At 62.9% G+C, this 222,314-nt stretch carries 240 protein-coding genes, 4 tRNA genes and 1 pseudogene (2 of these 245 cut by a window edge); 136 read left to right on the plus strand and 109 right to left on the minus strand.

The window, feature by feature from the left end; translation table 11 throughout:
- Positions 1-734: the 3' portion of a 5-methyltetrahydropteroyltriglutamate--homocysteine methyltransferase gene (locus OPC11_RS07515; RefSeq protein ID WP_264781501.1), read on the plus strand. The gene continues 262 nt to the left of window position 1, outside the view; only the last 734 of its 996 coding nucleotides appear in the window; the start codon falls outside the window, past its left edge; it ends in the stop codon at positions 732-734.
- Positions 731-1,906: a methionine synthase gene (locus OPC11_RS07520; protein ID WP_007978765.1), complete on the plus strand. Its 1,176-nt coding sequence runs from the start codon at positions 731-733 to the stop codon at positions 1,904-1,906. Before OPC11_RS07515 ends, OPC11_RS07520 begins: the two co-directional genes overlap by 4 nt.
- Before the next feature lie 95 nt (positions 1,907-2,001).
- Here the strand turns inward: OPC11_RS07520 and OPC11_RS07525 are convergent, their stop codons facing one another.
- Positions 2,002-4,302, minus strand: a complete 2,301-nt coding sequence (locus tag OPC11_RS07525) for an immune inhibitor A domain-containing protein (protein ID WP_264781502.1) — start codon at positions 4,300-4,302, stop codon at positions 2,002-2,004.
- Between the two features lie 207 nt (positions 4,303-4,509).
- Complete coding sequence (locus OPC11_RS07530) at positions 4,510-4,644, minus strand: hypothetical protein (RefSeq protein WP_264781503.1); 135 nt, start codon at positions 4,642-4,644, stop codon at positions 4,510-4,512.
- A 347-nt stretch (positions 4,645-4,991) separates the two neighbouring features.
- Between OPC11_RS07530 and OPC11_RS07535 the strand changes: the two genes are divergently transcribed.
- The 3 genes from OPC11_RS07535 (at position 4,992) to OPC11_RS07545 (ending at position 9,281) form a co-directional block, all read left to right on the plus strand.
- The gene (locus tag OPC11_RS07535) at positions 4,992-6,338 is read left to right on the plus strand and encodes a ribonuclease J (protein ID WP_007978762.1); all 1,347 of its coding nucleotides are present in this window, start codon (positions 4,992-4,994) and stop codon (positions 6,336-6,338) included.
- A 1-nt stretch (position 6,339) separates the two neighbouring features.
- Entirely contained in the window at positions 6,340-7,395 is a 1,056-nt protein-coding gene (locus OPC11_RS07540) for a polyprenyl synthetase family protein (RefSeq protein ID WP_264781504.1), read from the plus strand.
- Between the two features lie 107 nt (positions 7,396-7,502).
- Positions 7,503-9,281, plus strand: coding sequence for a glutamate--tRNA ligase (locus tag OPC11_RS07545; RefSeq protein WP_264781505.1), 1,779 nt, complete (start codon positions 7,503-7,505; stop codon positions 9,279-9,281).
- On the opposite strand, the gene OPC11_RS07550 is transcribed toward OPC11_RS07545, so the two are convergent.
- Positions 9,263-9,388, minus strand: coding sequence for a hypothetical protein (locus OPC11_RS07550; protein ID WP_264781506.1), 126 nt, complete (start codon positions 9,386-9,388; stop codon positions 9,263-9,265). The genes OPC11_RS07545 and OPC11_RS07550 overlap by 19 nt on opposite strands.
- Positions 9,388-9,543 (minus strand): hypothetical protein, encoded by a 156-nt coding sequence (locus OPC11_RS07555; RefSeq protein WP_007978756.1) that lies wholly within the window; start codon positions 9,541-9,543, stop codon positions 9,388-9,390. Before OPC11_RS07555 ends, OPC11_RS07550 begins: the two co-directional genes overlap by 1 nt.
- A 127-nt stretch (positions 9,544-9,670) precedes the next feature.
- Between OPC11_RS07555 and OPC11_RS07560 the strand changes: the two genes are divergently transcribed.
- Complete coding sequence (locus tag OPC11_RS07560) at positions 9,671-9,958, plus strand: HalOD1 output domain-containing protein (RefSeq protein WP_007978754.1); 288 nt, start codon at positions 9,671-9,673, stop codon at positions 9,956-9,958.
- An 18-nt stretch (positions 9,959-9,976) separates the two neighbouring features.
- Complete coding sequence (locus OPC11_RS07565; protein WP_264781507.1) at positions 9,977-10,672, plus strand: helix-turn-helix domain-containing protein; 696 nt, start codon at positions 9,977-9,979, stop codon at positions 10,670-10,672.
- On the opposite strand, the gene tmcA is transcribed toward OPC11_RS07565, so the two are convergent.
- Entirely contained in the window at positions 10,669-13,020 is a 2,352-nt protein-coding gene (gene tmcA / locus OPC11_RS07570) for a tRNA(Met) cytidine acetyltransferase TmcA (protein ID WP_303648988.1), read from the minus strand. The genes OPC11_RS07565 and tmcA overlap by 4 nt on opposite strands.
- Before the next feature lie 189 nt (positions 13,021-13,209).
- Positions 13,210-14,064 (minus strand): heme-copper oxidase subunit III, encoded by an 855-nt coding sequence (locus tag OPC11_RS07575; RefSeq protein WP_007978748.1) that lies wholly within the window; start codon positions 14,062-14,064, stop codon positions 13,210-13,212.
- A gap of 483 nt (positions 14,065-14,547) precedes the next feature.
- On the opposite strand from OPC11_RS07575, the gene rpl7ae reads away from it, so the two are divergent.
- From rpl7ae to OPC11_RS07620, 9 genes are all read left to right on the plus strand, one after another.
- Complete coding sequence (gene rpl7ae, locus OPC11_RS07580) at positions 14,548-14,910, plus strand: 50S ribosomal protein L7Ae (protein ID WP_007978746.1); 363 nt, start codon at positions 14,548-14,550, stop codon at positions 14,908-14,910.
- Between the two features lie 11 nt (positions 14,911-14,921).
- Positions 14,922-15,149: a 30S ribosomal protein S28e gene (locus tag OPC11_RS07585; RefSeq protein ID WP_007978744.1), complete on the plus strand. Its 228-nt coding sequence runs from the start codon at positions 14,922-14,924 to the stop codon at positions 15,147-15,149.
- Positions 15,149-15,340 (plus strand): 50S ribosomal protein L24e, encoded by a 192-nt coding sequence (locus tag OPC11_RS07590; protein ID WP_007978742.1) that lies wholly within the window; start codon positions 15,149-15,151, stop codon positions 15,338-15,340. Before OPC11_RS07585 ends, OPC11_RS07590 begins: the two co-directional genes overlap by 1 nt.
- Positions 15,337-15,795: a nucleoside-diphosphate kinase gene (ndk, locus tag OPC11_RS07595; protein ID WP_007978740.1), complete on the plus strand. Its 459-nt coding sequence runs from the start codon at positions 15,337-15,339 to the stop codon at positions 15,793-15,795. Before OPC11_RS07590 ends, ndk begins: the two co-directional genes overlap by 4 nt.
- A 169-nt stretch (positions 15,796-15,964) precedes the next feature.
- Entirely contained in the window at positions 15,965-16,102 is a 138-nt protein-coding gene (locus tag OPC11_RS07600) for a hypothetical protein (protein ID WP_007978738.1), read from the plus strand.
- 501 nt (positions 16,103-16,603) lie between these two features.
- Positions 16,604-18,007, plus strand: coding sequence for a selenium-binding family protein (locus OPC11_RS07605; RefSeq protein WP_018128659.1), 1,404 nt, complete (start codon positions 16,604-16,606; stop codon positions 18,005-18,007).
- Positions 18,004-18,366 (plus strand): 2Fe-2S iron-sulfur cluster-binding protein, encoded by a 363-nt coding sequence (locus OPC11_RS07610; RefSeq protein WP_264781508.1) that lies wholly within the window; start codon positions 18,004-18,006, stop codon positions 18,364-18,366. Before OPC11_RS07605 ends, OPC11_RS07610 begins: the two co-directional genes overlap by 4 nt.
- Positions 18,367-18,494: 128 nt before the next feature.
- Positions 18,495-20,870, plus strand: coding sequence for a penicillin acylase family protein (locus tag OPC11_RS07615; RefSeq protein ID WP_264781509.1), 2,376 nt, complete (start codon positions 18,495-18,497; stop codon positions 20,868-20,870).
- Positions 20,867-21,205: a hypothetical protein gene (locus tag OPC11_RS07620; RefSeq protein WP_264781510.1), complete on the plus strand. Its 339-nt coding sequence runs from the start codon at positions 20,867-20,869 to the stop codon at positions 21,203-21,205. The genes OPC11_RS07615 and OPC11_RS07620 overlap by 4 nt, the downstream gene beginning before the upstream one ends.
- 18 nt (positions 21,206-21,223) lie before the next feature.
- Here OPC11_RS07620 and OPC11_RS07625 read toward each other — a convergent pair whose 3' ends face one another.
- The 5 genes from OPC11_RS07625 to OPC11_RS07645 all read right to left on the minus strand — a co-directional run bounded on the left by OPC11_RS07625 (position 21,224) and on the right by OPC11_RS07645 (position 26,700).
- On the minus strand, positions 21,224-21,826 hold the full coding sequence (locus OPC11_RS07625) for a class I SAM-dependent methyltransferase (protein WP_264781511.1): 603 nt from the start codon (positions 21,824-21,826) through the stop codon (positions 21,224-21,226).
- 280 nt (positions 21,827-22,106) lie between these two features.
- Positions 22,107-22,177: transfer RNA gene (locus OPC11_RS07630), tRNA-Gly, on the minus strand.
- A gap of 116 nt (positions 22,178-22,293) precedes the next feature.
- The gene (locus tag OPC11_RS07635) at positions 22,294-22,935 is read right to left on the minus strand and encodes a class I SAM-dependent methyltransferase (RefSeq protein WP_264781512.1); all 642 of its coding nucleotides are present in this window, start codon (positions 22,933-22,935) and stop codon (positions 22,294-22,296) included.
- Positions 22,936-22,966: 31 nt separating this feature from the next.
- The gene (locus tag OPC11_RS07640) at positions 22,967-25,066 is read right to left on the minus strand and encodes a type II secretion system F family protein (RefSeq protein WP_264781513.1); all 2,100 of its coding nucleotides are present in this window, start codon (positions 25,064-25,066) and stop codon (positions 22,967-22,969) included.
- Positions 25,066-26,700 carry a type II/IV secretion system ATPase subunit gene (locus tag OPC11_RS07645; RefSeq protein ID WP_264781514.1) on the minus strand — a complete coding sequence of 545 codons (1,635 nt, stop codon included), beginning with the start codon at positions 26,698-26,700 and terminating at the stop codon, positions 25,066-25,068. Before OPC11_RS07645 ends, OPC11_RS07640 begins: the two co-directional genes overlap by 1 nt.
- Positions 26,701-26,938: 238 nt before the next feature.
- On the opposite strand from OPC11_RS07645, the gene OPC11_RS07650 reads away from it, so the two are divergent.
- Positions 26,939-27,412 (plus strand): DUF5793 family protein, encoded by a 474-nt coding sequence (locus OPC11_RS07650; protein ID WP_007978721.1) that lies wholly within the window; start codon positions 26,939-26,941, stop codon positions 27,410-27,412.
- Positions 27,413-27,430: 18 nt separating this feature from the next.
- On the opposite strand, the gene OPC11_RS07655 is transcribed toward OPC11_RS07650, so the two are convergent.
- The gene (locus OPC11_RS07655; protein ID WP_264781515.1) at positions 27,431-27,562 is read right to left on the minus strand and encodes a hypothetical protein; all 132 of its coding nucleotides are present in this window, start codon (positions 27,560-27,562) and stop codon (positions 27,431-27,433) included.
- 91 nt (positions 27,563-27,653) lie between these two features.
- Here OPC11_RS07655 and OPC11_RS07660 point away from each other — a divergent pair, with 91 nt between their 5' ends.
- The 5 genes from OPC11_RS07660 to OPC11_RS07680 all read left to right on the plus strand — a co-directional run bounded on the left by OPC11_RS07660 (position 27,654) and on the right by OPC11_RS07680 (position 34,221).
- Positions 27,654-29,015, plus strand: a complete 1,362-nt coding sequence (locus tag OPC11_RS07660) for a phosphomannomutase (RefSeq protein WP_264781516.1) — start codon at positions 27,654-27,656, stop codon at positions 29,013-29,015.
- 121 nt (positions 29,016-29,136) lie between these two features.
- Positions 29,137-30,270 carry a BMP family protein gene (locus tag OPC11_RS07665; RefSeq protein ID WP_264781673.1) on the plus strand — a complete coding sequence of 378 codons (1,134 nt, stop codon included), beginning with the start codon at positions 29,137-29,139 and terminating at the stop codon, positions 30,268-30,270.
- A 48-nt stretch (positions 30,271-30,318) separates the two neighbouring features.
- Positions 30,319-31,866: an ABC transporter ATP-binding protein gene (locus OPC11_RS07670; protein WP_264781517.1), complete on the plus strand. Its 1,548-nt coding sequence runs from the start codon at positions 30,319-30,321 to the stop codon at positions 31,864-31,866.
- Positions 31,863-33,176 carry an ABC transporter permease gene (locus tag OPC11_RS07675; RefSeq protein WP_007978710.1) on the plus strand — a complete coding sequence of 438 codons (1,314 nt, stop codon included), beginning with the start codon at positions 31,863-31,865 and terminating at the stop codon, positions 33,174-33,176. The genes OPC11_RS07670 and OPC11_RS07675 overlap by 4 nt, the downstream gene beginning before the upstream one ends.
- Positions 33,169-34,221: an ABC transporter permease gene (locus OPC11_RS07680; RefSeq protein WP_007978709.1), complete on the plus strand. Its 1,053-nt coding sequence runs from the start codon at positions 33,169-33,171 to the stop codon at positions 34,219-34,221. The genes OPC11_RS07675 and OPC11_RS07680 overlap by 8 nt, the downstream gene beginning before the upstream one ends.
- Here the strand turns inward: OPC11_RS07680 and OPC11_RS07685 are convergent.
- Positions 34,200-34,385 (minus strand): hypothetical protein, encoded by a 186-nt coding sequence (locus OPC11_RS07685; RefSeq protein ID WP_171970510.1) that lies wholly within the window; start codon positions 34,383-34,385, stop codon positions 34,200-34,202. The two genes, OPC11_RS07680 and OPC11_RS07685, sit on opposite strands and share 22 nt — an antisense overlap.
- 44 nt (positions 34,386-34,429) lie before the next feature.
- On the opposite strand from OPC11_RS07685, the gene cdd reads away from it, so the two are divergent.
- Positions 34,430-34,849: a cytidine deaminase gene (gene cdd, locus OPC11_RS07690; protein ID WP_342764796.1), complete on the plus strand. Its 420-nt coding sequence runs from the start codon at positions 34,430-34,432 to the stop codon at positions 34,847-34,849.
- Positions 34,850-34,963: 114 nt separating this feature from the next.
- On the plus strand, positions 34,964-35,782 hold the full coding sequence (locus OPC11_RS07695) for a nucleoside phosphorylase (protein WP_007978704.1): 819 nt from the start codon (positions 34,964-34,966) through the stop codon (positions 35,780-35,782).
- Here the strand turns inward: OPC11_RS07695 and OPC11_RS07700 are convergent.
- Positions 35,779-38,055 (minus strand): DUF2298 domain-containing protein, encoded by a 2,277-nt coding sequence (locus OPC11_RS07700; RefSeq protein ID WP_264781518.1) that lies wholly within the window; start codon positions 38,053-38,055, stop codon positions 35,779-35,781. The genes OPC11_RS07695 and OPC11_RS07700 overlap by 4 nt on opposite strands.
- Positions 38,056-38,204: 149 nt before the next feature.
- Between OPC11_RS07700 and OPC11_RS07705 the strand changes: the two genes are divergently transcribed.
- The 11 genes from OPC11_RS07705 to OPC11_RS07755 all read left to right on the plus strand — a co-directional run bounded on the left by OPC11_RS07705 (position 38,205) and on the right by OPC11_RS07755 (position 47,642).
- Positions 38,205-38,279 (plus strand) — tRNA-Met (locus OPC11_RS07705).
- Positions 38,280-38,470: 191 nt separating this feature from the next.
- A complete protein-coding gene (locus OPC11_RS07710) occupies positions 38,471-39,154 on the plus strand; it encodes a type 1 glutamine amidotransferase domain-containing protein (protein ID WP_007978700.1) in 684 nt (227 codons plus the stop codon).
- A 53-nt stretch (positions 39,155-39,207) separates the two neighbouring features.
- Positions 39,208-39,477 carry a hypothetical protein gene (locus OPC11_RS07715; RefSeq protein ID WP_007978698.1) on the plus strand — a complete coding sequence of 90 codons (270 nt, stop codon included), beginning with the start codon at positions 39,208-39,210 and terminating at the stop codon, positions 39,475-39,477.
- Between the two features lie 143 nt (positions 39,478-39,620).
- On the plus strand, positions 39,621-41,672 hold the full coding sequence (locus tag OPC11_RS07720) for an ABC transporter substrate-binding protein (RefSeq protein ID WP_264781519.1): 2,052 nt from the start codon (positions 39,621-39,623) through the stop codon (positions 41,670-41,672).
- A gap of 182 nt (positions 41,673-41,854) precedes the next feature.
- Positions 41,855-42,841 (plus strand): ABC transporter permease, encoded by a 987-nt coding sequence (locus OPC11_RS07725; protein WP_232423691.1) that lies wholly within the window; start codon positions 41,855-41,857, stop codon positions 42,839-42,841.
- A gap of 3 nt (positions 42,842-42,844) precedes the next feature.
- A complete protein-coding gene (locus tag OPC11_RS07730) occupies positions 42,845-43,801 on the plus strand; it encodes an ABC transporter permease (RefSeq protein ID WP_264781521.1) in 957 nt (318 codons plus the stop codon).
- Between the two features lie 3 nt (positions 43,802-43,804).
- The gene (locus tag OPC11_RS07735) at positions 43,805-44,953 is read left to right on the plus strand and encodes an ABC transporter ATP-binding protein (RefSeq protein ID WP_264781522.1); all 1,149 of its coding nucleotides are present in this window, start codon (positions 43,805-43,807) and stop codon (positions 44,951-44,953) included.
- Positions 44,926-46,293, plus strand: coding sequence for an ABC transporter ATP-binding protein (locus OPC11_RS07740; protein ID WP_018128658.1), 1,368 nt, complete (start codon positions 44,926-44,928; stop codon positions 46,291-46,293). Before OPC11_RS07735 ends, OPC11_RS07740 begins: the two co-directional genes overlap by 28 nt.
- Before the next feature lie 80 nt (positions 46,294-46,373).
- On the plus strand, positions 46,374-46,868 hold the full coding sequence (locus OPC11_RS07745; RefSeq protein WP_264781523.1) for a hypothetical protein: 495 nt from the start codon (positions 46,374-46,376) through the stop codon (positions 46,866-46,868).
- Positions 46,865-47,344 (plus strand): hypothetical protein, encoded by a 480-nt coding sequence (locus tag OPC11_RS07750; RefSeq protein ID WP_007978688.1) that lies wholly within the window; start codon positions 46,865-46,867, stop codon positions 47,342-47,344. Before OPC11_RS07745 ends, OPC11_RS07750 begins: the two co-directional genes overlap by 4 nt.
- Before the next feature lie 40 nt (positions 47,345-47,384).
- On the plus strand, positions 47,385-47,642 hold the full coding sequence (locus tag OPC11_RS07755; protein ID WP_007978687.1) for a hypothetical protein: 258 nt from the start codon (positions 47,385-47,387) through the stop codon (positions 47,640-47,642).
- Here OPC11_RS07755 and OPC11_RS07760 read toward each other — a convergent pair.
- The 6 genes from OPC11_RS07760 to OPC11_RS07785 form a co-directional block, all read right to left on the minus strand.
- Positions 47,639-47,851: a hypothetical protein gene (locus tag OPC11_RS07760; RefSeq protein WP_007978686.1), complete on the minus strand. Its 213-nt coding sequence runs from the start codon at positions 47,849-47,851 to the stop codon at positions 47,639-47,641. The two genes, OPC11_RS07755 and OPC11_RS07760, sit on opposite strands and share 4 nt — an antisense overlap.
- 6 nt (positions 47,852-47,857) lie before the next feature.
- Complete coding sequence (locus tag OPC11_RS07765) at positions 47,858-48,385, minus strand: hypothetical protein (protein ID WP_264781524.1); 528 nt, start codon at positions 48,383-48,385, stop codon at positions 47,858-47,860.
- A 7-nt stretch (positions 48,386-48,392) separates the two neighbouring features.
- Positions 48,393-48,644 (minus strand): hypothetical protein, encoded by a 252-nt coding sequence (locus OPC11_RS07770; protein WP_264781525.1) that lies wholly within the window; start codon positions 48,642-48,644, stop codon positions 48,393-48,395.
- A gap of 54 nt (positions 48,645-48,698) precedes the next feature.
- Positions 48,699-49,031 (minus strand): hypothetical protein, encoded by a 333-nt coding sequence (locus OPC11_RS07775; protein ID WP_264781527.1) that lies wholly within the window; start codon positions 49,029-49,031, stop codon positions 48,699-48,701.
- Between the two features lies 1 nt (position 49,032).
- Positions 49,033-49,599, minus strand: coding sequence for a hypoxanthine/guanine phosphoribosyltransferase (hpt, locus tag OPC11_RS07780; protein WP_007978682.1), 567 nt, complete (start codon positions 49,597-49,599; stop codon positions 49,033-49,035).
- Positions 49,600-49,937: 338 nt separating this feature from the next.
- Positions 49,938-50,342 carry a type IV pilin N-terminal domain-containing protein gene (locus OPC11_RS07785; protein WP_264781528.1) on the minus strand — a complete coding sequence of 135 codons (405 nt, stop codon included), beginning with the start codon at positions 50,340-50,342 and terminating at the stop codon, positions 49,938-49,940.
- A gap of 497 nt (positions 50,343-50,839) precedes the next feature.
- Between OPC11_RS07785 and mbhE the strand changes: the two genes are divergently transcribed.
- The 7 genes from mbhE to mnhG are packed head-to-tail and all read left to right on the plus strand — an operon-like array spanning position 50,840 to position 56,787.
- Positions 50,840-53,218: a hydrogen gas-evolving membrane-bound hydrogenase subunit E gene (gene mbhE / locus OPC11_RS07790; RefSeq protein ID WP_264781674.1), complete on the plus strand. Its 2,379-nt coding sequence runs from the start codon at positions 50,840-50,842 to the stop codon at positions 53,216-53,218.
- A complete protein-coding gene (locus tag OPC11_RS07795) occupies positions 53,215-53,676 on the plus strand; it encodes an MnhB domain-containing protein (protein WP_007978677.1) in 462 nt (153 codons plus the stop codon). Before mbhE ends, OPC11_RS07795 begins: the two co-directional genes overlap by 4 nt.
- A complete protein-coding gene (locus tag OPC11_RS07800) occupies positions 53,673-54,029 on the plus strand; it encodes an NADH-quinone oxidoreductase subunit K (protein ID WP_007978675.1) in 357 nt (118 codons plus the stop codon). The genes OPC11_RS07795 and OPC11_RS07800 overlap by 4 nt, the downstream gene beginning before the upstream one ends.
- Positions 54,026-55,603, plus strand: a complete 1,578-nt coding sequence (locus OPC11_RS07805) for a proton-conducting transporter membrane subunit (protein WP_264781529.1) — start codon at positions 54,026-54,028, stop codon at positions 55,601-55,603. The genes OPC11_RS07800 and OPC11_RS07805 overlap by 4 nt, the downstream gene beginning before the upstream one ends.
- The gene (locus tag OPC11_RS07810) at positions 55,600-56,190 is read left to right on the plus strand and encodes a Na+/H+ antiporter subunit E (protein ID WP_007978671.1); all 591 of its coding nucleotides are present in this window, start codon (positions 55,600-55,602) and stop codon (positions 56,188-56,190) included. Before OPC11_RS07805 ends, OPC11_RS07810 begins: the two co-directional genes overlap by 4 nt.
- Complete coding sequence (locus OPC11_RS07815; RefSeq protein WP_007978669.1) at positions 56,180-56,467, plus strand: monovalent cation/H+ antiporter complex subunit F; 288 nt, start codon at positions 56,180-56,182, stop codon at positions 56,465-56,467. Before OPC11_RS07810 ends, OPC11_RS07815 begins: the two co-directional genes overlap by 11 nt.
- The gene (mnhG, locus tag OPC11_RS07820; protein ID WP_007978667.1) at positions 56,464-56,787 is read left to right on the plus strand and encodes a monovalent cation/H(+) antiporter subunit G; all 324 of its coding nucleotides are present in this window, start codon (positions 56,464-56,466) and stop codon (positions 56,785-56,787) included. Before OPC11_RS07815 ends, mnhG begins: the two co-directional genes overlap by 4 nt.
- Positions 56,788-56,791: 4 nt before the next feature.
- Here the strand turns inward: mnhG and OPC11_RS07825 are convergent, their stop codons facing one another.
- The 3 genes from OPC11_RS07825 to OPC11_RS07835 all read right to left on the minus strand — a co-directional run bounded on the left by OPC11_RS07825 (position 56,792) and on the right by OPC11_RS07835 (position 61,054).
- Entirely contained in the window at positions 56,792-57,817 is a 1,026-nt protein-coding gene (locus OPC11_RS07825; protein WP_264781530.1) for a nitronate monooxygenase, read from the minus strand.
- 114 nt (positions 57,818-57,931) lie between these two features.
- Positions 57,932-59,101 carry a bifunctional phosphopantothenoylcysteine decarboxylase/phosphopantothenate--cysteine ligase CoaBC gene (coaBC, locus tag OPC11_RS07830; RefSeq protein WP_264781531.1) on the minus strand — a complete coding sequence of 390 codons (1,170 nt, stop codon included), beginning with the start codon at positions 59,099-59,101 and terminating at the stop codon, positions 57,932-57,934.
- Positions 59,102-59,134: 33 nt separating this feature from the next.
- Entirely contained in the window at positions 59,135-61,054 is a 1,920-nt protein-coding gene (locus OPC11_RS07835; protein ID WP_264781532.1) for an ABC transporter ATP-binding protein, read from the minus strand.
- Between the two features lie 96 nt (positions 61,055-61,150).
- Between OPC11_RS07835 and sugE the strand changes: the two genes are divergently transcribed.
- Entirely contained in the window at positions 61,151-61,474 is a 324-nt protein-coding gene (gene sugE, locus OPC11_RS07840; protein ID WP_007978662.1) for a quaternary ammonium compound efflux SMR transporter SugE, read from the plus strand.
- Between the two features lie 429 nt (positions 61,475-61,903).
- On the opposite strand, the gene OPC11_RS07845 is transcribed toward sugE, so the two are convergent.
- Positions 61,904-62,668, minus strand: a complete 765-nt coding sequence (locus OPC11_RS07845) for an FAD-dependent oxidoreductase (protein WP_264781533.1) — start codon at positions 62,666-62,668, stop codon at positions 61,904-61,906.
- A 102-nt stretch (positions 62,669-62,770) separates the two neighbouring features.
- On the opposite strand from OPC11_RS07845, the gene OPC11_RS07850 reads away from it, so the two are divergent.
- A complete protein-coding gene (locus tag OPC11_RS07850; RefSeq protein WP_007978658.1) occupies positions 62,771-63,301 on the plus strand; it encodes an SRPBCC family protein in 531 nt (176 codons plus the stop codon).
- A 13-nt stretch (positions 63,302-63,314) separates the two neighbouring features.
- On the opposite strand, the gene OPC11_RS07855 is transcribed toward OPC11_RS07850, so the two are convergent.
- From OPC11_RS07855 to OPC11_RS07870, 4 genes are all read right to left on the minus strand, one after another.
- Positions 63,315-64,172 carry an EamA family transporter gene (locus OPC11_RS07855; RefSeq protein WP_264781534.1) on the minus strand — a complete coding sequence of 286 codons (858 nt, stop codon included), beginning with the start codon at positions 64,170-64,172 and terminating at the stop codon, positions 63,315-63,317.
- A 70-nt stretch (positions 64,173-64,242) separates the two neighbouring features.
- Positions 64,243-65,589, minus strand: a complete 1,347-nt coding sequence (locus OPC11_RS07860; protein ID WP_007978653.1) for an alkaline phosphatase family protein — start codon at positions 65,587-65,589, stop codon at positions 64,243-64,245.
- Between the two features lie 66 nt (positions 65,590-65,655).
- On the minus strand, positions 65,656-66,768 hold the full coding sequence (locus OPC11_RS07865; RefSeq protein WP_264781535.1) for a bifunctional oligoribonuclease/PAP phosphatase NrnA: 1,113 nt from the start codon (positions 66,766-66,768) through the stop codon (positions 65,656-65,658).
- A gap of 174 nt (positions 66,769-66,942) precedes the next feature.
- Entirely contained in the window at positions 66,943-67,476 is a 534-nt protein-coding gene (locus OPC11_RS07870; protein ID WP_007978649.1) for an inorganic diphosphatase, read from the minus strand.
- Between the two features lie 214 nt (positions 67,477-67,690).
- Here OPC11_RS07870 and OPC11_RS07875 point away from each other — a divergent pair, with 214 nt between their 5' ends.
- Positions 67,691-68,047, plus strand: a complete 357-nt coding sequence (locus OPC11_RS07875; protein ID WP_007978646.1) for a PadR family transcriptional regulator — start codon at positions 67,691-67,693, stop codon at positions 68,045-68,047.
- Here OPC11_RS07875 and OPC11_RS07880 read toward each other — a convergent pair.
- Both OPC11_RS07880 and rnhA read right to left on the minus strand, forming a co-directional pair.
- The gene (locus OPC11_RS07880) at positions 68,028-68,573 is read right to left on the minus strand and encodes a rnhA operon protein (protein ID WP_264781536.1); all 546 of its coding nucleotides are present in this window, start codon (positions 68,571-68,573) and stop codon (positions 68,028-68,030) included. The genes OPC11_RS07875 and OPC11_RS07880 overlap by 20 nt on opposite strands.
- Positions 68,566-69,159 (minus strand): ribonuclease HI, encoded by a 594-nt coding sequence (gene rnhA, locus OPC11_RS07885; RefSeq protein WP_264781537.1) that lies wholly within the window; start codon positions 69,157-69,159, stop codon positions 68,566-68,568. The genes OPC11_RS07880 and rnhA overlap by 8 nt, the downstream gene beginning before the upstream one ends.
- 129 nt (positions 69,160-69,288) lie before the next feature.
- Here rnhA and OPC11_RS07890 point away from each other — a divergent pair, with 129 nt between their 5' ends.
- Together OPC11_RS07890 and nreA are read left to right on the plus strand one after the other, a co-directional pair.
- Positions 69,289-70,254, plus strand: coding sequence for a transcription initiation factor IIB (locus OPC11_RS07890; RefSeq protein ID WP_026177694.1), 966 nt, complete (start codon positions 69,289-69,291; stop codon positions 70,252-70,254).
- 112 nt (positions 70,255-70,366) lie between these two features.
- Entirely contained in the window at positions 70,367-71,626 is a 1,260-nt protein-coding gene (gene nreA, locus OPC11_RS07895) for a DNA repair protein NreA (RefSeq protein WP_007978640.1), read from the plus strand.
- A gap of 1 nt (position 71,627) precedes the next feature.
- Here nreA and corA read toward each other — a convergent pair whose 3' ends face one another.
- The 8 genes from corA to OPC11_RS07935 form a co-directional block, all read right to left on the minus strand.
- Positions 71,628-72,608 carry a magnesium/cobalt transporter CorA gene (gene corA, locus OPC11_RS07900; RefSeq protein ID WP_007978638.1) on the minus strand — a complete coding sequence of 327 codons (981 nt, stop codon included), beginning with the start codon at positions 72,606-72,608 and terminating at the stop codon, positions 71,628-71,630.
- Positions 72,605-72,775: a hypothetical protein gene (locus OPC11_RS07905; RefSeq protein ID WP_264781538.1), complete on the minus strand. Its 171-nt coding sequence runs from the start codon at positions 72,773-72,775 to the stop codon at positions 72,605-72,607. Before OPC11_RS07905 ends, corA begins: the two co-directional genes overlap by 4 nt.
- Positions 72,776-72,815: 40 nt before the next feature.
- Complete coding sequence (locus OPC11_RS07910; protein ID WP_264781539.1) at positions 72,816-73,451, minus strand: DUF6517 family protein; 636 nt, start codon at positions 73,449-73,451, stop codon at positions 72,816-72,818.
- 41 nt (positions 73,452-73,492) lie between these two features.
- Entirely contained in the window at positions 73,493-74,980 is a 1,488-nt protein-coding gene (gene cysS / locus OPC11_RS07915; protein ID WP_264781540.1) for a cysteine--tRNA ligase, read from the minus strand.
- A gap of 55 nt (positions 74,981-75,035) precedes the next feature.
- Positions 75,036-75,542, minus strand: a complete 507-nt coding sequence (locus tag OPC11_RS07920) for a hypothetical protein (RefSeq protein WP_264781541.1) — start codon at positions 75,540-75,542, stop codon at positions 75,036-75,038.
- A gap of 39 nt (positions 75,543-75,581) precedes the next feature.
- Complete coding sequence (locus OPC11_RS07925; RefSeq protein WP_007978630.1) at positions 75,582-76,133, minus strand: hypothetical protein; 552 nt, start codon at positions 76,131-76,133, stop codon at positions 75,582-75,584.
- A 49-nt stretch (positions 76,134-76,182) separates the two neighbouring features.
- Entirely contained in the window at positions 76,183-76,368 is a 186-nt protein-coding gene (locus OPC11_RS07930) for a methytransferase partner Trm112 (RefSeq protein WP_026177693.1), read from the minus strand.
- Between the two features lie 570 nt (positions 76,369-76,938).
- Positions 76,939-78,354: an adenylosuccinate synthase gene (locus OPC11_RS07935; protein ID WP_264781542.1), complete on the minus strand. Its 1,416-nt coding sequence runs from the start codon at positions 78,352-78,354 to the stop codon at positions 76,939-76,941.
- A 233-nt stretch (positions 78,355-78,587) separates the two neighbouring features.
- Between OPC11_RS07935 and OPC11_RS07940 the strand changes: the two genes are divergently transcribed.
- Positions 78,588-78,893 carry a hypothetical protein gene (locus OPC11_RS07940; protein ID WP_007978624.1) on the plus strand — a complete coding sequence of 102 codons (306 nt, stop codon included), beginning with the start codon at positions 78,588-78,590 and terminating at the stop codon, positions 78,891-78,893.
- On the opposite strand, the gene OPC11_RS07945 is transcribed toward OPC11_RS07940, so the two are convergent.
- The 4 genes from OPC11_RS07945 to OPC11_RS07960 all read right to left on the minus strand — a co-directional run bounded on the left by OPC11_RS07945 (position 78,890) and on the right by OPC11_RS07960 (position 82,093).
- Positions 78,890-80,884: a hypothetical protein gene (locus OPC11_RS07945; protein ID WP_264781543.1), complete on the minus strand. Its 1,995-nt coding sequence runs from the start codon at positions 80,882-80,884 to the stop codon at positions 78,890-78,892. The genes OPC11_RS07940 and OPC11_RS07945 overlap by 4 nt on opposite strands.
- Before the next feature lie 175 nt (positions 80,885-81,059).
- Positions 81,060-81,338, minus strand: coding sequence for a UPF0058 family protein (locus OPC11_RS07950; RefSeq protein WP_007978620.1), 279 nt, complete (start codon positions 81,336-81,338; stop codon positions 81,060-81,062).
- A gap of 69 nt (positions 81,339-81,407) precedes the next feature.
- On the minus strand, positions 81,408-81,623 hold the full coding sequence (locus OPC11_RS07955) for a surface glycoprotein precursor (RefSeq protein ID WP_007978619.1): 216 nt from the start codon (positions 81,621-81,623) through the stop codon (positions 81,408-81,410).
- Between the two features lie 179 nt (positions 81,624-81,802).
- On the minus strand, positions 81,803-82,093 hold the full coding sequence (locus OPC11_RS07960) for a hypothetical protein (protein WP_232423688.1): 291 nt from the start codon (positions 82,091-82,093) through the stop codon (positions 81,803-81,805).
- 164 nt (positions 82,094-82,257) lie between these two features.
- On the opposite strand from OPC11_RS07960, the gene OPC11_RS07965 reads away from it, so the two are divergent.
- Genes OPC11_RS07965 through menD form a run of 3 tightly spaced genes read left to right on the plus strand, consistent with a single transcriptional unit; the run spans position 82,258 to position 85,964 of the window.
- Positions 82,258-82,854, plus strand: coding sequence for a sulfite oxidase-like oxidoreductase (locus tag OPC11_RS07965; protein ID WP_007978615.1), 597 nt, complete (start codon positions 82,258-82,260; stop codon positions 82,852-82,854).
- Between the two features lie 33 nt (positions 82,855-82,887).
- Entirely contained in the window at positions 82,888-84,216 is a 1,329-nt protein-coding gene (locus OPC11_RS07970; RefSeq protein ID WP_264781544.1) for an isochorismate synthase, read from the plus strand.
- Positions 84,213-85,964, plus strand: coding sequence for a 2-succinyl-5-enolpyruvyl-6-hydroxy-3-cyclohexene-1-carboxylic-acid synthase (gene menD / locus OPC11_RS07975; RefSeq protein ID WP_264781545.1), 1,752 nt, complete (start codon positions 84,213-84,215; stop codon positions 85,962-85,964). The genes OPC11_RS07970 and menD overlap by 4 nt, the downstream gene beginning before the upstream one ends.
- A gap of 227 nt (positions 85,965-86,191) precedes the next feature.
- Here menD and OPC11_RS07980 read toward each other — a convergent pair whose 3' ends face one another.
- The 5 genes from OPC11_RS07980 to OPC11_RS08000 all read right to left on the minus strand — a co-directional run bounded on the left by OPC11_RS07980 (position 86,192) and on the right by OPC11_RS08000 (position 89,827).
- Positions 86,192-86,449, minus strand: coding sequence for a hypothetical protein (locus tag OPC11_RS07980; RefSeq protein WP_264781546.1), 258 nt, complete (start codon positions 86,447-86,449; stop codon positions 86,192-86,194).
- 38 nt (positions 86,450-86,487) lie between these two features.
- A complete protein-coding gene (locus OPC11_RS07985) occupies positions 86,488-87,729 on the minus strand; it encodes a tripartite tricarboxylate transporter permease (RefSeq protein ID WP_264781547.1) in 1,242 nt (413 codons plus the stop codon).
- A gap of 93 nt (positions 87,730-87,822) precedes the next feature.
- Positions 87,823-88,149, minus strand: a complete 327-nt coding sequence (gene rpl12p, locus OPC11_RS07990) for a 50S ribosomal protein P1 (protein WP_007978602.1) — start codon at positions 88,147-88,149, stop codon at positions 87,823-87,825.
- Positions 88,150-88,155: 6 nt separating this feature from the next.
- Positions 88,156-89,187 carry a 50S ribosomal protein L10 gene (locus tag OPC11_RS07995; RefSeq protein ID WP_264781548.1) on the minus strand — a complete coding sequence of 344 codons (1,032 nt, stop codon included), beginning with the start codon at positions 89,185-89,187 and terminating at the stop codon, positions 88,156-88,158.
- A 1-nt stretch (position 89,188) separates the two neighbouring features.
- A complete protein-coding gene (locus tag OPC11_RS08000) occupies positions 89,189-89,827 on the minus strand; it encodes a 50S ribosomal protein L1 (RefSeq protein ID WP_069449852.1) in 639 nt (212 codons plus the stop codon).
- A gap of 173 nt (positions 89,828-90,000) precedes the next feature.
- Here OPC11_RS08000 and OPC11_RS08005 point away from each other — a divergent pair, with 173 nt between their 5' ends.
- Positions 90,001-90,726 (plus strand): hypothetical protein, encoded by a 726-nt coding sequence (locus OPC11_RS08005; RefSeq protein ID WP_264781549.1) that lies wholly within the window; start codon positions 90,001-90,003, stop codon positions 90,724-90,726.
- A 15-nt stretch (positions 90,727-90,741) separates the two neighbouring features.
- Here OPC11_RS08005 and OPC11_RS08010 read toward each other — a convergent pair whose 3' ends face one another.
- Both OPC11_RS08010 and OPC11_RS08015 read right to left on the minus strand, forming a co-directional pair.
- Positions 90,742-91,218 (minus strand): 50S ribosomal protein L11, encoded by a 477-nt coding sequence (locus tag OPC11_RS08010; RefSeq protein ID WP_007978598.1) that lies wholly within the window; start codon positions 91,216-91,218, stop codon positions 90,742-90,744.
- 131 nt (positions 91,219-91,349) lie between these two features.
- The gene (locus OPC11_RS08015; RefSeq protein WP_007978597.1) at positions 91,350-91,553 is read right to left on the minus strand and encodes a hypothetical protein; all 204 of its coding nucleotides are present in this window, start codon (positions 91,551-91,553) and stop codon (positions 91,350-91,352) included.
- 113 nt (positions 91,554-91,666) lie between these two features.
- Between OPC11_RS08015 and OPC11_RS08020 the strand changes: the two genes are divergently transcribed.
- The 4 genes from OPC11_RS08020 to OPC11_RS08035 all read left to right on the plus strand — a co-directional run bounded on the left by OPC11_RS08020 (position 91,667) and on the right by OPC11_RS08035 (position 96,599).
- Positions 91,667-92,776: a GTP-binding protein gene (locus tag OPC11_RS08020; protein WP_264781550.1), complete on the plus strand. Its 1,110-nt coding sequence runs from the start codon at positions 91,667-91,669 to the stop codon at positions 92,774-92,776.
- Complete coding sequence (locus OPC11_RS08025; RefSeq protein WP_264781551.1) at positions 92,773-93,222, plus strand: TIGR04206 family protein; 450 nt, start codon at positions 92,773-92,775, stop codon at positions 93,220-93,222. The genes OPC11_RS08020 and OPC11_RS08025 overlap by 4 nt, the downstream gene beginning before the upstream one ends.
- Positions 93,223-93,332: 110 nt before the next feature.
- Positions 93,333-94,097: a VOC family protein gene (locus OPC11_RS08030; RefSeq protein ID WP_264781552.1), complete on the plus strand. Its 765-nt coding sequence runs from the start codon at positions 93,333-93,335 to the stop codon at positions 94,095-94,097.
- A 483-nt stretch (positions 94,098-94,580) separates the two neighbouring features.
- Complete coding sequence (locus OPC11_RS08035; RefSeq protein WP_264781553.1) at positions 94,581-96,599, plus strand: BGTF surface domain-containing protein; 2,019 nt, start codon at positions 94,581-94,583, stop codon at positions 96,597-96,599.
- Between the two features lie 109 nt (positions 96,600-96,708).
- Here OPC11_RS08035 and dph5 read toward each other — a convergent pair whose 3' ends face one another.
- Together dph5 and OPC11_RS08045 are read right to left on the minus strand one after the other, a co-directional pair.
- Positions 96,709-97,512, minus strand: a complete 804-nt coding sequence (dph5, locus tag OPC11_RS08040; RefSeq protein ID WP_264781554.1) for a diphthine synthase — start codon at positions 97,510-97,512, stop codon at positions 96,709-96,711.
- 77 nt (positions 97,513-97,589) lie between these two features.
- Positions 97,590-98,387, minus strand: a complete 798-nt coding sequence (locus OPC11_RS08045; protein WP_264781555.1) for a hypothetical protein — start codon at positions 98,385-98,387, stop codon at positions 97,590-97,592.
- 371 nt (positions 98,388-98,758) lie between these two features.
- On the opposite strand from OPC11_RS08045, the gene OPC11_RS08050 reads away from it, so the two are divergent.
- Both OPC11_RS08050 and OPC11_RS08055 read left to right on the plus strand, forming a co-directional pair.
- Positions 98,759-99,739 (plus strand): class I SAM-dependent methyltransferase family protein, encoded by a 981-nt coding sequence (locus tag OPC11_RS08050; RefSeq protein WP_264781556.1) that lies wholly within the window; start codon positions 98,759-98,761, stop codon positions 99,737-99,739.
- A 149-nt stretch (positions 99,740-99,888) separates the two neighbouring features.
- A tRNA-Thr gene (locus tag OPC11_RS08055) sits at positions 99,889-99,963 on the plus strand.
- A 134-nt stretch (positions 99,964-100,097) separates the two neighbouring features.
- On the opposite strand, the gene OPC11_RS08060 is transcribed toward OPC11_RS08055, so the two are convergent.
- Entirely contained in the window at positions 100,098-101,297 is a 1,200-nt protein-coding gene (locus OPC11_RS08060) for a GNAT family N-acetyltransferase (protein ID WP_264781557.1), read from the minus strand.
- A 117-nt stretch (positions 101,298-101,414) separates the two neighbouring features.
- Between OPC11_RS08060 and OPC11_RS08065 the strand changes: the two genes are divergently transcribed.
- Together OPC11_RS08065 and OPC11_RS08070 are read left to right on the plus strand one after the other, a co-directional pair.
- Positions 101,415-102,989, plus strand: coding sequence for an AMP-binding protein (locus OPC11_RS08065; protein WP_264781558.1), 1,575 nt, complete (start codon positions 101,415-101,417; stop codon positions 102,987-102,989).
- A 301-nt stretch (positions 102,990-103,290) separates the two neighbouring features.
- A complete protein-coding gene (locus OPC11_RS08070; RefSeq protein WP_232423685.1) occupies positions 103,291-103,653 on the plus strand; it encodes a hypothetical protein in 363 nt (120 codons plus the stop codon).
- Positions 103,654-103,688: 35 nt separating this feature from the next.
- On the opposite strand, the gene coxB is transcribed toward OPC11_RS08070, so the two are convergent.
- On the minus strand, positions 103,689-104,471 hold the full coding sequence (gene coxB, locus OPC11_RS08075) for a cytochrome c oxidase subunit II (RefSeq protein ID WP_264781559.1): 783 nt from the start codon (positions 104,469-104,471) through the stop codon (positions 103,689-103,691).
- 177 nt (positions 104,472-104,648) lie between these two features.
- Here coxB and OPC11_RS08080 point away from each other — a divergent pair, with 177 nt between their 5' ends.
- The 3 genes from OPC11_RS08080 to OPC11_RS08090 all read left to right on the plus strand — a co-directional run bounded on the left by OPC11_RS08080 (position 104,649) and on the right by OPC11_RS08090 (position 107,972).
- Positions 104,649-106,910: a DUF6789 family protein gene (locus tag OPC11_RS08080; RefSeq protein WP_007978577.1), complete on the plus strand. Its 2,262-nt coding sequence runs from the start codon at positions 104,649-104,651 to the stop codon at positions 106,908-106,910.
- Positions 106,910-107,470, plus strand: coding sequence for a hypothetical protein (locus OPC11_RS08085; protein ID WP_264781560.1), 561 nt, complete (start codon positions 106,910-106,912; stop codon positions 107,468-107,470). The genes OPC11_RS08080 and OPC11_RS08085 overlap by 1 nt, the downstream gene beginning before the upstream one ends.
- A gap of 82 nt (positions 107,471-107,552) precedes the next feature.
- A complete protein-coding gene (locus OPC11_RS08090) occupies positions 107,553-107,972 on the plus strand; it encodes a VOC family protein (RefSeq protein ID WP_018128653.1) in 420 nt (139 codons plus the stop codon).
- A 6-nt stretch (positions 107,973-107,978) separates the two neighbouring features.
- Here the strand turns inward: OPC11_RS08090 and OPC11_RS08095 are convergent, their stop codons facing one another.
- The 3 genes from OPC11_RS08095 to OPC11_RS08105 form a co-directional block, all read right to left on the minus strand.
- Positions 107,979-108,809, minus strand: coding sequence for a heme-copper oxidase subunit III (locus tag OPC11_RS08095; protein ID WP_264781561.1), 831 nt, complete (start codon positions 108,807-108,809; stop codon positions 107,979-107,981).
- A gap of 46 nt (positions 108,810-108,855) precedes the next feature.
- On the minus strand, positions 108,856-109,635 hold the full coding sequence (locus tag OPC11_RS08100; RefSeq protein ID WP_264781562.1) for a GHMP kinase: 780 nt from the start codon (positions 109,633-109,635) through the stop codon (positions 108,856-108,858).
- Positions 109,636-109,738: 103 nt separating this feature from the next.
- Positions 109,739-110,080 carry a hypothetical protein gene (locus OPC11_RS08105; RefSeq protein ID WP_007978567.1) on the minus strand — a complete coding sequence of 114 codons (342 nt, stop codon included), beginning with the start codon at positions 110,078-110,080 and terminating at the stop codon, positions 109,739-109,741.
- 100 nt (positions 110,081-110,180) lie between these two features.
- Here OPC11_RS08105 and OPC11_RS08110 point away from each other — a divergent pair, with 100 nt between their 5' ends.
- The 3 genes from OPC11_RS08110 to OPC11_RS08120 all read left to right on the plus strand — a co-directional run bounded on the left by OPC11_RS08110 (position 110,181) and on the right by OPC11_RS08120 (position 111,869).
- Positions 110,181-110,996, plus strand: a complete 816-nt coding sequence (locus tag OPC11_RS08110; protein WP_264781563.1) for a winged helix-turn-helix domain-containing protein — start codon at positions 110,181-110,183, stop codon at positions 110,994-110,996.
- Between the two features lie 30 nt (positions 110,997-111,026).
- A complete protein-coding gene (locus OPC11_RS08115; protein WP_007978562.1) occupies positions 111,027-111,308 on the plus strand; it encodes a hypothetical protein in 282 nt (93 codons plus the stop codon).
- Positions 111,309-111,554: 246 nt separating this feature from the next.
- A complete protein-coding gene (locus tag OPC11_RS08120; RefSeq protein ID WP_007978560.1) occupies positions 111,555-111,869 on the plus strand; it encodes a spore germination protein GerW family protein in 315 nt (104 codons plus the stop codon).
- A 16-nt stretch (positions 111,870-111,885) separates the two neighbouring features.
- Here OPC11_RS08120 and cruF read toward each other — a convergent pair whose 3' ends face one another.
- From cruF to crtI, 3 genes are read right to left on the minus strand one after another with little or no spacing between them, the layout of a single operon-like run.
- On the minus strand, positions 111,886-112,719 hold the full coding sequence (cruF, locus tag OPC11_RS08125; RefSeq protein WP_007978558.1) for a bisanhydrobacterioruberin hydratase: 834 nt from the start codon (positions 112,717-112,719) through the stop codon (positions 111,886-111,888).
- A complete protein-coding gene (locus tag OPC11_RS08130; protein WP_264781564.1) occupies positions 112,712-113,539 on the minus strand; it encodes a prenyltransferase in 828 nt (275 codons plus the stop codon). The genes cruF and OPC11_RS08130 overlap by 8 nt, the downstream gene beginning before the upstream one ends.
- A gap of 19 nt (positions 113,540-113,558) precedes the next feature.
- On the minus strand, positions 113,559-115,088 hold the full coding sequence (crtI, locus tag OPC11_RS08135) for a phytoene desaturase family protein (RefSeq protein WP_264781565.1): 1,530 nt from the start codon (positions 115,086-115,088) through the stop codon (positions 113,559-113,561).
- Between the two features lie 363 nt (positions 115,089-115,451).
- Here crtI and OPC11_RS08140 point away from each other — a divergent pair, with 363 nt between their 5' ends.
- Positions 115,452-115,760, plus strand: coding sequence for a hypothetical protein (locus OPC11_RS08140; protein WP_007978553.1), 309 nt, complete (start codon positions 115,452-115,454; stop codon positions 115,758-115,760).
- Positions 115,761-115,833: 73 nt separating this feature from the next.
- Here the strand turns inward: OPC11_RS08140 and OPC11_RS08145 are convergent, their stop codons facing one another.
- Positions 115,834-117,120 carry an ATP-binding cassette domain-containing protein gene (locus OPC11_RS08145; protein WP_264781566.1) on the minus strand — a complete coding sequence of 429 codons (1,287 nt, stop codon included), beginning with the start codon at positions 117,118-117,120 and terminating at the stop codon, positions 115,834-115,836.
- Positions 117,117-118,226 (minus strand): vitamin B12 ABC transporter permease BtuC, encoded by a 1,110-nt coding sequence (gene btuC / locus OPC11_RS08150; RefSeq protein ID WP_264781567.1) that lies wholly within the window; start codon positions 118,224-118,226, stop codon positions 117,117-117,119. Before btuC ends, OPC11_RS08145 begins: the two co-directional genes overlap by 4 nt.
- Positions 118,227-118,286: 60 nt before the next feature.
- Here btuC and OPC11_RS08155 point away from each other — a divergent pair, with 60 nt between their 5' ends.
- The 7 genes from OPC11_RS08155 (at position 118,287) to OPC11_RS08185 (ending at position 123,493) form a co-directional block, all read left to right on the plus strand.
- Positions 118,287-119,366, plus strand: a complete 1,080-nt coding sequence (locus OPC11_RS08155; protein WP_264781568.1) for a PGF-CTERM-anchored ABC transporter substrate-binding protein — start codon at positions 118,287-118,289, stop codon at positions 119,364-119,366.
- 324 nt (positions 119,367-119,690) lie between these two features.
- Positions 119,691-119,972, plus strand: a complete 282-nt coding sequence (srp19, locus tag OPC11_RS08160; protein ID WP_007978549.1) for a signal recognition particle subunit SRP19 — start codon at positions 119,691-119,693, stop codon at positions 119,970-119,972.
- A complete protein-coding gene (locus OPC11_RS08165; protein ID WP_007978548.1) occupies positions 119,972-120,199 on the plus strand; it encodes a Gar1/Naf1 family protein in 228 nt (75 codons plus the stop codon). Before srp19 ends, OPC11_RS08165 begins: the two co-directional genes overlap by 1 nt.
- A gap of 80 nt (positions 120,200-120,279) precedes the next feature.
- The gene (locus OPC11_RS08170; protein WP_264781569.1) at positions 120,280-121,308 is read left to right on the plus strand and encodes a presenilin family intramembrane aspartyl protease PSH; all 1,029 of its coding nucleotides are present in this window, start codon (positions 120,280-120,282) and stop codon (positions 121,306-121,308) included.
- Between the two features lie 73 nt (positions 121,309-121,381).
- Positions 121,382-122,698: an aspartyl protease family protein gene (locus OPC11_RS08175; RefSeq protein ID WP_264781570.1), complete on the plus strand. Its 1,317-nt coding sequence runs from the start codon at positions 121,382-121,384 to the stop codon at positions 122,696-122,698.
- A 51-nt stretch (positions 122,699-122,749) separates the two neighbouring features.
- The gene (locus OPC11_RS08180; RefSeq protein WP_007978545.1) at positions 122,750-123,010 is read left to right on the plus strand and encodes a hypothetical protein; all 261 of its coding nucleotides are present in this window, start codon (positions 122,750-122,752) and stop codon (positions 123,008-123,010) included.
- A 60-nt stretch (positions 123,011-123,070) separates the two neighbouring features.
- Entirely contained in the window at positions 123,071-123,493 is a 423-nt protein-coding gene (locus tag OPC11_RS08185) for a hypothetical protein (RefSeq protein WP_007978544.1), read from the plus strand.
- 7 nt (positions 123,494-123,500) lie between these two features.
- Here OPC11_RS08185 and OPC11_RS08190 read toward each other — a convergent pair whose 3' ends face one another.
- From OPC11_RS08190 to OPC11_RS08200, 3 genes are all read right to left on the minus strand, one after another.
- Positions 123,501-124,499, minus strand: coding sequence for an ornithine cyclodeaminase family protein (locus OPC11_RS08190; RefSeq protein ID WP_007978543.1), 999 nt, complete (start codon positions 124,497-124,499; stop codon positions 123,501-123,503).
- 217 nt (positions 124,500-124,716) lie between these two features.
- Complete coding sequence (locus OPC11_RS08195; RefSeq protein ID WP_007978542.1) at positions 124,717-124,938, minus strand: hypothetical protein; 222 nt, start codon at positions 124,936-124,938, stop codon at positions 124,717-124,719.
- Positions 124,939-125,213: 275 nt separating this feature from the next.
- On the minus strand, positions 125,214-126,470 hold the full coding sequence (locus OPC11_RS08200; RefSeq protein WP_007978541.1) for an OFA family MFS transporter: 1,257 nt from the start codon (positions 126,468-126,470) through the stop codon (positions 125,214-125,216).
- Positions 126,471-126,557: 87 nt separating this feature from the next.
- Between OPC11_RS08200 and OPC11_RS08205 the strand changes: the two genes are divergently transcribed.
- Entirely contained in the window at positions 126,558-127,199 is a 642-nt protein-coding gene (locus OPC11_RS08205) for an SdpI family protein (protein ID WP_264781571.1), read from the plus strand.
- A gap of 10 nt (positions 127,200-127,209) precedes the next feature.
- On the opposite strand, the gene OPC11_RS08210 is transcribed toward OPC11_RS08205, so the two are convergent.
- From OPC11_RS08210 to OPC11_RS08220, 3 genes are all read right to left on the minus strand, one after another.
- Entirely contained in the window at positions 127,210-127,611 is a 402-nt protein-coding gene (locus OPC11_RS08210) for a TIGR03618 family F420-dependent PPOX class oxidoreductase (protein ID WP_007978538.1), read from the minus strand.
- Between the two features lie 74 nt (positions 127,612-127,685).
- The gene (locus OPC11_RS08215) at positions 127,686-128,105 is read right to left on the minus strand and encodes a DUF3054 domain-containing protein (protein ID WP_264781572.1); all 420 of its coding nucleotides are present in this window, start codon (positions 128,103-128,105) and stop codon (positions 127,686-127,688) included.
- Positions 128,106-128,127: 22 nt separating this feature from the next.
- On the minus strand, positions 128,128-128,718 hold the full coding sequence (locus OPC11_RS08220) for a methyltransferase domain-containing protein (RefSeq protein ID WP_264781573.1): 591 nt from the start codon (positions 128,716-128,718) through the stop codon (positions 128,128-128,130).
- Positions 128,719-128,823: 105 nt separating this feature from the next.
- Between OPC11_RS08220 and OPC11_RS08225 the strand changes: the two genes are divergently transcribed.
- From OPC11_RS08225 to OPC11_RS08245, 5 genes are all read left to right on the plus strand, one after another.
- Positions 128,824-129,375, plus strand: a complete 552-nt coding sequence (locus OPC11_RS08225; RefSeq protein ID WP_026177689.1) for a GNAT family N-acetyltransferase — start codon at positions 128,824-128,826, stop codon at positions 129,373-129,375.
- A 113-nt stretch (positions 129,376-129,488) separates the two neighbouring features.
- A complete protein-coding gene (locus OPC11_RS08230; RefSeq protein ID WP_264781574.1) occupies positions 129,489-130,502 on the plus strand; it encodes a thioredoxin domain-containing protein in 1,014 nt (337 codons plus the stop codon).
- Between the two features lie 105 nt (positions 130,503-130,607).
- Complete coding sequence (gene fen / locus OPC11_RS08235) at positions 130,608-131,588, plus strand: flap endonuclease-1 (protein ID WP_264781575.1); 981 nt, start codon at positions 130,608-130,610, stop codon at positions 131,586-131,588.
- Positions 131,589-131,625: 37 nt separating this feature from the next.
- Entirely contained in the window at positions 131,626-131,925 is a 300-nt protein-coding gene (locus OPC11_RS08240) for a hypothetical protein (protein ID WP_264781576.1), read from the plus strand.
- Between the two features lie 60 nt (positions 131,926-131,985).
- Positions 131,986-132,234, plus strand: coding sequence for a BolA family protein (locus tag OPC11_RS08245; protein WP_026177688.1), 249 nt, complete (start codon positions 131,986-131,988; stop codon positions 132,232-132,234).
- Between the two features lie 27 nt (positions 132,235-132,261).
- Here the strand turns inward: OPC11_RS08245 and ugpC are convergent, their stop codons facing one another.
- From ugpC to OPC11_RS08265, 4 genes are read right to left on the minus strand one after another with little or no spacing between them, the layout of a single operon-like run.
- A complete protein-coding gene (gene ugpC / locus OPC11_RS08250) occupies positions 132,262-133,419 on the minus strand; it encodes a sn-glycerol-3-phosphate ABC transporter ATP-binding protein UgpC (protein WP_264781577.1) in 1,158 nt (385 codons plus the stop codon).
- 36 nt (positions 133,420-133,455) lie between these two features.
- Positions 133,456-134,391: a carbohydrate ABC transporter permease gene (locus OPC11_RS08255; RefSeq protein WP_007978523.1), complete on the minus strand. Its 936-nt coding sequence runs from the start codon at positions 134,389-134,391 to the stop codon at positions 133,456-133,458.
- Between the two features lie 25 nt (positions 134,392-134,416).
- Entirely contained in the window at positions 134,417-135,403 is a 987-nt protein-coding gene (locus tag OPC11_RS08260; RefSeq protein WP_007978521.1) for a sugar ABC transporter permease, read from the minus strand.
- A gap of 28 nt (positions 135,404-135,431) precedes the next feature.
- Complete coding sequence (locus OPC11_RS08265) at positions 135,432-136,787, minus strand: ABC transporter substrate-binding protein (protein ID WP_264781578.1); 1,356 nt, start codon at positions 136,785-136,787, stop codon at positions 135,432-135,434.
- 191 nt (positions 136,788-136,978) lie between these two features.
- Here OPC11_RS08265 and OPC11_RS08270 point away from each other — a divergent pair, with 191 nt between their 5' ends.
- Positions 136,979-138,391 carry a class II fumarate hydratase gene (locus tag OPC11_RS08270; RefSeq protein WP_264781579.1) on the plus strand — a complete coding sequence of 471 codons (1,413 nt, stop codon included), beginning with the start codon at positions 136,979-136,981 and terminating at the stop codon, positions 138,389-138,391.
- Between the two features lie 54 nt (positions 138,392-138,445).
- Here the strand turns inward: OPC11_RS08270 and OPC11_RS08275 are convergent, their stop codons facing one another.
- Positions 138,446-139,369 (minus strand): hypothetical protein, encoded by a 924-nt coding sequence (locus OPC11_RS08275; protein WP_007978515.1) that lies wholly within the window; start codon positions 139,367-139,369, stop codon positions 138,446-138,448.
- A gap of 237 nt (positions 139,370-139,606) precedes the next feature.
- Between OPC11_RS08275 and OPC11_RS08280 the strand changes: the two genes are divergently transcribed.
- Together OPC11_RS08280 and OPC11_RS08285 are read left to right on the plus strand one after the other, a co-directional pair.
- A complete protein-coding gene (locus tag OPC11_RS08280; protein WP_264781580.1) occupies positions 139,607-140,068 on the plus strand; it encodes a PH domain-containing protein in 462 nt (153 codons plus the stop codon).
- Positions 140,065-141,582: a PH domain-containing protein gene (locus tag OPC11_RS08285; protein ID WP_264781581.1), complete on the plus strand. Its 1,518-nt coding sequence runs from the start codon at positions 140,065-140,067 to the stop codon at positions 141,580-141,582. The genes OPC11_RS08280 and OPC11_RS08285 overlap by 4 nt, the downstream gene beginning before the upstream one ends.
- 32 nt (positions 141,583-141,614) lie before the next feature.
- Here the strand turns inward: OPC11_RS08285 and OPC11_RS08290 are convergent, their stop codons facing one another.
- Positions 141,615-142,796 carry a PAS domain-containing protein gene (locus OPC11_RS08290; RefSeq protein ID WP_264781582.1) on the minus strand — a complete coding sequence of 394 codons (1,182 nt, stop codon included), beginning with the start codon at positions 142,794-142,796 and terminating at the stop codon, positions 141,615-141,617.
- A gap of 280 nt (positions 142,797-143,076) precedes the next feature.
- On the opposite strand from OPC11_RS08290, the gene gatE reads away from it, so the two are divergent.
- Positions 143,077-144,945 (plus strand): Glu-tRNA(Gln) amidotransferase subunit GatE, encoded by a 1,869-nt coding sequence (gatE, locus tag OPC11_RS08295; RefSeq protein ID WP_264781583.1) that lies wholly within the window; start codon positions 143,077-143,079, stop codon positions 144,943-144,945.
- 16 nt (positions 144,946-144,961) lie between these two features.
- Here the strand turns inward: gatE and OPC11_RS08300 are convergent, their stop codons facing one another.
- Genes OPC11_RS08300 through OPC11_RS08310 form a run of 3 tightly spaced genes read right to left on the minus strand, consistent with a single transcriptional unit; the run spans position 144,962 to position 147,917 of the window.
- Positions 144,962-145,849, minus strand: coding sequence for an ABC transporter permease (locus tag OPC11_RS08300; protein WP_007978505.1), 888 nt, complete (start codon positions 145,847-145,849; stop codon positions 144,962-144,964).
- Between the two features lies 1 nt (position 145,850).
- A complete protein-coding gene (locus OPC11_RS08305) occupies positions 145,851-146,774 on the minus strand; it encodes an ABC transporter permease (RefSeq protein WP_264781584.1) in 924 nt (307 codons plus the stop codon).
- Positions 146,775-146,783: 9 nt separating this feature from the next.
- A complete protein-coding gene (locus OPC11_RS08310) occupies positions 146,784-147,917 on the minus strand; it encodes a PotD/PotF family extracellular solute-binding protein (protein ID WP_264781585.1) in 1,134 nt (377 codons plus the stop codon).
- A gap of 171 nt (positions 147,918-148,088) precedes the next feature.
- Between OPC11_RS08310 and OPC11_RS08315 the strand changes: the two genes are divergently transcribed.
- Positions 148,089-149,153 carry an ABC transporter ATP-binding protein gene (locus OPC11_RS08315; protein ID WP_007978500.1) on the plus strand — a complete coding sequence of 355 codons (1,065 nt, stop codon included), beginning with the start codon at positions 148,089-148,091 and terminating at the stop codon, positions 149,151-149,153.
- 128 nt (positions 149,154-149,281) lie between these two features.
- On the opposite strand, the gene OPC11_RS08320 is transcribed toward OPC11_RS08315, so the two are convergent.
- The 3 genes from OPC11_RS08320 to OPC11_RS08330 are packed head-to-tail and all read right to left on the minus strand — an operon-like array spanning position 149,282 to position 151,425.
- Positions 149,282-150,118, minus strand: coding sequence for a phosphatase PAP2 family protein (locus tag OPC11_RS08320; RefSeq protein ID WP_007978498.1), 837 nt, complete (start codon positions 150,116-150,118; stop codon positions 149,282-149,284).
- A gap of 36 nt (positions 150,119-150,154) precedes the next feature.
- On the minus strand, positions 150,155-150,904 hold the full coding sequence (locus tag OPC11_RS08325; protein ID WP_264781586.1) for an RNA methyltransferase: 750 nt from the start codon (positions 150,902-150,904) through the stop codon (positions 150,155-150,157).
- Positions 150,901-151,425, minus strand: coding sequence for a hypothetical protein (locus OPC11_RS08330; protein ID WP_007978494.1), 525 nt, complete (start codon positions 151,423-151,425; stop codon positions 150,901-150,903). Before OPC11_RS08330 ends, OPC11_RS08325 begins: the two co-directional genes overlap by 4 nt.
- Positions 151,426-151,629: 204 nt before the next feature.
- Here OPC11_RS08330 and OPC11_RS08335 point away from each other — a divergent pair, with 204 nt between their 5' ends.
- From OPC11_RS08335 to OPC11_RS08360, 6 genes are all read left to right on the plus strand, one after another.
- Positions 151,630-152,331, plus strand: coding sequence for a hypothetical protein (locus OPC11_RS08335; RefSeq protein ID WP_264781587.1), 702 nt, complete (start codon positions 151,630-151,632; stop codon positions 152,329-152,331).
- Positions 152,328-154,436: a hypothetical protein gene (locus OPC11_RS08340; protein WP_264781588.1), complete on the plus strand. Its 2,109-nt coding sequence runs from the start codon at positions 152,328-152,330 to the stop codon at positions 154,434-154,436. The genes OPC11_RS08335 and OPC11_RS08340 overlap by 4 nt, the downstream gene beginning before the upstream one ends.
- Positions 154,437-154,476: 40 nt before the next feature.
- A complete protein-coding gene (gene folP / locus OPC11_RS08345) occupies positions 154,477-155,295 on the plus strand; it encodes a dihydropteroate synthase (RefSeq protein ID WP_264781589.1) in 819 nt (272 codons plus the stop codon).
- Positions 155,296-155,323: 28 nt separating this feature from the next.
- Positions 155,324-156,019, plus strand: a complete 696-nt coding sequence (locus OPC11_RS08350; protein ID WP_264781590.1) for a 6-hydroxymethylpterin diphosphokinase MptE-like protein — start codon at positions 155,324-155,326, stop codon at positions 156,017-156,019.
- Positions 156,020-156,086: 67 nt separating this feature from the next.
- Positions 156,087-156,647 carry a maltose acetyltransferase domain-containing protein gene (locus OPC11_RS08355; protein ID WP_007978483.1) on the plus strand — a complete coding sequence of 187 codons (561 nt, stop codon included), beginning with the start codon at positions 156,087-156,089 and terminating at the stop codon, positions 156,645-156,647.
- A 63-nt stretch (positions 156,648-156,710) separates the two neighbouring features.
- A complete protein-coding gene (locus tag OPC11_RS08360) occupies positions 156,711-158,120 on the plus strand; it encodes an FAD-binding oxidoreductase (RefSeq protein WP_264781591.1) in 1,410 nt (469 codons plus the stop codon).
- Positions 158,121-158,131: 11 nt separating this feature from the next.
- On the opposite strand, the gene OPC11_RS08365 is transcribed toward OPC11_RS08360, so the two are convergent.
- Positions 158,132-158,404: a hypothetical protein gene (locus OPC11_RS08365; RefSeq protein WP_007978479.1), complete on the minus strand. Its 273-nt coding sequence runs from the start codon at positions 158,402-158,404 to the stop codon at positions 158,132-158,134.
- 126 nt (positions 158,405-158,530) lie between these two features.
- Here OPC11_RS08365 and OPC11_RS08370 point away from each other — a divergent pair, with 126 nt between their 5' ends.
- Positions 158,531-159,178: a class I SAM-dependent methyltransferase gene (locus OPC11_RS08370; protein WP_264781592.1), complete on the plus strand. Its 648-nt coding sequence runs from the start codon at positions 158,531-158,533 to the stop codon at positions 159,176-159,178.
- Between the two features lie 54 nt (positions 159,179-159,232).
- Here OPC11_RS08370 and OPC11_RS08375 read toward each other — a convergent pair whose 3' ends face one another.
- Positions 159,233-160,921, minus strand: coding sequence for a thiamine pyrophosphate-binding protein (locus OPC11_RS08375; protein WP_264781593.1), 1,689 nt, complete (start codon positions 160,919-160,921; stop codon positions 159,233-159,235).
- A 166-nt stretch (positions 160,922-161,087) separates the two neighbouring features.
- On the opposite strand from OPC11_RS08375, the gene OPC11_RS08380 reads away from it, so the two are divergent.
- From OPC11_RS08380 to OPC11_RS08390, 3 genes are all read left to right on the plus strand, one after another.
- Entirely contained in the window at positions 161,088-162,077 is a 990-nt protein-coding gene (locus OPC11_RS08380) for an EamA family transporter (protein ID WP_264781594.1), read from the plus strand.
- A gap of 160 nt (positions 162,078-162,237) precedes the next feature.
- On the plus strand, positions 162,238-162,381 hold the full coding sequence (locus tag OPC11_RS08385; protein WP_232423682.1) for a hypothetical protein: 144 nt from the start codon (positions 162,238-162,240) through the stop codon (positions 162,379-162,381).
- A complete protein-coding gene (locus OPC11_RS08390) occupies positions 162,381-162,611 on the plus strand; it encodes a hypothetical protein (protein ID WP_007978469.1) in 231 nt (76 codons plus the stop codon). Before OPC11_RS08385 ends, OPC11_RS08390 begins: the two co-directional genes overlap by 1 nt.
- Here the strand turns inward: OPC11_RS08390 and OPC11_RS08395 are convergent.
- From OPC11_RS08395 to OPC11_RS08410, 4 genes are all read right to left on the minus strand, one after another.
- On the minus strand, positions 162,608-163,018 hold the full coding sequence (locus OPC11_RS08395) for a luciferase family protein (RefSeq protein ID WP_007978467.1): 411 nt from the start codon (positions 163,016-163,018) through the stop codon (positions 162,608-162,610). The two genes, OPC11_RS08390 and OPC11_RS08395, sit on opposite strands and share 4 nt — an antisense overlap.
- On the minus strand, positions 163,015-163,335 hold the full coding sequence (locus tag OPC11_RS08400) for a (2Fe-2S)-binding protein (protein WP_264781595.1): 321 nt from the start codon (positions 163,333-163,335) through the stop codon (positions 163,015-163,017). Before OPC11_RS08400 ends, OPC11_RS08395 begins: the two co-directional genes overlap by 4 nt.
- A gap of 245 nt (positions 163,336-163,580) precedes the next feature.
- On the minus strand, positions 163,581-164,582 hold the full coding sequence (locus tag OPC11_RS08405; protein ID WP_264781596.1) for a TIGR04024 family LLM class F420-dependent oxidoreductase: 1,002 nt from the start codon (positions 164,580-164,582) through the stop codon (positions 163,581-163,583).
- An 86-nt stretch (positions 164,583-164,668) separates the two neighbouring features.
- Positions 164,669-165,958 (minus strand): MFS transporter, encoded by a 1,290-nt coding sequence (locus OPC11_RS08410; RefSeq protein ID WP_264781597.1) that lies wholly within the window; start codon positions 165,956-165,958, stop codon positions 164,669-164,671.
- 88 nt (positions 165,959-166,046) lie between these two features.
- Between OPC11_RS08410 and OPC11_RS08415 the strand changes: the two genes are divergently transcribed.
- The 6 genes from OPC11_RS08415 (at position 166,047) to OPC11_RS08440 (ending at position 171,631) form a co-directional block, all read left to right on the plus strand.
- Entirely contained in the window at positions 166,047-166,433 is a 387-nt protein-coding gene (locus tag OPC11_RS08415; RefSeq protein ID WP_007978459.1) for a winged helix-turn-helix domain-containing protein, read from the plus strand.
- Positions 166,434-166,606: 173 nt separating this feature from the next.
- Positions 166,607-167,683 carry a putative sulfate/molybdate transporter gene (locus OPC11_RS08420; RefSeq protein WP_264781598.1) on the plus strand — a complete coding sequence of 359 codons (1,077 nt, stop codon included), beginning with the start codon at positions 166,607-166,609 and terminating at the stop codon, positions 167,681-167,683.
- Between the two features lie 25 nt (positions 167,684-167,708).
- The gene (locus tag OPC11_RS08425; RefSeq protein ID WP_264781599.1) at positions 167,709-168,893 is read left to right on the plus strand and encodes an alpha-hydroxy-acid oxidizing protein; all 1,185 of its coding nucleotides are present in this window, start codon (positions 167,709-167,711) and stop codon (positions 168,891-168,893) included.
- Positions 168,894-168,962: 69 nt separating this feature from the next.
- Positions 168,963-169,937, plus strand: a complete 975-nt coding sequence (locus OPC11_RS08430) for a PrsW family glutamic-type intramembrane protease (protein ID WP_264781600.1) — start codon at positions 168,963-168,965, stop codon at positions 169,935-169,937.
- Positions 169,938-169,994: 57 nt separating this feature from the next.
- Positions 169,995-171,068 (plus strand): YhjD/YihY/BrkB family envelope integrity protein, encoded by a 1,074-nt coding sequence (locus tag OPC11_RS08435; protein ID WP_264781601.1) that lies wholly within the window; start codon positions 169,995-169,997, stop codon positions 171,066-171,068.
- A gap of 116 nt (positions 171,069-171,184) precedes the next feature.
- Positions 171,185-171,631 (plus strand): plastocyanin/azurin family copper-binding protein, encoded by a 447-nt coding sequence (locus OPC11_RS08440; RefSeq protein WP_264781602.1) that lies wholly within the window; start codon positions 171,185-171,187, stop codon positions 171,629-171,631.
- A 215-nt stretch (positions 171,632-171,846) separates the two neighbouring features.
- Here OPC11_RS08440 and OPC11_RS08445 read toward each other — a convergent pair whose 3' ends face one another.
- Positions 171,847-173,403, minus strand: coding sequence for a long-chain fatty acid--CoA ligase (locus OPC11_RS08445; RefSeq protein WP_007978447.1), 1,557 nt, complete (start codon positions 173,401-173,403; stop codon positions 171,847-171,849).
- Between the two features lie 147 nt (positions 173,404-173,550).
- On the opposite strand from OPC11_RS08445, the gene OPC11_RS08450 reads away from it, so the two are divergent.
- Both OPC11_RS08450 and OPC11_RS08455 read left to right on the plus strand, forming a co-directional pair.
- Positions 173,551-174,945, plus strand: coding sequence for a deoxyribodipyrimidine photo-lyase (locus OPC11_RS08450; protein ID WP_264781603.1), 1,395 nt, complete (start codon positions 173,551-173,553; stop codon positions 174,943-174,945).
- A gap of 237 nt (positions 174,946-175,182) precedes the next feature.
- Complete coding sequence (locus OPC11_RS08455; RefSeq protein ID WP_264781604.1) at positions 175,183-175,656, plus strand: hypothetical protein; 474 nt, start codon at positions 175,183-175,185, stop codon at positions 175,654-175,656.
- Between the two features lie 111 nt (positions 175,657-175,767).
- Here the strand turns inward: OPC11_RS08455 and OPC11_RS08460 are convergent, their stop codons facing one another.
- Positions 175,768-176,031 carry a hypothetical protein gene (locus OPC11_RS08460; RefSeq protein ID WP_007978443.1) on the minus strand — a complete coding sequence of 88 codons (264 nt, stop codon included), beginning with the start codon at positions 176,029-176,031 and terminating at the stop codon, positions 175,768-175,770.
- Positions 176,032-176,033: 2 nt separating this feature from the next.
- Positions 176,034-176,384: a winged helix-turn-helix domain-containing protein gene (locus OPC11_RS08465; RefSeq protein WP_069451678.1), complete on the minus strand. Its 351-nt coding sequence runs from the start codon at positions 176,382-176,384 to the stop codon at positions 176,034-176,036.
- Between the two features lie 118 nt (positions 176,385-176,502).
- Here OPC11_RS08465 and OPC11_RS08470 point away from each other — a divergent pair, with 118 nt between their 5' ends.
- The 5 genes from OPC11_RS08470 to OPC11_RS08490 all read left to right on the plus strand — a co-directional run bounded on the left by OPC11_RS08470 (position 176,503) and on the right by OPC11_RS08490 (position 180,085).
- Positions 176,503-177,303, plus strand: a complete 801-nt coding sequence (locus tag OPC11_RS08470) for a thioredoxin domain-containing protein (RefSeq protein ID WP_264781605.1) — start codon at positions 176,503-176,505, stop codon at positions 177,301-177,303.
- On the plus strand, positions 177,300-177,836 hold the full coding sequence (locus OPC11_RS08475; protein ID WP_264781606.1) for a hypothetical protein: 537 nt from the start codon (positions 177,300-177,302) through the stop codon (positions 177,834-177,836). The genes OPC11_RS08470 and OPC11_RS08475 overlap by 4 nt, the downstream gene beginning before the upstream one ends.
- Before the next feature lie 71 nt (positions 177,837-177,907).
- On the plus strand, positions 177,908-178,510 hold the full coding sequence (locus OPC11_RS08480) for a superoxide dismutase (RefSeq protein ID WP_007978439.1): 603 nt from the start codon (positions 177,908-177,910) through the stop codon (positions 178,508-178,510).
- A 120-nt stretch (positions 178,511-178,630) separates the two neighbouring features.
- Entirely contained in the window at positions 178,631-179,242 is a 612-nt protein-coding gene (sod, locus tag OPC11_RS08485; RefSeq protein ID WP_007978438.1) for a superoxide dismutase, read from the plus strand.
- A gap of 183 nt (positions 179,243-179,425) precedes the next feature.
- Positions 179,426-180,085, plus strand: a complete 660-nt coding sequence (locus OPC11_RS08490) for a hypothetical protein (RefSeq protein ID WP_264781607.1) — start codon at positions 179,426-179,428, stop codon at positions 180,083-180,085.
- Positions 180,086-180,234: 149 nt separating this feature from the next.
- Here OPC11_RS08490 and OPC11_RS08495 read toward each other — a convergent pair whose 3' ends face one another.
- Positions 180,235-180,663, minus strand: a complete 429-nt coding sequence (locus OPC11_RS08495; RefSeq protein ID WP_264781608.1) for a hypothetical protein — start codon at positions 180,661-180,663, stop codon at positions 180,235-180,237.
- 143 nt (positions 180,664-180,806) lie between these two features.
- Here OPC11_RS08495 and OPC11_RS08500 point away from each other — a divergent pair, with 143 nt between their 5' ends.
- Together OPC11_RS08500 and OPC11_RS08505 are read left to right on the plus strand one after the other, a co-directional pair.
- Positions 180,807-181,073, plus strand: a complete 267-nt coding sequence (locus OPC11_RS08500) for a DUF5827 family protein (protein ID WP_007978435.1) — start codon at positions 180,807-180,809, stop codon at positions 181,071-181,073.
- A complete protein-coding gene (locus tag OPC11_RS08505) occupies positions 181,070-181,858 on the plus strand; it encodes an ATPase (RefSeq protein ID WP_264781609.1) in 789 nt (262 codons plus the stop codon). The genes OPC11_RS08500 and OPC11_RS08505 overlap by 4 nt, the downstream gene beginning before the upstream one ends.
- 10 nt (positions 181,859-181,868) lie before the next feature.
- Here the strand turns inward: OPC11_RS08505 and OPC11_RS08510 are convergent, their stop codons facing one another.
- The gene (locus OPC11_RS08510; RefSeq protein ID WP_264781610.1) at positions 181,869-182,447 is read right to left on the minus strand and encodes an MBL fold metallo-hydrolase; all 579 of its coding nucleotides are present in this window, start codon (positions 182,445-182,447) and stop codon (positions 181,869-181,871) included.
- Positions 182,448-182,533: 86 nt separating this feature from the next.
- Here OPC11_RS08510 and OPC11_RS08515 point away from each other — a divergent pair, with 86 nt between their 5' ends.
- The gene (locus OPC11_RS08515; RefSeq protein ID WP_007978429.1) at positions 182,534-183,034 is read left to right on the plus strand and encodes a twin-arginine translocation signal domain-containing protein; all 501 of its coding nucleotides are present in this window, start codon (positions 182,534-182,536) and stop codon (positions 183,032-183,034) included.
- Between the two features lie 30 nt (positions 183,035-183,064).
- On the opposite strand, the gene OPC11_RS08520 is transcribed toward OPC11_RS08515, so the two are convergent.
- On the minus strand, positions 183,065-183,550 hold the full coding sequence (locus OPC11_RS08520) for an Lrp/AsnC family transcriptional regulator (RefSeq protein WP_007978427.1): 486 nt from the start codon (positions 183,548-183,550) through the stop codon (positions 183,065-183,067).
- A 250-nt stretch (positions 183,551-183,800) separates the two neighbouring features.
- On the opposite strand from OPC11_RS08520, the gene OPC11_RS08525 reads away from it, so the two are divergent.
- The 3 genes from OPC11_RS08525 to OPC11_RS08535 all read left to right on the plus strand — a co-directional run bounded on the left by OPC11_RS08525 (position 183,801) and on the right by OPC11_RS08535 (position 189,187).
- A complete protein-coding gene (locus OPC11_RS08525) occupies positions 183,801-184,700 on the plus strand; it encodes an EamA family transporter (RefSeq protein WP_232423681.1) in 900 nt (299 codons plus the stop codon).
- Positions 184,701-184,980: 280 nt separating this feature from the next.
- Positions 184,981-188,001: an FAD-binding and (Fe-S)-binding domain-containing protein gene (locus tag OPC11_RS08530; RefSeq protein WP_264781611.1), complete on the plus strand. Its 3,021-nt coding sequence runs from the start codon at positions 184,981-184,983 to the stop codon at positions 187,999-188,001.
- Between the two features lie 148 nt (positions 188,002-188,149).
- Complete coding sequence (locus OPC11_RS08535; RefSeq protein WP_264781612.1) at positions 188,150-189,187, plus strand: FAD-binding oxidoreductase; 1,038 nt, start codon at positions 188,150-188,152, stop codon at positions 189,185-189,187.
- 47 nt (positions 189,188-189,234) lie between these two features.
- Here the strand turns inward: OPC11_RS08535 and OPC11_RS08540 are convergent, their stop codons facing one another.
- On the minus strand, positions 189,235-189,975 hold the full coding sequence (locus OPC11_RS08540) for an SDR family oxidoreductase (protein WP_264781613.1): 741 nt from the start codon (positions 189,973-189,975) through the stop codon (positions 189,235-189,237).
- Positions 189,976-190,112: 137 nt separating this feature from the next.
- Between OPC11_RS08540 and OPC11_RS08545 the strand changes: the two genes are divergently transcribed.
- The 3 genes from OPC11_RS08545 to OPC11_RS08555 all read left to right on the plus strand — a co-directional run bounded on the left by OPC11_RS08545 (position 190,113) and on the right by OPC11_RS08555 (position 192,708).
- On the plus strand, positions 190,113-191,264 hold the full coding sequence (locus OPC11_RS08545; RefSeq protein WP_007978415.1) for an amidohydrolase family protein: 1,152 nt from the start codon (positions 190,113-190,115) through the stop codon (positions 191,262-191,264).
- 50 nt (positions 191,265-191,314) lie between these two features.
- Positions 191,315-192,502 carry a hypothetical protein gene (locus tag OPC11_RS08550; RefSeq protein ID WP_264781614.1) on the plus strand — a complete coding sequence of 396 codons (1,188 nt, stop codon included), beginning with the start codon at positions 191,315-191,317 and terminating at the stop codon, positions 192,500-192,502.
- 131 nt (positions 192,503-192,633) lie between these two features.
- Positions 192,634-192,708: transfer RNA gene (locus OPC11_RS08555), tRNA-Glu, on the plus strand.
- 148 nt (positions 192,709-192,856) lie between these two features.
- Here OPC11_RS08555 and OPC11_RS08560 read toward each other — a convergent pair.
- Complete coding sequence (locus OPC11_RS08560; RefSeq protein WP_264781615.1) at positions 192,857-193,003, minus strand: hypothetical protein; 147 nt, start codon at positions 193,001-193,003, stop codon at positions 192,857-192,859.
- Positions 193,004-193,256: 253 nt separating this feature from the next.
- Between OPC11_RS08560 and OPC11_RS08565 the strand changes: the two genes are divergently transcribed.
- From OPC11_RS08565 to queC, 3 genes are read left to right on the plus strand one after another with little or no spacing between them, the layout of a single operon-like run.
- Positions 193,257-193,694: a 6-pyruvoyl tetrahydropterin synthase family protein gene (locus OPC11_RS08565; protein WP_264781616.1), complete on the plus strand. Its 438-nt coding sequence runs from the start codon at positions 193,257-193,259 to the stop codon at positions 193,692-193,694.
- A gap of 2 nt (positions 193,695-193,696) precedes the next feature.
- Positions 193,697-194,491, plus strand: coding sequence for a 7-carboxy-7-deazaguanine synthase QueE (locus OPC11_RS08570; RefSeq protein ID WP_264781617.1), 795 nt, complete (start codon positions 193,697-193,699; stop codon positions 194,489-194,491).
- A gap of 31 nt (positions 194,492-194,522) precedes the next feature.
- Entirely contained in the window at positions 194,523-195,293 is a 771-nt protein-coding gene (gene queC / locus OPC11_RS08575) for a 7-cyano-7-deazaguanine synthase QueC (RefSeq protein WP_264781618.1), read from the plus strand.
- A gap of 64 nt (positions 195,294-195,357) precedes the next feature.
- Here the strand turns inward: queC and OPC11_RS08580 are convergent, their stop codons facing one another.
- Genes OPC11_RS08580 through OPC11_RS08590 form a run of 3 tightly spaced genes read right to left on the minus strand, consistent with a single transcriptional unit; the run spans position 195,358 to position 197,254 of the window.
- Positions 195,358-196,281, minus strand: coding sequence for a DMT family transporter (locus OPC11_RS08580; RefSeq protein ID WP_264781619.1), 924 nt, complete (start codon positions 196,279-196,281; stop codon positions 195,358-195,360).
- Positions 196,281-196,967, minus strand: coding sequence for a CPBP family glutamic-type intramembrane protease (locus OPC11_RS08585; protein WP_069451700.1), 687 nt, complete (start codon positions 196,965-196,967; stop codon positions 196,281-196,283). Before OPC11_RS08585 ends, OPC11_RS08580 begins: the two co-directional genes overlap by 1 nt.
- Complete coding sequence (locus OPC11_RS08590) at positions 196,964-197,254, minus strand: DUF5789 family protein (protein ID WP_007978398.1); 291 nt, start codon at positions 197,252-197,254, stop codon at positions 196,964-196,966. The genes OPC11_RS08585 and OPC11_RS08590 overlap by 4 nt, the downstream gene beginning before the upstream one ends.
- A 521-nt stretch (positions 197,255-197,775) precedes the next feature.
- On the opposite strand from OPC11_RS08590, the gene OPC11_RS08595 reads away from it, so the two are divergent.
- Together OPC11_RS08595 and OPC11_RS08600 are read left to right on the plus strand one after the other, a co-directional pair.
- The gene (locus OPC11_RS08595; protein ID WP_264781620.1) at positions 197,776-198,591 is read left to right on the plus strand and encodes a hypothetical protein; all 816 of its coding nucleotides are present in this window, start codon (positions 197,776-197,778) and stop codon (positions 198,589-198,591) included.
- Positions 198,592-198,689: 98 nt separating this feature from the next.
- Positions 198,690-199,685, plus strand: a complete 996-nt coding sequence (locus OPC11_RS08600; protein ID WP_264781621.1) for a hypothetical protein — start codon at positions 198,690-198,692, stop codon at positions 199,683-199,685.
- Between the two features lie 873 nt (positions 199,686-200,558).
- On the opposite strand, the gene OPC11_RS08605 is transcribed toward OPC11_RS08600, so the two are convergent.
- Genes OPC11_RS08605 through OPC11_RS08615 form a run of 3 tightly spaced genes read right to left on the minus strand, consistent with a single transcriptional unit; the run spans position 200,559 to position 203,166 of the window.
- Positions 200,559-200,993, minus strand: coding sequence for a Mut7-C RNAse domain-containing protein (locus tag OPC11_RS08605; protein WP_264781622.1), 435 nt, complete (start codon positions 200,991-200,993; stop codon positions 200,559-200,561).
- A complete protein-coding gene (gene polX / locus OPC11_RS08610; RefSeq protein WP_264781623.1) occupies positions 200,993-202,732 on the minus strand; it encodes a DNA polymerase/3'-5' exonuclease PolX in 1,740 nt (579 codons plus the stop codon). The genes OPC11_RS08605 and polX overlap by 1 nt, the downstream gene beginning before the upstream one ends.
- Positions 202,729-203,166: a DUF5788 family protein gene (locus OPC11_RS08615; protein WP_007978386.1), complete on the minus strand. Its 438-nt coding sequence runs from the start codon at positions 203,164-203,166 to the stop codon at positions 202,729-202,731. The genes polX and OPC11_RS08615 overlap by 4 nt, the downstream gene beginning before the upstream one ends.
- Before the next feature lie 118 nt (positions 203,167-203,284).
- On the opposite strand from OPC11_RS08615, the gene OPC11_RS08620 reads away from it, so the two are divergent.
- The 4 genes from OPC11_RS08620 to OPC11_RS08635 all read left to right on the plus strand — a co-directional run bounded on the left by OPC11_RS08620 (position 203,285) and on the right by OPC11_RS08635 (position 206,692).
- The gene (locus tag OPC11_RS08620; protein ID WP_007978384.1) at positions 203,285-203,974 is read left to right on the plus strand and encodes a class I SAM-dependent methyltransferase; all 690 of its coding nucleotides are present in this window, start codon (positions 203,285-203,287) and stop codon (positions 203,972-203,974) included.
- Positions 203,975-204,064: 90 nt separating this feature from the next.
- Positions 204,065-204,958, plus strand: a complete 894-nt coding sequence (locus OPC11_RS08625) for a rhomboid family intramembrane serine protease (protein ID WP_007978381.1) — start codon at positions 204,065-204,067, stop codon at positions 204,956-204,958.
- Between the two features lie 6 nt (positions 204,959-204,964).
- Positions 204,965-205,816: an endonuclease V gene (locus tag OPC11_RS08630; protein WP_264781624.1), complete on the plus strand. Its 852-nt coding sequence runs from the start codon at positions 204,965-204,967 to the stop codon at positions 205,814-205,816.
- 24 nt (positions 205,817-205,840) lie between these two features.
- Positions 205,841-206,692 carry an SDR family oxidoreductase gene (locus tag OPC11_RS08635; RefSeq protein WP_007978367.1) on the plus strand — a complete coding sequence of 284 codons (852 nt, stop codon included), beginning with the start codon at positions 205,841-205,843 and terminating at the stop codon, positions 206,690-206,692.
- Positions 206,693-206,731: 39 nt separating this feature from the next.
- On the opposite strand, the gene OPC11_RS08640 is transcribed toward OPC11_RS08635, so the two are convergent.
- From OPC11_RS08640 to OPC11_RS08650, 3 genes are all read right to left on the minus strand, one after another.
- Positions 206,732-207,772, minus strand: coding sequence for a TRC40/GET3/ArsA family transport-energizing ATPase (locus OPC11_RS08640; RefSeq protein WP_007978366.1), 1,041 nt, complete (start codon positions 207,770-207,772; stop codon positions 206,732-206,734).
- Between the two features lie 185 nt (positions 207,773-207,957).
- Positions 207,958-208,119 (minus strand): hypothetical protein, encoded by a 162-nt coding sequence (locus OPC11_RS08645; protein WP_264781625.1) that lies wholly within the window; start codon positions 208,117-208,119, stop codon positions 207,958-207,960.
- 111 nt (positions 208,120-208,230) lie between these two features.
- Positions 208,231-209,337, minus strand: a complete 1,107-nt coding sequence (locus OPC11_RS08650; RefSeq protein WP_264781626.1) for a pyridoxal phosphate-dependent aminotransferase — start codon at positions 209,335-209,337, stop codon at positions 208,231-208,233.
- A 99-nt stretch (positions 209,338-209,436) separates the two neighbouring features.
- Here OPC11_RS08650 and OPC11_RS08655 point away from each other — a divergent pair, with 99 nt between their 5' ends.
- Positions 209,437-209,940: a CinA family protein gene (locus OPC11_RS08655; protein WP_264781627.1), complete on the plus strand. Its 504-nt coding sequence runs from the start codon at positions 209,437-209,439 to the stop codon at positions 209,938-209,940.
- 41 nt (positions 209,941-209,981) lie between these two features.
- A complete protein-coding gene (locus OPC11_RS08660; RefSeq protein WP_026177680.1) occupies positions 209,982-210,461 on the plus strand; it encodes a metal-dependent hydrolase in 480 nt (159 codons plus the stop codon).
- Between the two features lie 3 nt (positions 210,462-210,464).
- On the opposite strand, the gene OPC11_RS08665 is transcribed toward OPC11_RS08660, so the two are convergent.
- Positions 210,465-211,229 carry a PHP-associated domain-containing protein gene (locus OPC11_RS08665; protein ID WP_264781628.1) on the minus strand — a complete coding sequence of 255 codons (765 nt, stop codon included), beginning with the start codon at positions 211,227-211,229 and terminating at the stop codon, positions 210,465-210,467.
- Between the two features lie 164 nt (positions 211,230-211,393).
- Between OPC11_RS08665 and OPC11_RS08670 the strand changes: the two genes are divergently transcribed.
- The 6 genes from OPC11_RS08670 (at position 211,394) to OPC11_RS08695 (ending at position 216,265) form a co-directional block, all read left to right on the plus strand.
- Positions 211,394-212,029 carry an HAD family hydrolase gene (locus OPC11_RS08670; protein WP_264781629.1) on the plus strand — a complete coding sequence of 212 codons (636 nt, stop codon included), beginning with the start codon at positions 211,394-211,396 and terminating at the stop codon, positions 212,027-212,029.
- 49 nt (positions 212,030-212,078) lie between these two features.
- Complete coding sequence (locus tag OPC11_RS08675; protein WP_007978360.1) at positions 212,079-212,387, plus strand: hypothetical protein; 309 nt, start codon at positions 212,079-212,081, stop codon at positions 212,385-212,387.
- Positions 212,388-212,445: 58 nt separating this feature from the next.
- Positions 212,446-214,413: an AMP-binding protein gene (locus tag OPC11_RS08680; protein WP_264781630.1), complete on the plus strand. Its 1,968-nt coding sequence runs from the start codon at positions 212,446-212,448 to the stop codon at positions 214,411-214,413.
- A gap of 100 nt (positions 214,414-214,513) precedes the next feature.
- Positions 214,514-215,410 carry an FAD:protein FMN transferase gene (locus OPC11_RS08685; RefSeq protein ID WP_264781631.1) on the plus strand — a complete coding sequence of 299 codons (897 nt, stop codon included), beginning with the start codon at positions 214,514-214,516 and terminating at the stop codon, positions 215,408-215,410.
- Entirely contained in the window at positions 215,394-215,729 is a 336-nt protein-coding gene (locus tag OPC11_RS08690) for a hypothetical protein (RefSeq protein ID WP_264781632.1), read from the plus strand. Before OPC11_RS08685 ends, OPC11_RS08690 begins: the two co-directional genes overlap by 17 nt.
- Positions 215,726-216,265: a hypothetical protein gene (locus tag OPC11_RS08695; protein ID WP_264781633.1), complete on the plus strand. Its 540-nt coding sequence runs from the start codon at positions 215,726-215,728 to the stop codon at positions 216,263-216,265. The genes OPC11_RS08690 and OPC11_RS08695 overlap by 4 nt, the downstream gene beginning before the upstream one ends.
- Here the strand turns inward: OPC11_RS08695 and OPC11_RS08700 are convergent.
- From OPC11_RS08700 to OPC11_RS08715, 4 genes and pseudogenes are all read right to left on the minus strand, one after another.
- Positions 216,259-216,774 (minus strand): metalloregulator ArsR/SmtB family transcription factor, encoded by a 516-nt coding sequence (locus OPC11_RS08700; protein ID WP_007978350.1) that lies wholly within the window; start codon positions 216,772-216,774, stop codon positions 216,259-216,261. The two genes, OPC11_RS08695 and OPC11_RS08700, sit on opposite strands and share 7 nt — an antisense overlap.
- Before the next feature lie 2 nt (positions 216,775-216,776).
- Complete coding sequence (locus OPC11_RS08705; RefSeq protein WP_007978349.1) at positions 216,777-217,058, minus strand: hypothetical protein; 282 nt, start codon at positions 217,056-217,058, stop codon at positions 216,777-216,779.
- A gap of 127 nt (positions 217,059-217,185) precedes the next feature.
- A pseudogene (locus tag OPC11_RS08710) lies at positions 217,186-217,950 on the minus strand (aldo/keto reductase).
- A gap of 76 nt (positions 217,951-218,026) precedes the next feature.
- The gene (locus OPC11_RS08715; protein ID WP_264781634.1) at positions 218,027-218,728 is read right to left on the minus strand and encodes a hypothetical protein; all 702 of its coding nucleotides are present in this window, start codon (positions 218,726-218,728) and stop codon (positions 218,027-218,029) included.
- Between the two features lie 86 nt (positions 218,729-218,814).
- Here OPC11_RS08715 and OPC11_RS08720 point away from each other — a divergent pair, with 86 nt between their 5' ends.
- Together OPC11_RS08720 and OPC11_RS08725 are read left to right on the plus strand one after the other, a co-directional pair.
- A complete protein-coding gene (locus OPC11_RS08720; protein ID WP_007978343.1) occupies positions 218,815-218,958 on the plus strand; it encodes a hypothetical protein in 144 nt (47 codons plus the stop codon).
- 51 nt (positions 218,959-219,009) lie between these two features.
- Positions 219,010-220,452 carry a TIGR00366 family protein gene (locus OPC11_RS08725; RefSeq protein ID WP_026177678.1) on the plus strand — a complete coding sequence of 481 codons (1,443 nt, stop codon included), beginning with the start codon at positions 219,010-219,012 and terminating at the stop codon, positions 220,450-220,452.
- A gap of 373 nt (positions 220,453-220,825) precedes the next feature.
- Here the strand turns inward: OPC11_RS08725 and OPC11_RS08730 are convergent, their stop codons facing one another.
- Entirely contained in the window at positions 220,826-221,491 is a 666-nt protein-coding gene (locus OPC11_RS08730; protein ID WP_264781635.1) for a hypothetical protein, read from the minus strand.
- 61 nt (positions 221,492-221,552) lie between these two features.
- Positions 221,553-222,314, minus strand: the 3' portion of a protein-coding gene (gene dnaJ / locus OPC11_RS08735; protein ID WP_264781636.1) for a molecular chaperone DnaJ. It continues 402 nt past the right edge of the window; the window shows 762 of its 1,164 coding nt (coding positions 403-1,164); its start codon lies off the right edge, out of view; it ends in the stop codon at positions 221,553-221,555.

The following is a 222,314-nucleotide window of genomic DNA, read 5'->3' on the forward strand; positions in this document are numbered from 1 at the left end:
CGGGGGGCATCGTGCGGTACTACGACAACAACAACTTCTATCGCGACCCGGTGGTCGTGGACGAACTCGACTTCGACGGCGACGTGGCCGCGGAACTGGAATCCGCCGCGGAACTCGCCGACGACGTGCAGGCCGTTCTCCCCGGTCCCTACTCTCTCGCCGACCTCGCAACGGACGAATACTACGGCGACGACGAGGAGTTCCTCGCCGCCGTCGCGGAGTTCCTCGCGGGCGAAATCGAAGCCTTCCCGTCCGTCGAAACGCTGTTCCTCCTCGAACCCTCCCTCGTGGTTAGCCCGCCGGAAGACGGCGAGGACGCCCGGGCGAGCGAGGCCATCGACGCTGTTGCGAACGCGACGGACGCGGACGTGGTGGTACAGCCTTACTTCGGCTCGCTCACCGAGAAGGTTCACGCGCACGTGCTCGACGCCGACATCGACGCCCTCGGCTACGACCTCGTGACCGACCACGAGGGGTGTCTCTCCAACATCAACGAGTTCGGGACGACGGACTCCGTATCCCTCGGTCTGGTCGATGGACAGAACACGCTGGTCGAATCGGCGGAAACCGTCGCCGAACGTGTTGACTGGTTCGAGGAGAACACGCCGGTCAACGAGTTCGAGACGGAGTATCTCACGACGAACACGGAACCGTTCTACCTGCCGTACAGCAAGTTCGAGGAGAAGACGGCCGTGCTCGGCGAAGCCGCACGGTTGGAGGAGGTGGAAATATGAGTGGCGGGTCGCCACGCGACTCGAAAAACGAGCGGGGAGGAACGACCCGCGAGTCGCCAGACGATGCTCGAAACCAGTTCCGTCCGGAGGACCACGACAACGACCACTTCATCCTGACGACCATCGTCGGAAGCTACCCCAAGCCGAAGTGGGTGGATCGCTCGCGCGAACTCTACGAGGACCCGGACGCCGACTTCGACGAGGACGCGTGGGAGGAGGCACAGAACGACGCCTCGCGTCTCATCACGAAGGAGCACGAGCGCGCCGGATTGGACGTCGTGGTGGACGGCGAGATGCGGCGCAACGAGATGGTCGAGTACTTCGCCCACCGCATCTCGGGCTACGAGTTCAACGGCCCAGTGAAGGTGTGGGGTCACAACTACTTCGACAAGCCGAGCGTCGTCACGGACGTCGAGTACGACGAGACGTGGCTCGTGGACGAGTACGAGTTCACCAGCGAGGTGGCGGACCGTCCCGTCAAAGTCCCCATCACCGGCCCGTACACGCTGGCGAGTTGGAGTTTCAACGAGGCCTACGACGACGAGGAGTCGCTGGCCTACGACCTCGCCGACTTGGTGAACGAGGAGATAAAGAAACTGGTCGAGTCGGGTGCGCGCTACATCCAAATCGACGAACCGGCGCTGGCGACGACGCCGGACGACCACGCCATCGTCGGCGAGTGTCTGGAGCGCATCGCGGACGGAATCTCCGTGAGCGGAGCGAACGGAGGCCAGTCGGACGAGTCCGACGCCGTTCCGGAGGACGTCTATCTCGGCCTGCACGTCTGCTACGGTGACTACTCGCGTATCTACCCCGAGATGCTGGACTACCCGGTGGACGAGTTCGACCTCGAACTCGCCAACGGCGACTACGAGCAACTCGACGTGTTCCGCGACCCCGAGTTCACCGCGAACCTCGCGCTCGGCGTCACCGACGCCCACACCGCCGAAGTCGAGAGCGTCGAGGAAATCAAGGAGAACATCAAGAAGGGACTCGAAATCGTTCCCCCCGAACAGCTCACCGTCAGCCCCGACTGCGGCCTGAAACTCCTCCCGCGCGAGGTGGCCTACGGCAAGATGGCGAACATGGTGCAGGCGGCGCGCGAAGTGGAAGCCGAGTTGGATTCGGGAGAAATCGACGTTCGGAACGCGCCCGTCTCCGCCGACGACTGACGACGGACGTTCCGTTTCGAAGCCAACCAGCGGTTCGGTTTTTCGCCGTCTCCGTTCTATCTATCCGAAAAAAGTGGTGAGCGACGTGTGTGGTTCTACCAGTTGTAGGCGTGGTGGCCGCCGCGGTGTCCGTGGCCGCCGTGATGTCCACCGTGTCCATCGTGGTCGTCATCACCGTGGTGTCCGTGACCGTCGTGGCCGCCGTGGTGTCCGTGGCCGCCGTGATGTCCGCCGTGGTGTCCGTGGCCGCCGTGATGACCGTGGCCGCCGTGCCCGCCACGGGCGTATTCGAATTCGACGCTGACCGGGACGCGGCCCCCTTCGCCGGGGTGGGCCGCCCACGTCGATGCGGCGATGACTTTCTCGAAGTTGCCGTTGCGGAGGAAGTGATGGAGTTCCTGCTCCTCGTCGTCCGAGAAGGTCCGCATATCGAGCTGTTTGACCTTCGCTTTGCCGTTCTCCTTGATGCCGATGAAGGTGAACTGGTACTCGATTTTATCGCCGGTCGCTTCGCGGAGGCTCATGAACGAATCCGTCGCGTCGGTCGGGACGCTCTCGCCGCCGACCTCGACGTTACGGACGTACATTCCGGGTTGGGTGGTCGCCCAGTCCGTCGCGTAGCGGAACGCGATGAGAACCTCACCCTCGCCTTCGTACTCGGAGAGGTCGAACGACTGTTCGACCCACTCGCCGCCGGTGGTGCCGGTGTATCCCGGCGCGTTCTCCTTGATGGTCGGATGCGCGTCCGGGTTCGGCGAGTCGTCGGTGCGGTTCGATTCGAGGCTCTCCCACGTCTCGCCGCCATCGGTCGAGACTTGCACGAAGCCGTAATCCCAGTTCTCCTCGATGTCGTAGTACGTCTCGAACGACAGCGTCGAATCGCCGTTCGAGAGGTCGGCGCTCGTGATGGCGAACCGGTCGAGGAGGGTTCCGGACCCGGAGTACAGCACTTGTCCCTCGCCGGTGACCGGGTCGGTCGCGGTCTGCCACTGGGTGCCGATGTAGTCGGTTCCCGAGAGCGTCACGTCCGTTATCGGGCCTTTATCCGACGTATCGACCTCCTTGTAGTTGGTCCCCCACGCACCCGCGGTGCCGACGTCGTTCGACGTGTTGAGGTTCAAATCGAGGCCGTCGATGTCGTACTCGTCCCGAACGCGGCGCTCGGACGAATCGAGCACCGCGGCGGTCGAGAAGTCCTGGTACAGCCCGTAGAAGTCCGTGTTCGCACCGGTTTCGTCCAGGGTCTTCTCGACGCCCTCGATGCCGTTCGCCTTCTCGTGTGCGAGGTTACTGATGAAGTCGGTTCCGTACCTGTCGCTCAGGTACATCTGGAAGCTGAACGCGATGCCGTAGTCCGAGAGGACGTTGATGGCACCTTGGTCCTCCCAGTTGGTCAGGGAGTTCGAGGGCATCTCCTCGTACGCTTGGACGTGCCCCTCGGAGACGCCGTAGCCGGTGACGACCTCGGCGTAATCGGACATGCCTTCGTTCACCCACGTCGTCTCGTCGCCGTCGAGGTCGTTGTGGACGAGGTGTTGGTACTCGTGCGCCAGCGTTCCCTCGTACCCTACCTCGTCGTTCGTCTCGTTGACCTCGTTCCAGCCTTTGGCGTCGAGCGTGACGACGTTACGGTCGGTGTATTTCTGGATGGTCGGCGAGTAAAACCCGGCCGTGTAGATGGGGTACGACGCGTTGTAGTAGTTCTCGTCGCGGACGTTGTCCACCAGCAGGACGGTCTTCCCGGACCCGTTTTCGGTGTGGTAGTAGTCGTCGGGGACGGCACCGAGTTCCTCCAACAGACCCTCCGTTCCGTTGCGGGCGTCGGGGGTGCCGAACACGTCCGATTCGGTCTCGTACATGTTCTCTTCGAACTGCGTGCGGAGCGCTTCGGCCTGTTGCTCCGAGATGGTCGGGTCGGTCCGCGAGTCGTTCTCGGGCCACGCGAGGTCACGAGCGACCCATATCTCGACGTGGTCACCGATGGACAGCAGCGTGAAGTTCTTGAAGTAGTAGCTGTCGTTGTCGGAGCCGAGGTACTGCTTCGTCGTTCCGATGACGTCCGGGTCCGTCTCGTCGTCGGACGGGTCCATGACGATTGACGAGGAGTCCTGGGCGAGGATGGACATCCCACCGGACGCCGCACTCCCCTCGTCAGTCGTCGTGAACGACGAGGGGGCCGAGTCGAAATCGACGGGTTTGTCGAGCGACTCCTGTGACGGCTCGGCCTTCTGGAGGCCGTCGCCGTCCGTGGAGTTGTTCACGGTCGTCTTCGGTTCGAAGACGGTCGGTTGAAGCGTGTCGCTCGTGTTCGGTTGCGTTGCGACGGCACCGCCGACCCAGACGGCCGACGTGGACAGTACGACTAGTAAACTCAACAGCACCGCTTTTAATTTCATCCGATGTTTCCTGTTAACTCTACCCACATAATTATTTCTACACTTAACTAAATTATTTAATCTAAACTATTACCATAATAATCGGACACATATTGGGATTGGGGAGTTCCCTAAGTTGCTCAGACAGGAAGAACGACTACTCACCATCGACTCACTCTCCGTCGAATCGCCGTGCTGTCCTCGAACCACGACCCGGGATAGGAGCCGTCACACGCCGAACAACCGAACTCCGAAGAGGGCGACAAGCAACGCACCAACTACGAGTCCGACTTCGGCGGCCCGCACGGACACCCGTCCGCTCCCGTACAGGAGTCCCGTGACGAGGACCGCTGCGACGCCCATCGTACAGCGTGGCGAGGATAAAGATGATTTTCTATCATTTGAAAATTCGAACACGCGAGAGTGGTTCTCGATAGAATACACTTTCTGAAACAGGAGCGTCTTCGGAATCAACCGATTTCCCTCCTGAGACTAGCTCCCAGAGAACACAATCCCGGCAGTTTTTATTACCCCGGGGCGTAGATGCTTGCAGACTGGGCAACTCGCGGGTGTGCGGTCCCGCCGCGCGCGAGTGCCAGACCGACGTGCTGTAAGACGCCGGGGTCTGACGCTCGCGGCCCCGCGAGTATTTCAGTGAGCAACGCAATCGCCACGCCGCGTGGCGTTTCAATGCTTGAGGAAAGCAAACTATGGAAATCGAAATTGCAACAATTGGCGGCTACGAAGAAGTTGGGCGGCAGATGACTGCCGTTCGCGCAGGCGACGACGTGGTTATCTTCGACATGGGGCTGAACCTGTCGAAGGTGCTGCTCCACGATAACGTCGAGACAGAGAAACTCCACAGCCTCGACCTCATCGACATGGGCGCGATTCCGGACGACCGCGTGATGTCCGATTTGGAAGGCGACGTGAAGGCCATCGTTCCGACACACGGTCACTTGGACCACATCGGTGCCATCAGCAAACTGGCCCACCGGTACAACGCACCTATCGTCGCGTCCCCGTTCACCATCGAACTGGTGAAACAGCAGATTCAGGGCGAGGAGAAGTTCGGGGTCGAAAACGACCTCATCAAGATGGAAGCCGGCGAGACGATGCAGCTGAGCGACGACGTCGAACTCGAATTCGTCAACGTCACTCACTCCATCATCGACGCCATCAACCCGGTGGTTCACACCCCCGAGGGTGCCATCGTCTACGGCCTCGACAAGCGCATGGACCACACGCCGGTCCTCGGCGATCCCATCGACATGAAGCGCTTCCGCGAAATCGGGCGCGAGGGCAACGGCGTTCTCGCCTACATCGAGGACTGTACGAACGCGGGTCGCAAGGGTCGCACGCCGAGCGAGTCGGTCGCTCGCCGCCACCTGAAAGACGTACTGTACAGCATCGAAGACTACGACGGCGGTATCGTGGCGACGACGTTCTCCAGCCACATCGCCCGCGTCAAGAGCCTCGTCGAGTTTGCCGAGGACATCGGACGGACGCCCGTCCTGCTCGGCCGCTCGATGGAGAAGTACTCGGGCACCGCGGAACGCCTGAACTTCGTCGACTTCCCCGAGGAACTCGGCATGTTCGGCCACCGAAAGTCCGTCGACCGGACGTTCAAGCGCATCATGAAGGAGGGCAAGGAGAACTACCTCCCCATCGTGACCGGTCACCAAGGCGAACCGCGCGCGATGCTGACGCGCATGGGTCGCGGCGAGACGCCGTACCAGTTGGACAGCGGTGACAAGGTCGTCTTCTCGGCCCGCGTCATCCCGGAACCGACGAACGAAGGCCAGCGCTACCAGTCCGAGCGACTCCTGAAGATGCAGGGCGCACGGATTTACGACGACGTGCACGTTTCGGGCCACCTCCGCGAGGAAGGTCACTACCAGATGCTCGACGCGCTGCAACCCCAGAACGTCATTCCTGCCCACCAGAACATGAAAGGCTTCGCGCCGTACGTCGACCTCTGTGAATCGCAAGGCTACCGACTCGGCAAGGACCTTCACGTAACACGTAACGGCAACCTCATCCAACTGGTGGAGTGATATGACTGACGCGAGTACGGAATCACGTGAAGAACTCGTCATGCAGACGGTCGAGCAGCGCCGCGAACTCGTCAACGCGGCCATCGAGGAGGAACTCCCGATAGTCGAACCGGAGCGTCTCTACGAGGCGTCCCGCTACCTGCTCGACGCGGGCGGGAAGCGCCTTCGACCGACGGTCCTCCTGCTCGTCGCGGACGCGCTGGCCGACGTCGAACCGATGTCGGAAGCGTACCGGAAGTTCCCGGCGCTCGACGGAACCGAACTGGACGTGATGGCCGCCGCGGTGAGCATCGAAGTCATCCAATCCTTCACGCTCATCCACGACGACATCATGGACGACGACGACCTCCGTCGTGGCGTTCCGTCGGTTCACCGTGCCTACGACACGGAAACGGCGATTCTGGCCGGTGACACGCTGTACTCCAAGGCGTTCGAAATCATGCTGGAGACGGACGCCACGCCCGACCGCTGTGTCACCGCGCTCGACGTACTCGCATCCACCTGTACGAGAATCTGTGAAGGCCAGGCGCTCGACGTCGCCTTCGAGGAGCGTCCCGACGTCCTCCCGGACGAGTATCTCGAAATGATCGAGAACAAGACGGCGGTCCTCTACGGTGCGGCGGCGAAGGTTCCGGCCGTCCTCCTCGGTGCGGACGAGGAGACGACGGAAGCGCTGTACCGCTACGGTATCGACGTCGGACGGGCGTTCCAGATTCAGGACGACGTGCTCGATTTGACCGTGCCGAGCGACAAACTCGGCAAACAGCGAGGTAGCGACCTCGTGGAGAACAAACAGACAATCATCACGCTTCACGCCCGCAGTCAGGGCGTGGACGTGGATTCGTTGGTCGAAACCGATGACGTCGGCGACGTGACGGAAGCGGAAATCGACGAGGCAGTCCAGCGTCTCGAAGCGGCCGGAAGCATCGAGTACGCCACGGAGAAAGCACAGGAACTCGTCCAACGCGGCAAGGACCACCTGAGCGTGCTCCCGGACAACGAATCGCGCTATCTGCTCGAGCAGATAGCCGACTACCTCATCGAACGCGGTTACTGAGCCACGTCGATTTTTACGGACGCGACGACGCGGAGAGCGCCAGCGGTGTCGCTCCGGAGCGCACGGATTCGCGGGAGTTTTGAGACGGGCGGGAATAGGGACCAGTAATGGACGACGAGTTGCGGACGCGAATCGAGACGGAGGCGGAGAAACACGCGCTGTTCAACGCGTTGAAACACGACAGCGACGCGGACGTCGGTGCCATCATGGGGTCGCTGATGGGCGAGAATCCCGACTTCCGCGAACACGGCGGCGAAGTGCCGGGTATCGCCGGAAAGGTCGTCGCGCAGGTGAACCAGTTGGACGCCGAGGGACGACGCGCTCGCCTCGAAGAACTCGACGCCGAACTCGTCGAAGAACTCGACGCGGAGGACGAGGAAGACGACCAGGTGCTCCCCGACCTGCCCAACGCCGAGGAGTACGACGAGATTCGGATGCGCTGTGCGCCGAACCCCAACGGCCCGTGGCACATCGGACACGGGCGAATGCCCGCGGTCATCGGTACGTACAAGGACCTCTACGACGGCGAGATGCTGGTCCGCTTCGACGACACGGACCCGGAGACGAAGCGCCCGGACATGGACGCCTACGACGCGATTCTGGAGGACATCGACTACCTCGGCTTCGAACCGGACGAGGTTATCAAAGCCAGCGACCGCCTCGAAATCTACTACGACCACGCCCGCGACCTCATCGAGAAGGGCGGCGCGTACACCTGCTCCTGTTCCGGCGAGGAGTTCTCGAACCTCAAAAACGACGCGAAGGCGTGCCCGCACCGCGACAAGGACGCGGAGACGACGTTGGCCGAGTTCGAGGACATGATCGAAGGGGAGTATTCGTCCGGCGAGATGGTACTCCGCGTGAAGACGGACATCGAGCACAAGAATCCCGCCCTGCGCGATTGGGTGGCGTTCCGAATCATCGACACGCCCCATCCGCGTCCTGAAGCGGCCGACTACCGCTGTTGGCCCATGCTCGACTTCCAGTCCGGCGTGGACGACCACCTGACGGGTATGACCCACATCATCCGCGGCATCGACCTGCAGGACTCCGCGAAGCGCCAGCAGTTCGTCTACGACTACTTCGGTTGGGAGTACCCCGAAACCATCCACTGGGGACACGTGCAAGTGGACGAGTACGACGTGAAGATGTCCACCTCGACCATCAAGGAACTCATCGAGAAGGGCGAACTCGACGGCTGGGACGACCCGCGTGCGCCCACCCTCCAGAGCGTCCGCCGTCGCGGCATCCGCGGCGAAGCCATCCGCGAGGCGATGGTCGGTCTCGGAACGTCCACGAGCAACGTCGATTTGGCCATGAGCACCATCTACGCCAACAACCGCGAGTTGGTGGACGACGACGCGCCGCGCTTCTTCTTCGTCCGTGACAGCGCCGAGCAGAGCTCGGCTGGCGACCGGACGTCGTCCGGTAACGGAGTCGAATATCCGCTCATCGGCGACTATCCCGAGGCGGCGGAACCGCCGGTCCATCCCGACCACGAGGACAGGGGCACGCGCCACATCCCGGCGGGCGAGGCCGTGCGCATCGAAGCCGACGACATCCCGGACCACGGCGAGCGCGTTTGGCTGAAGGGACTCGGGTGCTTCGAGCACACCCGCGACGCGCTCCAGTACACGGGCGACGACATCAGCGCCGTCCGCGACGAAGGCGTGGACGTAATCCACTGGGTACCCGCCGAGGGAACCGTCCCGGTCCGCATGCGGACCATGGACGGCGACGTGGAAGGCGTCGCGGAACCCGACTTCGCGGAGACGGACGTGGACGACATCGTGCAGTTCGAGCGCGTCGGGTTCGCGCGAGTGGATAGCGTGGCGCGAGACAGCGAGGAAGACGCCGAGACGGTGACCTACTTCGCCCACGAGTAGACGACCGCGCTTTCCGCTCGTTCCCGACCCTTCACCACCGACACGGCCACGCGGACGGACCGACTCGCTCCTTCTGCGACACTCTCGGTACCCCCTTGTTCCTCCATTACTCCCAGTCCACACCCTCCAGCGGTTCGGCGACCACGCCATCCTGTCGCGCCAGCACCCTCGCGTGGCTCGTGCAGACGACACGGTTTTCGGCCCACGGGATGTGCAGTCGAACTGCCGCCTCGTTTTCACAGTCGTTTTCGGCACATTCCATCGGGAATCGCTACGCGTTGAAACCACATGGTCGTAGCGATGGTGTTTTTGGCACATCGAAACGAGTTTTATAAAAGGGTTTCAAGAATAACCCCGCGTTTGAGGGCGGCTGCGAAACTCATTTCGCTATGGATGTTGCCGAACTGGAGGAGGGTGCCGATTTTACGTACGACATCTCCCCCGACGAGACTATTACCGAGGGAATCGTCACCGCGACGGCAGCGGTGACGAACGCTCGAACGAACGACATGCCACCGCTCTACGAGACGGTCGATACCGACGCGCTCGACGAGCTGTTTGCTGATAGTTGGAGTGGACGCGCGAGAAACACGGGACGGGTTACATTTACCTATTGTGGGTACGAAGTGGTCGTTCTTAGTAACGGCCGCATTCTCATCGAGGCGACCTCTCGATGAGCGTGTTCGTTACGGAAAATGGAGGCCAGTGAGGAAATGAGCGTCATCGCCGAATTTACGATACCCACCGAGCAGTTCGCGCTCTCCGACGCCTTCGACGCGATTCCGAACATGGCCGTCGAAATCGAGCGCATGGTCGCACATCCCGCGAACCGTATTCTCCCCTACATCTGGGTGTGTGGCGGGACGGCGACAATAGTCGAGGAGGAACTTCGTTCCGACCCGACGACGGTTGCGGTGACGAAACTCACCGAAATCCCGTACGGGTCGCTCTATCGCGTCGAGTGGTCCGACGAGACGAAAACGACCGTCGAGGACGTACTGAAAAGCGACCCCGTCATCCTCACCGGAACCGCCGCGAAGGAGGGGTGGGATTTTCAGATGCGATTCGAACACCGCGACCACATCTCGAAGCTTCAAGCCGACCTGACGCATCACGACGTGACGGTCGAACTGAAGCGGTTGCACACGCCCGAGACGCCGACCGTCGACGGGCAGTTTCTCCTCACGGCGAAACAGCGCGTGGCGTTGAACGCCGCGCTCGACGCGGGCTACTTCGAGGTGCCGAGGAAGACGAACCTGAGCGAACTCGCCGAACAGCTCGACATCAGCCAGCAGGCGTTATCGAAACGACTGCGACGGGCGCACCGGACGGTGAGCCGTCACATCCTCACGACCGGGCCGGACGAAATCCTCGACGACCGGCAGGATTAATCCGAGTAGTGTCGTTTCTCCTCCATCGCGGCGTCGTTACCGTACGCGTCCACGAGCGGTTGAAACGCCGCGCCCAACGCGCGCATCGCTTCGCCAGCGGAGTGAAAGCCGAGTTCATCGGCCACTGCTGGCCAGCGGTGGGCTTGGAGGACTTTTCGAACCAGCAGGCGTTCCTGTCGTTGGGACAGCGCGTCCGGGTCCGCGGGGTCGACGAGTTGTTTGACAACCAATCGTCGGAACGGGGCGGGGCCGTGGTCGAACTGTCCCGGCCCGTAGGCGCTGGCGGCGACCAGTCGCCACTCCCAGTCGGTGAGCGACGTCTCCACGTCCGCGTCCGTCGTCCGGAGGGATTCCCGTACCACGTCGGGGTCCATGTCGGCGAGCGCGTCCGAGAGCACCGAGGCGATTCGCGCCGCGAACCGTCGGGCGTGGCGCTCGTACAGGTCGTTTCCGGACGGCGAAATCGGGTCGAACATGAGCGCGGAGTACTCCCCGCTAGCGTCGTTGCGCGTCGTGGAGAGTTGCACCGTCCGGTAGCCGTTCTCCCGCCAGAATCGGAGCAGTTCGGGCGTCGCGCCGAACCCCGTCCCGAGCCAGTCGAGGTCGGAACACTCCCGGCGAATCTCGGCGAGCAGGCGCGACCCCAGCCCCGACGAACGAACGGCGTGGTGGGTGGCGATGCGCATGATTCGCATCCCGACCGGGATTCCGGCGTCGAAATCCCGGAGTTGTGTGGTCAGCACGTCGGGGAGCATGTTGCCCTTCACGCGCCCGCCGTCGTACATGTGTTCGCGCACGTCGGCGGGGAGGTCTCCCTCCCGCGCCAGAAGGGCGACGCTGACGACGTGGCCGTTCCAGCGGAGCGCCCGCACCGCGACGTTCGGGGCGTCGAGCAGTCGGGCGAGATCTGCCGGTTCGGTTCGGTAGTGCGCCAACACGAGGAGGCCGAACGTCTCGCGGAGCAGGTTCTCGTCGGCGAGCAGGTCGTCCGCGTCGAGCGCCAGGTACTCGGTTCCGTCGGGCGTCGCCTCGGTCACGAGCGGGTCCACCGCGGGTCGGGCGTCGAGCGCGAGCGCACGAAACGCCCAGACCTCGATTGGGTCGCCCGGCGCGTATCGGATGGGTTCGGCCAGCGTCACGTCGGTCACGTCGTGGTCGCTCTCGTCGAGTCGGTCGCGGAACCGCACCGAGAAGCCCCGCCCGGCACCCTCGTAGCCGTGAATCGTCGTCGTGAACGCGACGCGCGAAAAGCGAAGAAACCGCTCAAGCATGCGAACAGGAAGGGCCGCGGCCTCGTCCACGAACACGACGTCGGCGTGGTCGCGCTGGCGGCCCTCCGGTCCGTCGTGTGAATTACGTTGGCCCTTCGGCCCAACGCGCTCGTTCCGTTGGCCCTTCGGCCCAACGCGTTCGATAACGTCCGTCGGCTTCTCGTACCGAACGGTCCCGCCCGAATTCGCGGTGATCCGGGTCGGCGGGTCGTGGTCGGTGTCCGCGAGTTCGTCCATCGAATCAAGGAGGGCGGCGGCGCGGACGAACACTTCACGGGCGCTCCGGTAGCTTCGCGCCGTCACGAGGACGTCATCGCCTTCGGCGGCAAAACACGCGGCGGCGATTCCGGCGGCGCTCGACTTTCCGCGGCCCCTGTCGGCCTCGGCGACGACCGCGGTGTTCGGGTCGCGGAGCGCCTTGAACGCGCTGACCGCCGACAGTTGGTCGTCGGTCAGACAGGCGTCGGCGGCGGCGCGGGGAAATTCGTCCAGTACCGCGTGTTCGGGTGCTCCGTCGTGGTTGCGCGCCTCGTGGTCGGTGTCTGCCAGCCGGGGTGCGGGGTGTGTCAGGCCGTCGTCCTCGACGGTCTCCGAATCCGCGTTCACGATGGCGATGCCGCGGTGGTCGCGGAGGAGGGAGACGAACCGCCGTCGGAAGTTGCCGGTCACGTCCTCGACCCCGAACGGGGGGACCGCGAGGGTCGCGTCGAAGTCGTCCCGGCGGGTCGGCCACGCGTCGAGCGGCGGCGTGAGGAGGACGAACAGACCGCCGCCGTCCACCGCGCCGACGACCCGGCCCAGCGCGTTCGGGCGGAGTTCGTCGTGGGCGTCGAAGACGACCGCTTCGTGGGTCGTTCCGAGGAGTTCCCCCGCCCGCCGCTGGCTCACCCGCTCACAGTCCACGATGCGTCGCGGGCCGACTTGCGCGGTCGCTTTCTCGGGGATTCCCGCGGCGGAGAGGACGTTCCGAGCGAGTTCGTACCCCTCGTCGCGGTTTCCCGCGAGGACGAGGAGGCGACGCTCGTTCGTCCGTCGAGCTTCTTCACGGAGCGATGTCGCCAGAGACGAGACGTTCACACCCGTGGTTGGTCGGTCCGCCGCAAGGATGTTTCTTTTCGGTGTAGAACAGTCAGGAGTCGGGCGAGGTGGGGTTACGTGATGGCGTCAACCCGCTCGCATTTAGCGCGGGGACCTCGCCAAATAAGCGAATAGGTGCCTTCCGTATATGCTTTTTGGCCATTGTCAATGGGTGACATGGTGTGGTGACTAGCCGGAAAGCGTCGCACCGGCGTAGAGCGAGACGACGAGGAATATCCACACCGCGTCCACGAAGTGCCAGTACATCGTGACGGTGGTGACGGAGGTGTCCCGCTCCGACGAGAACTGTCCGTACGCCGCCCTGACGAACAGGATGCACATGAGGACGATGCCGAGCGAGACGTGGAGGCCGTGCAACCCGGTCAGGCCGAAGAAGGCGCTTCCGAACACGCCCGAGGTGAGCGTGAACCCTTCGTGTGTGATGAACAGGTTGTACTCGTAAATCTGGCCGCCGAGGAAGACGAACGCCAACAGAATCGTCAGCGCGAGGAAGGTGATGAACCGGTTCCGTTTCCCGCGCAGGAGCGACATGTGCGAGTAGTGGAGCGTGAAACTGCTTGCGATGAGGATGAGCGTGTTGATGAGAACGAGGGAACTCATCACGTCGGGGATGGTCTGGCCGGTGGGCGGCCACGTTCCGACGCGGATGAAGAAGTAGTAGACGAATCCCGCTCCGAAGGTCGCCACTTCGGTCCCCAGAAAGAGCGTCATCGCCCATCGGAGCTTCGTCTGCCCGCCGCCCTCCCGGTACCAGTAGTGGTCCACGAAGCCGTGGTACAACCAGCCGTACAGCCCGACGAGGAACACGACCGTCCCGAGGACGAAGACGACCGGGCTGGCGATTTGTGGCACGTAGGAGTTTCCGCCGTGGCTCAACACGTAGAGCCCCGCACCGACGTACAGTCCGACGACACCCACCGCGGAGACGAAGGGCCACCACGACGCCTCACCGAATCCCTTCGGCCAGTCCTCGGGTGCCGGAAGGTGATGGTCCTGTTCCTCGGTCGCCGTCTCTGTACGCATTGCTGTCCCCCCACTCATGAACGCGTGTACGTGTTGGAGCCACAAAACGGGTGTTCGGATTCGTCGGAAACGTTTTTGACGGGATTTTGTCCCGTTCCCGGATGAACTGAAACTGTTTTGTCATTCGTCCCCTCGGAATCGGTGTGCCCGGTCCAGTTTTCCGCTTCGAACGTCGCTCGGATTCGAGCGCGAAGGCCGACTTCGAGAGCACAGCTTCTCGCGGGGAGCGTACCACGACACGCTGTTTTACGGACTCCCCCGCGACGAGTGGGACGCCGATTTCGAGTGTCGTGAATAATCGGCCGAAATCGGGGGATAGGAGCGTGTGCGCCACCGTGCCACTCCGTCGTGGATTTGAAAGCGTTTTTATGGGGGCACACTCTACTGGAGTGTACAACCTACGCGGGGTTGATGATGCTCCTAGCCGTACAGGACTCATCCGGCAGGGGAGCCTGAGCCAGCGCGTAGGGAGGTGAACAACCTATGCCAGTATACGTCAACTACGACGTCCCAGCCGACCTGCAGGACCGAGCGCTCGACGCGCTCGAAGTCGCACGGGACACAGGAAGCGTAAAGAAAGGAACGAACGAGACGACCAAGGCTGTCGAGCGCGGCAACGCCGACCTCATCTACGTCGCGGAAGACGTTACGCCCGAGGAGATCGTCATGCACCTGCCCGAACTCTCCGACGAGAAGGGCATCCCCTTCATCTTCGTCGAGACGCAGGACGACGTCGGTCACGCGGCCGGACTCGAAGTCGGCAGCGCCGCCGCCGCCATCGTTGACGCTGGCGAAGCCAGCGACGACGTGGACGACATCGCCTCGAAGGTCGAGGAACTTCGGTGAGGTGACTCACGATGAGTGCTGAAGAGACCGGACAGGAGGACTCCACCTCCGCCGAGGTCATCGAAATCGTCGGTAAGACGGGGATGCACGGCGAGGCCATGCAGGTCAAATGCCGCATCCGCGAAGGCAGCAACCAAGGGCGAATCATCACTCGCAACTGTCTCGGACCGGTCCGAGAGGGCGACGTGCTCCAGTTGCGAGAGACCGCACGCGAGGCAGACTCCATCGGAGGACAATAATGCCACAGACGCGAGAGTGTGATTACTGCGGAAACGACATCGAGCCCGGTACGGGAACGATGTTCGTCCGCGTAGACGGAACGACCATCCACTACTGCTCGGCGAAGTGCGAGAAGAACGCCGACCTCGGCCGCGAACCGCGCGACCTCGAATGGACCGAGCAAGGCCAAGCAGAGAGTGGTAACGAATGAGCGAACGGACCTTCGTGATGGTCAAGCCCGACGGCGTTCAGCGCGGCCTCATCGGGGAGATCGTCTCCCGCTTCGAGGACCGCGGTCTGAAGATGGTCGGCGGCAAGTTCATGCAGATCAGCGAGGAACTCGCCCACGACCACTACGGTGAACACGAGGGCAAGCCGTTCTTCGACGGCCTTGTCGATTTCATCACCTCCGGCCCAGTCTTTGCGATGGTCTGGGAAGGGCAGGACGCAACGCGACAGGTTCGCCGCATGATGGGCGAAACCGACCCAGCCGAATCCGCCCCGGGCACCATCCGCGGCGACTTCGGTCTCGACCTCGGCCGAAACGTGATTCACGGTTCGGACCACGAGGACGAGGGCGCGAACGAGCGCGAAATCGACCTGTTCTTCGACGAGGACGAACTGGTCGATTACGAGAAGATAGACGCCGAGTGGCTGTACGAGTAAGTCACTGACGCGTTGCGGTATTTTTCTGCACCCGACGACCCAGAGCGGAGCAACCGCTTTCGATGGGGCCTCGAATCAGTCACGTCTGGAGAAACGTGACCACCTGAATTGCTTTTAGCGCTCTCGAAGTGACCAAAAAGCAGATAATCGAAAGCGAGAACGACGTCGTATGGGACACTGTATCGCGTGCGGCGAGGACCTCATCGAAGTCGTAGAGAGCGAGACGGACGCGAAGTTCAGCGACGCGACCGTCTGGGAGTGTTCGGAGTGCGGTGCGATTCTCGGCGTGTCGGAATACGGGGTGTAGGAGGGAGGCGGAATCGTTGGAGACGCCTTGGGTTAGTTCGTTCTTGCGAGGGCAGTAGCGACGAGGACGGCCCAGAAAGCCCCCGTCTGCTCGCTTCAAAATGATGTGAGTGATTTTGCGGGGACTGGAAATGACGTGGATGATTTTGCTGGGATTGCAACGACAGACGTCAATGAAGACCGCCCCGCACCGCAACCGCTCACGCGCCTCCCCAGCCGATTCCCTACGGTGCTCCCGATGGTCGCACCTCCGGTCATCCCTCGCGCGGGTGCGCTGCCGCGCGCCGTCGCGCGCCGTGCAGTTGATTCGGAACCCGTAGCCCGTCCGGTTGGACGGGCGGGGGGCTTTCAAAGCGGTCCGTTTCCCAGTTCCTGCAATCCCACTGGCTGGATGCGCAGGCTCTACGAAACCCAAGACATCCACCTCCATTTCGAGGCAATTTTTGCCGCAACACTCCCCGTCACGACTGGTGCTACCGAAGGTCATACCGGAGGGGGTACCATGAGCGATACCGAATCAAGCGAAAGCGGAGCGCACGAACACCACGAACATCACCACGACGTCGAGGGGCCGGGCTATGCGACGCCACAGGCCGCCATCGAGGAGGCGGAGCGCGAGACGGTTGCGTACGTACCGTCGTTGTACGTCGGGACGGACGTCGATGCACCCGACTTCCTGTCGGTCGTGGACGTGAACCCGGACTCGGACACGTACACAGAGGTCATCGACCGCGTGGAGATGCCGAACAAGGGCGACGAACTACACCACTTCGGCTGGAACGCCTGTTCTTCGTCCTGCCACGTCGAGGGGCTGGAGCGACGCCACCTCGTCGTTCCCGGCCAGCGGTCGTCGCGGTTGCACATCATCGACACGAAGGACCGCGAGAACCCGGAAATCGTCAAAGTCATCGAGCCGGAGGAGGTGTACGAGTACGACCTGTCCGCGCCGCACACCGTCCACTGCATTCCCGACGGGGAAATTCTCATCTCGATGCTGGGGAACGAGGACGGCGACCTGCCGGGTGGCTTCCTCGAACTGAACGACGACTTCGAAATCGAGGGGCGCTGGGACCCGCCGGGCGAAATCGAGATGAACTACGACTTCTGGTATCAGCCGCGGCACAACGTGATGGTCTCCTCGGAGTGGGCCGCGCCGAAGACCTACTATCCCGGCTTCGACTTGGAAGACGTCGAGGCGGGCAAGTACGGTCACAAACTCCACTTCTGGGACTGGGAACGGGGACAACTCCAGCAAACCGTCGATCTCGGCGAGGAGGGGATGATTCCGCTGGAAGTCCGGTTCCTGCACAGCCCGGAGGCGGCCCACGGCTACGTGGGCGCGGCGCTCTCGTCCAACATCTTCCACTTCTACGAGCGCGAGAAGGAGTGGTTCGCGGAGAAGGTCATCGACATCGAACCGCGCGAGCACGAGGACTGGGACATGCCCGTGCCGGGTCTCATCACCGACCTCCTCGTTTCGATGGACGACCGCTACCTGTTCTTCTCGAACTGGTTGCACGGCGACGTGCGGATGTACGACGTGAGCGACCCGTCGAACCCGCGCCTCGCCGACCAACTCTGGGCGGGCGGGTTGTACGGCCCGCGCCACCCGACCGGCGAGGACGACAGACCGGTCGTCGCGGGACCGCAGATGCTCCAACTCAGCATCGACGGCGAGCGCCTGTACTGGACCACCTCGCTGTTCTCCACGTGGGACAACCAGTTCTACCCGGAGGAGGGCGAGAAGGGGTCCGTGATGCTCAAGGCCGACGTGAACCCGCGGAAGGGGACGATGACGCTGGACGAGGATTTCCTCGTGGATTTCGGCGAGATGCCGAACGGTCCCGCCCGGGCGCACGAAATCCGGTGGCCCGACGGCGACTGCACGAGCGACGTGTGGCAGTGACGGAGCGCGACGGAACGGCCGCCGAACGCGACGGCGACGGCGACCGCCATCGCGTCGAACTTCGGTGGCGCGGGGGCGGAACGGAAACCGTCCGCGCCGCGGCCGCCGAATCGGTGCTGGAAGCGGCCGAGCGAGCGGACATCGGCCTGCCGTTCGGCTGTCGAACCGGCGCGTGTGCCACCTGCACCGGTCGTCTTCTGTCCGGGAAAATCAAACACGAGCGCGAACCCCGGGCGTTGAAAACGGATTCGCTGGCGGACGGCTACGTCCTGCTCTGTATCGCCCGCCCGAAGACGGACTGTCGAATCGAAGTCGGGACCGACGTTCATTCGGACCTCGTGACGAATCCGTGGAAGTAGGTGGAGCGCGGCGGGGCCGTGGGGGAGGCGCGGAACGTTCGGCGATTGCAACGGAATTAAATCTACCACTCGTTTACAATTGGGTCCGAGGCGGTGGCATTTATATCGGCGAGGTCACACGTTGTGGTATGGATGACGATATCACGCGCCGTGCCCTCGTCGGCGCGATACTCGGGGGAACGGCCGTCGGTGGGTCGCTCTCGCCCGTTCGGAGCTACCTCCGGCGCTTCGCCCCCTTGAGCGGGTCGGCGTGGGAGAGCGCGACGGACGACGTGAACGAGTCCGTCGAAAGCGAGTACGGGTCGGCGAAACTCCGCTACGACGAGGACGGCGTGCCGAACATCACGGCCGAAACCGAGACAGGACTCTACTTCGCGGTGGGCTACGCGCAGGCCCGGGACCGGCTGTTTCAACTCGACCTACAGCGTCGGTTGATGCGCGGTCAGGTTGCCGCCGTCGTGGGCGAACTGGCGGCCGACTCCGACGAGTTCCACGTCCAGATGGATTTCGCGGGCGCGGCGGACGCGACGTGGGACCACATCGCCGATTCGGAACCGGAGGCGGCGGAACCCGTCCGGGCGTTTTCGGCGGGCGTGAACGCGTACATCGAGAACGAACCGCTCCCGCTGGAGTTCGGCCTGCTGGAGTACGAACCGGCGCGGTGGACCCCCGAAGACACGATGCTGTTGGAAAAGCAGATTTCGTGGACGCTGACGGGGAGCTTTCTCACCCTCCGGCGCGCCAAGGTCGCCTCCGCGCTCGGCCCGGACGCCGCGACGGACCTCTACCCCGAGCGACTGGACCACGACTCGCCGATTATCCGCGGGAAAGACGAGGGGAAGACGAACGAGGGAACGACGGCGAACGATATCTCCCGACGGAACGAGGCGACCGACTCGGAAGCAGTCGGAGCGCCGTTGCTCGATTGGCTCGGCGGCTTCGAGCGCGACCACGGCATCGGGTCGAACAGCTGGCTCGTCTCGGGGAAACACACGAAGAGCGGGGCCCCAATCGTGTCGAACGACCCGCACCTATCGCTGATGGCTCCGCCGGTCTGGTACGAGATGAACCTCGAACAGGGCGACATGCGCGTCCGCGGAGTCACGTTTCCGGGCGTCCCGTTCGTCGTCATCGGCGAGAACCACGCCGGGGCGTGGGGGTTCACCAACGCCGGTGCGGACGTCATCGACTTCTACCGGTACGAAACCGACGGGAATCGGTACCGCTACGATGGTGAGTGGCGCGAGTTCGAAACCGAGGAGCGGGAAATCGAGGTCGCCGACGGCGAAAACAGGACGGCGACGGTTCGAAAGACGGTCCACGGGCCGGTCCTCGAACGCGAGGGCTACCGGGTCGGCGTCGCGTGGACGGGCCACACGGCGACGAACACGACGGCGGCGATCCGCGAGTACGCCAGAAGCGACGGCGTTGAGGATTTTCGCGCGGCGACGAGGGGATTCGACGAACCCACGCAAAACCTCATCTACGCCGACCGGGACGGCAACACGCTCTACTACGTCACCGGGAAGATTCCCCGCCGAACGGTGGACGGCGAGGAGGTCCGCGGCGACCGGATTTTCGACGGCTCCGCTGGAGAGGGCGAGTGGAAAGGGTTCGAACCGTTCGGCGTCTCGTCGTGGGAGGGGTTCGTCCCGTTCGAGGACAAACCGCACGTCACCGACCCGGACCTGATAGCGACCGCGAACCAGCGAATCACGGACGACCCGTACCTCTCCGAGGGGTACTCCAGCCCCTATCGCGGCCAGCGAATCTACGAACTGCTGGACGAGAAGGCGAAAGCGGGAGCCATGGACGTGAAAACGATTGCGGAGATTCAGGACGACACGCTCGACAAACGGGCGGAAACGCTCGTTCCGACGCTACTGGACGCCGCGGGAGGGGCCGACGGCCTCGAATCGGCGGTTCAAACGCTGTCGCGGTGGAACTACCGGATGGAACGCGATTCGGAGGCCGCCTTGCTGTTCGTCCACTGGTTCGACGCCTTCCGCGAGGAGGCGCTTTCGGACGCCTTCGATGAGGCCGGGTTGGACGAGGACTACTACCCCCGCGATTGGGTGCTGGCGCACCTCGACGGCGAGCGCTGGTTCGGAAGCGAGGGGCGACAAGTGGCGATGGTCCGCGCCCTCCGAACGGCGTCGGAGAAGGTCGCGGAGGGCGACGACGAGGTGTACGGGGATTACAACACGACGGAAGCCATCACGCATCCGTTCGACCAGTCGTTCCTGAACTATCCCGTGCTTCCGACGGACGGGTCGAGTCACACCGTGAACAACTACCGGAAGGACTCCGCGGTCGGCAGCAGTTGGCGGATGATCTGCCCGATGGGAGGCGACTCGAAGGCCATCGTCCCCGGCGGCAACTCGGGCGATTACTTCTCGGACCACTACCACGACCAACTCCGCCGATGGGCGAACACGAAGTACAAACCCCTGTCGCACGAGATTCGCGGCGACCTCGCCGTCGAATTCGGAGGTGACGAATGAGCCGAGTGAACCGACTCGACGCGCTCCGGGCGAATCCGACCGCGAGACTGTCGGTCGTCGCCGTCGGTGCGGTCGTCGGCCTCGCCCTCGCGTGGACCCACTGGCTCGGCCTGCTGGTCGGCGGCGCACTCGTCAGCATCCCCGCGCTGACACCGAAACGCGGCGTGCTCGCGGGATTCGGATTCGGCGTGCTCGCCCTCCTCCTCTTCTCCGGACTGCTCGCGCTCCACGGGTCGTTCAGCCACGCCCTCGGAATGGGGCAAATCACCGCGCTCACCGCGGCGATTCCGCTGGTTCTCGGAACCGTCGGTGGGCTGGCTCGGTCGTTGGCGTAGGAACTCCTTCTCACCCACTCAGGCTCGCGCCAGCAGTTGTACCCACGAGTCGGTCGCATCGACGCTAACCGATTCGACCGTGAATCCCGCGTTTTCCGCCATCGACCGCAACTCCTCGGGTCGGTAGAGCGTGAAGCGCCGTCCGTCCTCGTCGTACACGTCGCCGCTCATCTCGCCGTCGCCGTGTTTAACCGAGAGGAGGCAGACGCCGCCGGGTCGGAGCACCCGACGGAACGTTTCCAGCGTGTCGGGAGCGTCCTCCCGCGGGACGTGGAGAAACGACGCACAAGCCCACAGGACGTCGAAGGAATCGGACTCGAACCCGAGCCGACGCATGTCCATCCGCGCGAAGTTGGCGGCAGGGGCGACCTCCCGCGCCGCCCGGAGGAAGTTCGGCGTGAGGTCGATGCCGACGACCTCGTGACCGCGCTCCGCGAACGTCGCCGACTCCCACCCGGGACCACAGCCCACGTCCGCGATTCGAGCGCTCCCCTCGGCCACTCCCTCGACGGCCGTCAGAAATCGCTCGGCTATCCCCTCGACACCCGTTCGGTCCGCGTGCAGTTCCCGATACTCGTCCGCGACCGATTGATAGGTCGCAATCGTCTCCGGGTCCGTCATCGTTCGGTTCGGATGACGGAAAGCATCGGTTTAGTTGTCACTGTTGGGGGAAGTAATCCGGATACGGCAGTTACGACTCGAAGAAGCGATAGTGGAAGAATGCACCGGACGGGATTTGAACACCGAACGGACAGTCCTGCTCGGTCGTCCGTTCGTGGCTTCGCCACTCACACTCCCTGCGCGGGCCGTGTCCAGTCTAGTTCGAAGCCCTCGTGAATTCCCTCGCTTCGAAACCGAGCGACACAGCACGCTGGTCGCTCGGGGAGTAGCGCTCGGAAAATGCACCGGACGGGATTTGAACCCGTGCCATGAGCTTGGAAGGCTCAGGTCCTGCCACTAGACCACCGGTGCGTACTCTCACTCCGTTCCGAGTACGCACCGAGGCTCGCAAATCCGAAGGATTTGCTCACCACCGGTGCGTTCGAATACGAGTGTACTCCTGAATTGTGCCCCCCGGCTTAAGGGTGTTACTGTTTTCGCCCGCGGACGACGGCGTAACAGTTCCCGCTGGAGATGGACACGTCGTCGGAGACGAGGGCGCTCTCGTCGAGGTCCTCGCGGAACTCGTCGGGCGAGTAGATGTGGTAGAACCGCGGCACCGTCTCCCCGCCGGGGAGCGTCCAATCGACGGTCGTGTCGAAGCCCTCCTCGCGGTCGAATTTGTCGTGAGCCGTGCTCCACGCGCTGACGACCGCGGTTCCGTCGGGTGAGAGCACGCGGGCGAGTTCGTCCAGACTGCCGACGCGGGCCTCGCGGTTCGGTAGGTGGTGAAGCGTGGCGACGTAGACCGCGAGGTCGATGGTGTCGTCGTCGAGCGGAATCCGGGCCGCGTCGCACTGCACCAGTTCGAGGTCGAAACCGCGTTCCGTTGCCCGTTCGCGGGCCTCGACGAGGAGGCCCGCGCTCACGTCCGCGCCGATGACGCGGCTGGCGTGTCCGGTCAGCAGTTCCGCGTGCCTGCCGTTAGCACAGCCGAGGTCGAGGGCCGTGGTGCCCGCTCGACCGTCGAGGAACGATTCGACTTCGGGCCACGCGTACTCCCGCGTCTTGGCGAAGTGGCCCGCGATGCGGTCGTAGGTCGCCCGTACGTCGTGACTCGTCGGGTTCACAGTCGAACTCTCGCGCCGGGGGGTAAATCTCCTACGGGTAAACCAGGAACTCGATGAGTAGGAAGGCGACGTAGGAGATGGCCAACATCGCCGTCGCGTGCTTCGCGCCGTCGCGTACCGTTCCCTCGCCCATCTTCCCCGCGACGAACCCGGAGACGACGGCTTGGACGAGCGCGGTGTGGAAAAAGACGATGGTGTAGGCGTGAATGTCCACCGCCGCGGCGTTCCCGAGGCCACCGACGCCGACCGGACCACCGGCCGCGTTTCCGGCGGGAAGGTCCTGGAGCGCGGGAACCAGGATGGCCGAAAGCGCCCCGATGATGACGAGGAAGACGAAAAACGAGAGGTAGATAATGATGAGGTAGGTCTTCATCTCGTCCTCGCGCTGGCGCTGGAGCCGTCTCGATTCCTGTGCGTCGTCCGCGGCGATTCGAAGGACGCGCCCGATGTCGCCGCTGGCGTGCATCGCGTTCGTCACGAGCGAGACGACCCGCGTGACGGTCGGCGTGTCGATTCTGTCCTCGACCCGTCGGAGCGCGGTCGCGGCGTCGGTTCCCCACTCGATGTCGCGCGACATGCGCTCTAACTCGTCGTTCAGCGCGCCGAGGTCGCTGTTCGTCACCCGTCGAACGCTCTCGACGACCGTCATCCCCGCCTCGTTGAGGCTGGCGAGTCGGTCGAGCATGTCGGGAACGGCGGCCTCTATCGCTTTAACCCGGCGACGGTACGCCCACTGAACGACGGCGTACGTCCCCAAGACGAACAGCGCGGCTTGTATCACGACGCCATCCACGGACGCGGGCGTCGCCGTCCCCGCCGCGAGGTCGGGGAAGACGCGAAGCACGACGGAGAGGAGTGCGAGCGGAACCGTCACGTACAACAGCGTATCCGGGTTCCGGCGGACGGTTCTGAACGGGTCCGCGAGGCCGTCTCGAACGTCCTTGAATCGGTCGTAGGCCGCCAATCGTTCGACGTTGGTCGGGGTGGTTCCGCCGTCGCTCACCGTGCGTCCGGCGTCCGGGTCGGCGACGCGCCGGACCGTCGGAACGGTGATACTCGGCGTCGTCCTCGACTCGCGGCTGATTCGAAGCGATTCCGTGATGCTGTCGAGATACACGACGAATCCGACGTTACCGAGGGGGATGAGCAGATACGCCATCAGATAGAGGAAGTCGAGCGTGTCGGCGACGCCCATCAGCCCCATGATGACGAGGATGGTGATGAGCAGGAGTGGACCGACGACGAACAGCGAGACGTACCCCTCTGCGAGCACCGAGAGCAGTTCGAGAAACGCCTCCTGTTCGGCTTTCGCGTCCCGTTGATAGCGCTCGTACTGCTCGCTTAGATACGTCGGAAGGCTCTGGCCGCTCTGGAGGACGCTCGCCAAGTTCTCGCCGAAATCCTCGAACTTCTCGCTCGGCGACTGGCGCGACATCTGCTTGATGGCGGTCAGCACGTCGAGTCCGAACAGGTCCATGGCCTTGACGCCGACCCCGACCTCCGCCGCCGCCTCGCCGTACACGTCGCGGTTCCGCGCCAGCGTCCGCATTATCGCGGGCATTCCCATCCCGCTCCGGGAGAGCGCGTAGGTGAACGCGACCGTTCGAGAGAGGCTACCGTCTATCTTCCGGGCGCGGGCGTTCCCCCGGTAGGACGGCAACTCCCAGCGAAGCCAGTACGTCAGCGCGCCACCGAGGAGGCCGACCGTCGCGCTGCTGAACACGAGCAGGACGAACAGTTCGCCGAGAGTGAGCGAGGGGACGACCACGAGATTGGCGAGAAACTGCAACCTCGCCGGGAGTTCAGCACGGAGCGTCGCCGGGGAGACCGAAAGGACGGCCAACACGAGTCCGACGACGTAGATACCGATGATGCTGCCGGAGATGGTGGCCAATGTGGTGTACACCCACGTTTTCGACGCGTACAGTCGGTACGTCTCTCCGACGTGCGCCGCCCGCAACAGCTCCTCGCGGCGGTTCCGTTTCCGCCCGCCGTCGCGGACGTAGCTGCCGAAGAGCTGTAGCGAAACGCGGGTGACGGTTCGGTACGCCGTCCTGCTGACTGGCGAGAGGGCGACGGGCGCGAGAAACGCGAGCGCGAGGACGAGCGGGACGAAGTTGAGCAGACCCATCAGTCGAGCTCCGCGACGGCCGAGTCGGTGCTTTCCCTGACGTTCGAAACGACGGTCTCCGGGTCGGCGTAGTACTCGTTGACCATCGCCGTAAAGCGCCGATAGTCGGAGATGCCGTTCTCGCGGAGATACTGGAGGACGAGCTTCCTGTCGCGGAGTTCGGTGAGCAGTTCTGACTGCGACCAGCCGTGGTCGCGTCGAATCTCGTCTAGCACGCCGCTGTCGCGTTTGCGGAACGTGTCTTTGCTCGGCTCCCACGAGAACGTGGTCGTGTAGTCCAGATCGCCGGTTCGCTGGTCGATGCCGTTGATTTCGGCGAGCGTCTGCGTCCGCCGCAATCGCTCCTCGCCGACGTAGGTCAACGACTGAATCGAGAGGATGTCGAGCGATTGTATCATCGCCCGCGGCACGTTGATGGGTTCGTTTTCGAGGCGGTTGATGACCGTCTGCACCGAGTCGGCGTGCATCGTCGAGTAGGTGGTGTGACCGGTGTTCATCGCCTGAAAGAGCGTCATCGCCTCCTCGCCGCGGACCTCGCCGACGACGATGTACTCGGGGCGGTGACGGAGGGCGGACCGGAGCAGGTCGTACATCGTGATGTCGGTTCCCTCGTCCAACCGGTCGCGTGTCACGGACGACAGCCAGTTGTCGTGATACAGCGTCAACTCCCGCGTGTCCTCGATGGTGAGCACCTTCGAGCGCGGCGGGATGAACATCGAAATCGCGTTCATCGAAGTCGTCTTGCCGGACGCCGTGCCGCCTGCGAAGATGAGCGACTTGTTGTTCTCGATGGCGAGCCAGAGGTAGGCCATCTGGTCGAGGTTGAAGGTTCCGTAGTTCACCAGGTCCACCGGCGTAAACGGTTCGTCGGCGTACTTTCGGATGGTGAACGCCGACCCTCGCGGCGTCACTTCCTCGCCGAGGGCGAGTTCTGCGCGGCTGCCGTCCGGGAGCGTCGCCTCGACGACCGGTTCGCCGACGCTGACGTGCTGGCCGGACTGCTGGGCCAGACGGACGACGAGGCTGTCGAGTTCGTCCTTCGAGTAGACGACGTTCGTCCCGATGTCGTTGTACGTGTCGTGGTAGACGAAGATGGGGAGGTCGTAGCCGTCACACGAGATGTCCTCTATGTGCGGGTCGTTGATGAGCGGGTCGAGTTTACCGAACCCGCGAAACGAGCGAAAGAGGTAGTAAAACAACCGGTAGTAGGTCGCGGCGTCCACCTCGACGCCGTACACTTCGAGCAGTTCGCGCAGTTCGTCGCGGAGGACGGTTTCCGCCGTCTCGTCTCCCATCTCGCGGCGATAGATGAGCGACTCGCGCAGGTCGGAAAACAGCCGCTCCAGCAGTTCGACTTCGACGTCATCCAACTCGGGTTCGACGACGTGATACAAGTGTTCGTTCGCCTCCGGGTCGTAGTTGATGGAGACGAACGCGAACGGCGCGTTCACCCAGTATCGCTCCACCTCTTCGTAGCCCGGCACTCCGGTGAACGTGATGAGCGACCCGTGGGTCGCCGGGTCGTAGTCGCCGACCGGGACGGTCGAACCCCGAAGCATCTCCGCCGTGCGCCGAATCGTCCGTCGCCACTCACGGACGCGAACGGTCAGTTCGTCTATCGCTAACCCCGACATGTTTGTTCCCTGTCTCTCGTGCGGGTGTTTCGAACGTCGGTCCCCGACCGACACGCGTCCGCACGTGAGAGACGTGTGTTCGTCACGCTCATTGGGGTGGGAGTACTTAAATCAATGGCTGGACAATTTCAGTTTCGATAGATATGTGGGGAGAGAGAAAACATTGGTGACATAATGGTCTCGTTTCGATATATGGCGTTACGTTCATGAGACGCGAGAACGTAGGTTCGCGTACGGAATGAGGCGCGATTATTTCACACTGAACGTCGAAAATATCGACTGGGTTGAAGCGGACGGGACGCCCCGCAAGCCGACGGTAATCATCGATTTCGAGGGACCGTCCGCAACGCTCCGTGAGCGACTTACCGGACCATCCGACGAACTCCTCGATGCGAGCGAAACGGACGTTACTTTCCGACTCCAAGCCAGTCTGGACGACCCGACAGCGACGGGCGTGGTGAGCGTAACGAACCGAACGACGGGCGATTTCATCCTCGAACTCAACGAGGACGCGGACGACGTGCTCCGATTCATCCGGGCGGCCCGTGCGTACGGCGACGAAACGGACGAGTCGAACGGACGCTATCACGTCGATATCGCCATCAACGGCGACCACGTGGTCGAGTACGACAAGAGCACGTTTCTCGTCTACAACAGCGAAGGCAATCTGTTGCGCCAACACAGCCTCATCCCGAGCGGCGTCGAACTGTAACCCACCCTTTTCGCGCCTTCAGAACCACGGAGCGATGACGCCGGTCATCACCGCGACGATGTAGAGGCCCGCGATTGCTGCAAGGACGATGATGAGTCCGATGAGGTAGTCGAACAGTCCGTTCGGCGTCGTCAGCTTTGGCATGTTCATGTCAACCGCTACGACCTTGGTCGGCATATCGTTATTGGGGGGTAAAACGGAATCGCGGGAACCTAAGTACCAGCGTGCGAACCCCCTCCGTATGAATTTGTTCGGAACTGCGGGTATCCGTGGTGATGTCGTCGAGCGAGTGACGCCCGAACTCGCTCTCGCCGTCGGACGGGCCGCGGGACGACAGGCGGAAGAATTCGTCGTCGCCCGTGACGGACGCGAAACGGGCGCGGCGCTCGCCGCCGCGATGGAAGCGGGACTCGAAAGCGCGGGGGCGACCGTTCGCCGTGCGGGACAACTTCCGACCCCCGCGCTCGCGTTCGCCTCGCAGGGTCGTCGCGGCGTCATGCTCACCGCGAGTCACAACCCATCGACGGACAACGGCATCAAACTCTTCGACGACGGACAGGAGTACGACCGGGCCGCGGAACGCGCCGTGGAAACCGGCGTCGAGGACGAGGAACCACCCCGTCCGTGGGACGAGTGGGGAAAGAGCACCAACGAGGACGTCATCGACGCGTACCGAGATGCGGTTATTGAGTACGCACGCGAGTACGGTGCGCCGCTGAACGGCGTCCGCGTCGCGGTCGATTGCGGCAACGGGATGGCGAGCGTGGCGACCCCGCAAGTGCTTCGGGCGCTGGGCGCGACCGTCATCTCGCTCAACGCGAACGTGGACGGTCACTTCCCCGGCCGACCGAGCAAGCCGACGCCCGAGACGTTGACCGACCTGCGTTCGTTCGTCGCCTCGGACGATTTCGAATTCGGCCTCGCCCACGACGGCGACGCGGACCGTATCGTCCTCGTCAACGCGGACGGCGACGTCGTGCACGAGGATACCGTCGTCGCACTCCTCGCGGAACACTACACGTACGCCAGCGACGCCGAGGACCCCGTGGTGGTGACGACGCCGAACGCCTCGGCGCGAATCGACGAGCGCGTCCGGGCGGCCGGTGGTCGCGTCGAGCGCGTTCGCCTCGGTGCGCTTCACGAGGGCATCGCGGCGGCCCTCGAAGAGGGCGACGACGGCACCGAAGTGGTGTTCGCCGCCGAACCGTGGAAACACATCCACACCCAGTTCGGCGGTTGGATAGACGGCGTGGTGAGCGCGGCGGTGCTCTCCCGACTCATCGCGGACGCCGGTGGTGTGGAAGCGCTTCGGGCCGACGTGACCGAACGACCCTATCGAAAGGTGAGCGTCGATTGCCCCGACGCGGCGAAGACCGAGACGATGGAACGCGTCGAGACGGCGATTCCCGAGCGGTTCCCCGACGCGACCGTCGAAACAGAATACGGGGTCCGTGCGGAACGGTCAGATGGCTCGTGGGTGCTCGTTCGACCGAGCGGCACCGAACCGTACGTCAGAATCTACGCCGAGAGCGAGACCGTTGACGAACTCGTCGCCGAGACGAAAGACGTCGTAGGGAACGCCGTATCCGCTGCAAAAAAGTAACCGTCAATAGCCTCCTGTCCGTTATTTTTCGACCTTTCAAGCGTGAAGCGACGCGTTTATCACAAATTACCCGTCTGGTTACGCATAGATGACTAACATTGACAAACGGCGTCGAACATTGATGAAAACTGGCGGCGCGCTCGGTATTGCTGGCCTCGCGGGGTGTATCAGTAGCCCCAGTGACGATGGCTCCGGCGACGGAAACGACGACGGAACCGACAACACGTCGACCGACGGAACGGACGGTGGCTCCGGCGACGGGGAGGACACCACGAACGTCGGGATGGTCTACGCGACGGGCGGCCTCGGCGACAACTCGTTCAACGACATGGCGAACATGGGAATCAAGCAGGCGAAAAAGGAGTTTGGCGTTCAGTTCCAGAACGCGGAACCCGACTCCCCGACCGACGTGGAGAGCCTCCAGCGCCAGTTCGCCCAGTCCAGCAACCCGGACTACGACCTCATCTGCTGTATCGGCTACGTTCAGACGAACTCCCTCATCAAGAACGCGGGACAGTACCCCGACCAGAACTTCATGCTCGTCGACAGCGTGGCGGAGACGGACAACGGCGACCTCGTGAAGAACGTCGCCAACTACGTCTTCAAGGAGCAACAGGGGTCGTTCCTCGTCGGCCACCTCGCGGGACAGTTGACCCAGATGGACTTCAGCGCGGGCAAAAGCTCCACGAAGTCCGGGAAGAAGACCGTCGGCTTCGTCGGCGGCAAGGAGGTTCCCCTCATCAAGAAGTTCGAGGCAGGCTACAAGGCCGGTGTCGCACACGCGAGCGAGGACATCGAGGTCAAGACGGCGTACGCTGGCACGTACAGCGACCCCGTGAAGGGGAAGGAAGCGGCGCTCTCGATGTACGAAAACGGCGCGGACATCGTGTACCACGCGGCTGGTGGTACCGGAACTGGTGTCTTCAAGGCCGCGAACCAGAAGGGTCGGTTCGCCATCGGTGTGGACAGCGACCAGTCGAAGGCCAAGGGGACGGCGAAGTTCAGCAACGTCATCCTCGCCAGCATGGTGAAGAAGGTGGACGAGGCGGTCTACCGCTCCACGAAGAACGTCATCGACGGCGAATTCAAGGGCGGCAAAGTCAACACTCTCGGCCTGGAGCAAGGCGGCATCGAGGCCGTGTACGGCGCCGACCTCGGGTCGGAAATTCCCGACGACGTGAAATCGAAGGTCAAAGAGTCCCGCGAAGCGATCATCAGCGGCGACATCGAAGTTCCGACGACGGTCGAGAAGTAAGCGCAAACCCGCGCGCTTATACAAGTAGGACGGAAATCCAGATTAAGAATGAGCCGGGCGGTACATCTCGACGGCATTACGAAACGATTCCCGGGTGTCGTCGCAAACGATAACGTCGATTTGACGATAGAACCGGGGTCGGTTCACGCACTTTTAGGGGAGAATGGTGCCGGAAAGACGACGCTGATGAACGTGCTCTACGGTCTGTACGAGCCCACGGAGGGGCGCGTCGTCGTCGACGGCCAGCCACGCGAGTTCGACTCGCCGCGAGACGCCATCGAGAGCGGTATCGGTATGATCCACCAACACTTCATGCTGGTGGATACCCTCTCGATTGCCGAAAACATCGTTCTCGGAAACGAACCCCGAAAGTGGGGTGGATTGGCGATGGACAGGGACCGCGCCGTACGCGAGGTGCGCGAGCTAAGCGACCAGTACGGGTTCGACGTGGACCCGAACGCGCTCGTCGAAGACGTGAGCGTCGGCGTCCAGCAGCGCGTCGAAATCCTGAAAGCGCTGTACCGCGGCGCGGACGTCCTCATCCTGGACGAACCGACCGCAGTGCTCACGCCGCAGGAAATCGAGGACCTGCTCACGGTGCTCGACGAACTCACCGCACAGGGAAAGAGCATCATCTTCATCACGCACAAGCTCGGCGAGGCCATGGACGCCGCCGACCAAATCACCGTCCTCAGGGACGGGAAGAACGTCGGCTCGGTCGATACCGAGGGGACGACCCGCGAGGAACTCGCAGAACTCATGGTCGGCCGCGAGGTGTTGCTCGAAACCGAGAAGGAACCGGCCGACCCGGGCGACGTGATGCTCAACGTTTCCGGGCTTCGAATAACGGACGAACGCGGCGTCGAACAGGTATCAGGCGTCGATGTCGTCGCCCGAGAGGGCGAGGTGTTCGGCATCGCGGGCGTCGACGGAAACGGCCAATCCGAACTCATCGAGGCCATCACCGGCTTGGCCTCGCCGGACGAAGGTGCGATTTCGTTCAACGGGCGCGACATCACGGGGATGTCCCGTCGTGACCGAATCGACGCCGGGATGGCCTACGTTCCCGAGGACCGCCACGAACAGGGCTTGGTCATGGAGTTCGACCTCGTGGAGAACGGGCTGCTCGGAAGCCAGCATTCGGAACCGTTCACGCACGACGGGCGGATCGATTGGGACGGCACGCGAGCCCACGCCGAGGACATCATCGAACAGTACGACGTTCGGCCGCCCGACGCGGACGCGTCGGCGGAATCGCTCTCCGGCGGAAACCAACAGAAGTTCATCGTCGGTCGGGAGTTCGCCCGCGACCCGTCGCTCGTCGTCGCTGCCCACCCAACACGCGGCGTGGACGTCGGCAGCATCGAGTTCATTCACGACCGACTGCTCGATTTACGGGCCGAGGGAAAGGCCATCGTCCTCATCTCCTCGAAACTCGACGAAGTACAGCAGCTCTCGGACCGACTCGCAGTCATGTACGAAGGTGAAATCATGGACGTCGTCGACCCGGACCGTGTGACAGAAGAGGAACTCGGCCTGCTGATGGCGGGCGAGCATCCGGCGGACACACCGAGTCTCCGAGGTGAAGCACAGTGAGTTCGTGGCAAGACCGGGCGGAGCAGGGTCTTTCCAGGCTCGTCGAGGCGTCCGCGGTCGAGCGGGTGCTCATCAGTCTCGCGGCGCTCGTCATGTCCATCATCGTCGGCGGGTTCGTCATCCTCATCTCGGGATGGGTCGCGACCTGTTCCGACCCCTTCCTCGCGCAGCAGGTGCTCATTTCGATTCCGGGAACCGGCGGCTGGGGCGTCCAGTTCCCGATACCGGGGTCGTTCTGTTACAACCCGATTCAGGTGTACAAGTACCTCTTCGTCGGGTCGTTCGCGAACCCGCAGACGTCCACTCTGTTCCCGCCGGACTTCATTCTCGATAAGTTCAGTCTCGCCGTGACGCTCCGGCAGACGAGCATGCTCCTGTTCGCGGGATTGGCCGCCGCAGTCGCGTTCCGTGCCGGGATGTTCAACATCGGTACGCAAGGTCAACTCGTGCTCGGCGCGCTCGGGTCGGCGTTGTCGGTGCTGTGGGTCGCTCCGTACGTTCCGGGCGGACTCGTCGGCAGTCTCATCCTCATTCCGCTCGGGTTGGTCGTCGGGGCGCTCGTCGGTGGCGCGTACGGCGCGATTCCGGGGGCGATGAAGGCGTACGCGGACGCGAACGAGGTCATCACGACCATCATGCTCAACTTCGTTGCGACGGGCATCGCGTTCGTCCTCGTCTCGGAGTACTTCAAGAACCCGGCGAGTCAGACCGTCGAAACGCGCCCGGTTCCGGGGGCGGCGGTGCTGTCGCCCATCGTGTTCCCGAGTCAGGCGTCGTTCTCCATACTCGTGCTCGTCGGCGCGCTCGCCCTCGCGGTCGGCATCTACCTGCTGTTGCACCGAACCGCGTTCGGATACGACCTCAGGACGAGCGGAATTCAGCCGGAAGCCGCCGAATACGGCGGCGTGGACGCGAAGCGAACGATGGTGTCGAGCATGGCGCTCTCCGGTGCTATCGCCGGTATCGGCGGGACGGTCTACGTCCTGATGATCCTCGGTCGATGGCAACAGGGAGTCCCGTCCTACGGGTTCGACGGCATCACGGTGACGATTCTCGCGGGCAACAACCCGCTCGGCGTCCCGCTGGCGGCGCTGCTGTTCGGAATGCTGAAGAGCGGAAGCCTCGCCATCGACTTCGCGCTCGGCGTTCCGAAACAACTCGTCGGCGTCTTGCGAGGGCTCATCATCCTGTTCGTCGCCATGCCGGAGTTCTTCCGGATGATCGGCAAACGGGTGACGACGCCGGAACCGTCGGGGGCCGTCGCCGCGGATGGCGGGTCCCGAATCGAGGGAGGTGAAGACGATGAATAAACGGCTCCGAATCGCCGGAGCTTCCGTCGCTATTGCGGCGGTTCTCGCCGTTCTCGGTCTCGTGTTTCCGAACAGCGCACTCGGCAAAATCGTCGGTACTATCAACGCGAGCTACGTGAGCGCGGCGCTCCGATTCACCGTTCCCATCGGTTTCGCCGCACTCGGCGGTATCTTCGCCGAGAAGAGCGGCGTCACCAACATCGGGCTCGAAGGCCACCTCATCATCTCGGCGTTCACCGGCGTCGCGGTCGCGGACGCGCTGGCCGGGTCGGGAAGCGCGACACAGACGACGCTCTGGCTCGGATTCTTCGCGGCGGTACTTGCGAGCACGCTCTTCGCACTCCTGTTCGCCGTCGTTTGTATCGAGTTCAAGGCCGACCAGATCATCGCCGGACTCGCCGTTTGGCTCATCGCGTTGGGGCTCGCGCCGTTCGCCAGCAAGATTCTCTGGGGAGGTATCAACAGCCCGAGCGTCGGAACGCTCTCGAACTGGCGTATTCCGCTTCTCGCGAAGATACCCGTCATCGGGCCGATCCTCTTCGACGCGAATCCGACGGTGTACATGCTCCTCCTCGCCGTGCCGCTAACGTGGTTCGTACTGAACGAGACGGCGTTCGGCCGCTGGGTGAAAGCCAGCGGAGAGAATCCGATGGCGCTCGATACGGTCGGCGTCGACGTCCATCGCGTTCGCTACGCGAGCGTGCTCATCTCCGGTACGCTCGCCGGAATTGGCGGCGCTGGGCTGTCGCTCGGACAGGCGGGACTGTTCAACGGGAGCGGTGCCACGATGGTCGATGGCCGCGGTTGGATCGGCATCACCGCGTACCTGTTCGGGAACTACAACCCGCTCGGGGCGTTCGGCGCGTCGTTCCTCTTCGCGAGTCTCGACGCGCTTCAGTTGCGACTCCAGCAGGTCGGTTTCAGCGTTCCGAGGGAACTCATCGGCGTCATCCCGTACGTGACGGTCATCATCGTGCTGGTGTTCGTCGGACACACGCGAACCCCGGACGCCGCGGGCGAACCCTACGAATCCGGCGAGGAGTGAGGCGGCGGCCGGTCGTTCGCCACGACCGATTTTTCACGGAGTCCGTTCCGAAGTCGTTCGATTTCTCGTCGCCGGTCGATTCCGGTTCGATACCACCGTACAGAGACAGCACTCGGCGTGGTGCCGAGCAGGGCGCGGACGATAGCGACGAGGAGACGAAACACGACGGGGTTGGTTCCGTCTTGGTATAAAAAGACTCGGCTGTCGGTTGTTATTTGACGCCCGGAACCGCACGTCCTCCATGGACGAACTCGTCGAGCAGGCACGCGAGATTCAGGACCGAGCGCACGTTCCGTATTCGGAGTACCCCGTCGGAGCGGCGCTTCGAACGGCGGACGGTACCGTCTACGTGGGTTGTAATATCGAAAACGCGAACTTCAGCAACTCCCTCCACGCGGAGGAGGTCGCCATCGCCGAGGCGATAAAATCGGGCCACCGTGAATTCGACCGCTTAGCGGTCAGTTCCGCACGCCGGGATGGCGTGACGCCCTGCGGGATGTGCCGACAGACGCTCGCGGAGTTCTGTGACGACGACTTGGTGGTCGTCTGTGACCACGGCGACGACGTGACGGAGTACACGCTCGGCGAGTTGCTTCCGGACACGATAACCGAAGACATGCTGGGCTGAGGGTGAAAGACACGTCGGAAAGGGAATGGGAGGGGTGACGGCAACGGGGGACGGTGGGAATTTCGCCGCCCGAAACGCGAAGCACCTATTTTCGCGGCGCCAAACGTGGGTGGTATGGAAGACAGCGAAGACCCGAACGCGGACGTGCAGTATCACATCGAAGTCGGGGAAAACGACGTTGCGAACGCCGTTCTTCTCCCTGGCAATCCGGAGCGCGTCGAGAAGATAACGCAGTTCTGGGACTCGGCGGACGAGAAGGCGTTCCACCGCGAGTACCGGACCGTGACGGGCGACTACGACGGGACGTCGATCAGCGTCACGTCAACCGGTATCGGCAGTCCCTCGGCCGCCATCGCCGTCGAGGAACTGGCGCGAATCGGCGCCGATACGTTCATTCGCGTCGGGTCGTGCGGCGCGATTCAACCGGAGATGGACGTCGGCGACCTCGTAATCACGACGGGTGGCGTTAGACAGGAAGGGACGAGCGACGAGTACGTCCGCGAGGATTACCCGGCGGTCGCGGACTACGAGGTCGTCGCGGCGCTGGTCGCCGCCGCGGAGCGACTCGATTACGACTACCACACCGGAATCACGATGAGCGCGGACAGTTTCTACGCGGGGCAGGGTCGCCCCGGTTTCGAGGGATTCCTCGCGGAAGGCGGCGACGAGTTGGTATCCCACCTGAAAGCCGCGAACGTCAAGAACATCGAGATGGAGGCGAGCGCGATTCTGACGATTGCGAACGTCTACGGCCTCCGCGCGGGTGCCGTCTGTTCGGTGTACGCGAACCGCGAGACGGGCGAGTTCAGAACCGAGGGAGAACACCGCGCCGCGGAGACGGCTAGCCTCGCGGTGAAACTACTAGCCCGAATGGACGAGATGAAAGCGGAGGCCGGTGTGGACCGCTGGCATCCGGGCCTCTCGCTCGACTAATTCGTTTCGTCAAATTGCGTTTCGATAACCGTCTGGTTGACGCGGTAAATCGAAACTAACCCGGAGCGGTACACTCGCTGGATGCCGGGGAATCGGTTGAACGCCGTTCGACCGTAGCGATTTCTCTCCCGCGGGCCGTAGTAGATGTACCGAACATCGTATCGCTCGAGTTTTTCGGCGCGGGTTTTCCACGCCGTGTTCGGGCTGAACATCAGTTCAACGTCCTGTTTTCGTTCGGCGTAGGCCGAATTACCGCGGTAAATCCGCTCCTGATACCACCCGACGACGGTCGGAAGACCGGTGAGCGAGGACGCGGGACTCCCCCAGACGTAGGGGTCACCGGGTGCGGAAACGATGTGCGGACGTCCGTCCCTCGCGTCGAGCCACTCTATCGCACCCGCCTCGCCCGGATGGACCGTCGAGACGAACGCCAGTCCGTCGAGTGTCGGGTCGTCGGCACGGTGGACTGGATTATCCGACGCGATATGCTCGCCGAGGCCGAACACGCCATACACGGACGTGGACAGCACGAGAAGCGCGGCAACGAGTGCGATGCCTTGGCGGAGTGACGGCGGAACGTGTTCTTCGTGAACGGTGGGGACGGTCGGTATGGCACCCGCGAGCAGTCGGGACAGTGCGACGCCGCCAGCGACAGCCCAGAGGACCCACACCTGCATGTACACCTTGAACACCGTGTTGAACCGGCCGGGGATGGCGTTGTCCTTCACGTAGACGAACTCCACGAGCAGGACGAGGCCCGCACCGGCCACCAACAGCACCGTTTCGAAGCCGAAGCCGTCGTCGAGGCGAAGCAGTAGCCACCCCCCAACGAGGAGCGGTGCGACCAGCAACAGGGCTGCGACGCCTCCTTGCCAACTCAGGAGGGCGAGTAGGAGGACGAGCGCCCCTGCACTTGTGACGGTCCGACGTCGCCACCGCGTGTTGGTCGCGAGGTACAGCGCGAACAGACCGAGGAACGTGCCGTGAACGATGAGCAACTCGACGGCGCTACTCCGGTCGGGGAGGAAGCCGAGACCGCGCGTGCCCGCCGTCCCGAACAGCACGTTGACGACGAACGGTGCCGCCCACACGAGCGCGAGACCACCGACGGTGGTGACGATGACCAACGAAATCACGATACGGCCGAGTTCGTCGGCGAACGGCGACCGTTCGGTCACGGCAACTAGTCGTTCACCGCCCGGAACGAGGGTCGCCGGATTGGTTTCCGCGAACACGAGCGAGAGCCAGACGACCCCGAGCGCGGTCGGGAAACTCCAGAAGCTGATGGTGCTCACGAACGCGACGACGGGCGGAAGCACGCCGAAGACGAGGAGTCGCCGCCATCGGGCGTCGGAACGGTAGACGGCGTAGCCGAGTGCCGCGACGAACAACAGAAACGGTTGTCCCATCATGTGGGCGTGAAGGTCGCCGTTCAGGTACGCAAAGAAGGGAAATTCGTTTATCGTATCGACCATCACGCGGCTGGCTTCCCAGTAGTAGAAGTCGGTGGGGGCGAGCGGAACCGCGGACGGGTTCATCTCTAACGGTTTGGCGATGGCGTCGAGGAGCGAGCGGGGGAAACTCCCCGCGAGCAAGCGCATCGGGGTGAACAGGTTTCCGGCGAATCCGACGAGAAAGGCGGCAGCGGCGGCGGCGAGGCGGCGAGGCGTCCCGTGTCGCTCGGCTATCGCACCCGCCAACCCGTAGGCGGTGGTGATGAGCATGCCGTAAAACCCCGCGAGTGCGAGGTTGTAGCTGTAGCGGGGCGGCGTTCCCGAAAGTTTCGTCAGAATCGCGGCGATGAGGTGGCCGCCGTAGTAATACCGAATGGGCTCACCCGCGAACCACATGTCTTCGGGGGGGAGCGCGGGCGCTCGCATGATAGACTGCAAGAGACCGAAGTCGAGGAACTTCTCGCCGCCGGTCGCGATGATTCCCGGGTCGATGGCGCGAACTCCGACGAGAAAACAGAAGGCGACGGTGAACACCACCATCGCTTCCGCGTACTCCTGCAGGTCGATTTCGATTTCGCGCCGTGTCAGCAGTACGGAGAGCGAGGCGAGCACCATGACCGCGACGAGAACCGTGATACCGCTGAAAACGAACTGACCGAGCCAGTACGTCACAATCGTCACGACGGAGAGGCTCACGGGGAGCGCGAACGTCGCACCCCGGTCGGGGAATCGTCGAAAGAGTGCCGCTGTGATCGGTAGCCCTGCAAGAGCGAGAACGTAGTAGAGGACTAGCCAGAACGCAACGAGCGCGAACTCCATATCCGAGTCAGTTCGGGCACTGCAGTGATATACTTCTTGTGGTCTTGTTCATTGATAAACATGTGTTTTTCGGAGTGTAGTCGCGGTACGAAATCACATAGGGCGGCCGAATCATAACCCTTAACTAGGCGACGGCAGTACAAACTGGTAGCGGGATGGGATAGCCAGGAGATTCCGGCGGGCTCATAACCCGCAGATCGGTAGTTCAAATCTACCTCCCGCTATTTTCAGACGACTCGTTTACAACAGTAGTGATGTTGAGTATTGGCCAGCAGTAGTGCCGTCCGGTTCGTCATTTCTCCGATTAGTTTCGTTATTTCGGACTGAGCGGTTCGCTATCGGCCAATCTCGTCGGATTCCCTCAAAATCGGCCGGTGCCATCCAACTTATTCGTTCGGCTCCGGTAATACCGTTCATGCCATCCGCACTGTTCGTGGTGAGCGAAGAGGGATATTGGGGCGAGGAATGTATCGAACCGCTGCAGACGCTGGACGAGGCCGGTGTCGAAATAACGGTCGCAACCCCGAGCGGCGGCAAGCCGGTCGTGGACGAACGGTCCATCGACCCGGAAAACGTCGGCGAGGAAACCGCGGAACGGGTTCGTGAAGCGGACGAATCCGACCCTCGGCTTCAAAACCCGGTGCCGTTGGCGACGACGAGCGCCGACGACTACGACGCCGTCGTGTTCCCCGGCGGGCACGGAACGGAGTGGGACGTGAATCAGGACAAGCACGCCCGGGCATTGCTCCGCGACGCGGTGGAAACCGGGGACAAGAAAGCACTCGTCGTCTGTCACGCAGTCGGACTGTTGGCGTTCACCCGCGACAGCGACGGTGGGTTCCTCGTGGACGGACGTTCCGTCACCGGGTTCCCGAACGAATGGGAGGAGGGAATCGTGGACGATGACGATTGCATGCCCGACGGTCGGAAACTCCCGTACTGGGTCGAGGACGAAGTGAAAGCGACGGGCGGAACGTGGGACGCGGAACTCGACGCCGAGACGAGCGTGCAAACCGACGGCGACTTGTTGACCGGACGCGGCCCCGGGTCGTCGCATGCGGCGGCGGTGGCGCTCCTATCCGCGCTCGGTATCGAGTAATCTCCCGACGAAAGCGCGTGATTTATACCCGATTCGTTCTCAGTTGACACGAGATGATAGGAACGCGTAGCGTACTGGCGGTGATGGCCGGTGGCGTCATGGTAACTGCTATCGTCGCCCTTCGTTCCGGTCGAAAGTCGACGGGACTGTGGTTATTGGCTGCGGGATTCTTCATCGCAAGCCTTTGGTCCGGCCTTAGCATCGCTTGGACGAGGAACAATCCCGGAATGCTGTCGTCCGATTCACACCTCCTCTTGGGGTCGACGGCAGTTGCCGGGACGATATATTATGGGATGCTCGCTCGGGAAGCGACAAGTGACTAGTCTAGTTGGATCAATACCATAACGATTCTTTTGCAAGAAAGATAGTGGCTAGTTTTGCGGCGTTTTTAGACTCTATGAAGCTCGGAAAACTAAAACCTTCTGCCAATCAGTAACTTTAAATACATCTTCTACAAGTCTTTGGTATGCCACGGCGACGCAACCCGAGTGGTGCAGACGACAGCCGAAGGAACTTTCTGAAGGCGAGTGGGGCCGGCGCAGTTGCTCTCTCCCTTGCTGGCTGTTCCGGAAATGGTGACACGAACGACGAGAAGACGTCTGACGACGGCGGTGACGAGAACACGACGACTGAAGCACCGAGTACGAACTCGCTCAGCCCTGACGACATCGAACCCGGTGGAACGCTTCGATACGGGATGGCCGAAGCGCCGGACAGCCCGAACATCATGCTGGCAGGCAGCGTGTACTCCGCGGTCGCTCTCGCCCCGGTTTACAACTACGGTGTCAGTCAAGACCCCGTGACGTTCGAGGTTAAGCCGAGCGTCTTCACCGACTGGACCATTAAAAACACCGGTAAGGACAAACCGGATGTTTACTTCAACGCCCGAAAGGACGGCCTCGAGTGGAACGACGGTGAGAAGTTCAAGATGGAGGACATCCTGTACTCCTTCCAGTTCCAACTCGACAACGAACCGGGACAGTACTCGGTTTGGAACGATTACGAGAAGATCGAGGAGGCGAAAAACGACTGGGACTTCCACCTCAAACTGTCTCGACAGGTTGGTACGTGGGACGCGGACGTCCTCGGCGCGCCACCGATCATTCCCAAGCACAAGTGGGAAGGCGTCGATTACAAGAACTACGACCCGACGACGGAAAACGAAGAAGGTCCCGTCGGAACCGGGCCGGGTAAACTCGTCCAGTGGAACCCGGACACCTCGATGCAGGTCAAGTTCCGCCGCGATTACATCGAGAACACCTACGCGCTCAACAAACTCGACTGGATCAAAGAGCACGACACGCTCATCCACGGCGGTCCGTTCCTCGACGGCGTGAACTTCAAGGTGTACGGCGGAACGTCGCCACTCACGCAAGCGTTCCTGAACGGCAAGGTCGATACCCACTACGGAAGCCTTCAGACTTCGAAAATAGCGAAAGTCAAGAAAGCGGACGACAAGGGCCTCGTAAAAGGGTACGACAGTGGTTTCTCCTACTACGGTTTCAACTGTCGTCGCGCCCCACTCGACGACGTGGCGCTCCGACAGGCGATGTCGTTCATGTACGACGACGTGTTCTGGGTGCAGACGCTCAAGGGCGGCTACGTTATCAAGGGCGACTACGCTCAATCGCCGGGTTACAAAGGTGTTCGACCGGAGACCGTCTACGACGGCGAACTCCTCACGGACCCGCGAACGAACGCGTTCGACTTCCGCGGAAAGAAGGGCAAACTTCCTGACGTCGCTGGCGTTCGTAAATTCCTGACGAGCGGAAGCGTTATCGACGGCTCGAAAGGTTCCTACGTCGGGAAGGACTTCCCGGGGACGTTCTCGGGAGTCAACGCAAGCCAGTCGAAGGCGAAGTACAACTACACGTTCGGCTCCGTCAAGTCCAAGAACCTCAAAAACGCGAAGGTAGAGGTGGACAAGGAGATCCGCGTGGATGGAAAGACCATCCCGGAAATGATGGACGGCGACGCTATCAACCTCTTCATCGACCCGCCGAACGAACAACCGCAAGAGGCCAAAGCCATCGAACAGTGGAAAGAGAACATGCAGCGGGTCGGTATTCCGGTCAAGACCGAACCCGTCGCGTTCAACACCATGACCGGAAGGGTGTACGAAACCGAGGAGTTCGACGTGTACCCGATGGGTTGGGGCGGAACCAGTCCCTACGGGACGTCGCTTCACTCGTTCTTCCACTCCGACAACGCCGGAGAGGACACGGAGAAATTCGCGTACAACTCCACGGGATACGGTGTCTCGGGCGGCAGCTCCGACAAGCTTCTCTCCGACGCGTACAGCGAAACTGACCCCGAGAAACGTTCGAAGAAGTACGCGAAGGCGATGGAGAAGATCTACCTCGACATGCCGTACATGCTTCGTGACTACGAGAAATACCGCTGGCCGGTTAACTCGAAGAAGTTCGACGGGTTCGTCGAGAACATCGTCGACCCCGGATACGCAAACTGGGATTACGAGTACAGTAGCATCTACCTCAAAGAGAACCTAAAGAAGTAACCCCGTCTTCGACCCTCGACGGTGGTTTTTTGCGGTACAGGTCGGGAAAGTGGTGGTTGAATTTGATACGCAGTCGATACGAGAATCACTACATTGATAATGAATGTGTGCCATGCATGGCATAGATACGCAAGAGTAAACGATATGGTAAACAGCATACCGAAATCAACGGATGACAAAATATGACAAGGATTAGCACCCGTTATCTCGCAAAGCGGCTGATAGTCTCCTATCTGACGTTGCTCGTCATAATGACGATTTTGTTCGTGCTCATCCGGAGCATGCCGGGGACGTTCATCTCGCAGATGATCACGCCTGAGATGAAACCGGCACAGATCGCACGACTTCAGGAGCAGTGGGGACTCAACGAACCGCTGTGGCGTCAGTACGTGGACTTCATGATAAACTACCAAACCGGTAACTTCGGTCGCTCGCCGACCAAGCAGGTTCCGGTCTGGGACATCATCATTCGACGGTTCCCGCGGACGATCATCCTGTTCGGTGCGGGATTCGTCATCTCGTACACGGTCGGCCCGCTCGTCGGCATGTATCTGGGTTGGTGGCGAGGCACGAACAAGGACAAGTTCATCTACACGTCGGGGCTCACGATGTACTCCATGCCCGCGTTCTGGATCTCGTGGCTCTTCATCTGGCTGTTCGACTACAAGCTGCAGTGGTTGAAGAGCGCGTACATGGTCGATCAGTTCGGGGTACAAGATTGGACACCAATGGTGGCGATGGGTAGCATCTTACACCACATCGCGCTTCCGCTATTCAGCATCGCGTTCGTCGGGTGGGTCGGGTCGATGCTCGTCATGCGGCCGTCGATGAACAACGTCACCGGGGAGGATTACGTCTTCCTCGCACGGGCGAAGGGACTTAGTGAGCGGACCGTACTGATGAAGCACGCGGCTCGGAACGCGTTGATTCCGGTCGCGACGCAGGCCATCGTCGGTCTCGCGTTCCTCGTGGACGGCAGCGTCATCATCGAGCAGGTGTTCAGCTGGCCAGGTATCGGGGATATGCTGGTCAGCGCGGTCTTCGCGCAGGATTATCCGATCACGCAGGCGGCGTTCTTCCTGCTCGCCGTCATGATAATCACGATGCGACTTGTCACGGACATCGCATACACCTTCCTCGACCCGCGGATTAAGTTTGGAGGAGAATAACGAATGTCAACACAATCCGAAAACGCTTCAGCAACGAACACGCTCAAAGAGCGATGGGAACCGCGGATCGAACGCTTCAAACGAGGATGGAGTCGGTATACCCACCACAAGATGGGTGTTATCGGGCTCTTCATCCTCGTCGTCTACGTTCTCTGGGCGCTGTTTCCGTCGGTGTTCGCACCGCACAATCCCTCTTGGCGTCTCTTCGTCGGAAACGACCCGTCCACCCGCTTGACGCTCCAGCAGAGCCAACAGTTCCCACATCCACCTGCGTTCGGTGACCCGGGCTTCATCCCGCTTGGGACGAACAGCACTGGTCAAGGGGTATTCTCCCTACTGGTGTACGCCGCGAAAGACGCACTCTACATCGGGTTTGCGGCCGGAATCCTCTCCAGTCTCGTCGGCGTTCCGCTCGGACTCATCAGCGGATTTTACGGGAATACGTGGATCGACGAGACCATTCAACGCATCGTGGACGTGATGTACGGAATGCCGTTCCTTCCGTTCCTCATCGTCCTCGTTTCTATCCGCGGCGTCAGCCAGACGAACATCATCCTCGGTATCGCGATCACGTCGTGGCTCAACAACTGCATCCTCATTCGCGGGGAAACCCTGTCGCTCAAGGAACGGGCGTACGTCGAGTCGGCACGAGTCGCGGGTGCGAGCGACACGCGAATCGTGTTCCGGCACATCCTTCCGAACGTTATTCCCCTCGCGTTCGTCTTCCTCGCACAGGACGCGGCGGGCGCGATCATCGCACAGGCCTCGCTCGCGTATCTCGGTCTGGGCGACTTCACGAACAACTCGTGGGGAATAATGATTCAGAATGTCAAATCAAAGGGGTACGTCTTCGACGCACCGTGGTGGCTCATCCCGCCGGGGCTGGCGATTACCTCTATCGCGGCGGCGTTCTACTTCATCGGATTCTCGGTGGAGGACCTTGCTAATCCACAGGAGTAAACCATGTCATTACTAGAAGTAAACAATTTGTGTGTTCGCTACGACGCCGGTGACAAGCAAGTTCACGCTGTCGACGGCGTTAGCTTCAGTGTCGAACACGGCGAGACGTACGGTCTCGTCGGCGAATCGGGCTGTGGGAAGACCACGCTGGCGAAGTCGCTGATGCACCTACTCGACTCGAACGGGTACATCGAAAGCGGCGAGGTGTGGTTCGACGGTACGCTTCCCGAGTGGGAGGACGAACACGGCAACGTACGTCGGGAAATCATCGACGACGACCGGTATCCCGTGCGTTCGGACGGAATGACCGACCTCGCACAGCTCGACAACCAACAGATCCGGGATGTGCGCTGGCGAAATATCGCGCTGATTCCACAGAGCGCGATGAACGCGCTCAACCCGGTGTACAAAGTCGGCGATCAGATCGTCGAAGCCATCTTGCGTCACGAACCGGATACCCCACCCGAAAAGGCACACGAACGTGCACGTGACCTCATCGAGCGAGTCGGTATCGACCCCGACCGGGCGGACGACTACGCCCATCAGTACAGCGGTGGGATGAAACAGCGCGCCGTCATCGCCATGGCGATGGCGTGTAACCCGGACATGCTCATCGCGGACGAGCCGACGACGGCGCTCGACGTCATCATCCAAGACCGTATCTTGGAGGAGCTAGAGGAACTCCAAGAGGAGTTCGACGTCGCCATTCTCGTCGTCAGCCACGACGTCAGCGTCATGGCCGAGATTTGCGACAAACTCGCGGTCATGTACGGCGGAAAGATGATGGAGAGCGGCCCGATGCAGGACGTTCTCGTCGATTCGGCCAACCCGTACACGCTCGGACTGAAGAACTCGTTCCCGACGGTCGAAGAGGTAGACCAAAACCTCATCTCGATTCCCGGGTCGCCGCCGACGCTGCTCGACCCGAGTGACGGGTGTCGGTTCGCACCACGGTGCCCGTTCGTCGTGGACGAGTGCCATACGAGCCACCCGCCGATGTACGACGCCGAGCAGGCCGAAACGGGAAAACGAACCGAGGCGAGTTCGCCGCACACCCACCGGTCGGCGTGCTACCGCGTTGACGAACTCGAAACGATGCGCACTGAGGCACGCAAGGAGGAAAAATGGCAACAAACGACGCAGACTCACTAGTAGAGATACAGAACGTCTCGAAGTTGTTCGACCTGTCGCAGAGCGCAATCGACCAACTACTCGGACGCGAGGCACAGCCGGTTCGGGCGGTTCAGGACGTCGACCTGACCATCAACAAGGGCGATATCATGGGTATCGCGGGCGAATCCGGGTGTGGGAAGACCACGCTCGGGAAGCTGTTGGTCAAACTGTACGAGCCGACGAGCGGGAGGATTCTGTTCGACGGACGCGACATGTCCGAACTGCTCCGTGAGGACCAACAGGAGTTCCGACAGCGCGTGCAGATGATCTTTCAGGACCCCTTCGAGAGCCTGAACCCACGGATGACGGTGTTCCAGTCGGTCGTCGAGCCGCTCAAGATAAACGACATCGGCGACGGCTACCAAGACCGACGTGAGCAGGTCATTCAGGTGCTAAATGACGTTGGTCTGTCCCCCGCCGAGGCGTATCTGAACGAGTTCCCGAAGGAGCTATCCGGCGGTGAGCGCCAACGGGTCGCTATCGCACGTGCGCTGGTCGTGAACCCCGACTTTATCGTCTGTGACGAGCCCGTCTCGATGCTCGACGTGTCGATTCGCGCGGGCGTGTTGAACCTGATGAAGGAGTTGCAGGACGAGTACGGGTTGACGTACGTGTTCATCAGTCACGACCTCTCGCTGATTCGGTACATGTGTGACCGCACCGCCATCATGTATCTCGGGAATATCGTCGAGCAGGGGCCGACCGACGACGTGGTGAACGACCCGAAACACCCCTACACGGAGGCGCTGTTCGACGCGGTGCCGGAAATCGAACCGGGTGCACAGCGACGACGGGCGAACGTCACCGGCGAGGTTCCAAACCCGCGGAATCCGCCGTCCGGTTGCAAATTTCATCCCCGGTGTGCGAACATCATCCCGCCCGAGGACTGGTCGGGAAGTCAGGATGCGTTCCGGCGTGGATTCAACTTCAAACGCCGCGTTCAGACGGGAGATCTCGAAGTCGAGGATATCGCTGAGGGTCACGCGGATCAGCGGTCGGCGGTCGATGCCGTCCTCGAAACCGGTCTCTCGCTCGAACTTCCCGAAGAGCATCAAGCCGATGGCGAGCGAATGGGAACGGTAGACGTTGATTCGATCGACATACCGAAACAGGCAGAAAACGCGCTTCGTTCGGCCACGCGTGACCTCCTCGACGGAAACGAGGAGGACGCAATGGAGCAACTCAACCGGGAGTTCAGCTCGATTTGTGAACGAAGCTCCCCGGAACTTCGCCAGTCCGGAGAGCAGACGACCGCGTGTCACCTTTACGACTCGTCGCCGTCGAACAGAGAGGCGATTGCACCGGACGCCTCGGACTGACGTTCGGAATTTCGTTCCGACTCTTTTTTGTTAGAAACGGAAACCCTTACGGCAATGACATTCATACCAAGTGCTATCTAATGTCAAATCCAACCGCTCGCTCCGCACTTCGACCGGAGCGGCCCCTCCTCGTGGCTGCCGTCCTCCTCACCGCCCTCGTTACGGCGTGGTTGTTCGTCCCGACCATGGTAGGACACATCGCAGCTATGAACGTCGGTTCCGTCGACGTAACGACATCGGGGGCGACCGTGACCGACGGTGGACAGCACCTCACGACGACGCTCACCATTCACAACCCGACGCGACGGGATATCGTGTTTTACAGCGGCTTGATACACGTCTACGACGGTGAGACGCAGTTGACGGACGGGACGACGACACCGTTCGGTGAGACGACCGTTCCCGCGAAGGAGACGGTAACGTTACAGGTCGAAATAGGTTTGGATCCCGACCGCACTGCACGAGCGAAACGAGCGATACGCTCCGACTCCGCGACGTTTTCCGGCAACCTCCGCGGGAGAATCGGGGAGAAGGGAATACACGTCTCGGTCAACACCGGAGGGTCGGAGCGATGACGGAGACGGAAACGGGCGGGAACTCCGAGACGGAAACCAACGGATGGACGACCGACCGCCGCCACGGAAGCGTCTATCGGCGACGGCTCGCGTTCCTCGGGAAAAGCGTGACCGTCGGTGTCATCGGTGGGATGGCCGCCTTCACGTACAGCTTAGCGGACATGATGACGGTTTCGATAGACCCCGTGTTCGTCCTCGTCCCGCTCGCCCTCTCGGGCGTGTTCGCTCATCTCGTGGCGTACGATCTGCACGAAAGCATTCGTGTCGGACTCGTGGGATTCTTCGTCGGGGCTATTACCTTGGTCGGGTCGTGGGTCGCACCGCTTTGGATTCTACCGTACACGTCCGGTGCTCGTGACATCCTGCTTCCGAAACTGACGGGAACCGCCGTTGTCGCCGCGATCATCGTCTACGGTGCGGTGTATCTCGGTGCGTATCTCTCCGCGTTGACGGTCGGTGCGTACGTGTCAACGTGAAACCGTGAGGGTTTTGTCCCGTCCATCGGTAGGTGCGTTCGTGTCGAAAGACGTACCAACCCGGGAGCGTTCAGTTCGTGAGCGGGGTACCTTCGCAAAACACGGCGACGACCCGACGTTAGCCAGTTACCTCTCGTCGCTCTTTTTCATCCTCTCCGTTCCGTCGTTCATCGTGTTAACGTACGCCGGACACTGGTACGGGCTGTACTCCTACGGTGCCATCATTCCGGTGTTTGCGGGACTACTCGTCGGCTCGATAGCGCTCGTGTTCGCAATCATGCACGTTCTGACCCGTTAGAACGTGCTGTTGCGAAGCGTCATGTAGAACATGACGACCATCGCGGAGACGAGGAGAACGAACTCCAACTGCGTTGCCGACCGCTGACGTGAGACGACGAACAGGACGAGACTCGACCCCCCAAGCAGTGCGACGACGAGGAACAACAGCAACGATAGGTTGGCCTCGTCGGACATCCAGTAAAAGAGCCGATTTCCGAGGTCGTCCATGATGGTTCAGAAGCGCAAGCCCTCGTAGACGCACTCGACCGGTTCGAGGACGAGTTCGAGGGCGAGCGCGTAGGTCGTCAGCGCGAGTTTCGAGTCGGCGGTGAATTCGGTCTCCGCATCCCGCCATTCGGCGACGCTGGCAGCGAACCTGACGTGTGAATCGTGAATCGTCATGAGCCACTCCGTCGGTAGTTCACCGGGCGTCCCCTTATGCGTCACCCGAAAGAGATATTTGAACGTAGCATCCGTCCGGCCGCTGATATCTTCGCCAGCTTGTAGTTCGGGCAGTTGTGGTGTGCCGAACAGTTGGACGAGTCGATACAGCGGAACGCCGATATTGTCGGTCTCGGCAGCGTCCGGGTCGCCGCTGAGGTACGCGACGACGTTTAGGTCCTCTCGTTCCCGAACGTTGTCCTCGACGAGTACGTCGCCGTCGTCTCGACGTGCTTCGATTTCGGACCGCGAAACGGGTTCGATGAGGAGGTCTTGGAGGTCCTCGAAGTCGGGGGCGTCAGGATGGTTTCGAATATCCATACGTTCGTTAGTACGCGAAGTAGTGGAATCCACGCCAGCCAGCGTAGCCGACCGCGAAGACGACGATACCGGTCACGATGACGACGAGCGATTCGCTCTGCGTCATCGTCTCGCTCATCTGTGGAACCAGCTTGAAATACAGCGATAGTCCGAACAGGAGGAAAATGTAGCCGATAACGGCTCCGAGCAGAGCGACGATTATCGACAGCAGCCCAATCGGACCACGCAACGACTTCGGGACGCTAGTCTTCAACGCCATGGTTTGTGCTAATGGGGCACAAGCATAAACGTTCTGCAATGAGTTCACTCGCTTTTATTCTCGTTCCCGCTCGCGGGCTTCGAGGTTCGCCATGCTCTCGTCCGAGAGCGGGGACATCCGCTCGTCGAACTCCTCTCCACCGTCGTCGGGTCTCGCCGCCGCCTCCCGCCCCGCGAAGTACGAGTTGAGAAACTCCTCGTGGTGCTCGCGCAGGGTGTATCCCAGCCAGATGAACGCGAGACCGGGAAGTAACCGAAGGACGAACGCGGGCGACGTCACTCCGTACGCCCCCAGCACGACCGACCCGTGGATGGCGTCGCCCACGAGCAACGCGCCAATCACGAGCGTCGTCGACGAAACCATCGAGAGGAACTGGCGGGAGAACATGTTATCCGTCGCCGTGTTCGTCGATGATGACGACTTCTCCGTCCTGTACGTCCACGTTGATGAGCGTCTTCACCTGGTAGTCGGTGTCGTCCAACTCGTTCGCGCCCACCTTCTTGATGACGGCACACACGTCCACCACGTCCGCGCCGATGTATTCGAGTGCCTGAGTCACGGCCTTCATCGTTCCGCCCGTGCTGAGCACGTCGTCCAGCAGCAGCACGCGGTCGCCCTCGTCCACGTTGTTGATGAACATCTCGTTCTCCGAGTAGCCCGTCTGCTGGGACAGCGAGACTTCCCCGTCGAGTCCGTACTGACGCTTGCGGATGACCACCAGCGGGATGTCGGTCATCAGCGACACGGCGGTCGAGATGTGAATCCCCATCGCCGCGGGGGTGACGATTTTATCGACGTTCTCCAAGTCAGCCTTGCGGATGATCTTGATGACGATTTCGCGCAGAAGCGTCGGTTCGAGCATCGGAATCCCGTCGCTGATGGGATGGACGAAGTAATGATAGCCGTCTTTCTCGATGATCGGGGCTTCCAAAAGCGACTCCTTCAACTGGTCCATGATGGGGGTATTCAGTCCATCAGTAAAAGATGCCGGAATCGCGCTCGCAACGTCCGACGGGATGGGTGGCAGTTCCTAGCAGTGGCGTATTACGCCCTCAGTCCCGCTCGTTCACTTTCACCCCGGATAAGGCGTACAACTTTTACACTGTACCTCCTCCGAAGAAATGCGGGTGGGAGAGACCCGCGACAAATCGATTGCCAACCCCCCTACCCTACCCCAGCAGGGTTCGATTTGTTTCCATCCTTTTCCCGAGAAGGGATTCAGGTTTTCAAAAATGAGAACCTGTTCAACGCATACCAAATATGTCCAAAATAAAATAAAGGAAATCAGTCCCTTCAGTTAGATGTGTAAGTGGCGATGACGTTTTTCTCACCGTCAATACTTGCGGTAACAGTTATCTTGTCTCCTGCACTGCAATCCGTTGTAGTAACAATATCTCCCACATCGTTAAAGGATGCAGAAGATATATCACTACAAGAACCAGTCGCATTGAGCGAAAAGCTAGCCACATCGTTTACATTGCCCATCGATGTCAACTGAATATCGACCGCTGTGGCGTTCTGGTCGAACGACACACCTGCTTGTGCATTCTTGCTCACGTTGTTCCCCAGACCCATCACGAACGTTCCGATGACGGCCGCCAGAATGACCGTAATGGCGACCATGAGGATAACGCCGATAACGGGACTTACGGCTCGTGTTTCGGACAGCTTCGCGCTGACTGTTTCTTTGAGTGTCATGTTTTGGTTTCTCCTTCGACGCGCGGTCGCACCGTCCGAACGCAATTCGGTACGTATGCATTCCGATAATTGTGCACAAATGTCTGATACAGGATAGTTACGAACCTGATTTCTATTTGCTTTTTTCGGACGGTATGCGCGTTATAAGACGCTTTGCTACTCTTACCTAATAAAGATATGGCTGTATATGTCCATTCAAAAGACTATGATAGTTCTCGTAAAATTGAATGTATGCCTGAAAGCAACGACTGAGAGATATATTTCTGAGTGGCACTTTTCGATTCAGGAGGAGATAACGACATCGACCCACCTCGAACGCGTCGTCCATCATGGTGGGCGTGTCCGCACGGTTCGAAATCGCTGTTTCCTCCCGACGCGTCGGAAGGAGATACCCGCAAGGACCACACGCTTTGAGAACTGTTAAGGTAGGTCCATCGCCAATTCCGAGTGTGCAATCACCATCGAACCCGACAGCCGTTGTTGTGCTTGCGCTGGTGATGCTTCCCTTCGCGGCAGCGGTGGTGACCCCACTCGTCTACCGCGTCCTCCGCGAGCGGACCGCCTACTACGCGGCGGCGGTCGCGCTCGCGTGCTTTGGGATGGTCGCAAGCCAACTCGGCACGAGCGGCTCGGTTTCCTACCAGTGGATTCCCTCGCTCGGGGTTTCGCTCCAGTTTTACGTGGACGGACTCTCCTTGCTCATCGGCTTCCTCGCCAGCGGGGTCGGCGTGCTCATCCTCACCTACTCGGGTGGGTACATGCACGGCGAACCGGGCAAGGCGAAGTACTACACCGCGCTGTTGGCCTTCATGGGGTCGATGCTTGGGGTCGCCTTCTCGGCCGACCTCATCTCGCTGTTCGTCTTCTGGGAACTGACGAGCCTCTCGTCGTTCATCCTCATCGGCCACTACACGGACCGGCGGTCGTCGCAGTACGCCGCTCGGAAATCCATGCTCATCACCGTGTCCGGCGGGCTGTTCATGCTCATCGGGTTCCTTCTCATCAACCACGTCGCGGGGACGTTCGCGATGTTCGGGCCGAGCGGAATCCTCTCACCCGAAAACGCGGCGATGACGAACGAGCAACTCCACGCCGCGGGACTGTTCGTTCCCGCGCTCGCGCTCATCGCCGTCGGCGCGGCGGCGAAATCGGCACAGGTCCCGCTTCACATCTGGCTGCCGAACGCGATGGAAGCGCCGACGCCGGTTTCGGCGTTCCTCCACTCCGCGACGATGGTCAAGGCGGGCGTCTACCTCATCGGGCGATTCCGGCCGTTGTTCCTTCCCGAGGGAGTGCACGTCATCCCCGACTGGATGTTGCTGTTCGCGGTACTCGGCTTGGTGACGATGACGATTACGGCCATCCTCGCCGTCGCGGCGACGGACATCAAGGAACTGCTGGCCTACTCGACGGCGAGCCACCTCGGCCTCATCGTCGCCGGATTCGGGTTCGCCTCCGAGTACGGTGCCGAGACGGGCGCGTTCCACATTCTGAACCACGCGATGTTCAAGGCCGCGCTGTTCCTCGTCGCCGGTATCATCGCGCACGAGGCCGGAACGCGGAAAATAAAGCATCTCGGCGGGCTGTGGCGTGACTTACCTATCACGGCGGCCATCACCGTCGTCGCGGCCCTCGGGATGGCGGGCGTGCCGCCGTTCAACGGTTTCTACTCGAAGGAGTTCCTCTTCGAGTCGGCCTACCACGCGGCGCACGTCCACGGCGGCCTCGCGTGGCTGTTCCCCGTCGTCGCCGTCTTCGGGAGCATCTTCACCTTCCTCTACTCGATACGGTTCCTGATGCTCTTCTTCGGCGAGAAACCGAAGGGGTTGGGTCACGTGCATCGGCCGCCGCTGACGATGTTGGTTCCCCCGGCGATCCTCGGAACCATCGCGGCGCTCATCGGACTCGGCGGCGTAACGGACACGTTCGGCATCGCGCCGTCGGCGCTCAACGGCTTCGTCGGAAGCGTGGTCGAAAGCACCCTTCCGCCCGCGGCACACGCCGAGGCCGCCGAAGCGGTCCACTTCAGCTACCACCTGCCGACGTCGGTCACGCCGGCCGCGACCATGAGCGCGATAACCATCGCCGTGGGACTCGTCGCGTATCAGTACTACGACGACCTCCACCGGGGCATCAACCGCCTGCTCACGGTCAATCCCCTTCGCGCGAACTGGTGGTACGACAACGCGGTGTACGGCCTGAACGACGCGAGCGTCGAGACGATTCCGCACGTCCAGACCGGCCTGCTTCGAACCTACGCAACGTGGTCGCTGACGGCGGTGACGCTCCTCGCGCTCGGCGGCTACGCGGCGGCGGGCGTCGCCCTCCCGAGTTTCGGATTCGCGGCGGGTATGACGCCCTCGCTCGCACTCGTTCTCGGCGTCGCCGTCGTCGGCGCGTTCGCGGTCAGCATCGCCCCGTCCCACATCTCGGGCGTGCTTACGCTCTCGATTCTCGGGTTCATGGTGGCGATATTTTACATTCTCGCCGACGCCCCGGACCTCGCGCTCACGCAGTTGGTCGTCGAGACGCTGACGCTCGTCATCTTCCTGCTCGTCTTGGACCGGCTACCGACGTTCTACGGCGAGATAAAACGCAGTCGCGCCGTTCGGGACGGCGTCCTCTCGCTGGCGGTCGGAACGACCGTCTTCGTTACGGTGTTGGTCACGACGGTAGCGGACCCCGCCAACTCCATCGCACAGACCTTCCTCGATTACGGCGTGACGGTGGAAGAGGCGGGCGGTCACAACATCGTCAACGTCATTCTGGTGGACTTCCGTGGCTTCGATACGATGGGCGAGATCTCCGTCGTCGCAATGGCCGCACTCTCGGTGTTGACGCTGATCGCCATGCGGGAACGAGGTGAAACCCAATGACGACGATAATCACGCGGACGGTTACACGCACCGTCGTCCCGCTCATCTTCCTCACGTCTGTCGCGTTGATGTTGCAGGGACACAACCACCCCGGCGGCGGATTCATCGCGGGCGTCCTGACGACGACGGCGTTCGCCCTCATCTACATCGTCTACGGGTTGGACTTCCTCGAAGAGGAGATATTCCACCGACTCGTTCGCGGGCCGATAGAACACCTTCAACACGGCATCGTCGAGAACTACCGGACCCTGTTCGCGTTCGGATTGGCGCTCGCCGCCGGAAGCGGTCTGGTTGCGATGGCCTTCGGTGACGCCTTCATGAACCAGACTTACGAGGTGTTCCACTTCCCGATTTACACGGAGTTCGAGGTGGCGAGCGCGGTGGCCTTCGACACGGGGGTCTACTTCGTCGTCGTTGGCTCGCTCCTGACGATCCTCTCGGTGGTGGGTTCCGAATGAGCGAAGCCGTGAACCCCCAGTTGATACTCGCGATAGTTCTCGGGGTGTTGTTCTCCCTCGGGACGTTCCTCGTCCTCCGACGGGACGTGATTCGCGTCATCTGGGGAGTGACCATCATCAGTCAGGCCGCCAACGTCTATCTGGTGACGATGGGCAAACTCGGCGGAAGCGTCCCCATTTTCGGCCACGGGAGCCACGGCGGCGGTCACATCACCGACCCGGTCGTGCAGGCGCTCGTCCTGACGGCCATCGTCATCGGCTTCGGGACGACGGCGTTTTCGCTCGTCTTGACGTATCGCGTCTATCAAGAACACGGCACTATCGACCTCAACGAATTGGGTGATTCCACATGAATCAACTCGTCATCGAACCGCTGCTCGTCCCGCTCGTGACGGCGATTCTGACGCTCGTCGTTCGACGGTATTCGACCGTCCAGCGCGGCGTCAGCGTCCTCGGTGGGGCGGCGTACGTCGCCGTCGTCGCGTTGCTCTGGACCGACGTGGACCCCTTGGGCGCGGCGCGAACCATCCCGTATCAACTCGGTAACTGGCCCGCACCGTTCGGCATCACGCTCGTCGCCGACCCGCTTTCGGTGTTCATGCTCGGACTCGCCGCCATCGTCTCGTTCGCCGCGCTGGTCTTCTCGGTGCAGTACGTGGACGAGTTCGGTCAGCGGCTCTCCTACCACCCGCTGTATCACTTCATGTTGGTCGGCGTGAGCGGTGCGTTCCTCACGGGCGACATCTTCAACCTCTTCGTCTGGTTCGAGGTAATGCTCATGTCGAGCTACGTCCTGGTGGTGTTCTACAGCGGGCCACAGCACACCCGCGCGGCGCTCCAGTACGTCGTCCTCAACCTCATCGGGAGCGCGGTCATGCTCCTCGCCATCGGCGGCATCTACTCGACGACGGGGACGCTCAACATGGCCGACTTGGCGCACCGACTCGCCAACCCGGCGGCGAACAGTATCACTCCGCTTCCCGTGTTGGGTCTATCGGCGCTCCTGTTCACGGTGTTCGCGCTGAAGTCCGGGCTGGCACCGTTCCAGTTTTGGGTGCCCCCGGCGTACAGCGCCGCACCCGCGCCGGTGTCCGCGATGCTCGCGGGCGTCGTGAAGAAGGTCGGAATCTACGCCATCATCAGGCTGTACTTCACCGTCTTCTCGTGGCTGTCGATTCCGGATGGACTGGGCCTACCCGGTCTGTCCGGGACGTCCGCGCTGGGCTTTTTCGCCCCCGTCATGTTCATCATGGCGACGGCGAGCATCCTGCTCGGCGGCCTCGGCGCGGTCGGCCGCGACGACATCGACGGGTTGCTCGCCTACTCCAGCATCGGACAGGTCGGGTTCATCGTCCTGCCGCTCGCAATCGGCGCGACTGCGGGAAGCGAAGAGATACAGATTCTCGCGGTCACGGCGGCGCTCATCTACTCGCTGAACCACGCACTGGCGAAGGGCCTGTTGTTCCTCGCCTCGGGGTCGGTGTTCTCGTCGGTCGGTTCGACGCGCTTTGCCGACCTCGGAGGGCTGACCCGCAAGGAACCGGTCCTGTCGGCCGTGTTCTTCGTCGGGGCGCTTTCGCTCATCGGGATACCGCCCCTCTCGGGCTTCTTCGGGAAGTTCCTCGTCTTCCGTACCGCGGGTGACGCGGGCGCGTCCGTCGCGCTCGCCATCGCGTTGCTCGGCGCGATTCTCACCATCGCGTACTTCTCGCGGGCCTGGAACCGCGGATTCTGGGGCGCGGTGAGTCCGATGGTCGAGAACGGCGCGAAGCCGACCGGCGTGGTCGTCCTCGCCGGACTCGCGGCCCTCGTCCTGCTCGTCGGTATCGGGTTCGACCCCGTGCTTCGGGCGGCGGAGGCGGCGGCCGGTGCCGCGATTCACAGACAGGAGTACATCCAAGCGGTGCTCGGAGGTGGGGCCGCATGAAGAAGTGGCCCGTCATCGGCGTCGTCCTCGCGGTCCTCTGGCTGTTCGTTCGCGGGGTCGCGCTCGAACCGACGCGGATAATCGGCGAGTTCCTCATCGGACTCGCCTTCGGGATGCTCATCGCGTTCATGTTCCGGCGGTTTTACACCCTGGACATGAACCTCACTCGAACCGTGCAGGCGCTCCCCTACGCCGGGTTGTACATCGTCGTGTTCATCAAGGACCTCATCCTGGCGAACATCGACGTCGCCTACCGCGTCCTGTTGCCGAGCATGCCCATCGAACCGGGCGTCGTGGTCGTACCGCTCCGCGTGCAGACGGACGGGGCGATTACGACCATCGCAAACAGCATCACCCTCACGCCGGGGACGATAACAATGGACTACGACGAGGAGACGAACGCGCTCTACGTACACAGCATCGACGCCACGGACACGGACGGCATCGTCGACCCGATTCGAACGTGGGAGGACTACGCCCTCGTCATCTTCGACGAGGAGGGGAAACCCGGCGACCCGGTTCCGGACCTTCCGATGGCCCACGCGAGCGGCGAACCGACCGAAGGGGGTGTCAAGCGTGGCAACTGACCCCGCGATATTCTCCCTCGCCGTGCAGGTCGGCCTCGTCATCGCGAGCGGCCTGACCCTGCTCGCGGGCTACCGCGTCATCAAAGGGCCGACGGTTCCCGACCGAGTGGTCGCGCTCGACACCATCGCAACGAACGTCGTCGCCATCGCGGCCCTGTACGCACTCCAAACCGGCGAAGGGTTGTTCGTCACGGTGAGCCTCGTCCTCGCCATCATCGGGTTCATCAGCACCATCGCGGTCTCGCAGTACGTCATCGAAGGAGATATCGTCAAATGAACCTCGTTCAGGAAATCCTCATCACGCTGCTCATCGCCGTCGGGAGTTTCTTCCTCGTGGTCGGCACGGTCGGCCTCATCAGACTCCCCGACGTGTACAACCGGATGCACGCGACCAGCAAGGCGACGACGCTCGGCTCGGCTTCGCTGTTGCTCGCCGGATTCGTCTACTACGGCCCGGAAGGTGCCGGGCTCACCTCGCTGGTCGGCATCATCTTTCTGTTCCTCACCGCGCCGACCGGCGCGCACATGATTTCTCGCTCCGCCCAGAAGATGGGCATCGAGTTCTTCGGCGACGCCGAATGGCCCGGCGACGAGTAGTCGGTTACTCGCTCGCCGTTCGGTAGTCGTTCACCCGTTCGAGGGCGTCCGTCGTTTCTTCGGCCAACAAAGACACCAGTTCGCCCGCCGAGCGGACCGTCTCGGTCACCCCGACGCTCTGCCCCGCGTAGAGCGGGAGGGCTTCCACGTCACCGTCCATGCCGGGAACAGCGAGCGAGTCCTCGTATCGGCGGACGGGGTGTTCGTCCGCGGCTTCCGCGACGATATCCCCGTCTCCCGGTCGGTCGGTTTCCGGCTCGCCCGCGGCCATCCACTCCTCGACGGTCGAATTCTCGATGACTCGATGGGGAACGTCCGGCCAGCCGTCGTCGAACAGGGTGGAGTGGACTGTCTCCGTCTCGTTCGCTTCGAGGACGCGACTTCGATACGTGCGGTGGACGTTCGCCTCCTTCGTAGCGAGAAACCGCGTTCCGAGCCACGCGCCGTCCGCGCCGAGCGAGAGGGCGGCCGCGATTCCCCGTCCGTCCGCAATACCGCCAGCAGCGACGACCGGCGTGTCGGGAACCGCGTCCGCGACGCGGGGAACCAACGGCATCGTCGCGACGTCGCTCTGAACGTGGCCGCCCGCTTCCCAACCCTGTGCGACGACGATATCGACGCCGTTTGCGACCGAATTTCGCGCTTGCTCGGCGCTGCCGACGGACTGAAGGACCGTTCCATCCGCCGCGTGGATTCGGTCCACGAACGGTGCGGCGTCGCCGAACGAGAAGGAAAAGATATCCACACCTTCGTCGAGGCAGGTTTCGACGTGGGCGTCCGTTGAGAACTCCGACGCGGATTCGTCCGCGACGATGTTGACCCCGAACCGGCCGTCGGTTCCGGTTTCTATTTCCGCGAGCAGTTTGCGGGTAGTGGATTCGTCACACCACGTCACCGCGAGCATACCGAGCGCACCCGCGTCGGCGACGCCGGTCACGAGCGGAGGACATGTCGCGCTTCCGATGGGGGCCTGCACGATTGGAACGTCGATTCCGAGCGCGTCGGTGAGCGGTGTCGAGAGCCCTGCCATAGCAACAGTTCGCACCACGAACGGCGGGCCCATGGTTCTGGCGACCGTGGCAGTCTGCTGGTTCTCTCGACGGGGAAATCTACCGGTTTCGGAGATCGTCCCCGTCCACGGTCGCTACGTGTCGTCCGTCATCTCCCGGGCGAGCTCTTCCGCGACGTGGAGTCCGAGTTCCGCCTTGCTCCCGCCGTACTCCCGAACGCTGTTTTCGCGGACGAACAGGGTTCTGGTTTCGTCTTCGCCCATCACGCTGGCGTCGTTCGCGACGACGAACGAGAGGCTCGCTCGTTCGAGTGTCTCACGGGCGGCGGCGACCATCGCGTCGTCGTCGCCGCTGGTCTCGGCCTTGAACCCGACGATGGGGAGGTCGGGGTGGTCGTCACGAACCGTGTCGATGAGCTTCGGCGTCGGCCGTAAATCGAGGGTGAGGTCCTTCCCGGACCGGATTTTCTCGTCGGCACCGTCGGCGGTGTAGTCGCTGATGGCGGCGACGGAGACGAGGGCGTCCGCCGGGAGTCCGTCGACGTGTTGCTCCACCGCGTCGAGCATCTCGGCGCTGGTCTCGACTTGCTCGACGGTCGCGTAGGGGACGCCGGGGCCGTCGTGAACGAGCGTGACGCTGGCTCCGTAGACGTAGCAGGCGCGGGCGACCGCCCGCCCCGTCTTCCCCGAGGCGCGGCTCGTCAGGATGCGAACGGGGTCGACCTCCTCGCTCGTCGCGCCGCTGGTGACGACGACGTGTTTTCCGTCGAGGAGGTCCGGCGTCGTCGCGCGGGCGACGTCGAGCGCGATGGCGTCCTCGGTGGCGATTTTCGCCTTTCCCTCCTCGATTCGCGGAGAGACGAACTCGACGCCCCACGACTCGACGCGCTCGATGGCGTCGAGGACGCCGGGGTGGTCGTACATCGGTTCGTGCATGGCGGGTGCGATGACGACCGGAACGTCGGCACCGAGCGCGGTGGTCGCGCACGTCGTGACCGGCGTGTCGTCGACCGCGCCGGCGATTTTCCCGACGGTGTTCGCCGTGGCCGGGGCGACGAGGAGGACGTCAGCCCACCCATCGCGGCCACAGAGTTCGACGTGTTCGACCCGTCCGGTGATTTCGGTCACGGCCGGATTCTCGGTGGCGAACTCGACCGCCCACGGGTGGATGATTCCCTGCGCGCTCCCCGACATCACCGCGCGGACGTTCGCGCCGCGCCTCCGCAGTTCGTGTGCCAGTTCGACCACTTTCACCGCCGCGATACTTCCCGTCACCCCCAACGCCACGTTCACTCCGGTCAGCATTACCCGGTAGTGGGCGCGGTAGCCCGAAAAAGGTCACTGGTTCGACCCTTGGCTCGTCCGACTCGCGCTCGCCCGCCGGGTCGCCTCCGCGACGAACTCATCGGAGAGGGCGTCGATTTCCCCGGCCTGCACCCGCCAGAGGTCGGCGTAGAGGCCGTCGCCGTCGAGCAGTCGTTCGTGGGTGCCGCGTTCCACGATTCTCCCGTCCTCGATGGAGAGGATGGTGTCCGCGCCCTTCACCGTCGAGAGGCGGTGGGCGATGATGAACGTCGTTCGGTCCTCGGTCAACCTATCGAGACTGCGCTGGATGAGCATCTCCGTCTCGGTGTCCACCGCGCTCGTCGCTTCGTCCAACACGAGCAGTTCGGGGTCCGCGAGAATCGTCCGCGCGATGGAGATGCGCTGGCGCTGACCGCCCGAGAGTTTCACGCCGCGCTCGCCGACCCGCGTGTCGTAGCCGTCGGGCAGGTTGGTGACGAACTCGTGCGCTTCGGCGGCTTTCGCGGCCGCCTCGATTTCGTCGTCCGTCGCGTCGAACGCGCCGTAGGCGATGTTCTCCCGCACCGTCCCGTCGAACAGGAAGGTGTCCTGTCCGACGTAGCCGATGTGTTCCCGAAGGCTCTCGACGGTGACGTCGCGCACGTCGTGGCCGTCAACGCGAATCTCGCCGCCCGTCACGTCGTAGAGGCGCGGGAGGAGTTTGCAAATCGTGGACTTCCCGGCCCCCGTCGGACCGACGAGACCCACCGTCTCGCCGGGGTCGGCGGTGAAGGTCACGTCGGAGAGGACCTCTTGGCCGTCTTCGTAGGCGAAGTCCACGTGGTCGTACTTGACGCGGCCCCGAATCGAATCCAGTTCGACCGCACCGGGACCGCTCGTGATGTCGGGCGAAATCGACAGCAGGCCGAAGATGCGCTTGGTCGATGCCTTCGCATCCTCGTACCGGTCCACCACCTCGCTCATCTGGGTGAGCGGTTCGACCATGCGCTGGGTGAACAGGAGGAACGTGACGAGTTGGCCGACGTAGAGCGTGCCCGAAAACCCGAGCGGCGGGTCGGTGAGGAACCACAGTCCCCCCACGACGAACGTGGCGGCGAAGGCGACGGACGTGAGCAACTGCATGCCGGGACGGTAGACGAAGTTCATCCGGAGCGCCTGCCAGTCGCGCTTGAAATACTCGTAGGAGGCGCTCCGAACGCGCTCGTCTTCGAACGACTCGGTTCCGGAGGTTTTGATGACCTCGATACCGCCGAGGTTGTTCTCCAGTCGCGTGTTCAGGTCTCCAACCGACGACCGAACGTCCGCGTAAAACGCCTCGACGCGCTTCATGAACCACCACGTGAACAGGGCCGCGACGGGGATGATGGAGAGCGTGACGAGCGCCAACTGCGGGTTGATGGTGAAGAGAAGATATCCGATGCCGATGATGAGGACGAGCAGTTGGATGGCACTCCCCATCATGTTGTCGAGGAACAGTTCGAGGCGGTTGGCGTCGTTATTGAGGATGCTCATGAGTTCCCCGGTCTTGTGGTCGTCGAAGAACGTCATGTCGAGGCGCTGCATCCACTGATACGTCGCCGTCCGAACCTCGTGTTTGACGCGATGGGAGAAGAGGTTCAGGCTGGACGAGCGGGCGAAGTTGCAGACCGCGGCGAGGACCATCGAAACGCCCATTATTTCCGCCGAGAACCAGAACTGGTCCATCCGCGTCGTCGGAATCCACGCGTCCGGAAGGAGCGGCAGGGTGTACGCCCGCTTGCTGTAGAACACCGCGTCCAGCGCGACGCCGAGGACGAGCGGCGGGACGAGCGAGAGGAATCTGGCGGCCATGCTCGTCGCCAACCCGATGGCGAACCAGTGGAGGTGGTCGCCGCCGTATTCGGTGAACAGCCGAACCATCGGCCGCTCCACTGACTCGCCCAACTCGTCCGGGTCCACCTCGTCGGCGCTCATTTCGTGAACGCTTCAAAAGGGATTCATAAAGAGCCACGGGTTTCGGCAGACTGGGAAACGCAAGACATAGCGTTCGCCCGTCCCGAGAATCCACCCATGTCGTGGAAGGTGCTCATCGTCGCCGGGGTGTTCGAAGTCGCGTGGGCCATCGGATTGGAGTACTCCGACGGCTTCTCGAAGTTCTGGCCCTCCGTCGCCACCGTCGTCGCGCTCGTCGTCAGCATGGCGCTGCTGGCGAAATCCCTCCAGACGCTCCCCGTCGGGACCGCTTACGCCGTCTGGACGGGCATCGGCGCGGTTGGTACCGCGACGCTCGGCATCGTCCTGTTCGACGAACCCGCGGACCTCCTCCGGGTCGCCTTCATCGGCGTCATCGTCGTCGGCATCGTCGGCCTGCACCTCTCCTCCGGCGGGCACTGAGATGTGGACTCGTCGAAAGGAACCGAACACCCCCGGCGCGCGCTGGCGGGACGACGCGGCCGAGCGTGGCCGCGTCGTTCCGGTGAAGCGTGCGAGTGGATGACTGAGCGAATGCGAAGGAATCGGCTGGGGAGGGTGTGGCTGATGCGGTTGCGGTCGCGGTGCGGAAATTCATTGCCGCTCGGTAGTTGTAGTCACAGCGACAACAGAATCTTCTGACACCGAGCGTGGCGGGGGCTTTCGAGGTCTGCTTCTCAGTAGTTTCGATTCAGTCGCTCGCAACTGCAACACGTAGCGAGCGTGGTGGGGGCTTTCGAAAACGTAATCACGTACGTGTAGCGCCCTCAAAAAATTCGTCTCGTGGGAGTCCTCGAAGACTTCTTCACGACTGTATCTCCGCCGAAATCCCTTCTTCTCGTCCGACTCGGGTCAGTTCATGTTCTCGACGAAACTCGGGTGGGGGACGGGGCGCTCGTCCTCCCACTCCTCCAGATAGTCTCGAAGACGGTCGTGGGCCTTCCGCGCGCGGCGCTGGCGTTCGTCCTCCGAAATCTCCTCGCAGCCCTCCGGGACCTCGCGGTCGCGGTTGGTGAAGTAGCCCTCCGGCGTCACCCAGTCGTGGTAGAAGTCGGGGTTGGCGTCGTGGACGACGGTGATGCCGACTTGCGACCCGTGGCCCGCCGAGACGATGGCTTGGTGGTACTGCTCGGCGATTCGTCCGGCGGCGTAGACGCCCTCGACGTCGGTTCGGCCGTCGTCGTCCACCGGGACGTAGCGCTTGCTCCCCGAGTCTTCGAGGTCGAGGTCGAGTCCGTCGAGGTGCGAGGCGTCCGACCACGAGGTGACGACGACCCGTTCGGCGGAAATCGTCCCGTCGCCGTCCTCGCCGCCATCGTTGCTCCCACCGTCGATTTCCGCGACGAACGCGCCGTCGTCCGCGCGGTGTACGTCCGAGACCTTCGCGTCGAGGCGCGCGGACCCGGCGCGTTCGGCCTGCTCTTGGAGCATCAGGGAGAACAACCGCGAGTCGATTCCGGCGGGGAATCCGGGGAAGTTCTCCAGAATCGCGTTTCGATAGAGGATGGAAACGCCGTCGTTCACGACCAGCGTGTCGAGGTCGGCGCGAGCGGTGAACGTGGCCGCGGAGAGGCCCGCGACGCCACCGCCGATGATGAGTACGTCGTAGTCCGTCATGGTCGGAGGTTGTCGGTGCGGTGGTATAAACGACTGGATTGGGTACGTTCGTGCAGGTACCTCGCCGGAATGTTTACTTTCAGTCGAACAGAATCGAAACGCGTGGACCACCTCGAACTCAGTACCGTCGTCTACGTGCCGCCGGAGGAGGCCTACGAGTTCCTGCTCGACTTTCCGGGCTATGCGAACTACTCGAAACACCTCACGCAGGTCACGCACGAGGGTGACGGTGGGCCGGGAACCGAGTACGACATTCACCTCAAGTGGTGGAAGGTTCGGTACACCGTCCGCTCCGAGGTGACGGAACTCGACCCACCGAACCGCATCGACTGGAAGATAATCAAGGACATTCACGCCCACGGACACTGGCGCGTGGAGGAAGTCCCGGAGGAAGCGCCGGAGGGCGAGGAGACCGCCTCCCGTGTGTGGCTCTCCATCCACTTCGACGCCGACTCGGCGGATTCGGGGATGCTCAACCTCCCCGCGTTCGTCTCGCTCGGGTGGGTCGTGGGCAAGGTGAAACCGCTCGTGCTCTCGGAGGCCGAAAAGGTCGTCGAACGCATCGTCACGGACTTGGAGGGCGAACCGCGGCCAGTCGACCTCGAAATCCACGAGAAACCCAACGCCGTCTGATTTTCGCATCGACTCACTCGGCCTGTACGAGCAGGACCCCGGCGAGCACCGACGCGCCGCCGAGCACCGTCACCGGCGTCACCGGTTCGGCGAGTATCGCCGCGCCGAGCAGGAGCGTGACGACGGGTTCGATGGTACTGACGATGCTAGCGCGACTCGCCCCGATGCGGCCCAGTCCCGCGAAGAAAGTAAAGATGGGCAGCGCGGTTGCGAGCACGGCGATGGCCGCGACGATGAGCCACTGGCTCCCCGAATCCGGGACCGAGAGCGTCCCCGTCGCCGAACCGTAGACGAGGTACGCACAGGCCGCCGCGGGGAGGACGTGGGCCGTGAGCAGGTCAGCGGGCACGGCGTCCAGCGCGACCCTGCTCGCGGTGATGTAGCTCGCGTACACCACCGCGGCGGCGAGGACGACGACGATGCCGCGCGGGTCGGCACCGGCCGGGTCGCCGCCCGTGATGAGCGCGACGCCCGCCAAGGCGAGAACCAGCGCGACGCCGGTTCGGCGCGTGATGCGCTCGTCGAGGAAGAGCGCGGAGAGCACGACGACGATGACGGGATAGGTGTAGAGCAGGATGCCGACGAGTCCGGCGGTCAGAAACGAGAGGCCCCAGAAGTAGAGTCCGCTCATGGCCGCGTAGCCGAGCGCGCCCAGACCGAGGCCGACGAGCAGGGTCCGTCCCGAAAACCGTCGGAGTCGTCCGCGCACCGCGAGGCCCGCCCACACCAACGCGGTGGCGAGTACAAACCGGAAGAACAGCACGGTCGGAATCGACAGCCCCGCGCCCGCGGCAAGCTTGCCGAGGATTCCCAGCGTACCGAACCCGACGGCCGAGACGATGACCAACGCGGTTCCGAGGCGGTCGCTCATTCGACCGAGATTTCTCGCTTGCGGATAAAGGAGATTCGAAAGCGGTGAATCGACCGCGACGCGACCGGTTTCAGACCAGGCTACGCCCTTCGAGTTCGCTCGACGGGTAGTCGAGTTCCATCAGGTCGAGGATGGTCGGGGCGATGTCGAGGAGGTCCGTGTCCTCCGGGATTCGTGCGTTCGGGTCGTCCACGAACAGCGTCGCGTTGTCGAAGCTGTGCATGCCGTTGCGCGGCCCGACGCCGAACACGTCGTCGTGGCCCTTGAATCCGGCCTTCAAATCGAAGCCGTGGTTCGGGATGGCGACGAGGTCGGGTGCGATGTCCTCGTGGTCGCCGTCGAACGCCTGTTCTTTCTCCACGACGCGCCAGCAGACCTTGTTGCCGTCCGGCCCTTCGAGGTTTTCGAGCTTCTCTTTGAGTTCGGCGCGCTTCTCCTCGTACTCGTCCTGCGGGACGCTACCGCGCGGTTCGCGGCCTTCGAGATTGATGTAGAACCGACCCGGAATGAGCGAGTAGGCATCGGTGTCGTCGCTGATGTCGCCGAGTTCCTCGTGGTCGTCGTCCTCGTAGGAGAGCCAGCCTTCCTGTTCGAGCCACGAGTTGAAGTGAACCTCGTAGTTGAGGCTGGTGAAACCGTGGTCGCTGGCGACCATCATCGTCACGTCGTCCGGCAGGGAGTCACGGAGTTTCCCGAGGTACTCGTCGAGCTTTTTGTAGAACTCGATGAACTCCTCTTTGTACTCGCCGTCCTCCTCGTAATCCTTGAACAGGAAGTGGTTCACGCGGTCGGTCGTCATGAAGACGCCGAAAAAGAGGTCCCAGTCGTCCTGGTCGATGTAGTGCTGGAACGACTCGTAGCGCGTTTCGAGCGTCTCGTGTGCGTTCTGGATGAACTCGGATTTGTCGTCCTTGTGTCCCAGCTTCGCGTTCGCGTCGATGGGATAGTCGATGGACTCCAAGTAGTTCCGCATCTCGTCGGGGTAGGCACCCTTGTCGACGCCGGGCGAGAGGAATCCGGAAACCATGCGCTGGACGTTCCGTTGCGGTGGGAACGTGACGGGGACGTTCATCACCGTCGCGTCGCGGCCCGCGTCGGTCACGCGGTCCCAGACGCGCGTCGCCTGCACGTCGCGTCCCATCGGGACGTAGGTGTCGTACGAACCGTTTTCGCGGTCTTGGAACCCGTACACACCCGTATTTCCGGGGTTGACGCCCGTCGTGAGGGCTGGCCAGCAGGCGGAGGACTCCGGCGGCACGATGCTGTCGATCGCTCCGGCGCTCCCCTCGCTCGCCAGCGATGCGATGTTCGGGAACTCCGAGGCGTTTTCCTTGAGGAAGCTGTACGGCACGCCGTCGATGCCGAAGAAGGCGACCCGCGGAGCGTCGTCTCCACGGAGCCTATCGAATAGACCCATACGCCGCTCTACCACAGGCGACTACAAGAACCTTCGTTTCCATGCTACAACCTCTCAAGTTTTCGTTCACGAACTTTCGAACGCGGTGAACAACGCCTTCCGGGTGCTCGTGTCGATGAGCGAGTCCAGCGTGTTCGTGTGCTCGCTATCGACCCGTGCGAAGATGCCGAGCGACACCCGAGCGGTCGCGGCGTCCGCGTTCCCGCCCGTCGTCTCGCTCGCGTCGAACGCGCCGGTCAGGATATCCTCCGCGCTGGTTCGGACGTCCTCCGCGCGACAGGAGATGACGATGGTTTCCTCGTGGAGGCCGAACACGGCGGCCGTCGAGACGCCTTCGAGTCGCAGGAGCGAATCAGCGGCCTCCTCCAGCGCGCTCACCGAGGGGACGACGCCGACGTTCGCCACGGCGAAACTCGCCCGTCGTTCCCGACTCGCTATCGCCTCGCCGAGCACGTCGAAGGTGTCGCTGCTGACGCCCGGCGAGCGCAACTCCTCGATTCGCCCGAGGTCGGCGTAGGCGTGGAGGAACCCGGCGGCGTCGTAGTCGTTCGACCCGTTGGCCCGCCGGAACTCGCGGGTTCCGGCGCGGATACCGTACAACAGCGCGGTCGCCACGCGCTGGTCGGGAACGAATCCCATGTCGCGCACGAGTTCGGTCACGACCGTCGATGTCGCGCCGTCGTCCGTGCGCGTAATCGTGAGGATGTTCTCCTCCGCGGTCGGTCGGTGCCGGATGACGCCGACGACCGGGGGGTTGTTCGCCAGTCGGGGAACCGCACCGCCGCCGCCGATTGCGATTCCGCCGTCGCAGTTCGGGAGTCCTTCCCCGTTTTCGTCGAGAATCGTCACGTCGATATCGAAGATGTTGCAGAACGCCTTGCTGTCCTCGCCGGTTATCTCGCCCTCCGCCGCGATTCGCGCCGCAACGCCCCAGTCCTTACAGAGGGCTTGTACCCCGACCGCCGCCGCCAAGGAGTCGATACTCGGGCTTTCCGGGACGACGAGCGCGACGCGGTTCTGTCCGGCGACGACCTTCCGGAGCGACCCGGCCGATTCCGGGTTCTCGGTGCCACCCCACGACCGAAACTGAACGGCGTACAGCACGCCGCCGCCGGAGAGGAGCAAGAGAACGGCAGTGGCGACCGCTGGCATGTTTTCGGCGACGAATCCGGCGAGCATTGCTAACGCATAGCTCCTTCCACTCGTATATAATTTCGGGTGTATTCTATGGCATCTTTATGTGAGGTTGGTTCCAGAAGTAACGAATTCGGACGTAATCGGCCGGTAATCGACGGGTTTCAGCGGTTCCAAAAAAGTCGGGAACTGTTCGAAAAGCTGAACGGACTATGGAATCTAGTTGAAATTTTCGTCGTACAGCTCTTGGGAGTGTTCGATGGCGTCGTACGCCGCCTGTTTGTCCTCCCAGCCCAGCGTCTCGACTTCCTTTCCGGCTTCGAGGTTCTTGTAGGTGGAGAAGAATTCGTCGATCTCGTCCTTCGTCTGCTGCGGGATGTCCTCGACGTCCTCGATGTGGTCGAAGCGTGGGTCCTCGATGGGGACGGCGATGACCTTGTCGTCCTGTTCGCCGTCGTCGTCCATCTTCATCATGGCGACGGGGCGGGCCTCGATGACACAGCCGGGGAACGTCGAATCCTCGACGAGCACGAGCACGTCGAACGGGTCTTCGTCGTCGTAGTACGACTGCGGGATGAACCCGTAGTCACCGGGGTAGTGGACGTTGCTGTGGAGCACGCGGTCCAGCATGACACCGGGGATGTCCTTGTCGTATTCGTACTTGTTCCGGTCGCCTTTGAGACACTCGACAACTGCGTAGATTTCCTCGGGAGCGTTCGGCCCCGTTTCGAGGTCTTCCCAGAGATTCGTCATGGGTCGCTTGGAACTCGACGGGAAGACCAAAAAGTCCTTTCGGCATGGGTGTAAACAAGTGACTCGTACCCGTGAAACCACTCATAAGTGTGACACCCTTCCGCAATCCATGAGTGGCAGTTGGGTATTAAAATCGAACGAAAGAACGGAGAAACACCAAGAAACTTGAGAAGGGTTAAATATCTCGGTTACATATTTCGTCGTGTCAAAGCCAATGTCAGAGGCACAAACACTCACCGAAAGCAGTACCGCTCGCGACCTCACCGCGTTCCAGCGTAACATCCTCATCGTCCTCACCGAGGAACCGATGTACGGGCTCGCTATCAAGCGCGAACTCGAAAGTTACTACGACGAGGAAGTGAACCACGGCCGCCTGTACCCCAACCTCGACACGCTGGTCGAGCGCGGACTGGTCGAGAAGAGCGAACTCGACAAGCGGACCAACCAGTACGGTCTGACCCAAGCCGGTCTCGAAGCCGTCGAAGACGCGTTCGCGTGGTCGCTCTCGAAGTTCATCACCGACGACGCGCGTGCCGAAAAGGTCCGCGCACTCATCGAGCAGTCCGACTAACGCACTCGAACACGAGTTCGACCGATTCTTTTACCGTTTTTTTCTGTTCCGAAGTCGGCCACGCATTCCGCGGGAAGTACTCCGTCAGAAATTCGTCCACTTCGTCGTTCGTCGCCGACTCGACGGGTCGCGCGTAGTGATTGCCCATGAAGTCCGCGAAGGCCTCGGCGTTCGCGCCGTGGACGTCGCCGTATTCCTCTCGAACTCGCGCCGCAACGGCGCGGTTGTGCTCGTCGATTTCGTCCCAATCGTCCGGGTCGCCAGCGCCCGTCAGCGGGATTTCGACCGCGCGGTCCGTGTCCTCGATTCGCTCGACGCGAATGGTTCCGTCCTCGACCCACTCCTCGGGATGGAGGACCAGCACGGTTCTGGTGTCCTCTTCCCGAATCCGTGCGACGAAACCGTGGGTTTCGAGCAGCTGCGTCCGTTCCGTACGATATTGCTCCGCCTCTTCGCCCTCGCGGTCACGCGCGAGGTGGGTCAATCGTTCCGCCTCCGAAACCGTGTCGTCCGGCAGTTCAGCCATTGTCTAACGCCTCGTTTGCCAATTTGTCCGCGCGTTCGTTTACCTCTCGCGGAACGTGCTTCAGGGACCATTTGTCGAACTCCTCCAACAGCTCCCGGACGCGAACGCGGCGCTCGCGGAGTTCGGGGTTGTTCGTCTTCCACGCACCCGTCACCTGCTTGACGATGAGCTGGGAATCTCCTTTCACATCCACGGAGTCGAAACCGTAGTCGCGGGCCGTTTCGAGCCCCTCGATGAGCGCCTCGTACTCGGCTTGGTTGTTCGTCGCGCGTCCGATTCTCGTTCCGCCCTCCGCGGCGATTCCATCGCTCGTCACGATGACCCACCCGGTCGCGGCCGGGCCGGGATTTCCGCGACTGGCACCGTCGAAGTAGAGGTAGGCGTGCCCCCCCGCATCTCGAAGAATCGCCTCGATGTCCTGTGGATTCGCCCCCTGAATCACGAGCTTGTCGTCGTATGCGATGGCGACGGCGTCGCCGTGTCTCGCCCGCCACTCTTCGTACTCGGATTTGCCGTCCGAGACGATGACCCCGGCGTCGGCGAGCGTCCGGCGTGCCTCGTCCACGTCACACTCGATGACTGGCATTGCCGACACTCGTCCGTGTTCGAGTAAACAGGTTCCGGTCTCGCGGGAGTGATATGTGAGCGTGTGTCAGATATATATAGGTTTTGCCCAAGGGTTTAAATGTTTGGGAGTTACTACTATAAAAGTGCGATGACACGGTCCACTCGCCAGCGGGAGCGCCAACTCGAAGGGGAGCAAACGGCGAACGAACGAGAGGGAGAGCGTACTTGTCCTGAATGTGGGTCCGAAACGTTGATCAAAAGTACCGACCGTGCCGAACTGGTCTGTGACGACTGTGGGTTGGTCGTCGAGGAGGAACGGATCGACCCCGGCCCGGAGTGGCGTGCTTTTAATCATCAGGAACGACAGCAGAAGTCGCGCGTGGGAGCGCCGACGACGCAGACGATGCACGATAAGGGATTGACGACCACTATCGACTGGAAGGACAAAGACGCCTACGGTCGGTCTATTTCTTCCAAGAAACGCAGTCAGATGCACCGCCTGCGTAAGTGGCAGGAGCGCATCCGAACGAAGGACGCGGGCGAGCGAAACCTCCAGTTCGCCCTGTCCGAAATCGACCGCATGGCATCCGCGCTGGGTGTCCCGCGGTCGGTACGAGAGGTCGCATCGGTTATCTATCGACGGGCACTCAAGGAGGACCTCATCCGTGGTCGCTCCATCGAAGGCGTGGCAACGAGCGCGCTGTACGCCGCCTGTCGAAAGGAAGGGATTCCACGAAGTCTGGAGGAGATCTCCGAGGTTTCGCGGGTCGAACGAAAGGAGATCGGACGAACGTATCGATACATCTCCCAAGAACTCGGTCTGGAGATGAAACCGGTCGACCCGAAAAAATACGTTCCGCGGTTCTGTTCTGAACTCGAACTCAGCGAAGAGGTGCAGTCGAAGGCCAACAACATCATCGAAACCACCGCCGAAGAGGGATTGTTGTCCGGTAAATCGCCCACCGGCTACGCCGCCGCCGCGATTTACGCCGCCTCACTGTTGTGCAACGAGAAGAAGACGCAACGCGAAGTCGCCGACGTGGCACAGGTGACGGAGGTCACCATCCGCAACCGGTATCAGGAACAGATAGAAGCGATGGGAATCCACAGCTAACCGCGTCATCCTTCCGTTTTTGTCCCGTTCGAGCGACAGCCAGCGCGTTCCCGGCGGCCGTTTCCGTCCGATTGCCGAACGTTGAAGCCCCTCGCTTCCCTACGTTCCGTGGATGCGGTTGGACGAGTATATCGACGATTTGCGCCCGGACGAGGAGGAGCGCCGCCGCCGTCTGGCCGAGGAGAAGTCCTACGAGATTCTGGACTACGTGGACGACTTCGAGGACCGGTTTTCCGAGGTGGCGCAGGGCGATTCGCTCTTCGGAAGTACCTCGCCCTCGGTGTTCGTCGGCCGGTCGTCCTACCCGAACGTCTCGACGGGAATCCTCTCGCCGGTCGGCGCGGAGGAGAACGCCGCGGAGTTCGCCACCAGCGGCGATTGGTACCAGCGCGGCCTCGGCATCGATAACGTCCTCCAGTACCGGACCGGCCTGCTGAACTCGAACCGCTCCGCGAAGGTGAACGTGGACGACGTGTGGGACGGGTTCGTCGGCGTCCAGCGCGAAATCGCCATCGCCGACCGCCCGGTGGACGTGGAAATCGGCTTGACCGAGAAACTCGACTTGGACGTGAACGTGGACGACATCGCCACGCCGACCGGCCCGACGGCCCGCGCGTCCTCGGCGGATTTGACCGAGAACCCGCACGTTCCCCGCGCCGTGAAGAAGACGCTCGAAGACGACGACTGGCAGGCCCAAGGCGCGATGAACTACCTGTACCGCCGCGGGTTCGACGTGTACGACATCAACACCATCCTCTCGGCGGGGGCGTTGGGTCAGGGGCAGAACCGGAAACTCGTCCCGACGCGCTGGTCGATTACCGCCGTAGACGACACGGTGGGACAATACCTCCGCGGACGCATCCGCAACGCGCCGAGCATCGACGAGACGCAAGTGTGGGTGAACGAGTACATGGGCAACCGCTACTGGGTCATCCTCGCGCCGGGGCAGTGGGAGTTCGAACTCGTGGAGATGAAGGCTCCCGGAAGCATCTGGAACCCCTCGCCGACCGGCGACATCTGGATGGGAAGCGCCCACGAGGGATACGAAGGCAGAACGAGCTACGTCGATGAAACCGCCGGAGCGTACTACGCCTCGCGACTCGGCGTGCTGGAACACCTCGAAGACATCGGCCGACAGGCCAAGGCCCTCGTCCTCCGCGAGGTCAGCGACGACTACTGGGCACCCGTCGGCGTCTGGCAGGTGCGCGAGAGCGTCAGAAACGCCTTCGACGGTCGGTTCGGGGAGGCGGAATCGTTCCACGGGGCAGTTCGGGAAATCGTCCCGCAACTCCCGATTTCGATGAATTCCCTCCGCAGGAAATCCGAGATGGTCTCCGGTGTGCAGGCCAACCTCTCGGATTTCGCCCCGTGACTCACAACCACCCCGCTCTTCGGAAGTAGACGACCAGAATCGCGCTCATGAGGAACATGCCGAGCATCACCGCCGGATACCCGTAGGTCCAGCCCAGTTCCGGCATGTTGAACGGACCGTCTTGGAAGTTCATGCCGTAAACGCCGACCACGAGCGTCAGCGGGAGGACGATGGTGGCGACGACGGTCAGCTTCTTCATCACCTCGTTGGTCGAGACCGAGAGCATGTTGAGGTAGATGTCGCGCGCGCCGCCCGCCAAATCGCGGTACGTTTCGGTCAAGTCCACGAGTTGGACGAGGTGGTCGTACACGTCGCGGAAGTACTTCTCCGTCTCCGGGCGCACCTCCTCGGGGTCGCCGCGGGCGAGATAGCCCACGGCCTCGCGGGTCGGCCACGCGAGTTTTCGGAACGCGAGCAGTTCCCGCCGGACGCCGTTTATCGACTCCAGCGTCTCGATGCTCGTGTCGCTGATGACGGCCTCCTCGACGGCCTCTATCTGTTCCTCTATCTGGTCGAGCGCCGCGAAGTAGCCGTCCACGATGCCGTCACAGACGCGGTACGCCGTGAAGTCCGGCCCGCGGCCGACGATTCGCCGGTCGCCGTCGAGCGCGGCCCGCCAGATGCGCGAAACGGCGTCGATGTCGTACTCCGAGAGGGTGACGAGCCAGTCCTCGCCGACGAACACGCCCACCGGTTTGACGCGGGTCTCCTCCTCGAAGGTGGTTTCGCCGCGGGCGAGTTCGACCGTCTTGAGCAGGACGAACGTGTAGCCCGCGAACTCCTCCGTCTTCGGTCGAATCTCGTTTCTGATGTCCTCGACGGAGAGGTGGTGGATGTCGAACGCTTCCGCGACTCGTTCGAGTTCGAGGGGCGTGGCGTCGCTCGCCCGCACCCAGACGGTACCGGATTCGACGCGCGCGGATTGGAAGTCCTCGACCGTCTCGACTTCGCCGTCGGCGAACCGGAGCGATTCGACGGTCATTGGACGTCCTCCGGTTCGGCCGCGTTGGCGATGGCGGCGAGCGTGATGCCGACCATGATTCCCGTGATAGAGAACGCGCGCCCCGGATACGGCGCGGAGAGACCTATCAGATACCCCACCACCCCGAGGATGGTCAGGCCGAGTCCCGAAACGAGAGTTCGGTTCATACCGTCCGTACCGACAGAAGGGAGAAAAAACGTTGCCCGATTAGCCGCCGTGTTGGATACCGGAGAGCAGGCTGGAGACGCTATCGGATTCGTCGAGCCGCTTCGGATACACCGCGAGCACGACGATGTAATCGCCGTCGTGTTTGAACTTCGTCGCCTGAATCGTTACGTCCACGTTCGCGCCGTGCGAGCTGGCGGTTGCGGTGAATTCGGAGACCTTCGTGTTCGTCCCCAGCACCGTCACGTTCTCCGACCCGACGGTTCGGATGTCGTGGATGTTTCCGTATCCAGATACGAACTTCTCCACGAGGTCCCGGTTGTCGAACTTCGACAGCGGGTTGAACGATTTGGACGCTATCTTTACGTCGGGACTGCTGACGACGACGAAGGTCGCCGCCGTTCCTTCCGCGACGCCATCGATGCCGACGGTCTTTTCGTACTGTGCGACCCAGTTCGTCACCTTCACCTCGCGGCTCTGGCCCGCCGCTTCGAACGTCCGTTTCGCTTCGAGGGATTCGACCTTCGCTTTCTCGTAGCCCGTTTGCGACAGCGCGTTGTCGCCGACGGTCGCCTTCGTGGCGCTGACTTCGAGGGTGTCGCCGAGGATAAACCCGAGACAACCGCTCGTGAGGACGAGCGTCGCCAGTAACGCGCCTGCAATCAGTTTCCGGTTCATGTCTATCCCCGATACTCAACCCCCCAGTATAAGTCCGACGGCTACGGGAGCTTGAACGAAGGGCCGGAGTCGGAATCCTGAACATCGACGCCGAGCGCCTGTAAGTCGTCGCGGAGCGCGTCGGCGCGGTCGTAGTTCCCGGCGTCCCGCTCGCCCTCGCGGAGGTCGAGGACGAGTTCCACGAGGTCTTCGGCGAGTCGAACGTCGCCGCCCGCCTCTCCGCCGAGCGAGAAGCCCAGCACGTCGCCGCCGAGTTCCTCGAACGTCTCGACGGCCGATTTGAGGCCGTCGTAGTCGTACTCCTCGTGCGCATCCGCGTGGCGGTTGACCGCCGTCACGAGGTCGAGCAGGGCGGCGAGCGCGCGGCGGGTGTTGAAGTCGTCGTTCATCGCGTCCGCGAACTCCTCGTGGGTCTCGGTGACGGCTTGGCGCAACTCGTCGTCCTCGACCTTGGTTCGCGCGTCCGGGCCGTCGAGGGCTTCGACGGCGCGGTCGTAGCCGTCCGAGAGTCGGTCCCAGCGTTCGACGGCCTCGTTCACCGTTTCGTCGCTGAACGTCTGGCGGTTGGCGTAGGACGTAGAGAGGAGGAACATCCTGACGGCGTTCGCGCCGATCTCCGAAATCGCGCCGCGAACGGTGGAGTAGTTGCCCAAACTCGAACTCATCTTCTCGCCCTCGGTTTCGAGCAGGCGGACGTGGAGCCAGTAGCGGGCGAATTGGTGGCCGGTCGCGGCCTCGCTCTGGGCGATTTCGTTTTCGTGGTGCGGGAACACGAGGTCCTGTCCGCCGACGTGGATGTCGATGGTCTCGCCGAGGTGTTCCATGCTCATCGCCGAACACTCGATGTGCCAGCCGGGACGTCCCTCTCCCCACGGGGAGTCCCACGTCTGACCGGACGGATGGGACACCGCGTACTCCGTGTCGGGGTCGCGGTGTTCCTCGACGGCACCCTCGCTCACGCCGTCGGCCTTCCACAGGGCGAAGTCGCCGGGATGACGCTTCTCTCCGCGTTCGTCGCCCTCTCCCTGCGCCTCCATCTCCTCGACCCTCTGGTTCGAGAGTTTGCCGTAGTCCTCGAAGGTCGTGACGTCGAAGTACACCGAGCCGTTGGATTCGTAGGCGTAGCCCTTCTCCACCAACGTCTCGATGAGACCGGTGATTTCGGGGAGATGCTCGCTGACGCGTGGATACACGTCGGCCCGTTTCAGGTTCAGGTCGCGCATGTCGCGGATGACTTGCGTGATGAAGGTCCGTGCGACGTCGGCCTCGTCGTCGCCGAGGTCGTCCTCGCCAACGCGCGCCGTGATTTTCTCGTTCACGTCGGTGAAGTTCTCGACGTGGTGGACGTCGTAGCCGAGGTGTTCGAGCCATCGGTGCATCACGTCGGTGTGAATCCACCCGCGCGCGTGGCCGAGGTGCGCGAAGTCCGAGACGGTCAACCCGCAGTAGTAGAGGAGGACGGAATCGGGGTCGCCGGGTTCGAACGGCTCCCGCTCGCCCGTGAGCGTGTTCGTTACGAAGAGTGTCATAGGGAACGGTAGTGCCAGCAACCGTTTTAAATCGTCGGAAGCGACACCAACCGCCTCAATCGCCCCGTTCGGGAACGGCGTCCAACGCATCCTCGACGAACCGGACCGCGTTCGCGCCGTCGCGGCGCTCGACGACGACGACGACCAGCGACTCCGCGACCCCGGCCGCGACGACATCGACGTCCTCCGCCACGAGTCGGGAGAGGACGGAGGAAAACGCCACGCAGTCCACGTCACCGGCGGCGATGACGCCGGTCAACGACCCCGAATCGGGGGCGAACCCCGCGTCGCCGACGACGAGGAGCGAATCGGCGAGGTCGTCCGCTCGACCCAGGCCGCTCCGCATGGTGACGCGGGCGTCCCGGGAGCCGATTTCGTACGTCGGCAGTTCGTCGGCGAACCGCGAGAGCGCCGTCGAAACCGCGTCGGTGTCGTCGCCGACGTCTATTTCGTCCGCGAGGAACCGCGCGGCGGCGGTGTAGTTCACCACGTCCGCACGGAGCGCTTCGAGGAGGAACGGCCGTCGCCGAACCGCGTTTCGGGTGGCTTCTGCGAGTGACATTACCGACCAGCACGAGGAGTGCGGGAAAAAGGAATACGATTACCGGACGAGGAAGTACCCCGCGACGCCGATACCGACCAGCACCGTAATCGCGCCGAACAGCGCGAGGACCCAATCGACGAGGACGCCGACGCCGAGAACGAGCACCAGCGCCATAATGCCGAGGACGACGAGCGGGATGTTTCGCGCCAGCTCCGACGCATCGGTATCCGATTGAATCGGTTTCTGTCGGGGTTTCGAGAGGGACTCGTCCACCGGTATCGAGTCTTTCTCCGGGTCTATTTCGGCAATATCGACGTCCACGTAGGCCGTTTCGGCCCCGTATCCGGTCACGACTTTCAGCTTTCCGCGGGCGGGACCGTCGTGAACCGTAATCGGCACTGCCTCCGTCGAGTTGGCCTCGATGTAGTGATTCGTCGCGGACAGGGATGCCACGTCGGAGAGCTCGTCGTCCAAATGGAGGTGCACGTGAATCGGCGCACCGTGGTTTGCGAGCGAAACGCTGAACGAGTCGTCGGTTTCGAACGACGGTGCTACGTCGATGTGGTGAAGTCCGTCGCGGTTGATGTGTGTTAACAACGTTTCGGACACAGTGCACCTCCCTCTTGGGTTAGAGTAAAATACTCAACTATTAAAAGATTCAGGCCTCTCGCATGTCGGGCGGCAGGAGGTTCGGGATGCCGTCCTCGATGGGGTACTCCTCGCCGCACTCGGTGCAGGTGAGCGTCCCGAAGATTACTTCCTCGTCCTCTTCCTGTCGTGCGTCGAGTTCGAGTTCCTGTTTGTCCAGTGGACAGCAGATGATATCCATCAGGGATTTCTTCATGCCCGAGTCCACGAAGGGGGAGGCAAAAAGCGTGACGGGTTGTGCGGTTCGATGGTAGCGACTCGCGGTACCACATTCGTTCGACGACCGACGGCAATACTGATAGACGATCGTCATATGGTCGTCGTTTCTCTCGACGCGTGAAGGACGCGTCCCCGAACCGTCCTCGAACCCGTGGAGACGGGTATCCGAACTGCAGAACCGTGAAGGAACGTCGCACCGTACTCCAAACGGCGTGACCGGTCGATATCCGAACGACGTTGATACTGTCTCTCGACTGAGTACTTCGCTCTTTAAAATAACCAACAACACATAATATTCAATATTATATAATAGTAAATAATAGAAATTTTTAATACTATATTATAGAATTGTGTTGATGGAGGTGAGAAATGATGTTTGGATTTGGTCTTCAGATCTGGTGTGACTACCTCGGCTGCTAACAGGGTACCGTTGATACGATTATTTGGGGATTTTTTGACAGCGACACCAAAATGAAAATAGAGTAGCGAGAGCTCCGAGCGAACGGTAACTGTACCGGATACAGCGGGAAACGGAGAGAGGCGTCGATCAGTTCTCGAACGGGTGTTCGAGCACGACGGTATCCTCCCTGCTCGGGCCGATACCGACGGCGTAGATGGGCGCATCGAGTTCGTCGCTGATGTATTCGAGGTAGGTTCGCGCGTTCTCCGGAATCGCGTCGTAGCCCTCGTCAGCGACCTCACTCCAGTCCACTTCCGGCCAGCCGTCGAAGGAACGGAAGTTCGGCTCACAGCGACCCCAGCGCTCGGTCGTGGCAGGAATGGTGAAGATTTCCTCGCCATCGACATCGTAGCTGTATCCGACTTTCACCTCGTCGAGGCCCGCCAGCACGTCGATGTGATTGACGGCGAGACCGGTGAAGCCGCTCGCGCGGGCGGCGTGTCGGAGCATGGGCATGTCGAGCCACGCGACCCGGCGCGGTCGGCCGGTGACGGTACCGTACTCGCCACCTTCCTCGCGGATGTACTCGGCGAGGTCCTCGTTTTCGCCCGCCCCTTGTTCGTCGTAGTCGGGCGTGTCACCGACGACGCCGCCGAGTTCGGTCGGAAGCGGGCCGCTCCCGACGCGCGTGAGGTAGGCTTTCACGATGCCGATGATGTCGCCGTCGCCGATGACGCCGGGACTGAGACCCGTTCCCGTGGCGGCCCCGCCCGCGGTCGGATTCGAGGAGGTGACGTACGGGTAGTTACCGTGGTCGATGTCGATGAGGGTACCCTGTGCGCCCTCGAAGATGACTTCGTCGCCAGCGTCGAGGCGGGATGAGAGGAACTCCCCGGCCTCGACGGTCATGTTCTCCTCTTTCAGGCGCTCGCCGTAGCGCTCGTACTGTTCGTGGAGCGCATCGACGTCGAACGCTTCGCCGGTTTCGACGCCGTCGGATTCGTCCGACGAGCCTCCAATCGCTTCGCTCATGGAGACGCCGTATACCTTCTCGGCGAGTGCTCGCTTTTGAGGGACGACGTATTCGAGCTTCTCGCGGAGGAGTTCGGAATCGAGTAGGTCGCCGACGCGGATGCCGCGTCGACCGGCTTTATCCTCGTAGGTCGGGCCGATACCCCGACCCGTGGTTCCCACCTTGCGGTCCGAATCGCTTTTCACGTCTTCCTCGATACCGTCGAGGACGCGGTGGTACGGGAGGATGACGTGCGCGCGGCGCGCGAGTCGAACGTCGGGGTCGAGTCCCCGCTCGCGGAGCGTGTCTATCTCGTCGAACAGCGTGTCCGGGTTCACGACACAGCCGTTCCCGAGGACGCCGACCTTTCCGCGGACGACGCCGCTGGGAACGAGGGAGAGCTTGTATTCGTTGCCACCCTCGACGACGGTGTGGCCTGCGTTGTCGCCGCCCTGATAGCGAGCAACAACGTCAGCGGACGCGCCGTAGAGGTCTACGACGCGGCCTTTGCCTTCGTCGCCGAGTTGCGAACCGACGATGGTTACGGTCATACCGGAGGTGATTTCTCCCGCACCTCGTAAACCGATTACGGTCTTCGAAGCAAGATGATGCACGAACGTGTGCATTTCGGTGGCGACTGAGCGCCGATTCTAGCAATTTCGACGACATTCTGACGGACGATTCGGAAGTGTTAACTCGTCTCAAGAGAAAGATTCGTTCTACGTTTCTGCTTGCGATGCGGACAATAACCTTTAAAAGGCTCTAAGACAAGTTAACACATGCCATGATAGATCGACTGGAGAAGGAAGTCGATATGCTGGAACGCCACTTGCAGGTCCTGAAAATGGTCATTGAGAACGAACCTATCGGCATCGTGAAGATGTCGAACGAGACGGGATACCCCCATCACAAGGTTCGCTACTCGCTGCGAGTTCTCGAAGAGGAAAACCTCATCTCGCCCTCCAATCAAGGTGCGATCACGACCGACCGTACCGAGGAGTTCGTTTCCGAACTCGATGAGAAACTCTCCGAGATTACGAACAAACTCGACTCGATGAAGATCGGCGAGAAAGCCGAAGCCGAAAACTAGAGTTCCGGAACCGTAACGTGGAATTCACCGTTTCGTGATTCCACCAGACACAGATGATATCCTCGTTTGCGGGATAGCTTGACGAAACTCTCTCTTTTTTCCCGCGTTAACAGTCCACCGCTGGTCGCATCCTCGGTCGTCTCCAACGCGGCCGGTTCGAAGAAGCTCTTCGTGACCTGGAAGGCCGCGCTGAGTTCGTCGCTCGCGCTGGAAACGCTGCTGGCCGCGTCCACCAGCGACCCCATCATCTCGCCGGTCGCGGGGTCGCGCGAGTCGTTGATGTTGGCCACGACGAGCGGGTTGCCCATCCTGTCGCGGAGAATGACGTCGAAGGGGAATTCCGTCTCCCCACCCTCCTCGTCTTCGGTGACCAGTGCTCCGTGTAGTTCGACGCGGTCTATCTTCTGAATCGCTTCGAACAGGTCCTTCAACCCGCGCTGGTGTCCCGTCTCCAGAATCTCGTACAGGAGGTCGACGACGAGCCACGAGACGAACTTGTACTCCATCGAGTCGTGAAGGAACGCCTCGAACTCCTGTCCATCGACCGCGACGCCCGCCGTATCGAACTGCGTGTGATGTTCGAGTTGCAGGTTCGACTCGATGGTATCGCGGCTGGCTTCGCCCGCCGCGGCGTCGGACAGGGTGCCCTTCCCCTTCGAGCCGTAGCGGACGAAGAAGTTGGTCTGCGTGAGCGCCTGTTCGGGGGTCAACTGGCGTTCGGCGGTGACGCCCGGACTCTGTTCCCGAAGCGTTTCGAGTTCGTCCGCCAGCTCGCCAACCCGCGCTTCGAGTCGGTCACGCTCCGATTTCAGTTCGTCGCGCTCCGCTTCGGTTTGTGCGAGTTTCGACTGGAGCGCCTCTATTTTCTCCGCTCGCGCCGTGAGTTCGGCCTCTATCTCCTTCGCCCTGTTCGACTGCCCGCGTCGGGGCGACTGTTGCGGCGTGGGTTGTCGCGGTGCGGATTGGCGTTGTGGCGTCTGCCGACCGGCCCGTCGCTGTTTGACGCCCGCGTCGCGGGACTTCGACGAACTGCTTTTCTCGGGGTCCAGCGACGGAATCGTCGTGGTCTCCTGCCACTGCTGTTCGTCCGACAAGGGGTCGGATACCCCACCACCGTTATCGCTTTCGGCATCCTCGGCGCTCGACGCGTTCGGCGTCGGTGCCGATTGTGTGCTCGCCTCCGCCGACTGGCCGGCCGTCGGGGTCGCGGTGGTCGAGGGCGTCGGCTGGCGGTTGGCGTCGGCCTCGGTCTCCGTGGTCGGTTGTTGGCCGGGTTCCGTTTCGGTCGGCGACCGGGGTCCCTCGCTCGCCGTCGATGCGGGGGACTGCTGGGCTTCGTCCGTCGATGGTTCGGGGTCGCTCGTTCCGTCCGGTTCCGCCGACGAACTCGACTCGTCAGGCGCGGATGGCGCGGGTGACTGCTCCGGCTCGGGTTCCGGTTCGGGCGTTTTCGGCTCCGGGAGTTCGATGATGTCCACGTCCGCCGCGACGACCTCGTAAATCCCCACCTCGTCGTTCGCCCGCTCGAACGCCTCGTCTCCGGTGACCAGTTGTTCGCTCTGTCCGACGTAGGCGGCGCTCATCGACCGCCCGGCGTGGTAGACCACGTAGTAGTCGCCGCTGAGAACGTTCTCGCTGAGTTCGATGTACCCCGTGAAATTGTTCGACGCGAGCGTCTCGCTCGCCTCCTTGAGGGGCGTATCGTTCGTGTAGTACTTCGCTTGCGTCTTTCCACCTCGCTCTTGCATGCTGAACAACAGCGGAAGCGAGGGGTGTGGGGCGTCGAACAGCGTCCCGTCGGCATCCTCGAACGTATCGAGTGCGCCATCAAACACGCCGATGACGCGGCCGTTCAACATGAACAGCCACGCCCCGCCCGCTTTGACCGCACCGGAAAATTCCTCGTCGGCAAGCGCGTGGAGCGTCTCCAGCCCACCGGAGAACGGACGAGAGCTCCACTCGGTTATCTGCTCGACTATGCGCGCATCCATATTACGTCAAAACGGAATCCCCCTCAAATAGTTTCGGGTTAGTCGAGTCCACGCATCAAGTACGGGGTGAGAAAAGGCGAGAGAGCTTTTGTGAGACTCCGTTCGAACGAGCGTCTCGGGCGGGGAGTGGTCGTGCCGTTCGAATCATCGAACCGGTGATAACGTCGTTCGAAAATCAGATCTTTTGTTCGGCGTCGTCGGCGAGCTCTTCCATGCGCTTGCCGATACGGCCCGCTTCGCTGAACTCGTCGTCGCTCATGACGTCGGCGAGCGAGTTTCCGAGAACGAAGACGGCGTGTTTGTGTTCGCTCTTGGACTTGTGAACGTGCGAGGGGTCGACGTCCAGTTGGTCGTATGCGTCGAACGCGCCGGTCGGAACGTCGTCTTGTTCACGGAAGTACTCCATGATGGTCACCATCTGCTCGTGCAGCTCCAAAAGCTCGTCCTTATGCATGCACGGCCATTAGAAGTTAGTCGGTTTAAGAGTTTCTGAGAACTATTCACACGTTGAGGGCACAGTCCGTTAGAAGACGTACTCGTCTTCGTGACCCATCATCCCCTCATCTTCGAGTCCCGGTTCTCTATCGTTGTCCATCGGTCCACTGGTCTTGTATGCCTTGAGACCGGTTGCGAGCAAGTCCTCGACGGCTTCCTCACGGTTGACGAACTCGCCCTGGTCGACCATCTGGGCGATTTGCATTTCGAGGTGCTCTGGGACGGTAATCTCTACCTTTGGCATTGGAACAATTGTGGGCTTCGGGAGGGGTGTTCTTAAGTCTGACGGGTAGATTGTACCGGTATTGAAAACACTGTTTCTGAATCCAAGAAATCAAATTTTCTTAAAAAGAATCTACATTTGTCATTCCAGAAAACTACCCGGCCGTGGGGCCGGAGAAACGAAAACTTGTCTGTCTGGACTCACCGATTGCCGAACATCTGGTCGAGCGAGTTGATGATGCTGCTCGGTTTCAACGACTCCATTCGCTGCTCCATTCGTTTCTGGTTGAAGTAGCTCGCGAACGCGAGGATGGTCGGCGGCCAGAGGCCGATGAAGAGTCCGCGCTCGCGGTTCCCCCTGACGAAGAACTGGTGCCACGAGAGGAGCACCGATGCCGCCGACGCGAGTATCGCGATGTCGCTCGTCGATTCCTGTGCCGCACCCATCACCGGGCGTTCTCGGGCTTCCGGCTGTTGCTCTGTCTGGGACATGCGACAGTCCGTTGTGTCACGTCGGTCTTTGTTATTCAGTCGGTACCGAGCGGCGAATTCGCCCCGGTCGAGGATACGACGGTTACCCGACGACTAGCCCGACCTTACCCCCGCAGCTGGCCGCGGTCGGTACATCTACCTTTCCCGCACCCCAGCGTTCGACCATGAGCGTTACGGACAAGACGGACATCCATCGTGAGTTCGACGGACAGCGATTGCCGCCGGGACAGCGCGAGACGAGCAAGTTTCCCGTCCTCTCGAAGGGGAGCACCCCGGAGTGGGACCCCGAGACGTGGGAGTTCTCGGTCACGGGTGCGGTCGAGAACGAACGCACCTTCTCGTGGGAGGAGTTCCGGGACCTGCCGAACGAGACGCAAAAACAGGACTTCCACTGCGTCACCGGTTGGAGCAAGTTCGACTGCGCGTTCACGGGCGTCACCTTCCCGACGCTCGCGGAACTCGCCGGAGTGGACGAGGACGCGGTTCACGTCATGTTCTCGGCCCTCGACGGCTACACGACCAACCTCCCGCTCGCCGACTGTCTGCGCGACGACGTGCTGTTCGTCTGGAATTACGACGGCGACCCGCTCCCCCGCGAGCACGGCGGGCCGCTCCGGGTGGTCACGCCGCACAAGTACGCCTACAAGGGGGCGAAATGGGTGGACGGAATCGAGTTCCTCACGGAACCGGAGCGCGGGTACTGGGAGAAACGGGGGTACTCCAACACCGCGAACCCGTGGAACGAGGAGCGATATAGTTAGGCTGAAGGGTCAGCGTTCCCGAGTTTCCATTAAATGCCACCGCACCGTGACGGTCAACTGTCGGCGGGTTCTCCGCTCGTAACTCGAACGTGCCGAGTACCCGACGTTTCGTTTCGCTCGTTTCTCGCCGGTCGGGCGGCACCGCGTCTCTATTGGACGTCGTCTGATGGACTCGAAATCACCGCGAGCGGCGCGGTTGCCCGTCTCACCGCGGACGGTGAACGCCGATTCGACGAGATTCGAGAACGCGCCGACGAACTCTTCGAAGCCGTCAACCGGGACGACGGCCCCGACGCCGCCCGTCCCCGTCTATTCGGTGGGTTTTCGTTCAGCGCGGAACACGAACCCTCACCTCCGTGGGAGGGATTCCCCGGTGCGGAGTTCGTCTTGCCCCGCGTCCAACTGACGCGAACCGAGCACGAAACGTGGCTCTCCGTGTCCGCCCGCGATACGGCGGAAGCGACCGTCGAAGAGACGCTCTCCGAGATACGCGCGGAAATAGAGGCGCTCCCGGAGATGCGCCCCAGCGGCGACTCGCCGGGCATCGAATCGACGCACCCCGCGACGGCACGCGACGAGTGGTGTTCACAGATACGCCACGCGACCGAGCGAATCCGGGAAGGGGAGCTGAAGAAAGTGGTTATCGCAACCGCGTTGGAGGTCGAACTCGCCGAATCCGTCGATGTGCCGGACATCCTCGAACGGTTGCGAACGTCGTACCCCGAATGCTACCGCTTCCTCATCCAACCCTCTTCGTCGGGCGGCTTCTTCGGCGCGCCGCCGGAACGCCTCGTCTCGCTGCGCGGACAGACGGTCGAGACCGAGGCGCTCGCCGGGTCGATAGGTCGGGGAGAGACGCCGGAGGAGGACGACGAACTCGCCGCGGAACTCGCCGACAGCGAGAAAGTCCGCGAGGAGCACGAACTCGTCGCCAAAACGATCCGCGAGGGGCTCGAACCGCTCGCATCGTCGGTCACGGTCGGCGACCGGCGATGCAAACGACTGTCCAACATCCAGCACCTTCAGACGCCGATTTCGGCCGAACTCGACGGCGACGAGCACGTCCTCTCGGTGGTCGAGGCCCTGCACCCGACTCCGGCCGTCGGCGGACTGCCGCTGGCGGACGCCATGCGGACCATCCGGGAGACGGAACGCTTCGACCGCGGGTGGTACGCCTCGCCGGTCGGGTGGTTCGACGCCGACGGCGACGGGGAGTTCGCGGTCGGCCTCCGCTCCGGCGTGGCGGGTGACGGCCGCGTGACCCTCTTCGCCGGAAACGGTATCGTCGCCGACAGCGACCCGGAAGCGGAGTGGGACGAAGTACAGCTGAAATTCCTGCCGATTCTGAACGAACTCGAATGACGTATCCCAACCGAAACACGCTGTGGGCCGAAACGTTCGTGGACGAGTTGGCCGCCGAGGGCGTCGATGCCGTCTGCCTCGCTCCCGGGAGTCGCTCGACGCCGCTGACCGTCGCGTTCGCCAAACACGACGACATCGAGGTATTTTCCCATCTGGACGAGCGGTCGGCGTCCTTCTTCGCCCTCGGCCGGGCGAAACGGACCGGAAAACCGACCCCCATCGTTTGTACGTCGGGGACTGCGGCGGCGAACTTCCATCCCGCCGTCATCGAAGCGGACAGGGCGCGGGTCCCGATGCTCGTGTGCACGGCCGACCGACCGCCGGAACTCCGCGATAGCGGCGCGAACCAGACCGTCGATCAGGAGAAACTGTACGGCGACGCCGTTCGCTGGTACACAGACGTGGCCGAACCGGAAGCGACCGGGCGAAAACTCCGCTACCTCCGGACGACGGTGGCCCGAGCGCTCGGGTCGGCAACCGGGACGCCGCCGGGACCGGTCCATCTCAACTTCCCGTTTCGAAAGCCGCTCGAACCGGTCGAAGTCGAGGGCGACGTTCCCGACTCGTTCGAGGCCGACAACCCGCTCGCCGCCGAGGGTCGTGACGGTCCGTTCGTCACCGTCTCACAGGGCGTCCCGGAACTCGATTCCGACGCGCGCTCCCGACTCGTCGATGCCGTACGCCACGCCGAGCGCGGTCTGTTGGTGGCCGGTCCCGCAGACGGACCGACCCCGGAGCGCTCCGCGCTGGCGGCGCTGGCCGACGCGACCGGTTTTCCCGTGCTGGCCGACCCGCTCTCGGGCCATCGGTTCGGACACGACGGTTCCATCGTCGGCGGCTACGACTCGTACCTCGTTCCGGACGTGACCGAGGCGTGGCCCGACCCCGACGTCGTGATTCGGTTCGGCGCGTCGCCGACCTCGAAAACCCTTCGTCGATACCTCGAACGTACCGAAAGCCGACAGTTCGTCGTGGACCCGGCGGGCGGCTGGCGCGAAGCCACCTTCACCGCGACGGACCTCCTCGTGGCGGACCCGACGCGGTTGGCCCGCCGCCTCGCCGACGAACTCGACCCGCAAAGCGCGAACGAGACGTGGATGGCACGATTCGAACGCGCCGAGTCCGCACACTGGTCGCTCGTGTCGGACTCCGCGGAGCACTTCGAAGGCAACCTGCTCGCGTCCGTCGCAAAGCTCGTTCCCGACCCGACGACGCTGTTCGTCTCCAACAGCATGCCGATTCGGGATTTGGACCGGTTCGCTCGCCCCCGCTCCGCCGACGTGACGGTGCTCGGTAACCGAGGGGCGAGCGGTATCGACGGTATCATCAGTTCGGCGCTCGGTGCCGGAAGCGGGACGGACGACCCGCTCGTCCTCGTCACCGGCGACCTCGCCTACTATCACGACATGAACGGGTTGCTCGCGCTCGAACGCTGTGGGGTGGACGCGACCATCGTCGAAATCAACAACGACGGCGGCGGCATTTTCCACATGCTCCCAATCGAATCCTTCGACCCGCCGTTTACCGACCAGTTCCGAACGCCGCACGGACTCGATTACTCGGCGACGGGCGACCTCTACGGACTGGACTTCGAACGCGTCGAGACGCTTCCCGCGTTCCGGGACACGTTTTCGGACTCCCTCGATAGTTCGGGAACGAACGTCATCGAAGTCCGCACGACCGCCGAAACGAGCCACCGGATTCGGGAGTCGTTACAGGACCGCCTCGTCGCTGAACTCTCTGCCTAGTTTTCGCCGAAGATACTTGAGAAAGGTTGTGGAGTTACGTCTGTGAATGCACCGGTAGATTGTTTTCGTGAGCGAAACGGCCACCGAGTCGAAGGAACTCGTAACCTTCCTTCGGGAACACGTCGGGACCTCCTTCGAAGCATTCGCGGTGCAAAACACGTCCTCGGCCGCTGTCTCGACGTGATGAGGTAAGTGACGCGCGTCACCCGCACGTTCGAGTGAGTTCTCTATCGCTCCCGCTCCCGGTCTCGTTCCCGTTCCTGCCGCTCGGGTTCGTCGGTTCCTTCGAGTTCCGTTCGTAGTTCCGCCACCTCGTTTTTGAGTTCGTCCACGTCTTCCTTCGTCGCCCTGCTCCCGCCCGCCCGACGGTAGAGCAGAAACAAGCCACCGAAGATGGTCAACGGTATGCCGAACAGCATGATGGCCGTGATGAAAATGACGATCAGTTCCGCACCACCGGGAACCGGACCGAACAGGGGAATCATACTGCCCGGTTGACAACCGAGCGGCAAAAGTCTCGTGGTCACACACCCACGATAAGCGGCCCTATCAGCACCCCCATCAAATGCACGCGCCGACAGCCCAGTCGCGGCGGGAGCAGGCCGAGAACGGCGCTGCAGACGAACAGTCCGATTCCGATGACTCCGGCGAACAGGAACGAAGCCGCGACCAACAGACCGAGGACGGCGACCGACAGTCGTCGGTAGTCCATCCCGCCGACCGTTTCGAGGTAGGTGTCGCCGAGCACGAGGACGAGGACGAATCCGACGACTCCGGCGACGGCGGCGCTGACGAGGAGTACCGGAAGGTCGAGCGGTGCGTTCGTCTCCCGGAGGGCGACCATGACGCCCGTTCGAGGCGTGTCGAGCGAGACGAGGGCGAAGAGCGCGAAAATCGTGTTGGCGGTGTTGACGCCGCTACTCGCCACGATGAACCCGCGCGCCTCGGTGCGGTCCGGGACCAGCGTGAGCGCGAGAACGGCGGCAATCGCGCTCGAAACGCCGGGCAGATAGCCGACGATTGCTCCGGCGAACGACCCCGCGAGCGCCGTCATGAGAAGCAGGGGTCGTGGCATGGTGAGCGTCGTCCCCGCCTGTTTCGGGACGCCCGCTCCACCCATCGCATCGAGGAGGACGGGCGCGCCGAACAGTCCCGCGAACAGCGGCGTGAGGACGCTCCCGACGCCGAGCGGCGCGGTCGGCGACAGCGGGAGCGACAGGATTCCGAGCACCGCGCTCGCGGAAAACGCCACGACACCGCCGATTTGCCCCCGTCTCGTGGGTTCCGTGAATACCAGAAACCCGGTCGTTCCGAGGAGGAACAGCGGGAGGTGGCCGCGGAGGAACGGATACACGTCCGTCATCACCATCGTTACCGGGATGGCGAGCGGAACCGCGACGGCCACCGCGAGTCCGCTGCCCAGCGCCGACAGTCGAATCGCCTCCCGTCCCTGCCCCTCGATGACCAGGCGATGGCCGGGGAGCGCGCTCGCCGCCATCACCGGGTCGGGGACGCCGAGCGCGAGCGCCGGAACCACGTCGAGAAACGAGTGGACGACGCCCGCGGCGAGGATGGCCGCGCCGACGAGTTTCGGCGGCCCGGCTATCGACGTCGCCACTGACGCCAGCAACAGCGCGAGGTTGTTGACGTGAATTCCCGGCGTCAGTCCACTTATCGTCCCGATTCCGACGCCGCCGAGAACGAACGCCACCGTCGTCATCGTCGTCGCCGGGTCGAATAGGAATCGCGTTCCGAACGCCTCCATCGGGGCGGAGTGGTCCCGTCTTCGTATGTAAACGTTAGCAGTGGCTGGCGGGGAAGCGCGCGAAAGAAAAGTTTCGAGTTGGGAGCGTCGCGTTTAGCCGAAGAGTTCGCCGAGGCCCTCGCCACCGGCGTCCTCGTCTTCGTCGTCCTCTTCTTCTTCCTCTGCGGCTTCCTCTTCTTCGGCTTCGTCGGCGCCTTCGTCGTCGCCTCCGGCGGGAGCGGCGGACGCTCCACCAGCGGGGACGGCGGCGGCCTGTTCGACTGCCTCCTCGATGTCCACGTCTTCGAGTGCGGCGACGAGCGCCTTGACGCGGGATTCTTCGACATCGACGCCTGCAGCGTCGAGGACGTCCGTGAGGTTTTCTTCGTTGATCTCTTCGCCCGATTCGTTCAGGATGAGTGCAGCGTAAACGTATTCCATTGTTAGTTATCCGAACATAGCGCCGAGGCCTGCTCCTGCGTCTTCGTCGTCGTCATCGTCGTCATCGTCTTCAGGCTCGGCTTCAGTTGCTTCTTCGTCAGTCGATTCTTCTTCCTCGGCCGCGCTGTCCGTCGCCGGGGCTTCGACACCGCGAAGCTCCTCGGGCAGCGCGTCCTCGTCGTCGATTTGTGCGGCAAGTGCGCGCAGTTGCGCGTCTGCCTTGCTCACGAGGTCCGGCACGACGTCCGGACTCTCGATGGCGGCCTGCAGACCGAGGCTCTTGGCCTCGCCGGTCGCCTTCGAGATGAGCAGGGGCGCGGTCTGCTCGGTCGGGTACACCGCGTTGACCGAGAGGTTGCGGGCAAAGGCCGCAGCCGTCTCGATGTCCGTGCGATACTCGTCCACGTCGATGGCGAGCTCGTCCGACTCGAACATGACGCCATCGGAGTAGACGGCGCGCAGGTCGAGACCGACCTCTTTCGGCTCCATGCCGAGTTCGGAGAGCACGTTCGCGAGCTCTTCCGAAACCTCGTCACCTTCCTCCGCGACGAGGCTGTCCTCGGTCACGTGGATGGAGCCGTCCATGATCCGTGCGGATGCACCGGCCTGCTGGAGTTCGCCGACGAACGGTCCGGGGTCGACACCCGTGTCACCCTCGGGGATGAGGATGTCGTTCGGGGCGATTTCGCCAGCCGAAATCGGTGCCGGGCTCTTCGAGGCTTCCAGTTCCTTGTACAGCCCGAACGGGTTGTCGTTCGTGCCGATGAGGCCGATTTGCCCGGAGACGTACTCTTCGAGGTCCTCGAAGCCAGCGCCGACCGAATCGAGCGCGCGCTTCACCAGCGTGTTACGGCTGACGCGGAGTTCCGCGCTTCCGTGAAGGCCGCGGCGCATGTTCTGGAGCTGTTTGCTCGGAATGCCGGTGATGTTGACGACGCCGACGCTGTTGTAGCTCTCGACGAAATCCGTCAGCTCAGCGACTTCCTCGCGCTTCCACTCCGGAATGGTCTCTGTCTTGCGTTCGGCTTCTGCGGACATTCTAGGCTACCTCCACCGACGGTCCCATCGTCGTTTTCACGTAGATAGTATCCACGTTGAGCGGGCCTTTCTCCAAGTTGGAGTGCAGACGCCGAACGATAACGTCGATGTTCTCGGAGATGTCCTCGGCGGACATGTCTTCTGCGCCGACGAGCGTGTGGAACGTTCGTCGGTCGCCGCTCCGAAGCTGGACCGTGTTTTTCATCCGGTTGACGGTTTCGACGACGTCGTCGTCGGGTTGCAACGGCGTCGGCATCTTCCCGCGCGGACCGAGGACGGTACCGAGGTATCGACCGATGTCTTGCATCATCGACGCCTCGGCAATGAAGAAGTCCGTGTCGTCCGCGAGGTCTTTTGCCGCGTCGTTGTCGTCGCCCAAGTCTTCCAAGTCGTCGCCCGAGAGAACGTCGTCCGCGACGTCCTCGGCACGAAGGGCGGTTTCACCCTCCGCGAAAACGACAATCTTGGTGTCTTGGCCGGTTCCAGACGGGAGTACGACACTCTCGTCTACACGATTCGACGGATCGTTTAAATCTAGGTCGCGCAAGTTGATTGCGAGGTCCACCGTTTCGCGGAAATTCCGCTCAGGGGAGTCCTCGAGTGCGCGAGAGACTGCTTGCTCTATCTCATTATTTGCCATCGTTCACCTCCGTAGTACGCAGGAATGCTCCTACGGGTCAGTGAAACAGGCCATGCCTGTCTCACCCGAATTTGACGCATGCGGAACTTAAACCCGTCGAACCATTTCGGAACGAACGGCCGTTCGAGCCGTCACTGGTTTGCGGTTTGGGGTCGCATCACGAAGGGACAACGATGGTGACGATGACGTCGCTCACCGGTGTCGTGGCGCTCGCGCTCGCGGCCGTTCACGTGAGCGCGGGACACATCCGGTCGTTTCGGGTGATTCCGCGGAGCTACTGGCTTTCGATGGCCGGCGGTGCGTCGGTCGCGTACGTCTTCGTCCACGTCCTCCCCGAACTCGAAGGCGGCACGATACTCCAGTCAGTGCCGCTCCTCGCCGGATTCTTCGAACGTCACGTCTATCTCGTCGCGCTCGTCGGATTCGCGCTGTTTTACGGGTTAGAGCGCCTCGCGCGGGAATCCGGTCGCAACGCGGACGTGCGACCGGAGACGAACGCGAGTATCTTCTGGATTCACATCGGGGCGTTCACGGCGTACAACGCGCTCATCGGCTACCTGCTCGTTCATCGGGAACAGCCGGGCGTCGTCGGGTTGGCCTTGTACGCGACCGCGATGGGACTGCACTTCGTCGTCAACGATTACGGCTTTCGGGACCACCATCGGGAGACGTACGACCGAATCGGTCGGTGGGTACTCGCCACTGCCGTCGTAGCCGGGTGGGGCATCGGCATCAACACCCACGTCGACGAAGCCGTCGTGAACACCCTCTTCGCGTTCCTCGCGGGGGGAGTCATCCTCAACGTCATCAAGGAAGAACTGCCGGAAGAACGCCGCAGTCGCTTCTGGGCGTTCGCGGTCGGTGCCGGTTGCTACTCGGCGATACTGTTGTTGGTATAGGGAAGAAAAACCGAGTTACGCGGAGAGAGCGTCGTCGTACTCGCCGTCGTCGACCTTGGCTTTGAACTCGCGTGCGTCGTCACCCTCGACGGTGACGCCGAGTGAGGCGCACGTTCCGACGACTTCCTTCGCCGCGTTCTTCGTGTCGTAGGCGAGGAGGTCGGGTTTCTTCTGCTCCGCGATTTTCTTCACTTGGTCTATCGAGAGGTCGGCGACGAAATCCTTCTGGGGTTCGCCGCTACCCGTCTCGAATCCGGCCTCGTCCTTGATGAGCGCCGCCGTCGGCGGAACACCGATTTCGAGGCTGAAACCACCGTCGTCCTCGACGAAGACGGTGACGGGGACTTCCGTCCCGTCGAACGCCGCCGTCTGCTCGTTGATCTCGTTGACGACTTCCTGCACGTTGACCGCGGTCGGGCCGAGTTCCGGTCCGAGTGGTGGGCCGGGATTGGCCTGTCCGCCGGGGACGAGTACTTCGATCGTATCTACCATACGTAACCGAAATCTCGCTGGAGTTTTAAGGATTTTCTTTTCCGGCGTTGCCGAACGGTGGATACCGGCGTCGAGAATGTCAACCGTTCACTCGGGGACCGGCCGCGAAAACGAGGACATCGCCCACTCGACTACGGCAAACTTACGCCGCGTCGTCCCAAAAATTGGCTCGCGTTCTTTATTTCGACGGGGCTCCCGATGAGTCGGTAGCGTTCGTCGTCCAGCGGGACGATGGTCAGCGTGAACTCCCCTTCGAGTTCGTTCCGAATCCCGCAGAGAGACTCCCGGTGGAGGATTATCTGCGTGCTGTCGCGGAGATGAGCGGGATTCGGCATGTACCTACGTGTGATTTGGCGAGGCGAAACCTATTAACGTGTCGAATCTGACGACAAAATCCCCCTGACGAGAAGGAACAAGCTTTTCGGCGGCCACGGCCGACGTGTTGCTAATGGGACTGGAGGAGGAAATCGAAGCACTCCGCGAGGAAATCTCGGACACGCCGTACAACAAGTCCACCGAGAGCCACATCGGTCGGCTGAAGGCGAAACTCGCGGAGAAAAAGGAGAAGCTACAGAACCAGTCCTCCGCCGGTGGCGGAGAGGGATACGCCGTCGAGAAGACGGGCGATGCGACCGTCGCGTTCGTCGGGTTCCCGAGCGTGGGGAAATCGACGCTGTTGAACTCGCTCACCGCCGCGGAGAGCGAAGTCGGCGCGTACGAGTTCACGACCCTCAACGTGAACCCGGGGATGTTGCAGTACAACGGTGCGAACATCCAACTCCTCGACGTTCCCGGCCTCATCGAGGGTGCGGCCCACGGACGGGGCGGCGGGCAAGAGGTCCTCTCCGTCGTTCGCGCCGCGGATCTCGTGGTCTTCGTCCTCTCTGTCTTCGAAATCGACCAGTACGAACGGCTTCGGGAGGAGTTGTACGAGAACAAGATTCGGCTGGATTCCACCCCGCCCAGTATCTCCATCGCCAAAAAGGGTCGCGGCGGAATTCGGGTGACCTCCAGCGCGGAGCAGGACATCTCCGAGAACGTCATCAAGGAGGTCCTCCGCGAGCACGGGTACGTGAACGCGAACGTCACCCTCCGCGAGAAGGTAGATATCGACCGCCTCATCGACGGCATCATGGACAACCGCGTCTACATCCCGTCAATGGTGTCGGTGAACAAGGTGGACCTCATCGAACACGACTACGCGGAAAAAGTCCGCGGGCAACTGCGCGACCACGACATCGACCCCGACGAGGCCGTGTTCATCAGCGCGGAAAAGGAGAAGGGACTCGACGCGCTGCGGGAGAAAATCTGGAACGAACTCGGCCTGATGCGGATATACATGGACAAGCCGGGTCGGGGCGTCGATTACGAGGAACCGCTCGTCCTCCCGCAAGGGAGCACCATCGAGGACGCCTGTCACCACCTCGGCGGCGAGATGGAGCAACGCTTCCGGTTCGCTCGGGTCAGCGGCCCGAGCGCGAAACACGACGAACAGCAGGTCGGAATGGAACACGAACTCGCAGACGAGGACGTGCTCCGACTCATCCTTCGAAAGTGACCCCCGCCGTCCCTTCTACCCATCTCGCTCCGAAATGGCGTCGGCGACTCGCCCTTCTCGCGCTGTTTTTCGTCCCGTGGACGGTCCTCGTCGCACCCAGCGGCACCACGCTGGTCTTCCCGTGGGGGCTCCTGAACCCGACGACCTACCACGTTACGACGCTTCCCGATTACCTGTTCGTCCTCACGTCCGGCTTGCCACGGCAACTCCTCGCGTGGCCGCTCAGCGTGTGCCTCTATCTCCTCGCCGTTCTGAGTTCGTTCGCCGGGCGGTTCGAGGACCGTCGGGTGACCGGTTGGCTGCTCGTGTTCGCCGGTGTGACGCACGTTGGATTCTCGCTTCGGTTCGTTCATCGGTCCGGGTTGGTCGCTCCGCTCGGGCCGGTCTGTCTCCTGCTGTGTGCGTGGTGGTTTTACTGGCCCGACCTTGGAAGAATAATAGAGTAGTTCGCACGCGTACGCATTGCGTGCGATGTTCCATTTCCAGTATTCATTTTTCCCCGCCCGGTTTCCGCGAGCGGTACCCTTTTCGCTTCGGAGCGGGTGGTTTCGGACGTATGAGCGGGACATTCGACCACGTGATGATGCGTGTAGAGGATTTGGACGAATCGCTCGACTGGTACGAGACGCACCTCGGGTACGAGGAGAAGGGCCGCTGGGAGGCGGACACGTTCACGAACGTCTACCTCGGACCGGAGAACGTCCACGACGAGGGTGCCGTCCTCGAACTCACGTACAACCACGACGACCGGTCGTACGAGATGGGCGACGCGTGGGGACACATCGCGGTGCGCATCCCGGAGGACGAACTCGAATCGTCGTACCAACAACTGATGGACGAGGGCGTCGAGGACTACCGCGACCCGGAGTCCTGTGGCGGACGATACGCCTTCGTCAAGGACCCCGACGGCCACGAAATCGAGATCGTAAAGCGCGACTACGGCGAGAAGTGGAGCATCGACCACACGATGATTCGCGTCGAGGACGCCGACGAGGCGCTCGGCTTCTGGACGCGCAAGTTCGAATACGAACACACCGGTCGCTGGGAGTCGGACACGTTCGCCAACTACTTCATGAAACCCGAGGACGCCGCCCGAGAGGCGATGGCGGTCGAACTCACCTACAACTACGACGGCCGGTCGTACGAGATGGGCGACGCGTGGGGGCACCTCGCGGTGCGCGCTGACGACCTCCACGACACGTGGGAAACCCTGCTGGAGCGCGAGGCGGACGACTACCGCGACCCCGAATCGTGCGACGACAGGTACGCGTTCACCAAGGACCAAGACGGCCACGAAATCGAGATTATCGAGCAGAACTGAGCGGTTCGAGGCCGAATGCGGTTTTTTTCTCGGAGGGACGATCCAGCCGCAGAACACCTGCGCATTCCGAATATATAACTAAATATTCAGTCACAGTTTTCATTCATAATCGTCACAGAGTCATGTTTTCGTTCGATTTGGTTCGTCAACCCTACTTAAAGAGTGGAATGATGAACCGTCTCATTAATCCCTCATTGTCATAACTCGGACGGGAGCCGAACGCCGTCATTGGTCGGTTTCATTACCGTTTCGTGGAAACTCCAGTACTGCCCATATTGTCCGAATTAGGGCGCGTGAGTACGTAACGGCCGATTACCAGACCACAAAGCATTTATAATAATGGACTAACGTTCTTCCTGTACCCCTACCCATGGTGGCAGATGGAGTACCACTTCCCTCCCCGTGCGATACGGGTTGGACGAAATGTCTATACGGTCGTGGGAAAGGAACTGTCGCCGTACGAGAAACAACTAACGAGAAAGCATGACAGGAAACAATACAAAGGTTCGCAGCCTCGCGCTGACCGCGATGCTCGTGCTGTCGGTCTTCGCCGGCACCATGGCGTTCGCGGGCTCGGCTGCTGCGGCCAGCTCGGCCGACGCGACGATTGGCACTGACTCGCCGATCTTCCAGGGCCAGACAGTCAATGCTACTGGTTTCAACAGTAGCACGGATGTAACGCTCGAAATCAAAGACGGCGATGGCTGGACGTACGAGGACGAATACACCTCGGACGGCAGCGGAAACATCACGTTCGACACCGCCAACCTCGAGGGTCGATACCGTCTCGTCGAAGGTACCCACGAACAGAAGTTCCAGGTCGTCGAACAGTCGCTCGACATGAGCGCCAGCGACGACACTGTGAAGAACGACGGTTCGGACTCTTCGATCACCTTCACGCTCGACCACGCCAACCGTAACGACTTCGATGTCTACGCGACGTCCGATGCGGCGTTCGGCGAAGACACGAAGATGAACGTCGGCACCTACAGCGACGATGGTGCCAAGAACTCGCTCGACTTCACTGGTGTCGACGCTGGTACGTACAACATCACGCTCCACGTGAACGACACGACCGCGAGCCAGACCTTCGAAGTCACCGTCAAAAACGCTGGCGACGTCAGCGCCTCCTTCGGCGAAACGTCCTACAGCGTCGCGCGCGGTGACGTCGTTCCGGTGACGGTTGACCTCAAGAACACGAACGATGCGACGGTTCAGGTCGGCAGCGACGACTCGAACTTCAACATGTCCGTCTACGTCAAGGATGGTTCCGATGACGCCAACGACGGTCAGGTCACGTTCTACGTGAACACCTACAAGACGACCAGCGGCACCGCTAGCGACGTCATCTACGGCGACGGTAGCGGTGACACGGTCACGCCTTCGTGGGTCACGCCCGCAAGCGGCGGTCTCGACAAGCCCCTCGCAGTGACTGGTAACGACATCTACCGACTCCGCGTCGACGCCAACGGCGACGGCACCCCGGACGGCGCTTCCGCGCTTTCGGTTTCCTCGCGCCACACTGGCAACGCACAGACGTGGATCGCACCCAGCGACCTCGACGGTGCGGACAACGCAACGGAACTGACGGCTCTCGCTACCCAGCGTAGCAGCGTCGCCTACGGTGACCACGTTGTCGTCCAAGTCAAGGACACCAACGGCATCTTCGGCGCTGTTGACACGCTCAACAGCGGAGAGGACCTCACGGACATCCAGGGTCTCTCGCTCACCTTCGTCGAGCAGAACCCCGAGCAGAACAAGGATGCTGTCAAATTCAACACGACGGCCGACGGTGTCTCGCTCATCTCGGACAGCGACAACCAGACGCTCTACGCCGTCGTCGACACGTCCAAGCTCGCTGACAACAGCGGCATTGAGGAAAGCAACGTCAAGGGCGACTGGAAAGCGACCTTCAAGGTTGCTGAAAATTACGGCGTCTCGCCGGACGACGACCAGACCGTCAGGACTTCGTTCTCGGTCGAAGAGGCCACTGTCGAAGTGAACGGTGGCGACGACGTCTCCGTCGCTCCCGCTGACAACCAGACCATCTCGGGTACGACCAACCTCGCGCCCGGTACCACGGTCACCCTGCAAGCCAGCTCCGGTGCCTTCTTCGAGAACCAGCCTGACCTCACGGTCGGCGAAAACGGCGAATTCTCGGCGATGTTCGACTTCAGCAAGTACGACAACGGCACCGAGTTCAGTGTCAAAGCAATCGCTGGCGACCACACGGGATCGGTCGACGGCATGCTGAACCAGAACGCTGGTACGACCACGACGACGACCACGACGACGACCACGACGACGACCACGACGACGACCACGACGTCCTCGGAGACGACCACCTCGTCCTCGGAGACGACCACGTCCTCGTCCAAGACGACGACCTCGTCGGAAGAATCCACGACCGAAAACGATGACGGTCAGCCCGGATTCGGCGTCGCTATCTCCGTCGTTGCACTCCTCGCGGCCGCGCTCCTCGCGCTCCGCCGAGAGAACTAAATCGGACACCGAGTCTGATTTCGACTGACGAAACCTACTTCATTTTTCGCGCACTCGATCCGTGAGCGGCGGCGCTATCGACCGCCGAAAAATCGAGAATAAGACCGTTCTATACGACGTCGAGCAGGTCGCTCGGCGCGTCGGCGAGCGATTCGAGCGCGTCGGCTTCGATGTGGTGGAGGTCGCCCGGGACGACGAGCAGATGGAGCGGGTCGCCGAAATCACGCTCCGCGAGTTCCGAGAGTCGGTCGGCTTCGACCAGCGGGTCGGGGCTTCCGGCGCGCGCGACGACGACGGCGAGCACGTCGTCGTATCCGTCGGCGAGCAATTCCGCCGCGTGGCTCGCGGTCATGTACTCGTCCTCTCCGGCTTCGTCCTTTTTTCTCGGATTCCAGCCGACTTTGATGTCGAGGTAGACGAGTGTGTGCAGGCCTCGCTCGCGGTTGTCGTCGAGAACATCGGTCACGCTCGCTGGGAGTCCGTCCGCACCGTGGGCGTACTCGAACGGTAGCGTGGTCGCTTTCCCGAAGCGGTAGTTCTGCAAGCCGGTGAGTCCGCTCGCGGCGGACTCGGCGGTCGGTGCGTGAACCACGCGAGTGTCGATACCGCGGTCTTCGGCCCGGAGTCGGAGGTCGACGTGCGTCGTCGAAATCATGGTGTCACCGGCGGTGAGGAATGCGGCGTCGCCCGACTCGGCGGCAGCGAGGATGTCGTCCGGGTGCTGTTCGACGCCAGCGCGGTCTCGAACCTCGATGTCCGTGTCGTGAAACGCTTCGAGGTCGGTCACGTCCGCTCCGATGAGCTTGCTGGTGTAGAATTCGGCGAACACGCGGTCGGCGTCGGCGATGGCGTCGCGGCCCTCGACGGTGATCGAACGCTCGTCGTACAGGCCGAGTCCGATGAAGGTGAGCATGTGCGCTCTCCGTGTTCCGGCCGGTTAAAGCGCGCGAAGTACGCCGTTCGAAAAATTCAGCGGCTCATCGCGTCGGCTCAGTAAGGCTGACTCGGGAGGTGCTCCATCGATTGCGTTCCGATTCCCTGGGACGTTCCCTGCGTTCCGTACTGCTGGCCGAACCGCCGCCCTCCGGTTTGCTGACCGGACTGCTGTCCACCGACCTGCTGGTCGGATTGGTGGGTACCGGTGGTTTGGAGCGCAGAGAGTCCCTTCTCGATGGTGCCGAGCGACTGTTTGGCGTTCTCGATGGTGGCCTGTACCTCGGGTTCACCCGTGTGCTGTTGAAGCTCCTGTAGGCCCTCTTGGATGGCTTGCACGGAGCATTGCCCGATAGTGTGACTGACCGGTGACTGTCGGATGATGAGTTTCTTCTGTAACTCCGCGAGTTCTTGAATATCGTCACAGACGTTTGCGACGCGGGGCAATCCGCGTTGAACCGCCTTCACTTTGGCCCACTCGGCCGTGGTCGAGACCTTCTCCAAGTCGTCCACAGCGAGGCGAACCTCACTGGGAACCGATTCTTCGTATCGCTGGCGAATCTGTTGGCCGAACTGCTCGGCCTGCCGGTGCTGCTGTTGCATCGGTTGCTGTTGCATCGGTTGCTGTTGCATCGGTTGCTGTTGCATCGGCTGTTGTTGCGTCGCCTGCCGGTGCTGTTGTTGCATCGGCTGTTGTTGCATCGGTTGCCGACTCGATTGTCGTTCGAACTGTTGCGTCTGTGGCTGTCGTGTCTCTTGCTGGTACTGCTGACCCGTCGGTCGATACCGTTGTGACTGTGACTGCTGGCCGATGTCGAGTTCTTGTGTCTCCGGTTGCTGTAGTCGTTGTGTCATGGTTCTCTACCGGTCCCGAATTGGAACCAAGCCGCGGTACTCCGACGCCGGGAATAAACCGACGACTCCGTTTCGAATCGTTCAGCTACGCCATCCGACAGCAATGATGACTCGAACGGTTCGACTCCGCGACGGCACCCGATTAGCGGCCGCCGTTTAATAGATAGGGAATGGACGGTTGCGATAGGAAATCGACAGTTCCCCGGCGTACTCCCACAGTGGAGAGTCGATTACTTTGCGACACGCTGTCAAGCGGTGGTGTGGGCAAGTGGCCGTTTGCAACTCGAAACTGTCCGTTGGTTCGACAGGGCCGTCCCCTCGCCGCGACCCGAAGCGTCAGCGTTAACGCCCGCTTCCGGTAACGATGACGTATGGAAGTGCCTTGCGTGCGCGTCGAACGGGAAGAGGGGGAAGCGGCGCGCCGCGAACTCGCCGAGTCGGATTTGATCGTGGACGAGGTGGAGATCGTCGTCGAAGACGGGTGGCTGTACATCCCCGTCACCGACCCAGACGCGATTCCACCGACGTTCGAGGTCGTCACCCGCGACCTCCCGACGCGGACGACACAGCAGATGCCCGCCGACATCCTCGGCTTCGAACCGAGTTACGAGCGACTGGGTGAAATCGTCCTCATCGACGAGGACGACCCCGAACTGGCGATCGAAGTCGCCGACGCGGTAGTCGCCTCGACCCTCCCGGTCGAGACGGTGCTCAACCGCGCATCGAAGGTCAAAGGTGAGACTCGCGTGCGCGACTGGGACGTGCTGGCCGGGAACGGAACCGAAACCGTCCACCGCGAGTACGGTTGTGAGTTCCTCTTGGACGTCGCGCGGGTCTACTTCTCCCCTCGACTCGCCACGGAGCGCCACCGCGTCGCGGAGCAGGTGGAACCGGACGAACGCGCCTTCGACATGTTCGCGGGCGTGGGGCCGTTCGTGATTCCGTTCGCAAAGCGCGGCGCGACGGTCGTCGGCGCGGACGTGAACGATGTGGCAATCGACTACCTCAACGAGAACGCCCGCCGGAACGGGGTCGAAGACCGCGTGACGGCGATTTGCGGCGACGTTCGGGAGACGGCGACGGAGTACGAGAACTGGGCCGACCGCCTCGTCATGAACCTCCCGCACAGCGCGGACGAGTTCCTCGACACCGCCGTCTCCCTCGCGGGCGACGAGTGCGTCGTCCACTACTACGACATTCAACACGAGGACGACCCGTTCGGCCCCGGAGAGGCGGCAATTCGCGCGGCGGCGGAACCGGAATACGACGTCTCGGTCGAAACGCGGCAGACGGTGCGGTCCTACGCGCCGCACGAACTCAACGTCTGTCTGGACGTTCGATTGACGCGGTAGTTCGTGATGAATTAACGCCGGTGCCCGCGGCCATTTCGCAACCCTTATGCACTCCGTGGTGTCTACGTTGTAATGCAGTTGGAAGCCCCATGCTGGTGTCCGACGGAGCGTAGCGACGTCGGGTACGGGACACGAGCATACGCGAGTGTGCCGGTGTAGCTCAGACTGGCTAGAGCGATTCCTTCGTAAGGAATAGGCCGAGGGTTCAAATCCCTCCACCGGCTTCCTTTTCGAAAAACTTCACGATGAGCGGAGCGGATTCGTGGTGGGTTTGAATCAGTGAGTGAAGCGAACGATTGAACGGGACGACCGTGAGCCGTGGGCGACCCCGAGAATGGAACCCACTAACTCTTCGACGTCACCCGATTTCCAGTTCACAGAACGAGAGATTCCAACTTCCTTCCTCGGCCAGTCGGCGACCGTTGACCGTCCAGTCTCCACCCGACCCGCCGATGGGCCGCGCCGAGAACCAGTACTCCGAGGTCAATCGGGAGAGGGGGAAACGGTCGGTCGGCAGAAATCCGTGGTCGGCGAGGAGCGACCGCGGAAGCGTGGTTCCCGCGGCGACGATCACGTCGGCGTCCCGGTGTTCGTCGATGATTCGCCCGAGGAGCACGGAGAGCGCCCGTTCCCGTGCCGTTCCGCCCGCGACCGGAAGCACGTCCGAGAGGTGGACGATGGTTTGGTCCGTTTTTCGTTGTTCGCCAACGACCATGGCGACGGGGCCGTACTCGCCGCGATATACGTAGGTCGTGTACTCGTAGCGAGGGTTCAGGAATCGCCACGCGAGGAACGTCTCGTCGCGGACGGCGTGGGCGCTCGCGGTGCGCTGTGTGGCGGCGATGTCGGCGAGCATGGCCGGACGGAGGTCGTCGTAGCGGTCGATGACGGAATCCGGGGCTCTCGACGTCATCCGGTCGCGCCCTGCGAGGTACCCTCGAATCGCGGGGAGTGCGGCGCTCGCAACCGGCGAATCGCTCAGCGCCTGCGGGTTCTGTACGCGGTAGTGTTCGGTGAAGTTCGTCAGAACGCCGTCCCGGAGCGAGAGCTTGTCCGCCAACTTCTCCAGTCCGGCTTTCACCGCCTCGTTCGGGAATCCGACGACGATGGACGGCTCCCGCGGGCCGTAGTAGTCGTAGACGTGTTTCGCCATGCGGGTGAACAGCCCCTGTCGGCGATGGTCGGGGTGGACCATCGGGTCCACCTGCACGAGCGCGAGTTCGCGCGTTCCGCCGACGGAGAGCGGAACCGGGAGGCTCGGCCGTGCACCCACGACCTCGCCGTCGCGCTCCGCGACGCAAATCGGGACGTGTGACAGGTAGGGGTTGTCGCCGAACTTCCAGTCGAACCACTCGCCGCGCCCGCGGCGGTCGCCGAACACGGTTTCGTATAGCGCCAGCACACCCGCTCGGTCGTCGGGGTCGTACTGCCGGACGACGTACGACCCGCTCTCTCTCGCGTCGGGGTCTGCCATCTCGTCGGCCATCGGGGAGTGGACGACTGCGGCCGACGTAAATCGGGACGGTCGTTCACTCGCGTAGGCGGACGCTTCGCTCACGTGAACGTGGTACGGAACACCTGCTTTCTCGGAAGAGGTGGCGTAAGTCGTCCGTTTGCTGGGGGTTCCGATGAACGATGCTCCGTACTTTTCCCGGCGTGTCGCGGGCGTGTTCGCATGGAAGCCGACTCGTTTTCGGTCGCGGCACGGTCGGGGAACGTCGCGCGACTGTACGACGAAACCGCGGAGTGTCACGCCGAGAAACTCGCGCTCGAAACGGACGGGAAACGGTACACGCACGCCGAACTCCGGGACCGGTCCGCTCGATTTGCGGGCGGATTGCAGGCCCTCGGGCTCCGTCCGGGCGACCGAATCGCGCTCTTTCTCCCCAACTGCCCCGAGTTCGTTATCGCGGCCCTCGGTGCGCTCAAAGCGGGGACGCCGTTCGTCCCGATGAACCCGCAGTATCGAACCCGAGAAGTCGCCTATCGTCTGGACGACAGCGACGCCACGGCCGTCGTGGTGGACGAATCGCTCCGCGAGACGGCCGCGGACGCGATACGGGGGGTCGAAACGGACCCGGTGGTCATCGGTCGCGGGGATTGGGATGGAGAGGACGGAGACGGAATTGCGGACGCGGACCGCATGTTCGCGGACGTGGACGGCGAACCGGTCCTCGCCGAACGAACCGACGGCGACGTCGCCATGCAACCGTACACCAGCGGGACGACGGGGACCCCGAAGGGCGTCCTGCTCACCCACCGGAACCTCCGAGCGCAGTCGTTCATGGGGTTCGAGCGAACCGCCCTCGACGCCGACGAGGAGCGGTTTCTGTCGGTCCTTCCGCTGTCGCACATCGCCGGGTTCGTCAACCGGACGTGGCAGCCCCTCGTTCGCGGGGCGAGCGTCTTCCTCCGCGATTCCGAGTCGTGGGACCCCGAGGCGGCCATGGCGACCATCGAGTCGAAGCGAATCACGAAGTTCGGCGCGGTCGCCGCGATGTACGTGGATATCGTCGAACACGACTCCTTCGGCGAGTACGACCTGTCGAGTCTGGCGGAGTCGATGGAGGGCGGCGCGACCATGCCGACACCGGTACAGGAGACGTTCGAGAACGGCGTCGGGGTCGAACTGTTCGAGGCCTACGGGCTGACCGAGACGGGCGGCGGCACGCACGCCGGAATCAACGCGACGTTCGGGCCGCGTCCGGGCACCATCGGGCAACCGTTTCGCGCGACGGACTGTGCGGTCGTGGACGAGGACGGCGAGACCGTCTCGCCCGGAGAGGCGGGCGAACTGCTCGTTCGCGGCCCGCACGTCATGAAGGGCTACCACGAGCGACCGGAGGCGACCGACGCGGCGTTCACCGACGACGGCTACTTCAAAACCGGCGACATCGTGCGCCGCGACGAGGACAACTACTACGAGGTTCTCGGGCGGAAATCCGACGTCATCGTCACCGCGGGCTACAACGTCTATCCGGGGGAAGTGGAGGAAGTGCTCTACGACCATCCCGACGTCGCGGAGGCGGCGGTCGTCGGAAAACACGACGACCGTCGCGGCGAAACCGTCGCCGCCTACGTGGTTCCGGCGACCGGCGTGTCTCCCAACGCCGACCGACTGCGAGAGTACTGCCTGGAGACGATGGCGGCGTACAAACACCCGCGCGAAATCGAGTTCGTCCGAACCCTCCCGCGAACGACGAGCGGGAAGGTCCAGCGGTTCGAACTCGGCGGACGAGCGGACGACTGATGCGGCGTTGCGGTCGCCGAGAGGGGCAAACGGGCGTCCATCGACCGTGGAAGATGCGCTCCGACCTGCAGGCGTCCCCTATTTTTCGGTAGGCCGACCTTACAATCGGTCGCGGAAATCACAGCGAACAACCATCTGATTTTGTTATATTTACTCGTTCGGGCCACATTAGAACCGAGAAAGAACGATTGTATGGGTTCTCGAGTATTATTTCACAGTTTGATTTATACCAATGAACTGCGCGTAATCGGCAGAACTATCCGCTCCCCTTTTTCTCGTTGCCGTCGAGGGGTCAGACACCATGAGAGTAGCAGCACGGAGACTTCTCGCACCCCTGTTGATAGCCGCCCTCCTCGTCAGCACCAGCGCGGGCGTCGCGCTCGCGGCCGGGAACGCATCGGACAGCAACGTCACGAAACTCGGCAATCAGGACATTACCATCAGCGACGCGACCGTCACCATCTCGGATACGAACATCGCCGGACCCGGATTCCCGAATCTCACCATCGACAACCAGCGGTACACGCTCGACTCCTCGACGATGACCATCGACGGTCTCCACGTCTCGTTCAACGGGCAGACCTACGAGATATGCCACGTCGACATCACGCTGAAGAACCTCGGCGTGACGCTCGACAACGTTCAAATCTCGGACAGCAACTGAGCGGTGAGCGAAACTCCGCTTTTTTCGGACGCGTGTTACCTCGCCGAGCCGTTTTCCGCCGTCGAATTCCGGAGCCACTGTCGGTACTCGTCCTTGGGGAGCACGCGGACCTCGGTCCGCATGCGCGCGTGGCCCGAGCCACAGAACTCGGCGCAGTAGCCGCGGTACGTTCCGGGTTCGAAGACGCGCGTGTGGATGACGGTGGTTCGCTTGGGGAACACGTCCTGTTTGACCCCGAGTTGCGGGACGAACAGCGAGTGAATCACGTCCGCGGAGGTCATCCGAACGTAGATGTCGGTGTTCGCCGGGAGAACGAGTTCGTCGCGTGTCGTGACGTTCGTCCCCGGATAGCTGAACTGCCACCCCCACTGGTAGGCGAGTCCGCGGACCGTCACCGAATCCGTCGAGTTCGCGGCGTCCGCGAGTCCCATCCTCGCGCCGCCCGTTCCAGCGCCACCCGACCCGCCGCCCGTCGGTTGCGTCGGCGTGATGTACGGATTCGTCAGCACGGTGAACGCCGCGACGCCGACGAACAGCAGGATGATGGCAGTTGCGATGGTCCACGTTATTTCGAGCGGCGGGTCCTCCGCCGTCGGTAACGGGTCGTCGTTGTTCCGGAACTTGAACACCGCGTAGACCAGAATTATCTCGACGAAGAGCGTCAGCGGCAGCGCCACGTACGCGAGCTGGTAGTTCAGCGAGTCGATGAGCCGTTTGTTGACCGACTGCGCGGCCGCTGGTTGGACGGCGGCGATTCCGACGACGAACAGGCACACCAGCGCCCCCCACCGAGATGCCCCCCTGCGGCGAAGTCGCATCGTTCCCGAGTCAACAGACGTGCGGATATAACTATCGTGCGCTCGGTGAACTGTGTTTCATGTGTCAATTCTGTCGGACAGGAGGCGGCCTGCGGCTTTATCATGGTCGCCATTGACACGAGTGAGTATGCACGGGGGGAAGGGGACCAGCGAAGCCCATCGAGAGGTGGTTCCGCGATGAATCGGGCGATAGTCGAGTTCACGGCGCTCTCGCTCGTCGTCCTCGGGTGTTGGGTTCTCTCGCGGCTGTCCCATCGACAAGCCGCGGAACCCGACGGCGGGTATCCGGCGCGACGCGAGTTCGATTTCGACCTCGGTTCGATGTGGAAGTCCGTCGTCCACTGGACGACGACGACGAATCACCGCGAAATCGGGACGCTGTACATCATCTTCGGGACGTTCGCGGCCCTCTGGGGCGGTATCGAAGCCATGATGATGCGGACGGAACTGCTGACGCCGAACGCGAGCATCTGGTCCACGGAGACGTACAACGCGCTGTTCACCTCGCACGGCATCACGATGCTCTTTTTCTTCGTCACGCCGGTCTTCTTCGGCATCGCCAACTACTTCTTGCCCATCCTCATCGGCGCGGACGACATGGCGTTTCCGCGCCTCAACGCCATCGGCTTCTGGCTGTTGCCGCCCTCGTTGCTCCTCGTTCGCGGGGGGCTTCCGTCACAGGTCATCGGCCAGTTTCTTCGACTGTTCGACGTTCACGGTCCCCTCTTTCAGTTCTTCTGGACGCTCCGCGACCCGGAACTCGGATGGACGCTGTACACGCCGCTTTCGACCCAGAGTTCGAACCCGCAGATAGACTTCCTGCTCCTCGGGTTGCACCTCTCGGGCATCGCCACGACCCTCGGTGCCATCAACTTCATCGTCACCATCCTCTACGAACGCGCCGAAGACGTAGGGTTCGACTCGCTCGATATCTTCTGCTGGAACCTCCTCGTGACGAGCGGGATAATCATCTTCGCCTTTCCGCTGCTGGGGAGCGCCGCCATCATGCTGCTGTTCGACCGCGTGTTGGGAACCACGTTCTACGCGCCACAGGGCGGCGGGGCGCTCCTCTGGCAGCATCTGTTCTGGTTCTTCGGGCACCCCGAAGTGTACATCATCTTCCTCCCGGCGACGGGGCTGATGAGTTTCATCCTGCCGAAGTTCGCGGGCCGGAAGCTGTTCGGGTTCAAGTTCATCGTCTACTCCACGATGGGTATCGGCGTGCTCTCTTTCGGCGTCTGGGCGCATCACATGTTCACGACGGGTATCGACCCGCGCCTCCGCGCGAGTTTCATGGCCGTCTCCATCGCCATCGCCGTACCGAGCGCCATCAAAGTGTTCAACTGGATAACGACGATTTGGTCGGGGCGGGTTCGGCTCACGGCGCCGATGGTTCTCTGTATCGGCAGCATCGGCACCTTCGTCGTCGGCGGCGTGACCGGCGTCTTTCTGGCGGTGATACCCGTCGATATCGTCCTCCACGGCACCTACTACGTCGTCGGTCACTTCCACCTGATACTCATGGGCATCATTCCGTTCATGATGGTCGCCGCGAGTTACTACTGGTATCCCATCCTGACGGGGCGGATGTACGATCGGCAACTCGCGCTGTTCCAATCGCTGTTGCTCGTCGTCGGGTCCGTCGTCACCTTCGGCACGCTCGTCATCATGGGGCTGTTGGGTCTCCCGCGGCGCTTCGCCATCTATCCCGCGGAGTTCGCGTCGTACCAGCGCATCGCCACCATCGGCGCGTATCTCCTCGGCATCTCGGTGCTGTTGTGGCTCTACAACATGCTCTGGTCGTACTGGAACGGCACCCCCGTCAAGACGGCCGACGTGTGGGGGCTGAAACGCACCCACCAGTTCACCCGCGAGTGGCAGTGGTTCGAACGACGGCTGGAGGAGAAGTACGGCATCGAACCGACGGAACCCGAAATAACCCGTCCGGCCGCGACGAGCGTCCCCGGCGAGGGCAGTCCGAACATCCTCGTCGGCGTCGAACCGCTGATAAACACGATTCCGCGCATCGCGGGCGCGGCCGCAATCGGCGGGTTCATCGGAACGATGCTCATGTCCGGCGTGCTGTTCACCGCGACGGTGCTGGGCGTGTTCGACCTCGTGTCGTTCTCCGACCTCGCGGGATTCGTCGGCGAACAGGGCGTGGTTATCGGCTACCTCCTCTTCCTCATCGGGGGAATGACGACCTGGGCGCTCCTGTTCGCCGTCCTGGCGGAGTACCTGCCCGGAGGTCCGCGGATCATCACCGGATTGGCGTTCGCGACGATAATCTCGGTCGGGTTCGGACTGGCCTTCTACACCGGCCAAACCGGTCTTCACCTCCTCGCCTACGCCGTCTTCGTCCTCATCGCCCACTGGTTCTACGGGTTCGGACTGTCCGCCACGTTCGAGTACCTCTCCGAACGGTGGGAGGTGGCCTGATGGACCCCGACGACCGACATCCCGAACCCATCGACGAGGAAAGCTCGCTCTCCGAGACGTTGCTAACCTACGGCGCGCCGTTCTTCGGCACGCTCCTCGTCGCCGTCGGCATCGCCGGGGGAACGCTCGGCGGGTACGCCGTCGTTCAATCCCAACTCAACCTTTGTGGCAATCCGACCATCGTCGTCTACTCGCCCGGCGCGACCGACCAGCTGACGGCCGCGACGCGGACCGACCCGCTCCGGGAGTTCGGCATCGACGAACTCGCGCCCGCGGAACGCCGGGCGTTCGAGGACGCGCTCGAAAATCCGCGGGACACCGGCGAGGTTCGCGGACGGTTCGTCCACCGGCGAGCATTCGAACGAGGCGTCCTCGTCGCGTCCGGCGGGACCACCCGGTACGTGACCATCTCCTCCGCGAACCCGTGTCTCGGGGTTGACCCGCTCCTGTTCCCGCTCGGCGTGGTGTTCGTCCTGTTGGGCGCGCTCGGAATCCTCACGCCGCCGCTCTACCGAAAGCTCCTCGAACGCGAGGAGCGGGCACGCGGGACGAATCGGTGATTTCGGCGTTCTTCGACCCGATTCCGAACCCGGAGGCGTGCGTATTTCGTGCTCCCCGTCGTCCGTTCATCGGGAGAGAACCATGACACAGCAATCGACCGGCCACGTCTCGCGGGTCACGCATTTCGCGCTGATAGTCGCGGACCAGGAGGCGGCCCTCGACTTCTACACCGAAACGCTCGGCTTCGAAAAGAAGGAGGACAGCGAGATGGGCGAGGACAGGTGGCTCACCGTCGCCCCCGCGGGACGGGAGGGCGTCCACATCATCCTCCGGTCCCCGGAGTGGTTCGACGGTCGGGACGCCGACAGATACGAGGAGTTGGTCGGCCACAACCCGATGATCGGCTTGGAAGTGGACGACTGTCACGCGACGTACGCCGACTTGCGCGAGCGCGGCGTCGAGTTCGCGTCCGAACCGCAGGAACGCGAGTACGGCGTCGAAGTCATCGCGTTCGACCCGGAGGGCAACGAACTCCTCTTCGTCGAACCGGCGCGGGCGTGACGGCTCTCACCCCGTCACGCTCGACCCGACGTACAGCACGACGACGAGGAATATCCACACCGCGTCCACGAAGTGCCAGTACATCGAGACCGTGCTGACCGACGTATCCCGTTCGGAGTCGTACTGGCCGCGAATCGCCCGACCGAGGACGACGAACAGCAAAATTACGCCGAGCGTGACGTGCAGGCCGTGCAAGCCGGTCAGTCCGTAGAAAGCGCTCCCGAACAGCCCCGAGGTCAGGGTGAACCCCTCGCGGACGATGAAGTCGTAGTACTCGTACGCCTGCCCCGCGACGAACCCCACCCCGAGGACGACGGTGACGCCGAGGAGCGCGAGAAACCGCTTTTGCTTCCCCTTCCGGAGCGCGATGTGCGAGTAGTGAAGGGTGAAACTGCTCAGCACGAGGACGGTCGTGTTGACGAGCAGGAGCGATGTCAGCACGTCGGGCAGTTCCGCGGGCGGCCACGTGCCGACGCGGACGAAGAAGTAGTAGGTGAACACCGCGCCGAACGTGGCGATGTCGGTCAGCAGGAACGACACCATCGTCGCCTCGTAGGAGTACTTCTTCTCCGTGCTCGTCCCGTGTTGCCAGTAGTCGCGGAGGTAGGCCTGGTCGAGCCATCCGCCCAGTCCGCCGACGAGCACGACAAAGCCGAGGAGTGCGAGAACGACCCCGACGATTCCGGGGAACACGTCGGAGACGCTGCCCAGTATCGTCAACCCGAGTCCGAGGTACATGGTCGCCGCACCGCCCGCAGCGATGATGGGCCATCGACTTCGGTGATGCGCCGATTCGTGTTCGTCCGCGGACGCCTCGGTCGCCACTGGGTCGGCCATAGCCGATAGAGACACACCGCGGAACGGCAAAAATTCGACGGCGACGCTACAGCAGGTGTGCGCCGGAAAACGAGACGGTCGTCCGGTTCGGGAGCACGTCCTCGACGCCCACTGCGAAGACGGTTTCGCCGAGCATCGCCATGCTCGCCGCGCCGCCCACCGTCTCCACGTCGGCCACGGTGTCCCGAACCGTGTCCGTGGGGAGTTCTATCTCCCGTGCGAACGACCACGCGTCCCGCGTGAGGCGTTCCAAGGACGGCTCGCGCGGCAGCGAATCGAGCGTCTTCCCGCCGACGCGTCCGATTCGCGCCATCAGGTCCGGATTACCCAGCGTCTCGCTGGTCGCCATCCCGCCGAACGAGACGTACTCGATGGCGTCGGTCGGTTCCCAGCGGCGGCGACCCGACCCGTCGCTCATCAGCGCGCCGCCCGCCGTCTGGATAAACACGTCGCCCAATCCGGTTCCGGCGTTCACCTCGGCGACGTGCGAGGCGTGTACGAGGTCCTCCCGCGAGCGTCCGAGTCCGAACTCCGCGTTCGCCGCGAGCGCGGTCGCGAGCGTGGCCGCGCCGCTCGCGCCGAAGCCACACCCGATGGGAATGTCGTGTTCGAGTTCCACGCGGGCGGTGCATCCCAACTCGTCGAGCACGCCGGAGACGGGTTCGAAGTCGGTCCCCTCGCCGTCGAGCAGTATCTGGGTTTCGTCCGCCGCCCGCACCGACGCGACGACCCCATCCTCGATAGCCATGCTCGCGCCTCTCGACTCGTCGCCCGACTCGGCCGGTGCGAACACCGCCGTCACGCTTCCCGGAGCGAACGCTCTCATACTCGTTTCAAGGCGAAAACGGCCCTTCAATCTCCCGTCTGCGGAACGAAGCGCCGGAAACGGTCACGCGAGCGGATTAGAGTGTGTCTAAGCTCCGGGGCGGTCACATCCCGCCGTCGTCGAATTCGAGGGTGACGTCGAGGAGGTCGGAGAGAACGTCCGGGAACGAGACGACTTCCACTCGCTCTTCGTCGTCGGGGAGGTGAACGATACCGGCGGCGACGAGCCGCGGAATGTCGGTGTGGTGGAGTTCGGTGTAGATGTGGACGTGTTCCTGCCCCGAGAGGGGTTCGTCCCGGTCGGCGTCCATCCACCCCGCCACGTTGTCCGCGAGACGCGTGACCGTGGTCTCGTCGTGCCGCCGGAGGTGGTACAGCGCGTACCGTCTGCGCGGTTCCGTGAGAATCTGCAACAGTGCTCGTAACGAGGTTTCGTCGCCGTCCATGTCTTCGCCTACCGACGCATGCGTTTCCAGCGGGACGTAATAAAATACCGGGAAAGCCCGCGTCGGGCAAAGTTATAGTCCCCGCTCGGAATGGTAGGGTATGGTCGACTTTCTGCCCTCCACCGTCGATTCCGTCGCGGACGAGGACCGCGACCCGCGAGTCGTCGGCGTCGACAGCGAGGACGCGGACGCGTTGGTCGCCGCCCTCTCCTCGCAGACCGGACGCGATATCCTCGCGGCTCTGTACGAGGAACCGGCGACCCCGGCAACCATCGCGGAACGCGTCGAGACGTCGCTCCAGAACGTCCAGTACCACCTCGGAAAGTTGGAAGACGGCAACCTCGTCGAGGTCGCGGACACGGCCTACTCCAGCAAGGGGCGCGAAATGAAGGTGTACGCGCCGACCGCGGAACCGCTCGTCCTCTTCGCCGGGAACGAGTCGGATACCGTCGGACTGAAATCCGCCCTCTCGAACCTGTTCGGCGGCCTCGGCATCCTCGGGCTGGCGAGCCTCGTCGTCCAGCGACTCGCCACGAACAGACCGATCATCGGACCCATCTTCCAGATGGGGTCGAGCGGCAACGCCGACAGCGGCGAGAAGGTAGCGACGACGACGGCACGAAGCGCCGACGCGGGCGGCAGCGCCGGAAACGCGGCGACGACGACCCACGCACCCGCCGACGGCGGAACGACCCACGAGGCGGCCCGGACGACGGCGGAAGCCGCGACGACGGTCGCGGACAAGACGACTACCGCGCTGCATGCGAGCACGACCAGCACGACGCGGACCATCGCCGAGAGCGCGTCGGGTTCCGGTATCCCACCCGGAGCGCTCTTTTTCGCCGGTGGCGCGCTGATTCTCGTGCTCGCTTTCTTCGTCTGGTATCGCCGGGAGAAACGGAGCGGGCAACGCTAAGCCTCTCGGGGTCGTCTCTGAGGACGGCCGATGTTCGACCGAAGAACCGTCCACTGGGCCGGGACACGCGCCATCGCGTTCGGAGCGGCGTTGGTCGTCCTCTCGCTTCCGCTCGTCATCGTGGGCGTCGCCGACGTTCTCGCCGACGCGGCGTCGATTACGACGGCGATAGACGTGCTGATTCACCTCGCTCCGGTCGAGGCGGTACACCGAGACTCGTGGACGCCGCTCTCGCTCGGACTTCTGGGCGTCGGAATCGGGTGCTGGTCGCTCGGCGTCGGATTCTTGTTACAGGGCCGAACAGAAGGGTAGAAAAACCGACGGATAGCGGTGCGGTGGCAAGGAGATGGTGTGGCGCGAGGTGCTGGCTGGTAGTGGTTGGTGGTGGATGATGTTCGATATGTTACGACAACGCCGTGTGCGCCACAGTTCGTGGCTGGCACGGGCGATAGAAAAACGTCACTAGTTGTACTATATACGTCCCAATAGCGGACGGTACCCGCTTCGACGCGTGTCAACACCCGAAATCATTTGTTCCTGCTTCGTTTTCGAAGGGGTATGGACGTATTCGAGCGACTCGAAGCCCTCCTGCAGCAATTCCGTCGAAACGTGGGTGCCGAAACGGTGTACGGAACGCCGATACAGGTCGGCAACCGAACAATCATCCCGATAGCGAAGGTGAGCTACGGGTTCGGCGGCGTCGGCGGTTCGGACGGCAGTCGAATGGGCGGCGGTGCGGGGGCGGCCCCAATCGGCGCGCTCGAAGTGTCGCCCGAAGGGACGCGATTCGTGCGGTTTTCGGAGTCGCGGCGAACGCTCGCGGCCCTCGGTCTCGGTATCGCCATCGGCCTGCTCGTGCGTCGTCGCGTCTGAGAACCCGACCGTCCGGTCAGCGGGAGAGTCCAGTCGCCGGTCGAAAGACGGCGAAGTCGAAGCGGTCTATCTTTCTGAGGCCGACGAACAGGAGGGCGGCCACGACGACCGGAATCCAGTGTTCGAAGTAGAGGTTCATCGCACCCCAGAGGATGACGAAGCTCACCATGTCGTCCAGCATGAACTCACAGGAGTCGAGTCTGTCGCGGAGCGCCCGCCAATCGAATCCGAGTTCGACGAGTCCGACGGCGACAGCGCCGCTGACGACCCAGCCGAGGTAGTTCGAGAGCGGGACGCCGTAGTACGCGCCGCCGTCGGCGTACGCCCAGAACCGGAGCGCGACGGCCGCCGGGTCCAACACGAGGTCGATGACGACGACGACGGCGAGCGAGGCCGCAAAGCGGGCGAGGCGGGAGTCCGCCCGCGGGCCGAGCAACAGGAGACAGAGCAGGTAGCTGTTCAGCACGAGCGGGAAGAAAAACACCGGAAGCCCCGCCGGAACCGTCCCGAACAGCATCGGGCCGAGTTCGAGGACGTAGTGGAACTTCCCGTACGGGAACCCCGTCGTCACGCCGAGGAACTCGATGGCGTACGTGTAGGCCGTCAACAGGAGGAGCGCGATACCCGCCCGTCGGTCCACGAGCGGCGTCAACCCGGCCACGAGCGGCGAGCGCATGACGAGCGTCCCGAAGATGATGAGGAAGGGGTTCCGCGCGAGCCACGCCGGGAGCCACGCCTCGTACCCCACCACGAACAGCGCGGCACCGATGAGCGGAAAGACGACCGCGATGGTGAACCGGTTCTCGCGGACGAGCGCGGAAAGCCGCGCCTCCGCGGCGCGTCTATCCACGGACGACACCCCACAGGCCGCCCACGGTCAACACGGCCCCGACGGCGGTGTTGATGGCCGGATACCACCAGTAGGCCCGTGCGATGTCCACGTCGCGGGTGACCCACGCGACGACGAGCAGGGGGTACGCCAGCAGGAGCAGTCCCGCGCGGACGTCGAGGAGCGCGAACACCCCCGCCGCGAGGAGCCAGCAGACGGCACAGTAGGCGAGGGTTCGGGACTCCCCGAGCGCCGTCGCCGTCGTCCGAATCCCGGCGCGACGGTCGGGTTCGATGTCGGGTATCGCGGAGAACGTGTGCATGCCCATCGCCCAGAGCCACCCGCCGACCACGGCGAGGAGTGGGGGCTGACTCCCGGCGAGCGCCGCGTAGGCCGCCGCGCCCGGGAGGACGTACAGCCCGTTCGAGAGCGAGTCGATGAACGGCGTCGTCTTGAACCGGAGCGGCGGTGCGGAGTACTCCGCGCCGAGGAGGAGGAAGCCGACGAGCCACGGCCACGCCGCGGACGGCGTGACGAACAGGAACCCGACGCCGAGCGCGGCACAGACCGCGACCGCGACGGGAACCGCTCGGTCCCCTCGATACCGCGACTCTCGTCCCTCTTTCTTCGGGTTCTCCTCGTCCACGTCGGCGTCGAACACGTCGTTGATGCCGTAGAGGAAGACGTTGGCCGGGAACAGGAAGTAGACGAACAGGGCGACCGAGACGGGGGAGAGGAGGTCGCCGACGGTCGATGCGCCGTAGGCCAAACCCACCAGTACCGGCCCGGCGAGATAGAGCCAGAATCGCGGCCGCGACAGCGTGAGGAAGGAACGGATCATCGTGTGTCGGTACTCGACGTTAGTGGTCCTCGACCATGGCGTCCGCGGTGTGTTGGCCGCTGATGAGGCACATCGGGACGCCGATGCCGGGCGTTGTGTACGACCCGGTGAAATACAGGCCATCGACCGTCGGCGACCGGTGGCCGGGGCGCATCGGCCCGGTCTGCAGGAGCGTGTGGGCGAGGCCGAGCGCGGTTCCCTTCGTGCTGTTGTAGCGGTCGGCGAACTCCGAGACGGAGAAGGACTCCTCGAAGACGATGCGGTCGCGGAGCGAGACGCCCGTGTTCGCCTCGATGTCGTCCAACAGTTTCTCGCGGAAGTTCTCGCGTATCGCCGGGCCGTCGGGCAGTCCGGGCGCGATGGGGACGAGCGCGAACAGGTTGCTGTGTCCCTCGGGCGCGACCGAATCGTCGGTCTCGCTCGGAACGCAGAGGTAGTAGGCCGGGTCGTCGGGCCACGACGGGGTATCGAATATCCGGTCGAAGTGCTCGTTCCAGTCCTCGGGCAGGACGAGCGTGTGATGGGCGAGCGGTTCCACGTCGCCCTCGACACCGAGGTACAGGAGGAACGCCGACGGCGCGTAGGTCCGCGACTCCCAGTAGTCGGCGTCGTACTGGCGGGACTCCGGTGGGAGGAGTTCCTGTTCCGTGTGGGCGTAGTCCGCGTCGCTCACCACGAGGTCGGCCGCGATTCGCTCGTCGCCGCTGTGGACGAAGAAATCGCCCTCGTGACCCGTGATATCCGTCACTTCGTAGTCGGTTCGGAACTCGACGCCCAGTTCCTCGGCGAGTTCGACGATACCGTCCACGACGCCGCCGAGACCGTTTTCCGGGTAGTAGACGCCGAGGTTGAAATCGACGTGGCTCATCAGGTTGTAGATGGCGGGCGTGTTCTTCGGCGACCCACCGAGGAAGACCAGCGTGTACTGCATTATCTGCTGGAGTCGCGGGTCGTCGAAGTACTGCTCCACGTGGTCCTGCATCGACCCGAGGAGGTTCAGCCCGCGGGCGTTCCGCGCAACGTCCATCGAGACGTAATCCCGGAACCGGGAGCGGTCGGTGTAGACGAAGTGCTCCATTCCGACGCCGTAGTTCCGTTCGGATTGGTCGAGATAGCGCTGGAGCGCCTCGCCAGCGCCCGGTTCGAACGACTCGAACAGCTCCTTGTTCTTCTCCAACTCCGGGAGGATATCGACGAAATCGACCCCTTCGGTTCCGTTCTCGCTCCCATCTCCGTTTTCGCTCCCTCGCCCGTCGCCGTCCTTGAAGAAGATACGGTAGTGCGGGTCGAGTCGCTCCAGTCGGTAGTAGTCGCTCGGCGTGCGGTCGAAGTGACCGAAAAAGCGCTCGAACACGTCGGGCATGAGGTACCACGACGGACCCATGTCGAACCGGAAGCCGTCTTCCTCCAGTCTGCTCGCGCGGCCGCCGAACTGTTCGTTCTTTTCGAGAACCGTCACGTCCGCGCCCGCGTCGGCGAGATAGCACGCAGTCGAAAGCCCGCCGAAGCCGCTCCCCACGACGACGACGGTGCTGTCCGCGAGATTCATACCGGATATGGGGGCGCGAAACTGATAAAAACGACTCCCCGACGTGTTGGGTTCCGGTGTGGATAAGGTCGGTTTTTCGGTGGTTTAGCGGGCGTATAACAAAGGTGGCGGAAGTCATAGAAACGGATGCGCCCCTTCCTGACTCGGGCGCGTCAGTCAGTGTGAGCACGCGTATCTCGGCGGTGCCGGAGGCTCTGGCGGGAGGTTGGCTTCCTCCCAAAGTGTCACCAATCCTCTCACGTAAGTTCTCATCCCGAGATACCGTAGACCCCACACTGCGCTATCTCCCTTGCTTTCGATACTATCATTCGGTAGACTTATGTCCGCGTGCCCCACCCTGAGTAGCAACAGAGTCGAACCTACGTGGAACTTGACGCATTCTTTCTGTTGTTGGGTGTCGCCGCGCTGTCGTTTCTCGTCGTCGTCTCGCTCTACGTCGTCTGGTCCCGAATCGTGGGGCTCGACCCGACGGTCGCACAGAAGTTCGCCTCGTTCACCGGCATCAAGCGGTTTCTCACCGCGCTCGTTTCGGGTGCCCTGCTGGGAACCGCGGCCGTCATCGCGCCGTCCGTGCCGGTCGGCATCGCGGCCATCGTCATGCTCGCCGCGAGCGCCTTCGCCGCGCTGATGCTGTTCGAACTGGCACAACGGCGCTACGCGAACCGGTCGTGACGGCGTAAGCGTCCCTTGTACGCGGACAAACGGCGACGGAGAGTGTGACACAAAACCGAGATTCCGACGGCGGTCACACCGCGTCGGCGACCGCCGAGAGGAGGTCGTCCGGGGACACCACCGTTCCGCGCTCGCGGAGCGACCGGTACCGAACCGCCGCCTCGCTTCCGGCGTAGTTCCTGTCCTCGAAGGGTCGTTCCTCCACGACGACGACCGATTCCGCCTCGGCGGCGGCGTCCAGGTTCGCCACGTTGCCCGTCCCAATTTCGACGTCGGCGAGGACGGTCACGTCGGCCTCGCGGATGCGCCGCTCGACGACGGTTCGCGCCTCGGGGCCGATGGGCGCGAAGGGCTCTTCGGCGACCGTCTCCAGTCCGAGGTGGCGGGCGGTTTCGAGGTCCGAGTCGCCCTCGTTCAACACGCCGACGGACACCTCGTGGCCCGCCGCCGAGAGCAGGTAGAGGAGACGTGAGACGGTTCCGCCGCCGCCGATGACGTGCACCCGACCGCTCCCATCGTCCTCGCGGTCGCCATTGCCGTCGGTTCCGGCGGTTCGCTCGGGGAGCGCGGTCACGTAGGTCGAACCGGTCACGGGGTGTCTGGAGACCACCGCGCGAGTGTCGAACGCCTCGCGGAGGGTCTCCTCGGCGAGTACCTCGGTGGGGGTTCCGTCGGCGAGCACGGACCCGTCCGCGAGCAGCAGGAGTTCGTCGCAGTAGTGGGCGGCGAGGTTCAAGTCGTGAATCGCGGCGACGACGGTCTTCCCGTCGGCGACGAGTTCGCGGACGAGTTCGAACGTGCGGACTTGGTGATTGATGTCGAGGCTGGCGGTCGGTTCGTCCAACAGGAGGACGGGGGTGTCCTGTGCGAGCGCCCGCGCCAGTAACACGCGCTGGCGCTCGCCGCCGCTGACCTCGGTGATGGAGCGGTCGGCGAACGCCGACACCTCGGTTCGGTCCATCGCGCGTTCAACCACATCGGTCCTCGTTTCCCCGTCGAATCCGTCGCTCCCCGCGGGTTTCGCGCCTATTTCGCTCCCGAATCGGGTCCGGTACGGGTTCCGACCCATCGCTACCACGTCGCGCACGTCGAAATCGAACGAGAGCGAGGTGTCCTGTGGTACGGTCGCCACGCGACGGCTGGCGGCCTTCGAGGAGAGGTCCTCGATAGCGTCGTCGTCCACGACCACGCGGCCCGAATCGGGCGAAAGGACGCCGTTGGTCGCGCGGAGGAGGGTCGTCTTGCCCGCCCCGTTCGGCCCGACGAGGCCGACGAAACGCCCTTCGTCGATGGACGCCGACACGCCGTCGAGGACCTCGTTTTCGCCGAGCGTTATCGAGACGTCCTCGATTCGAATCACAGCGAGCGCACCTCGCGTTTGCGGAGCAGATAGAGGAAGAAGGGCGCGCCGAGGAAGGCGGTGACGATGCCGACGGGGAGGTCCACCGCGCCGACGGCGGAGCGAGCGACGGTATCGGTTGCGACCAGAAAGACGGCCCCGGCGAGCGCGCTGGTGGGGAGCAGGATGCGGTGGTCGGGACCGACCAGCAGGCGCATGATGTGCGGGACGACGAGGCCGACGAACCCGATGACGCCGGACACCGAAACCGCGGCGGCGGTGACGACGCTGGCGACGGTGAGAAGGAGGCGCTTCGTCCGCTCGACTTCCACGCCGAGGTTGTGGGCGTCCTCCTCGCCGAGCAGGAGAACGTTGAGGTCGGCCGCGAACGCGAGGAGGACGGCGAATCCGAGGACGGAGACGGGGAGCGCGAGGCCGACCTTCGTCCACGACGCGTTGTGGAGGTGACCCATCAGCCACAGCACGGCCTCGCGGAGGCTTCTGCCGCTCCGGAGGAGGAGGAAGGAGACGACGGCACCGAGGAGCGTCTGTACCGCGACACCGGCGAGGAGGAGGGTGGCGACGGGGGTTCGCCCGTTCTGCGTCGCCAGCAGGTAGACGCCGAAGGCGGCGGCGATTGCACCGCCGAACGAGAAGAGGGGGAGCGCGAAGGGGATGGAAATCGAGAGCGCGATGGTCGCCACCGCGCCGACCGCCGCGCCGGAGGAGACGCCGATGATGGACGGGTCCGCCATCGGGTTGCGGAAGAAACCCTGCATCACGACGCCCGCGGTTGCGAGGGCGAAGCCCACGACTCCGGCGAGGGCGATTCGCGGCAGTCGAAGTCGAACGACGATGACCTCGGCGGTGTGTGGAACCGCGAACGAGAAGACGTGACCGTACCGAAGGTCCAGCGCGGGAACCCCGATGGTCAGTCCGCCGGGTACGACGAGCGCCTGCTTGCCGAGTCGGACGCCGGTCGGCACCGCCACCGCGTTGAGAATGGCCTTGCCGACGACGACAGGCGAGAGCGAGGTCGGACCGATGGCCGCGCTCACCAGCACGACGGCGACGAGCGTCGCCGCCAACCCCGCACACCACGTCGTCACGCGCGTCCCGTATCGCATCTCTTTGAAAGTGAAGTTGCTTTAGGTAAATATTTATTGAATACGCTCGACGGCCGATGTATGAGACGCGTACTGCTGTCGGCACTGGTGCTCGTCGCCGCGGTCGTCGGCTCCCTCGGAGTCGGCCTCGGCGCGGGCGTCGCCGGTGCACAGGAGACCTGCTCGTTCCCGGTCACGAAGACCGACGCGACGGGCACGAACGTCACGATAGAGGAAGAACCGAGTCGGATCGTCACGCTCTCGCCGAGCGCGGCCCAGACGATGTGGAAGATCGGCGGGAAGGAGAAAGTCGTCGGCGTCTCGAAGTACTCCGCGTACCTCGACGGCGCGAGCGCGAAGGCGAACGTCTCGGGTTCCGGGATGACGGCGGCCGTCCCCGAGAAGGTCGTCGCGCAGGAACCCGACCTCGTTCTCGCGCCCAACGTCATCTCGGACGAGACGGTGAAGAAGCTCCGCGATGCGGGGCTGACGGTGTACAAGTTCCGCGAGTCGAAGTCCATCGACGACATCTACGCGAAAACCGAACTCACGGGGCGACTCACCGGCGAGTGCGACGGCGCACAACGGACCGTCTCGTGGATGAAAGACCGCATCGAAACCGTCCATCAGGCCGTCGAGGGCGAGGACAGCCCTAAGGTCATGTACGTGATGAGCGGCGGGTACACCGCCGGGTCGGGAACCTTCATGGACACCATCATCACGCAAGCGGGCGGAACGAACGTCGCGGCCGAGGCGGGAATAAAGAGCTATCAGCCGATCAGCAGCGAAGTCGTCGTCGAACAGCAACCCGACTGGTTCATCCTCTCGGCCGGTTCGAAGATTCCCGACGATTACGGCGAAACCCCGGCCGCGAAGGAGAACCGGACCGTCTCGCTGAACCCGAACTACGTGAGCCAACCCGCCCCGCAAATCGTGACACCCATCACGAAACTGGCGAAGACGCTCCACCCGGAGGCGTACGCACAGGCCAACGTCACCACGACGACTGAAACCACGAACACGGACACGAGCGGCACCGACTCGAAAACGACCACGACTACTGCCGCCACGACGACGGAATCGAACGGCCAACCCGGACTCGGCGTTCCCGTCGCCGTCGCCGCCGTCGCGCTGGTCGGACTGCTGGCGCGGCGCGACTGAGCGGTTCGAAATCCCCCGACTTTCCCTGCTGCCCTCACCGTGACCGCCAAGGTAATCTACTAAAGCGTAGTGAAAAGTACTGATTGTTGTTGTACTACTACTGAATCCTCTGTTCTCATACTATTTTATACTATTTTACACTGTTTTCTACTGCTCTCTACTGTTTTCTGCTACTCTACACTTCCATCTACTTTCTTCCATCTTCATATACTGTATTCTACTATTCCGTATCGTCCGTAACGGAAGCGGACCCACGACCGACATCGGTTCCCGCCTCGGCGTGACACGAAAAGGCGTTTAACGCGGGACTGTGGAGAGGTAGGTATGGTCGAGATAGTCATCTGGCCCGCCTACATCGACGCGGAGTTGACCCGCGGCGAGGGGCGGCGGGTGCCCCAGGAATCCGCCGTCGAGGACCCGACGGTGGACGAGATCGCCCGAGCGGTGCAACAAGTCGGCTACGATACCGTCATCGAACGCGACAAAGCCTACTCCCGCGAGGGGTGGACGGCGCGCGGTCGCGTGTTGGTGCAGAACGCCGACGACTCCTCGAAGAACGACCTCATTCAGGCCGTCGCCGCGTACGTCACGGCCATGCGCAACTGATGCAGCGGTTGGGACAGGTCGTCCGGACGGCCCAAGGACTCGCCATCGTGCGGTCGCCGAGCGATGAGTACCCGAACATCGGGACGACGGTGGTGGACGAAGGGCTGTCGGAAGTCGGTCGGGTCGTGGACGTGTTCGGGCCGGTGTCGCGGCCGTACGTGGCGGTGTCGCCGGACGAGGACGCGCAACTGGCGATGCTCGTCGGGTCGAAGCTCTACGCCCGCTAGCGGTTTCGCGCTCGGTTCACGAACTACCAGCCGTCCGACGAACCCAAAACCACAAAGAGGGGGCACTTCCTTCTCCGCATATGGATACTCGAACGCGGGAGTTCGTCGCCTCCGGGTTCACCGTCGCCATCTTTCTGGCGGTGCAACTCGGCGCACTGGCGCTGGTGGGGCCGTTCAAGACGGCGGGCTACCAGACGGTCAAGGACCCCTCCAATCCGACGAACAGCCTCGTCTACATCGGCGTCATCCTCGTCTTCACGGCGGGAATGTTGTTGGTCATCAAACTCGGCGTGGAGTGGATTCTCCGCGCGATAATCATCCTCACGAGCGGGATGCTCTCGCTGTACGTCTTTACCGTGGTGATTCCGGCCGTCGTCACCGTCACGGTCGATGGGTCACCGGTCAACGTCCTCGCGTGGGCCGCCGCCGCGCTCGTTTCGGTCGCGCTGTTGCTCTATCCCGAATGGTACGTCATCGACTCGGCGGGCGTCGTGATGGGGGCCGGGTCGGCCGGACTGTTCGGCATCAGTTTCGGCCTGCTCCCCGCGATTCTCCTGCTCGCGGTGCTCGCGGTGTACGACGCCATCAGCGTCTACGGCACGGAACACATGCTGACGCTCGCCTCGGGCGTGATGGACCTGAAGATACCCGTCATCCTCGTGATTCCGCTGTCGCTCTCCTACTCCTTCCTCGAAGACGCGGTGGAGGCCACCAGCGAGGGTGCGGTGAACGAGGACGAGGTGGCGGCGTCGGCCGACGAACAGGCAGTGGACGGCGGCGAGGACGTCGAGACGGACGAGGCCGGAAGCGGTGCTCACGACCGGGACGCGTTCTTCATCGGACTCGGCGATGCCGTCATGCCGACCGTGATGGTCGCCAGCGCGGCCTTCTTCTCCCCGGCCGAACCGCTTCTCTCGGGTATCGCGCTCAACCTGCCCGCGCTGACCGCGATGGTCGGGACGCTCGTCGGACTGGTCGTCCTGCTCTGGATGGTGATGAAGGGTCGGGCACACGCCGGACTGCCGCTCCTGAACGGCGGCGCTATCGGCGGGTACCTCGTCGGCGCGCTGGCGAGCGGTATCCCGCTGCTGAAAGCCCTCGGACTGTAACACGACCGTTTTCGGACCTCTCCTGGTTTCTGACCGACGAAACCGACAGGCTCGTTCCACGCCTAGAGTGCGTATGGCTCGCACAGACGACGCCCCGATTCGGGTCGGCGTCCTCAGTTTTCACAACAGCAAGGAGACGAAGGCCATTTTGAACGCGGTTGAGGACCTCGGTTACACGCCGGTCTGGTTACGGAAGGGAAACACCCGGATTCAGATACTCGACGACGAGCCGCGGTTCGCCCCGGACGTGGATATCGTCGTCAATCGGCTGCTGTTGACGACCGCGGAACACCCGCTGGAACACCTCGAAATCGCTAACGCGGTCGCCGGACTCCGCCCGATGGTCAACCGGCCGGACGCCGTGCTGACCGCGATTCACAAGTACGCGACCGCGGTCCGCCTCTCGAACCACGGCATCAGGACGCCGGATTCGTTCCTCGGGCTGTCCGCCGCCACGTTCGCGGAGGGTCGTCGCTTCGTCGGCGGGCCGATACTCCAGAAGGCGGGAATCGGAACTCACGGCGAAGCCGCGTGGAAGGTCGGGACGGGCAAACGGCCGACGCCGATGGTCGGCAACAGACACACGTTCCTCCAGCGGTTTCTCGACCAAGACGGGAGACAGTCCGACGTCCGCGTCTACGTCGTCGGCGACGAAATCGTCGGCGCGATGCGACGCTCGGCCCCGAACGGCGACTGGCGGACGAACGTTGCGCGCGGGGGAACACCGGAAGACGCGACGGACGAGATTCCCGACGAGGTTCGAACCATCGCACGCGAGGCGACGCACGTCCTCGGTCTCGACGTCGCCGGTGTCGACGTGATGGAGTGGAACGGCGACTGGTACGTCCTCGAAGTGAACCCGACGGCGGGGTTTACCGGCCTCTTCCGCGCGACCGGCAACAGCGCGGCCCCGTTCATCGCCCGGTACGCCATCGAACGCGCTGGCGGCGAGGTCGCCAGCGAACGGGTCGAAGCGGTTGCGAGGGCGCTCGACGACTCGATTCCGAACTGCAAGCCGGTCGATTCGGCCGCGGCGAACGGACGGCGGACGGTCGGCTACACGGAGTGGGTGACGGTCAACGGCATGCGCGAGGCGGCGTCGGTCGTCGCCAAGGCGGACACCGGCGCGACCCGAACGAGCATCGGCATCGACCTCGCGTCGCGCGTCGGCGCGGGACCCGTCAAGAGCAGCGCCGCCGTGAAGTTCGGCAGCGGGAAAACGAGCAAAACACGGCCGTTGGTGGACGTGGACATCGGCATCGGCGGGCGGTGGCACCGCGTCACGGCCAGCGTCGAGGACAGAAGCCACATGCGCCACCACCTCATCCTCGGGCGGGACGTGCTTTCGGACTATCGCGTCGATATCCGTCGCCGGGCGAACGAGGAGTGAGTTTCGTTCCGGCCGAAGGAGGTTTCAGTTCAGTCGTCCCACGAACGAACGATGCCGGACACAGGCACCGCGACTATCGTCTACGACGACCCGGACGGAAAGGTACAGGAACGAGCGGTCGAGAACGACGACATCGTGTACTTCGACGACCACTGGCTCGTCAAGGTCGGGGAAAACGACGACGGGGACGACGTGGTTCGACGCATACCGCGCGAGCGAGTCCACCACGTCGAGCGCTCCATCGACGAACTCGAAAAGAAGGTCGAGGGAGCCATCGAGAAGGCGAAAGAGCAGGTCGGCTGGTCGGCGTAAGCGCGTTCGCCGTCCGCTTTGCCACCACAGCTATCGACGCGGACCCCGTGGATCCGTCGTATGGCTTCGAACGTCAAAAACGGATTCGTGGGCGGACTTTTCAGCACCGTCGTCATGACCGTGTTTCGAGAGTCCGTCTCCGTATCGTACCCGCCGACGGCGGACTTTCTCGCACGATACGTCGGTGGCAACCCTGACGAGCATCCGCTGGGTGCCTTCTTCCTCCACGCGCTGTACGGTGCCGTCGCTGGCGGTTTCTTCAGCGTCGCGTTCGGCGAGGGGTCGAACTCGGCGCTCGACGCCGAAACGGAGGGGACCATCGCTGGCCTCGGTTACGGACTGCTCCTCTCTATTTTCGGCGAGCGCGTCATGCTCGGTCGGTTGGTAGGGATGACGCTCGAAGAGGACGAATCGACGATATTCCACGCCGGACACGCCATCTACGGCATCGCCCTCGGCGCGTGGGTCGGGTCGCGGTCGTAAACGGACGCTATTCCCCGGTCAACGCTTCGCTCGCGGGCGACAGCGAAATCGTCGAGCCGAGTTCCTCCGCCGTCGCCTTCTCGTAGAGCATGTACGCCGAGGCGACGGTTTCGATGCCGGTCCCGCCGCTGTCGAAGACGGTTATCTCGTCTTCGGATTCGCGACCCGGTTTCTCGCCCGCGACCACCTCGCCGAGTTCGGCGTGGATGTGGTCCTCGTCCACCGCACCCGACTCCAGCGCCGCGAGGAACGACCCGGCGTCCTGCGTCGCCCGCTCTCGCAAGTCGGGGACGTATTTCGAGCGCTCTATCGTCGTCTCGTCGAGCTCGCTCTTTTCGGGATGATACTGTCCCATCGCGGTGACGTGCGTCCCGTCTTCGAGGATGTCGCCGTCGAACACCGGTTCGCTGGCCGTCGTCGCGGTGATAACGATGTCCGCGTCCTCGACTGCCGCGGCGCTGCTGGCGACGGCGGCGACCGACGCGGAGAGCGCCTCGTTCATCTCGGCCGCGAACGACTCGCGACTCTCCTTCGTCGGCGAGAAGACGGAGACGGTTTCGATGTCGCGGACGGTCACGGCGGCTTTGAGTTGTCCGCGCGCCTGTGCGCCGCTACCGATGATTGCGAGGGAGGTCGCGTCCTCGCGGGCGAGCGCGTCGAGTCCGACCGCACCCGCCGCCCCCGTCTTGAACGGATTCATGCTCGCGCCGTCGATGAGCGCGAGGGGCTGGCCGCTCTCGGCGTCGAACAGCGGCGTCATGAACCACGCATCGCCCGCGCCGAATCCGGCCGAGTACATGTACCCCCCCATCGCGCCGGTTTCGGGGAGAATCGCCGAGTAGCCGGTCAACATCCCCGCCGGTTCGTCGTTCACCAGCGTCGTTCGGGGTTTCGCGGGCGCGCCCGTCCCCCGCTGGCGGTAGCCGTCGCGCACGGCATCGACGAACTCGTCCATTCCGGCCAGTCCTGCAACGTCGTCGCTCGTCAAAAACAGCGTCTCGGTCATGGCTCACAAAACGGATGCCAGCGACAAAACCGTTGAGGAACGGGAAGCGGGAACCGACCGGACCGGGAACGAGGAGGGTCAGAAATCGGATATGTAATGGGGAACCGGAGACGCGATGGAGAGTCGGGACTCTGACGGGTATCGAAGGGAATTGAGGGAAGGAACGGTAACGGGAATCGAAGGAAGAGAGAAGAGGAGAGAGGGAAATCGAAGGGATTCAGTCAGCGGAGTTGATTGGCGTGGATGACTGGGGGTTCGGGGCGGGCGTTTCATCGACGGGACCGTTCACGAACAGCGCGTGTCCGATGAGGAGGACCGAGACGGTCGCTCCGAGGGGTACTGCAGTGGTCAGTGCGAGCCCGGCCGCGCTGAACGCTCCGGTTACGCCGACGAGTGCGAGCGGGATCAGTCCGAGAATGAGGTCGTAGTATCCAGTCATAATGTATTCTATAATATGCGGTGCAGGTATATAACTGTTTCCCGTAGGAAAAGCAGCTGTTTCCTGTATGCCTTGGGAATGCTCTAAGGAATCTACGGAAATAGTACTCATAACTTATAGAGATGTATCTGGAATACGGAGGCAGAGAAGCGCGAATATTGGACTTTCGAGGGGTTCGTCGATGCCCAGTAGTAATCCACCAATCGCCCAAATCGTGTCACTGATAACCGTGCTAACCACTGGAAGAAAATTACGGACAGAATTGGTTCGAACAATTAGCTGTCCGTCGGCGGACGGAGGAACAGCGCGCCGACCGCCGCCACGATTGCGAGCACGCCCCCGACGAGGAACGCCGTCGTCCACCCCGTCGCGGTGATGAGAAAGCCCGTGACCGCCCCGCCGAACACCCCGCCCCACATCTTGCCGGAGTAGAGGAGCGCGTAGTTCGCGGACGAGTGTTCTCGGCCGTAGTAATCGCCCACGACGCTCGGGAACAGCGTGTACTGCGGACTCCAGAAGAACGTGGCGACGATGACCGCGAGGATGAATCCGACGTTCGATTCCGCGCGCGCGAACCAGACGACCGCGAATAGGCCGATTCCACAGAGGAAAAAGGACGCCGCCATCGCCTTCTCGCGGTCGAGGCGGTCCGAGGCGTCCCCGACGACCAGACGGCCGACGCCGCCCGCGACCGGCAACACCGTCGCCGAAACCGTCGCGATGACGGCCGCCAAACCGAGGTTTTCGGCGAAGGAGACGACCTTCGCGGTCAGCATCAGTCCGGCTCCACTGGCGCAGACGAACATGACGTACATCACCCAGAACTGCCACGTCCCCGCCATCTCGCGCCACGTGTACTGCTTTCTCGCGGTCGGGTCGGCGTCGGAACCGGCGTCGTCTCCCCCGTTCGTCGTCGCTTCGAGCCACCCCTTCGGCGGGTCCCGAAGCACGACCGCACCGACGATGATTCCGATTCCGATGAGCAGGCCCATGTTCCGGAGGACGCCGGGATAGTTCGCGGCCGTCGCGTTCGCCCGGACGTACGGAACGACCAGCGCACTCCCGCCCGCGAAGGCCATCGTCCCGAGTCCGGTCGTCAGGCCGCGACGGTCCGGGAACCACTTCAGCGCCGTGTTCACCGCGACCGTGTAGACGATGCCGACCCCGACGGCCCCGAGCGAGTAGAGGACGTACAACTGCCAGACGCTCGTCGCACGCGAGAGACCGAGGTAGCCGCCTCCGGCGAGGAGTCCGGCCAGTAGCGTCAGCGCACGCGGGCCGTGTCTGTCGCGCCACCAACCCACCGGGAACTGCGACCCCGCCTGAAAGATGACGAAGAGGGTGAACACCGCGCCGAGCGCCGCCGGGTCGATGGCGAGGCGGTTCGCCATCGGCGAACGGATGGACGACCAGACGTACTGATAGGGACTGACGAGCCCCATCATCACGACGGCGGCGGCGACCTGCCACCATCTGGAAAAGCCGAGCACGTCTTTCGCACGTGCAGAATAATCGATATCGGTAGTACTCATGGCGAAACGGACCGACCGGAGGTCAATCAGGATTGTGTTTGAGGAAACCCGCGTAGGTTTATATTGGTACGAGAACAATTATCGTCTATGAAGGGGAGAAAATCGTACTTCATCGCGCTCGCGCTCGTCGTCGTTTCGTTCGGCCTCAGCGCGTACTTCTATCCCCGAATGCCGGGACAGATGGCGACCCACTGGAACGCGAGCGGTGCCGCCGACGGGACGATGCCGAAACTGTGGGGCTTACTGCTTCTTCCGACGCTGACCGCGGGACTCCTCGTCCTGCTCGCCGCGCTTCCACGCATCGACCCGCTCCGGGAGAACGTCGCGGCGTTTCGGGAGTACTACGACCTGTTCGTCGTCCTGTTCGTCGCCTTCATGCTGTACGTCCACCTGCTGACCATCCTGTGGAACCTCGGCTACCGGTTCAACTTCACGACCGTCCTCGCCCCGGCGATGGGCGTGTTGTTCTACTTCATCGGCGCGCTCATGAATCGCGTCGAGCGCAACTGGTTCGTCGGCATCAAGACCCCGTGGACGCTCTCGAACGACGACGTGTGGAAGAAGACGCACACGCGCGCCGGGCCGCTGTTCAAACTGGCGGGCGTCCTCGCCGTCCTCGCCGTCTTTGTCCCGCAGTACGCCATCTACCTGATGGTCGGGCCGGTGCTTCTCGCCTCCGTCTACCTCACGGTGTACTCCTACGTCGAATACCGGCGCGTCACCATCTGAACGCGTTCCGTCAGTCCCCGCCGTGAGCGATAACCTCGTCGGGGCGAATTTTGAGGAGGACCCGCGCCGTTCGAATCTCCGGTTGGTACTCCTCGCCGGTGTATCGTCGTGAGAGGTCGTCGATGTGTTCCCGGGCACCGTCTTCGGTTACTTCGTCCACCTCGCCGAGGACGGAGAGCGCTCGGTAGCGGTCGTCGGGGTCCGTCATCCCCATTCCGACTTTCGGATTCTCTCGTACGTTTCGCTCCTTGCGCCGACCGCGTTCGGTGTTGACCAGCACTCTGTCCTCGTCGGCGTCGTAATCGACCCACACCGGCGTTACGTGCGGCAGGCCGTCCGGCGTGAGCGTGGCGAAGTACGCGAACACCGGCTTCTCGAACAACTCCTGAAACTCCGTCGGGATGGATGACATCACGAAATCCACAGTCGGGAGTCACTTCACGCTACGGGCCGCGGAGCCAGCCTTCGACCGGCGGAACGGGGAGGTTACAACGCGTTCGACGCGACGCTCGCCACGAGTCGCCAGACGGTCATGAAGAGCAGTCCGAAGCCGAGCATGACGAGGACGAACGTGAGCGGCGACTCGCCGTGGAAGAACGACGTCGCGCGAAGGCCCGCTCCGATGAGCGCGGCGATGACCCACGTTCCGTCCGCGAACAGCACCGAACTGCGGACCGACCGACGCGCGCGTGAACTGTACAGTCCGACGACGAGCGACGCGATTATCCACCCGATGAGGAACGGCGCGACGGTCCCGGCGAAGTAGCCGGGATTCCCGATGATGTTCTCGTTGTGTCGCATCGCTCCGATTGCGAGGAGGACGACCAACACCACCACGTCGCCGATGACCAGTCCTGCCGTGGTTGACGAGCGGTCGAACCGTCGGGTGCCGAACGCACTGCTCATACACGGTGTTGGAACGCCGGGGTTATGGCGTTCCCGGTGTCGGCTTGACGCCCGCGACGGTGTAGTCGAATCCGCGATTTCGAACGCGCGGGACGAGATTCGCGGCGTCCAACTTCCGAACCAAGGCCTCCGGCGTGACGAACGTCGAGTCCATCCCCAGCAGGTGTTCGCCGCGGACGAGGAACCACCCGCGGACCGTCGCCGGGTTGTACTCGCGGACGATGAGCACGCCGCCCGGACGGAGGATTCGCTCGACCTCCGCGAGCGTCGCGTCCGGGTCGCCGATGTGATGCAGCGCGTCGGAGATGACGGCGGCATCGACGGACTCGCTCGTCAGCGGCAGTCTCGTGGCGTCGCCGCGCACACAGGCTAAGCCGTGACCGTGGGCCTGTGCGAGCATCCCCGCCGACGCATCGATCACGACCTCCTCGTTGACATCCAAGGACCGGACGGCACGACCAGTTCCCCCGGCGACGTCGGCGATTCGCTCTATCGGACGCTCCGCCTGTTCGAGTCCCTCGCGGAGGACGTCGGAGTCCGATTCCGGCGAGAAGGAGTCGTAAAAGCGCGCGATGCGGTCGAAATGTCCGATGTCGCCGTCGGTAGGGGTCATATCGGAACAACGAAGGCGACCACATAAAATCCGGCGGGGGACCGACATCCGTTCTCCCGCGACCGCCCCGATGGATGGATGTACGTCGCGTCGAAACCGGATGACATGGAGTACGCGGTATTGGGCTGGCCGGACGACGGGCCGAAGATACGCCTCGACTACGAGCGGTTCAGCTACGCGGGCAAGTTCGTGATGTCGAACACGGGGAAGGCCGTCGTCCGCGCCGAGCGGCCGTCGGAACGCCCGCCGGTGAGCTTCGGCGACGAATCGGTCGTCGCAGCCATCGCGTTCAACGAGGACCGAACCGACGACGGGACGATGTGGCTCCGGTACGTGACCGTGCACGCCGACCGACGCGGCGAGGGAATCGGCCCGAAACTCGCCCGATTCACGACGGAGCGGATTCACGACCGGGGATATCACCGCGTGAAAATCGCGGTAAACAACCCCTACGCGTACCAAGCGCTCTACCGGGCGGGGTTCGGGTTCACCGGCGAGGACACCGGGTTGGCCGAACTCGTCTTGGAACATCCACGTCCCGTAGCGGGGCGCGAGCGCTATCAGGACGGCTTGGACCGCTACCGCGAGCGCGACCTCTCGTCGGGGGAACAAGCATTTCTTGCGTCGAAGGAGGGAGCGACTCCCCCGCGGGAGTGAATTTCGAGGTCCCTCGCCCGATTCGAGTGCGGTGCGCGTTCGCGGTCCTCGACCCGTTCATTCAGCTATTAACGCCCTATTAACGAAGGTGGAGTATCTCTTTCCGTATCGTAGTGAGAGACGATAGAAGAAGAGTGCTCGGCGTCATCGGGGCGGGACTCTCGGCCGGAATTGCGGGGTGTTCGGCCTTCTCGAAGGACGGGAGTCCCGAGACGACGGGCGAACGGTCCGGCGGCGAACAGTCGACTACCACGGAGGAGGGCCCGGCGGCCCCGGAGACGACCGACACCGAAAACGACTCGAAGTCGGCGTCCGACGAGGGTCCCCCGGAGAAGGTCGAACCGTCGCCGAAAGCGTACCGGTCGGTTCCGCTGCCGAGCAAGCCGACCGAGAACGAGTACGCGACGATGGGCGACGACGACGCCTCGGTGACGGCGAAGTTTTACGGCGCGTGGAAGTGCCCGTACACCCACGACTTCGTCCTGAACATCCTACCGACCTTCATCGAGGAGTACGTAAAACCCGGCGACGTGGCCATCGAGTTCCGCGCAGTCGCCTACGAGGACGGCGAAGGGTTCCACGGCCCGGACGAACCCCGCGCCGCACGCGCCGGACTGTCTGTCTGGAACGAGGACCCCGAATCCTACTGGACGTACTTCGGTACGATGTTCCAGAACCAGAACAGTTCGCCGGGGTGGGCGACGACGGAGACGCTCGTCCGCATCGCCGAGGAGGCCGACGTGAGCCACCTCCCCAAAATCACCTCGCAAATCGAGGCGAAAAAGTACCAGTCCCAAATCGAACGGACGATGGACCAGGTACACGAGATTCCGATTTCGGCCGTTCCCCGCATCGTCGTCGGCGACACGGTGACGGCACCGACGGTGAACCCGAAGAAGACGAAAGCGCAACTCGACGCCGCGCTCGGACGTGGGTCGGAGTCGGATTCCGAAACGACCACGACGACTACGACGAACGGCGACGACTCCGACACGACCACCACGAATACAACCACAACGACGACGAATACGACTACAACGACCGGGACGAGCGACACGACAACCACGACCGACGACGGTTCCGGGACGACGACTACCACGACCACGACGACCGACTCCGGCAGTTAGTCGGGCGGGTTTTTCGCTCATTTTCGTCGTTTTCCGTGCCACGGACCTCCCCTCGGCGCGTCGAAGAGGGTGCTTTGAAGCCCTTCCCGCCCGTAGCGTCGCCAAATGGGAAACTCCGCACTTCGACAGCTCGCATCCCTCGAAGAGATCAGCTTCGACGACATCGAGGGATCGCTCGTCGCCATCGACGCGCACAACTGGCTCTATCGCTACCTCACGACGACGGTGAAATGGACGCGAGACGAGGTGTACACCACCGAGGACGGCACCGAAGTCGCAAATCTCGTCGGCGTCGTCCAGGGCTTACCGAAATTCTTCGAGCACGACCTGACGCCGGTGTTCGTCTTCGACGGCCACGTGACCGACCTCAAGAGCGACGAAATCGAGGACCGGCGCGAACAGCGCGAGAAACTGGAGGAGCGACTTGAGGAGGCGCGCGAGGAGGGTGACGCAATCGAAGTCGCGCGGCTCGACGCCCACACCCAGCGACTCACCCCCGTCATTCAGGAGACGACGCGGGAACTGCTCGACCTGCTCGACGTGCCGGTTATCGAAGCGCCCGCGGAGGGCGAGGCGCAGGCGGCGCACATGGCGCGAACCGGCGCGGTCGATTACGCCGGGACCGAGGATTACGACGCGCTCTTGCTGGGCGCGCCGCTCACCCTTCGTCAACTGACGAGCAAGGGGAATCCCGAACTGATGGACTTCGAGGCGACGCTCGACGAACACGACATCACGTGGGAGCAGTTGGTCGATATCGCCATCCTCTGTGGCACCGACTTCAACGAAGGCGTCTCCGGCGTCGGCCCGAAGACGGCGCTCAAGGGCGTCACAGAGCACGGCGACCTCTGGGGCGTCCTCGAAGAACGGGACGCGTACATCGAGAACGTGGACGTCATCCGCGGGATGTTCCTCGACCCCGACGTGACCGACGAGTTCGAGTTCGACCCGGAGATGGACCCGGACATCGAGGCGGCGCGCGAGTACGTCACCGAGGAGTGGGACATCCGCGAGGACGAGGTGGCGCGCGGCTTCGAGCGCATCGAAGAGAGCATCACCCAGACCGGCCTCGACCAGTGGACGTAGGGCCAGTACGTTCAGGGTGGTCGAGGCGCTACGGTCGATGATGACTGACAGGACGCTCGAACCGAACGAAGTAACGGAAGGGATGGCGGTCGCGTTCGACTGGTCGCCCGAAAAGTCGAGCGGCGGCGGAACCGTCGAGGGGAAGATTACCCGCGTTTGGCAACCTGACGACGACGTTCAGGAGTTCACCGTCGAAGCCGACGACGGGACCGTCTGGAACGTCTACACCGAATACAGACGACCTCCCGTCGAGCGCGTCGAACTGTCGGGCGACCGCAACGGGACGGAACCGGATGCGAGAACGGTCGGGCGACTCGACGAAATAGTCCGCGCCTGATTCGACCGTCGGCGTGTTCGAACCCGTCGTCTTTTGGTCGCCGACGGAAAAAGGTCGTTCATGAACGCGAACGAAGTCGCCGAACTCATCGAATCCGAACTGAACGACGCGGACGCGACCGTGAGCCACCCGCGGGGCGTCCACGACGAAGACCACCTCGCCGCGACCGTCGTCTCCCCGGCGTTCGAGGGCAAGACGCTGGTCGAACAACACCAGTTGGTCTACGACGCGCTCGGCGACCACATGACGACGGATATCCACGCGCTCGAACTGAAAACGTACACGCCAGAAGAGTACGACCAGCGGTAGGTCGGGATTTCAAATACCGATTCGGGGTCAGCGATTCGGAATCGTCGCCTCTTGGTCGAGACGCCGGTTGCGAAGCGCCGTTCCCGTCTCGGCATCGAACAGGTGTATCGCTTCCTCGGGAATCCGGGCGATGACCTCCTGCCCGTCCTCGATGGTCCGCATTCCGCTGAGCGTCGCGACGAAGGTTTCCCGTTCTTCCATCGGTTTCGACTCGTCGCCGCCCGCGAACCGAAGGTAGACGTTGTTCTCGTTACCCATCGGTTCGACGACATCGACGACGGTCCGGAATTCGTGGTCGCCGCTGCCGCTGGCGACGAGTTCCACGTCCTCGGGTCGGACGCCGAGCGTCACGCGCTTGGCGTCGTCGAGTTCCGCCGCCGTCTCCGAGGACAGCGGATATTCGAACCACTCGCCGACGAGCGAATCGCCGTTCCGCTCCATCTCGAAGAAGTTCATCGACGGCTCGCCGATGAACCCGGCGACGAACCGGTTCGCCGGTTGGTGATACGCCTCGATGGGGGTGGCGACCTGCTGGAGTTTCCCGTCGTTGAGGATGGCGATTTTATCGCCCATCGTCATCGCCTCCGTCTGGTCGTGGGTGACGTAGACGGTCGTCACGCCGAGGTCCTCCTGCAACCGCTGGAGTTCGGTGCGCATCTGCGACCGAAGCTTGGCGTCGAGGTTCGACAGCGGTTCGTCCATCAGGAACACTTCCGGGTCCCGGACGATGGCGCGGCCGAGCGCGACGCGCTGTTGTTGCCCGCCGGAGAGTTCGCCGGGTTTGCGGTCGAGGAGGTCCGCGATGCCGAGCATCTCGGCGGCGTCCTCGACAGTCTGCGTGATTTCGCTTTTCGGCATGTCCGTCGATTCCTCCAGCCCGAAGCTCATGTTCTGGCGCACGGTCATGTGCGGATAGAGCGCGTAGGACTGGAACACCATGGCGATGTTGCGCGCCGTCGGCGGTTGGTCGTTGATGACCGTCTCGCCGAGGCGAATCTCGCCAGCCGAGACGGTTTCGAGCCCCGCTATCATGCGGAGCGTCGTCGATTTTCCGCATCCGGACGGACCGACGAGGACGAGGAATTCGCCGTCGTCGATGTCGACGTCCGCCGAATCGACCGCAACGATGTCGTCGCCGCCGTCGTCGAACACCTTCGTCACGCCGTCGAGTGTGAGCTTAGCCATCCGTACTCCTCCGTTGTGTCGTGTATATCGATATCATTAGCTTGCAACTCCTTTTGCGAACTGGTCTCCGAACAGGACGTAGACGATGAGCGTGGGTATCGCCGCGATGAACGCCCCGGCCATCTGCAGGCCGAACGATTGGATGATACCGCCGCTCAAGTTGTTCAACGCGACCGTCACCGGTGCCGACGAACCGCTCCCGCTCGGGATGATGACCAGCGCGAACAGGAGGTCGTTCCAGACCTGCGTGAACTGGTAAATGAGCGTCACGGCGAACATCGGCTTCGACAGCGGAAGGACGATGTTCCGGTAGATGCTGAACACGCTCGCGCCGTCGAGTCGCGCCGCCTCCAACATCTCGTCCGAGAAGTTCCGGTAGTACGACCGGAACAGCAGGAACGTGATGGGAATCCCGTACGCCGTGTGCGCGATGATGAGATTGATGAGGTTCGCGTAGTACTCGTGCATGAACGGCAGTCCCCACAGCGGCGAGAGAAGCGCCTGCGTGTCCACGATGGTGAACAACCGTGCGAGCGGCACCAGCACCGCCTGATACGGGATGAAGATACCCGCGACGAACAGCGCGACGATGGGCATCTGGTACTTCCAATCGACGTTGGTGATGCCGTAGGCGGCGAAACTACCGAGCGTCGCCGACAGGACGGTCGCCGGGATGGCCAACAGCAGGCTGTTCACCAACCCGGACTGAAGTTTGTCCAACGCGACGCGCCACGCTTCGAGCGTGAACCCGTCTCCGAGCGGGGGGAAGAACGGCAGCGACGTGTTGAACGCGTTTTGGGTCTTGAACGCCGTCATGATACCCGCTTCCAGCGGTGCGAGGTAGAACGCGACGAGCGCGAACAACACGACGTACAACAGCGCCCTGCTCGTGCTCGTCGTTCGAACGCTGCGTCTCACCCGGTCCGTCCACGTCCGATTTTCGGGGTCGGGTGCGGCCGGTGTTCCGCTCATCGCTGCCTCCGTTGAAGTCGTGTCGTCATAGTTCACCTCGTCGATATTCGTTGTACAGGTACGGCGTCACGACTGCCAGCGCCATCACGAAGAGGACGATGGCGATGGCGGACCCGTACGCCCAGTGAAGCGAGCCGAACGCCTCGCGGTACATCATCGTCGCGAGGATGTCCGCGGCGGGACCGGGCTGACGGCCGAACATCACGTACAGGAAGTCGAACGCCTTCAGCGCGAAGACCATGAGCACGACCGCCGCGCTGACGGTCGAGGCCCGAAGCTGCGGCACGATGACGCGGCGGTACATGCGCCACGTGCTCGCGCCGTCGACCCGCGCCGCCTCGAAGTGCTCGTCCGGAATCGCCCGCAAGCCCGCGAGGTAGACGACCATCGCGTACCCGCTGAACTGCCAGATGAGCGCGAAGATGACCGCGGCCAACTTCGTCGTCGGGTCGCTTATCCACTGGTGGGCCAGAAAGTCGAGACCGAAGCTCCGGAAGGTGACGTTGATCATCCCGCTGTTGAAGTTGTACATCCACGCCCAGAACTTCGCCGTCACCACGAACGAGAGGCTCATGGGGAGCAAGTAGATGGTTCGGAACGTGTTCTCGAACCGGATGTCCCGGTCGACGATGATGGCCAGGATCAACCCGAAGACGAGACACAACCCGGTGAACGCGACGAGCAGGACGAGCGTGTTCCGCGCCGCCGTCCAGAATCCCGGGTCGTTGAACAACTGCCGGTACATCTCGAAATCGAGCGCCGAGAGTTTGTACGTCGGCAGTTGGAACGTCTCGAAATCCGTAAGCGAGATGATGAAGTTCCAGCCGATGGCACCGTACACGAAAAAGCCCATCAACAGGAACGGCGGCAACCAGAACGGGAGGCTCTGGACGAACTCGCTCGATAGCAGTGACTCGCTCTCCGCGTGCTCGACCGTCGTTCCGCCGTCGGCGCGGAGCGATTCGTCCTCGCCGGATACCAACCGCTTCAATTTTCTGTATATTCGTTGCATGTGGAAAAGTTTGGTGTGCGTTTCGGATTTAGTTGAACGAATTCGAGAACTGGTTGGCCGTTTTATCGACGTTCCAGTTCGAGATGAACGACGCCGTTGCGTCTTTCAGGTTCGTCAACGTCTCCGGCGTCGTCGCCAATCCGTGGGCGACGGACGGCGGCTGCGATTTCGAGTTCTTGAAGTCATCCATCTGCTGGGAGAGGAACGGCCCGAACTTCTCCTTGGAGACGTCGGTCCGCGGCGGAATCGACCCCTTCTTGGGGTTGAACCGCTCCTGTGCGTCCTTCGAACCCACGTACTGGAGGAACTTCTTGGTCGCCTCCGGCGACGGGTTCTGTTTCGGGAAGGGGAACGAGTCCATGTTGAGCGCGTACATCTTCTCGGTTCCGGGGAACGGAACGTGGTTCCACTGCTTTTCGTACTCGAAGTTCTCCTGTTCGCGGTACATGCTCGCCGCCCAGTCGCCTTGGTGGAAGAACGCCGCCTCTCCCTTGAGGATCTTCTTGTTGGCCTGTTGCCAGTCGAGCGACCCGGAGTCCTTGTTGAAGTGCGCCTTGTACTCCTTGACGATGGAGAGGGCGTTTTTCACGGCCTTCTTGTTCGCGTCGACCTTGCCGCTCATCACGGCGTTGTAGGTCTTCACGCCCGACTCGCCGAGGAGGACCTGCGCCCACAGTTGGAGGGTGGACCACGGCGATTTCGTCTGCTGGGCCATCCCGACCGCATCCGTGTTGCTCTCCACCTTCTTCATCGCGGCGGTGAGGTCGGACGGCTTCGAGATGGATTTCGGATCGACGCCCGCGTCTTCGACGACCTTCGTGTTGTAAAAGAGGTTGTTCAGCCGGTGGATGTTCAGCGGAACGGCGACGAACTTCCCGTCCAGCTTGGCGACCTCCTTCGGACCGCTCCGATAGGCGTCCTTCATTCCGTTTTCCGACCAGACCGAATCGCTGATGTCGTGAAGGATGTCGTTGTCGACGTAGGGCGTGAGGTTCTTTCCGGGCCACGCCTGCCACGAGCTCGGCGGCTTGCCTTGGAGGACGCGCTTTTTCACGACGTCTTTCAGGTTCTGTCCCGCACCACCCGCGATGGGGTTCGGTTTGACTTCGATGTCCGGGTACTCCTCCTTGAATCCGTCGAGGAGGGCCGTAATCGCGGCGTGACCGTCGCCGCCCGTCCACCAGTGCTGGAGTTCGAGCTTCTTGTAGTCCGTATTACCGTCCTTTCCGCTTCCGTCGTCGTTCTTGTTTTCGTTGTCGCCGCCGTTGTCGTCGTCACCGCCGCCGGTGCATCCGGCGAGACCAGCGACCCCGGCAGTACCGGCGAGACCCATTCCTTTGACGTACGTCCGTCGATTCAATCCGTTGTCGTTATTGCCTGTCATATTGATGCCTCGGTATGCGTCTATTTACCTATTCGGTAAGAGCTACTTAATTATTTTTAAATTAATTCTACTCCGAGTGAATGCTTGCAGCCGAGATAGTGTTTGAATTCAGTTGTTTCGGCCTCGTAGCCCCATTTCGGTAGCCCCGTTTCGATGGGTTTTACGCTCGCCCACATCGACCCTCCACACGCATGAGCGACGAGGATTATCGAATCGAGGAGGACAGCCTCGGGGAGATGAAAGTTCCGGCGAACGCCTACTGGGGCGCACAGACCCAGCGCGCGGTCGAAAACTTCCCCATCTCGGGAATCACGTTCGGGCGGCGGTTCATCCGCGCGCTCGGAATCGTGAAGAAGGCCGCCGCGCAGGCGAACGAGGAACTCGGGATGATCGAATCGGACGAAGCGGAAGCCATCGTCGAGGCCGCCGACGAGGTTATCGCGGGCGAACACGACGACCAGTTCCCGGTGGACGTCTTCCAAACCGGGTCCGGTACGTCCTCGAACATGAACGCAAACGAGGTCATCGCCAACCGCGCCGCCGAAATCTACGGGGAGGAAATCGGGGACCGCGTGATTCACCCGAACGACCACGTTAACTTCGGCCAGTCGAGCAACGACGTGATTCCGACCGCGATGCACGTCTCCGCGCTCGAAGCCGTCGAAAAGGACGTGCTTCCGGCCCTCGACACCCTCCGCGAGGCGCTCGCGGAGAAAGAAGAGGAGTACGACGGCGTGGTGAAGACGGGCCGCACGCACCTGCAGGACGCCACCCCCGTCCGCGTCGGGCAGGAGTTCGGCGGCTACCGCTCGCAGATAGAGAAGGGACTCTCCCGCGTCGACCACGTTAGGGACCACCTAAGCGAACTCGCGCTCGGCGGAACGGCGGTCGGGACGGGGCTGAACACCCACCCCGAGTTCCCCGCGCTCGCCGCCGACTACATCAGCGAGGAGACCGGCATCCGATTCCGCGAGGCCGACAACCACTTCGAGGCGCAGGCCGCCCACGACGCGATGGCCGAGGCTCACGGCGCGCTCCGCACCGTCGCCGGGTCGCTCAACAAGATAGCGAACGACCTCCGCCTGCTGGCGTCGGGACCGCGCAACGGACTCGGCGAAATCGACCAGCCCGAGAACCAGCCCGGCAGTTCCATCATGCCCGGCAAAATCAACCCCGTCGTCGCGGAAGCCGTCAATCAGGTTCACAAGCAGGTCGTCGGTAACGACACCACCGTCGAGTACGGCGCGGCCGAGGGCCAGATAGACCTCAACCTGTACAAACCCGTCCTCGCGCACAACTTCCTCGAATCGGCGGAACTCCTCTCGAACGTCAGCGAGACGTTCGCGGACAAGTTCGTTCGAAAACTCGACGTTGACGCGGAGTATTGCGAGGAGCAGGTCGAACAGAGCATGGCGCTCGCCACGGCGCTCAACCCGCACATCGGCTACGACAAGGCGTCGAAAGCCGCGAAGGAGGCGCTCAAGGAGGACAAGACCGTCCGGCAGGTCGTCATCGAGAAGGGCTACCTGAGCGAGGAGGAAGCGAACGAGATCATCGACCCCGAAGCGATGACTCACCGCGGCATCCTCGGACAGGACGAGTAAACAGCCGTCCCGTTTTTTATTCGGCGCGTCTGCCGCGAAAAACGTTTCTCCGCGTCAGAACAAGCTGGTGAAGAAGGATACGACCCCTTCGATGAGGGAGACGAACCCGCTCCAGAGCTTGCCGAAGAAGCCTTGACTCTCGTTGGAGGGCGGAGTCGTCGTCGTCGTCCCCTCCATCGGAGTGGTCGTCTCCCCCGACCCTTCCGTCGTCTGCTGGGTCGTCTGCGTCGTCGTTTCGGACTGACACGCTTTCGAGGAGATGGTGATGGGCTTGTTCATGTTCAGCTTCGTGCGGGTGGGGTTGTTCACGTCACCCGACAACACCTCCCATTTCTTGATTTTGCCGTCGTACACCCCTCCTTCACCCGCCAGTACCGCCTTCTCGTTGAACTGCGGGTTGATAGTGATCTTGAAATCTTTACCTAGACTGCGATAGACGGCACCGTCGGCGCGACCCTCCTGCCACGTCCAACTGACGTTCGCACTTGCGCTTTCCTTCCCGTTCCAGTTGCGATGTTTCGAGTAGTCGAACGTGTCTCGGTTCGTCGAGGCGTCGTAGGAGTCGTCTTTGACGATGAACTTCCCCTTGACGGGGAGGTTGGTTATGCGGAACGTCACCGCACCTCCCGCACCGGCGTCGATCTTGTCGTGAATCATCACGAGGCTCAGCCCCTTCGGTCCCTGATAGAGGAAGAGGATGCTGGTGTCCTTTCGTTGGAGGTTTTGCGTCCCGAAGGAGGCGTACTTGTACGACGACGGGTCGGTGTCCGGCGTTCGGTAGTCGTAAAACTCCTCGACCGGTAGTCCCGACATCGAGAGCGGTTCGATGGGGATGCATTTCCCGTCCTGTTCGATGGAGAACTGGGCGTTCCCCCCGGATTGGGCATTTGCCGACGAGACGCCTCCGAGTATGGCAGTCGAGGCGACAGTCGCCTGAACGAATCGGCGACGGTTGATAGTGGGCGAGTTCTCGGTCATGCTGTCCACGAAATGTACGATTTCCCGGCGTCTTTGTTCCACGCCGACTGACTGAAATCAGTACCAGCCGAACGAAACGGTAGGGAATCCGTACTCCTCCGGTACGGGTGGTATTCCGGCACAGTAAGTGTGACATACCTTTCCAAGGTCGTGCCCCGGCTCGGGGGTGCGTTCGTTCGACGACGCGACCGGTAGACCACGCCTACCTTTATCCCCTATCCACCCTGTCGTGTAGATATGGAGACACTCAACCCCCGCGTCCGCGTCGTTTGGTTCGTGAGCGTCCTCGTCCTCGCGGCGCTCGTCGGCGGTGTGCTCGCCGGGGTTCGTCGGTTTCTCGTCGAGTTCGCGCTCGCCCTCGTCGGCGCGGGCGTTCTCGCCGCTGCCGTCATCGGGGTCGCGTACGTCCTGTTCAAGTATCGCACGTGGCGGTTCGAAATCCGCGACGACGACCTGTACCTCGAACGCGGGGTTTTCACCCGCGTCACGACCGTCGTTCCCTTCGTCCGCGTTCAACACGTCGATACGCAACGCGGTCCCATCGAGCGACTGCTCGGCCTCGGCAGCGTCGTCGTCTACACCGCCGGGTCGCGGGGAGCGGACGTGACGATACCCGGACTCACGCCCGAACGGGCGAGCGAACTACAGGGCCGTCTTCGGAACCTCGCGGTCGAGAGCGAGTACGAGGACGCGGTATGAAGTTACACCCCCGCTCGCTCCCCTATCGGATGCTCACCCGCGGTGGCCGCGTCGTTTCCACCGTTTTGTTCGCCGGATTCGCGGCCATCGGCGCGATAGAGTGGTTGAATCTCGAACTCTTCGCGGTCCTCCTGCTCGCCGTCCTGCTCATCGTGATGGCCTGGGAAGTCGCCTACCACCGCCGGTTCGAGTACGAACTCACGGACAACTCGCTCGACATCGAATCCGGCGTCTTCTCGCGTCGACGGCGGGAGATTCCGCTCCGCCGAGTACAGAACGTGGACATCCACCGGAACGTCGTCCAGCGAATCGCCGGAATCGCCTCGCTCGGACTGGAAACCGCGGGCGGCGGCGAAACCGAAGCTAGCCTCGAATACGTCGCCTACGAGGAGGCGCGACGACTCCAACGCGAGATACAGCGCCGAAAGAACGGAATCTCGACCGGTCGGGAGGCGGAAGACGAAACCGACGGTCCCGACGAGGAAGTGTTGTACGAGATCAGTTCGGAGGAACTGCTGTTGCTCTCGGCCGTTTCGATCGAACCGCGCGCCGTCGGATTGGTGTTTCTCATCGTCCCGTTCGTCACGAGCACGGTGGACCTCGCCAGCGTGACGTTCCTCGTCGGTCTCGCCCAGATAGTGTTCTCCGCGCTCATACTGTGGGTGAGCAGCGGGATGATAACGTTCGCGCGCCACTACGGCTTTCGGCTGACGCGCGTCGGCGACGAACTCCGCTACGAACGGGGATTGCTCCAGCGCTACGACGGGAGCATCCCGATAGACAAGATACAGACGCTCACGGTCCGGGAAAACCCCGTCATGCGATTGGCCGGTTACGCGGCGCTCTCCGTCGAAACGGCGGGCTACGCACCCGGACAGGGACCCTCCGCCTCCGGCGGGTCCGAGGCGGCGATTCCCCTCGCGGTCCGAAGCCGCGTCCGCTCGCTCGCCCACTCGCTCGAATCGTTCGAGGACCCGACGTTCCAGCGCCCGCCGAAGCGGGCGCGACGGCGTTACACCGTCCGCTACGCCATCGCGGCCGCGCTCCTGACCGGCGTCGCCTACGGTATCGACCGATTCACCGGCTTCGTCGATTTCTGGTACGTGCCGCTCGCCCTCCTGCTTCTCGCACCGGTCGCCGGACTGTATCAGTGGAAACATCGCGGCTATCACGTCGGCGACGAACACGTCGTGACGCGAAACGGATTTTGGCGACGGACGACGCGCATCGTGCCCTACTATCGGGTGCAGACGGTTATCCAGCGCGAAACGCTCTTCCAGCGACGGTGGTCGTTGGCGACGGTCGTCGTGGACACCGCGAGTTCCATCGGCTTTCGAAGCAAGGACTCACACGCCGCCGACGTGGACGCCGACGACGCGGCCGAACTCCGTGAACTGGTGGCCCGTCGTCTCGGCCGAGCGGTGAAACGCAGGCGGACCGAACGCGGTCGAGAGGACGGACGAAAACGGGCGGAAACGGTGTCAGACCAACCGACGGACTCCGAAAACGACTGATTTCCGCGTCGCCACGGTCGGCCATCGGGTCGTCAACGCGCCGGGTCGATTTCCGAGTCGGTCACGTCCTCGACGATGAAGACGATTCGTTCCACGGTGCCGTCCTCGGCGTGGACGGGTGCCCCGTTCACGGAGAAGTGCCGCCACTCCCCGTCCGGGGTCCGGTATCGCGTCCGCACGCCACGAAGCGTCGTTTCGTCCTCGAAAATCGTCGTCAACGGGTGGCCGTTCTCTCCGATGGGTGTCCCGTCCTCGTCAGTCACCGTCCACTCCGAGGAGTCGTAATTCCTGTTCGTGATTCGCTCCTTCGGAAGTGCCAGCATTTCGGCCATCCGCTCGTTGACCCGCTCTATCTCACCGTCCGTGTCGAGGATGATGATGCCGACGGGACTCGTTTCGAACACGCGTTCGAGCAGCTCCCGCTCGCGGCGGTGTTCCTTCCGAATCCGGGTTTCGTCGGTGACGTCGCGGAAGTACACCGACAACCCTTCCGTCGAGGGGTAGGCGTGGACTTCGAACAGGGTTTCGAGGGGTTCGAAGTAGGCTTCGAACGTGGTCGGCTCCTGTCGCTCCATCGCCCGTCGGTACTCCGATTCGAACGTCGAGTTGACCGATTCGGGGAACTCCTCCCAGACGACGTTTCCGAGGAGGTCCGCCTCGGGACGGTCGAGCAGTTCCTCGCCGCGCGCGTTGACGAACGTGAACCGCCAGTCGGCGTCCAACGCGAAAAACGCGTCCGTCACCCGGTCGTAAACGGCGTTCATGTGCCGTCGGTACGCGTCCGTCGCTCGTTCGGCTCGATGGCGGCTGACGACGTTTTCGATGCGGTTCGCCAGCACCGCGTATCTGTCGGGGCCGCCCTTCTGGAGGTAGTCGGTGACGCCCGCGGAGATGGCTTCGCTGGCTATCTCTTCGCTCCCTTTGCCGGTGAAGAGGATGAACGGCAGTTCGGGCGAGCGCTCACGAACCGCTTCTAAGAATTCGAGTCCGTCCATCGACCCCATGTCGAAATCGCTGACGATACAATCCACCGTGAGGGAATCGAGACGGTCGATGGCTTTCGTGGGTGCCGTTTCGGTGTAAACGGCGATATCCGAGATGTGTTCGGACAGCAACGGGTCGGAGAGGCGCAACCGTGCCGGGTCGTCATCGACGTGGAGGATACGAATCGGCGCGTCCGCTGTTGGATTCCTCGACGCGAGGAAATCGTTCATATCCGGTTTACTGTTCGTATCATTTTTATATCTATGGGGAGCATGCCGATATCGAATTCATATCTTCGAAGAAATTCACGAATGAGTAAGCATTTGCGTGTCATTTATGCGGTCGTCTCTCTCGCTCGTCGGTGGCGTGCGCGAACCGTGACCCGACGGTTCCGCGGTACGTCCGCGCCCGGTCACGGCCCCACGTTTCGGACCACTTGTCGACGGTTCGAATGGACAGACTCGCCCGAACTGGTCGGTTTTTTACCCCTCCACATCTCATGTCCGACCAATGAGTGAGTACGACTACGAGAACCTCGGTCTCGTGGCGGGACTGGAGATACACCAGCAACTCGACACCGAGACGAAGTTGTTCTGTGGCTGTCCGACCGAACTACGCGACCCCGAGGAGTCGTCCCGAACGTTCACCCGCTATCTCCATCCGACGCGGAGCGAACTCGGCGAGATAGACGAAGCGGCCCTCGAGGAGAGCCAAATCGACCGCGAATTCGAATATCTCGGCTACGACTCCACCTGTCTCGTGGAAGCCGACGACGAACCGCCACACCGACTGGACGGGGAAGCCCAGCAGGTCGTCCTCGAAATCGCCCAACTGCTCGACATGGACGTGGTGGACCAAGCGCACGTCATGCGAAAAATCGTCGTGGACGGGTCGAACACCTCGGGATTCCAGCGGTCCACGCTCGTCGCAACCGGCGGCGAAATCCAGACCAGCGACGGTCCGGTCGGCGTCGAGGACCTGATGCTCGAAGAGGAGAGCGCCCAGCGCGTCGAGGAGCGCGAGGACGGCGTTACCTTCAGCCTCGACCGCCTCGGCATCCCGCTGGTCGAAATCGGCACTAGCCCTGACATCAGTTCGCCCGAACAGGCTCGTGAGGCCGCAGAACGCATCGGTATGCTCCTCCGCTCGACCGGCCACGTCAAACGCGGTCTCGGGACGATCCGCCAGGACGTGAACGTCTCCATCGAGGACGGCGCACGCGTGGAAATGAAGGGTGTCCAGAGTCTGGACGACATCGACGACCTCGTTCGGTTGGAGGTCGGCCGACAGGTCGAACTCCTCGACATCCGCGACGAACTCCAGTCGCGCGACGCCGAGGTCGGCGAGGTACAAGACGTGACGGACGTGTTCGAGGGGACGGAAAGCGGCGTCATCGAGGGCGCGCTCGACAGCGGTGGGAAAGTCACCGCGGTTCCTCTCTTCGGCTTCGACGGCCTCGTCGGCCGGGAGATTCAGCCCGACCGACGCCTCGGCACGGAACTGTCTGACCACGCCAAGCGCCACGGCGCGGGTGGCATCTTCCACACCGACGAACTGCCCGCCTACGGCGTCACGGAGGAAGAAGTCGATGCGCTCCGAGACGCGGTGGACGCGGGCGAGGAGGATGCAGTCGCCATCGTCGCCGCCAGCCCCGAGGTCGCTGACGGGGCCATCGAGGCCGCCGCGGAGCGCGCGGCAGTCGCCATCGAAGCAGTCCCCGAGGAGACCCGCGGCGCGAACGAGGACGGCACCTCGGGCTACCTCCGTCCGCTCCCCGGCGCGGCGCGGATGTACCCCGAAACCGACGTTCCGCCGGTCGATTTGGACCCGACGGAGGTCGAGACGCCCGAACTGCTCACCGAGAAGGTCGAACGCTACCAGTCCGAGTTCTCGCTCGGCGCGGGACTCGCCGAACAGGTCGCCTACGGCCGCCGGATGCCGCTGTTCGAGCGGGCGGTCGAAACCGGTGCCGACCCGACGTTCGTCGCCGGACTGGTCGAGAGCACGGTGACGGAACTCCGGCGCGACGACGTGCCGGTCGAAAATCTCGACGACGAGCACTTCCTCGGCGTCATCGCGCTCGTCACCGACGGCGAGTTGGCGAAGGAAGGCGTCAACGACGTGATGACGCTGCTGGCGGAGAACCCCGAACTGACGGCGGAAGAGGCCGTCGAAGAAGCGGGGCTCTCCGGCGTGGACGACGAGGAGGTTCGAGAAGCGGTGGTCGAAGTCGTCGAGCGCAACGAAGAACAGGTCGAAGAGGAGGGAATGGGTGCCTTCTCCGGGCTGATGGGCGAATGCATGGGAAGCCTCCGCGGGAAGGCGGACGGCGACCTCGTGAGTCAGCTTCTGCGCGAGGAAATCCAAAAGCGCGCCTAGAAAAGAAATCGGCTCGCTACTCTTCTTCTCCGCCGCCCGTCCCGGCCACGTAGCCGGTGACGTTGCCGACGTTCATCGCCACCGCCAGCGCGACGGCGATGACGAAGACGATGAACGTCGAGATGGCGTTCATCTTCGGCGCGGTTCCGTACTTTATCATCGAGTACATCGACACGGTTATGACGTTCATCGTGCCGCCGACGAAGTGCGCCCGGATGAAGTCCTCGAACGACCGAATCCACGCGAAGAGGAATCCGGCACCGATGGCGGGGGCGACGATGGGGAGCGTCACGTCCCAGAACGTCGTGAGCGGGTCGGCCCCCAAATCGCGCGCCGCGTCCTCCAACGACCTGTCGAAGGTGTAGAGGCGGGCCGTCACCATCAGCAGGACGAACGGGAAGCCGTAGATGCTGTGGGTGAGGATGAGCGTGATGGGTCCCATGGTCATCCCGAGGACCGTCTGGAAGTAGATGATGAGCGCGATGCCCAACACGACGCCCGGAATGACCATCGGGAGGATGCCGAACGTCCGGTACAGCTCCTTGAGCGGGAAGTCGTAGCGGACGAGGGCGAAGCTCGCCAGCACGCCGAGAACCGTCGCTATCAGCGCCGAGAACGTCGCCACTTGGACGCTGTTCAACAGCGCGGTCATCAGCGACCCGTCGGCGAACGTCGCCGTGTAGTGGGCGAACGTGAACCCTTGGAACGGGAAGAACGTGCTGGAGTTGACGGCGAACGAGAGGAACATCATGGCGACCAGCGGTATCCACAGGAACACCAACAGCAGTCCCACGATGACGTACAGGCCGCGGCGGAGCAGTCGCTGTCTCCGCTCGTGTCCGAACGTCGGCGATTCACTCGACTCGTCGGCTCGCTCCGTCGTGGTTCCGGTTTCGGCAGCCATCTCAGACACCTCCCAACTCTTCGATGCTGACGTAGCGGAACGCGAGCGCGAAGGCGACCACGATGGAGACGACGATGAACATCGACGCCGCGCTTCCGTAGTCGATGGCGTACTGTCCCGTGATTCGTCCCTCGATGAGTTGCCCGACCATCAACACCTTCCCCTGCCCGAGGAACCGCGGCGTGATGAACGCGCCGAGCGCGGGGACGAACACGAACAGGCTTCCGCTGATGATTCCCGGCAAGGTCAGCGGCAGAATGACGTCACGAAGCGTTCCCGTCCGGGACGCCCCTAAATCGCGCGCCGCCTCGACGAGCGAGAAGTCCAGCCCCTCCATGCTCGCGTACAGCGAGAGGAGCATGTACGGGAAGTAGGCGTGAACCAGACCGACCACGATGGCCGGGATGCCGTAGTTGAACAGCCCGATGGGACCGTTCACGATGCCGGTTTTCAGCAGCGTTCGGTTGATGACGCCGCTCGGGCCGAACATGAGGTACCACGAGTACGCACGCACGAGGTACATCGTGAAGAACGGCAACAGCACGAGGAAGATGATTACCTTGAACGTTCGGCCGCCGCGACGGGCGAGGAAGTACGCGAGCGGGAACGCCATCACCAGACAGAGGATAGTGGTGATGCCCGCAATCGCGTACGAGAGCATGAGCGAGTGGAAAAACGGCGTCTCCCAGAACGGCCCGCTCCCCGTGAACAGCCCCGAGTAGTTGGCCATCGTCGGCTGCCAGACGATTTCGTAGGCGTCGTTGATGCTCATGAAGCTGATGACCACCATGAACGTCAGCGGCGCCATCAACAGGAGCAACAGCCAGAGGAGGCTGGGACTGAGCGTAAAGCCGAGCGTTCGCTTCCGCGAGGCGAAGGCACTGATGACTGCTTGGCGTTTGGACCCTGAAGTATCGGAAGACATTGTGGGTGGTTATGCCGTTTTCACTTCGTCCCACGCGTTCTGCCACGCGTCCTCGTTCTCGACGGCCTTGAACGGGATGAAGTCCTCCAAGCGTGACGGCTTGATGGACCCGAACATGTCGTTCTGTTCCTTCGAGAGGTGTTCCTGCGTCTTCGGGTTACAGCTCGGCGAGTAGCCCGCCTTGGCGAGGTCGGCACCGAGTTTCGGCGCGATGAACTCGTTTATCACCTTCCACGCGAGGTCCTTGTTCTCGGACTTCTTCGAGACGACGGCGGACTCGAACCACGCGAGCGACCCCTCCTTCGGCGTCGCCATCTTCGGCCACTCGGTGCCGTTCGACCACATCTCGACGATTTCGTTGCGGCCGGATTGGCCGACCAGGAAGTTGCCCTGCTTGAACGATTTGATGTACGTCGGGTCGGCCGCGATGTACCCCTGCAGCTTCGGCTTCTGCTCGATGAGGGTCTTTTTGACCTTCTGTATCTGCTTTTCCGAGAGGGTCACTTTGTTGCCTTCGAAGGCCTTCTTGTACCCGAGGTACAGCGCCGTCGCGCTCATCGCCTTGAAGTGGTTGTCGTACATGACGACCTTCCCGTTCAGGTCGGTCCCCTTGTACTCGTCACTGAACAGCACGTCGTAGCTCTGTTCGTGGTCCTCGGGAATCTTGCGCGAGTCGTAGGAGTAGCCGTACCAGCCGAATCGGATGGGAACGCCGTACTGCTCGCCGTCCTTCGTGAACTGGTTCTCGCTGAACCCTTTGAACGTGTCGTAGATGTCGGACTTGTTTTTCACGATGTCGTCGGGCACCGGTTCCACGAGTCCCGCGTCCATCATCTTCGGGACGTAGTTGTTGTTCGGAACCGCGATGTCGAACTGTTCGTCCTTCCCGGACTTCCACCCGGTGAACATGTTCGAAGAGGACGTAGATTTGGTGAATTTGACGGTCACGTCCAAGCGGTCCTCTATCTCCTTTTTCAGGTCCGCGTACTCCTCCCACGTGAGGATATTGATGGTGTTACCGCCGCCGCTTCCGCCACCGCCGCTGAAGAGACATCCCGAGAGACCGGTCATTCCGACCGCACCCGCCGTTCCCGCGGCCTTCAGGAACGTTCGACGACCGCTCCCCGTGCTACTATTCGTCATGTTTTCTCCACCCATGTCTTTGTCATCCATACTCATGAGAAAGTCACGGATTCACATGATATTAATTCTTCGGCACATAACCGTTACTCGGCAATTAATAATTAATACTACTGAAGTAATTACCTAAATTTCCCCAGTAGGTTTATACCAAGTGCTGATAGTGGGTAGCACATGGTAGATGATAACGATGTCCTCATCGATCTGCAGGCGGTCAGAAAGGAGTACGACGAGGTGACGGCGGTCGAGAGCATCGATTTCACCATCCGGCGCGGGGAGTTCTTCTCGCTCGTCGGTCCGTCCGGGTGCGGCAAGACGACCACGCTCCGCATGATAAGCGGCTTCGAGACGCCGACGCAAGGACGCGTCTCGCTCAACGGCGAGGACATGACCGGCGTCCCCCCCAACGCTCGGGACACCAACCTCGTCTTCCAGCACCTCTCGCTGTTCCCCCACATGAGCGTCGGGGAGAACGTGGCCTACGGTCTGAAGAAGGCGGGCATCGATTCGACGACGCGGGAACGGAAAGTGAGCGACTACCTCGAACTCGTGAATCTGGGCGGCTACGAGGACCGCCGTCCCGACGAGTTGTCCGGCGGCCAGCAACAGCGGGTCGCCCTCGCCCGTGCCCTCGTCAACGAACCCAGCGTCCTCCTGTTCGACGAACCGCTGTCGAGCCTCGACCGGAAACTCCGCAAGCAGATGCAGGTCGAACTCAGGAAGATTCACGAGAAGACGCAAGGCTCCTTTTTCTACGTCACCCACGACCAGGAGGTCGCCATGACGCTCTCCGACCGGATGGCCGTGATGAACGACGGCACCATCGAACAGGTCGGCAAGCCCGAGGACATCTATCGCAACCCCGCCAGCCCCTTCGTTGCCGACTTCATCGGCGACACCAACCTCTTCGACGGGGAGGCGCGAACCCAGAACGGCGCGACGACGGTCGATATCGACCGGGATTTCTCGTTCGTCGCCGAGGAAAGCGTCCGCGACGGTCCCGTTACCGTCTCGATTCGACCCGAGGAGTTCGTCCTCACGGACGGTAACGGACCCGTCAAGGGACGAATCGTCGAGCGCTACTTCCAAGGTGATCAGACGAACTACATCGTCGAACCCGACTCGGAATCCCTGTCGGACGTTCGCGTCGTGATGCAGGGCCGCGAATCGCCGGTCTCGCGCGGTGAACGCGCGGCGTTCGACGTTCGGGACGGCGCGCCGGTCGTCTTCGAGGCGTAGTCGCTCTCGTTTCTATTCAGCGCGTTTGGCGTCGAATCGCGTCGCTCGGCGACGAGTTACATCAACCGCACGGCTGGATGAACGAGCGACAGCCTAACAGCGGTCGTGGCCCGTCGCGCGGCGCGACGCTATCGGTTGGTCGTGCGGCGAACTGCCGCAACCGCCTCGCGCGAGACGACCGACCAGCGCGGTTCGCTGAACTGGCGCGAAAGCGTGTACGCACAGGCGACGAGGACGAGGGCGAAGGCCGCGTCGGTCAACCAGTGGACGCCCAGATAGAGCGTGGACACGACGATGGCCGTCGAGAGGAAGGCCATCGTGTAGGCGTACGCTGTATCGGCTTTTCGAGCATAGAGCGCCGCGAGTACCGACAGGCCGGTGTGGAGGCTGGGGAATGCCTTCACCAGCGTATCCGTCGAGAAGATACCGTACTGGATGGCGGGGCTGAGTTGGTACATCAGCGGTTGTACCGAGGTCAGATACAGCGACGACACCTTCACCGGGAAGAGGACGAAGAACGGAACCGCCAGCGTGACGAGGATGACGTACGCCAGCGCGTAGCGGTGTGCCTCTTCCTCGTCGTGGGCCTTCAGTTTGAAGTACGTGAACAGCACGGCGAACGGGAAGCCCACGAGGTATACGGCGGTAAACGCGAGTGTGAGCGGTTGCGAGGCCACGGTTTGGAACGTGGCGACGGTCGCGCCTTCGATGGCGTAGACGAACCCGGTGAAGGTCCGTCCCACGTGGAAGTGGAGCGCGACGCTGTTGACGGCCTGTGTGACGACCCACGCGACGCCGAGGTATTTCCAGTCGGTCTTGAGGAAGTCTCGGAGGAGGGTCGTGAGTCGTTCCTCCGGCAAGAACACCTGCTTGCCGACGAACATCACAAGAACGCTCGGTACAGCGACGAGGAGGGTAAACTGCGTCCCGAGCGGGAGGGAATGAAATTGGAGGGCGGGAAGCATCGCTACACCCTACTTTATCGACAGAATATAAAGAAGTTACTTATCGTTGCGGGACGCCCGCGGCGTGTCCGACGCTGACGCCCGCTGGTTCGCCCGTCGAACGATTCCTCGCAGCGTCGCTATTTCCCTGCCGGTGGGATGCGCGCGGCCGAATACGCGCCGAATCATCCGCATGTTCTTCTCGTGTTTCTCGGTCGGTTGGCCGACGGTTTCGAGCAGGTCGGAGAACGCTCCGTAAAACCCCTCTATTTCCGCTTCGTCCGCACGCTCCCGCGAGACGTCCGGGAGTTGGGTCTCCTCGACCGTCAGCGTTCGGAGTTCGTAGAGGGTGACGGTCGCCGCCTGTCCGAGGTTCAACGCCGGGTACGACGCGCTGGCGGGAATCGAACACACCTCGTCGATGCGCGAGAGTTCCTCGTTCGTCAGGCCGTTCGCCTCCCGGCCGAAGATGAGGACGGTATCCGTCGTCACGTCCTGCAAGCTTTCGGCGAGTTCGCGCGGCGTCTTGAACGGGAACCGAACGTGGTGGCTCGCGTCCTCGTTCGTCGTCGCCGTCATCCCGACGGTGTGGTAGTTCTCGACCAACTCGTCGAACGTCACCTCGTCGTAGTTCGGCAATACGTCCTCGCGGGCCTGTCCAGCGAAGCCGTAGGCCTCGCTGTCGCGGCCGAACTCCGGCGGATTCACGAGTTTCAGGTCGTCCATTCCGAAATTTTTCATCGCGCGTGCGATGGTCCCGATGTTGCCGGGCGTCTTCGGTTCGACGATGGCGACCGCGGGTTTCATTTCGGATACTCTCGGGACATGTCCACGTCCCGCAAGTCGATTCGCTCCTGTTCCTCCTCGGGGAGGTCTACGTTCAGTTCGCTCTGGTCGGCCTCCGGCGGTTCCGGCAGGTCGTCCGGGTCGGTATCCACGTGTTCCATCCCTTCGTACCCGTCCGGCGCGCGCCCGCCGTCGGCGAACCATTCGAGGAACTCGTCCTGCAGTTCCTCCTCGCCGCGGAACCGGTCGCCGCCCTCCTCGAAGTACCAGTAGAGGAAGTCGGTCTCGTGGTCCGAACAGACGCCGACCTCCGCCAGCGGTTCGCCGTAGACGACTTCCATCACGTTACACATCGTGATGTTCTCGTCGCCGTGTATTAACCAGCAGGCGTGGCACGGGGACCCCACGAGCGCCGACAGCCGAAAGAGCCGCGTCCGCGTGTCCTCGTCCATGTCGTCCATCGGTCGGTATTCACCGTTCTCGGTGAACACCTCCTCCTCGTCGAATCGCCACCCGCGAAGTCCGATGCTCACTTTACCCATCACGTTCCCGTAGCGACCGGAAGGACAAAAAGAGCATGTCTGCGGGGCGTGCGTGCGAACGCATCGAAACCGGTCTCGAACTGGTCGTCGAGCAAACGGGAGCAATTCGAGACGTGACGGAGGTGTAGGGCCGAGATGGCGGATCGACCGCTCCACCATCCATCCGAATGTTTATCATCTTTCACCCGAATCTCGTATCAAACAATGCGTTCTGCAGAGATTTCGTTCCGTGGTGGGGATGATTCGCCGAAGTTCCACGACGTTCTCTCCGACCTCAAACGGCGGGGCTGTAACATCCTCGTCACCGGCCGAGTCTCTGAGACGACGACGAACAGGACGACGATGCAACTGTTGGGAGCGTCCACCGAGGAACGGAAACGCATCCTCGTCCTCACCGACACCGTGGCCCGGTACGCGAACTCGAAGCTTCCCGGCGGGACGAACGCCGACGACCCGGACGTCTGGGTCATCGATTGGGGCGATGACGAGCGCGCGGCTTCGCGGTCGATGGCGGCACCGTCGCAACCGGGCGTTACGGTCTCTTCCGAGGAGTCACTACGGGAACTCCGGGGCGACATCGTTACCGCCGTCAGCTTCTTCGACGAATGGGCCGACGGGTTGTCCACGTCCGAGTTACGGCTTTCGTTCGACTCGCTCATCAAACCGCTCGAACAGTGTGAGCAGGAGACGGTCGAGCAGTTCCTCAGAACCATCACGGCCCTCGTCCGGGGGGTCTCCGGGATGGCACACTACCATCTTCCGGTACCCGATTCGAATTCGGTGGTGCAGGAACTCACGCCGCTGTTCGACGCGCGCGTCGAACTCCGACAGACGAACGGGCTGGTTCCGGAACAGCGCTGGCACATCCCGGAATACGGCCAGACGACCAACTGGGTTCGACTATGAGTTTCGAGTGGGACACCGAAGAGCCGCTCGGCGTACCGACGTTCGAATCCAACCCCGACGCGCCAGGGGTTAGAATTTGGGACCCCATCGACAAGGGGAGCTTCGTCTTTCTGACACCATCCCCGGTTTCGCTCCGGCCGGGTGAGACGGAAGATTTCGTCGTTCCGTTGGACTCCGCCGTCGAATTCCGAACGAGCGAACTCGAAATTCCCGAGCGTATCGATTTCAACGTCTGGAACTCCCCGGAAGGAGTCTCCGAGCAGGTTTTCCCGTCCGGCGACGGCTGGCAGTCCTCGGAACCCGTCGAATACCTCGAACTGCCGTCCACCGCGGTGAAAATCTACATCCGCGTCGGTTGTGACCTCACCATCCGAGAGCGGGACGGCTCGATGTGCGTGGAACTGGACGCCGAACGGACGATTTCCATCGGCTGTCGGTCGCTCAACGAGTCACCGGCGGGAACGATAACCGTCACGGACGACATCGAGGACGTGATGCGGGCCGTTTCGCTGTTCGGGTCCGCACTGAAGACGCTCTCGCCCGAGCGGTCGTTTCCCAGTTTGCGCGGCCACCCGCCGCTCATCGAACGCGGGGAGGAGTTTTCCGTCCCCTCGCACATCACCCGTCCCGACTCGGAGGTTCGACTGGTGCTCCCGCCGGAACGACGGTACGTCTACGCCGCCACGTCGCTCGCGTACTATCTAGGTGCCGAGGTGGTTCCCGGCGACACCCCGAGGCTCGAAACCCCGGTGGGCGAGTATTCGTTAGCGGGCGGTGGGGGTTTCGACGGGTTCGAAGCCGAGGTTTCCCGCGTGTTTCAGCACGTCTTCTTCTTCGATTGTGTCATCCGGGAGGAGGGGTTCTACGACGTCCCGGTCTACGAGCGCCAGCAGGTCGAACCCCTCGTCGAGTTCGACTTCGCCGACCTGTATGCGAAATCGCTCCCGGAACAGTTGGACGCGTATCTGTCCGTGCCGTTCGACGCCATCGAGGCCGTTCTACCGCCGTGGCACCTGACCATGGACATCGTTCCGTCGGCGGAAAACGCCGACGTGCTTCCGTTCGTCGCCGACGAGCTCCCGCTGATTCGATGTCCGACGCCGACGACAGCGAGCCGCGTCGAGGCGCAACCGACGGAGATAACCGACTTTTGTCGAAGCCCCCGGACGGAAACGAGTGAGCCGCTCGAAACGCGGCCCGTGAGCCCGGAGCCGGTGGAGACGATAGAACACGTCTGGGTCGGCGACGGCGTTCCGATGGGGAGTAACAAAGCGACGGTCGAATCCTACCGTCGTCGCGTCGATTCCGAGACGTCGAATCGCTCGACGATTCACGTCCAAATCGTCTGTAACGACCCGATGATGAAAGCCGAGGGAACGGTACGAGAGCGCTATCAGTTCGGGGATTCGACATGCCACGAGGTCGATATCGCGTACGACGTGACGACGGACGAACTTCGGTCCCTGTTCGCCACGGAGGTTGACTTCCTTCACTACATCGGTCACGTCAACCACGACGGAATCGAGTGTGTCGACGGCGTGCTCGACACGAGAACGCTCGACACCGTGAACGTCGAATCGTTCCTGCTCAACGCCTGTCGCTCCTACGAACAGGGGGCCACGCTGGTGGAGAAAGGCAGTCGTGCGGGCGTCGCCACGCTCTCCGAAGTGCCCAACGAACCGGCCACCAAAATGGGTTGCTTACTCGCTCGCGGACTCGGGTCGGCGCTCTCGTTTCGAACCGCGCTCTCCATCGCACAGTCACAGACGCTGTTAGGTGACCGGTACGTGACTATCGGCGACGGCGGAATGTGTCTCTGTCTTCCGTTTTCGGGCACCACTTCGATGGTCCACATCGAGGACATCCGCGACGGAATCTACACCGTTCGGCTGAAACCGTACAGGACACCGCGCTACAGCGCCGGGTCGATGAGCGGGTCGATCTGGGACGACGACGCCAAACTGTATTTAGCGCCCAAATCGCACACCACGTTCGAGATGACGGCGGACGAGTTCGAGGCGGGGGTGTGCGAGCAGTCGATGCCGATCGAATACGAAGGGGAACTGTACTGGAGCGAGGATATCACCGCCGCGGACCTGCACTGAAAGGGCCGATTTTTATCCCTTCGTTCCCCCTATTTCTGGTATGCAGAACGTTGTCGCCGCGGGACTTGGCATCGGGCCGGAACATCCGCCGCGAATCATGGGTGTGTTGAACGTCAGCGAGGAGTCGCCGTACGACCCGAGCGTGTACGACGACCCGGCTGACGCCGCGGAGTACGTGGACGAAGAACTCGTCGGAGAAGGCGCGGACATCGTGGACGTCGGTCTGGAGTCGGCGAACAAACGCTTCGACGTGCTATCCGCCGAGGAGGAACTCGACCGACTTGGTACCGCCCTCGAAACCATCGAACTCGTCGAAGGGAATCCCGTCTTCTCCATCGAAACCCGCTACGCCGAGGTCGCTGACGAGGCGCTGTCGGGCGGGTTCGACATGGTGAACGACATCTGTGGCTTCGCGGACCCTGAGATGGCGACGGTCTGTGAGCGACACGACGCCGCGGTCGTGAAGATGGCTAGCCCGCCGGATTTGACCCGACCGGGTGCCATCGAACGCGTGGACGACATCTACGACGCGCTGGCGTCCGAACCGCTGACGGACAAGACCATCCTCGACCCGGCGTTCGGCGGGTGGAGCGAAGCGAAGACGCTCGCCGACGACAGGGAGACGTTCCACCGACTCGGCGAGTTCCGAGAACTAGGCCGTCCTATCCTCGTCTCCATCAATCGAAAGAACTTCATCGGCGACGTGGTGGGACGGGACACGGAAGAGCGCCTTCCGGCCAGCCTCGCCGCGACGGCGCTGGCGGTCGAACGCGGCGCGGACGTCATCCGAACGCACGACGTGGCGGAGACGCGCGACGCCGCCGTCATCGGCCACGCGTTCGGTCGGGAGCGCCAATGACGCGATGGCGTCGGTTCGGAGGAACCTCGTGAAGTTCGCCGAGTGGGAACCGGTCTATCGCGCAATCCTCTCCGATTTCGGGTTTTCCCGCGACCGGGACGAGCACGCCCGCGACGTGCTCGCCGACTTCGCGCTCCCGTTCGACCACGCTCGGTTCGATTCCGTTTCGGGGAGCACCGTCGCCGTCGCCGGTGCCGCTCCGTCGCTCGCGGACGAACTCGACGTGGCTCGGGCGGCGGACGTCGTGTTCGCCGCATCGACGGCGGCCGACGTCCTCCTCGACGCCGGAATCGACGTGGACTGCATGGTGACGGACCTCGACAAGAACCCCGAGACGGCCCGCGAATTGAGCAAACGAGGGGTTCCGGTCGCGGCACACGCGCACGGGGACAACATCCCAGCGATTCGAACCTACGTCGCCACGTTCGACGCGGACAACGTGTTGGCGACGACGCAAGCGAAACCGCGGGAGGCGGTCGAGAACTTCGGCGGGTTCACGGACGGCGACCGGGCGGCGTTCCTCGCCGACCACTTCGGGGCGAGCGAACTGGTCTTCCCCGGATGGGACTTCGACGACCCGAGCGTCGATTCGATGAAGCGGCGAAAACTCGACTGGGCGGAACGCCTCCTGTACTGGTTGGAACGGCGGCGGGACGAGCGGTTCTCCGTACTGGACGGTCGGCGGAAAGCCATCGACGCCGACGTATCGGGATTCGACCGATAATCGGGGTCGGGCGACGACTGGAACCGAAGGATGATTTTAGTGCGTCGGCGAGAAAGCGACTCGGACGATGGTTTCCGAGAAGGAAAAGATGCTGGCGGGCGAGTTGTACGACCCTGCCGACCCGGAACTCGCGGACGAGCGACGGCGGGCGCGGGAACTCACGCGACGGTTCAACGCGACGGACGAGACGGAAACCGAGACGCGAGAATCGCTGGTACAGGAATTGTTCGGTTCGACGGGGGAGCAGCCGCACGTCGAACCGCCGTTTCGGTGCGATTACGGGTACAACATCCACGTCGGGAACGGCTTCTACGCGAACTTCGACTGCGTGATTCTGGACGTGTGTCCCGTCGAGATGGGACGGAACTGCTGGCTCGGTCCGAGCGTCCACGTGTACACGGCGACGCATCCGCTCGACGCCGAAACGCGGGTCCAAGGCCCGGAGTACGGGAAACCGGTGGCGATGGGCGACGACGTTTGGGTCGGCGGCAGGGCGGTCATCACCCCCGGCGTGACGGTCGGCGACGGGGCCGTCGTCGCCGCCGGTGCCGTAGTGACCGACGACGTTCCGGAGAACACGGTCGTCGGTGGGAATCCGGCGACGGTCGTCGAGGAACTGGACGGCTGAGCGGCCCCGTTTCTTCACCGACGGTCGAACAGGTTTATTTCATAGGCCGTCGAGTGCTACCGCATGACGCACGACTGTTCGTTTCTCCGCGACCTGCCGTTAGACGATGACCGATACTCCTTCGGCGACTCACACCGCGCCGGACACGCGGGCGATTGGGGAACGCGGGAGACGGAGGAGGTACGACCGGATGCCGTCGTCTGGCCGGAATCCACGGCGGAGGTGTCGGCGGTGCTCGCGGCGGCGGACGAGCGAGGCGTTCCGGTGACGCCCTACGCCGCCGGAACGGGACTGGAGGGCAACGCGGCACCGACCCGCGGCGGCATCAGCCTCGACATGACGCGGATGGACGCGGTGCTCGACGTGCGGCCGGACGACTTTCAGGTGGACGTCGAACCGGGAATCATGGGAACGGCCGTGGACGAAGCGGTCGCCAAACACGGCCTGTTCTTCCCGCCGCTCCCCTCCTCCGGCGACATCTCGACGGTCGGCGGGATGATAGCCAACGACGCGAGCGGGATGCAGACGGTGAAGTACGGCGAGATTCACGACTGGGTGCTCGAACTGGAAGCCGTCCTCGCCGACGGGTCGGTCGTCACGGCGGGGAGCAAGGCGGTCAAGACGTCGAGCGGGTACAACCTCAAGGACCTGCTCGTCGGGAGCGAGGGGACGCTCGCGGTCGTCACCCGTGCGACGCTCGAACTCGCCGGACGACCCGAACAAATTCGCGGCGGCCGCGCCATCTTCGACTCCTTTTCGGACGCCGTGGACGCGATTTCCGATGCGGTACGCTCCGGCGTGGACGTGGCGAAGATAGAACTCGTGGACGAGACGAGCGCGACGATGGCGAACGCGTACACGGGGTCGTCGCTGCCCGACGTCCCGATGGTGTTCCTCGAATTCCACGCGAACCACGGCATCGAGGACGAAATCGCGTTCTGTCGCTCGGTGTTCGAAGCCCACGACGTGTCCCGGTTCGAGGTCGGGGACGAAGCGGAGATGGACGACCTCTGGCAAATTCGGCGGGAGATGGCCTTCGCGGTCGAAGCGTACGACCCCGACCTCTCGCCGCTCCACCTCGGCGACGTGACGGTTCCCATCAGCGAGTACCCCGAGATGGTCCGTCTCGTGCGGCGACTCGCCGACGAACTCGATCTGTTGATTCCCTGTTTCGGCCACGCCGGGGACGGCAACCTCCACTACTCCGTGTTGGTGGACGAATCCGACGACGACCACATCGAACGCGCGCGCGAGGCACAGACCGAAATCGTCCACACCGCCATCGAGTGGGGCGGCACCTGCACCGGCGAACACGGTATCGGACGCGGAAAACGGGAGTACCTCGAACTGGAACACGGCGAGGAGAGCGTCGAGGCGATGCGACGGCTAAAGCGCGCGCTCGACCCGAACGACACACTCAATCCGGGGAAGATGTTCCCCGAGACAGTCGATGGCGGGCGAATCGAGAACTGAACCCCCGAGCCTCAGGCGTCGAGGTCGCGTTTCGGCACTTCCCGGTAGCGCTCGCGTCCGACGGGGGTTCGCGTCTGCACGAGGTAGGTCTCCTCGGTGAGGTCGTAGATGGTTTTCGTCCGACCCGATTCGGTCCGTTCCGTCACGCGCGGAACGTCGTTACAGTCCGAGAGGTGGTCTCCGAGTTCCCAGCTGATCGGGGTACCGCGCGCCGACGGCTCCGCCGAGGAGGGGGTCGCTCCAGATGTACGTGTGCCGTTCTGACATTCCCCACGCAAATCCATATCACATAGAATGATAGTAGGTGATAAAACAATATCGGCATCGAATTGGCTAAAAAGAACCGGGACAAACGCCGGGACGGTTCCGAACGTCGGGGGGTTTTACGGGTGGACCACATAGGGAGACGGATGGACCCCAACAGCGTCCGCCAACAGTGGGCAAAACGGTCGGGAGAGTACTCGCCGGACTACTACGCCTACTACGGCCCCAACGAGACGAGCGAACTGATACGCGCCCGCCTCGACGCCGCCGTCGCGCCGGACGCGTCGATTCTCGAACTCGGCTGTAGTTCGGGTCGGCACCTCGCCCACCTCCGCGAGGCGGGGTACGAGAACCTCCACGGCATCGAAATCAACGACGAAGCGCTCTCGGTGATGGAGGACACGTATCCGACCCTCGCCGAGGAGGGAACGTTCCACATCGATTCCATCGAGAACACCGTCCCCGAGTTCGACGACGGTCGGTTCGACGTGGTGTTTTCCGTCGAGACCCTCCAACACCTCCACCCCGACGACGAGTGGGTGTTCGACGAACTGTCCCGGATAACCGACGACCGCCTCATCACCGTCGAAAACGAGGGGGGAAACGGAGAGGAAGACGAAGCAGAAGATGATAATGGGAACGAGAAACCGGACGAAACGGACGTGAACTACGTCCGCGACGAGTTCCCGCTGTACTACCGAAACTGGAACCGAATCTTCACCGAGCGCGGGTTCATCGAAATCGATTCCGAACCGCTCGAACGGGACACGCTTCGGGTGTTTCGACCCAATTGATTCGGCCGATTCCGTCGAGTCCTCCGATTCTCCCTCGTCGGCCGATTCCCCTTCTCAGTCGTGAACCAACACGTCCACGACGCTCGGCCCGTCCTCCGCGAGGGCCGTCTCCAGCGTCTCCGCGATGTCCTCCGGTGACTCGACGAGATAGCCGGACGCGCCGTGGCTCTCCGCGTTCGTCGGAATATCGACGGGGGGTTCGAAGTCCATGCCGACGTACTCGTGGTCGTCGTCCTCGCCGCCGAACAGCTTCAGCGTGTTGTCCTTCAGGATGCGATAGTTGCGGTTGTCGGGGACGACGACGGTCAGGTCCACGTCGTACCGCGCCGCCGAGTAGAGCGTGTGGGGGTAGTAGAGATACGACCCGTCGCCGACGAACCCGACGACCTGCCGCGGGTCGTCCGTCTCGGCTTCGGCCATCGCGGCACCGACCGCGGCGGGGAGACCGTAGCCGAGGCCGCCACCCTTGTTCGAGATGTAGGACTCGCGTTCGAAGGGCCACCGGAGGAGCATGACGTACTTCGAGGTGATGCCTTCGTCCACGATATAGGGGGACGACAGCGTTTCGCGGAGGGTATCGACGAGTTCGGCTTTCGACGCGCGGGGGTCGTCCCCGCTCCCCTCGCCCATCGACGCCATCTGCTGGCCGGCGAACTCCTTGAACTGCCGGACGCGTTCCAACCGTCCCGCGAGTTCGTCGTCCGATAGCTCGACCGCCTCGGCGAGTTCGTCCATCACGAGACCCAGATCGCCGGTCACGGCAACGTCGGCGGGCGTGTTCTTGCCGACTTGCCACGGTTCGTCGTTCAGGTCGATGAGGGTCGCGTCGTCGGGCACGAGGTCGCGGTCGTGGCGTGTGAGGGTCGTGTTGGTCGAACAGCCAGCGAAGACGAGGGTATCGCTGTTCATCGTGGCCGCGGCGATGTCCTCGTCCGGCGGAACGTGGGACACCCACTGCTCGTGGTCGCCGGGGAAGTCCACCTCGCAGGCCAGAATCTCGGCGTGAACGCGCGCGCCCGTCGCCTCGGCAAGTCGAACCGCCGCGTCCAGCGCGTCGGCGTCCGAGTACGCGTTGTGTCGCGGGATGTGGTCGCCGACGACGAGCACGGGGTCGTCCGCCTCCGCGAGCAACTCGGCGGCCCGCGCGATGGCGGTCGGGTCGCCCGCGCCGGGGTTCTGAATCCGGCCGAGTCGTTCGGGGTCGGCGTCGGTCTCGGCCATCATCACGTCCAGCGGGAGCGAGAGGAAGACCGGACCCGTGGGCGGCGTTTGGGCCACGCGGAACGCCCGCCGGAGCATCGTCGGGACGGACGCCACGTCGGTCACTTCCGCGCTCCACTTCGTGAACTGCTCCGTCATGGCGAGCACGTCGCCCGACAGGATGGGTTCCTCGTGGCGGAAGTCGAGGCTGTGTGCCCCGGCCGTGACGACGAGCGGTGCGCCGGTCACCGACGCGCCGTAGAGGTTCCCGAGGCCGTGGGCCACGCCCGGCGCGACGTGGAGGTTGACGACGCCGACCGGACTGCCGTCCTCGTCGGCGCGGTAGTTCTTCGTGCTCGCGTACCCGGCCGCCATTCCGACCGCGATGTCCTCGTGCGGCGCGAGGACGTACTCCAGTTCGCTCCCGCTCAACGCCTCCATGACGGGGAGTTCGGTCGTTCCGGGGTTGCCGAAGACGTACCGAACGCCGTAGGATTCGAGGACGTCGGTGAACAACTCGGCTCCCGTCCGTGAGTCTGCCATGGCGGTGACTGGATGCGAGCCACCAAAGGAGTTCTGGATGTATGTAACTATTTTTCGAGAAAGGACGATGAAACCGTGTGCCATGGTACCGTCTCTTCGAGAATTTTCAAGTGTGAGGGCCTACTACGGCCGTCACCAACTGAACGAAGGTGTTCGAGAAGCTCTCATGATTCCATCACGATATCGAAATGCGGTGTTGTTCGCCCTGCTCGCGGTCATCTGGGGTTCGTCGTTCGTCGCCATCGAAACCGGCTTGCGAACGCTTCCGCCCGTGCTGTTCGCGGCGCTCAGATACGACATCGCCGGTGCGCTGCTGTTGGTCGCCGTCGCCGTCTTGGGACGCCGACGCGACGACTTCCAGTGGCGGCCGGTGACGCGAACCGACTGGACGCTCGTCGGCATCGGCGGCGTCTTCATGTTCGGCCTCTACCTCGCGCTCGTCTTCACCGGCCAACGGTACGTCACCAGCGGCGTCGGTGCCGTCGTCCTCAGCCTCAAGCCCGTCGTCACACCGCTGTTCGCGCTGGCACTGTTGCCGAACGAGCGGTTCGACGCGCTCGAAGTCGCGGGCGTCCTGCTCGCGCTGGTCGGCGTCGTCGTGGTGGCCGACCCGACTTCACTCGGCGGTTCGACCGTCGGCGTCGGCCTCCTGTTCGTCGCCGCGACCGTCTTCGCGCTGGCGTCCGTGCTGACCCAGCGACTTCGGACGACGCTCCCGGCCCTCTCCCAGCAGGCGTGGATGATGGCCGTCGGCGCGCTGGTCCTGCACGCGACGAGCGCCGCGCTCCGCGGTTGGCCGAGCGTTTCGTTCACCCAACCCGCCCTCGTCTCGTTGGCGTATCTCGCGGTGGTCGTCAGCATCGTCGGGTATTTCATCTACTTCGACCTGTTGGAGGGCATCGGCGCGAACGAGGCCAACCTCGTGAACTACGTCGTTCCCGTGGTCGCCACGCTGTTCGGGGCGCTCCTGCTCGGCGAACCCATCACCGACGCCACGATTACGGGATTCCTCGTCATCGTCGCCGGGTTCGTCCTGCTGAAATGGGCGGCCCTCAAGCGCGGCGTCGTCGCCGCGCGCCGCCCGTCCCGCTCGCTCCCCGGCGCGACTTCCTCCGAAACGGTCGTCGTCTCCGGGAACGTCTACTACCGCGGATAACCGGGTGAGGTAATCGGGAGCTGTTCTCTCTGTTTTGTCGGGGTCGGGTCGGCGGACTCGCGGGTATCGAGTTGGTTTCCCGACACCGAACAATGTGTTAAAAATGTTGACTCTCCGGCTCGCCCGAACGTACAAGTCGAACGCCGTCGTGTCGAATCGCATGGCGACTTGTCCCTACTGCGAGGAAGACATCACCGACTGGGCACAGCGTCTCGAACGCGGGGCCGCGGCGAGCACGCCGAAGGTCTGGACGTGTCCCGACTGCGACCGCGTGCTCGGCATCACGGACTGGGGGTCCGCGTAGTGCCCCTCGAAGGGTGGCGACGGCGGGAGGATTTGGAGGGCGGCAAGCAGATTCGAATCTGGCGCAGCGACGACGGCGCGCGGGAACTGTACGTGGAGAACCTGACCTACCGCGACGAGGGATACGCCGTCTACGCCTACGACGTGCCCGAGGACGAGTGGCACGCCATCGCCGAATCCGATTCGCGGGCCGAGGCCGTGGAAGCGGCGACCGAGTGGGCGACCAGTTAGAGGAGCGCCCGCAGTTCGTCGCTGGGGTCGAGGGCGTCGAGTTCCGCGTCCACGTCGAGGTCCGACAGGGCGTCCTCCCCGGCCGCGGTGTTCGCCATCGCCGTCGCGTGCGAGAGATAGGACAGTCGCAAGAGCCAGCGCGCGTCGGCAACGTCGTCCGAGTCCCCGACGTGGAAGGTCGTCCACCCCGATTCGGGATAGATGTGGTGGGGTTCCGTTCGCCCCGCCGCGACGAGTTCGTCGCGCACCCGTCGCGGAAACGCGATGTCGAGGATACCCCACTCGTGAACGTGGCCGATCTCCCGCGGGCCGAGCGTGAACTCCGTCCCGCCGAACCGGTGTTCGCCGATTTCCACGCCGTCCCACTCCGAGACGTCCGCGACGAGCGCGTCGATTTCGGCGGTCATCGCTCCACCTTTTGCCCCCAGAAGCCGCCGTATTTTCGAACCGTTACGTCGCCGAGCACCCGCGTTTGACAGGCGAGTCGAAGCCCCGACTCCGGGTCGTGGGGGGGTTTCGAGAGCCGATTTCGCTCGCTCGATTTCTGTTCGCTCACGTCTCCTTCCACCTCGACGGCACACGTTCCACAGACCGCGTTTCCTCGGCAGTTCAGATAGTGCGCCGACCCGTTGTGCGGCGTCTCGTCGGCGGCGAGCAACACGTTTCGAAGCACCGACCCCTCCTCACACTCCATCTCCCGACCGCGATAGCTGACGGTGGGCATACTATGTTATTATGTCGCACGCACGCTTGCTCCTTTCGGGAAAATCGCGTCGCGGGTACGATGTCGTCGCTCCGGGGGCGGTTCGGGTACGAAGAAACCGGGCGTGGCAATAGAGAGATGGCCCGTCGCGGGCCACCGTTCTGTGGTTGCAGTCTCTATGAGGCACGTGTGGGACGCCGGGAATACGTCCCGGTTTCCACTGAGTATCCCACGGAAAAACTGCTATTTCCTAACTAGTTGGGGAGTCACGGAGCCAGCGCGCGCATGGTCTCGCGCGCCTCCTCGACCGTTGCACCGCGGGGGAACCCGACCGCGACCGCATCGAGGCCGTCGATGTCGGCGAACTTCTCGAACTCCTCGCGGGCGCGTTCGGGCGTGCCAGCGGCAGAGAGGTGGTCCAACAGGTCGTCGTTCACCAGTTCGGTCGCCCGCTCCTTGTCGCCGTTGCCCCACGCCGTCGAGATGTCGTAGGCGACGTCCTCGTAGCCCTGTCGGGCCAGCGAATCGCGGTAGTACGTTCCCATGCCGCCGATGTAGAAGGCAGCGTGCTGGCGGGCGAGGGTTCGGGCGCGCTCGCCGTCGTCCAGTGCACAGCAGGTCAGCGAAAGCGTCACTTCCACGTCGTCCTCGTCGCGGTCGCCGAGGTCCACGCCCCTGCGCAGGTCGTCGAGTCGGTCTTCCATGCCGTCGGGGGTGAACAGCGTCGCGTGCCAGCCGTCGGCGAACCGCCCGGCGAGTTCCACCGACTTCGGCCCCATCCCGGCGGCGTCTATCGGCGGCGGCGTCTCCGGCGGGTCACACCGCAGTCGGAAGCCACCCAGCGTGAAACAGTCGCCGTCGTAGTTCACCGTCTCGCCGGAGAGCACCTTTCGAACGATGTCGATGGTTTCGCGGGTGCGCCGGAGCGGGCGGTCGAACGCCTCGCCGTGCCAGCCCTGGATGACGGCCGGACCGCTCGGGCCGATACCGACGCGAAACCGCCCGTCGGACACCTCTTGGAGCGTCGCCGCGGTCTGGCCGATGAGCGCGGGCGACCGCGAGTAGACGTTCACGATGGACGGCCCGAGACCGATTTCGTCGGTCCCGAGCGCCATCGCGGTCAGACTCGTCACCGCGTCGCGGCCCCACGTCTCGGGGAGCCACGCGTGGTCGTACCCCAACTCCTCCGCCGTCCGTGTCAGGTCCACGAGCGTGTCCACGCTCGGTTGCGCCGCGACCGGGAGATGCACCGTTTGCTTTGCAGGCATTTACTACGAATGATTCGTGTGGACACCTATCAATGTCGATGTTCACGATTCGTCAGTTTCCGGGAGTTGTTTTTCCGGTTCCGTCCTCACACGCCGAACGAATTGGACTCGATGTCCGTGACGGGCGGGAACGCACGAAGTGACGGCACGACCAGCCAGTAGCCGACGAGCAGACAGTACCCCACCGCGGAGAGGCCGATGACCGTCGCGCTTCCGTACGCATCTCCGAGGAAGCCACCGACGAGGTACCCGAGTGGGCCGATGGCGGCGACGAAGCTCCCGATAGTCGAACTCACCCGCGCGAGCAAGTCGTTCGGAACGCCGGTTTGAATCGTCGCGCTGACGAGGACGTTGTAGATTCCGATAGGGATGGTTGCGATTCCGTAACAGAGGAGCGCCGCGGGCAGCCAATCGACCGAGACGACGCCGAGTTTGCCGACCGCGGCGACCAGAAAGCCGACGACGACGAAGCGACCGAACGGAACCGTCTCGAACCGCGACGCGACGAGCGACCCCACGAGGAGACCGACGGTCATGGCCGCGATGAGCAATCCGTACGTCTCCGCCCCGCCGAGCGAATCGGCGAACGCCGGGAGCACCGCCGTCGATGCGCCCGTGAACGCGCTCACGAGACTCGCCGCGATGACCATGTGTCCGACGACCGAGTTCCGAATCAGGTCGAACCCCTCGCGGATGTCGGCGACGTACTCCGCGGCGCTCGGTGACGTTCCGGTCTTCTCGGTCGTGGGGACGTTCAGCAGGGCGAAAAAGACGGCACCCACGACGAACGTCGCCGCGTCGAATGCGAACAGCGCGACGGCACTGAAGAGGGCGATGAGCGCCCCCGACAGGGCTTGCGCCACCGCCCCGATGGTCTGGTGCGTCGCCGAATCGAGCGAGTTCGCACGCGGCAGGAGTTCGTCGTCCACGAGTCGGGGGAGGGCGGCCTTTTCCGCCGGAGCGTTGATTCGTTCGAGCAGTGCGAGCACCCCGACGACGGCGAGGACGAGAGTGACACTCGGAGTGTGAACGGACGCGACGAGGGGAATCGAGAGCACGACGACGGCTTGCGCCGCTGCGACGAGAACGAGGAGTCGGGAGATGCGTGAGCGGTCGACGATGGGACCGAACAGAAACCCGAACACCACCGGAAGCCGGGACAGAAATCCGGCGAGTCCGGTGTAAAACGTCGAGCCAGTTAGCTGATACACCAACCACATCGACGCGATGGAGTACAGTTTGTCGCCGACCCTGTTGACGATGCGAGCGAAATACAACCGGCGAAATCCCGTGTTCGCGAGCAACGTTCCCGTCTTCGACGCGCCGAACCGTCCGCGCCACCCCGCCGATTCGGACGACGAATTGACATCTTCCATACGGACCATCGCGCCGCACGGATAATGAGGATTCGGCGAACGCCAGTTCTGTAAGAATTCATATTATTTTGCGAGGGATTGATGGGAGATGCCGTCGAACGACTTCGACATGACCTACGGGACGGACACCTCGATGGACGAACTCGCCGTTCTCGGCAACGAGATTCGCATGTCCATCCTCCGGGAACTCGCCGACGCTTCGGAGTCGCTCTCTTTCACCGAACTCCGCGAGCGGGTCGGCGTCCGCGACACTGGCAAGTTCAACTACCACCTGACGAAACTCTGTGAGTACTTCGTCCGGCAAACCGACTCTGGATACGAGTTGGGCCACGCCGGAACGCGGGTCATCACCGCGGCGACGCCGGAGGCGGCGACCGAGTTCGACGCGAACGAGGCCGACGATTCGTGTCCCGTCTGCGGCGAACGGGACTGTCAAAAACTGTTCCACGTCCACCTGACGCCGAATCGGTTCTGACGGCTGCCTTCGCCACCGACCGTATCGATAGCGGACGGAGATTCGAGCGACGATTTCGAAGACACCGTGCGAGCTTTTTAAAATGTAACCTGGTATGGTTACGAAATCGGTTGAGAATAGCCGTATTCGGTTTCTGCGTAACCATTTACCGCTTCATTTCGTATCTCTCTCCGATGACAGAGGTCGCGCTTGGAAACGACACGCGGTTCGAACTCACGGTTTCCGACGTGACCGGTGCGGTCGGCGATTCGATAACCGTCCTCCCCATCGTGGTCGCCGTGGCCGCGCTCACCGACCTGCACCTTCCGACCCTCCTCCTCGGCTTCGCAGTCTTCCAAATCGTCTGGGGGGTTCACTACGACCTCCCGATTTCGGTCGAACCGATGAAGGCGCTCGCCGCGCTCGTCATCGCGGGGTCGCTCACCACCGGCGAGTTCGTGACCGCCGGGGCAGTCGCGGGGGTCGTCCTCCTCGCGGTCGGCCGGACGGGGACGCTCTCTCGCATCACGCCGTACGTCGGCGAACCGGTGGTACGGGGCATCCAGGTCGCGGTGGCGCTCATGCTCGCCCGAACCGGGGTCGAACTCGGGGCGGGAAACCCGACGGTTGCGCTCGTCGCCGTCCTCATCACGGGCGTCGTCGTCGCGCTGGGCTACCGTCGGGCGAGTGCGCTGGTCGTCCTCGCGTTCGGCGTGGTGCTCGCGGAACTGAGCGTCGGCGTGCCGTCGCCCCGGCTTCCCCAACTCGCGCTCGGATTCTCGCCCGCGCTGACCGAAACCACCCTCTCGGCGACGCTGGGGCAACTGGCGATGACGGTCGGGAACGCCGCGGTCGCCACCTCGCTCCTCCTCGCCGACCTGTTCGACGCCGACGTGGCCCCGGACGAACTGGCGACGAGCATGGGCGTCATGAACCTCCTCGCGGTGCCCTTCGGCGCGATGCCGATGTGCCACGGGAGCGGCGGCGTCGCCGGGAAGTACGCCTTCGGCGCGCGGAACGCCGGTGCCAACCTCGTCCTCGGAATCATGTACGCGCTGGCCGCGATTTTCGCGGCGTCGGTCGTCGCCGCCTTCCCGCTCTCCGTCTTGGGCGTCGTCCTCGTCGTCGTCGCGTTCTCGCTCGGTCGGTCGGGACTCGACACCGAGGACCGCTGGTTCGCGGTCGGCGTGGGCCTGCTCGGCCTCCTCACGAACGTCGGAATCGCGTTCGTCGTCGGCGTCGGCGCGTGGTGGGTGCGGAACAAGCTATAATCCGTCCCGACCTGACAGTTCGTCCATGAACGACCCCTCGAAACCGTTCGGACCGAACCGCCAGCGAGAGGTGTACGCGGGCGGCATGCTCGCCGACCAGACGCCGGACCTACCGACCTCACCCGACGAACTCGCCGACCTCGCGCGCGAGCATCTTCCGCCGGAAGCCCACGCCTACGTCGCCGGGTCGGCCGGGTCCGAGAGCACGAAGGGCGAGAACCGCCGCGCGTTCGACCGCTGGCGAATCGTCCCGCGGATGCTCCGCGACGTGTCGGAGCGCGACCTCTCGGTCGAAATTCTGGGCCAAACGCTTCCCGTCCCGGTCATGCTCGCGCCCGTCGGCGTCCAGTCCATCATCCACGAGGAGGGCGAACTCGCCACCGCGCGGGCCGCCGCGGACCTCGACGTGCCCCTCGTGTTGAGTTCGGCGTCGTCCGAGACGATGGAGGACGTGGCCGAGGCGTTGGGCGACACCCTCGGCTGGTTCCAACTCTACTGGAGTGCCGACCGGGACGTGACCGCGAGTTTCGTCTCGCGGGCCGAGGACGCGGGCTACGAGGCCATCGTCGTCACGCTCGACACGCCGATGATGGGCTGGCGCGAACGCGACGTGGACCACGCCTACCTCCCGTTCCTCGACGGCGAGGGCGTGGCGAACTACCTCTCCGACCCCGCGTTCCGCGACGCGCTCGACGCGCCGCCCGAGGAGGACATGGGTTCCGCGCTCTGGCGGTTCACCGAAACTTTCGGGAACCCGTCGCTGTCGTGGGACGACCTCGATTTCCTCCGGGAACACACCGACCTGCCGATACTGCTGAAGGGAATCCTCCACCCCGACGACGCGCGCGAAGCGGTCGAACGCGGCGTGGACGGACTCGTCGTTTCGAATCACGGCGGACGGCAGGTGGACGGCGCTATCGGCGCGCTCGATGCCCTGCCCGATGTCGTGGATGCCGTCGGCGACGACGTGCCGGTCCTCTTCGACAGCGGCGTCCGTCGCGGGGCCGACGCGTTCCGCGCGGTCGCGCTCGGAGCCGACGCCGTTCTGCTCGGGCGACCGTACATCTACGGCCTCGCAATCGCGGGGCGGGAGGGTGTTCGAGGGGTGCTTCGAAACTTCCTCGCGGACCTCGACCTGACGCTGGCGCTCTCGGGTCACACCTCGTTCGAGGACGTGACGCGCGCCACGCTTCGAGAGACGGGCGACTGATTCGCCCCGTGAGCGAGGAAACCCTTTGAGGCTCGCGGCCGTATCGAAGACGAGTATGGGGGAGAACGGATGGGACCGGACGACCGGACCGAGGGACAAGAGCGGACGATGATGGGGGGAGAGGACCCGTACGACATCGAGTCGTGGGAGCCGCGAACGTGGATGGACAAACTCTCGCTTCGCTTGTATCACCTCCTCTCGGAAGCGACTCGCATCGTCACGCTCGCGCTCGCCCTGACGTTCGTCGTCATCGAACTCGGATTGGTCGCGACGACGCTCTCGCGTCGTCCGCTTCTCGGCCTGTTCTCGTTCCTCTCTATCGTCCCCGCGTTGCTCCTCGCGGTGTACATCTGGCGCGTCGATCCGACCGAACGGGAACCGATTCCGACGCTCGTCGTCACCTTCCTCCTCGGCGTGGTGTTCGCCGCGTTCGCGGCGATTATCAACACCGTCGGAATCGGGCTGTTGTCCGAAGTCGGCGTGGAGGCGCTCGCCATCGTACCGTTTTTCTTCTTCGTCGTCGGTCCGGTCGAGGAGACGGTGAAGTGGCTCGCGGTCCGGTTTCACGCCTACCGCACGCCGCACTTCCAGACGGCCGTCGATGGGGCCGTCTACGGAGCGATGGCCGGACTGGGCTTTGCGACCATCGAGAACCTGACCTACGTCGTCGGGTCGGTGGGACCCCACGGCGGCACCGCCGTCACCGTCTCGGGCGTCGCCGTGACGCGGGCCATCGTCGGCCCGAACCACGTCCTCTGGGCGGCCATCTCGGGCTACTACCTCGGCTTGGCGAAGATAGTTCCCACGAACCGCGGGCCGATAGTCATCAAGGGAATCGCCCTTCCGGCGCTCCTCCACGGCTTTTACAACTCGACCGCCGGGTTCGTGACGAACCTGCTCGCCAGCATTTTCGGCGGCGACGTGTTGCTGTGGCTGCTGGCGTACGTGCTCGTCTTTTCGGGGCTCGTGGCGACGTACCTGTTCCGGAAGATTCGCCGAGCGCGGGAGTACTACGAGGGACAGGTACGAATCGGGTGGCTGTGAGAAGCGCGCCGGTTAATCGGCCGTACTGCTCTTTAGGGTCATCGTGTTCCATCAGCCATGGTCACCATCGACGGAGCAACGGAGACTGGAAAGCGGGTCGTCTCGGACTTTTCGGAGAAGAACGTGACGCTCATGGCGGCGGGAATCGCCTACAACGCGTTCGTCTCGCTCGCACCAGTGCTCCTTTTACTCCTCATCGTCGTCGGCATCGTCGGTGGAGGACTCGAAGACAGAATCCTCGAAATTGCAGGGGGGTCGCTTCCCAGCCCTATCGCCAACGTCATCGAGCGGGTGTTTCGGTCCAACGCGTCCGCGAGCGGTGCTTCGCTCATCGGCCTCGTCGTCCTCGTGTGGGGGTCGCTGAAGATATTCCGCGGCCTCGACACGGCCTTCTCGGAGATTTACGACACGGAGGTAGGAAACTCCTTCCTCGACCAAGTGAAAGATGCGCTCGTCGTCCTCGTCGCACTCACCGTCGCCATCATCGCGACGGTCGTCGTTAGCGCCGTGTTCAGCGCGTTCGCGGACACCGTGCCGTACCTCGGACTTCTCACGCCGCTGGTGCTCGTCGCGGGCCTGATTCTTGCGTTCTTTCCGATGTACTACGTCTTCCCGGACGCCGAACTGGAGTGGAAACAGGTCCTTCCGGGAACGGTCTTCGCTGCGGTCGGATGGGCCGCGCTGCAAGCGCTCTTCCAGGTGTATCTGGCGTCGAAAGGCAGTAGCTCGGCTAGCCTCTTCGGCGGCGTCATCGTCGTCATCACGTGGCTGTACTTCTCCGGACTCGTCCTTCTGCTCGGTGCAGTCATCAACGCCGTCCTCGGCGGGTACTCCGATACGGTCGAGGATGCCGAGGACGGGACCGAACGCGAAGCGTCGCTGACCCGCGACGAACTCGCGGACTACCTTCGCGACCTTCGGGAAGGGGTAACCGGGCGCTACGAACGAATGCGTCCGGCCACAGCCGACGACCGGGGCGAATTTTCCCGACCGGCGGGTCGCATCGACCTCTCCGAGGGGGAAGTTTCCACGGATGACGGGACTGAGCGGTTCGTGACGCTTCGGTGGCGAGTTCCGGAGGACGAAACGGACGGCGAATCGGTCATCCCGGACGGCGACGGCCCCGCGTAGCCGTCGGGTGACGACCTCTTCGGGAGTCGAACTGCCGTCGTTCTTCGGAGAACGCCGATAGGGCACAATCGAACCCCATTTTTACGCGTGATTCGTGGGGAGAGTGAGAGAGATTCATGACCGAATCCGAAAGCGGATCGACGCGCAGGGCGTACCTCCGGCAAATCGGCGTTTCGGGAGCGCTCGGCGTAATCGGGGGGTTCGCCGGGTGTACCAGTTCGTCCGACGGCGGGACCACGACGCCGACCACCGCGGTGGACGCCGACGCGACGGTCGAAGTCGGGCCGGACTACGAGTACGGGTTCGAACCCGGCACCGGAAAACCGCTGCACGTTTCGACGGGGGATACCGTCCTCTGGGTCTGGAAGTCGAACACGCACAACATCATCGTCGGGTCGCAACCGGACGGCGCGAACTGGGACGGAACGCCGGGCGGCCGGAGCGACGTGTACGACGCGGGGTATCGGTATCACTACACGTTCGAGGTACCCGGGAAGTACCACTACTGGTGTCAGCCGCACAAGGCGATGGGTATGGTCGCGGATATCGTCGTCGAAGAGTAGCGTCTCGTCGAGGAATAGGGAGTCACGGAGTCGTGTCGCGTCGAAGAAAGGTGTCGCGTCGAAGAAGCGGGGTGTCCATCTGGTGGCGCATCCCGCCCCGTGAAACCATGAACAACGGAAACCGTTCGCGTCCGAACGGTCACGATGCGGCTGGTGAACGCCAGCCACAGACACGTTGTGACACGGGTACTATCAAATTTTCTATCAGTGTCGGCCTACTGCTGTCGCAGTTCGAACTTTTGGACCTTTCCGGTCGTCGTTCGCGGGAGTTCGTCCACGAACGCGACTTCGCGGGGATGTTTGTACGCCGCGAGGTTGTCGAGGCAGTACTCCTGAATCTCCTCTTCGGTCACGTCCGCGTCCGGCACCGTCACGACGAAGGCCTTGACCGTCTCGTTCCGGCGCTCGTCGGGAATGCCGACGACGGCGGCGTCCGCGACGGCCGGGTGCTCGAAGAGCAACTCTTCGACTTCACGCGGATAGACGTTGTACCCCGCCGTGTTGATCATGTGCTTCTTGCGGTCCACGACGTAGAAGAAGCCGTCCTCGTCCCAGTAGCCGATGTCGCCCGTGTGGAACCAGCGCTTTCCGTCCGCCTCCGTGAAGGCCTCCGCCGTCGCGTCGGGGAGTCCGGCGTACCCGGCCATCACGTTCGGCCCGGCGATGACGATTTCGCCGGTCACGTCGTCCAATTCCGCGTCGTCCTCGGCGAGCGGTCCCTTCTCGACCGGCGGCAGTTCCTCGAAGTCGTCGTTCACGATGCGGGCGCTAACGCCGTCGATGGTCGTACCGATGCTGCCGACCCGACGACCCTTCTCGGGCGTGTTGAAGTGCGTGACCGGACTCGTCTCGGTCAGGCCGTAGCCCTCGTAAATTTTCGCGTCGTACAGCTCCTCGAATCGACGGAGCACTTCGATGGGGATGCCGCCGCCGCCGACCCCGGCGAGTCGGAGGGACGAGAGGTCGAAGTCGGCCGCGTTCGGCTGGTTGATGATGTCGTTGTACATCGCGGGCACGCCGTGCATCAGCGTCAGTTCCGCCTCCTCGATGAGCGACAGGGCCTGTTGAGCGTCCCACGTCGGAAGGGGGTAGAAGACGCCGCCGCTGAACAGGGTGGCGTTCATGCACACCGTCATCCCGTAGATGTGGAACAGCGGGAGGACGCCCAACAGCGAGTCCTCGGAGTCGATGCCGCCCGGCGCGAGGGCCGCGGCTCCGTGCGCGTTCGACGTGAGGTTGTGGTGTGTCAGTTTCACACCTTTCGGCGTCCCTGTCGTCCCGCTCGTGTACGGTTGGACCGCGAGGTCGTCGTCGTCCCGCGGTTCGATTTCGCCGTCGCCGTCGCCGAGGAAATCGCCGAAGAACGCCGCGTCTCCCTCGCTTTCGCCGACGGTGACGACGTGCTCGACGTTCGTATCCTCGCGGACGGCGTCCACGACGGGCACGAGGTCGGGAAGGGTGACGACGACCTTCGCACCGCTGTCGGCGAGCAGGTGGCTGATTTCGCGCGTCCGATACTGTGGGTTCATCGGGACGACGACGCCGCCCGCCGCGAGCGTCCCGTGGAACGTCAGGACGAACTCGGGCACGTTGGGCAGGTAAATGGCAACTCGGTCGTCCACGCCGACGCCGCGCTCCTCCAACCCCGCGGCGAAGCCGCTGATTCGCTCCCAGAGGTCGTCGTACGTCAGCGTTCGCTCCTCCGTGACGATGGCGGGGGAGTCCGCCTGGTCGGAAACCGTGTCCGCAACCGACGCGGTAAGATTTACCATGGCTAGTTATAACGAGGACCCACATTATAAAACATCACTGGAAAATCCTGTGGGATGGATTACCATTGTTAACTCCGTCGCCGGACCGTCGAGAAAACCCCACTGAGTGGGTTCGACGGTTAAGTGGGTCGTCGCCGTTCGTCCTCTATGCACGTCCATTGGCACCGCCGCGACCTTCGGGTCGCGGACAACCGCGCGCTGTCGAGGGGGAGCCCCGTCCTTCCGGTGTTCGTCTTCGACGGGGCGGTGCTCTCCCACGCGGCCCCGCCTCGGGTGTCGTTCATGCTGTCCGCGCTCGAATCGCTCCGGGAGTCCTACCGCGAGCGCGGCGGCGACCTGCTCGTCCTCCGCGGCGACCCGCGCGAGGAGATTCCCCGAATCGCGGCGGCCGCCGACGCCGACCGCGTGGTCTGGAATCGAGATTACTCCTGGCTGGCGAAGGAACGCGACGCCGACGTTCGGGACGCGCTCTCGGACGCGGGAATCGAACGGCGGGCGTTCCACGACGCGCTCTTGCACACGCCGGGGAGCATCACGACGAATCAGGGCGACTACTACTCGGTGTACACCTACTTCTGGAAGAAGTGGCGCGACGGGGCAAAGGACGCGCCGTTCGACGCGCCCGACGAAATCGTCGTCCCGGACGAGGTGGTCGAAGAGGGCATCGAGATACCGACCCTCGCCGACCTCGGCTTCGAGGACCCGGAGGCCGAGATTCCCCCCGCCGGGACCGAGGCGGCCCGCGACCTGCTTTCGGCGTTCTGTGAGGACGACGTGTATCGGTACGACAAGGCGCGCGACTACCCCGCCTGCGAATCGACCTCTCGACTCTCGCCGCATCTGAAGTTCGGCACCGTCGGAATCCGGGAGGTGTGGGAGGCAACCGAGCGGGCGAAAGACGACGCGGAGAGCGAGGACGCGGCCGAATCCGTCGAGGAGTTTCAGGGACAACTCGCGTGGCGGGAGTTCTACGCGCACGTCCTCGACGACACCCCGTCCGTGGTCGTGGAGAACTACAAGGACTACCAGTACGACATCGCGTGGCGCGACGACCCCGACGGCGTGCGGGCGTGGAAGGACGGCGAGACCGGCTATCCCATCGTGGACGCCGGGATGCGCCAACTCCGCGAGGAGGCGTGGGTGCACAACCGCGTCCGCATGATAATCGCCTCCTTCCTGACGAAGGACCTGCTCGTGGACTGGCGCGAGGGCTACGACTGGTACCGGAGGAAACTCGTGGACCACGACACCGCGAACGACAACGGCGGGTGGCAGTGGGCGGCCTCGACGGGCACCGACGCCCAACCCTACTTCCGCGTCTTCAATCCCACGACGCAGGGCGAACGGTTCGACCCCGACGCGGAGTACATCAAACGGTTCGTCCCCGAACTGGCGGACGTACCCCCGAAGACGGTTCACGAGTGGACCGAGTTGGACCCGGACGAACGTCGGGAACTGGCACCCGACTACTCCGACCCCATCGTGGACCACTCGGAGCGCCGCGAGATGGCTATCACGATGTTCGAGAACGCGAGAGGGTAGGTCAGAGGATAGCGGAAGTGAGCGCCACGGGAGTAGCGTTCACAACCGCGCGTAGCACGTTTTGAACGGCCGTGAAGCGTCGTCGTTCACGCTCGACGGACGGACCAATCGCCGATTGTCGGCGCGTTGTCGTCGTTGTCAGCGGCGGTGCGTGCATGCGGCGAGCGTCGTAACTCCCGCTATCGTCGCGGTAATACGGAAGACGGTCGGTAAGGAGTCGGTGGACGCCGCTCAACGGTGACCGGGGTTGAAATAGCGACCCCCCGACAGGCGAGGACAGGGTTGCGTCACCTTCCGACCGAACCACGGGAACCGGGAGGTGAACTCGCACCCGCGGAGAAAACCATGAAAAAGACGCTCAAAATTCTGCTTTCGATGACGGTTATCGCCAGTCTGTTCGCCGTCGGCTTCGCCGGAAACGCGGCCGCGGTGGCGGACGACAACCAAGTACAGCTCAGCGGCCAAGCCGCCGTGTCGAACGTAGACCAAAGTCAGGCGGTCGCACAGGGGAACTACAACCATCAGGAAGATAACGTCGCGCTCTCGGGTGCCATCAGCGTGAACCCGAGTGACGGCGACAACGGCTACGACAGCGGCGAAGCCGAATCCGGCGACGCGATTGCCGTCCAAGCGAGCGCCCAGAGCAACGAGAACGTGCAGGCCGCGTGGTCGAACGCCCAGAACTGGAACGCCCAGAACCAAGACGACTAACTCGGTCGCACGCGACCGAGGACGATTCCTTCGCGGTACCTCTCGTTTTTTCGACGCACGTTCGGCCGTCGAGCCAATCGTCCGTGACGGTCGGTCGAGGACCACGACGCGTCATCCGTACAGGGAATAGAGGACGAAGCCCATGCCGACCGCGACCAACATCGTCTGCGCGATGCCGAGCACGAACGCGGAGATACCGAGGGTGTGGATGAGCGTACAGCCCATCGTCCCGCCGAGCGTGAGGAAGACGAAGCCGACGGCGACGAAGAACATGGGTTCGCTCTGATTCCGTCGGTAGCCGCGGAATCCCTGATACGCGATGAGCAGTCCGAGCGCCATGACGAGGAGTTTCCCGGCGAGGAGTTCGAGGCGCATCGTCAGTCCCTCCGCAGTCCTTCCCAGACGCGAGTGAAGCGGTCGGCCGTGTCCTCGCGCTCGGTGACGGTGACTTCGAGGTCGCCGTCCTCGATGTCGATTTCGACGTGTTCGACCGCAGCTTCGTACATCGAGCGGTGGTTTCCGTCCGGTTCCGGGCGGGTGTATTTCTCTATCAAGTCACACGCTTCCAAGTCGTTGAGCCGCCGGTAAATCGTCGGAAGCGAGGCGTCGCATTCGTCGCGTAGGGTCTGTGCTGACATCGGTCGTTCGCTCGTTTTCGTGAGGATGGCACGCGCGTACTCGTCGTCCAGCAAGCGAAACAACTCGGCCGGACGCGGCTCCTCACTCACAAATCGAGTACCGCACTTCGGCGGTTAAAACGTAACGGGTGGTTTCTGACTCTGAAAACGTCCCATCGGGGATTTAACCGACACCCGTGTTGGGTGAACACGAGACGGGTATTCAATAATGACTGGCAACGAGAGACGGATGCGTCGCAGAGCATTTCTCGGGTCGGCCGCGGTGGCCGCCGGATTGGCCGGATGCGCGAGCGGCCAAACGGACTCGAACGACACGACGGGGACGACGAAATCGACGTCATCGGACGGGGGCGACGGCGGAACGGGGGGCGGAACGAACGGGGGGGATACGAGCGACTCGCTCGTGTTCGGAAGCGACGAAACGACGGCGTACGGAGTCGATCTGGCGGGCAATCCGATCCTCGGTGCGCCGGATGCGGACGTCGATATCTACTACTGGAGCGACTATCAGTGTCCGTTCTGCAGCCGGTTCGAACAGGACACGTTCCCGAAGTTGGTCGAGAACTACCTCCGGCCGGGGAAGATTCGCTTCGTCGTCCTCGAACTGCCGAACATCGGGAGCGCCTCGACGACGGCCTCGCGGATGGCGAAGTGCGTCTGGCGACAGGTGCGCGACGACTCTCCCGCGGCGTTCAAGCGCTGGCATTCGACGATGTTCGACGAGCAGGGGAAACCGAACTCCGGGTGGGCGTCGAAGGAGAACCTGCTCGACATCACCCGCACGGTCGATGGGGTGGACGCGAAAGCGGTCGAGTCGTGTTTAGGGGAGAACGGCGCGTCGCTCCAATCGAGCATCGACGACGACGTGAACGCCGCTACGCGGAGCGACGTGAGCGCGACGCCGGGGTTCATCTTCTTCGACCGGGAGTCGGAGAAGGCCGGGAAAATAATGGGCGCACAGCCGTATCCGCGGTTCGAAAGCGCCATTCGGAAGATTCGAGACGCATGACGGGGAAATCGCGCACCCGACGGCTACTCTCGCAACTCGCCGCCGCCCTCGCCTATCCGGTGAGTTCGCTCCCGCGAGCGGTGGGGACGGCCGTCGTCGCGGCGGTCACGTACGTCCTGCTCATCCTCTCGACGTTCCCGGAGATGTCGATGCAGATGCTCGGGGCGGGGATGCAGTGGGCGGACGATACGCTCGTCCTGCTGACCGAGAACGTCTTGGCGACGAACGGTTGGTTCGGGCTGGGTCTCATCGTCTGTTACGCGGTGCTGACCGGCGTCGCGGTGACGAACGCCGCGGCACAGGCTCGCGTCACGGGTGTGTCGAGCCTCTCCGACCTGACCGGCGTCCTGCCGGGACTCGTCGCGTCCGGGTGCGCGAGTTGCGGCGCGGGGCTGCTCGGTTTCCTCGGCTTCGCGGGCGCGATGGCCGCGTTGCCGTTCCACGGCGACCTGCTTCGCGTCGGCGGTATCGTGCTCCTCCTCGGATTTCTCGGCCGTGCGGGAGACCCTCGTTCCTGTCGGGTCGCCGTGTGATGACACGTCGTCTGCGTGCGTCGCCTCAACACTTAACACGACGACCGTTGACCACCTTCCGGGGGTTACCAATGGCGACCTACGAACTACCGGACCTACCGTATAGCTACGACGCACTGGAACCGAGCATCGACGCGCACATCATGGAATTGCACCACGACAAACACCACCAAGGCTACGTCAACGGTGCGAACGCGGCGCTCGACAAGTTGGAAGAGATGCGCGAAAACGACGAGTGGGGCGACGTCAAAGGCGTCGAGCGCAATCTCGCGTTCAACCTCTCGGGACACGTCAACCACTCCGTCTTCTGGGAGAACATGTCCCCGGACGGCGGCGGCGAACCCGGCGGCGACCTCGCTGACGCCCTCGACGAACAGTTCGGGTCGTTCGAGGAGTTCAAAACGCACTTCTCGGAGGCCGCGAAGGGCGTCGAAGGCTCGGGATGGGGGATGTTGCTCTACGACCACGTGGCCGACATTCCCATCGTGAGCATGGCCGAGAATCACCAGAACCAGTCACCGCAAGGGACGACGCCGCTCTTGGTGCTGGACGTGTGGGAACACGCCTACTACCTCCAGTACGAGAACAACCGCGGCGAGTACGTGGACAACTTCTGGGACGTCGTTAACTGGGACGACGTTGAGGAACGTTACGACGAAGCCAGCGGGATGTAACGGCCGCGTTGGCGTCCGAAAGCAGAATATTTTGCCGGCGTATCATGCTGTATGTTAGCGAACTTCTCCTCAAGGTTTAACAGGCCGAGGTGAGATATAGTTAGTGGAGGTAATACATATATGGCAGAAAAATCGAACGCGGAACTACCACCGCTCCCGTACGACTACGACGCGCTGGAACCGCACATCTCCGAGCAGGTTCTCACGTGGCACCACGACACCCACCACCAGGGCTACGTAAACGGCCTCAACAGTGCCGAGGAGACCCTCGCGGAGAACCGCGAGTCCGGTGACTACTCCAGCACGGCGGGTGCGCTGGGTAACGTGACCCACAACGGCTGTGGTCACTACCTCCACACCCTCTTCTGGGAGAACATGGACGAGAACGGCGGCGGCGAACCCGAGGGAGACCTCGCCGACCGCATCGAGGAGGACTTCGGTTCCTACGAGGGATGGAAGGGCGAGTTCGAGGCCGCCGCGAGCGCCGCCGGTGGCTGGGCACTCCTCGTGTACGACCCGGTGGCCAAACAGCTCCGTAACGTCAAGGTCGACAAGCACGACCAGGGCGCGCTCTGGGGCAGCCACCCGATTCTCGCGGTGGACGTGTGGGAGCACTCCTACTACTACGACTACGGACCGGACCGCGGCGACTTCGTGGAGAACGTCTTCGAAGTCATCGACTGGGACGAGGTTGCTGACAACTACGAAAACGTCGTTTCGCGGTTCGAATAATTCCGAACGCACCGATATTTTTTGCGGTAGTAATTAGCTTCTGAGTCACTACCGTGAGCGCGACCGATGGAAAATACCGCACAGCGGCTATCTAAATAATCTAACTATGAGTACATATACATTCCTTTATAAAATATTAATTTTTAAGTTATAGTATAAAATTAAATTGCGTGTGGTCTTTAGATGAGTGAGGACACACGCGACAAATCCGAGGAGAGAAGCATTGTGAACACGACCTCTCGACGACGGGTTCTGAAGACGGCGGGTGCCGGACTCGCGTCACTGACTGCCGCGACGACGGCCGCGTCCGCGTCCAGCCCCAACGTTACCCCCGAGGCGGGGACCTCGTTCTATCTCTCCCCGTCGAGCTACGATACGAAAAAGAAGGCCGGGCAGATCACGAGAGCAGAGGTCCAAGTCGATACGATAGAGAACAAGATTTGGGCGGTTGCGAACTCGTCCGTGGACGGCGAAGGATATGTCCTCGCACGGCTCTACGGGACGTACACCCCACCGGAAGACCGTGGCTACAAAGTCACGCTCGACTATTATCGACGTTGCTCGCACAAGGATTCGACCTCGACCATCTCGGCGTTCGTCCGGAGCAACGACTACGGTCTGGAGGACCAGTCGATGGAAACCCTCTCGACGCTGTACGACAGCGGACACACGGAAACCAAGGACTTCAGCCTCGTCGGTGGCACCAGGTACGACATCGGTATCCAACTGAAGGCGCGGGCGAGTTCGCTCGGTAGCGCCGCGTCGGTTTCCGATTACTGGAACACCGGGAACAACGGTCGAAAGCACCTGAAACTCAACAGCATCAAGCTGACGCCGAAGTAAACCAAACGACGCTGTTTTTTCCAAGTGGACGCCGGACGGGGCGAATCCGTCAACGACCGAACTCTCCGCGGTACCGAAATAGAAGCGATAGTTCGTAGCGTTCCGTTACCCCATCGTGAACGAAACGATACCCGTGCCGTACGTGGGGCTTATTCGTCGTCAGGACTCACGACCGGAACATCGTAGCCGGATGCGATATCCGTGACGTGTTGAAACAGCGATTCGTAATCGTGGCCGCCGGGTTGCCGGTCGAAACTGGCGAACACGCCGACGTGGCGGTCGTCGTCGTCGAAGAACATCCGGAACTGTTCGAAATCGTCGAACCCCCGAACTGTGTACTGATACGTGGCGTAGTAGAGTTGGTCGTAGGTGTCCTGCGTGATGAACCCGAACCGCTCGTTATCGACGAACTTCTCCACGTCGACCGCTTCGAGCTTTTCCTCCACGTCCTCCCGAAGAAAGAGCTGTTCGTGATCCGATTGGTCGAACAACCAGATATCTCGGAGATAGGTACCGCCGAATTCAGCGAAGGCGGAGACGAGCGCCTCTTTCGTCTCGTTCTCCGATTCCTCGTACATGTCAGTTCCTATCTCGAACGGCTGTTATAAATACTCGGTTGTCATGGTTGTCCGTTATATTTATAACCGCCTCCCTGAATTATACCCGAGACTCCGCGGGTCGATTCGAGAGCTTTTACGCCCGTTCGGACGTACGTCCACCCATGCCAAAGCCAAAGGACGAGTTCGAGCAGTTGTACCCCTGTGATTTTTACGAACCGGACGAACTGCTCGACGAGGACACGATGTACTCGGTCTACGAAATCGCTCGACTGCTACAGGGTCTCGACCCGGACGCCGAAATCGACGTCGAGACGGAGGACATCCTGTTGGACTGGGCGATTCCGTGGGTGATGCGGAACTCCGAGAAACTCGTGGTCGCCGAACCGCCGACCGACGAGGAACCGGGCTACTACGGCCTGAAGACATGACGGTTCTCGTCGCCGGAAGCGACCGCGTGGACGCCGGGAAGACGACGTTCACGGTCGGCCTCCTCGACTACATCGGCGGCGTCGGGTTCAAGCCCCGCGCGGGCAACGACTTCTGGTTCGACCACGACGACGCCACGGCCGCGCTTACGGACGGGAGACTCTACGGCAAGGACGCGAAGCGACTCGCGGACGCGAGTCGAGGCGACGCCGACCCCGAAGACTTGAACCCGGTCCATCGACTCTGGCGGCCCGCTCCCGGCTCGGGCAAAGGACTGCTCGGGCAGTCCCGCCGCGAGTTCCTCGTTGACCGCGTTGGAGACGGGTTCGTCGTCAACGGCACCGTCTCGCTGCCCGACGCCGTGCGCGAGGCCCTCCCGCTCTCGTCCGCCGTGGTCGTCGAGTCCCTCGCGGAACTGAACGACCAGACCGAGCGCCGCTACCTCCCGCACTTCCGGGCGCTGGCCGAGCGCATCCGGTCGGAAGACCGGGCGGTCGTGGAGTCCTACAGCGACATCGCCCGCCCGATTCAGGGCGTCGAATTCGACACCGTGGCCGTCGTCGAACCCCGCCGCGTCCGAGTGTACGACGGCGCGCGCTACGCGAAGGCGTGCGAAGTCGCCGACAACAGCGTCCACGACGGGACGATGGAAAAACGCGTGTCGGACGTGGTGAACCTGCTCGACCCCGCCGAAACGATGACCCTCGAACCGCTTTCGAAGGCGGAGCGAAACGACCCCGAGAAAATCGCATCCGAGTACGGAGACGCGTATGAGTCGCTTCTCTAGTCGTCGTTCGTTACCGCATCCGCGCGGCCTGTGACGCCAGTTCGATGTCGTGGTACGGGTTGGTAGTCACGCTCGGGCCGTGGCCGACGTGCATCTCGCGCAGGTCCTCGTCCACCGCGTCGAGCACGCGGTCGATGCTCTGGATGAGCGCCGCGCGGTCGCCTTCTTCGAGGTCTGTTCGGCCGAAACTGCCGTTCTGGAACACGAGGTCGCCCGCGAAGAGGATGTCCGCCGATTCGGAGTAGAAACAGAGGTGGTCGTCCTTGTGCCCCGGCGTGTGGAGCGCGCGGTAGTCGTCGTCGCCGATGGTCACGACCGCCTCGTCCTCGATTCCGACGTCCACGCCGGGTTGGTCGGGGTCGAAGCCGAACGCCTCGACGTCGAAGGCCTCCGTGACCGCATCGAGGGTGCCGACGTGGTCGGGGTGCGTGTGCGTGACGATGACGGCATCGAGGTCGCCGACGGCCTCCTCGACCCGCGACACGGCGTCGAAGTTCGACCCGGTGTCCACGAGGACGGTGCGGTCGCCGTCCACGAGGAACGCGTTGCTGGTGAACGCCTGCACGTTCGCCGCGATGTTTCGAATCATATCCCGGCGTAGGGACGGCAGGGGTTTCGTGTTTTCGTTCGGCGCGGGTAGACAGAATTATCCGTGGGTTCCCCAAAGCGTGGCACGTGAACCGCCGCCAGTTCCTCCGAGTCGGAGCGGTCGGTGCCGCGGCCTCGGTCGCCGGGTGTACGAAGGCCGTTCTCGGCACGAATCAAGGCCGCGTGGTCGAAAAGACCGTCCGCGCCGACGAAACACGAGTCCTCTCCGCGACCGCGAGCGGCGTGTCGGCACGGGACGAGTACCCCGGAAACGCGGGCAGCGACCCCGGCAACGTCGTCGTGAACGAATCGGTAGGAACTCGACTCACCGAGTCGTTCGGCACCGTGACCTACGAGGTGACTATCGAGCAGTATCGGTCCGCGTGGCCGAACGACGCGAAGGAGGGCGAACGGACGCTGTACACCACGCATCGCACGCTGTTCAACGAGATTCAGGTGGGCGACAGCATCACGTTCCAACCGGACCCGACGGACACCGGTCGCATCAGCTCTATCTCCTGTGTCGCGGCCGACAGGGAATCGCTTTCGGCGCGCTGCTCGACCGGCGACGGCGGAGGCGGCGACTAACGGGAACGCGAACGGCGGCGGCTCGTCGATTCAGTCCTCCGCGAGTTCGTCGACGAGCGTGTCCAAACTGTAGCTCTGGAGCACGCGGTGGGAGTCGCGGAGCGTGGAGATGACGAACGTGGAGTTCGTTCGGTCCACCTCCTCGATGCGCTCGAAATCGCCGATGAGCCGTTCGACCATCTCGCGCCCGGTGAGGTGCGCGACGACGATGAAGTCGGTTTCGCCCATCGTGAAGTACGCTTGCGTAACGCCCTCGATGTCGAGTATCTTCTCCCCGAAGTCCCGATAGGACCCCGTGTAATCGGCGAACACCTCCACGACGACGGTGACGCCCAGACCGAACTCCTCCAAGTCGATGTCGTAGAGGTCGTTTTCGATGACACCTGCCTCCCGGAGGTTGTTCAGTCGGTAGTGGATGGTCGAAACGGGGATGTCCGTCTCCTCGTGTAGTTTCTCGGGACTTCCCGTTTCGAGGTCCGATATCGCCTTGAGTAGGGTGACGTCGCGTTCGTCCATTGATTTCGAATTATACGTCCGTCATACTTAACGTCTGGAGTTCGGCGAAGATGGACGATTCCCGTTCGAATCACGCACATCCTCATGATTCATAATAACGAATTGGTGCAAAGATTGCGTTGAATTTTGTATGAGATTCAGTATCAGTGTCCTTCTTTGTAGAAGGGTTTAACAAGGTGCATCTGGTAGGATTGGATAGAAATCCATGACTCAGACGAAATTTGGTAGATACCTACCGATGAACGGAGTGATGTTTGCATTATTGGCGCTGTTCTGGGGCGGTTCGTTCGTCTCCATCGACGTGGGGCTTCACCACTTCCCGCCGCTCCTGTTCGCGGCGGTGCGCTACGACGTGGCTGGCCTGCTCATCCTCGGCTACGCCGCCGTGACGACCGACCGCTGGAAGCCGCAGACCAGAGGGGACGTGCTCGGAATCGTGACTATCGGCGCGTTCATCATCGCGGGCCACCACAGCCTCCTCTACCTCGGCCAAGAACACGTGCCCGGCGCGCTGGCGGCGGTCATCGTCAGCCTCTCACCGGTTCTCACGGCGGTCTTCGCCAGCACCCTCTTCGCCGACGAACACGTCACCCCGCTCGGTGCCGTCGGCCTGCTCTGTGGCGTCGTCGGCGTCGCCATCGTCGCCAACCCGACCCCCGCCAACCTCCTCTCGACTGATGCGGTCGGCATCGGCCTCGTCTTTCTCGCCGCCGCGAGTTTCGCCCTCGGGTCGGTGCTCAGCCAACCGTTCGAAACCGGCGTCTCGGTGCCCGCGCTGCAGGGTTGGTCCATGCTGTTCGGCTCGATCCTCATCCACGCGGTCAGCCTCGGGACTGGTGAGTCCCCCGCCGCAATCGACTGGTCGATGTCGGCCGTCGCGTCCCTGACCTACTTGGTGCTCATCTCGGGCGTCGTCGCGTTCCTCATCTATTTCCACCTGCTGGACACCATCGGCGCGACCGAACTCAACCTCGTCGGCTATCTCGAACCCGTCGTCGCCACGCTCCTCAGCTGGTTGGTGCTGGGCGAACTCGTCGCCAGCACGACGGTCATCGGCTTCGCCGCCATCTTCACCGGCTTCGCCCTGCTGAAGCGCGACGTGCTCTTCGACTTCTGGCGCGCGGCCTCGCCGAGCGTCCGACGAGTCTGAACGAGCGTCCGGTCGATGTCCTGTTAGTATCGTTCAGTAGTATTCAGGGAGAAATAGTTGAATTCAGTATCAGCACGGAATCGCTTCGGACCGGGTGAACGACGACCGTTCGAAACGAACGGGGGGAGATGACCGCGCGAACGACGATCGGTCGAAACGAACTACGACCAAACGAGGGACGAACCGACGCGAGTGCGCGGCGTCCGACGTGTCGCGCATCGCCCCCGTCGGTTGCCCCAACCCCACATGACTTTTCGGGTCGCCTTCCTTACGACACCGTATGGCAACACGTGACGCGGGTGACCCGGCCCGCGACGACCGCGCGAACTACGACTATCATTCGGATAGCGTGGCACGCACAGGATTGGTCTCCGACCTCGTGACGCTGGTGGACGGCGAGGTCCGCTTCGACGAGTACTCCCGACAGTTGTACGCGACCGACGCGAGCGCCTACGAGGTGACGCCCATCGGCGTCGTCTTCCCGACCTCGACGGACGACGTGGCGTCGGTGATGGAGTACTGCGCCGACCGCGAGATACCCGTCCTCCCCCGCGGCGGCGGGACGAGTCTCGCCGGGCAGTCTGTCAACGAGGCCGTCGTGCTGGACTTCACGCGCCACATGGGCGACCTGCTCGACTTCGACCCGGAAGCGGAAACCGCCCGCGCCCAATCCGGAATCGTCCTCGGTGAGTTGAACCGCGCGCTGGCCGAGGAGGGCCTGAAGTTCGCGCCCGACCCGGCGTGGCGCGACAAGAGCGCCCTCGGCGGAGCCATCGGCAACAACTCCACGGGGTCACACTCCCTGAAGTACGGGAAGACGGACGCCTATATCGAGGAGTGCGAGGTCGTCCTCGCCGACGGCACCGTGACGCGCTTCGGCGACGTGACGCTGGACGAACTCAGCGAGGGTGCCGGAGACGACTCGCTCGAAGGCCGCATCTACGCGGAAGTGCTCCGCATCGTCGAGGAGGAGCGGGACGCGGTGGCGGAGGTGTTCCCGCAACTCAAACGCAACGTCTCGGGCTACAACCTCGACCGACTCGTCGAGGAAGCCGAGGAAGGACACGTCAACCTCGCGCGCCTGCTCGCCGGAAGCGAGGGAACGCTCGCCATCGTCACGGAGGCGACCGTCTCGCTCGAACCCATCCCCGAAACGAAGGCGATGGCGCTGTTGACCTACGGAAGCCTGAACGACGCGATGGAGGACGTCGCACCGATTCTCGACCACGACCCGTCGGCCGTCGAGGTGCTCGACAACGTGCTCATATCGCTCGCCGAGGATACCGAGGAGTTCCGCGACGTGGTGGAGATGCTCCCGGACGGAACCGATTCCGTCCTCCTCGTGGAGTTCTACGCGACCGACGACGAGGACGGGCGGGAGAAAGTCTCGAAGCTCCGGGACGACCGCGAGGGAGTCCGGGCGCTCTCCGCGATGGAGGCCCACGACGAGGACGAGCGCGCCCGCTTCTGGAAACTGCGCAAATCCGGCCTGCCAATTTTGCTCTCGCGGACGACGGACGCGAAACACATCTCGTTCATCGAGGACAGCGCGGTTCCGCCGGAGAACCTGCCCGAATACGTCGCCGACTTCCAGCAGGTGTTGGAGGACAACGACACGTTCGCCAGCGTCTACGCCCACGCCGGACCGGGGTGTCTGCACGTTCGCCCGCTCGTCAACACCAAGAGTCCCGCGGGGGTCAACCAGATGGAATCCATCGCCGACGCCGTGACCGACCTCGTGGTCGAGTACGGCGGCAGCGTCTCGGGCGAGCACGGCGACGGCCGCGCGCGAACCCAGTGGAACCACAAACTGTACGGCGACCACGTGTGGGAGGTCTTCCGCGACCTGAAGACGGCCTTCGACCCCGACTGGCTCCTCAACCCCGGACAGGTCTGTGGTGACGTGGACATGACCGAGAACCTCCGGTTCGACCCCGGCTACGAGTTCGACTCCGGCTTCGACCCGGCCCTCAACTGGGAGAACGAGAACGGCTTCGAGGGGATGGTCGAACTCTGTCACGGCTGTGGCGGCTGTCGCGGCGGGCAGGAGACCACCGGCGGCGTGATGTGCCCGACTTACCGCGCGGCGGACGAGGAGATAACGAGCACGCGAGGGCGAGCGAACATGCTCCGGCAGGCCATGAGCGGTTCGCTCTCCGACGAGGAGCAGTTCGACGTGGAGTTCATGCACGAGGTGATGGACCTCTGTATCGGCTGTAAGGGCTGTGCGAAAGACTGCCCCTCGGAGGTGGACATGGCGAAGCTGAAGGCCGAGGTGGAACACGAGTACCACGAGCGACACGGGGCGAGCCTCCGCGACCGCATCTTCGGGAACATCGACCGCCTCTCCTCGCTCGGGAGCGCGTTCGCGCCCGTCTCGAACTGGGCGACCGAACTCCCCGGCGCGCGGTTCGTCGCGGAGAAGGTGCTGGGCATCGCCAGCGAGCGAAGTCTGCCCACGTTCCACCGCGAAACCCTCGAAGACTGGTTCGAAGAGCGCGGAACGCGGGTTTCCGAGGAGGAGGCCACCCGGCGCGTCCTGCTCTTTCCCGACACCTACACCAACCACAACCACCCGGAGGCCGGGAAGGCGGCGATTCGCGTCCTCGAAGCGGCGGACGTGCACGTCAGAATCCCGTCCGGCGTGGCCGGGAGCGGGCGACCCGCCCACTCGAAAGGGCTGCTCGACACGGCCCGCGAGCAGGCCGAGACGAACGTGGACGCCCTCTCGTCGTTCGTCCGAGACGGCTGGGACGTCGTGGTGGTCGAACCGTCCGACGCGGTGATGTTCCAGTCGGACTACCTCGATTTGCTGCCGACGGACGAGTCGTCCGGGTCGTCGAGCGGTCAGTACACCGAACCGCGCTCCGCCGACCCCGAGGCTGGAGGACTCCGAACGGAAGCCGAACGCCTCGCCGCGAACACGTACGGAATCTGCGAGTACCTCGACGCGTTCGACCTCGACCTGCCGCTGTCGGGCGAGGGGTCGCTGACCTACCACGGTCACTGCCACCAGAAGGCGACGAAGAAGGACGGCCACGCCGTGACCGTCCTCCGCACTGCGGGCTACGAGGTGGACGCCCTCGACAGCGGGTGTTGCGGCATGGCGGGCAGTTTCGGTTACGAGGCCGAACACTACTCGATGAGCAAGGCGGTCGGGTCGATTCTGTTCGAGCAGGTCGAAGAGAGCGACGGCGGGGAAGTCGTCGCGCCCGGCGCGTCCTGTCGCACGCAACTCGGCGACTGGCAGGGCGAGGAACCGCCACATCCCATCCAGAAAGTCGACGAAGCGCTTCGATAATCGTGGACGCGCTTCGATAGTCGTGGAGGGCTTTCGGTGACCGCCGCCGTTCTCCGCGAGGACGGCCGCATCAGGGATGTTTTCACCGGCTTTCGAAACGGCGAGAAGCGTTTTACCGCTCGCACCCGTCGCGGTACACGGTGCGGCTATGGAGATTCCATCACAGCACTCACAACACAGACGGGCGGAAGAGCTGCCGCTGGTGACGGATTCCGCGAGGGTCGAGCGCGTGGAGCCCCTCGACGAGGACCGTACCGAGCGCGTCGTCGAACGGGCCGCGGAACTCCTCGACGTGCACGGCCGCGAGGAGTGGGCCGAGCGAGTCGCATCCGAGGACGCCGACTGGGACGAACTGATATCGGCGATAGAGGGCGAAGAGCGCGGCCACGAGAACCTGTTGACGGAACTCTCCTCGCTAAGAGATCGCTATCAGCGACCGTTCTCGTCGCTGATGAGCGTCGCCATCGACGTCGAGGAGGAGTTCGATTTCGTGCCCGGCCAGTACGCCACGATGCGCTACGAACACACGCCGCGGCCGTACTCCATCGCCAGTTCGCCGAACGCGGACGGCATCGAACTCTGCGTTCGACGGGTGCCACACGGCCGCCTCACGTCGAAGCTGTTCGAAGACCTCTCGGAGGGCGACCGGGTGACGGTTCGGGGACCGAACGGCGATTTCGTCCTCGAAGAACCGTCCGGCCGGGACATGGCCTTCCTCGCCACGGGGACGGGCGTCGCGCCACTCCGGAGTATGATTAAGTACACCTTCGAGGAAGGCCGCGACGAGTACGAGGGCGAACGGCGGGACGTGTGGCTCTTTCTGGGCGCGTCGTGGAAGGACGACTTGGCCTACCGCGAGGAGTTCGAGGAACTGGACGACGAACACGAGAACTTCCACTTCGTCCCGACCTGCTCGCGCGAGGAGTACCTCACCGACTGGGAGGGAGAAACCGATTACGTCCAGCAGACGCTCGTGAAATATCTCGTCGAGAGGGCCGAGGAGAACCTCTCCGACGACCTCGCGGAGTACACCACGGAACCGGCCTACGACATCGACGCGCGAATCGACCCCGACGGCCTCGAAGTGTACGCCTGCGGCGTCAACGCCATGGTGTCGATGCTCGCGGGCGCGGCGCGGGACCTCGGCGTCCCCGAGGACCACGTGCAGTACGAAGGGTACGGGTAGCGAACGGTACGGATAGTCGGACTGCCGAAAATCACGACGAAGCGGCCCTAAAACCCCGAAAACTTGTCCCGACGGTAGACGTCGATTTCGCTGACCGTCGAGTTCTCCTGCCCCGCCGCGAACGCGATAGCGTCGGCTATCTCCTCGGGTTCGGTGACGCTGCCGGGTTCGAATCGGTCCTCGAACGGTTCGCCGTCCTCGGAGCCGAACTCCGTCCGAACTTCGGTCGGATTGACGACCGTGACCGCCACGCCGTCCTCGCCGACGCGACCTTCGAGGCTGTGGGCGAATCCGCGCACCCACCACTTCGTCGCGGCGTACACGGGGTTGAACGGCCGGGGGTACTGGCCCGCAAAGCTTCCGACGAATATCAGGTTGCCCGCGGAGTCGCGGAGGTGCGGGAGCGCGGCCCGCGTGACGAAGAAGACGCCATCGACGTTCGTGTCCTGCATGGCACGAAACTCCTCGGTCGAGAGGTCCTCGACGGCTTCCCCGCGCGCGAGTCCCGCGTTGTTCACGAGTACGTCGAGGCCGCCGAGCGCGGACGCCGCCTCCTCGACCATCGACTCGACGGCAGCCTCGTCGCGCACGTCGGCGGGACAAACCGCGGTTTCGACGCCGTACTCCGCTTCCAGCGCGTCCGCGATGTCGGCCAGTTCCGATTCGCGTCTCGCGGCGAGCGCGACGTTCGCACCGTCGCGGGCGAGGGCGTGTGCGGTCGCCCGTCCGATGCCCGAACTCGCACCGGTTATCAACGCGTTTCGCTCCGAGCTGTCGGTTCCGTCCATACACTTTCGTTCAGAGGGAAGCGAGTTGCCTCTTTCGCCCACCGTGCTGACGTTCCGTCGCCCACGCCGCTGACACCCTCACCGTCTCACCCTGCCGCGACCCGGATGGTTATCACGTAGCGCGTCTCACACCGCTCATGCTCGTACTCCGCGGTGCAGATATCGTAGACGCGACCGGTATTCGGGACGCCGACGTCGCGGTCGAAAACGGCGAAATCGTCTCGGTGGGGGACGTTCCCGAGGCCGACGAAGAGATCGACGTGAGCGGGAAGTTCGTCGCGCCGGGGCTCATCGACTCGCACATCCACGCCTCGATGGACGGCCGACCGGACGTGACCACGATGAATCACGACAGCGAGATGACGCTGTCGTATCGCGCGACGGCGAACCTCCGCGACGCGCTCCACGCCGGGGTGACGTCGGTTCGTGACCTCGGCTCACCGACGACGCTCGCGCTCGACGCCGGAAAAGCGATCGAATCGGGGCTCATCGACGGACCGCGAGTCGTCGCCTGCGGCCAGAACGTCGTGATGACCGGCGGCCACGGCCACTGGTTCGGGCGCGAAGCGGACGGCGAAGCGGAAGTCAAAAAGGCCGTCCGAGAACAGCTCAAGCGCGGCGCGGGAGTTATCAAGTGCATGGCGACCGGCGGCGTCCTCACCGAGGGTGCGGTCACCGGCTCGCCCGAACTCGACGAAGCAGAGTTGAACACGCTCGTCGAAACCGCCGCCGCGAAACACGTACCGACGGCGGCTCACGCCCACGGGACGGAAGGCATCAAGAACGCCGTCAGGGCAGGTATTTCGAGCATCGAACACGGGACGTTCATGGACCGCGAAGCGGCCGAAATGATGGCCGACCGAGGGACCTACTGGGTGCCGACTGCGAAGGCGCTCCACGGAATCGTCGAGCAGGGGACGGACGCCGGAATCCCTCCCTACGCGGTCGAGAAGGCGGAGGAAGCGGGCGACGCCTTCGAAGACGCGTTCCGTCACGCGCTCGATGCGGACGTGACGATAGCGATGGGAACCGACGCCGGAACGCCGTTCAACTTCCACCGCGACATCCCGGAAGAACTCGAACTGATGGTCGAGTACGGTCTCTCGCCAGACGGCGCGCTCGAGGCGGCGACGGTCAACGCGGCCGACCTCCTCGGGCTATCGGATGTCGGACTGGTCGAGGAGGGATACCGTGCCGACCTCGTGGTTCTTGATACTAATCCTCGCGCCGACGAAACGGCGTGGCAGAACCCCGTAACGGTCATGTCTAATGGTAACATGGTTCGTTGACGACCGCACGTCACAAGGTCTTTTATATCCGGGCATGGACGATAAGGTACATGAGACGGCTCCTGGCTGTCGGCCTCATCACGGTGCTGCTCATCGCGTCGTTTCCCACGTTCGGGACGGCCCAGAGCAACGCCCCGACTCCGCAGAAGATCACTACCTCCCAGGAGTTCGATGACGTCGAATTTCACATTCTCGTCCACAGTGACAGCACTGCGATATGGACATTCCGCTACGAGAAAACGTTAGAAACGCAACAGGAACGCAAGCAGTTCGAGGAGTTCGCACAGAACTTCAACACCTCCGACACGGAACTGTATAAGAATTTCAGGGAGAACGCGGTCGAACTGACCTCGACGGCGAACAACCGAACGAAACGGAAGATGACCGCTGGTAACTTCTCCAAGCGGGCCTTCATCAACCAAGCGGGACTGACCGGAGACACGACCCGCGGCGTCGTCGAGATGTCGTTCCGATGGTCGGGATTCGCTTACGGCAGCGGAAACACGACCGTCTTCGGTGACGTATTTCAAGGAGGACTCTACCTCGGGGATAATCAGAAACTCGTCGTCTATCCCGCGGACGGTATGTCCTTCAAATCCGCACAACCGGCGAAGGGACGAAGCATAGCGGGCGATACGCTGGCGGAAAGCGATTCCGTCTCGTGGACCGGTCCCCGTGAGTTCAACGACCAGCGTCCGATGGTGAAGTTCTCCTCGCCACCCCAGTCGAGTTCGTCCACGAGCACGACATCGACCACGGGCGGCGCGAACGTGCCACCGGGGAGCGGCGGCGAAAGATCCGGCTCGAACTCGCCGATGATGTTCTTCATCGCGGCGCTCGTCGTCCTCATCGGCTTGGCTGCGGTGTTCGCGTGGCGACAGGGAAGCCTCGGCTCGCTGTCCTCCGGTCGTAGTACCCCGAGCGGTGGAGGCGGAGGCGGGGGCCCCGGTGGGTCCGCCGCAACTGAATCGACCACCGGCTCTGCCGAACCGGCGGTCAGCGACGAGGAACTGCTCACCGACGAGGCACGGGTGAAAAAGCTGCTCCGCGAAAACGGCGGTCGGATGAAGCAGGTCAACATCGTGGACGAAACCGGCTGGTCGAAATCCAAAGTCAGCATGCTGCTCTCCGAGATGGAGGAGGACGGCGAGATAAGCAAACTCCGCGTCGGCCGCGAGAACATCATCAGCCTCGACGGTCACGAACCCGACGCCGCCGGGTCGCCGCTCGACAGATAAGGGTCGTTTTTTCGGATAATCGCTCCGTCGAGAGCCGCGCCTGTTCGCGTTTCTGAATGTGTGACCGACAGCCACGGCGCTCTCGAAACGCAACTGTTAAACAGTCCGTGCGATTACGAATGAGTACACGCGCTCCGTTGGTGTAGTCCGGCCAATCATCTTGCCCTCTCACGGCAAGGACCAGGGTTCGAATCCCTGACGGAGCATTTTCTGGAAGTAAACGTTCGAGCGGCAGCGAGGCGCGTTTACGAACTCGAAATGCGAAAGGTTTGAACCCCGAGAGATGGGGTTACACTTCCCTTCGTTTCCGAGTCAGAACACGATTCGTGGAATCTCGACTGCAGTGCGATAGTGTCAGGCGTCCTCGTTGGCCCGCTTGCTCTGGTTGGCGATGAATTTCGAGACGACAGTAATGTCGAGGATGCCAGCGGCGATGGCAAGCAGTGCAATGAGGGGGTCATCTATCAGCACGAACAGTACGATTCCGACGAAAATCACCATAACCCCGCTTCCCATTATCAGATACCGAAGTTTGGTGTGATCTTCGAGGTCGCCAAAATTTTGCAAGTTTTCGACAGTACTTCCCATACTACACGAGTGTAATACTAACGACACATATTCATTACGATTGAAATCCCCGAAAGAGACGGGACCACGATTCTGGAGAAGGAAATCGAAGATTCCCACTCACCCATCTCACCTCACGACCGATTGAGAGTGATGCGTTTAAGTATTCTCTCGATAATCTCCGAATATGCCTACATCTTTACTCGAATCATCTCACGAACGAACGCTTCACATCGGGCGCGACCGTCCGATTCGCATCAGCGCCGGTCACCGACTGCTGCATCACGACGGGAAATGCAGCCGACCACACGGCCACAACTACGAAATCGAGGTAACCGTCGTCGGTGAACTCACCGAGGAGGGGTGGGTCGTGGACAAGGGGGATATTACTGCGATACTCTCCGAGTGGGACCACATGTTCCTGCTGGAGAAGGGCGACCCGCTCGTGGACGCCTTCGAGGAGAGCGGCGACGGGTCGGCGGTCGTCCTCTTCGAGGACCCGCCGACGGCGGAGGTGATGAGCCTCGAACTCGAACGCCGGTTCCGCGAGGAACTGCCGGGGAACGTCTCCGAGGTGGCGGTCGAGGTGAGCGAGACGGCTGAACTCTGTGGTGCCCCCGTCTGATCATGCCGGTGAACGCGACCGAACCGAGTGACGGGAAACGCGCCGACGGCGAGCGCGAGGGGGCGGACTCGGACGAACCGTCGTTGCCCATCAACGAGTTGTTCTACTCCCTGCAGGGGGAGGGGACGCTCGCGGGCGTTCCGAGCGTGTTCGTGCGGACGAGCGGCTGTAACCTCCGCTGTTGGTTCTGCGATTCGTATCACACCTCGTGGGAACCGACGCACGCCCGGATGACGGTGGACGAAATCGTCGCGGAGGTCGAATCCTACGACGCGAACCACGTCGTCCTCACGGGTGGTGAACCGCTGGTACACGAGGAGTCCGTCACCCTGCTCGACCGCCTTTCGGAGCGGGGCTATCACACGACGGTCGAGACGAACGGGACGATATTCCGCGACGCCCCCATCGACTTGGCGAGCGTCAGCCCGAAACTGGCCTCCTCGACGCCGACGCCCGAAACCGACCCGAAAGGCGACGGCGAGTGGGAGGACCGGCACGAGGAGCGGCGAATCGACGTGGAGACGCTCGCGGCGCTGGTGGACGCCTACGACACCCAGATGAAGTTCGTCGTCACCGACGACGGCGACCTCGAAGAAATCGAGGAACTGGTTTCGGACGTTCGCGCGACCGCCGACGAACCGCCCTCCGATACCGACGTGCTCCTGATGCCGGAAGGAGCGACCCGCGAGCAACTCGACGAAACCCGCGAGCGAGTCGCACAACTGGCGATGGAGTTCGGCTATCGCTACACGCCGCGACTGCACGTTGACCTGTGGAACGACGCACCGGGTACTTGAACGACGACAAAACAGACGTAGCAACGATACCATGATACGAAACGACACAAGCGACGAGACGAGCGAAAACGAGACGACTGCCAGCGAGACGACCGCCAACGAGACGACTGATACCGGCCGACCCGAAAAGCGCGCGGTCATCCTCGCTTCCGGCGGGATGGACAGCGCCACGGCCGCCTACGAAGCGCGCGAACGGGGCTACGAACCGTTCTTCCTGCACACGTCCTACGGCCAGCGAACCGAGAGCAAGGAGTTCGACTGTGCGAAACGACAGGCCGACGAACTCGACGCCGGATTCCTCCACGTCGAGACGAGCCACCTCGCCAAAATAGGCGGGTCGAGTCTCACCGACGACGAGATGACCGTGGAGGACGCCGACTTGGAGAGCGACGAGGTGCCCGACACCTACGTCCCGTTCCGAAACGCGAACCTGCTTTCGATGGCCGTCTCCTGTGCGGAAGCGAACGATTGTGACGCCGTGTTCATCGGCGCACACAGCGAGGATTTTTCGGGGTATCCGGACTGCCGCCCGCAGTTCTTCGAGGCGTTTCAGGCCGTCGTCGACACCGGAACGAAGGACGACACGTCCATCGAACTCGTCGCGCCGTTCGTCGAGTTCAGCAAGACGGATATCGCGGAGCGCGGGGTCGAACTCGACGTGCCGTACGAACTGACGTGGAGTTGCTACCGCGCGGAAGAACCCGCCTGTGGTACCTGTGATTCCTGTGCGCTCCGCCTGCAAGCCTTCCAGAACGTCGGCGAGCGCGACCCCATCGAGTACGAAGAGCGGCCGAGCTACTGACTACTGACGGTTCGCGGCCGAAGTACCGACCGTCACGGCCGAATTACTGGTTTTCCCGTCCGGACTACTGGCTTTCCCGTCCGGTCGAGGCGACGTAGATGCCGCCGAGGACGACGGCGCCGCCGACCATCGTTGCGACGCCCGGTACCTGTCCGAGGATAACCAACGCGAGCACCGTGCTACCGACGGGTTCGCCGAGGAGCGTGACGCTCACGACGCTCGATTCGACGTATTTCAGCGCCCAGTTGATGACGGTGTGACCGAAGATGCCGGGACCGACGGCCATACCCAAAAACAGCACCCACTCCGTCGGTCGGTACGCGGCGAGGGAAACCTGCGCACCGCTCGTCAGCGCGGCACCGAACAGTACGACCGTGGAGACGCCGTACACCACGGTCACGTAGGGAATCAGGGACACCCGTTGGCGGAGCGAGCGCCCGGCGAGGACGTAGCCCGCCGCCGCAATCGCCCCGATGACCGCGAGCGCATTGCCGTAGAGCGGGCGCTGTCCCGCGACCGTCGCGGGAGAGAGGAAGTCGCCGAACGACATCGCCACCATCCCGAGCAGTGCGACGAGGATGCCGACCATCGTTTTTCGAGTGACGCGCTCGTCCAACAGCGCCCACGCGCCGAATGCCACGAAGAGCGGTTGTGACTGAACGAGCGTCACAGACGCGGCGACCGTGGTCCAGTCCAAACTCTCGAACCACGCGATGAAATGCCCGGCGAGTGCACACCCGGTGACGACCGCGATGAGCAAGTCACGTTGCGAGAACGCCCGGAGGTCGTCCCGATAGCGCGTGACCGCGAACGGCGCGAGCAACAGCGTCGTGAACAGCGACCGGTACAGCGCCTTGACGATGCTCGGCGCGTTGCTGAGTTCGATGAGGATGGCGCTCGTACTCACCGCGACGATGGCGACGGCGAGCGCCGTCATCGGGGACACTTCATCTTCCATCCGCTCGACCATCCCGACCATGCCGGACATCACAGATGCACCGGAAGCCACGACAGCCAGTTCAACACGGTATCCTGTGGGATGAGCGGTTCGTGGAGCACCAACCAGTCGAGGAGCATCAGGCCGATACCGTGGGCGACGACGGACGGCAACACCGAATCGCAGTTGTAATCCACCGCGCCGAACAGCACGTCCGTCGGTCCCGAGAGGATGACCTCGACCGGCGGCTTACCCAAGTGGTGAAACGCGTAGATTATCGGACTCACGAAGACGCTCTTGAAACCGATCTTCCGAACGCCGACGCAGAGAAAGCCGCGATAGTACGTTTCGGCGGCGAGAACGACGATGAACTGCTTCACCGCGTGCGGGAGAAAGCTCCCGAGTGCGGCGTTCGTCTCCCACATCGGGTAGTAGGTCCGAATCGTCGGGAGCGACGACCCGACGACGTATATCGGGACGACGAACGCCGCGAGAACGAGCGTGTTGCGAATCGCTTTCCGGTTCACCCGATAGCCGATGCGGCGACCGTGCGTCACCGCGAGCGCGCCGGGAACGACGATGTACAGCGTCACGTCGCGGAAAACGCGGAGGTTCAGACTCCCGCCGGTGCTCGGCCAGTACGACCACGCAACCGCGATGAGCGCCCCGACGAGGAGCGACAACCGTACCCACGTCAGGCCGAACGTCCGGTCCCCGACGGTCCGGGAGAAGTTCACGAATCGTCGGCGGTGGGAATCGGTCCGGTTCCGATGGCGTCCTCGACGGCGTTGGTGAACTCCTGTTCGCTCTGGAAGTACGTTTCGTCGACCGCTTCCAGCACGTCGGCGAGTTCCTGCGGGCCGTCCGGGGTCCGAATCGTCTCGCCTCCCTCCTTTCGTTCGACTTCGCTCTTCTGGACGGGCCAGAACAACCGCGAGGTGACTCGTGCGAGCGGTGCGCCATCGACGGGCTCGCGCTCGCCGAGTTCGACAGCGGGCCCTTCGTCTTCGGTATCGTCAGCCATACTGGGCCGTTTGACAGGGTGGGGATTAGGTTTTTCGAACCCACCTTTTGCCGCGGTCGGGAGCCGAATCCGGCGCGATTCGCGGCGGATTCGGCCTTCCTCCCTTGCAAAATCTGGACCAAAAGCCGTCGTCACCCCCTCTTGCGCGTCTTCGACGCGCATTCAGGGGGTTCCTTGGCCCGGAAATCGGAGATTTTCCGGAGGGAGACAGGGTTCCGCGGTTGTGACACTGGCGGATTCCGGCGGTTGTGACACTGCCGGACTTCTGCTGTTTGTGGAAATTACTGATTTCCGGCGGTTGTGTCACCGGCCTATCGCTCCCTCCGGTCGCTGTCTTGTTTTCCGTCGAAGGTCATATTCGGAGACGCTCCGTCCGGCGTCTTGTCGGAAATGATTTCGGTTCGTGTTCGTCAGTAATGCCGTCCGTGTACGCGACTTTTCTCCATCTCGTGTCCGAAATCAAACGATAGTGATACCTGTCTGACGCAGTAGTTTAGTAGGAGGCCTCCAATGGCAGACACATGACAAGCCTCGGGGAAACGTACGAAGGGCACGGCGGCGTGAAAAAACGCCCCCGACGCCTCTATCTCGGCGTCGGCCTGTTTCTCGTCGGGTCGTTGCTCGTCGTCGTGGGTATCCTCGCGGCGACGACGAACAGTTTCGCGGCGATGGGTCTCGACAACTACGGGTCGTACAGACTCGCGGGCATCACCGCCGGGTTGGGCGTCCCCGCCGTCTTCGTCGGCGTGTTCGTCGTTCTCCCCGCCACGAGCGACCGCGTGCGGGCGGCGGCGGCCATCGGGTCCAGCATCACGATTCTCGGCGTCGCCATGTTCTGGTACGCCTACCCGCAACACTGGCGCGGACACGGCGAACACCTCACCCTGCCCGTCGTCGCGGTGTACTTCACCGGCCTCATCACGACGTTCTGGTGTCTGTTCACCGCCGTCGTGAACTTCAAGACGCGCAACGACCCCGGCGGAACCGTCACGATGGAGGTCACGCGCAAGGGCGAGACGAAAATCGTCGAAGTCGAGAAACCCAGCGGTCTCGGCGGCATCGGCGTCTTCGGCGACGACCCGGTCGGTACCGAAGCCGTCAGCGATGGCGGCGCGGCGAACGACGACATCTCCTCGCCCGTGGACGCGACAGGACAAGGGACGAGCGGGACCGCCGCGACCGAATCGACCCCGGCGAACCCGACGGACGCCTACTGCGGCAACTGCGCCCACTTCGATTACGTCCGCACCGACTCCGGCATGACGCCCTACTGCGGCCTGCACGACCGGCGGATGTCCGACATGGACGCCTGCGAGAAGTGGGAATCGAACCGGTGAATTAGTAGGATTCCGGTCACAAGGGAACACTTATTTTATGTATTGTACTTTCACTGTATACCGTACTCTTTATTATATTGATCATTAAATCAACTTATATGGGGCTGGTTGACGATGAAAGCATATTCGATCAAGACAAGAAGATGTTGAGTCGTGTTGAAGAATTATCGCAGTTAGGGATAAAGGGAAAACCTCTTGAACGGTGTGTTGAACGACTGGGGATAAATCTCTCAGATCGTTCCGGTGATATACAGCGACAAGTCGCTAAAGAAGTTTCAGATGAAGAATTCTCCACAATATTATCCGAATTCCGATATGCTGGAAGTGTAACTATTAACTACCACGTTATTACTGGAATTTCTGACTTTAAATTCGACGAAGTTTCCAATTATTGCCGAGAAAAGGTGCCAAGTCCCAGTGAAGTAGAAGGGGAAACACGTACAGTCTATTTCGCGTCAGATGAGGGATATGACTCCCGTCAATACCTGTCCTTTGGTTACTTTGACACCACTACTAGCGAGGATGCGGCCACCGGAAGGATCACTAATGAATTTTTAGAGCGTCGATGTGTAGCAGTCATCAGGGACGATATAGATTTAATCGAAATACGTGCATCTGATTCGAAAATGGCTGAACGAGTGGTAAACACTATCGCTCGCTCGCTCAATATGGGTCAAGACGACAATGTTTACGTTCCAGACTTCCATACGGGATTTCAGAAGGAGTTTAACGGGATTGTTGATAAATATACGAGTCTGAAAGTAAGATTGCAAGAAACAAAAGAAAGTACTGTGGACACAATCTCTTTCACCTCAGGAGAAGATGAATCTGGTGAAAGAAAGGATGTCCGGGATGATGATCGAGTTACAAAAGAACTCGACGATGATGGTTCCGAAATCACAATGGGATATGTAGAACTAGACGGCGGGGCATCAGCGTTCCATCTGAATCGAAAGAAAGGTAGAATATCGTTCAGACGAAACGAGCAGGAGAAGAAAATTAGCGAAATTACGGAGGTGATACATAATGCACTCAAAGAAACTGGAGGATATCAGCAACTCAAACTTAACGAGAATAAGTTCATACCTGAGTGAGCTATACTCCTCCGACGTTGCTCGCTTTCGTCTCTCCGATATGGTTAAAGGTGCTGACATCACCCGCGTAGAGGCATTTTCGGTAATCGAATACTTGATTGAAGAAGATACTTTGAAGCCTCTAGTAGAAGTTCGGTGCCCTATTTGTGACCAACGAGAAGGGATATATAAAAAGAAATCAGATATACCAAGCAGGGATAGGAGTGAATTTTGTGGCCATTCATTTAATACTAGAGATCAATCTAATTGGGAAGTAGTGTATTCATTTGAAGGGGGTTTGAACTCAGATTTTTTTCGAAACTCGGTGATCGTCTGAAGCTCTATTGTACAAGCTCAGTAGACACATCTTCAAACGTACTCGCTCGTGAATTTGAGAGGCTTGATCAACTTGACGGCGTTTCAAATGAGCAGGAACGGGGCCGAGTCTTTGACTACCTCATAGCACTTCAGTTTAGTCGAATAGACGGTGTAGAGTGTGCGGCTAAGATTGACACAGATCGAGGCGAAGTAGACGTTCTAGCAGACTTCACGGATGCTGATAAAACAATATTCCGACTAACTGGAAATCTTGTACCTATCGAAAATAAATGGGAGCGGAAGCCCACAAAGCAACGAGAGATTCATATTCAACAGAGGAAGGCTGAATTGGCTGATCTTCAAAGTAGTTGCTTTGTATCTTGTTTCGTAAGTATGGGCGGGTTCACTAAAGATGCTATAAGAGAAGTACACAGTTGTGAGAATCCCACAATGATCCCACTTGAACGCGAAGACATCACCCAATTGGTCTACTCTGACAATATCGAAGAAGAATTTAGGGAAAAAATTAATATAATATGATCTGTAGTTAACTCGAATTATAGAGCAAAAAATCCTCTACAACTCCGAGAGCGTCCGCTCGACCGACTCCCAGTGGCTCCCTTTCCAGAACCGCTTTCCGCAGTCTCGACACCGCCAGACGGGTTTGCCGTCCGGCGCGTGGTCTGGCGCGGGTCCGTCGTCCCGAACCAGTTTTCCGTTACAGGAAGAACACCGCGCGGGTTCGGACAGCGAGAGGTCCACCCCGTCGTTCCGGAGTTCGCGGAGTTGGTCGCGGACGTCGAGCGATTCGATGAGGAAGGCGTCGTCGGCGCGCTCGGCCAGTTGCACGTCCCGCGTCACGAGCGTCCTGTCCTCCGTTCCGGCCAGTTCGAGAATCGCGTCGTCCGCCTCGACGCCCCTATCCAGCGCGTAGGCCGCATCGTACCCGCACATGCGGAGGTACGTCGAGAGCGACCCGAGCATCACGTCGAGAAAGAAGCGGCGACCCATCAGTGAAGGAACTCGCGGACACCCGCCGCGTCGCGGGCGTTGAGCACGTCCGCCGCTTCCGCCCATCCCCGTCGTGCGGTGTGAACGCCGTACCTGACGTTCCGGTATTCCGCGGGGCTGTGGGCGTCGGTGTCGATGGCGATGGTGGCACCTTCCTCCACCGCCACCTGTACCGCCGCACCCCAGAGGTCGAGTCGGTGGGGGTTGCTGTTGATCTCCAGCGCGACGCCGTTGTCCGCGGCGGCGCGCGCCACCGCTCGGACGTCGAAATCGTGACCGGGACGGCGGTTGATGAGCCGACCGCTCGGATGACCCAGAATATCGACGCTCGGATGCTCTATCGCTCGAATAAGGCGGTCCGTCCCGTCGCCGTCGAGACCGCTGTGTGGCGAGGCGACCACGACGTCCAAGTCGGCGAGCACGTCGTCGCCGACGCTGATTCCACCGTCCGGGTCGATGTTCGCCTCGACCCCCGTGAACACGTCGATGGCGGCATCCTCGGCGACCGCTCGAACCTCGTCTATCTGTGCTTCGAGTTCCTCGTCGTCCAAGCCGACGCCGCCGACCATTCCCGAACCCGTCGCGTGGTCGGAGATGGCGATGTAGTCGTGACCGAAGTCGGCGGCCCCTTCGACCATCTCCGCGATAGTGTCGTTCCCGTCCGACCAGTTCGTGTGCAGGTGCAGGTCGCCGCGCACGTCATCTTCTTCGATGAGGTCGGGCAGGTCCCCGGCGAGGGCGGCGTCGATTTCGCCGTTGTCCTCGCGCATTTCGGGCGGAATCAGGGGCAAACCGAGGGCGTCGTACATGCTGGCTTCCGTCTCGCCCGCGACGCGCTCGCCGACGCGCTGGCCAGCGTCGGGGTTTTCGACATCACTCACATCGAACACGCCGTACTCGTTCACCTTGTAGCCCTGCTCTATCGCGTAGTTTCTGAGGGTGATGTTGTGATTCTTGCTTCCCGTGAAGTACTGGAGGGCGCTGCCGAACTCCTCGGGAACGACGACCCGGAGGTCGATTCGCATGTCGGAGACGCGGACGGCGGCCTTGTCCGTCCCCGCCTCGATGACCTCCGTCGCCCGCCCCCAGTCGGTGAAGGCGTCGATGACCGCCTCCTTCTCCTCGCTCTCGGCGAGGACGTCGATGTCGCCGATGGTCTCGCGCCAGCGGCGGAGCGACCCGGCGAGTTCGTGTCGCCCGACGGTCGGTATCTCGTCGAAGAAGGCGAGCACCTGCTCGCCGACCGGACGGGCGTCGCCGAGCAGTTCCCGTCCGCGAACCGTCCGCGCGAACTCGATGCCGTCGAGGATGTTCTGCTCCGATTTGGGACCGTAGCCCTTTATCTCCTGAATCTTCCCCTTGCGGGCGGCGTCCTCCAAATCGTCCAGCGTCTGCACGCCGAGTTCGTGATAGAGGTCGCCGACCGTCTTCGGGCCGACGCCCTCGACGCGCGTCAGTTCCGCCATCTCGACCGGGAGGTTCGCGCGTTCCTCTTCGAGTTCCTCGATTTCGCCCGTCTCGAAGTACTCGATGACCTTGCTCGCGATGGAGTCGCCGACCTGCGGGATTTGCCCGACTGCATCGGGACCCTCGGCCGCCAACTCCTCGATGTCCTCGGGGTAGTCGCGGATGTTGTCCGCGGCGCGGCGATAGGCCTGTGGCTTGTACTGCACGTCCTGTGCTTCGACCAAATCGGCGTACTCCTCGAACAGCGCCGCGACTTCGGCGTTTCGAGTCATAGTCGAGACCGTTTTCCGGCGCTCTCCTTCCCGAGCGCTTTCTGGAGGAACGACACCCACCGCTTCTGGTCGGCCGCCTCCTTCGCCTTCTCTTCGGCTTCGAGGTTCGTCGCCCCGAGGCTTTCGAGCGCGTTCAGCGCTCGGTCGATGCCGATGATGCTCTCGACCAGTCGCTCGCCTTCCTCGAAGCTGATGTCCGCCTCTTCGAGTCGTTCCTTGCGCTGGAGCCGTTCTCGGCGGAGGTTCGTCTTCGCCTGCTCCACGCGCTCCCGTTCTCCCGGGGGAACCGTGTCCAGCCGCTTGATTTCGAAGACGAACTCCCGGAGGTCGATGTCCTGTCCCTGGACCGAAATCGTCTCGGGAATCGATGCGCCGACGGTCGCGCCCTCCCGCTCGACCCGTTCCAGCAATCCTTTGCGTTCGTACCCCTTCACACCCCATACTCGTCGTCGTGAGGGCAAAAACCTCATGCCCTATGCGTTTCGGTCATAATTCTCCCCCGCTCGAATGAGGCCAGAAAAAGCATTACTTCGCCCGTGGGGAACTGGTGCCATGAAAAAGCCCGGCGAAGTGTTCGCGGATTCGAGCCTCTACGACCCCGGTATCGAGGCCATCGTCCCGCGGTACGACGAACTTCACGACGCGATTTTGAACTCGCCGCCGCAGGACCGGACCGAGGAGATACGCGTCCTCGAACTCGGTGCGGGGACGGGCGAACTCACGGCGAAACTGCTGACCCGCTTTCCGGAGAGCACGGTCCTCGCGGTGGACCACAGCGAGGGAATGCTCGCCGAGGCCGAGCGAAAACTGGAGACGTTCGGGGACCGCGCCGACATCGTGCAGGGAACCTTCCCGGACGACTATCCGACGGCGAGCGACGAGTTCGACCTCGTAATCACCTCGCTCGCGGTCCACCACCTCCCGTCGGCGGAAAAACGGACCCTCTTCGACTCGCTCGCCGACGCCCTCGTTCCCGGCGGATGGTTCGTCAACGGCGACGTGATTCGATTCGACGCGTCACACCTCGAAACGGTCTCGTCGGCGATGATAGCGAACTGGGTTCGCTCGAAGGGCTGGGAGGAAGAGGAGTTCATGAACCGCTGGCAGGCCAGCGACGAGTTCGACGACCCGGACGCGCTGACGGACCAACTGCTGTGGCTTCGAGAGGCCGGATTCGAGTCGGTGACGTCGGTCTGGCAGTACTACAACTTCGCCGTCTACGGCGCGCGGAAACCGGCCTGACCGTCACCCGTTCGGTCGCCGCGTTCTCCCCTAATTCTCGCATCCTCTTCACCCAAACCCATTTGGCCTATCGGTTCAAACCATGGACTAATGGCGCAATGCGACGTGTGTGGGCAGGACGAGAACATGCCGTACCAGTGTCGAATGTGCGGCGGGACGTTCTGCGCCGAACACCGACTGCCGGAAAATCACTCCTGTCCGGGGTTGAATCAGTGGAACGACCCGAAGGGAGTGTTCGACAGCGGCTTCGACGATAGCGCGAACAAGCAGGGCGGTGGTCGGTTCAGCGTGGACACGAGTCCCGGCGGACCGCTGAGCTACTTCCGCGGGAACATGACGTTCGTGTTCCTCACGCTGATGGTGGGGACGTTCATCGCCGAGGTGTTCGTCATCAACGTCATGGGCGACGCCCAGTTGTTCTCCGAACTGTTCGTCCTCCAATCGACACACATCGGACGGGTTTGGACGTGGGTCACGTCCATCTTCGCCCACAACCCGACCGGCTTCACGCACATCCTCTTCAACGGCATCGCGCTGTACTTCTTCGGCCCCGTGTTGGAACGGCGCATCGGGAGCAAGAAGTTCACGGCGCTGTTCCTCGGCAGCGGCATCCTCGCCGGGTTGGCGCAGGTCGGCATCGTCGCGATGATGGGCAGCACCTCCGCCGTTCTCGGCGCGAGCGGCGCTATCATGGCGGTCATGGGCGTCCTCACGGTGCTGAACCCGAACATGAAGATTCTCATCTACTTCATCATCCCGATGCCCCTCTGGCTCGCAACGGCCCTCTTCGCCGTCTACTCCGGATTCGCCAGCGTCATCGGCGGTGCGGGTGCGGGCGGCGTCGCCCAACTGGCCCACCTCACAGGACTGGGAATCGGCCTGCTCTACGGCGCGAAACTGAAGAGGGAAGGAAAACGCGGCCCCTCCGAGTTGGACATCGGTGGACGGCGGGGCGGCGGCATGGGCGGACGTAGGCGATTCTGATTTCCGATGCGCCTCGCACATCCCGAATTCGCGCCGGACGCTTCGCTGTCGCGCGAAGAGATGGAAGAACTCCAGCACGAGGTGGCCGACGCGGCGATTTTCGAGGACGCGTTCGAGTTCGACCCCGAGAGCGTCCGCGCCGAACCGACGGACGACGCGCAGACTCACCTCCCGACGGGCGAGGATGAGAACGAGGGCGAGGACGACGATTCGGATGTCGCCGTGCCCACCGAGTCCCCCGAATCCCCCGTCGTCGTCGGCGTGGACCAAGCGTTCGTCGGCGACCTTGCGGTGAGCGCTGTCGTCGCGTCGCGGGACGGCGAAGTCATCGAGCGCGCCCATGCCGCCGTCGAGACGGAGATTCCGTACATCCCCGGCCTGCTGTCGTTCCGGGAGGGAACGGCGATTTTACGCGCCTTCGAGGAACTGACCGTGGAACCGGACCTCGCAATCGTGGACGGGAGCGGACGGATTCACTTCCGGGAGGCCGGAATCGCCACCCACATCGGCGTGATGCTCGACCTGCCCGCCATCGGCGTCGCCAAGAACCTGCTCTGCGGCGACCTCCGCGACCCGCCGGAGGGACACATGGCCGAAGGCGAGCGCGTTCCCGTGGTGTCGAACTCGCGGGTCAGCGCGCCCGACGGGACGGTCATCGGCTACGCGCTGCAGTCGCGCCAGTACCCGAATCCCGATAAGCGCCACGTCAACCCGCTGTACGTCAGTCCAGGCCATCGCGTGAGCGCCGAGACGGCCGCGGAACTGGTCTGGCAACTCTGTGCAGGCTACAAACTTCCCGAACCGACGCGGCGGGCGGACGCGTACGCCGATGAAGTAACGGAAACCGTTGATACTTAGCCACCCCCGTCCGAAGGAAACCCCATGGATGAGACTGTGCTGATAACCGGCTGTTCGTCGGGCATCGGACGGGAAACCGCCCTGTCGTTCCTCGCGGACGGCTGGGAGGTGTACGCGACCGCCCGGAACCCCGCCGACATTCAGACGCTCGGGGAGAAGGGCTGTCACATTTCGACGCTCGACGTCACCGAAGCCGACGACGTAGAGCGCGTCATCGACGAAATCATCGACGAGCACGGTCATCTCGACTGTCTCGTCAACAACGCGGGGTACGCCCAACCCGGCCCGGTCGAGGACGTGCCGATAGAACAGGTCCACGCGCAGTTCGACGTGAACGTCTACGGACCGCTTCGACTGGCGCGGGCCGCGCTGTCCCACATGCGGGAGCGCGGGAAGGGGACTATCATCAACGTCTCCAGCGCGGTCGGCCGCGTGGCCGTCCCCGGCATGGGTATCTACAGCGGGTCGAAGTTCGCGCTGGAAGGCATCTCGGACTCGCTCCGCGGCGAAGTCGACGAGTACGACGTCGACGTCGTGCTCGTCGAACCCGGTCCGGTCGATACCGAGTTTTACGACCGGGCGAGTGACGAAATCGAAGGCGTCGAGCGCTCCGGCGGCTACGACCGCTTCTACGAGATGTACGGCGACCGGCAGGCCGTCGACGGCGGCATGCCCGGCGCGGTTCACCCGAAAGAGGTCGCGGACACCATCCTCGACGCGGCGAACGTCCAACATCCGGACGCCCGGTATCCGGTCGGGACGGTGGCCCAGCTCACCGACTACGCGCGCATCCTCCCCGCGTCGTGGCTCGACAAGCTGTACGGGACGGTTTCCGAGCTTTCGACAAGCGACTGGGTGAAAAAGTTCTTCGACTGATTCCGAATCCGATTCAAAACCGCTTCCCGACGGAACGCGTCAGTCCAAACAGGCTGCGACGACGCGCAACATCTCCTCGCCGCGAACTTCGTCGGCGAACAGCGGCACTCGTTTGATGGTATGGCCGCGGAACACGTCCTGTGCCTCTCGGAGCGCGCCCTGCTGGACCTCCCACCGCTGCTGACAGAACTCACATTCCTCCAGGTTCGGCGTCGCAAAACGACTCGAATCGACCGAATCGGTCACGTCGGCGAGGTTCTCCATCACGCGGTTGACGATGACCGTCCCGACGGGGATGCCGAACTCGTCGAGTTGCGCGAGCAGGCGCTTCGATTCGAACACGCTCATCTCCTCGGGAATCATGACGACGCGGAAGTCCGTCTTCGACGGGTCACGGAGCGTCCGCCGGAGGTCTTGAATCCGCTCTTTGAACGCGTCCAAGTCGTCCATTCCCTCCTCCGGGTCGTCGGCACCGCCGCCGAACATCCCCTTCACGCCGTCCATCATGCCCTGAAACCGTTGTCGAAGGCTCATCATCCGACCGACCATCGTGTCCATCAGTTCGGGGAGTTCGAGCAACCGGAGGGTGTGACCCGTCGGCGCGGTGTCCACCACGACTCTCTCGAATCGCTCGTCGTCCAGAAACTCCAGCAGTTTCTGCATCGCCGCCGCCTCGTCCGCGCCGGGCATCGCCCCGCCCAGCAGCGAGGCCATCGGGCCGTCGTCCTCGTCGCCGAGCATCCCGCCGAGGGGGTTCTCGCCGCCGAGCATTCCGGCCTGTTCTTCCAGCGCGGCGTCCGGGTCGATTTCGGCGGCGTACAGCGGAATCTCCTCCCGAATGCGCGTCGCCTCCGACGGAATGTCGTACTCGAACGTGTCCGACAGCGAATGGGCCGGGTCGGTCGAGACGACCAAGGTTCGGGTTCCGTCGCGCGCGCTCGCCAGCGCGGTCGCGGCGGCCATCGTCGTCTTCCCCACGCCGCCTTTCCCGCCGTAGAGAACGTACTCGGGTGCGTCGATACCCGTTGGAACGACATCCTCCTCGATTCGTTCGACGGGTTCGACGTCGATTTCAGCCATACCGGGAGCTATCGGGTGAGGGTTTACGTACCTTCTGTTGTCCGCGTACCGGGTTCGAGACAAACAGAGTGCAATTGCCGTGATACTGGTCTCGAAGACCGCACCGCATCAGCCACACCCTCCCCAACCGATTGCGCGCTTCGCTCCGGAAGAGCGACGCTCTTCCGTGCTCTCGTTCACTTCGTTCACGAGAACTCCGCTCCAGTGCTCATCCCTCGCATGATAACCCGCAGGGTCGCGGCCAGCGGTCGGCCGCGACCCTGCTGGCGCACGCGCCGACGTGGGTCGTCCGGTTTCGCGCACCCGTTTTCACCGTAGAGCGTATCGGCCCCACCTCTCACGAGCATTTAAATACGAAGCCGAAACCAACCTCGGTGGACGAGTTCGGGTCGCGGAGTTCCGACCGATTCGCGACCCACAGTCTGCCTAACCCAAACCGGGTGCGCCAATCGGGCGAGTCAGCGGTCGCTGAAGTAGTCCGCGAGTCGTTCGGCCGCCTCCTCGGCGCGGGGGGTGACGAGCGCGAAGCGAACCCAGTCGTCGCGCGAGGAGCCGAAGGCTTCGCCGGGCATGCCAGCCACGCCCGCCTCGTCGATGAGTTTCTCGACGTTCGAGAGCGTGCCGGGGAAGTCGGGGAAGCGAGCCATGACGTAGAAGGCACCGTCCGGCGTGGTGTAGTCCGCGCCCGCCGCGTCGAGCGCGTCGGTGAACGTCTCGATGCGCGATTCGAGGAGCCTGCGGTTTTCCTCGTAGTACTCCCGCGTCGTCTCGCGGAGCGCGTGGAGCACCGCGTACTGCGACGGCCTGCTTCCGGCAACGTTCGTCAGCATGTGGCGCGTCTTCGCCACGTCCACGAGGTCCGGCGGGAAAATAGCGTAGCCGACTCGGAAGCCGGTGATGGCCAGCGACTTGGAAAACGAGTTCGTGACGACGCGGTGGTCCGAATCGAACGTCAACGCGCTGGTGAACTTCCCGGAGAAGTCGAAGTGGTCGTACACCTCGTCGCTCACGAGGAGCGCGTCGTACTCCTCGGCGATTTCCACGAGTTCGCGCATCGACTCCTCGTCGTACACCGCGCCGGTCGGGTTGTTCGGCGAGTTGACGACGATTCCGGCGGTGTCCTCGCTCGCCGCCTCTCGAACGTCGTCTGGGTCGAGCGTGCCGTCCTCGGCGGTGGCGACGAAGCGCTGTTTCGCATCCAGCATCGTCGTCTTGCCGGGATAGTACGGATACACCGGGTCGGTCAGGATGAATTCGTCGCCCGCCTCGCGTTCCATCGCCCGCGCCATGGCGAGGTAGTTAGCCTCGCCGCCACCAGCGGTCACGACCACCTGAGAAACATCGACGTCGCGCCGCGCGGCGATTTCCTCGCGGAGTTCGACCAGTCCTTCGCTCGGCGGGTACTGGAAATCCTCCCCGCCGAGGTCGGCGTACTCGTGAAGTCCCTCAGCAATGCCGGGCGGTGACCCCCAGTCGGGATTCCCGCTCACCATGTCGATGACGTCGCGGTCGGCGTCCGTCGCGTATGTCATCACGTGAAAGAACAGCGGCGTGTCGTAGTCCATACCGCACGATTGCAGCACTGCCAAGTCTTTCTTTCGCCCACGACTACATCCGCCGGTCCGACCCGCACTTTCTTTCTCGCCCGCCCCGTCCACTCCCGCATGAGCACGAACGACGACGCCATCGAGAAGCGGGTCGGAGACGCGCTCCGCGAGTCGGGCGCGACGGTCGCAACCGCCGAGTCCTGTACCGGCGGCCTCATCGGGTCGCTGTTGACGGACGTACCGGGGTCGAGCGACTACTTCGACCGGGGACTCGTCACCTACTCGTACGATGCGAAGATGGAACACGTCGGCGTCACGCGCGAGGCGCTGGACGAACACGGTGCCGTGAGCGAACCCGTCGCCCGGCAGATGGCCCGCGGCGTGCGCGACGCCGCGGGAACGACGTGGAGCGTCGCCACGACCGGCATCGCGGGACCGGCTGGGGGAACGGAGGACAAACCCGTTGGAACCGTCTTCATCGGGGTCGCCCACGCCGGTGAGTGGGGAAGCGGCGAGAGCTATTCGTCGGTCGCGCGCCACGAGTTCGACGGGTCGAGACAGGAGATAAAGGCAAAAATAGCGCGACAGGCCCTCTCCGACCTCTTCGTCGAACTGGAGTGAAAGGGAAAACCTTGATAGTGCGGGGTGGGACCTGCAACCGAATGAATCGAAAGGAACACGTCATGAACGCGGCACTTCTCGGTATCGGACTCGGATACGTCCTTCATCCGGCGGGGGACACGACCACGTTCTACACCATCGTCGAGGTCGGCGTTCCGGTCATCCTCGGCGCGCTCTTTCCCGACGTGGATACCGCGTTCGGCAAACACCGGAAGACGCTCCACAATCTCCCGGTGCTCGCGCTGTTCTACGTCTTCCCGATGGTGTTCGGGAATTTGCAGTTCGTCTGGATCGGCATCCTCACCCACTACGCTCTCGACATGCTCGGAAGCAAGCGCGGCCTCGCGCTGTTCTATCCGTACGAGAAGGAGTTCGGCGCGCCGTTCGGCGTTTCGGTGAGCAGCAACTACGCGACGATGGTTACGCTGGCGGTGACGGCCTTCGAATTGGTCGTCGCGGCGCTCTTCGTCAATCGGCAGTTCCTCGTCCACGCCGGACTCACGGCAGTCGGGATTCAGTAGGTTTCAGTAAACGCTGATATCGTCGAACTGTCCGTCGTAGGCCTCGTGGTCGGGATGCGTCGGTTCCATTCCCGAGAGGACGAGACGGTCGATTTTCTTCCACGAGTTTTCCCACCCGAGGTGTGCGAACTCCACCCGTCGCCGGAGCTCGTGGCTTCGCCCCGTGCGGTGGACGACGCGCGTCACGTTCCCCGTCCGGAGTTGCTCGACCAACTCGGCTTCCGTTTCGACGGGGGTGTCGAACGCCGTCCACACCTCGCCGATGGTTCCGCGGAGATGGGCGTACGACGACCCGAACGCGGATTTGTCGGTGGTTTCGACGATGGCTTTCGCCCGACGGTTGTGTCGCTCCCAGTGTTTCGGGTTGTACGTCTCGACGGCGTGAATCACGTCGCTGTGGACGCGAATATCGGCCTCCGAGACGCCCACGCTCAAGAACTCGGGGTGAGGTACCAAGACCGCGGCGTTCTGTCGCTCGAACTCCGCCATCGCGCCGGTGAGCGTGATGAAATCCGGAACGGGTTCGTCGAGTCCGACGGCAAGGACGTGTTTTCGGTTCCGCCACGTCCCGGTAAACACCTCGCGTGCGGGCACGACGAGCAGGTCGTCGTCGGAGAATCGCTCCGTCCGTCGACGAATCTCCGGGAGGCGGACGAAGTGCGGCGCGTACACCAAGGCGTCGAGGCCGCGTTGCTTCGCCCGGCGGACAACCTTCTCGTCTAGCACTTTGACGTGCATGTCTACCCTGAACTCGTCGCGGTCGGTCACACTCGTTCGTTTCGCGTGTCGAACGATAGGGATTCTGGTTTCGGAAGCCCTCGGTTAATCGAACGAACAATCGTGTTCGATACTCGTCGGGTAGTGGGGCCTCACTACCCTTCTACCCACTTCCTCCCAAAAGTACAAACCGTTCCGTTCGATACCGCCACTTGATGACAACCTGTTATTTCGACCTCGACGGAACGCTGGTACGTCACACGGCGTCGTTCGAGGAGATGTTCGTTGCGGCACGGGAGAGTCTGGGTATCCCCGACCGCGACGGGCTTCACGATAGCTACGTGACGGCGTTTCTCGACTACTTCTCGGCGTGTAACGACGAGCCGTATCGGGCCGCGATGAGCGACATCTGCGCCAAGTTCGACCTCCCGACCGACGGCGAGACGTTCGCGGACGCGCGAATCGAAACGGAACTCGAACGGACCGAACTCGTTTCCGGCGCGCACGAACTGCTCACGGACCTCGAAACCGACCACACGCTCGGCGTCCTGACGAACGGCGTCGGACGCGTCCAGCGCGAGAAGTTGCGACGCCACGGTCTGTCCGAGTACTTCGATGCCGAAATCATCTCCTGTGAAGTCGGGGTGAACAAACCCGACGCGGAAATCTTCGAACTGGCTCGGCGGGAGTTGCCCGACGATGCACACGCGTTCGTCGCGGACGACCTCGAACGCGACGTTCTCCCGGCGCAGGCAGTCGGATTCACGGGGATCTGGATTTCTGAGACGGACGATCCGCAGGCCGACGCGTCCATCGAGTCGCTGTCTTCGGTTCGACCCGTTCTCGCCTGACGAGCAAGAAACAGTTATATCATGGGAATTAGAGAATCAACACACGAAGATGAGCGCTTGGGAATGTGACATCGACGGCTGTGGGGAACGGTTCGACAGCGTCGAAGACGCCATCGTCCACCAGACTTCGGAGCACGAACGCCAGGAGTGCAAAGTCTGCGGGGCGGTCGTCCCAGACGGCTACTTCGCCATCCGCCACGCCTTCGACGAGCACTCACGCGCCGAGTACGTGCGTGCGTACGATGCGAATTCGAGCGACGTACGGACGCGCGAGCGAATCCGCGACGAAATCGAGGAGACGGCGGATCTCAAGGGAGTCGTCTCCCGACTCGACCTAACGGGCGGCGAACTGCCCTAAATATGTAATAAACTATTTTGAGGCGCGTGCGCAACGGTTTCCACATGGAGGTCACGACATGGATACACTCGCGGATGTAGACGAAATCGTCCACGAGCCGTCACGGGAGTTCGTGGAATCGACGAACGTCTGGGAGTTCATGCAGGAACACGACATCGATGACTACGAGGAACTCATCGAGCGCACGTGCTCCGAAGTGGACTGGTTCTGGGACGAGATGGTCGACTACCTCGACATCGACTTTTACGAGGACTACGACTCCGTTCGAGACGACAGCGAGGGGCCGCAGTTCTCGGATTGGTACCCGGGCGGGAAAATCAACATCGCCCACAACACCCTCGACCGGTACGCACAGGTCGATAGCCCGGAACGGAACCGCGTCGCCTGCATCTGGGAGGGCGAACCGGGCGACGTGCGCGAAATCACGTACCACGAGCTATACCGGGAGGCGAACATGGTCGCCAACGCGCTCGAAGAGCGCGGCATCGAGACGGGCGATACGGTGGGGCTGTACATGCCGATGGTTCCCGAAGTCATCTCGATACTCTACGGCATCCTCAAGGTCGGCGCGATAGCCGTCCCCATCTTCTCCGGGTTCGGTACCGACGCCACCGCGACCCGCATCGAGGATTCGGAGTGTTCCGTGTTGTTCACCGGCGACGGGTTCTACCGCCGCGGCAGCGAGGTCGTCCTGAAGGACACGGCCGACGAGGCCATCGAGGAGGCGGGCCACGTCGAACACACCATCGTCTACGACCGACTCGGCAGCGACGACATTCCGTGGGACGACGAACGGGACGAGCGATGGGACGAGGCCGTCCTCGAACAGGACGACGAGTACGAGACGAAGGAACTGGACGCGAGCGCCGAGTCCATGCTCCTCTACTCCTCGGGAACGACGGGCAAACCGAAGGGCATCGTCCACACGCACGCGGGGCAGTTGCTGCAGTGTGCGAAGGAGATTTACTTCGGCTTCGACCACAAGGACGCAGACCGGTTCTTCTGGGTGTCCGACATCGGGTGGATGATGGGACCGTGGACGCTCATCGGTAACCACGCGTTCGGCGGCACGGTCTTCATGTATGAAGGTGCGCCGGACTACCCCGACCCCGACCGCTTCTGGGAGATGATAGACCGCCACGGTCTGACCGTCTTCGGCATCTCGCCGACCGCGATTCGGGCGCTCCGCCAGTACGGTGATGAGTGGTTGGACGACTACGACCTCTCCTCACTCCGCCTGCTCGGGTCGACCGGCGAACCGTGGGACCCCGAATCGTGGCTCTGGTTCTACGAGAACGTCGGCGGAAGCGAGGCACCGATAATCAACATCTCGGGTGGCACCGAAATCTGTGGCTGCTTCCTCATGCCGATGCCGATACAGTCGCTCAAACCCTGCACGCTCGGCGGACCGGGGCTGGGCATGGACATCGACATCGTGAACGCTAACGGCGAGTCCATCGCCGATACGCACGAACGGGGCTACCTCGTCGCCCGCGACTCCTGTCCGTCGATGACGAAATCGCTCTGGTCGGGCGACGAACGCTATCTGAACACCTACTGGTCCACGTTCGACGACATGTGGAACCACGGCGACTGGGCGCAGAAGGACGAGGACGGATTCTGGTTCCTCCACGGCCGCTCCGACGACGCCATCAACGTCGCCGGGCGGAAGGTCGGCCCCGCCGAAGTGGAAGGCGCGCTGATGGACCACGACGCGGTGAACCAGGCCGCCGCGGTCGGCGTCCCTGACGACACGACCGGACAGGCCGTCGTCACCTACGTCATTCTCGAACCCGACGTGGACGCGGGAGACGATCTCCGTGCGGACCTCCGCGAACAGGTCGGCGAGGAACTCGGCAAGCCGTTCCGCCCGCGCGAAATCCTCTTCGTGGACGAGTTCCCGAAGACCCAGTCGGGGAAGATAATTCGCCGGGCCATCGAGGCGGCCTACACGGGCGAGGATTTGGGCGACATGTCGAGTATCGAGAATCCCGATTCGCTCGAAAAATTGGACGAAGCGAACTGAGGTCGCCCGATTCGACGGGCGACCGTTCGATTCGACGATTGGACGAACATTCGATAGATGGACGCGAATCCCTATTGAGTCGCCCTTTGAACTCGGTTGTATGCATCGCCCTCGGATACGTTCCCGATTGGGGGATTCGACACCGAAACACCGACTGTACGCGACGGTTGGCGAAGCCACCGCGTCGTTCGACTGTTGTGATACGACTTTTCGAATACACGCGGATGGCGTCCGAGCGGAGCTGGCATGCGAGCGGGCGAAAGACACCGCGCTCCGCTTGGAACGGCAACTCGACGCGTTCGACGAATCGAGCCAGGTCGCCCGCCTGAATCGGTCGGGGCGCGTCACGAACGCCCACGTCGCACGGATCGTTCGCCGCGGGCTGGCCTACTACGAACGGACTGGCGGCGTCTTCGATATCCATCACGGAACCATCGAACACGAACTGAAGGCGTACATTCGCGGCGACAGTTCCACCGTCTCCGAGACGTTCGACCCGTCGTCGGTCGCGGTCGATGGCGACACCGTGACGACCGACGGACCGCTCGACTGCAACGGTCTCGCCAAGGGATACATCGTGGACCGGGCGCACGCCGAACTCTCGGGGCTGGGCCGCCGGGGATTCGTCGACGGCGGCGGCGACATCGCACGGCCGACCGGACCGGTCGGCATCGAGAGTCCGTACGGCACTGAGACGAATCTCCGCGTGCTCTCGACGCCGTGGAACGTCGCCACGTCGGGCGGCTACCGCCGCAACCGCGACGGGAGAGAGCACATCTACAATCCGAAGGAGGAACGCACCCGGTCGCACAACGACCTCGTGACGGTCGTCGCGCGTCGGGACTGCATGGAAGCCGACGCGCTCGCCACCACGCTCGCCGCGCTCCGACCCGAGGACGCGATTCGACTCGCCGAAGACTGGGACGGGGCGGAGGCGTTGGTCGTCCATCAGGGCGTCTTCCACGAAACGGAGGGATTCGATGAACACGTCCGGTAAACGCCGCCGAACGCTGCTCGCGCTGACCGTCGTCGTACTCGCGCTCGTCTGTGTGACCGGAGTCATGGCCTACCGGACGGCATACCAAGGAACGGGCAACGACCATTCGCCGCAAGCGACCAATCCACAGCAGTATCAACCGCCCGACGGCGGGCGAGCGGTCTCCGAGAGCCACGAGGACGAGTACGGTGAGCACCACGAGTACGATGAAGACGATGAGGGGGAGTACGGTGGCGGCAGCGGCGGCGGCAACACGAACGCCGCCGGGACCTGTCAGAGCGGCTGTCAGACCGTCGTGACCACGACGCGCGCCTCATGAACGAAGTCGTCACCCTCGCGCTCTGGTACCTCGACCGCGCGTCGGCGCTGGTGCTCTATCCGGCGCTCTGGCTCACCGTGTTGACGGGCGTGTTCTTCACGGAGCGGCGGTTCGGCGCGATACACCGGCTATCGCTACGGACCCACATCGAACTGGCCGTCTTCGCGGTCGGTATGATGGTCCTGCACGCTGTCGTCGGGACCATCGACGCGTGGTTGGTGGTGGACGGAATCGCCCCCGCGCCGAACTATCCGTTCCCCCTGTTCATCGCGGGCGTCGGCGTCGGCGGCGTCGCCGTCGTGTTGGTCGTCGTGGCCGTGTTGGGGTTTCTCGAACCGCGTCGGTTCGAGCACCCGAAAGCGATTCACGCCCTCGCCTACGGTGGGTTCGCGTTTGCGACCATCCACGCGGTCGCTATCGGGAGCGACATGACGGGACTGCTCGGGCAACTCGTCGCCGCCTCGGTCGGCTTCGTGGGCGTCGCGCTCGTCTCGAAACTGTTCGGCGGAATCCGAGCGGCCCGTCCGACTCAGTAGACGTCCCACAGGTCGAGCACTTTATCGAGGAGACGGTCGCGGAAACTCGCTTGATAGGTCGCATAGAGGCGCATCACCTGGTCCGGGTCCCGAAGCGAGTAGAGCACGGTGCGCCCGTCGCGTTCCTTTTCGACGATTTCCTCCTCGTGGAGTCGAGAGAGGTGCCACGAGACGGTCGAGCGCGACTTGCCGACGCGTTCGCTCAGGGCCGCGGTACTGAGTCGCTCCTCCGACGCGAGAAGGGCGATAATTCGACGCGAGTACGTCCGGCGAAGCGCGTTCATCGTCGATTTGTCCGCCGCCTCGAACGAGTGGGCCGGGTAGTAGCGCGTGAAGTTACCGTCGTCCGACGATTCGACGAGTCCCTCGTCTTCGAGCCATCGGAGATGGTACTGAATCGTCCCCTGTGCGTACTCGTGTCGCCGGAGCAGTTCGCGGAAGTGAATCCCCGGCGTCTCGCGGATTTCGCCGAAGATGACGCGCCGTGATTCGAGTTCGGGCTCGTCCATGTTCAGTCCCGTGCGATTGCCACGAAGAACAACAGGAGACCCAGCAGGACGAACAACGACGAGAGGTGGTCGATGAGCTCCGGCCGTACCGACATCAAGAACGTCTCTTCGAGGACGACCGCGAGCCCTCGGAGGGCGAACAGCACGTACGCAACGGTGACGATAGCCAACCGTCGCTCGCGTTCGCGTCGCCACGTCAGGTAGGTCAACGTCCCTAGCCCCACGCTGAGGAGCAGTATTCCGAGGCTAACGACTAACTCGAGGTCGTGCGGGCGGACGGGCATTGGCTACCGAATTCGATTCCGACTATCGAGAAAAGCGTTCTCGTACAGTCGTCTAACGGTCGCGTTCGGGACGGTATCGTCCGATTCGAATCCCGTTCCGCGACGAAACGTCCGATTACTCCTTCCCCTATTCGAACAGCTTCTTCTCGCTGTCGATAGCGTCGATTCGCGCGACTGCCGCCGCGTCGAGTCGGATGTCCGCGGCCGCGAGGTTCTCGCGCAGATGCACGTCGCTCGCCGAACGAGGAATCGGTATCGCCCCCTTCTCGACGAGCCACGCGAGCGCGATTTGTGCTTCCGTCGCGTCGTGGTCCTCCGCGAGGTCGTTCACGACGGGGAGGTCGAACACCTCGCCGTGAGCGATCGGCGAGTAGGCGACGAGGTGAGTGTCGTGACGATGCGCGTCCGCGAGGAGTTCGGACTGGTCGTAGAGTGGGTGCATCTCGACCTGATGGGCGAATATCGGCGTGTCGAGCACCTCGCGCGCGACGGCGATTTCCTCGGCGGAGAAGTTGCTCACCCCGACGTGCCGGATTCGCCCGTCATCCCGGAGTTCGTCGAAGGCCGGAAGCGTCTCCTCGGGGTCGTAGTCCTCTATCGGCCGGTGGACGTAGAGGAGGTCGATGGTATCCAAGCCGAGTTCGTCGAGGCTCTCCGCCGTCGTTTCGAGCACGTCGTCGGGTGCGAGACTGTCCGCCCAGACCTTCGTGGCGACGAACAGCTACGAGCGCGGAACGTCCGCGCGGTCGATGGCCTCGCCGACCGCTTCCTCGTTGTCGTATATCTGTGCGGTGTCGAGGTGGCGATACCCCATCTCGATGGCGGCGGCGATTCGTTCGGGGTCGTCGATTCCCATCGTTCCCAAACCGATGGGCGAAAACTCGTCGGTCATGGCTCCCCGTTTGCGAGCGGGACAGGTAATCGGTGTGGTTGCGGTCGTCGAAGAGAAACCGACGGGCGTCCGGTGGCTACAGGGAAACTTCGCCCGGTGTGAGAACCGACGACTCGGGTGCGGCGGCGTCCGCGACGGCGAAATCGGCGGTCCGGTCGGCGTCGAGGACGATTTCGCCGCCGACGAGGAGCGGCGCGACGATACCGGCGGCGACCGTTCGGGGGTCAGCGAGCGGCGCACGAACCGCGACTGAATCACCCGATTCGAGGCCCCAATCCGATGCGACGGCGTTCCCCGCATCGAGGAGGTCGGCGTGGGTGGCATCGCGCTCGCCCGGGAGCGCGAGCGTCTCGGGGGGGAACGGCGTCTCCGGGAACACCGGATTCTCGCTCCACACGTCGGTTTCGAAGTGCGAGACCGTCGGGTCCGGGGCGGGGTCGCCGTAGGCGACGTACTGTCCGCCCGGCGGGAGTTCGTAGTCCGCGACCGATTCCGCTGGCGCGAGGAGCACCCGCGCGTCGATTTCCGTCGGCGGGTCGAACCGAACGCTCGCTCCGAGCAGGACCGAACCGAAGAACCCGAGAATGGGCTGTGCGGCGGGCGTCGCGTGGATAGCCACCGTCACACCCTCTCGAACGCCGAGATGTCGAAAGAAATTCCCCGTCTTCCACGCCGTCGTACACAGTCGGTGGTAATCGTATCCTCGTGAGTTCGGGACGGAAAGCGCCGGGTCGTCGCTCCGCCGTTCGCGGGCAACGAGGTCACCCAGAGTGTCCATATCGCTTCTCGTCCGGGGGCGTGCAAAAGCCCCCCGATTCGAATGGTCGATAGAGATATGTTTTTGATGTAATCATATCGCGTATCATGCTGTCAGCACCCGATTCGTTTCACTCCGAAGACGCGTCGGCGACGAGGGTCGGACTCGACTGGCTCTGGTCAAAACTTCGAACGCACGCTCGACGACTCGTCGGCGAATTGGACGACCCGCGGCCGACGATTCACCACTGACGCGTCTGACGAACGTTTATAATCGTTTGCTAGGGATGCACACACGCAATCATGGCAAACGTAATCAGGCGGATGGCAGAAGGCAGTTCACGACTCGTAGAACGGTATCTTCCGGACGCGTTTCTGTTCGCAATCATCCTTTCGTTCGTAGCCTTCGGGTTGGCATTCACGTTCGTCGCTCCACAGGGTGGGACGCTGACACACGCGGAAAACATCCTCGTCGATGGCTGGTACGGCGGCTTTTGGGGACTTCTTTCCTTTGCGATGCAGATGACGCTCATCCTGATGACGGGGTACGCCCTCGCACAGTCGTCCGTCGTCGATAGCTTTCTTTCGCGCGTGGCGTCGATTCCGTCGAGCGAACGAAGCGCGGCCGCGTTGGTTCCGGTCGTCGCCGCCGTGGCGTCGTTCGTCCACTGGGGCCTCGGCCTCGTGGTCGGTGCCATCTTCGCGCGGAAAATCGCGGAGGAGATTCGCACCATCGACTTCCCAATCATCGTCGCCGGAGCGTACTCCGGGTTCATCGTCTGGCACGGCGGTCTCGCCGGGTCGATTCCGCTGGTGCTCAACTCGACGGGCGACGATAACTTCCTGCTCGCCAGCGGCGTGCTGAACTCGACCATTTCGACCGGCCAGACCATCTTCACGGTCGCCAACGTCGCTATCTTCGTCGTCATCGGTCTCGTCTTCCTCCCGCTCCTGTTCCTGCTGATGTACCCCGAGAGCGACGAGAAGAAACACCCCATCGACCCCGCCCAGCTCGACACCGCGACCGACGGCGGCACGGAAGCCGAAGCCGTCGTCGCGCCGTCGGCGACGAGCGACGACCTGACCGTCGCGGAGCGAATCGAACACTCCTCGTTCGTCGCGTACGCCATCGGCCTCTCGGGGTTGCTGGCCGTCGTCGGGTACTTCGGCCGCGGAATCGCCGACGGGACGATGCCGTGGAACAACCTCAACCTGAACATCGTCAACTTCACCTTCCTCTTCCTCGGCATCACCCTCCACGGCACCCCCGCGGCGTACATCGGCGCGATGAAGGAAGGGGTGGAGAACGTCTGGGGAATCATCCTCCAGTTCCCCTTCTACGCGGGTATCATGGGCATCATGGGCTACGCGCCGGAAGGATCGACCAGCCTTGCAACGCAAATCGCACAGGGAATGGTCCACCTCTCGCCCGACGGTACGCTCCCCGTCGTCGCGTTCCTCACGGCGGGTATCGTTAACGTCTTCGTCCCCAGCGGCGGCGGCGAGTGGGCCGTCGTCGGCGAAACCCTCGTGAAGGCGGCTCACGCCAGCGGAACGAGCGTCCCCCGCGTCGCCATGGCCGCCGCGTGGGGCGACGCGTGGACGAACATGATACAGCCATTCTGGGCGATTCCGCTCCTCGCCATCAGCGGCCTCTCCGTCCGCGACATCATGGGCTACTGCGTGCTCGTCCTGCTCGGAAGCGGTCTCATCATCAGCGCGGGAGTACTCTTCCTGCCGATGTGAACGAACCTTTTACGACGGTCGAAAGCCAGCGCCCGGCCAAATCGGCCGGGCGCTGGCTGTCTTCTTCACGGCTTCGCCGTGAAGGAACGAGGGAGCTTCGCTCCCTCGCATTCCCTGTAAAAGGTTCATCAAAAGCATTGCACTCCTCCCTCGATTCACGGCTCACTGACGTTCGCCGTTCGCTTTGGTCGTCGTTTAGCCCGGAAAATCTTCGATTTTCCGGTGGTTGAGGTAGCGACTGGCGGTTGTGTCACCAGCAGACATCTGGCGGTTGTGTCACCAGCAGACATCTGGCGGTTGTGTCACTGGCTGACTTCTGACGGTTGTGTCACCGACAGACTGCATACGACTCGCTTCGCTCGTCGTGTGCGCGTCACTCGCTGCGCCGGAGCAGGTAGCCGAGACCGGCGATGCTTCCGAGCGCGGCCAGCCAGCCGAATCCGGGCAAATCCCCACCGTCGGTCGTGGAGGTGGTCGTCCCCTCGGACGAGTTCGTCGCCGTTTCCGTCGTCTCGGTGGTTGCGGACGGTGTTGACGAAGAAGATGTCGTCCCCGTCGTAGTCGGCGTCGTTCCCGTGGTCGTCGTCCCCGTCGTGGTTCGATTCCCAGCGGTCGTGTTGTTCGCGGTCCGGGTCGTCGTCGGCTGGACGATTTCGAGTTCGCCGCGCATCGTCTCGGAGTCGAACTCCGAGAAGTACGTCTTCATCTTCGGGGTCGCCGTGAATTCGAGGGTCTGATTCTCCCCTCTCGTGTCCACGACCTCCGTCCGTTCGAGGACGTTTCCCTTCCCGTCCCCGATGGCGATGTTGTGCGAGTGGCCGTCCAGGTTCTCCCACGCGATGACGTACTCCTTTCCGGCCTTCATCTGAAGCGTCGGATTCGTCTTGCCTTCGATAGGGGGCGGCGATTGACCCAACCATCCGGATAGCTGTCCACCGAGTTCGAACGTCGCGGCCTGCCCGCGCGCGAGGCCGACGAACGCCGTCGTTCCGAGGAGCGCCTGTACGAACCGCCGACGGGGGAGTTTCGGACCAGTCATTCGAGTGAGTGTGAGTATCTATATATCATCCCAAAACGGCTTAGCTTGTTCGGCTAGCCGCTCAGAAACTGCTCTTGATGCGCTCGAAAAAGCCCTTCTCGACGGTGACCTCTTCACCGCCCGCCTCCGCGAACTCCTTCAGCGCCTCGCGCTGTTCGGCGTTCAGCGAATCTGGCGTGACGACCTGCACCTTGACGAAGAGGTCGCCGTTACCCCGCCGCCGGAGGTGCGGCATTCCCTTGCCGCGGAGACGGAACGTCTCGCCGCTTTGGGTCCCCTCCGGCACGTCCATCTCGACCGAGCCGTCGAGCGTCGGCACCTCGATTTTGTCGCCGAACACGACCTGTGGGAACGAGAGCGCCGTCCGATAGAACAGGTCGGACCCGTCACGCTCGTAGTCGGGGTGCTCGCGCACCGACACCTCGATGAGCAGGTCGCCGTTCGGCCCGCCGTTCTCGCCCGGCGCGCCCTCGCGCTCCATCTGGAGCGTCTGGCCGTCGGCGATACCCGCCGGGACGTCCACCTTCAGCGTCGCCTCGCGCTGGACGATGCCGTCGCCGCCGCACTGGTCACACGTCTCCGAATACTGTTGTCCGTCGCCGTTACAGCGCGGACAGGTCTGTGACTGTTGGACGCGCCCGAACGGCGTCTGCTGGACCTGCGTGACCTGTCCCTGTCCGTTACACTCGGGGCAAGTGTTCACGTCCGCTCCCGGCGGGTGGCCTTCGCCGTCACAGGCGTCACAGCGCTCGGGACGGCGGACCGTAATCTGCTTCGTCACGCCTTCGTAGGCATCTTCGAGGTCGATCTCCATGCTGGTCCG

The sequence above is a fragment of the Haladaptatus sp. T7 genome (genome assembly GCF_026008575.1).
GTDB lineage: Archaea > Halobacteriota > Halobacteria > Halobacteriales > Haladaptataceae > Haladaptatus > Haladaptatus paucihalophilus.

Coding starts and splice junctions, on each gene's coding strand:
- OPC11_RS07940 (WP_007978624.1), top strand. CDS start 78,588: ATGATAGATCGACTGGAGAAGGAAGTCGATATGCTGGAACGCCACTTG.
- OPC11_RS08370 (WP_264781592.1), top strand. CDS start 158,531: ATGGACCCCAACAGCGTCCGCCAACAGTGGGCAAAACGGTCGGGAGAG.
- OPC11_RS07795 (WP_007978677.1), top strand. CDS start 53,215: ATGACGACGATAATCACGCGGACGGTTACACGCACCGTCGTCCCGCTC.
- gatE (WP_264781583.1), top strand. CDS start 143,077: ATGAGTGAGTACGACTACGAGAACCTCGGTCTCGTGGCGGGACTGGAG.
- OPC11_RS08715 (WP_264781634.1), bottom strand. CDS start 218,728: ATGGACACTCTGGGTGACCTCGTTGCCCGCGAACGGCGGAGCGACGAC.
- OPC11_RS08320 (WP_007978498.1), bottom strand. CDS start 150,118: ATGCTTCCCGCCCTCCAATTTCATTCCCTCCCGCTCGGGACGCAGTTT.
- OPC11_RS08425 (WP_264781599.1), top strand. CDS start 167,709: ATGAACGACCCCTCGAAACCGTTCGGACCGAACCGCCAGCGAGAGGTG.
- OPC11_RS08450 (WP_264781603.1), top strand. CDS start 173,551: ATGCACGTCCATTGGCACCGCCGCGACCTTCGGGTCGCGGACAACCGC.
- OPC11_RS08620 (WP_007978384.1), top strand. CDS start 203,285: ATGAAAAAGCCCGGCGAAGTGTTCGCGGATTCGAGCCTCTACGACCCC.
- OPC11_RS07930 (WP_026177693.1), bottom strand. CDS start 76,368: ATGAAGAAATCCCTGATGGATATCATCTGCTGTCCACTGGACAAACAG.
- OPC11_RS08645 (WP_264781625.1), bottom strand. CDS start 208,119: ATGCTCGTGAGAGGTGGGGCCGATACGCTCTACGGTGAAAACGGGTGC.
- fen (WP_264781575.1), top strand. CDS start 130,608: ATGGGAAACTCCGCACTTCGACAGCTCGCATCCCTCGAAGAGATCAGC.
- OPC11_RS07870 (WP_007978649.1), bottom strand. CDS start 67,476: ATGACGAATCTCTGGGAAGACCTCGAAACGGGGCCGAACGCTCCCGAG.
- OPC11_RS08445 (WP_007978447.1), bottom strand. CDS start 173,403: ATGGTAAATCTTACCGCGTCGGTTGCGGACACGGTTTCCGACCAGGCG.
- OPC11_RS07880 (WP_264781536.1), bottom strand. CDS start 68,573: ATGGCTGAACTGCCGGACGACACGGTTTCGGAGGCGGAACGATTGACC.
- OPC11_RS08500 (WP_007978435.1), top strand. CDS start 180,807: ATGCCAAAGCCAAAGGACGAGTTCGAGCAGTTGTACCCCTGTGATTTT.
- OPC11_RS08315 (WP_007978500.1), top strand. CDS start 148,089: ATGGTAGATGATAACGATGTCCTCATCGATCTGCAGGCGGTCAGAAAG.
- cysS (WP_264781540.1), bottom strand. CDS start 74,980: ATGACACTCTTCGTAACGAACACGCTCACGGGCGAGCGGGAGCCGTTC.
- OPC11_RS07590 (WP_007978742.1), top strand. CDS start 15,149: ATGCCACAGACGCGAGAGTGTGATTACTGCGGAAACGACATCGAGCCC.
- OPC11_RS08215 (WP_264781572.1), bottom strand. CDS start 128,105: ATGAGCAGTGCGTTCGGCACCCGACGGTTCGACCGCTCGTCAACCACG.
- OPC11_RS07935 (WP_264781542.1), bottom strand. CDS start 78,354: ATGACCGTAACCATCGTCGGTTCGCAACTCGGCGACGAAGGCAAAGGC.
- OPC11_RS08545 (WP_007978415.1), top strand. CDS start 190,113: ATGCTCGTACTCCGCGGTGCAGATATCGTAGACGCGACCGGTATTCGG.
- OPC11_RS07860 (WP_007978653.1), bottom strand. CDS start 65,589: ATGGGTCTATTCGATAGGCTCCGTGGAGACGACGCTCCGCGGGTCGCC.
- OPC11_RS08175 (WP_264781570.1), top strand. CDS start 121,382: ATGGCTCGCACAGACGACGCCCCGATTCGGGTCGGCGTCCTCAGTTTT.
- dph5 (WP_264781554.1), bottom strand. CDS start 97,512: ATGCTCACCTTCATCGGACTCGGCCTGTACGACGAGCGTTCGATCACC.
- OPC11_RS07805 (WP_264781529.1), top strand. CDS start 54,026: ATGAATCAACTCGTCATCGAACCGCTGCTCGTCCCGCTCGTGACGGCG.
- OPC11_RS08535 (WP_264781612.1), top strand. CDS start 188,150: ATGGAGATTCCATCACAGCACTCACAACACAGACGGGCGGAAGAGCTG.
- OPC11_RS08675 (WP_007978360.1), top strand. CDS start 212,079: ATGAGCGCTTGGGAATGTGACATCGACGGCTGTGGGGAACGGTTCGAC.
- OPC11_RS08410 (WP_264781597.1), bottom strand. CDS start 165,958: ATGGAAGATGTCAATTCGTCGTCCGAATCGGCGGGGTGGCGCGGACGG.
- OPC11_RS08285 (WP_264781581.1), top strand. CDS start 140,065: ATGAAGTTACACCCCCGCTCGCTCCCCTATCGGATGCTCACCCGCGGT.
- OPC11_RS08195 (WP_007978542.1), bottom strand. CDS start 124,938: ATGACTGGATACTACGACCTCATTCTCGGACTGATCCCGCTCGCACTC.
- OPC11_RS07585 (WP_007978744.1), top strand. CDS start 14,922: ATGAGTGCTGAAGAGACCGGACAGGAGGACTCCACCTCCGCCGAGGTC.
- OPC11_RS07950 (WP_007978620.1), bottom strand. CDS start 81,338: ATGCATAAGGACGAGCTTTTGGAGCTGCACGAGCAGATGGTGACCATC.
- OPC11_RS08670 (WP_264781629.1), top strand. CDS start 211,394: ATGACAACCTGTTATTTCGACCTCGACGGAACGCTGGTACGTCACACG.
- OPC11_RS08375 (WP_264781593.1), bottom strand. CDS start 160,921: ATGGCAGACTCACGGACGGGAGCCGAGTTGTTCACCGACGTCCTCGAA.
- mnhG (WP_007978667.1), top strand. CDS start 56,464: ATGAACCTCGTTCAGGAAATCCTCATCACGCTGCTCATCGCCGTCGGG.
- OPC11_RS08360 (WP_264781591.1), top strand. CDS start 156,711: ATGACGCACGACTGTTCGTTTCTCCGCGACCTGCCGTTAGACGATGAC.
- rpl7ae (WP_007978746.1), top strand. CDS start 14,548: ATGCCAGTATACGTCAACTACGACGTCCCAGCCGACCTGCAGGACCGA.
- OPC11_RS08630 (WP_264781624.1), top strand. CDS start 204,965: ATGCGCCTCGCACATCCCGAATTCGCGCCGGACGCTTCGCTGTCGCGC.
- OPC11_RS08110 (WP_264781563.1), top strand. CDS start 110,181: ATGGTCGACTTTCTGCCCTCCACCGTCGATTCCGTCGCGGACGAGGAC.
- sod (WP_007978438.1), top strand. CDS start 178,631: ATGGCAGAAAAATCGAACGCGGAACTACCACCGCTCCCGTACGACTAC.
- OPC11_RS08470 (WP_264781605.1), top strand. CDS start 176,503: ATGACTGGCAACGAGAGACGGATGCGTCGCAGAGCATTTCTCGGGTCG.
- OPC11_RS08070 (WP_232423685.1), top strand. CDS start 103,291: ATGAGAGTAGCAGCACGGAGACTTCTCGCACCCCTGTTGATAGCCGCC.
- OPC11_RS08190 (WP_007978543.1), bottom strand. CDS start 124,499: ATGACCGAGACGCTGTTTTTGACGAGCGACGACGTTGCAGGACTGGCC.
- OPC11_RS07540 (WP_264781504.1), top strand. CDS start 6,340: ATGACTGACGCGAGTACGGAATCACGTGAAGAACTCGTCATGCAGACG.
- OPC11_RS08510 (WP_264781610.1), bottom strand. CDS start 182,447: ATGATTCGAAACATCGCGGCGAACGTGCAGGCGTTCACCAGCAACGCG.
- OPC11_RS08590 (WP_007978398.1), bottom strand. CDS start 197,254: ATGGCTGACGATACCGAAGACGAAGGGCCCGCTGTCGAACTCGGCGAG.
- OPC11_RS08100 (WP_264781562.1), bottom strand. CDS start 109,635: ATGAGAGCGTTCGCTCCGGGAAGCGTGACGGCGGTGTTCGCACCGGCC.
- OPC11_RS07655 (WP_264781515.1), bottom strand. CDS start 27,562: ATGAACATGCCAAAGCTGACGACGCCGAACGGACTGTTCGACTACCTC.
- OPC11_RS08655 (WP_264781627.1), top strand. CDS start 209,437: ATGAGCACGAACGACGACGCCATCGAGAAGCGGGTCGGAGACGCGCTC.
- OPC11_RS08165 (WP_007978548.1), top strand. CDS start 119,972: ATGCAGCGGTTGGGACAGGTCGTCCGGACGGCCCAAGGACTCGCCATC.
- OPC11_RS08415 (WP_007978459.1), top strand. CDS start 166,047: ATGCCGTCGAACGACTTCGACATGACCTACGGGACGGACACCTCGATG.
- OPC11_RS07555 (WP_007978756.1), bottom strand. CDS start 9,543: ATGGAATGTGCCGAAAACGACTGTGAAAACGAGGCGGCAGTTCGACTG.
- OPC11_RS08010 (WP_007978598.1), bottom strand. CDS start 91,218: ATGGTAGATACGATCGAAGTACTCGTCCCCGGCGGACAGGCCAATCCC.
- OPC11_RS08440 (WP_264781602.1), top strand. CDS start 171,185: ATGACCGAATCCGAAAGCGGATCGACGCGCAGGGCGTACCTCCGGCAA.
- OPC11_RS07825 (WP_264781530.1), bottom strand. CDS start 57,817: ATGGCAGGGCTCTCGACACCGCTCACCGACGCGCTCGGAATCGACGTT.
- OPC11_RS07715 (WP_007978698.1), top strand. CDS start 39,208: ATGATAGGAACGCGTAGCGTACTGGCGGTGATGGCCGGTGGCGTCATG.
- OPC11_RS08260 (WP_007978521.1), bottom strand. CDS start 135,403: ATGCAACGAATATACAGAAAATTGAAGCGGTTGGTATCCGGCGAGGAC.
- OPC11_RS08310 (WP_264781585.1), bottom strand. CDS start 147,917: ATGACGAATAGTAGCACGGGGAGCGGTCGTCGAACGTTCCTGAAGGCC.
- OPC11_RS08365 (WP_007978479.1), bottom strand. CDS start 158,404: ATGGATTTGCGTGGGGAATGTCAGAACGGCACACGTACATCTGGAGCG.
- OPC11_RS08300 (WP_007978505.1), bottom strand. CDS start 145,849: ATGGCTGCCGAAACCGGAACCACGACGGAGCGAGCCGACGAGTCGAGT.
- OPC11_RS07545 (WP_264781505.1), top strand. CDS start 7,503: ATGGACGACGAGTTGCGGACGCGAATCGAGACGGAGGCGGAGAAACAC.
- OPC11_RS07965 (WP_007978615.1), top strand. CDS start 82,258: ATGAGCGTTACGGACAAGACGGACATCCATCGTGAGTTCGACGGACAG.
- OPC11_RS08045 (WP_264781555.1), bottom strand. CDS start 98,387: ATGACACAACGACTACAGCAACCGGAGACACAAGAACTCGACATCGGC.
- OPC11_RS08685 (WP_264781631.1), top strand. CDS start 214,514: ATGCATCGCCCTCGGATACGTTCCCGATTGGGGGATTCGACACCGAAA.
- OPC11_RS07575 (WP_007978748.1), bottom strand. CDS start 14,064: ATGCGTACAGAGACGGCGACCGAGGAACAGGACCATCACCTTCCGGCA.
- OPC11_RS08015 (WP_007978597.1), bottom strand. CDS start 91,553: ATGCCGAATCCCGCTCATCTCCGCGACAGCACGCAGATAATCCTCCAC.
- OPC11_RS07605 (WP_018128659.1), top strand. CDS start 16,604: ATGAGCGATACCGAATCAAGCGAAAGCGGAGCGCACGAACACCACGAA.
- OPC11_RS07890 (WP_026177694.1), top strand. CDS start 69,289: ATGACACGGTCCACTCGCCAGCGGGAGCGCCAACTCGAAGGGGAGCAA.
- OPC11_RS08650 (WP_264781626.1), bottom strand. CDS start 209,337: ATGGACTACGACACGCCGCTGTTCTTTCACGTGATGACATACGCGACG.
- OPC11_RS07765 (WP_264781524.1), bottom strand. CDS start 48,385: ATGGATATTCGAAACCATCCTGACGCCCCCGACTTCGAGGACCTCCAA.
- OPC11_RS08660 (WP_026177680.1), top strand. CDS start 209,982: ATGAATCGAAAGGAACACGTCATGAACGCGGCACTTCTCGGTATCGGA.
- OPC11_RS08170 (WP_264781569.1), top strand. CDS start 120,280: ATGGATACTCGAACGCGGGAGTTCGTCGCCTCCGGGTTCACCGTCGCC.
- OPC11_RS08335 (WP_264781587.1), top strand. CDS start 151,630: ATGCGTTCTGCAGAGATTTCGTTCCGTGGTGGGGATGATTCGCCGAAG.
- OPC11_RS07750 (WP_007978688.1), top strand. CDS start 46,865: ATGACGGAGACGGAAACGGGCGGGAACTCCGAGACGGAAACCAACGGA.
- OPC11_RS08120 (WP_007978560.1), top strand. CDS start 111,555: ATGGACGTATTCGAGCGACTCGAAGCCCTCCTGCAGCAATTCCGTCGA.
- OPC11_RS07550 (WP_264781506.1), bottom strand. CDS start 9,388: ATGGAGGAACAAGGGGGTACCGAGAGTGTCGCAGAAGGAGCGAGTCGG.
- OPC11_RS08505 (WP_264781609.1), top strand. CDS start 181,070: ATGACGGTTCTCGTCGCCGGAAGCGACCGCGTGGACGCCGGGAAGACG.
- queC (WP_264781618.1), top strand. CDS start 194,523: ATGATACGAAACGACACAAGCGACGAGACGAGCGAAAACGAGACGACT.
- OPC11_RS08530 (WP_264781611.1), top strand. CDS start 184,981: ATGGCAACACGTGACGCGGGTGACCCGGCCCGCGACGACCGCGCGAAC.
- rnhA (WP_264781537.1), bottom strand. CDS start 69,159: ATGCCAGTCATCGAGTGTGACGTGGACGAGGCACGCCGGACGCTCGCC.
- mbhE (WP_264781674.1), top strand. CDS start 50,840: ATGCTTCCCTTCGCGGCAGCGGTGGTGACCCCACTCGTCTACCGCGTC.
- OPC11_RS07770 (WP_264781525.1), bottom strand. CDS start 48,644: ATGGCGTTGAAGACTAGCGTCCCGAAGTCGTTGCGTGGTCCGATTGGG.
- OPC11_RS07700 (WP_264781518.1), bottom strand. CDS start 38,055: ATGGAGTTCGCGCTCGTTGCGTTCTGGCTAGTCCTCTACTACGTTCTC.
- OPC11_RS07985 (WP_264781547.1), bottom strand. CDS start 87,729: ATGGAGGCGTTCGGAACGCGATTCCTATTCGACCCGGCGACGACGATG.
- OPC11_RS08380 (WP_264781594.1), top strand. CDS start 161,088: ATGATTCCATCACGATATCGAAATGCGGTGTTGTTCGCCCTGCTCGCG.
- OPC11_RS07785 (WP_264781528.1), bottom strand. CDS start 50,342: ATGACACTCAAAGAAACAGTCAGCGCGAAGCTGTCCGAAACACGAGCC.
- OPC11_RS08210 (WP_007978538.1), bottom strand. CDS start 127,611: ATGTCATCCATCCCGACGGAGTTTCAGGAGTTGTTCGAGAAGCCGGTG.
- OPC11_RS08245 (WP_026177688.1), top strand. CDS start 131,986: ATGAACGCGAACGAAGTCGCCGAACTCATCGAATCCGAACTGAACGAC.
- OPC11_RS08420 (WP_264781598.1), top strand. CDS start 166,607: ATGACAGAGGTCGCGCTTGGAAACGACACGCGGTTCGAACTCACGGTT.
- OPC11_RS08085 (WP_264781560.1), top strand. CDS start 106,910: ATGGACCCCGACGACCGACATCCCGAACCCATCGACGAGGAAAGCTCG.
- OPC11_RS08275 (WP_007978515.1), bottom strand. CDS start 139,369: ATGACCGAGAACTCGCCCACTATCAACCGTCGCCGATTCGTTCAGGCG.
- OPC11_RS08680 (WP_264781630.1), top strand. CDS start 212,446: ATGGATACACTCGCGGATGTAGACGAAATCGTCCACGAGCCGTCACGG.
- OPC11_RS08280 (WP_264781580.1), top strand. CDS start 139,607: ATGGAGACACTCAACCCCCGCGTCCGCGTCGTTTGGTTCGTGAGCGTC.
- folP (WP_264781589.1), top strand. CDS start 154,477: ATGCAGAACGTTGTCGCCGCGGGACTTGGCATCGGGCCGGAACATCCG.
- OPC11_RS08460 (WP_007978443.1), bottom strand. CDS start 176,031: ATGCGCCTCGAACTCCTCGCCGGGAAACTCCTCGTCATGGCGCTCGGA.
- OPC11_RS07710 (WP_007978700.1), top strand. CDS start 38,471: ATGCCATCCGCACTGTTCGTGGTGAGCGAAGAGGGATATTGGGGCGAG.
- OPC11_RS08240 (WP_264781576.1), top strand. CDS start 131,626: ATGATGACTGACAGGACGCTCGAACCGAACGAAGTAACGGAAGGGATG.
- OPC11_RS07560 (WP_007978754.1), top strand. CDS start 9,671: ATGGATGTTGCCGAACTGGAGGAGGGTGCCGATTTTACGTACGACATC.
- OPC11_RS08605 (WP_264781622.1), bottom strand. CDS start 200,993: ATGGGTCGCCGCTTCTTTCTCGACGTGATGCTCGGGTCGCTCTCGACG.
- OPC11_RS08690 (WP_264781632.1), top strand. CDS start 215,394: ATGAACACGTCCGGTAAACGCCGCCGAACGCTGCTCGCGCTGACCGTC.
- OPC11_RS07625 (WP_264781511.1), bottom strand. CDS start 21,826: ATGACGGACCCGGAGACGATTGCGACCTATCAATCGGTCGCGGACGAG.
- OPC11_RS08435 (WP_264781601.1), top strand. CDS start 169,995: ATGGTCACCATCGACGGAGCAACGGAGACTGGAAAGCGGGTCGTCTCG.
- OPC11_RS08560 (WP_264781615.1), bottom strand. CDS start 193,003: ATGGTGATTTTCGTCGGAATCGTACTGTTCGTGCTGATAGATGACCCC.
- OPC11_RS08635 (WP_007978367.1), top strand. CDS start 205,841: ATGGATGAGACTGTGCTGATAACCGGCTGTTCGTCGGGCATCGGACGG.
- OPC11_RS08180 (WP_007978545.1), top strand. CDS start 122,750: ATGCCGGACACAGGCACCGCGACTATCGTCTACGACGACCCGGACGGA.
- polX (WP_264781623.1), bottom strand. CDS start 202,732: ATGACTCGAAACGCCGAAGTCGCGGCGCTGTTCGAGGAGTACGCCGAT.
- OPC11_RS08200 (WP_007978541.1), bottom strand. CDS start 126,470: ATGAGTACTACCGATATCGATTATTCTGCACGTGCGAAAGACGTGCTC.
- OPC11_RS08565 (WP_264781616.1), top strand. CDS start 193,257: ATGCCTACATCTTTACTCGAATCATCTCACGAACGAACGCTTCACATC.
- OPC11_RS08600 (WP_264781621.1), top strand. CDS start 198,690: ATGGGGCTGGTTGACGATGAAAGCATATTCGATCAAGACAAGAAGATG.
- OPC11_RS07670 (WP_264781517.1), top strand. CDS start 30,319: ATGAGCCGGGCGGTACATCTCGACGGCATTACGAAACGATTCCCGGGT.
- OPC11_RS07995 (WP_264781548.1), bottom strand. CDS start 89,187: ATGTCCGCAGAAGCCGAACGCAAGACAGAGACCATTCCGGAGTGGAAG.
- OPC11_RS07730 (WP_264781521.1), top strand. CDS start 42,845: ATGTCAACACAATCCGAAAACGCTTCAGCAACGAACACGCTCAAAGAG.
- OPC11_RS07740 (WP_018128658.1), top strand. CDS start 44,926: ATGGCAACAAACGACGCAGACTCACTAGTAGAGATACAGAACGTCTCG.
- OPC11_RS07680 (WP_007978709.1), top strand. CDS start 33,169: ATGAATAAACGGCTCCGAATCGCCGGAGCTTCCGTCGCTATTGCGGCG.
- OPC11_RS07695 (WP_007978704.1), top strand. CDS start 34,964: ATGGAAGACAGCGAAGACCCGAACGCGGACGTGCAGTATCACATCGAA.
- OPC11_RS08595 (WP_264781620.1), top strand. CDS start 197,776: ATGACAAGCCTCGGGGAAACGTACGAAGGGCACGGCGGCGTGAAAAAA.
- OPC11_RS08155 (WP_264781568.1), top strand. CDS start 118,287: ATGAGACGCGTACTGCTGTCGGCACTGGTGCTCGTCGCCGCGGTCGTC.
- OPC11_RS08270 (WP_264781579.1), top strand. CDS start 136,979: ATGAGCGACGAGGATTATCGAATCGAGGAGGACAGCCTCGGGGAGATG.
- OPC11_RS08290 (WP_264781582.1), bottom strand. CDS start 142,796: ATGAACGATTTCCTCGCGTCGAGGAATCCAACAGCGGACGCGCCGATT.
- OPC11_RS08005 (WP_264781549.1), top strand. CDS start 90,001: ATGGTGACGATGACGTCGCTCACCGGTGTCGTGGCGCTCGCGCTCGCG.
- OPC11_RS08080 (WP_007978577.1), top strand. CDS start 104,649: ATGAATCGGGCGATAGTCGAGTTCACGGCGCTCTCGCTCGTCGTCCTC.
- OPC11_RS08405 (WP_264781596.1), bottom strand. CDS start 164,582: ATGCCTGCAAAGCAAACGGTGCATCTCCCGGTCGCGGCGCAACCGAGC.
- OPC11_RS07865 (WP_264781535.1), bottom strand. CDS start 66,768: ATGCTCGCCGGATTCGTCGCCGAAAACATGCCAGCGGTCGCCACTGCC.
- corA (WP_007978638.1), bottom strand. CDS start 72,608: ATGACCGTCGAATCGCTCCGGTTCGCCGACGGCGAAGTCGAGACGGTC.
- OPC11_RS08430 (WP_264781600.1), top strand. CDS start 168,963: ATGGGACCGGACGACCGGACCGAGGGACAAGAGCGGACGATGATGGGG.
- OPC11_RS07725 (WP_232423691.1), top strand. CDS start 41,855: ATGACAAGGATTAGCACCCGTTATCTCGCAAAGCGGCTGATAGTCTCC.
- OPC11_RS08725 (WP_026177678.1), top strand. CDS start 219,010: ATGGCAAACGTAATCAGGCGGATGGCAGAAGGCAGTTCACGACTCGTA.
- OPC11_RS08020 (WP_264781550.1), top strand. CDS start 91,667: ATGGGACTGGAGGAGGAAATCGAAGCACTCCGCGAGGAAATCTCGGAC.
- OPC11_RS08705 (WP_007978349.1), bottom strand. CDS start 217,058: ATGCCCGTCCGCCCGCACGACCTCGAGTTAGTCGTTAGCCTCGGAATA.
- OPC11_RS08095 (WP_264781561.1), bottom strand. CDS start 108,809: ATGGCCGACCCAGTGGCGACCGAGGCGTCCGCGGACGAACACGAATCG.
- OPC11_RS07810 (WP_007978671.1), top strand. CDS start 55,600: ATGAAGAAGTGGCCCGTCATCGGCGTCGTCCTCGCGGTCCTCTGGCTG.
- OPC11_RS08395 (WP_007978467.1), bottom strand. CDS start 163,018: ATGACCGCCGAAATCGACGCGCTCGTCGCGGACGTCTCGGAGTGGGAC.
- srp19 (WP_007978549.1), top strand. CDS start 119,691: ATGGTCGAGATAGTCATCTGGCCCGCCTACATCGACGCGGAGTTGACC.
- OPC11_RS07565 (WP_264781507.1), top strand. CDS start 9,977: ATGGAGGCCAGTGAGGAAATGAGCGTCATCGCCGAATTTACGATACCC.
- OPC11_RS08625 (WP_007978381.1), top strand. CDS start 204,065: ATGGCGCAATGCGACGTGTGTGGGCAGGACGAGAACATGCCGTACCAG.
- OPC11_RS08730 (WP_264781635.1), bottom strand. CDS start 221,491: ATGACTGGTCCGAAACTCCCCCGTCGGCGGTTCGTACAGGCGCTCCTC.
- OPC11_RS08265 (WP_264781578.1), bottom strand. CDS start 136,787: ATGACAGGCAATAACGACAACGGATTGAATCGACGGACGTACGTCAAA.
- OPC11_RS07520 (WP_007978765.1), top strand. CDS start 731: ATGAGTGGCGGGTCGCCACGCGACTCGAAAAACGAGCGGGGAGGAACG.
- hpt (WP_007978682.1), bottom strand. CDS start 49,599: ATGGACCAGTTGAAGGAGTCGCTTTTGGAAGCCCCGATCATCGAGAAA.
- OPC11_RS08540 (WP_264781613.1), bottom strand. CDS start 189,975: ATGGACGGAACCGACAGCTCGGAGCGAAACGCGTTGATAACCGGTGCG.
- OPC11_RS07665 (WP_264781673.1), top strand. CDS start 29,137: ATGAAAACTGGCGGCGCGCTCGGTATTGCTGGCCTCGCGGGGTGTATC.
- OPC11_RS08385 (WP_232423682.1), top strand. CDS start 162,238: ATGGCGACTTGTCCCTACTGCGAGGAAGACATCACCGACTGGGCACAG.
- OPC11_RS07910 (WP_264781539.1), bottom strand. CDS start 73,451: ATGAACCGGAAACTGATTGCAGGCGCGTTACTGGCGACGCTCGTCCTC.
- OPC11_RS08130 (WP_264781564.1), bottom strand. CDS start 113,539: ATGATCCGTTCCTTCCTCACGCTGTCGCGGCCGCGATTCTGGCTCTAT.
- OPC11_RS08520 (WP_007978427.1), bottom strand. CDS start 183,550: ATGGACGAACGCGACGTCACCCTACTCAAGGCGATATCGGACCTCGAA.
- OPC11_RS08480 (WP_007978439.1), top strand. CDS start 177,908: ATGGCGACCTACGAACTACCGGACCTACCGTATAGCTACGACGCACTG.
- OPC11_RS07760 (WP_007978686.1), bottom strand. CDS start 47,851: ATGGACGACCTCGGAAATCGGCTCTTTTACTGGATGTCCGACGAGGCC.
- crtI (WP_264781565.1), bottom strand. CDS start 115,088: ATGAATCTCGCGGACAGCACCGTCGTCGTCGTGGGGAGCGGCTTCGGC.
- OPC11_RS07535 (WP_007978762.1), top strand. CDS start 4,992: ATGGAAATCGAAATTGCAACAATTGGCGGCTACGAAGAAGTTGGGCGG.
- OPC11_RS08205 (WP_264781571.1), top strand. CDS start 126,558: ATGAAGGGGAGAAAATCGTACTTCATCGCGCTCGCGCTCGTCGTCGTT.
- OPC11_RS08305 (WP_264781584.1), bottom strand. CDS start 146,774: ATGTCTTCCGATACTTCAGGGTCCAAACGCCAAGCAGTCATCAGTGCC.
- OPC11_RS08490 (WP_264781607.1), top strand. CDS start 179,426: ATGAGTGAGGACACACGCGACAAATCCGAGGAGAGAAGCATTGTGAAC.
- OPC11_RS08695 (WP_264781633.1), top strand. CDS start 215,726: ATGAACGAAGTCGTCACCCTCGCGCTCTGGTACCTCGACCGCGCGTCG.
- menD (WP_264781545.1), top strand. CDS start 84,213: ATGACGTATCCCAACCGAAACACGCTGTGGGCCGAAACGTTCGTGGAC.
- OPC11_RS08030 (WP_264781552.1), top strand. CDS start 93,333: ATGAGCGGGACATTCGACCACGTGATGATGCGTGTAGAGGATTTGGAC.
- OPC11_RS08225 (WP_026177689.1), top strand. CDS start 128,824: ATGGAGTACGCGGTATTGGGCTGGCCGGACGACGGGCCGAAGATACGC.
- OPC11_RS07615 (WP_264781509.1), top strand. CDS start 18,495: ATGGATGACGATATCACGCGCCGTGCCCTCGTCGGCGCGATACTCGGG.
- OPC11_RS08255 (WP_007978523.1), bottom strand. CDS start 134,391: ATGAGCGGAACACCGGCCGCACCCGACCCCGAAAATCGGACGTGGACG.
- ndk (WP_007978740.1), top strand. CDS start 15,337: ATGAGCGAACGGACCTTCGTGATGGTCAAGCCCGACGGCGTTCAGCGC.
- OPC11_RS08340 (WP_264781588.1), top strand. CDS start 152,328: ATGAGTTTCGAGTGGGACACCGAAGAGCCGCTCGGCGTACCGACGTTC.
- btuC (WP_264781567.1), bottom strand. CDS start 118,226: ATGCGATACGGGACGCGCGTGACGACGTGGTGTGCGGGGTTGGCGGCG.
- OPC11_RS08580 (WP_264781619.1), bottom strand. CDS start 196,281: ATGTCCGGCATGGTCGGGATGGTCGAGCGGATGGAAGATGAAGTGTCC.
- OPC11_RS07970 (WP_264781544.1), top strand. CDS start 82,888: ATGCCACCGCACCGTGACGGTCAACTGTCGGCGGGTTCTCCGCTCGTA.
- OPC11_RS08355 (WP_007978483.1), top strand. CDS start 156,087: ATGGTTTCCGAGAAGGAAAAGATGCTGGCGGGCGAGTTGTACGACCCT.
- OPC11_RS07735 (WP_264781522.1), top strand. CDS start 43,805: ATGTCATTACTAGAAGTAAACAATTTGTGTGTTCGCTACGACGCCGGT.
- OPC11_RS08090 (WP_018128653.1), top strand. CDS start 107,553: ATGACACAGCAATCGACCGGCCACGTCTCGCGGGTCACGCATTTCGCG.
- OPC11_RS08475 (WP_264781606.1), top strand. CDS start 177,300: ATGACGGGGAAATCGCGCACCCGACGGCTACTCTCGCAACTCGCCGCC.
- OPC11_RS07745 (WP_264781523.1), top strand. CDS start 46,374: ATGTCAAATCCAACCGCTCGCTCCGCACTTCGACCGGAGCGGCCCCTC.
- OPC11_RS08185 (WP_007978544.1), top strand. CDS start 123,071: ATGGCTTCGAACGTCAAAAACGGATTCGTGGGCGGACTTTTCAGCACC.
- OPC11_RS07945 (WP_264781543.1), bottom strand. CDS start 80,884: ATGGATGCGCGCATAGTCGAGCAGATAACCGAGTGGAGCTCTCGTCCG.
- OPC11_RS07955 (WP_007978619.1), bottom strand. CDS start 81,623: ATGCCAAAGGTAGAGATTACCGTCCCAGAGCACCTCGAAATGCAAATC.
- OPC11_RS07640 (WP_264781513.1), bottom strand. CDS start 25,066: ATGGGTCTGCTCAACTTCGTCCCGCTCGTCCTCGCGCTCGCGTTTCTC.
- OPC11_RS07980 (WP_264781546.1), bottom strand. CDS start 86,449: ATGATTCCCCTGTTCGGTCCGGTTCCCGGTGGTGCGGAACTGATCGTC.
- OPC11_RS07660 (WP_264781516.1), top strand. CDS start 27,654: ATGAATTTGTTCGGAACTGCGGGTATCCGTGGTGATGTCGTCGAGCGA.
- OPC11_RS07845 (WP_264781533.1), bottom strand. CDS start 62,668: ATGACGGACTACGACGTACTCATCATCGGCGGTGGCGTCGCGGGCCTC.
- OPC11_RS08640 (WP_007978366.1), bottom strand. CDS start 207,772: ATGGCTGAAATCGACGTCGAACCCGTCGAACGAATCGAGGAGGATGTC.
- OPC11_RS07620 (WP_264781510.1), top strand. CDS start 20,867: ATGAGCCGAGTGAACCGACTCGACGCGCTCCGGGCGAATCCGACCGCG.
- OPC11_RS08035 (WP_264781553.1), top strand. CDS start 94,581: ATGACAGGAAACAATACAAAGGTTCGCAGCCTCGCGCTGACCGCGATG.
- OPC11_RS07855 (WP_264781534.1), bottom strand. CDS start 64,172: ATGAGCGACCGCCTCGGAACCGCGTTGGTCATCGTCTCGGCCGTCGGG.
- OPC11_RS07645 (WP_264781514.1), bottom strand. CDS start 26,700: ATGTCGGGGTTAGCGATAGACGAACTGACCGTTCGCGTCCGTGAGTGG.
- OPC11_RS08570 (WP_264781617.1), top strand. CDS start 193,697: ATGCCGGTGAACGCGACCGAACCGAGTGACGGGAAACGCGCCGACGGC.
- OPC11_RS07600 (WP_007978738.1), top strand. CDS start 15,965: ATGGGACACTGTATCGCGTGCGGCGAGGACCTCATCGAAGTCGTAGAG.
- OPC11_RS08720 (WP_007978343.1), top strand. CDS start 218,815: ATGCTGTCAGCACCCGATTCGTTTCACTCCGAAGACGCGTCGGCGACG.
- OPC11_RS07875 (WP_007978646.1), top strand. CDS start 67,691: ATGTCAGAGGCACAAACACTCACCGAAAGCAGTACCGCTCGCGACCTC.
- OPC11_RS08050 (WP_264781556.1), top strand. CDS start 98,759: ATGGAAGTGCCTTGCGTGCGCGTCGAACGGGAAGAGGGGGAAGCGGCG.
- OPC11_RS08325 (WP_264781586.1), bottom strand. CDS start 150,904: ATGAAACCCGCGGTCGCCATCGTCGAACCGAAGACGCCCGGCAACATC.
- OPC11_RS08330 (WP_007978494.1), bottom strand. CDS start 151,425: ATGGGTAAAGTGAGCATCGGACTTCGCGGGTGGCGATTCGACGAGGAG.
- OPC11_RS08525 (WP_232423681.1), top strand. CDS start 183,801: ATGTTTGCATTATTGGCGCTGTTCTGGGGCGGTTCGTTCGTCTCCATC.
- coaBC (WP_264781531.1), bottom strand. CDS start 59,101: ATGCTGACCGGAGTGAACGTGGCGTTGGGGGTGACGGGAAGTATCGCG.
- OPC11_RS07775 (WP_264781527.1), bottom strand. CDS start 49,031: ATGTTCTCCCGCCAGTTCCTCTCGATGGTTTCGTCGACGACGCTCGTG.
- sugE (WP_007978662.1), top strand. CDS start 61,151: ATGTCGTGGAAGGTGCTCATCGTCGCCGGGGTGTTCGAAGTCGCGTGG.
- OPC11_RS08065 (WP_264781558.1), top strand. CDS start 101,415: ATGGAAGCCGACTCGTTTTCGGTCGCGGCACGGTCGGGGAACGTCGCG.
- OPC11_RS08000 (WP_069449852.1), bottom strand. CDS start 89,827: ATGGCAAATAATGAGATAGAGCAAGCAGTCTCTCGCGCACTCGAGGAC.
- OPC11_RS08105 (WP_007978567.1), bottom strand. CDS start 110,080: ATGGACGGCGACGAAACCTCGTTACGAGCACTGTTGCAGATTCTCACG.
- OPC11_RS07835 (WP_264781532.1), bottom strand. CDS start 61,054: ATGAGCGCCGACGAGGTGGACCCGGACGAGTTGGGCGAGTCAGTGGAG.
- OPC11_RS07530 (WP_264781503.1), bottom strand. CDS start 4,644: ATGGGCGTCGCAGCGGTCCTCGTCACGGGACTCCTGTACGGGAGCGGA.
- OPC11_RS07525 (WP_264781502.1), bottom strand. CDS start 4,302: ATGAAATTAAAAGCGGTGCTGTTGAGTTTACTAGTCGTACTGTCCACG.
- OPC11_RS08700 (WP_007978350.1), bottom strand. CDS start 216,774: ATGGACGAGCCCGAACTCGAATCACGGCGCGTCATCTTCGGCGAAATC.
- OPC11_RS08550 (WP_264781614.1), top strand. CDS start 191,315: ATGAGACGGCTCCTGGCTGTCGGCCTCATCACGGTGCTGCTCATCGCG.
- OPC11_RS08220 (WP_264781573.1), bottom strand. CDS start 128,718: ATGACCCCTACCGACGGCGACATCGGACATTTCGACCGCATCGCGCGC.
- coxB (WP_264781559.1), bottom strand. CDS start 104,471: ATGCGACTTCGCCGCAGGGGGGCATCTCGGTGGGGGGCGCTGGTGTGC.
- OPC11_RS07650 (WP_007978721.1), top strand. CDS start 26,939: ATGAGGCGCGATTATTTCACACTGAACGTCGAAAATATCGACTGGGTT.
- OPC11_RS08495 (WP_264781608.1), bottom strand. CDS start 180,663: ATGTACGAGGAATCGGAGAACGAGACGAAAGAGGCGCTCGTCTCCGCC.
- OPC11_RS07905 (WP_264781538.1), bottom strand. CDS start 72,775: ATGAACCGAACTCTCGTTTCGGGACTCGGCCTGACCATCCTCGGGGTG.
- OPC11_RS07960 (WP_232423688.1), bottom strand. CDS start 82,093: ATGTCCCAGACAGAGCAACAGCCGGAAGCCCGAGAACGCCCGGTGATG.
- OPC11_RS07920 (WP_264781541.1), bottom strand. CDS start 75,542: ATGTCACTCGCAGAAGCCACCCGAAACGCGGTTCGGCGACGGCCGTTC.
- ugpC (WP_264781577.1), bottom strand. CDS start 133,419: ATGGCTAAGCTCACACTCGACGGCGTGACGAAGGTGTTCGACGACGGC.
- OPC11_RS07720 (WP_264781519.1), top strand. CDS start 39,621: ATGCCACGGCGACGCAACCCGAGTGGTGCAGACGACAGCCGAAGGAAC.
- OPC11_RS08400 (WP_264781595.1), bottom strand. CDS start 163,335: ATGCCCACCGTCAGCTATCGCGGTCGGGAGATGGAGTGTGAGGAGGGG.
- OPC11_RS07800 (WP_007978675.1), top strand. CDS start 53,673: ATGAGCGAAGCCGTGAACCCCCAGTTGATACTCGCGATAGTTCTCGGG.
- rpl12p (WP_007978602.1), bottom strand. CDS start 88,149: ATGGAATACGTTTACGCTGCACTCATCCTGAACGAATCGGGCGAAGAG.
- nreA (WP_007978640.1), top strand. CDS start 70,367: ATGCGGTTGGACGAGTATATCGACGATTTGCGCCCGGACGAGGAGGAG.
- OPC11_RS08115 (WP_007978562.1), top strand. CDS start 111,027: ATGTTCGACCGAAGAACCGTCCACTGGGCCGGGACACGCGCCATCGCG.